Origin of the sequence: Sphingobacterium sp. lm-10, assembly GCF_023554555.1 — a bacterium.
Taxonomy (GTDB): Bacteria; Bacteroidota; Bacteroidia; order Sphingobacteriales; family Sphingobacteriaceae; genus Sphingobacterium.
Genome location: NZ_JAMJWC010000002.1, coordinates 691417 through 922102, shown reverse-complemented (window position 1 = coordinate 922102; position 230686 = coordinate 691417). Strand labels below are relative to the sequence as shown.

General features: G+C 42.7%; 208 protein-coding genes, 3 tRNA genes and 1 other RNA gene (2 of these 212 running past the window's edge). 117 read left to right on the top strand and 95 right to left on the bottom strand.

Going from position 1 to position 230686, the window contains the following annotated elements; genetic code table 11:
• The 7 genes from M8998_RS14115 to M8998_RS14085 all read right to left on the bottom strand — a co-directional run.
• Positions 1-998: the 5' portion of a SusC/RagA family TonB-linked outer membrane protein gene (locus M8998_RS14115; protein ID WP_249993881.1), read on the bottom strand. The gene continues 2041 nt to the left of window position 1, outside the view; the window shows 998 of its 3039 coding nt (coding positions 1-998); its start codon is at positions 996-998; its stop codon lies off the left edge, out of view.
• Positions 999-1536: 538 nt separating this feature from the next.
• A complete protein-coding gene (locus M8998_RS14110) occupies positions 1537-2496 on the bottom strand; it encodes a transporter (RefSeq protein ID WP_249993879.1) in 960 nt (319 codons plus the stop codon).
• Positions 2497-2515: 19 nt separating this feature from the next.
• Positions 2516-3583, bottom strand: a complete 1068-nt coding sequence (locus M8998_RS14105) for a cytochrome-c peroxidase (RefSeq protein WP_249993878.1) — start codon at positions 3581-3583, stop codon at positions 2516-2518.
• Between the two features lie 7 nt (positions 3584-3590).
• A complete protein-coding gene (locus M8998_RS14100; protein WP_249993876.1) occupies positions 3591-4469 on the bottom strand; it encodes an MbnP family protein in 879 nt (292 codons plus the stop codon).
• Positions 4470-4491: 22 nt separating this feature from the next.
• Positions 4492-5601 carry a cytochrome-c peroxidase gene (locus tag M8998_RS14095; protein ID WP_249993874.1) on the bottom strand — a complete coding sequence of 370 codons (1110 nt, stop codon included), beginning with the start codon at positions 5599-5601 and terminating at the stop codon, positions 4492-4494.
• A 2-nt stretch (positions 5602-5603) separates the two neighbouring features.
• Positions 5604-6440: an MbnP family protein gene (locus tag M8998_RS14090; RefSeq protein WP_249993872.1), complete on the bottom strand. Its 837-nt coding sequence runs from the start codon at positions 6438-6440 to the stop codon at positions 5604-5606.
• A gap of 324 nt (positions 6441-6764) precedes the next feature.
• Complete coding sequence (locus M8998_RS14085) at positions 6765-7091, bottom strand: hypothetical protein (protein ID WP_249993870.1); 327 nt, start codon at positions 7089-7091, stop codon at positions 6765-6767.
• A gap of 378 nt (positions 7092-7469) precedes the next feature.
• On the opposite strand from M8998_RS14085, the gene M8998_RS14080 reads away from it, so the two are divergent.
• A complete protein-coding gene (locus M8998_RS14080) occupies positions 7470-8087 on the top strand; it encodes a hypothetical protein (RefSeq protein WP_249993869.1) in 618 nt (205 codons plus the stop codon).
• A 145-nt stretch (positions 8088-8232) separates the two neighbouring features.
• On the opposite strand, the gene M8998_RS14075 is transcribed toward M8998_RS14080, so the two are convergent.
• Positions 8233-11028, bottom strand: coding sequence for a TonB-dependent receptor (locus M8998_RS14075; RefSeq protein ID WP_249993867.1), 2796 nt, complete (start codon positions 11026-11028; stop codon positions 8233-8235).
• 565 nt (positions 11029-11593) lie between these two features.
• Here M8998_RS14075 and M8998_RS14070 point away from each other — a divergent pair.
• Together M8998_RS14070 and M8998_RS14065 are read left to right on the top strand one after the other, a co-directional pair.
• On the top strand, positions 11594-12277 hold the full coding sequence (locus M8998_RS14070; RefSeq protein WP_249993864.1) for a response regulator transcription factor: 684 nt from the start codon (positions 11594-11596) through the stop codon (positions 12275-12277).
• Between the two features lie 3 nt (positions 12278-12280).
• On the top strand, positions 12281-13564 hold the full coding sequence (locus M8998_RS14065) for a sensor histidine kinase (RefSeq protein WP_249993862.1): 1284 nt from the start codon (positions 12281-12283) through the stop codon (positions 13562-13564).
• Positions 13565-13605: 41 nt separating this feature from the next.
• Here M8998_RS14065 and M8998_RS14060 read toward each other — a convergent pair whose 3' ends face one another.
• From M8998_RS14060 to M8998_RS14040, 5 genes are all read right to left on the bottom strand, one after another.
• Positions 13606-14430: a phosphatase PAP2 family protein gene (locus tag M8998_RS14060; protein WP_249993860.1), complete on the bottom strand. Its 825-nt coding sequence runs from the start codon at positions 14428-14430 to the stop codon at positions 13606-13608.
• 37 nt (positions 14431-14467) lie between these two features.
• A complete protein-coding gene (locus M8998_RS14055) occupies positions 14468-16894 on the bottom strand; it encodes a TonB-dependent receptor domain-containing protein (protein ID WP_249993858.1) in 2427 nt (808 codons plus the stop codon).
• 97 nt (positions 16895-16991) lie between these two features.
• Positions 16992-17507, bottom strand: coding sequence for a molybdopterin-dependent oxidoreductase (locus M8998_RS14050; RefSeq protein WP_249993857.1), 516 nt, complete (start codon positions 17505-17507; stop codon positions 16992-16994).
• Between the two features lie 2 nt (positions 17508-17509).
• Positions 17510-18601 carry a cytochrome-c peroxidase gene (locus M8998_RS14045; protein ID WP_249993855.1) on the bottom strand — a complete coding sequence of 364 codons (1092 nt, stop codon included), beginning with the start codon at positions 18599-18601 and terminating at the stop codon, positions 17510-17512.
• A 1-nt stretch (position 18602) separates the two neighbouring features.
• Positions 18603-20627 (bottom strand): TonB-dependent receptor plug domain-containing protein, encoded by a 2025-nt coding sequence (locus M8998_RS14040; RefSeq protein ID WP_249993853.1) that lies wholly within the window; start codon positions 20625-20627, stop codon positions 18603-18605.
• A 235-nt stretch (positions 20628-20862) separates the two neighbouring features.
• On the opposite strand from M8998_RS14040, the gene M8998_RS14035 reads away from it, so the two are divergent.
• Positions 20863-21231 carry a winged helix-turn-helix domain-containing protein gene (locus M8998_RS14035; protein WP_249993851.1) on the top strand — a complete coding sequence of 123 codons (369 nt, stop codon included), beginning with the start codon at positions 20863-20865 and terminating at the stop codon, positions 21229-21231.
• Between the two features lie 146 nt (positions 21232-21377).
• Here M8998_RS14035 and M8998_RS14030 read toward each other — a convergent pair whose 3' ends face one another.
• The 3 genes from M8998_RS14030 to M8998_RS14020 all read right to left on the bottom strand — a co-directional run bounded on the left by M8998_RS14030 (position 21378) and on the right by M8998_RS14020 (position 25071).
• Positions 21378-22886, bottom strand: a complete 1509-nt coding sequence (locus M8998_RS14030) for a TlpA disulfide reductase family protein (RefSeq protein WP_249993849.1) — start codon at positions 22884-22886, stop codon at positions 21378-21380.
• 356 nt (positions 22887-23242) lie between these two features.
• Positions 23243-24307, bottom strand: coding sequence for a bifunctional transcriptional activator/DNA repair enzyme AdaA (locus tag M8998_RS14025; RefSeq protein WP_249993847.1), 1065 nt, complete (start codon positions 24305-24307; stop codon positions 23243-23245).
• Entirely contained in the window at positions 24298-25071 is a 774-nt protein-coding gene (locus M8998_RS14020) for an isocitrate lyase/PEP mutase family protein (protein ID WP_249993845.1), read from the bottom strand. The genes M8998_RS14025 and M8998_RS14020 overlap by 10 nt, the downstream gene beginning before the upstream one ends.
• Positions 25072-25307: 236 nt before the next feature.
• On the opposite strand from M8998_RS14020, the gene M8998_RS14015 reads away from it, so the two are divergent.
• Positions 25308-27224 (top strand): DUF4153 domain-containing protein, encoded by a 1917-nt coding sequence (locus M8998_RS14015; protein ID WP_249993844.1) that lies wholly within the window; start codon positions 25308-25310, stop codon positions 27222-27224.
• Positions 27225-27292: 68 nt separating this feature from the next.
• Here M8998_RS14015 and M8998_RS14010 read toward each other — a convergent pair whose 3' ends face one another.
• From M8998_RS14010 to M8998_RS13990, 5 genes are all read right to left on the bottom strand, one after another.
• A complete protein-coding gene (locus tag M8998_RS14010; RefSeq protein ID WP_249993843.1) occupies positions 27293-27850 on the bottom strand; it encodes a hypothetical protein in 558 nt (185 codons plus the stop codon).
• A gap of 154 nt (positions 27851-28004) precedes the next feature.
• Positions 28005-28895, bottom strand: coding sequence for an alpha/beta hydrolase (locus M8998_RS14005; RefSeq protein ID WP_284040475.1), 891 nt, complete (start codon positions 28893-28895; stop codon positions 28005-28007).
• A 434-nt stretch (positions 28896-29329) separates the two neighbouring features.
• Complete coding sequence (locus tag M8998_RS14000; protein ID WP_249993841.1) at positions 29330-29767, bottom strand: DUF1801 domain-containing protein; 438 nt, start codon at positions 29765-29767, stop codon at positions 29330-29332.
• Between the two features lie 633 nt (positions 29768-30400).
• Positions 30401-31252, bottom strand: a complete 852-nt coding sequence (locus M8998_RS13995; protein WP_249993840.1) for an aldo/keto reductase — start codon at positions 31250-31252, stop codon at positions 30401-30403.
• 514 nt (positions 31253-31766) lie between these two features.
• Positions 31767-31840 (bottom strand) — tRNA-Pro (locus tag M8998_RS13990).
• Between the two features lie 278 nt (positions 31841-32118).
• On the opposite strand from M8998_RS13990, the gene rplS reads away from it, so the two are divergent.
• Complete coding sequence (rplS, locus tag M8998_RS13985) at positions 32119-32466, top strand: 50S ribosomal protein L19 (protein ID WP_249993839.1); 348 nt, start codon at positions 32119-32121, stop codon at positions 32464-32466.
• A 102-nt stretch (positions 32467-32568) separates the two neighbouring features.
• Here the strand turns inward: rplS and M8998_RS13980 are convergent, their stop codons facing one another.
• Both M8998_RS13980 and gyrB read right to left on the bottom strand, forming a co-directional pair.
• A complete protein-coding gene (locus M8998_RS13980) occupies positions 32569-33654 on the bottom strand; it encodes a Gfo/Idh/MocA family protein (protein WP_249993838.1) in 1086 nt (361 codons plus the stop codon).
• A 120-nt stretch (positions 33655-33774) separates the two neighbouring features.
• Positions 33775-35733 (bottom strand): DNA topoisomerase (ATP-hydrolyzing) subunit B, encoded by a 1959-nt coding sequence (gene gyrB, locus M8998_RS13975; protein WP_249993837.1) that lies wholly within the window; start codon positions 35731-35733, stop codon positions 33775-33777.
• Positions 35734-35908: 175 nt separating this feature from the next.
• On the opposite strand from gyrB, the gene M8998_RS13970 reads away from it, so the two are divergent.
• A complete protein-coding gene (locus M8998_RS13970) occupies positions 35909-36523 on the top strand; it encodes an OmpH/Skp family outer membrane protein (protein WP_249993835.1) in 615 nt (204 codons plus the stop codon).
• Between the two features lie 103 nt (positions 36524-36626).
• Positions 36627-37532 (top strand): CorA family divalent cation transporter, encoded by a 906-nt coding sequence (locus M8998_RS13965; RefSeq protein ID WP_249993833.1) that lies wholly within the window; start codon positions 36627-36629, stop codon positions 37530-37532.
• A gap of 30 nt (positions 37533-37562) precedes the next feature.
• Here the strand turns inward: M8998_RS13965 and tsaB are convergent, their stop codons facing one another.
• The 5 genes from tsaB to mscL all read right to left on the bottom strand — a co-directional run bounded on the left by tsaB (position 37563) and on the right by mscL (position 39698).
• Complete coding sequence (gene tsaB / locus M8998_RS13960) at positions 37563-38270, bottom strand: tRNA (adenosine(37)-N6)-threonylcarbamoyltransferase complex dimerization subunit type 1 TsaB (protein ID WP_249993832.1); 708 nt, start codon at positions 38268-38270, stop codon at positions 37563-37565.
• 22 nt (positions 38271-38292) lie between these two features.
• Positions 38293-38547: a membrane protein insertion efficiency factor YidD gene (gene yidD, locus M8998_RS13955; RefSeq protein WP_249993830.1), complete on the bottom strand. Its 255-nt coding sequence runs from the start codon at positions 38545-38547 to the stop codon at positions 38293-38295.
• Entirely contained in the window at positions 38510-38914 is a 405-nt protein-coding gene (locus tag M8998_RS13950) for a ribonuclease P protein component (RefSeq protein ID WP_249993828.1), read from the bottom strand. The genes yidD and M8998_RS13950 overlap by 38 nt, the downstream gene beginning before the upstream one ends.
• A gap of 63 nt (positions 38915-38977) precedes the next feature.
• The gene (gene rpmH, locus M8998_RS13945; protein ID WP_082784996.1) at positions 38978-39136 is read right to left on the bottom strand and encodes a 50S ribosomal protein L34; all 159 of its coding nucleotides are present in this window, start codon (positions 39134-39136) and stop codon (positions 38978-38980) included.
• A 151-nt stretch (positions 39137-39287) separates the two neighbouring features.
• A complete protein-coding gene (gene mscL / locus M8998_RS13940; RefSeq protein ID WP_249993826.1) occupies positions 39288-39698 on the bottom strand; it encodes a large-conductance mechanosensitive channel protein MscL in 411 nt (136 codons plus the stop codon).
• Positions 39699-39900: 202 nt separating this feature from the next.
• Here mscL and M8998_RS13935 point away from each other — a divergent pair, with 202 nt between their 5' ends.
• A complete protein-coding gene (locus M8998_RS13935; RefSeq protein WP_249993824.1) occupies positions 39901-40539 on the top strand; it encodes a response regulator transcription factor in 639 nt (212 codons plus the stop codon).
• Here M8998_RS13935 and M8998_RS13930 read toward each other — a convergent pair whose 3' ends face one another.
• Positions 40540-41673: a sugar phosphate isomerase/epimerase family protein gene (locus M8998_RS13930; RefSeq protein WP_249993823.1), complete on the bottom strand. Its 1134-nt coding sequence runs from the start codon at positions 41671-41673 to the stop codon at positions 40540-40542.
• 126 nt (positions 41674-41799) lie between these two features.
• On the bottom strand, positions 41800-44814 hold the full coding sequence (locus tag M8998_RS13925; protein ID WP_249993822.1) for a glycosyltransferase family 117 protein: 3015 nt from the start codon (positions 44812-44814) through the stop codon (positions 41800-41802).
• Positions 44815-45072: 258 nt separating this feature from the next.
• Here M8998_RS13925 and M8998_RS13920 point away from each other — a divergent pair.
• The 4 genes from M8998_RS13920 to pth all read left to right on the top strand — a co-directional run bounded on the left by M8998_RS13920 (position 45073) and on the right by pth (position 47679).
• Positions 45073-45143: transfer RNA gene (locus M8998_RS13920), tRNA-Gln, on the top strand.
• A 155-nt stretch (positions 45144-45298) separates the two neighbouring features.
• Positions 45299-46252, top strand: a complete 954-nt coding sequence (locus tag M8998_RS13915) for a ribose-phosphate pyrophosphokinase (protein WP_249993821.1) — start codon at positions 45299-45301, stop codon at positions 46250-46252.
• Between the two features lie 165 nt (positions 46253-46417).
• A complete protein-coding gene (locus M8998_RS13910; RefSeq protein ID WP_249993820.1) occupies positions 46418-47017 on the top strand; it encodes a 50S ribosomal protein L25/general stress protein Ctc in 600 nt (199 codons plus the stop codon).
• Between the two features lie 98 nt (positions 47018-47115).
• Positions 47116-47679 carry an aminoacyl-tRNA hydrolase gene (gene pth, locus M8998_RS13905; RefSeq protein WP_249993819.1) on the top strand — a complete coding sequence of 188 codons (564 nt, stop codon included), beginning with the start codon at positions 47116-47118 and terminating at the stop codon, positions 47677-47679.
• Positions 47680-47720: 41 nt separating this feature from the next.
• On the opposite strand, the gene M8998_RS13900 is transcribed toward pth, so the two are convergent.
• On the bottom strand, positions 47721-50126 hold the full coding sequence (locus M8998_RS13900) for an alpha/beta hydrolase family protein (RefSeq protein WP_249993818.1): 2406 nt from the start codon (positions 50124-50126) through the stop codon (positions 47721-47723).
• A 181-nt stretch (positions 50127-50307) separates the two neighbouring features.
• On the opposite strand from M8998_RS13900, the gene M8998_RS13895 reads away from it, so the two are divergent.
• Positions 50308-51561 carry a TCR/Tet family MFS transporter gene (locus tag M8998_RS13895; protein ID WP_249993817.1) on the top strand — a complete coding sequence of 418 codons (1254 nt, stop codon included), beginning with the start codon at positions 50308-50310 and terminating at the stop codon, positions 51559-51561.
• Between the two features lie 24 nt (positions 51562-51585).
• Here the strand turns inward: M8998_RS13895 and ispF are convergent, their stop codons facing one another.
• The 8 genes from ispF to M8998_RS13855 form a co-directional block, all read right to left on the bottom strand.
• Positions 51586-52068, bottom strand: a complete 483-nt coding sequence (gene ispF, locus M8998_RS13890) for a 2-C-methyl-D-erythritol 2,4-cyclodiphosphate synthase (protein ID WP_249993816.1) — start codon at positions 52066-52068, stop codon at positions 51586-51588.
• Positions 52069-52074: 6 nt separating this feature from the next.
• Complete coding sequence (locus tag M8998_RS13885) at positions 52075-52935, bottom strand: YybH family protein (protein WP_249993814.1); 861 nt, start codon at positions 52933-52935, stop codon at positions 52075-52077.
• A gap of 28 nt (positions 52936-52963) precedes the next feature.
• Positions 52964-54436 carry a cysteine--tRNA ligase gene (cysS, locus tag M8998_RS13880; protein ID WP_249993813.1) on the bottom strand — a complete coding sequence of 491 codons (1473 nt, stop codon included), beginning with the start codon at positions 54434-54436 and terminating at the stop codon, positions 52964-52966.
• A 19-nt stretch (positions 54437-54455) separates the two neighbouring features.
• Positions 54456-55760, bottom strand: a complete 1305-nt coding sequence (gene der, locus M8998_RS13875) for a ribosome biogenesis GTPase Der (RefSeq protein ID WP_249993812.1) — start codon at positions 55758-55760, stop codon at positions 54456-54458.
• 104 nt (positions 55761-55864) lie between these two features.
• The gene (locus M8998_RS13870; protein ID WP_249993811.1) at positions 55865-56767 is read right to left on the bottom strand and encodes a DMT family transporter; all 903 of its coding nucleotides are present in this window, start codon (positions 56765-56767) and stop codon (positions 55865-55867) included.
• Positions 56768-56789: 22 nt separating this feature from the next.
• Entirely contained in the window at positions 56790-57872 is a 1083-nt protein-coding gene (locus M8998_RS13865) for an LptF/LptG family permease (protein WP_249993810.1), read from the bottom strand.
• A gap of 7 nt (positions 57873-57879) precedes the next feature.
• Positions 57880-59010, bottom strand: a complete 1131-nt coding sequence (gene tgt, locus M8998_RS13860; RefSeq protein ID WP_249993809.1) for a tRNA guanosine(34) transglycosylase Tgt — start codon at positions 59008-59010, stop codon at positions 57880-57882.
• Positions 59011-59130: 120 nt separating this feature from the next.
• Positions 59131-59736: a hypothetical protein gene (locus M8998_RS13855; protein WP_249993807.1), complete on the bottom strand. Its 606-nt coding sequence runs from the start codon at positions 59734-59736 to the stop codon at positions 59131-59133.
• 150 nt (positions 59737-59886) lie between these two features.
• Between M8998_RS13855 and M8998_RS13850 the strand changes: the two genes are divergently transcribed.
• Both M8998_RS13850 and rsmG read left to right on the top strand, forming a co-directional pair.
• A complete protein-coding gene (locus tag M8998_RS13850) occupies positions 59887-61032 on the top strand; it encodes a glycosyltransferase (RefSeq protein ID WP_249993806.1) in 1146 nt (381 codons plus the stop codon).
• A 1-nt stretch (position 61033) separates the two neighbouring features.
• Positions 61034-61669: a 16S rRNA (guanine(527)-N(7))-methyltransferase RsmG gene (gene rsmG / locus M8998_RS13845; protein ID WP_249993805.1), complete on the top strand. Its 636-nt coding sequence runs from the start codon at positions 61034-61036 to the stop codon at positions 61667-61669.
• An 18-nt stretch (positions 61670-61687) separates the two neighbouring features.
• On the opposite strand, the gene M8998_RS13840 is transcribed toward rsmG, so the two are convergent.
• Together M8998_RS13840 and M8998_RS13835 are read right to left on the bottom strand one after the other, a co-directional pair.
• Positions 61688-62206 (bottom strand): hypothetical protein, encoded by a 519-nt coding sequence (locus tag M8998_RS13840; protein ID WP_249993804.1) that lies wholly within the window; start codon positions 62204-62206, stop codon positions 61688-61690.
• A gap of 87 nt (positions 62207-62293) precedes the next feature.
• Positions 62294-62524: a hypothetical protein gene (locus M8998_RS13835; RefSeq protein ID WP_249993802.1), complete on the bottom strand. Its 231-nt coding sequence runs from the start codon at positions 62522-62524 to the stop codon at positions 62294-62296.
• A gap of 119 nt (positions 62525-62643) precedes the next feature.
• Here M8998_RS13835 and dprA point away from each other — a divergent pair, with 119 nt between their 5' ends.
• The 4 genes from dprA to M8998_RS13815 all read left to right on the top strand — a co-directional run bounded on the left by dprA (position 62644) and on the right by M8998_RS13815 (position 65415).
• Positions 62644-63747, top strand: coding sequence for a DNA-processing protein DprA (dprA, locus tag M8998_RS13830; protein WP_249993801.1), 1104 nt, complete (start codon positions 62644-62646; stop codon positions 63745-63747).
• Between the two features lie 102 nt (positions 63748-63849).
• Positions 63850-63947: signal recognition particle sRNA small type (ffs, locus tag M8998_RS13825), an RNA gene on the top strand.
• Positions 63948-64103: 156 nt separating this feature from the next.
• The gene (gene accD / locus M8998_RS13820; protein ID WP_249993799.1) at positions 64104-64946 is read left to right on the top strand and encodes an acetyl-CoA carboxylase, carboxyltransferase subunit beta; all 843 of its coding nucleotides are present in this window, start codon (positions 64104-64106) and stop codon (positions 64944-64946) included.
• Between the two features lie 133 nt (positions 64947-65079).
• On the top strand, positions 65080-65415 hold the full coding sequence (locus M8998_RS13815; RefSeq protein WP_249993798.1) for a MerR family transcriptional regulator: 336 nt from the start codon (positions 65080-65082) through the stop codon (positions 65413-65415).
• Between the two features lie 8 nt (positions 65416-65423).
• Here the strand turns inward: M8998_RS13815 and M8998_RS13810 are convergent, their stop codons facing one another.
• Together M8998_RS13810 and M8998_RS13805 are read right to left on the bottom strand one after the other, a co-directional pair.
• Complete coding sequence (locus M8998_RS13810) at positions 65424-65915, bottom strand: metallophosphoesterase family protein (RefSeq protein ID WP_249993797.1); 492 nt, start codon at positions 65913-65915, stop codon at positions 65424-65426.
• A gap of 17 nt (positions 65916-65932) precedes the next feature.
• The gene (locus M8998_RS13805; RefSeq protein ID WP_249993796.1) at positions 65933-66640 is read right to left on the bottom strand and encodes a tRNA1(Val) (adenine(37)-N6)-methyltransferase; all 708 of its coding nucleotides are present in this window, start codon (positions 66638-66640) and stop codon (positions 65933-65935) included.
• A gap of 110 nt (positions 66641-66750) precedes the next feature.
• Here M8998_RS13805 and M8998_RS13800 point away from each other — a divergent pair, with 110 nt between their 5' ends.
• On the top strand, positions 66751-67887 hold the full coding sequence (locus M8998_RS13800; protein WP_249993794.1) for a hypothetical protein: 1137 nt from the start codon (positions 66751-66753) through the stop codon (positions 67885-67887).
• A gap of 82 nt (positions 67888-67969) precedes the next feature.
• Here M8998_RS13800 and mutS read toward each other — a convergent pair whose 3' ends face one another.
• Complete coding sequence (gene mutS, locus M8998_RS13795; RefSeq protein WP_249993793.1) at positions 67970-70579, bottom strand: DNA mismatch repair protein MutS; 2610 nt, start codon at positions 70577-70579, stop codon at positions 67970-67972.
• Positions 70580-70712: 133 nt separating this feature from the next.
• On the opposite strand from mutS, the gene nth reads away from it, so the two are divergent.
• The 12 genes from nth to M8998_RS13735 all read left to right on the top strand — a co-directional run bounded on the left by nth (position 70713) and on the right by M8998_RS13735 (position 81188).
• A complete protein-coding gene (gene nth / locus M8998_RS13790; protein WP_249993792.1) occupies positions 70713-71381 on the top strand; it encodes an endonuclease III in 669 nt (222 codons plus the stop codon).
• A 73-nt stretch (positions 71382-71454) separates the two neighbouring features.
• Positions 71455-72483 carry a recombinase RecA gene (recA, locus tag M8998_RS13785; RefSeq protein WP_249993791.1) on the top strand — a complete coding sequence of 343 codons (1029 nt, stop codon included), beginning with the start codon at positions 71455-71457 and terminating at the stop codon, positions 72481-72483.
• A 131-nt stretch (positions 72484-72614) separates the two neighbouring features.
• Positions 72615-73277: an epoxyqueuosine reductase QueH gene (locus M8998_RS13780; RefSeq protein ID WP_249993790.1), complete on the top strand. Its 663-nt coding sequence runs from the start codon at positions 72615-72617 to the stop codon at positions 73275-73277.
• Positions 73278-73343: 66 nt separating this feature from the next.
• A complete protein-coding gene (locus M8998_RS13775; protein ID WP_249993789.1) occupies positions 73344-73880 on the top strand; it encodes a YceD family protein in 537 nt (178 codons plus the stop codon).
• A 15-nt stretch (positions 73881-73895) separates the two neighbouring features.
• Positions 73896-74087 carry a 50S ribosomal protein L32 gene (rpmF, locus tag M8998_RS13770; RefSeq protein WP_249993787.1) on the top strand — a complete coding sequence of 64 codons (192 nt, stop codon included), beginning with the start codon at positions 73896-73898 and terminating at the stop codon, positions 74085-74087.
• A 97-nt stretch (positions 74088-74184) separates the two neighbouring features.
• Positions 74185-75123 (top strand): phosphate acyltransferase PlsX, encoded by a 939-nt coding sequence (plsX, locus tag M8998_RS13765; protein ID WP_249993786.1) that lies wholly within the window; start codon positions 74185-74187, stop codon positions 75121-75123.
• Between the two features lie 6 nt (positions 75124-75129).
• The gene (locus tag M8998_RS13760) at positions 75130-76128 is read left to right on the top strand and encodes a beta-ketoacyl-ACP synthase III (protein WP_249993785.1); all 999 of its coding nucleotides are present in this window, start codon (positions 75130-75132) and stop codon (positions 76126-76128) included.
• 43 nt (positions 76129-76171) lie between these two features.
• The gene (gene accB, locus M8998_RS13755; protein WP_249993784.1) at positions 76172-76660 is read left to right on the top strand and encodes an acetyl-CoA carboxylase biotin carboxyl carrier protein; all 489 of its coding nucleotides are present in this window, start codon (positions 76172-76174) and stop codon (positions 76658-76660) included.
• Between the two features lie 58 nt (positions 76661-76718).
• A complete protein-coding gene (gene accC, locus M8998_RS13750) occupies positions 76719-78080 on the top strand; it encodes an acetyl-CoA carboxylase biotin carboxylase subunit (protein ID WP_249993783.1) in 1362 nt (453 codons plus the stop codon).
• Between the two features lie 86 nt (positions 78081-78166).
• Positions 78167-79045 carry a twin-arginine translocase subunit TatC gene (gene tatC / locus M8998_RS13745; RefSeq protein WP_249993781.1) on the top strand — a complete coding sequence of 293 codons (879 nt, stop codon included), beginning with the start codon at positions 78167-78169 and terminating at the stop codon, positions 79043-79045.
• Between the two features lie 6 nt (positions 79046-79051).
• Complete coding sequence (rpiB, locus tag M8998_RS13740) at positions 79052-79489, top strand: ribose 5-phosphate isomerase B (RefSeq protein ID WP_249993780.1); 438 nt, start codon at positions 79052-79054, stop codon at positions 79487-79489.
• 112 nt (positions 79490-79601) lie between these two features.
• Positions 79602-81188 carry a M28 family peptidase gene (locus M8998_RS13735; RefSeq protein WP_249993779.1) on the top strand — a complete coding sequence of 529 codons (1587 nt, stop codon included), beginning with the start codon at positions 79602-79604 and terminating at the stop codon, positions 81186-81188.
• Positions 81189-81268: 80 nt separating this feature from the next.
• On the opposite strand, the gene M8998_RS13730 is transcribed toward M8998_RS13735, so the two are convergent.
• The 5 genes from M8998_RS13730 to M8998_RS13710 all read right to left on the bottom strand — a co-directional run bounded on the left by M8998_RS13730 (position 81269) and on the right by M8998_RS13710 (position 87305).
• Positions 81269-83560, bottom strand: coding sequence for a family 20 glycosylhydrolase (locus M8998_RS13730; protein ID WP_249993778.1), 2292 nt, complete (start codon positions 83558-83560; stop codon positions 81269-81271).
• Between the two features lie 89 nt (positions 83561-83649).
• Positions 83650-84696 carry a DUF2157 domain-containing protein gene (locus tag M8998_RS13725; protein ID WP_249993776.1) on the bottom strand — a complete coding sequence of 349 codons (1047 nt, stop codon included), beginning with the start codon at positions 84694-84696 and terminating at the stop codon, positions 83650-83652.
• Between the two features lie 2 nt (positions 84697-84698).
• Positions 84699-85346 (bottom strand): peptidylprolyl isomerase, encoded by a 648-nt coding sequence (locus M8998_RS13720; RefSeq protein ID WP_249993775.1) that lies wholly within the window; start codon positions 85344-85346, stop codon positions 84699-84701.
• A gap of 77 nt (positions 85347-85423) precedes the next feature.
• Positions 85424-85609, bottom strand: coding sequence for a hypothetical protein (locus M8998_RS13715; protein ID WP_116776158.1), 186 nt, complete (start codon positions 85607-85609; stop codon positions 85424-85426).
• Positions 85610-85685: 76 nt separating this feature from the next.
• Positions 85686-87305 (bottom strand): S8 family peptidase, encoded by a 1620-nt coding sequence (locus M8998_RS13710; protein ID WP_249993774.1) that lies wholly within the window; start codon positions 87303-87305, stop codon positions 85686-85688.
• A 213-nt stretch (positions 87306-87518) separates the two neighbouring features.
• Here M8998_RS13710 and M8998_RS13705 point away from each other — a divergent pair, with 213 nt between their 5' ends.
• Positions 87519-89678, top strand: coding sequence for a S9 family peptidase (locus M8998_RS13705; protein ID WP_249993772.1), 2160 nt, complete (start codon positions 87519-87521; stop codon positions 89676-89678).
• Between the two features lie 92 nt (positions 89679-89770).
• On the opposite strand, the gene M8998_RS13700 is transcribed toward M8998_RS13705, so the two are convergent.
• The 5 genes from M8998_RS13700 to M8998_RS13680 form a co-directional block, all read right to left on the bottom strand.
• On the bottom strand, positions 89771-90607 hold the full coding sequence (locus M8998_RS13700; RefSeq protein WP_249993771.1) for a hypothetical protein: 837 nt from the start codon (positions 90605-90607) through the stop codon (positions 89771-89773).
• Positions 90608-90685: 78 nt separating this feature from the next.
• A complete protein-coding gene (gene arfB, locus M8998_RS13695) occupies positions 90686-91087 on the bottom strand; it encodes an alternative ribosome rescue aminoacyl-tRNA hydrolase ArfB (RefSeq protein ID WP_249993769.1) in 402 nt (133 codons plus the stop codon).
• Between the two features lie 90 nt (positions 91088-91177).
• Positions 91178-91822 carry a 5'-methylthioadenosine/S-adenosylhomocysteine nucleosidase family protein gene (locus M8998_RS13690; protein WP_249993768.1) on the bottom strand — a complete coding sequence of 215 codons (645 nt, stop codon included), beginning with the start codon at positions 91820-91822 and terminating at the stop codon, positions 91178-91180.
• The gene (locus M8998_RS13685) at positions 91823-92329 is read right to left on the bottom strand and encodes an S-ribosylhomocysteine lyase (RefSeq protein WP_249993766.1); all 507 of its coding nucleotides are present in this window, start codon (positions 92327-92329) and stop codon (positions 91823-91825) included.
• Between the two features lie 104 nt (positions 92330-92433).
• Complete coding sequence (locus tag M8998_RS13680; RefSeq protein ID WP_249993765.1) at positions 92434-92724, bottom strand: antibiotic biosynthesis monooxygenase family protein; 291 nt, start codon at positions 92722-92724, stop codon at positions 92434-92436.
• A gap of 397 nt (positions 92725-93121) precedes the next feature.
• Between M8998_RS13680 and bshA the strand changes: the two genes are divergently transcribed.
• The 10 genes from bshA to purE all read left to right on the top strand — a co-directional run bounded on the left by bshA (position 93122) and on the right by purE (position 101782).
• The gene (gene bshA / locus M8998_RS13675; protein WP_249993764.1) at positions 93122-94261 is read left to right on the top strand and encodes an N-acetyl-alpha-D-glucosaminyl L-malate synthase BshA; all 1140 of its coding nucleotides are present in this window, start codon (positions 93122-93124) and stop codon (positions 94259-94261) included.
• A gap of 61 nt (positions 94262-94322) precedes the next feature.
• Positions 94323-95027 (top strand): UMP kinase, encoded by a 705-nt coding sequence (pyrH, locus tag M8998_RS13670; RefSeq protein WP_249993762.1) that lies wholly within the window; start codon positions 94323-94325, stop codon positions 95025-95027.
• Positions 95028-95043: 16 nt separating this feature from the next.
• Complete coding sequence (frr, locus tag M8998_RS13665; RefSeq protein WP_249993760.1) at positions 95044-95607, top strand: ribosome recycling factor; 564 nt, start codon at positions 95044-95046, stop codon at positions 95605-95607.
• A gap of 107 nt (positions 95608-95714) precedes the next feature.
• Positions 95715-96716 (top strand): sugar phosphate isomerase/epimerase family protein, encoded by a 1002-nt coding sequence (locus M8998_RS13660; RefSeq protein ID WP_249993759.1) that lies wholly within the window; start codon positions 95715-95717, stop codon positions 96714-96716.
• A gap of 123 nt (positions 96717-96839) precedes the next feature.
• Positions 96840-97523 (top strand): zinc metallopeptidase, encoded by a 684-nt coding sequence (locus M8998_RS13655; RefSeq protein ID WP_249993758.1) that lies wholly within the window; start codon positions 96840-96842, stop codon positions 97521-97523.
• A gap of 96 nt (positions 97524-97619) precedes the next feature.
• A complete protein-coding gene (gene ffh, locus M8998_RS13650; protein ID WP_249993757.1) occupies positions 97620-98963 on the top strand; it encodes a signal recognition particle protein in 1344 nt (447 codons plus the stop codon).
• A 60-nt stretch (positions 98964-99023) separates the two neighbouring features.
• Entirely contained in the window at positions 99024-99617 is a 594-nt protein-coding gene (locus M8998_RS13645; protein ID WP_249993756.1) for an NADH-quinone oxidoreductase subunit A, read from the top strand.
• Between the two features lie 8 nt (positions 99618-99625).
• Positions 99626-100132 carry an NADH-quinone oxidoreductase subunit B gene (locus M8998_RS13640; RefSeq protein WP_249993755.1) on the top strand — a complete coding sequence of 169 codons (507 nt, stop codon included), beginning with the start codon at positions 99626-99628 and terminating at the stop codon, positions 100130-100132.
• 1 nt (position 100133) lies between these two features.
• The gene (locus M8998_RS13635) at positions 100134-101276 is read left to right on the top strand and encodes a 5-(carboxyamino)imidazole ribonucleotide synthase (protein WP_249993754.1); all 1143 of its coding nucleotides are present in this window, start codon (positions 100134-100136) and stop codon (positions 101274-101276) included.
• Entirely contained in the window at positions 101276-101782 is a 507-nt protein-coding gene (gene purE / locus M8998_RS13630) for a 5-(carboxyamino)imidazole ribonucleotide mutase (protein ID WP_249993753.1), read from the top strand. The genes M8998_RS13635 and purE overlap by 1 nt, the downstream gene beginning before the upstream one ends.
• Before the next feature lie 51 nt (positions 101783-101833).
• Here the strand turns inward: purE and M8998_RS13625 are convergent, their stop codons facing one another.
• Together M8998_RS13625 and glyA are read right to left on the bottom strand one after the other, a co-directional pair.
• Positions 101834-102424, bottom strand: a complete 591-nt coding sequence (locus tag M8998_RS13625; protein WP_249993747.1) for an RNA polymerase sigma factor — start codon at positions 102422-102424, stop codon at positions 101834-101836.
• Positions 102425-102635: 211 nt separating this feature from the next.
• Positions 102636-103907, bottom strand: a complete 1272-nt coding sequence (gene glyA, locus M8998_RS13620) for a serine hydroxymethyltransferase (protein ID WP_249993746.1) — start codon at positions 103905-103907, stop codon at positions 102636-102638.
• A gap of 223 nt (positions 103908-104130) precedes the next feature.
• Here glyA and M8998_RS13615 point away from each other — a divergent pair, with 223 nt between their 5' ends.
• Complete coding sequence (locus tag M8998_RS13615) at positions 104131-104484, top strand: HesB/IscA family protein (RefSeq protein ID WP_249993745.1); 354 nt, start codon at positions 104131-104133, stop codon at positions 104482-104484.
• A gap of 97 nt (positions 104485-104581) precedes the next feature.
• Here the strand turns inward: M8998_RS13615 and M8998_RS13610 are convergent, their stop codons facing one another.
• The gene (locus M8998_RS13610) at positions 104582-106852 is read right to left on the bottom strand and encodes a multicopper oxidase family protein (RefSeq protein WP_249993744.1); all 2271 of its coding nucleotides are present in this window, start codon (positions 106850-106852) and stop codon (positions 104582-104584) included.
• A 60-nt stretch (positions 106853-106912) separates the two neighbouring features.
• A complete protein-coding gene (locus M8998_RS13605; protein WP_249993743.1) occupies positions 106913-107779 on the bottom strand; it encodes a DUF3347 domain-containing protein in 867 nt (288 codons plus the stop codon).
• 772 nt (positions 107780-108551) lie between these two features.
• Here M8998_RS13605 and ileS point away from each other — a divergent pair.
• From ileS to M8998_RS13575, 6 genes are all read left to right on the top strand, one after another.
• Positions 108552-111962, top strand: a complete 3411-nt coding sequence (gene ileS, locus M8998_RS13600) for an isoleucine--tRNA ligase (RefSeq protein ID WP_249993742.1) — start codon at positions 108552-108554, stop codon at positions 111960-111962.
• Positions 111963-111965: 3 nt separating this feature from the next.
• The gene (locus M8998_RS13595) at positions 111966-112349 is read left to right on the top strand and encodes a TraR/DksA family transcriptional regulator (RefSeq protein WP_206367770.1); all 384 of its coding nucleotides are present in this window, start codon (positions 111966-111968) and stop codon (positions 112347-112349) included.
• 100 nt (positions 112350-112449) lie between these two features.
• Positions 112450-113100: a lipoprotein signal peptidase gene (locus M8998_RS13590; RefSeq protein WP_249993741.1), complete on the top strand. Its 651-nt coding sequence runs from the start codon at positions 112450-112452 to the stop codon at positions 113098-113100.
• A gap of 24 nt (positions 113101-113124) precedes the next feature.
• Positions 113125-114072, top strand: a complete 948-nt coding sequence (locus M8998_RS13585) for a M20/M25/M40 family metallo-hydrolase (protein ID WP_249993739.1) — start codon at positions 113125-113127, stop codon at positions 114070-114072.
• Between the two features lie 20 nt (positions 114073-114092).
• Positions 114093-114998 carry an SDR family oxidoreductase gene (locus M8998_RS13580; protein WP_249993738.1) on the top strand — a complete coding sequence of 302 codons (906 nt, stop codon included), beginning with the start codon at positions 114093-114095 and terminating at the stop codon, positions 114996-114998.
• Positions 114999-115012: 14 nt separating this feature from the next.
• A complete protein-coding gene (locus M8998_RS13575) occupies positions 115013-115540 on the top strand; it encodes an acyl-CoA thioesterase (protein ID WP_249993736.1) in 528 nt (175 codons plus the stop codon).
• 6 nt (positions 115541-115546) lie between these two features.
• Here the strand turns inward: M8998_RS13575 and M8998_RS13570 are convergent, their stop codons facing one another.
• From M8998_RS13570 to M8998_RS13555, 4 genes are read right to left on the bottom strand one after another with little or no spacing between them, the layout of a single operon-like run.
• Positions 115547-115954 (bottom strand): EVE domain-containing protein, encoded by a 408-nt coding sequence (locus M8998_RS13570; RefSeq protein ID WP_249993735.1) that lies wholly within the window; start codon positions 115952-115954, stop codon positions 115547-115549.
• Between the two features lie 36 nt (positions 115955-115990).
• Complete coding sequence (gene gldC, locus M8998_RS13565) at positions 115991-116341, bottom strand: gliding motility protein GldC (protein WP_249993734.1); 351 nt, start codon at positions 116339-116341, stop codon at positions 115991-115993.
• Positions 116342-116400: 59 nt separating this feature from the next.
• A complete protein-coding gene (locus tag M8998_RS13560) occupies positions 116401-116640 on the bottom strand; it encodes a hypothetical protein (RefSeq protein WP_249993732.1) in 240 nt (79 codons plus the stop codon).
• Complete coding sequence (locus M8998_RS13555) at positions 116637-117947, bottom strand: DEAD/DEAH box helicase (protein WP_249993731.1); 1311 nt, start codon at positions 117945-117947, stop codon at positions 116637-116639. Before M8998_RS13555 ends, M8998_RS13560 begins: the two co-directional genes overlap by 4 nt.
• A 123-nt stretch (positions 117948-118070) precedes the next feature.
• Here M8998_RS13555 and M8998_RS13550 point away from each other — a divergent pair, with 123 nt between their 5' ends.
• Complete coding sequence (locus tag M8998_RS13550) at positions 118071-120209, top strand: S46 family peptidase (protein WP_249993730.1); 2139 nt, start codon at positions 118071-118073, stop codon at positions 120207-120209.
• A gap of 137 nt (positions 120210-120346) precedes the next feature.
• On the top strand, positions 120347-120529 hold the full coding sequence (locus M8998_RS13545; RefSeq protein ID WP_249993728.1) for a BF3379 family histone-like protein: 183 nt from the start codon (positions 120347-120349) through the stop codon (positions 120527-120529).
• A 340-nt stretch (positions 120530-120869) separates the two neighbouring features.
• On the opposite strand, the gene M8998_RS13540 is transcribed toward M8998_RS13545, so the two are convergent.
• Complete coding sequence (locus M8998_RS13540; protein WP_249993727.1) at positions 120870-121694, bottom strand: glycogen/starch synthase; 825 nt, start codon at positions 121692-121694, stop codon at positions 120870-120872.
• Between the two features lie 146 nt (positions 121695-121840).
• Between M8998_RS13540 and panC the strand changes: the two genes are divergently transcribed.
• From panC to M8998_RS13525, 3 genes are all read left to right on the top strand, one after another.
• Positions 121841-122686: a pantoate--beta-alanine ligase gene (gene panC, locus M8998_RS13535; RefSeq protein WP_249993725.1), complete on the top strand. Its 846-nt coding sequence runs from the start codon at positions 121841-121843 to the stop codon at positions 122684-122686.
• Between the two features lie 93 nt (positions 122687-122779).
• Positions 122780-123130 (top strand): aspartate 1-decarboxylase, encoded by a 351-nt coding sequence (panD, locus tag M8998_RS13530; protein WP_249993722.1) that lies wholly within the window; start codon positions 122780-122782, stop codon positions 123128-123130.
• 181 nt (positions 123131-123311) lie between these two features.
• Positions 123312-123800 carry an FKBP-type peptidyl-prolyl cis-trans isomerase gene (locus M8998_RS13525; RefSeq protein WP_249993721.1) on the top strand — a complete coding sequence of 163 codons (489 nt, stop codon included), beginning with the start codon at positions 123312-123314 and terminating at the stop codon, positions 123798-123800.
• Between the two features lie 22 nt (positions 123801-123822).
• On the opposite strand, the gene M8998_RS13520 is transcribed toward M8998_RS13525, so the two are convergent.
• Positions 123823-124260: an META domain-containing protein gene (locus M8998_RS13520; protein WP_249993720.1), complete on the bottom strand. Its 438-nt coding sequence runs from the start codon at positions 124258-124260 to the stop codon at positions 123823-123825.
• 140 nt (positions 124261-124400) lie between these two features.
• Between M8998_RS13520 and M8998_RS13515 the strand changes: the two genes are divergently transcribed.
• The 9 genes from M8998_RS13515 (at position 124401) to M8998_RS13475 (ending at position 133799) form a co-directional block, all read left to right on the top strand.
• Complete coding sequence (locus tag M8998_RS13515) at positions 124401-125474, top strand: complex I subunit 1/NuoH family protein (RefSeq protein WP_249993719.1); 1074 nt, start codon at positions 124401-124403, stop codon at positions 125472-125474.
• Positions 125475-125496: 22 nt separating this feature from the next.
• Complete coding sequence (locus tag M8998_RS13510; RefSeq protein WP_249994145.1) at positions 125497-126060, top strand: 4Fe-4S binding protein; 564 nt, start codon at positions 125497-125499, stop codon at positions 126058-126060.
• The gene (locus tag M8998_RS13505; protein ID WP_249993717.1) at positions 126060-126605 is read left to right on the top strand and encodes an NADH-quinone oxidoreductase subunit J family protein; all 546 of its coding nucleotides are present in this window, start codon (positions 126060-126062) and stop codon (positions 126603-126605) included. Before M8998_RS13510 ends, M8998_RS13505 begins: the two co-directional genes overlap by 1 nt.
• Positions 126602-126907, top strand: a complete 306-nt coding sequence (gene nuoK, locus M8998_RS13500; RefSeq protein ID WP_249993716.1) for an NADH-quinone oxidoreductase subunit NuoK — start codon at positions 126602-126604, stop codon at positions 126905-126907. Before M8998_RS13505 ends, nuoK begins: the two co-directional genes overlap by 4 nt.
• The gene (gene nuoL / locus M8998_RS13495) at positions 126907-128919 is read left to right on the top strand and encodes an NADH-quinone oxidoreductase subunit L (protein WP_249993715.1); all 2013 of its coding nucleotides are present in this window, start codon (positions 126907-126909) and stop codon (positions 128917-128919) included. The genes nuoK and nuoL overlap by 1 nt, the downstream gene beginning before the upstream one ends.
• Position 128920: 1 nt before the next feature.
• Positions 128921-130525 carry a complex I subunit 4 family protein gene (locus tag M8998_RS13490; protein ID WP_249993712.1) on the top strand — a complete coding sequence of 535 codons (1605 nt, stop codon included), beginning with the start codon at positions 128921-128923 and terminating at the stop codon, positions 130523-130525.
• Positions 130526-130537: 12 nt separating this feature from the next.
• On the top strand, positions 130538-132043 hold the full coding sequence (locus M8998_RS13485) for an NADH-quinone oxidoreductase subunit N (RefSeq protein ID WP_249993710.1): 1506 nt from the start codon (positions 130538-130540) through the stop codon (positions 132041-132043).
• A 111-nt stretch (positions 132044-132154) separates the two neighbouring features.
• Positions 132155-133321: an alpha-hydroxy acid oxidase gene (locus M8998_RS13480; protein WP_249993709.1), complete on the top strand. Its 1167-nt coding sequence runs from the start codon at positions 132155-132157 to the stop codon at positions 133319-133321.
• Between the two features lie 52 nt (positions 133322-133373).
• The gene (locus tag M8998_RS13475) at positions 133374-133799 is read left to right on the top strand and encodes a 6-pyruvoyl trahydropterin synthase family protein (protein WP_249993707.1); all 426 of its coding nucleotides are present in this window, start codon (positions 133374-133376) and stop codon (positions 133797-133799) included.
• Between the two features lie 11 nt (positions 133800-133810).
• Here the strand turns inward: M8998_RS13475 and uvrB are convergent, their stop codons facing one another.
• A complete protein-coding gene (gene uvrB / locus M8998_RS13470) occupies positions 133811-135841 on the bottom strand; it encodes an excinuclease ABC subunit UvrB (protein WP_249993706.1) in 2031 nt (676 codons plus the stop codon).
• 108 nt (positions 135842-135949) lie between these two features.
• On the opposite strand from uvrB, the gene upp reads away from it, so the two are divergent.
• The 4 genes from upp to M8998_RS13450 all read left to right on the top strand — a co-directional run bounded on the left by upp (position 135950) and on the right by M8998_RS13450 (position 138380).
• Positions 135950-136594: a uracil phosphoribosyltransferase gene (gene upp / locus M8998_RS13465; RefSeq protein WP_249993705.1), complete on the top strand. Its 645-nt coding sequence runs from the start codon at positions 135950-135952 to the stop codon at positions 136592-136594.
• A gap of 97 nt (positions 136595-136691) precedes the next feature.
• A complete protein-coding gene (locus M8998_RS13460) occupies positions 136692-137165 on the top strand; it encodes a ribonuclease H-like YkuK family protein (protein WP_249993703.1) in 474 nt (157 codons plus the stop codon).
• A 71-nt stretch (positions 137166-137236) separates the two neighbouring features.
• Positions 137237-137860 carry a nicotinamide riboside transporter PnuC gene (gene pnuC / locus M8998_RS13455; protein ID WP_249993702.1) on the top strand — a complete coding sequence of 208 codons (624 nt, stop codon included), beginning with the start codon at positions 137237-137239 and terminating at the stop codon, positions 137858-137860.
• A complete protein-coding gene (locus M8998_RS13450; protein ID WP_249993700.1) occupies positions 137838-138380 on the top strand; it encodes an AAA family ATPase in 543 nt (180 codons plus the stop codon). Before pnuC ends, M8998_RS13450 begins: the two co-directional genes overlap by 23 nt.
• Here M8998_RS13450 and M8998_RS13445 read toward each other — a convergent pair.
• Both M8998_RS13445 and M8998_RS13440 read right to left on the bottom strand, forming a co-directional pair.
• Complete coding sequence (locus tag M8998_RS13445; RefSeq protein ID WP_249993699.1) at positions 138360-140213, bottom strand: DNA topoisomerase IV subunit B; 1854 nt, start codon at positions 140211-140213, stop codon at positions 138360-138362. The two genes, M8998_RS13450 and M8998_RS13445, sit on opposite strands and share 21 nt — an antisense overlap.
• Positions 140214-140285: 72 nt before the next feature.
• Positions 140286-141389: a dipeptide epimerase gene (locus M8998_RS13440; RefSeq protein ID WP_249993697.1), complete on the bottom strand. Its 1104-nt coding sequence runs from the start codon at positions 141387-141389 to the stop codon at positions 140286-140288.
• 130 nt (positions 141390-141519) lie between these two features.
• On the opposite strand from M8998_RS13440, the gene M8998_RS13435 reads away from it, so the two are divergent.
• Positions 141520-142551 (top strand): glycosylasparaginase, encoded by a 1032-nt coding sequence (locus M8998_RS13435; RefSeq protein ID WP_284040450.1) that lies wholly within the window; start codon positions 141520-141522, stop codon positions 142549-142551.
• Positions 142552-142624: 73 nt separating this feature from the next.
• Entirely contained in the window at positions 142625-143143 is a 519-nt protein-coding gene (gene msrA / locus M8998_RS13430; RefSeq protein WP_249993695.1) for a peptide-methionine (S)-S-oxide reductase MsrA, read from the top strand.
• Positions 143144-143164: 21 nt separating this feature from the next.
• On the opposite strand, the gene M8998_RS13425 is transcribed toward msrA, so the two are convergent.
• From M8998_RS13425 to M8998_RS13405, 5 genes are all read right to left on the bottom strand, one after another.
• Positions 143165-144064, bottom strand: coding sequence for a class I SAM-dependent methyltransferase (locus tag M8998_RS13425; protein WP_284040448.1), 900 nt, complete (start codon positions 144062-144064; stop codon positions 143165-143167).
• Between the two features lie 65 nt (positions 144065-144129).
• Positions 144130-145224 (bottom strand): hypothetical protein, encoded by a 1095-nt coding sequence (locus M8998_RS13420; RefSeq protein ID WP_249993694.1) that lies wholly within the window; start codon positions 145222-145224, stop codon positions 144130-144132.
• Positions 145225-145235: 11 nt separating this feature from the next.
• Positions 145236-146036 (bottom strand): RNA polymerase sigma factor, encoded by an 801-nt coding sequence (locus M8998_RS13415; RefSeq protein ID WP_249993692.1) that lies wholly within the window; start codon positions 146034-146036, stop codon positions 145236-145238.
• A 763-nt stretch (positions 146037-146799) separates the two neighbouring features.
• Complete coding sequence (locus M8998_RS13410; RefSeq protein ID WP_249993691.1) at positions 146800-147552, bottom strand: ABC transporter ATP-binding protein; 753 nt, start codon at positions 147550-147552, stop codon at positions 146800-146802.
• A gap of 5 nt (positions 147553-147557) precedes the next feature.
• A complete protein-coding gene (locus M8998_RS13405; RefSeq protein ID WP_249993690.1) occupies positions 147558-148292 on the bottom strand; it encodes an MlaE family ABC transporter permease in 735 nt (244 codons plus the stop codon).
• A gap of 227 nt (positions 148293-148519) precedes the next feature.
• Here M8998_RS13405 and M8998_RS13400 point away from each other — a divergent pair, with 227 nt between their 5' ends.
• The 4 genes from M8998_RS13400 (at position 148520) to M8998_RS13385 (ending at position 152968) form a co-directional block, all read left to right on the top strand.
• Entirely contained in the window at positions 148520-149431 is a 912-nt protein-coding gene (locus M8998_RS13400; RefSeq protein ID WP_249993688.1) for a toast rack family protein, read from the top strand.
• A 16-nt stretch (positions 149432-149447) separates the two neighbouring features.
• Positions 149448-151460 carry a (E)-4-hydroxy-3-methylbut-2-enyl-diphosphate synthase gene (gene ispG / locus M8998_RS13395; protein WP_249993687.1) on the top strand — a complete coding sequence of 671 codons (2013 nt, stop codon included), beginning with the start codon at positions 149448-149450 and terminating at the stop codon, positions 151458-151460.
• 33 nt (positions 151461-151493) lie between these two features.
• Positions 151494-151826 (top strand): HopJ type III effector protein, encoded by a 333-nt coding sequence (locus M8998_RS13390; RefSeq protein ID WP_249993686.1) that lies wholly within the window; start codon positions 151494-151496, stop codon positions 151824-151826.
• Positions 151827-151912: 86 nt separating this feature from the next.
• A complete protein-coding gene (locus tag M8998_RS13385; protein WP_249993684.1) occupies positions 151913-152968 on the top strand; it encodes an AI-2E family transporter in 1056 nt (351 codons plus the stop codon).
• Between the two features lie 15 nt (positions 152969-152983).
• Here the strand turns inward: M8998_RS13385 and M8998_RS13380 are convergent, their stop codons facing one another.
• The 4 genes from M8998_RS13380 to M8998_RS13365 all read right to left on the bottom strand — a co-directional run bounded on the left by M8998_RS13380 (position 152984) and on the right by M8998_RS13365 (position 159482).
• Positions 152984-154738 carry a M14 family metallopeptidase gene (locus tag M8998_RS13380; RefSeq protein ID WP_249993683.1) on the bottom strand — a complete coding sequence of 585 codons (1755 nt, stop codon included), beginning with the start codon at positions 154736-154738 and terminating at the stop codon, positions 152984-152986.
• Between the two features lie 15 nt (positions 154739-154753).
• Entirely contained in the window at positions 154754-156394 is a 1641-nt protein-coding gene (locus tag M8998_RS13375) for a M14 family metallopeptidase (RefSeq protein ID WP_249993681.1), read from the bottom strand.
• 147 nt (positions 156395-156541) lie between these two features.
• Entirely contained in the window at positions 156542-158065 is a 1524-nt protein-coding gene (locus M8998_RS13370; RefSeq protein ID WP_249993680.1) for a M14 family zinc carboxypeptidase, read from the bottom strand.
• Positions 158066-158147: 82 nt separating this feature from the next.
• Positions 158148-159482 carry a dihydroorotase gene (locus M8998_RS13365; protein WP_249993679.1) on the bottom strand — a complete coding sequence of 445 codons (1335 nt, stop codon included), beginning with the start codon at positions 159480-159482 and terminating at the stop codon, positions 158148-158150.
• A gap of 157 nt (positions 159483-159639) precedes the next feature.
• Between M8998_RS13365 and M8998_RS13360 the strand changes: the two genes are divergently transcribed.
• The 9 genes from M8998_RS13360 to M8998_RS13320 all read left to right on the top strand — a co-directional run bounded on the left by M8998_RS13360 (position 159640) and on the right by M8998_RS13320 (position 169537).
• Positions 159640-160884, top strand: coding sequence for a hypothetical protein (locus M8998_RS13360; protein WP_249993677.1), 1245 nt, complete (start codon positions 159640-159642; stop codon positions 160882-160884).
• Between the two features lie 469 nt (positions 160885-161353).
• A complete protein-coding gene (locus M8998_RS13355) occupies positions 161354-163393 on the top strand; it encodes a TonB-dependent receptor plug domain-containing protein (RefSeq protein ID WP_249993676.1) in 2040 nt (679 codons plus the stop codon).
• Between the two features lie 11 nt (positions 163394-163404).
• Positions 163405-164472: an HmuY family protein gene (locus tag M8998_RS13350; RefSeq protein ID WP_249993674.1), complete on the top strand. Its 1068-nt coding sequence runs from the start codon at positions 163405-163407 to the stop codon at positions 164470-164472.
• 1 nt (position 164473) lies between these two features.
• Positions 164474-165349, top strand: coding sequence for a heme/hemin ABC transporter substrate-binding protein (locus M8998_RS13345; RefSeq protein WP_249993673.1), 876 nt, complete (start codon positions 164474-164476; stop codon positions 165347-165349).
• Positions 165349-166401, top strand: coding sequence for a FecCD family ABC transporter permease (locus M8998_RS13340; protein ID WP_249993672.1), 1053 nt, complete (start codon positions 165349-165351; stop codon positions 166399-166401). The genes M8998_RS13345 and M8998_RS13340 overlap by 1 nt, the downstream gene beginning before the upstream one ends.
• A complete protein-coding gene (locus M8998_RS13335) occupies positions 166398-167171 on the top strand; it encodes a heme ABC transporter ATP-binding protein (protein ID WP_249993670.1) in 774 nt (257 codons plus the stop codon). Before M8998_RS13340 ends, M8998_RS13335 begins: the two co-directional genes overlap by 4 nt.
• Positions 167172-167184: 13 nt before the next feature.
• Positions 167185-168195, top strand: coding sequence for a hemin-degrading factor (locus M8998_RS13330; RefSeq protein ID WP_249993669.1), 1011 nt, complete (start codon positions 167185-167187; stop codon positions 168193-168195).
• A gap of 1 nt (position 168196) precedes the next feature.
• A complete protein-coding gene (locus tag M8998_RS13325; RefSeq protein WP_249993667.1) occupies positions 168197-169036 on the top strand; it encodes a ChaN family lipoprotein in 840 nt (279 codons plus the stop codon).
• A 36-nt stretch (positions 169037-169072) separates the two neighbouring features.
• Positions 169073-169537: a hypothetical protein gene (locus tag M8998_RS13320; RefSeq protein WP_249993665.1), complete on the top strand. Its 465-nt coding sequence runs from the start codon at positions 169073-169075 to the stop codon at positions 169535-169537.
• A gap of 125 nt (positions 169538-169662) precedes the next feature.
• Here the strand turns inward: M8998_RS13320 and M8998_RS13315 are convergent.
• Positions 169663-169735, bottom strand: a tRNA-Met gene (locus M8998_RS13315).
• Between the two features lie 112 nt (positions 169736-169847).
• Between M8998_RS13315 and era the strand changes: the two genes are divergently transcribed.
• The gene (gene era, locus M8998_RS13310) at positions 169848-170726 is read left to right on the top strand and encodes a GTPase Era (protein ID WP_249993663.1); all 879 of its coding nucleotides are present in this window, start codon (positions 169848-169850) and stop codon (positions 170724-170726) included.
• Positions 170727-170784: 58 nt separating this feature from the next.
• Here the strand turns inward: era and M8998_RS13305 are convergent, their stop codons facing one another.
• From M8998_RS13305 to M8998_RS13295, 3 genes are read right to left on the bottom strand one after another with little or no spacing between them, the layout of a single operon-like run.
• Positions 170785-172044 (bottom strand): cation:proton antiporter, encoded by a 1260-nt coding sequence (locus M8998_RS13305; RefSeq protein WP_249993661.1) that lies wholly within the window; start codon positions 172042-172044, stop codon positions 170785-170787.
• A gap of 14 nt (positions 172045-172058) precedes the next feature.
• Positions 172059-172541 (bottom strand): cation:proton antiporter regulatory subunit, encoded by a 483-nt coding sequence (locus tag M8998_RS13300; protein ID WP_249993659.1) that lies wholly within the window; start codon positions 172539-172541, stop codon positions 172059-172061.
• Between the two features lie 41 nt (positions 172542-172582).
• Entirely contained in the window at positions 172583-173365 is a 783-nt protein-coding gene (locus tag M8998_RS13295; protein WP_249993657.1) for an MBL fold metallo-hydrolase, read from the bottom strand.
• 114 nt (positions 173366-173479) lie between these two features.
• On the opposite strand from M8998_RS13295, the gene recJ reads away from it, so the two are divergent.
• The 4 genes from recJ to M8998_RS13275 all read left to right on the top strand — a co-directional run bounded on the left by recJ (position 173480) and on the right by M8998_RS13275 (position 178857).
• Positions 173480-175180: a single-stranded-DNA-specific exonuclease RecJ gene (recJ, locus tag M8998_RS13290; protein ID WP_249993655.1), complete on the top strand. Its 1701-nt coding sequence runs from the start codon at positions 173480-173482 to the stop codon at positions 175178-175180.
• Between the two features lie 32 nt (positions 175181-175212).
• Positions 175213-175947 carry an LPS export ABC transporter ATP-binding protein gene (lptB, locus tag M8998_RS13285; protein ID WP_249993653.1) on the top strand — a complete coding sequence of 245 codons (735 nt, stop codon included), beginning with the start codon at positions 175213-175215 and terminating at the stop codon, positions 175945-175947.
• A gap of 30 nt (positions 175948-175977) precedes the next feature.
• Positions 175978-177522 carry a GH3 auxin-responsive promoter family protein gene (locus M8998_RS13280; RefSeq protein ID WP_249993651.1) on the top strand — a complete coding sequence of 515 codons (1545 nt, stop codon included), beginning with the start codon at positions 175978-175980 and terminating at the stop codon, positions 177520-177522.
• Between the two features lie 276 nt (positions 177523-177798).
• Positions 177799-178857 (top strand): branched-chain amino acid aminotransferase, encoded by a 1059-nt coding sequence (locus M8998_RS13275; protein ID WP_249993649.1) that lies wholly within the window; start codon positions 177799-177801, stop codon positions 178855-178857.
• 88 nt (positions 178858-178945) lie between these two features.
• Here M8998_RS13275 and M8998_RS13270 read toward each other — a convergent pair whose 3' ends face one another.
• On the bottom strand, positions 178946-179737 hold the full coding sequence (locus M8998_RS13270) for a GLPGLI family protein (protein WP_249993647.1): 792 nt from the start codon (positions 179735-179737) through the stop codon (positions 178946-178948).
• Positions 179738-179767: 30 nt separating this feature from the next.
• Complete coding sequence (locus M8998_RS13265) at positions 179768-182545, bottom strand: outer membrane beta-barrel protein (RefSeq protein ID WP_249993645.1); 2778 nt, start codon at positions 182543-182545, stop codon at positions 179768-179770.
• A 585-nt stretch (positions 182546-183130) separates the two neighbouring features.
• Between M8998_RS13265 and M8998_RS13260 the strand changes: the two genes are divergently transcribed.
• The 14 genes from M8998_RS13260 to M8998_RS13195 all read left to right on the top strand — a co-directional run bounded on the left by M8998_RS13260 (position 183131) and on the right by M8998_RS13195 (position 197041).
• Positions 183131-183382, top strand: a complete 252-nt coding sequence (locus M8998_RS13260; RefSeq protein ID WP_249993643.1) for a hypothetical protein — start codon at positions 183131-183133, stop codon at positions 183380-183382.
• 73 nt (positions 183383-183455) lie between these two features.
• Entirely contained in the window at positions 183456-184178 is a 723-nt protein-coding gene (locus M8998_RS13255; protein ID WP_249993641.1) for a GLPGLI family protein, read from the top strand.
• A 15-nt stretch (positions 184179-184193) separates the two neighbouring features.
• A complete protein-coding gene (locus M8998_RS13250; protein WP_249993638.1) occupies positions 184194-186833 on the top strand; it encodes a carboxypeptidase-like regulatory domain-containing protein in 2640 nt (879 codons plus the stop codon).
• 139 nt (positions 186834-186972) lie between these two features.
• Positions 186973-188343, top strand: coding sequence for a dipeptidase (locus tag M8998_RS13245; RefSeq protein WP_249993635.1), 1371 nt, complete (start codon positions 186973-186975; stop codon positions 188341-188343).
• Between the two features lie 102 nt (positions 188344-188445).
• Positions 188446-189204: a lysophospholipid acyltransferase family protein gene (locus tag M8998_RS13240; RefSeq protein ID WP_249993633.1), complete on the top strand. Its 759-nt coding sequence runs from the start codon at positions 188446-188448 to the stop codon at positions 189202-189204.
• 96 nt (positions 189205-189300) lie between these two features.
• On the top strand, positions 189301-189522 hold the full coding sequence (locus tag M8998_RS13235) for a DUF2795 domain-containing protein (protein ID WP_017258669.1): 222 nt from the start codon (positions 189301-189303) through the stop codon (positions 189520-189522).
• Between the two features lie 111 nt (positions 189523-189633).
• A complete protein-coding gene (locus M8998_RS13230) occupies positions 189634-190158 on the top strand; it encodes a hypothetical protein (RefSeq protein ID WP_249993631.1) in 525 nt (174 codons plus the stop codon).
• Between the two features lie 255 nt (positions 190159-190413).
• The gene (gene trpD / locus M8998_RS13225; protein WP_249993630.1) at positions 190414-191403 is read left to right on the top strand and encodes an anthranilate phosphoribosyltransferase; all 990 of its coding nucleotides are present in this window, start codon (positions 190414-190416) and stop codon (positions 191401-191403) included.
• Positions 191396-192040, top strand: coding sequence for a phosphoribosylanthranilate isomerase (locus M8998_RS13220; RefSeq protein WP_249993628.1), 645 nt, complete (start codon positions 191396-191398; stop codon positions 192038-192040). Before trpD ends, M8998_RS13220 begins: the two co-directional genes overlap by 8 nt.
• On the top strand, positions 192018-193202 hold the full coding sequence (gene trpB, locus M8998_RS13215) for a tryptophan synthase subunit beta (protein WP_249993626.1): 1185 nt from the start codon (positions 192018-192020) through the stop codon (positions 193200-193202). Before M8998_RS13220 ends, trpB begins: the two co-directional genes overlap by 23 nt.
• A 6-nt stretch (positions 193203-193208) precedes the next feature.
• Complete coding sequence (trpA, locus tag M8998_RS13210; RefSeq protein WP_249993624.1) at positions 193209-193982, top strand: tryptophan synthase subunit alpha; 774 nt, start codon at positions 193209-193211, stop codon at positions 193980-193982.
• A gap of 14 nt (positions 193983-193996) precedes the next feature.
• Complete coding sequence (locus M8998_RS13205; RefSeq protein WP_249993622.1) at positions 193997-194482, top strand: SixA phosphatase family protein; 486 nt, start codon at positions 193997-193999, stop codon at positions 194480-194482.
• 19 nt (positions 194483-194501) lie between these two features.
• Positions 194502-196505, top strand: a complete 2004-nt coding sequence (locus tag M8998_RS13200) for a thioredoxin domain-containing protein (protein ID WP_249993620.1) — start codon at positions 194502-194504, stop codon at positions 196503-196505.
• 35 nt (positions 196506-196540) lie between these two features.
• Entirely contained in the window at positions 196541-197041 is a 501-nt protein-coding gene (locus tag M8998_RS13195) for an FKBP-type peptidyl-prolyl cis-trans isomerase (RefSeq protein ID WP_249993618.1), read from the top strand.
• A 40-nt stretch (positions 197042-197081) separates the two neighbouring features.
• Here M8998_RS13195 and mnmC2 read toward each other — a convergent pair whose 3' ends face one another.
• Positions 197082-197759 (bottom strand): tRNA (5-methylaminomethyl-2-thiouridine)(34)-methyltransferase MnmC2, encoded by a 678-nt coding sequence (gene mnmC2 / locus M8998_RS13190; protein ID WP_249993616.1) that lies wholly within the window; start codon positions 197757-197759, stop codon positions 197082-197084.
• Positions 197760-197833: 74 nt separating this feature from the next.
• Between mnmC2 and M8998_RS13185 the strand changes: the two genes are divergently transcribed.
• The 6 genes from M8998_RS13185 to M8998_RS13160 all read left to right on the top strand — a co-directional run bounded on the left by M8998_RS13185 (position 197834) and on the right by M8998_RS13160 (position 205372).
• Entirely contained in the window at positions 197834-199081 is a 1248-nt protein-coding gene (locus tag M8998_RS13185; protein WP_249993614.1) for a dicarboxylate/amino acid:cation symporter, read from the top strand.
• A gap of 160 nt (positions 199082-199241) precedes the next feature.
• Positions 199242-199661 carry a cytochrome c maturation protein CcmE domain-containing protein gene (locus M8998_RS13180; protein WP_249993612.1) on the top strand — a complete coding sequence of 140 codons (420 nt, stop codon included), beginning with the start codon at positions 199242-199244 and terminating at the stop codon, positions 199659-199661.
• Between the two features lie 25 nt (positions 199662-199686).
• Positions 199687-202146 carry a cytochrome c biogenesis protein CcsA gene (gene ccsA, locus M8998_RS13175; RefSeq protein ID WP_249993610.1) on the top strand — a complete coding sequence of 820 codons (2460 nt, stop codon included), beginning with the start codon at positions 199687-199689 and terminating at the stop codon, positions 202144-202146.
• A 2-nt stretch (positions 202147-202148) separates the two neighbouring features.
• Positions 202149-202913: a Rossmann-like and DUF2520 domain-containing protein gene (locus M8998_RS13170; protein ID WP_249993601.1), complete on the top strand. Its 765-nt coding sequence runs from the start codon at positions 202149-202151 to the stop codon at positions 202911-202913.
• 210 nt (positions 202914-203123) lie between these two features.
• Complete coding sequence (locus M8998_RS13165) at positions 203124-204677, top strand: FMN-binding glutamate synthase family protein (RefSeq protein WP_249993599.1); 1554 nt, start codon at positions 203124-203126, stop codon at positions 204675-204677.
• A gap of 227 nt (positions 204678-204904) precedes the next feature.
• Positions 204905-205372 (top strand): hypothetical protein, encoded by a 468-nt coding sequence (locus M8998_RS13160; protein ID WP_249993598.1) that lies wholly within the window; start codon positions 204905-204907, stop codon positions 205370-205372.
• 17 nt (positions 205373-205389) lie between these two features.
• Here M8998_RS13160 and M8998_RS13155 read toward each other — a convergent pair whose 3' ends face one another.
• Positions 205390-206166 (bottom strand): amidohydrolase, encoded by a 777-nt coding sequence (locus M8998_RS13155; protein WP_249993596.1) that lies wholly within the window; start codon positions 206164-206166, stop codon positions 205390-205392.
• 74 nt (positions 206167-206240) lie between these two features.
• Entirely contained in the window at positions 206241-207212 is a 972-nt protein-coding gene (locus M8998_RS13150; RefSeq protein ID WP_249993594.1) for a polyprenyl synthetase family protein, read from the bottom strand.
• A 39-nt stretch (positions 207213-207251) separates the two neighbouring features.
• Between M8998_RS13150 and M8998_RS13145 the strand changes: the two genes are divergently transcribed.
• Positions 207252-208439, top strand: coding sequence for a glycosyltransferase (locus M8998_RS13145; protein WP_249993592.1), 1188 nt, complete (start codon positions 207252-207254; stop codon positions 208437-208439).
• A gap of 85 nt (positions 208440-208524) precedes the next feature.
• Positions 208525-208857 carry a metal-sulfur cluster assembly factor gene (locus tag M8998_RS13140; protein ID WP_249993590.1) on the top strand — a complete coding sequence of 111 codons (333 nt, stop codon included), beginning with the start codon at positions 208525-208527 and terminating at the stop codon, positions 208855-208857.
• Positions 208858-208926: 69 nt separating this feature from the next.
• On the opposite strand, the gene uvrC is transcribed toward M8998_RS13140, so the two are convergent.
• The 5 genes from uvrC to M8998_RS13115 form a co-directional block, all read right to left on the bottom strand.
• The gene (gene uvrC, locus M8998_RS13135) at positions 208927-210726 is read right to left on the bottom strand and encodes an excinuclease ABC subunit UvrC (RefSeq protein WP_249993588.1); all 1800 of its coding nucleotides are present in this window, start codon (positions 210724-210726) and stop codon (positions 208927-208929) included.
• A 15-nt stretch (positions 210727-210741) separates the two neighbouring features.
• Entirely contained in the window at positions 210742-212991 is a 2250-nt protein-coding gene (locus M8998_RS13130) for a penicillin-binding protein 1A (RefSeq protein WP_249993586.1), read from the bottom strand.
• A gap of 204 nt (positions 212992-213195) precedes the next feature.
• Positions 213196-213666: a T9SS type A sorting domain-containing protein gene (locus M8998_RS13125; protein ID WP_249993584.1), complete on the bottom strand. Its 471-nt coding sequence runs from the start codon at positions 213664-213666 to the stop codon at positions 213196-213198.
• Positions 213667-213884: 218 nt separating this feature from the next.
• A complete protein-coding gene (locus M8998_RS13120) occupies positions 213885-215591 on the bottom strand; it encodes an amino acid permease (RefSeq protein ID WP_249993582.1) in 1707 nt (568 codons plus the stop codon).
• Positions 215592-215903: 312 nt separating this feature from the next.
• Positions 215904-216581: an ACP phosphodiesterase gene (locus M8998_RS13115; RefSeq protein ID WP_249993580.1), complete on the bottom strand. Its 678-nt coding sequence runs from the start codon at positions 216579-216581 to the stop codon at positions 215904-215906.
• A 175-nt stretch (positions 216582-216756) separates the two neighbouring features.
• On the opposite strand from M8998_RS13115, the gene tyrS reads away from it, so the two are divergent.
• Positions 216757-218043, top strand: coding sequence for a tyrosine--tRNA ligase (gene tyrS, locus M8998_RS13110; RefSeq protein ID WP_249993578.1), 1287 nt, complete (start codon positions 216757-216759; stop codon positions 218041-218043).
• On the opposite strand, the gene M8998_RS13105 is transcribed toward tyrS, so the two are convergent.
• Positions 218044-218751, bottom strand: a complete 708-nt coding sequence (locus tag M8998_RS13105) for a DUF4397 domain-containing protein (protein ID WP_249993576.1) — start codon at positions 218749-218751, stop codon at positions 218044-218046.
• A gap of 154 nt (positions 218752-218905) precedes the next feature.
• On the opposite strand from M8998_RS13105, the gene M8998_RS13100 reads away from it, so the two are divergent.
• The 3 genes from M8998_RS13100 to M8998_RS13090 are packed head-to-tail and all read left to right on the top strand — an operon-like array spanning position 218906 to position 223340.
• A complete protein-coding gene (locus M8998_RS13100) occupies positions 218906-221590 on the top strand; it encodes an FtsK/SpoIIIE family DNA translocase (RefSeq protein WP_249993574.1) in 2685 nt (894 codons plus the stop codon).
• A gap of 10 nt (positions 221591-221600) precedes the next feature.
• Positions 221601-222260 (top strand): outer membrane lipoprotein periplasmic chaperone LolA1, encoded by a 660-nt coding sequence (gene lolA1, locus M8998_RS13095; RefSeq protein WP_249993571.1) that lies wholly within the window; start codon positions 221601-221603, stop codon positions 222258-222260.
• A 39-nt stretch (positions 222261-222299) separates the two neighbouring features.
• Positions 222300-223340, top strand: coding sequence for a LacI family DNA-binding transcriptional regulator (locus M8998_RS13090; RefSeq protein WP_249993569.1), 1041 nt, complete (start codon positions 222300-222302; stop codon positions 223338-223340).
• Here M8998_RS13090 and M8998_RS13085 read toward each other — a convergent pair.
• From M8998_RS13085 to M8998_RS13075, 3 genes are read right to left on the bottom strand one after another with little or no spacing between them, the layout of a single operon-like run.
• The gene (locus M8998_RS13085) at positions 223315-224886 is read right to left on the bottom strand and encodes an MFS transporter (RefSeq protein ID WP_249993567.1); all 1572 of its coding nucleotides are present in this window, start codon (positions 224884-224886) and stop codon (positions 223315-223317) included. The genes M8998_RS13090 and M8998_RS13085 overlap by 26 nt on opposite strands.
• 27 nt (positions 224887-224913) lie before the next feature.
• Positions 224914-226086 (bottom strand): mannonate dehydratase, encoded by a 1173-nt coding sequence (uxuA, locus tag M8998_RS13080; RefSeq protein ID WP_249993565.1) that lies wholly within the window; start codon positions 226084-226086, stop codon positions 224914-224916.
• A gap of 15 nt (positions 226087-226101) precedes the next feature.
• Complete coding sequence (locus tag M8998_RS13075) at positions 226102-226923, bottom strand: SDR family oxidoreductase (protein ID WP_249993563.1); 822 nt, start codon at positions 226921-226923, stop codon at positions 226102-226104.
• 230 nt (positions 226924-227153) lie between these two features.
• On the opposite strand from M8998_RS13075, the gene M8998_RS13070 reads away from it, so the two are divergent.
• Together M8998_RS13070 and M8998_RS13065 are read left to right on the top strand one after the other, a co-directional pair.
• Positions 227154-228143: a sugar kinase gene (locus M8998_RS13070; RefSeq protein WP_249993561.1), complete on the top strand. Its 990-nt coding sequence runs from the start codon at positions 227154-227156 to the stop codon at positions 228141-228143.
• Positions 228144-228160: 17 nt separating this feature from the next.
• Positions 228161-228805 carry a beta/alpha barrel domain-containing protein gene (locus tag M8998_RS13065; RefSeq protein WP_249993558.1) on the top strand — a complete coding sequence of 215 codons (645 nt, stop codon included), beginning with the start codon at positions 228161-228163 and terminating at the stop codon, positions 228803-228805.
• A gap of 115 nt (positions 228806-228920) precedes the next feature.
• Here M8998_RS13065 and rpoC read toward each other — a convergent pair whose 3' ends face one another.
• Positions 228921-230686 carry the final stretch of a DNA-directed RNA polymerase subunit beta' gene (gene rpoC, locus M8998_RS13060; RefSeq protein ID WP_249993557.1) on the bottom strand. Its footprint extends 2512 nt past the window's final position, so the window shows 1766 of its 4278 coding nt (coding positions 2513-4278); its start codon lies beyond the right edge, outside the window — the gene reads right to left on this strand; it ends in the stop codon at positions 228921-228923.

Below are 230686 nucleotides of genomic sequence, written 5' to 3'. Positions count from 1 at the left end.
GTCCAATTGCTTCCCATCCGGTAAAACTCTTGTAAGTTGTCTCTAACGGCACTGTACGGACGTTCGACACCGTCGAACTGTGGCGTTAAGCTACCGTCGAGTAATCCACCCCAGCTAGATCCTCCAGCTTGCGCGGCAGCAGTACCAGATGTTGGCTTCATATTGTTGATCCCTTGCCCATACATATATTGCCAGTTTGTCAAGTTCATCACCTGCTCTCCTACAAAGTTGGAATTGAATTCGATACCATCAGCTTTACCACTTTTGGTGGTAATCATAATAACACCTGCCTTCGCACGATATCCATACAAGGCAGATGCTGCAGCACCTTTTAGTACGGAGATCGTCTCTATATCGTCGGGGTTTAGGTTTCCAATAGCATCTCCTAAGTCAGGCGCATTATCAAATTGGCCTCCAGGCTGCGCACTACGGCTGTTTTCCATCGGAATACCGTTAACCACGTACAAAGGTTGCGTGGTACCACCGATACTGGATACACCACGAATTAACACATTGTTCGATGCTCCTGGACCTCCCGATCCGGCCGAGATATCCAAACCAGCGACTTTACCGGCCAAGGAATTCATCACATTGGTTTCCCGTGCCTGCGTCAGTTCCTCGCCCTTTACTTCGGTCACCGAGTAGCCCAATGCTTTACGCTCCTTTTTGATACCTAAAGCCGTAACCACAACCTCGGTCAATTCTGTGGAACTTTCCTGAAGTGTAATCAGTAAGTTTTCTCGGCCGGCAATACCTGCTTCTTGTCTGGTGTAGCCAGTAGAAGAGAAAATTAAGGTACTATTTGCACTGGGCACATTAATAGTAAAATGTCCATCCTGATCTGTGGATGTTCCTTCTGAGCTACCTTTTACCTGCACACTTACGCCAGGTATGGGCACTTGCAGACCATCTACGACTGTGCCTTTTATGCTAACCTGCGCAAAAACGCACATAAGCATACAGACGAAAAGGCCTGTTAATACAAGTTTCTTTTTCATAGTGATTAGTTAGTTGATGTTTAAAGGTGATTATTATTTGTTTTTGTTGCTTGTTCATTATAGATGATAGCCATCTGCATTCGTATAGATATACTACTCGGCATGATGATTAGTAGTGTAGTATGTGATTCGTTAGTAGTGTGTAATTACAGGGTTCTTTTTAACAATAATTGTACCTATATGCCTATTTCGCGGAATTTATTTTATTTTAATAGGCGCTACTATGACTAACAAAAATAAGCCAAACATAAATTAACTTCAATTTATGCAATGATTAAAGACAAAATATAGATCGCATTAGCAATTTAGAACTAAATTAAAGCGATTAAGCACAATGGAGCGGCATAGTCACAAACCAAATACTATATCCGCAAAAAAAGGACTTGCTAAGCAAGTGTTTTTTGCTCAGCAAGTCCTTTTTTTGGGCTTATCCAGAAAAATATTGGCTATTCTATCAAGAAAATCTCTCCAATTTCTTAATAAAGATGATATTTAAAGCTATTATTTAAGGTAAGATCCTATCTCTGATTATGATGGATTAGAATGAGAATGAAACGTGTGTCATTATACGATTGCCGGCAAGGATACGGCCATCTGCTAGCTGCTGACCTAACGGGCTTTGGTAATTTCCTCCAACCGATATCCTTCCAATGTTGGCCTCTAAACCAATAATCCCCATTGTCGAATAACCACCAGACTGAGCGACATCAAAACGGTTATCTAACACATCTTTCGACTGGCTCTCATAAAGTACACCTGCATTGGGAGATAAGCGCACCTTATCTTTAATGTTAAATTTGTAATAGAACAATCCATTGACGGAAATCTTATTGGCATATCGATAACCATATCTATTTTCCGTATTCATTTTATAGGTCGCATTAACATTCAAACCGGCGTCCATTAAGCGAATATCATACGCGGCATTAATCAGAAAGTCGGTACTCGCGGTGCCCAATTGAAAAGTATTAGGCGCACCTATCGCTGCGCTGGCTTGTTCACTGGCGTCGTACGCGCCGGTGGGCACTTTAATTCCTCCTCCAACCCACAACGACTGCATCAACAATCTATTGCCGCTGGTTGTACGCATATCCTCGAACAGCTTATAATGTCCCATTGCTACTACATCTCCCAAACCATCTTTGCGGCCGCTTTCTGCCCATTGCGCACCGGCTCCGATGGTTCGCTGATTGAAACCATAAGGCACAATGGCCATCACGCGCCAGCGCTCGCCGAAATTCCAAGCCCCCCAGAGCTCCATCGTCTGATACAGTTCGTCGGCTGTGTTGGGGGTGCGATTCCCATTTGGCCCCAAGTGCGTTTGCAATCGATTTTGTTGATAGCGTAAGCCTATGAAACGTTTATTAAAATTGGGAAGTATTCCTAAGTAATAACTTCCGACCCCGCAACCACACACGTCGCAAGCCTTAGCCTGCGGAAGGGTTGCTGCAAGTAAAAGAATTCCTGTTAAAGCAACTATTTTAAATAATCTATTCATGGTAGTGTTTATGACGTTATTAATTGACGATAAAGTTTGATCCGAAAGGCTCGGACAATAAAGGATTGGATAAAAAAGAAGGATCTTCCAGCGTTTTTAGAAAGTCCATCAAATCCGCCTTTTCCTGCTCACTCATCGGGATACCTCGGGAGCCATCTTCTCGCCTAAAAACAGGATCAAGTGTAGGAAGATCGATCACATCCCGACGGTAATGATCCAACATCCGGCTCACGGTAAGGTACCGACCATCGTGGGTGTAAGGTGCAGTAAACGAAAGATTTCGCAAACTTGGCACTTTGAATTTATAGGCATCATTGGAATTGCCCGTTACGATGGCACGCCCTTGGTCATCACTTGCGTTTGGACGGATACCGTTATTGCGGTAGCTCAAATCCGTAAACAAAGGTTCACTATGACAGTTGGAACAATTCTTTTGAAAAAATAAATAACCACGGTTTTCTGAAGACGTGAAGGTAGCACCCCCCTCTTTACGCATTACTTGATCGTATTTGGAATTGCTGCTCGTAGCCATCAGCATAAATTGTGACAGCGCTTTCAGAAACAGCGCGTCTGTAATCTCCTCGGTACCGAAAGCTTTTTTAAATAATGGTGGATATTCTGGTCGTGCACGTAACTTCACCAATACGTTGGTAAGTGTTTCATCCATTTCTACTTCACTATGGATAGCGTTTACCGGAGAAAAATCCAAATCGTAAACACCGCCATCCCAGAAGAACTCCTTTTGCCAGGCCATATTCATGACTGGCATGGGATTACGTGTGCCGAGGCGATCGTCGATACCGTGGCTCACATCGTGCCCATGATGTGTGAATGCAGCAGATTGGATATGACAGCTTCCACAGGCAATCGAATTATTTCTGGAAAGCCGGGGCTCATAAAATAGCTTACGACCGAGTTCAAATCCCTCTTTTGTAATAGGGTTTCGGGAAAAGTCGTAGGCCGGTGCCGGAAAATTGCTAGGTTGTACAAAACCCACAAAAACGGCTTCTTCCTCGAGAAATTCATTTCCCTTTTTACAGGCCCAAATGGCCGCACAGAGCGCTATCATGACCACTATTTTTTTCATAGTATGATCAGTTTAAAAGCTCCGATTCGCTACGTACATAGTTCTCTGTATGATCGTGGGTAAACATCGAAGCAAAGTTCCTGGCGATGTTTCCACTGTCTTCCTTATTGAACATCACGTTTGATTTATCGGCGATGCTAAAAGTATGGGGGCCGTTGAAGATTTGCATAACATCGACAAGTAAGTGTACATTGCTTCGCAAGCCTTCGCGCACATGAGCCAAATGATCTCCCGCCGCCCGTGTAAGATCGACCGTTACAATAGTAATATTATCCATCGCTTCCGGATCATCAAACGGATAGCCAAAGCCTCCGATGTGGTATTTGAACTGCTTATTCCCGGTTGGATCACCTTCCCGATCATCCGAAACCACAGGGCTATTTCCTTCTAGCTTAAAGAAAATATAACCCTGGCTCCAGGTCCAGAACATGCCCGCATGGCCTTCTCCCGGATTGAAAGATAGTACGCCAGTTCGTCGCTCCATGGGCATCATGTTTCGTTCGCGGTCCACACCTATCATAAATTCTAGTCGGGTGTAATCTCCTTCCGGAACACGCACTTTTGTAAAACGGCTATTGCGGTTTGCCGCATCTACCACAAAATAGCTATCATCTGCTGGCACGATATATTCCGATCCATCTGCACGATACAGCTTGATATTACTGATAAAATACATCAAGGTACGGATACTAAATTCTTCACCCTTACTATTTCGATAAACGTAATTGGGATCAATGTAAAAGCGGTCTTCTCCTACAATATGATCAAACTCTATCGAGAAATCGGCTAGCTTGCTTTCGTCGATCACATCCGGATCTTTAGCACAGGATAATACAAGTAATAGGCATGACATGCCTGCAAAAAGAGGTGTTATATATTTCATCATGATGGATTTATATGTCATCGTATTATTGGGTTTTGTATGGATTAGCGTATTGAGGATTATTTAAGAAGATATTATCTGTAAGGCTGTGCAGAAAAGCAATCATATCGCGCACCTCCTCGTCGGTCAACGCGATACCTGGGCGCCCGTTTGCCTGATACAAACGACGATCTGTGTACGTTCCCGGCTGTACACCAGAGCGATAATGTTCGAATACTTCGACAATGCTCGTCAGCCGACCGTCGTGCATGTAAGGTGCACTTACCATGACATTTCGCAAAGACGGTGTTTTGAATGCACCCATATCTGCCGGGTTACGACTGATTCGATACCTCCCAAAATAAACCTCTTCGTGAGAATCATCGGTAAAACTGCTATCAAGACCATTATTATGATAGCGATTGTCGGTAAAAAGCTCACCCGAATGGCAGCTTCCGCACTTCTGTTGCACCAGTCGAAGACCACGTAAGGCACTGTGCCCCAATGCCAGAGGATTTTCGCCACGGCGATAGCGATCATACGGAGCATCGGCAGATACCACCGAGCGTTGAAACTGTGCTAGTGCTTTCGCTACGCCTACTGCGGTGGGCGACTCCTTAAAAGCCCATTGAAACATATCTACGTACTGAGGAATAGACGCTAAGCGCACCGTCATCTCCGGAAAGTGGATTCCCATCTCGTCAGGATGCGTGAGTGGCGCAAAAGCCTGCGATTCAAGATTGGTAGACCCCCCATCCCAGAAAAAGCCGCTATCGGTCCAGACCAAATTGAAAATAGCAGGCGAATGCCGTTCCAGTGGCCTGCCGGAAATACCTGTATTAGACAGCACCAAGCCATCGGAAAATGCTTTGTCAGGATGGTGGCAAGTAGCACAGGAAACTTTTTTATTTCCCGACAGCAATGGCTCATAGAATAAATGTCTACCTAATTCAACGCCTGCTTGTGTCATTGGATTGCTTGGCATCTCAATAGGCTCTGGAAAATACTTAGGTACCTTAAACACATAGGGCTGATCAATATTATACCCTATATCTTCGGCATATGTCTCTTCCTTTGCGCAGGAAATCTGCGCAAAAGAGGAGACAACACAAAGTAGCGCCAGTACCGGCTTTAACCACCAATCTATCCCGATCATGCTTATTTTTGCCTAATGTTTTCTGCGCGTTGTAAACTAATTCCGCGTTGGAGTAGCGCATCTCGGAAAGCCCTCATCATCTCGGGTCTGGATTGGCTAATTACATTATCGCGCCATGGATCAAGCGTCGTAGACAGCAGCTGTCGAACATCTATCCGCAAATCGACTTGCAAGCCTTGTTCTTCATTTAAAGTAATTGCGTTAGGGAAATTAATATTTTTCTCCGCGCCTTCGAATAGTGCATTTGAGCCAGAATCCCAGCGCAGATTTCTTTGCTCAGTGCCGGAATACATACGCGCATCCATCTTCTGAAAAATATAACTCGTAAACCACATCCAACCATCAGAGAAACCCATCCCATTCAATATGCCCAACTCTCCGGCCGTCAGCGTGATGTTGTCGTTGTATTTGGGTTCTACACCAATGGAGAACTTCAATCCCTGATAAGTACCTGAAGGTATATTCTTTATATTAACCGCATCCCGCTTTTTGCCCGGGTATTGCTGTCCACCTATTAAATGTGGAACCGTTATAGCTTCTGTCTCTTCAATGAGATAATAGGAATTTGGAATGGCCACCTCTTCTCCTGACGTGGAAATAAGTTTCACATTGCTCACCCAATAACGCAGCCGTTCGAAGGCCAATTCGAAATCAGCATCATTTTCTTGATAGGCATATCGTTTGAGCAGTTCAAAATCCTGATCACCATAACGGTTCTCGAACTGTAAGTTCAGGGTATTGCCCTGATCCGCAGGAACAATTACTTCTTGAATTTCTGTTTTGTTGCAGCCACTTAAAATTGCGGTTAAAAGCGCTACTCCACTAATGTATTTTTTCATGATTGACTTCGTTTTTATAGACTACCAAATAACAATGGCGTCTCTGAGATTATTAGATACCATGCGTTCCATCTGTTCTGTGGGAAACTACAGAGAGATATCTGCATGTCGTTTTATTAAATAATGAGGGGTTAAGTTGATGTGTGCTTTATCATTCGCTGAATCTCATTATCGACCAACTAATAAAATGGCGTTTAAAAAGATAGCAGATATGACCGCGCGGAGCATCAACCATTGTGGTACATCCAACCATTGGGTAGGTATAACTAACATAAAAAATGAGTTTTTTTTCTGGCTAAATCATATTAGCCTTGGTGGAAAAAATTAAACAATTGGTGGGCGGAATACCGAATTGCCTTCTTGGGGGGTAAGCTGCGGAATGAATCGCGGAACAGGATTTGAAACCTTTATTTCCATCACAGGATACGATGGTAAAAGGATTTGTTCTTTATGCAGGTAAAGAGCACTGAATTCGTAATTCGCCAGATTGCTCTTCGCTTCTTGCTGTTCGCGATCTCGAATTTGCTTCATCAAGGCACACTGCCCGTTGCATTGAAGCTGTGGCTTTTCTATATTAATACATTTTGCGAGATAGTCTGGCAAGTGTATTTGGTAATCTAATGCCATAATGCCACGATAAAACGACTGCATCGTTAGCGCTATGAGCAAAATACCTATCAAAAACCTTCTCAAACCTCGTTTATATTATAATTACTGATGTTGGGTACTACATCAGGAAAAATGCTGTGCAAGTTTAACAACTATTTATTAGATCTCAACTTCACATTTTAGGACTTCTATTTATGTTTTTGAGACTGTAGGCGAAATGATGCGAAGCAGTGATGAGGGTAAATGCTCTAAGTCGACAAAATTTATGCAAATACGATTATATAATCATACTTAAATTTAGTAGATTCTGATGAGTAGCGTTCATTATAAAAATCGCTCCCTGCACTGCAAAACACAATCACTTTGTAGCATTTGGTGATATATTGCCGTTCTTTATAACAACCTAAATCAAATATCGTCATGAAAACAAGGACTGTTTACTTCTTCCTGTGCATCGTATTCATGTGTTTTGCTGCTTGTAGTAAGAATGACTTTGAGTATCAGGGTGATTTCGAAAAAAGTCTTCAAACATGGCAACGCTTTAAGCAAGAAAACAATAACTCCTACCGCTATACCGTAAATGGTATTTCGTGGACTGGGATGAGGTGGGAAACCACGCTGACGATAGAAAATGGCATTATCACTAAAAGAGATTTTCACTATGGCCAATACCATTATGTGTCTATGCCTACCAGCGGATGGACTATAAAGGAAGCTCTAGAGATTACGGAAGAACTCAACACAGAGAATGGATTATCATTCCTAAAGGCTGAAGAAATACTTTCTGAACTAAGCTGGGTCGAGGGCAAAAATGAGATAGGCTTGCATAAGCAAACCCCTGCCGCCATGCCAATAACGTTAGACGAAGTCTATAACTTAGCTGCAAATCAATGGTTGCTGAAGCGAAAAGATGCCTCCATAAGTTTTGAAGTGAAAAATAACGGTTTGATATCGTCTGCAGGCTATGTGCCGCATAACTGTGCGGATGACTGCTTCTTTGGCATTACAATCTCCGCCATTGACCCGCTGAAAAACTAACAAGAAGATTGCGCAAACACAACGTCTATAAGCCTTGAAATCAGCAACTATGCTGCTGATCGAGCTGAAATGTGCTCGTGTTCTTACTAAGACCTAAACTAGCAAAGATACGCGAGTGTTTCGCATACCCTTGCCTATGTTTCCTTTATTTTAAGGTGAAAGCTAGTCTCGTAAAGATATGCCTTCCAAAATAGCCAAATTGTTGCCCTGTTCTTGCATAAAGGAAAATGTCGTTATTGCGGACTGGGCTATCCGCACGGATTTGATCCGGGTAAATATCGAATAGGTTATTTGCTCCAATAGTCCAACTCAGCTTTTCTGAAATTTGATACCCTAACGATAAGTCGGTTACTAGCCTTGCTCCAAACGTTTGCATATAATCCACAAGATTTGTTGCCTCATCAACTGGACCAAAATACACGTTCCGAAGAAAGACATTGAAGCGTTTATAAGAATAGTTTAAAGACAGATTACCCTTCATACGTGGTACGGCAGACTCTAATAATATTCTATTACTCAGATCAAAGTATGTATCTTCCAAACCAGCTAATTGTTCGGAGGTGTTCGGGCTGCCAATGATATTGGTTTGCACAAATGTACCTGCCAAGTCAGCTCGCAAATGACCTTGACCTAACGCTGTATTATAGGTTAATACTACATCAATTCCTTTTGTATCGGTATCGATTGCATTCGCAAAAAATTGCGCAGCATTGGCATTCGCCTGTGCCAATAAGCCTGCTATTTCCCGTTCTTGCTCTGTCGCGTCTGGTGCAGTGCTTCCCATAAACATTCCGGTATATACCACACGATCATCAATACGAATGTAATAGCCATCTACCGTGGCCTTCCATGCTCCCCAATTCGCTGTGAATCCGGCACTGTAAGACTGGGATAGTTCTTGTCGCAAAGAAGGAATTCCAAGTAACTCAGCCACTCGGCTATTATTCTGAAAAGCGCCTGAATTCAAAAATTCACCATCTACCTCTCGACTGGTTGTGGCATTATAATATCGCTGATGCAGCGAAGGGGCTCGAAATCCTGTGCTAGCAGCTGCTCTGAAATTATAGATATCACTCATTCTATATAAGGTGCTCAACTTCCAATTTAACGTAGATCCGAAGTCAGAATAATTCTCAAAACGCAAAGCACCAGTTAATAGCCAGCTTTTTGTTATACTCAACTCTGTATCCATGTAGGCGGCGAAAGAATTACGATTCTCCAACACTGCATTTTCGGGTCTAAAGCCAGGAAATCCCTGAGAGCCCTGAAAGTAAGGCACCCCATTAGGAGCAAATCTAGTAGATGGTCCGTTTATATAATCTGGAATAAAACGACGAACACCTGTTTCGTCTGTCACAAAATATCCTTGACCATAGTCGGTGTAGGAACTTTCCTCTCCTGGTGTGATTTGATAACGCTCATAACGATGTTCTAAACCAAACGCTAGGTGTAAACCCTGAGATACTGTTTCGAAATTTTTACTAATATCAAAGTTAGTGGTGTTCTGAAGAAAGGAAATACCTCCAGAGCGAAAATCTCGGGGAGATTGCTCCAACATCGTTGCATTGATTGTGTTTGTATTCTCGAATTGTATACTATTCTGACCGTAGGTATTGGAAAAATCAATATGCCAATCATCGATTTTAGTTTTCAGACCTGCAGCAAAAGATTGATCGTACACACTAGATTCGATGAAGGGTAAAAAACCATTCGGATACACCGCATCATTATTTTGATGCAACTGAGCTGGCATCCTTCGGAACGCACCAGATTTTCCAGAACGAAAGTTTAAGCCACCAAATGCATAGAAGCTACTTTCTTCACCTAGAGGTACCTCACTGTTAAAGAAAGCCGAACCACCATTGGCTTCTGAAGAGCCAACTTGAGAGACAAAATCTGTTCGATCTAAACCTCTTCTTTGAAGCTCCGCCTCCGTGATATCCATCCCGGTCGGGTTAGGGTATAATGTTGGATTGTTATAATCTGTAAATATGGTACCTAAAAATTCTCGTTGTCTATTGACTGCTTCTCGCATGTCGTACGATCCGGTAACATTTATGTACCCTCCGTTTTCACCAATTGGTACCCCAAAATTTAAGTTAACTTGAGTCTGTTCTCCATCCATGCCTCCTTGCGAAAACCGAGAAGCATTACCTCCAGCAGACATGGTTACATTTAGCTCATTCACACTATCATCCAGCACAATATTAATGACACCTGCAATAGCATCTGATCCATATTGTGCTGCCGCTCCATCTCTCAAAATTTCTACCCTTTTAATAGCCGCGGTGGGTATCGCATTCAAGTCTGTTCCGACAGAGCCGCGACCAAAAGAATTATTTACATTCACTAAAGCCGACGTATGTCTTCTTTTTCCGTTGATCAGCACGAGTACTTGATCCGGTCCCAAGCCTCTAAGCGATGCTGGATCTATATGATCCGTCCCGTCATTTATCGAAGTATTAACCGCATTGAAAGATGGAGCCACATAATTTAATAGTTGATTAAGCGACACTTGCGCCACATCCTTCGCTAAATTCTTTATATCTACGACATCGACAGGAGCAGTAGTTTCCAGATTAGTTCTCGGTACGGATCGGCTACCAATAACTACCACCTCGTCCAATGATTCATCCGACAGATCAAAATCCAATAGAGTTGCTTCGGAAAGATCGATAGATTTCGTTAGGGCTTTATATCCTATATAAGAAGCTCTGAGGCGTACCATAGAAGCAGAAGAGATATTTAAGGAGTAACTTCCATCCTCAGCAGTTGACGTAGACATCCCAGACACAATATCAGTGACAGTGGCGCCGTGTAAGCCTACACCACCAGCACGCACCTTTCCTCTTAAAATTGAGTTTTGACCATAGGCCGCTGAAATGATTAAAAATTGGAAAAGCAAAGCCTGCGCTAGTATCAAAATGTAATTTTTTCTCATGATTAATGGGATTTTTTGCGTTAATAAATCAGATTTGAATCGCTATTTAATAGACAAATGCTTAAACTATTCACTTTATGAATCAGAAAAATAAAAAAGTGAACTTTACATAATACTTTTATCATTTTTTAATACATATAAAGATTCAGTTAATAATAAATCTTTATTTTATACCAATAAAATGATAAAAAATATGTCAAATATTCTATTAAAAATTATCACAAGTGATCAATTTGTGATTTAATAAGAATATTATTTGATAGCTAGTTAAACAATAATGCTAATTTAAAAATATTTATCATTAAAAAAACATCATTTTATTACTTATTGACAAATAATATTGTAAAAATGGTAATAAAACCAAAAAATGTCTTTTAAACTCTGATAATTCACCAGCGGCACGCTATAATTGAAATATTTTAGTCTCATGAGAACGCACAATTCGAAAGAGCACAACAATTAACCTCTTTTATTTCTTGCCCGAGGGTAATATTTAACAATTAAGTTAGCAGTGCAGGCTTTAGAATACTAAATTTCTACAAAATTAGTATGCTATTTTTGTTGTATGAAAGTATTAATCATCGAAGATGAACCTGAACTGGCAAAAAGTATGTTAAGCTATCTAAAGTCTGAACAATACAAGTGCGAGTGGGCGGAGAGTTATCATGACGCACTTGAAAAAATCTATGCTTTCGATTATGAATGTATATTGCTTGACATTGGACTTCCTGATGGGAATGGGTTACACCTTTTACAAATATTGAAGGAGATGAACAAGCAAGATGGGGTGATAATTATTTCGGCAAAAGATTCTTTGGAAGATAAAATTAGAGGTCTGCAAATCGGGGCGGATGATTACTTGACTAAACCTTTTCATCTTTCAGAATTGACCGCGAGAATGTATTCCATTATTCGAAGAAGCCATTTTAGCAGAAGTAACACAACCGAACAGGGGCCTTTACGAATTGATTTGTTATCTAAAAATGTTACGGTGAACAACAGAGAGATCCAACTTACTAAGAAAGAATACGATCTGCTTATTTATTTTATTGGGAACAAAGAAAGGGTAATATCAAAAAGTACGCTAGCAGAACATCTTTCTGGTGATCTTGCCGATATGTTGGACAATTATGACTTCGTATATGCTCACGTAAAAAATTTAAAGAAAAAACTGTATGAAGCTGGATGCGAGCGTTATTTAAAGACTGTTTACGGTACCGGATATAAATGGATTGACCAAATAAAATAGAAGATGAAGCCGTTACTACAGAAGACCACTTTGCCATTTATGATCTATATATCGATCATTTTTGTCATCAGTATTCCTGTTTATTATATTGTTGTAGATAACATCTGGAAAGGAGAGCTGGATGAACATAACGATATTATCGCTAAAAAAACGCTGCGTGGATTAACTAAACTAAACCTTTCTGCTGATGAGTTGGCACAAAGTATACTTTTGTGGAACGACATTCAACCAGGCACCAAATTAGAACCTAGTCATTCTGTAGATGCTAAAGCGGACAGTGTCTACACCATCTACCGGACATCTGAATTCGAAGGAGAAGTTTCCGAAGATCGATTTCGTTGCCTCCAGCGAACGATTATTATTAATGACCAGGCCTTTACACTAACAGTGGAGACAAATATTGAGGAAACAGACGAGACGGTGGTGGCTATTAGTTTAATTTCTATTTGTTTCTTCCTACTTATTGCTTTCGGGCTGATTATTTTAAATCGTAGGTTGTCTAAACAAATCTGGCATCCATTTCAGGATACGCTGAGTAAATTAAAAACCTTCAACATCAATCAGCAATCGCAAATAGATTTCATGAAAAGCGATATTAGGGAGTTCGAAGAATTAAACTCGGACATCGCTCGTCTATTGGAAAGAAATGTATCTACCTACAAAACGCAAAAAGAGTTCACGGAGAATGCATCGCACGAGCTACAAACACCATTAGCAATTCTTAAAAATAAATTAGATGTACTTTTGCAAAGTACAGATCTGAGTACCGATCAATACGACATAGTAGAAGAAATGAATCACACGTTGAACAGAAGTGCACGAATCAATAAAAATCTACTCCTATTAGCTAAAATTGAAAATAACCAATTCGCATACAACCCTTGTTCTTTTGACGGTTTATTACGACAACGCATAGAGGTTCTCTACGAATACATAGAACAAAAGAAGTTAGTTTTACATACAAGCATTTCTCCTGACATCCATGTTCAAGCCAATGAGATTTTAATTGATTTGTTATGCAACAATCTGCTGTTGAACGCCATAAGGCATACGAATACAAATGGAGAAATTGGCGTAAAGCTCCATAATATGGGATTTACAGTGAGCAATTCGGGCAGCAGTACCCTAGAGCTGCAAGGGCTTTTTAAACGGTTTAGAAAAACATCTGGTAAGACTGCCGGTAGTGGGCTTGGTCTTGCGATTGTATACGAAATTTGTAAATTTCATCAGTGGACTGTATACTACAAATTTGAAAAAGGAATGCATGAATTTGTTGTGGAGTTTTAGTCCACAGCGCTAAGCGATTAATGGATACAGTAAATACTTCGTTAGAAATTAGCGATACACCCCACACCCAACATATTTTGTTGGTATTGCGGAAAAACCATTATATGGGAGCGTCGTTTTTTACCATTGGATAAAAATTTATTAATCTTTGGGTAGAGCAAATAAGAAAGTTCGGTAGACAAAATGCCAAAGCCGGCACCTGCTACCACATCACCTAACCAATGTCGATCGTTGACAGCACGATAGGCTCCCGTAAAAATAGCAAAAGGATAACCTGACAAACTCAGCCATAAATTATTATCCCGATATTCCCTGTACATAAAGTGGGCAGAAGAAAATGCAGTAGTTGTATGCCCAGAAGGAAAAGATAGTCGATTAGAACCATCAGGACGCTCCTCTCCTACAATATGTTTAAGTGGCAACACGAAGCTAGCGGCGATGAGTTGCGAGGTACCGTAGATTAGCGATCTGTCGACAAAATTATGCAGGCCTTTGACTCCTGTTGCATTCAACCCATATACCATTAGCGTTGGAAAGTACTGAGTATAGTTATCCAGTTTATTACGTCTTAGATTATGCTCACGAATCTCCTCTCGCGCCTCGTTGTTAAGCTGTCGCACACCATTGTTACCCAGACTAATAAGTCCATAACCAATCAATACGCCGGATCCAAGCAGAAAAACAGGACGTTCTCTTTCAGTACGGTAAGTGAGAGGAACCAGCGTGTCTGTAATAGGATTCGTTATGAATGTATTGGCTGAAACGTATGATCCGACGCGGGCAGTCTGCGCACTGGTTTGAAAGAAAGTACCGCCAAATAAGACTAGCACTTTCAAGCTGTATAAAATCCATGATTTCAGTTTCATGACTAATTACAAGAAGAAATAGAGATAATCAGTACTATTAAAACTTGTAGCTATACCCTACTCGCACCACTTGTGTTTCGTAGTAGTCTTCACTGGTATAGGAGAAGCCCGCACCAAAAATTTCTCTACGAATAACCATCGTATTGAATAAATCGGTCGCATTAAAGAATAGCTCGCCTTTTCCCTTTTGTATACTCTTTTTCAAGCCGGCATCTACCGAAAATCTGGCTCCGATTGTGCCTTGAGGTAATAAATCAGGAGCAAGGTAAATTCCTGTCAGCAAGCCTTCCCACCCTCCGCGGAAACGAAATTTATTATTGAGCTTAACATTTCCTGATACAGCCGTTTGTTGTGGCGCTGAAAAGATATTTCGCTCCGGATATAGATTCTCGACTGTAAATGCATTAATCTGATTGCGGTACAGGTTTGCATTTATATTAAAGGAATACATCGCTGATAGCTGCTGATCCCAGGTCATTTCGACATCTGTGTTGTAACTTCTACCAGCATTTTGGAAAACATCGTAGATCAATGTGCTGCCCGGAACAGTACTGGCAATTCGGGTAATAGTACCATCAGCAAAGCGATGATACAATGCGGAGTAAAGGGAACCTCCATTCCATGCCGTGCGGTGCCCCAACTCTATACTATTTGTGAACTGCGGACGCAAAGCCGGGTTTCCCACTTTGATAATCTCGGCATCGTCATATTTCGGAAATATGCGAATATCTACCTCATTTGGACGATCCACACGTCGATTGTAAAATAGCGATATTTTGTTATGATCATTGAGTTTATACGCCAGACGAAGATTAGGAAACGGCTGCGTATAATGGTACCCATCACTATTATAAGTATTGTGGTCTGGATTTACGTCATATTGAATACGCACGTATTCTACGCGAAGGCCCAGTTCTGCTTCCCATTTCGGACTTTCAAATACATATGTCCCGTAAATAGCAGGAATAAATTCTTTGTAGTCCGCCCATCCACCGGCATCAAAATCCAGTACAGAATTAATACCCGGACGAAACTCCATGTTAGTAGGGATAATGCGGTTACGTAATTTTATCCCCGTTTCCAATCGCCCGTACCGAAGTGGCCTGACATAATCCAGATTAAAATCATAAACCTGCTCATCGGACAACAATTTGAACGCATCGGTTCCTGTAGAAGTAGGCAGAAAATTATCGTAAAAATATTGTTCATCCTCTCGATGAAAGGTATAGTTGAAGCCCGCCATCAATTGGTGTCCAGGTTCGGAAAATGTGTGCCGATATGACGCCGTAGCCATTACAGTTGTCTTCAGCTCGTCTTCCAGAAACTGCCATAACCGGCGACGCTCTGAGAAATCGGCATTGAAAAAGGGTTGGTCACCGCGATCAATGATTTTTTCACTACCAAACATCCCAGAGATCGTCAGCGTATTATTCGGATTAATTTCCCAGTCTACACCAGCTTTCGTAGTTAGGAAATTGGTGTTTCGGTTTCGCTTAAGCTGAGAGTTGATCACCGTGCCGTCATCGTATACCCGGCGAACATAATCGTTTTTGTTTAACGTTTCGGTGTAGAGATTGTCCGCTTGCAGGAAGACATTCAGATTTTCTTTGCGATAATTTAATGATACCGAAGGATTGATTTTTGGCGTTATGGTGTATTGAGGCCTGATGGTAGGCAAATTAGCTCTCCGTTCCCACAATGATCCCGCCCCCGCAGTGATCCCTACTTTTCCATTGAAGCCCTGCTGTTGCTCTTTTTTCATCACAATGTTGATGATGCCGGCGTTACCATTCGCATCAAATTTCGCAGAGGGGTTGTTGATAATTTCTACCTTTTCTATAGCAGATGCTGGAATATTATCCAATCCGACTTGGCTACCAAAGCCGGTAAGCGCCGTTTGCTTTCCATCGATGAGTACCGTAATCTGATCACTGCCGCGGAGATAGACACGGCCATCCTGCACAGATACACCAGGAAGATTTTGCATGCTTTGTAGTACAGATCCTCCCGCCTGACTGATGTTGTCTGCCATGGAATAGCTCTTGCGCTCTAGGTTGCTACTTACTCCATTTCGCCGAGCGGTGATGGCTACATCAGCAATTTCCGTAGCCGATGTAACCAAATCGACAGGCGGCAGTTCCAAGTACTCAGAGAGGGATCCCGCATAAATTTGTTCTTGATGGCCCACATAACCTATAGAAGCCATGACCAACACATAATTTCCTGGCTTTACATCCGGCAAAGTGTATCTTCCCTGTTCGTTACTCAACGTTGCGATCAGCACTTCTTCACTGCCTCGCTCCTTTAAACTAACATTTACATAAGATATAGCACTTCGATCGCTTTTGTCGCGTACCAGCCCGGATAATGTGACGGAACTATATTGTGCGAAACAATAGGATATAGAACCTAATATAACCAGAAGGCATGAAACAGCAGAACGGATGAACTCGCTTAAATACATAGTGATACTTTTTATGTACAAAGCAAGACCACAATTTTGTAAACATTTTGAATTTGTTTACCAATTTGCGACCATTAGGCAAGGAATTTTTAAAAGTTTATTTTTCCAGATTTACAGTAGAAAATACGGGGGCAAAGCCTATAATGATCTCCACTACTTGAAAACAACTTCTTGCTGGTTTTTTTTCTCCGGGAACGATTAATCGTAAAGGACCTTCACTCGCATCTAATGGAACGTCGTCTTTTAGGTATGCCAATACAACTCGCCTATCTGTAAATGAGCTATCCAGCTCGGCAAGCGAGAACAACACCTCATATCCATCAGCACAGCGTACTAACAGAAATTTGGATAAGTTCTCCCCTCGAAGCGCTGCTCCTACCGGAGCGCCCGCTTTTTCCAGCAAAGCTTGTACGTTTACTCCTGTGTAAACGTAAGCCTTGCCCGACCTATTATCCTTCAGCACTTCATTAATGGTGGGTAATTTCTCAAAATCTTCCTGGTCAAATACAAGCTCTTTTGGGATATCACCGCTTATTTTCAATTCAAAACTCCTATCCTGAGCCATGCTTCCGAAGCAGGCAGAAAGTAATAACATTAGGTAGATTACACGCATAATTATAATATTTTTAAAAAAGGATTAGAAAAACGTTCATCCCGCAAAAACGTCGTATCAGTGAGCATATGTAGAAACGAGATAATATCTTTTTTTTCTTGTACAGTCAGCCTATTATGCTGACCAGATGTTCCCATCCTATTTTCCAGAAAAGGGCTTATACCATGCCCAGTTATTAAGTGATCACTATAATGATCCAATACATCCTCCAAACTTTCGAACCGAGCATCATGCATGTAAGGCCCTGTAACAGCAATATTTCGCAATGTTACTACACGAAACCGCCCCCGGTCGCCTTGCCTACCCGTTACCATTTCGCGCCCTTGATCATAGTAGATACTATCCAAACCATTATTCATAAATAGCTCTGCATAGGTTTTTACTCCGCCATGGCAGTGGCTACATCCTGCACTACGTAAAACCCCTTTAGACCTGTTTGTTCCGTAAAATAATGCAATCCCATTTCGCTCGGATTCGGTCGGAACATATTCTCCAAGCAGGTATTTGTCATAATCGGAATTTGACGATATCAATGTGCGTTGAAATTGGGCCAGGCCCATTTGAATCCGCTTGGCAGTTATTGAACTATCACCAAAAGCTGCTTTAAAAGCATATTTGTACATGGTTATCTGTTCAAGTTTTCTAACAGACTCGGTCATAGATTGAGCCATCTCATGCACATTGGTTAAGGGCTCTAACGATTGTTGTTCTAACCCTTGCGCTCTGCCATCCCAAAAAAAATTATTTACCCACAATAAATTAACTAAAGACATGGTATTTCTCTGTTGTTTAATCCCGCTTGCCCCCACACTAAAGTCCTCCCCATCTGTAAAAGCTAGTTCTTGACGATGACAACTACCACAAGAGAGCCTGCCGTTTGCAGACAGCGCGGTTTCATAAAACAGCATCCGACCTAATGCAACCCCTTCCACCGTTAACGGATTATCATCCGGAATTTTATAGCGCGCGCCAAAACCATACGGCACTTCTAATGGATAAGAGCTAGGCTTCAATTCAATAGATGAGCTACCCACCACACATAATGCGACCATAGCGAGCCATAGCAATGCATATAGGTACTTAGACGATGTCATGTTAAAATCTATACATGATATTGGCAAAATAGTTACGTCCTGCTTCCGGATAACCTTCCGTTAGTGCATAATTAGCATCAAAAATATTATTTACCCCGGCTTCCAGAGAAAACCAACGCCACAGATGCACACTAGCTCTAGAATTAAAAACCGTAAAAGGATCGGTCATTACACCGTAAGGCGTGCTATACCGACCAGAGTTCGACTCTGCATTTGCCTGAATCGTAAACACATCTTTGAAACCATATTGAAGATACCCAAAAAATTTATTCCTTGGAACATCCGTTAGGAAAATGGAGGGTTCACTAATATTCGTTCGATTGATGAAGGTATAATTGGCGCCAATAACCAGAGATGTGGCAATGCGGTAGTCTGCACCAATTTCGAGTCCAGCATTTCGTGTGTGCCCAACATTTTGTAGCTGATTTAACCAGGTAACACCATCAGCGGCCAACGCTACATTCCGAACATTTAGAATGGTATTTTCAATATCACTGAGAAATAGTGACCCCACTAGATTAAGCGAATTATCTGCAAACGAGCCTTTATACGAAATATCATAATTGATCGCGTATTCGGCAGCAAGATCAGCATTGGGCAAGGCAGTACCCATACGGTATGAATACCTGTCTTTAGTGGTAGCAAATCGCGTTTTGCGCGCTATAGCCACACTTATTATATTATTACCATTCAGATCATACTGCAAGGCACCTTGCACATTAAATGCATTGTTACTATTTGCTGGAAAGTTTATTATTTCCTGTGTTTGAGCATTGAAATCTTCGGCGTTAATGCTGGTGCGGTTATTAAAACTTAATCCGGTAAGAAAAAGTAAGTCTTCGGTAATGGCTAATTGGTTCTCTAAACCGATACTGAAGGTTCCATCCGACATTTCGCGCTCAGGCTCTCCGACATTATGCTCGCGATGAACATCCCGTTTGTACTGAACACTGGTAACCAGTCGATCTATACGGCCTATCTGCTTATCGTACTCGATAATCCCTCCTAAAGTATGATCGTTGTATAAACTGGAAAATGCATAAGGTCTGGTCATTGTTGAGAATGTCGCATCGTCATAGGAGTTCAGTATATTCTTAAATTGATCATAGTACAATCTCGTCCGAACGGATTGTGAGTTATCTAGCTGGGTGTTAGATAAAAAATAAAGACTTTGCTTATCCCATTTTGGCCATTGCCAATAGCGAGGCCTACTGAATAGTGTATTCAACGAATCTGCACCTGCATAGACAGGAGTACCTTTTTCACCGCTTTGATAAGCGTAACTCAGTGCATATTCGGAATTAGTAGTAGGACGATAGGCTACTTTCAGACTTACTTTTTCATCATCACTGTAAGAATTATCCCTTGTACCGCCATCTTCATAGGCTGTAGCCTCAAAATCGTTGGATAAGGGAACAAAGTTTCGCTTCAATTTTGATAAGCCTGCCTGAAAATAAAAATTACCTAAATTACTGCCAATATTTAAATTACTACGCAATCCACCTGTCTGCCAACCGCTAGCACCGTTGAGTTCAAATGCCTTTACAGGCTGCCTAGTTACCAAATTAATGGCACCTCCCATCGAGTTAGGACCATAATTAACTGGTGTGTAGCCTTTAGATATCTGTATATCACTCAAATCGAATGTCGTAAATCGGGCTAAGTCTACGTAACCATCGTAAGGCACATAAACCGGTATGCCATCAATCAAAACCGGAACATTGCGAAGATCGAAGCCTCTAACATGTATCAATGCTTCATTGCGAGGTCCGATTTGTGATAATGTTACCCCAGGTAAAAGATTCAAGGCCTTACCCACATCGTTCTTAGCAAATTGTTGAATTTGATGTGCAGGCACTGAATTAAATAAGGGACTTCGCTTATTCTTGAACACTTGAACCTCACCTAAGGTAAATACATTGGATAACGAGTCTGTCGATTTGCCAGGAGTATTTAAACTCTCTTGAGCCCATCCTTTAAATCCAACTGATAGCATAATTACAGCCCATAGCAATGATTTGGTCATAAGATTATCGATATGTTTTTAAATATATAACGAATTAAAAAAAAAATCAATCCTTGTAAGTACTACGCAACTAACCACTACATAAGATTGATGCGGTAAAGATATAGAATTGAGCTCTTCGATTATTAAGGGCGGCGCCGTTTCAGTAATAATGGTTATAAATTCAACTAATTAGCCTGAAAATTCTTTTACAATAACAATATTAATAAATTTGGAGTAGACAAAATTTTCGGATATGAAGCAAACTATTAGCAATCTTCTAAATCCAGATGTTGATCCTTCGATAAGTGGAAGAATTTGGATCACATCTGCGTCGGGAACGCCATTTTTTGGTCCGGGACCAATGGAGTTGCTAGAAAGAATAGCAGATACTGGCTCGATAAGTAAAGCCGCTTTAGAAATGAAAATGTCCTATCGTAAGGCTTGGGGACTAATCAATAATCTTAATCAGCACACATGTAAACCCGTAATCATCCCACGTATTGGTGGAGAGAGTGGCGGTGGATCTATCTTAACAGAAGAAGCACTTAACCTCATTTCTGCCTATAAAGGTTTGCAAAGTCGGTTTCGAGCATTTTTGGAACTTGAATCTTCAAATATCTAAACTACGAACATCAAGCCTGGTAAGCTTTAAGACTAATCTATTTTTTCCATCAGCGATTTAGGTAGACTATGCGTAGCTGAAGTCGCCAGAGCTATTAAACCTTGTAGAGCAGTTTACATCAGCCTTTTGGCGACCTCCAGTATCACTTACTTGTGAAGATATGTTCCTAAACGCTCCTTTTGTTTTTGTGTGTTAAATCCGTTAGTGGTTACCTGTTCCAAAGATCCTTCAGCTGGAACTAATACGACATTCATTTCGCTAGGTGTGTGCGTATTACCTTGCAATGTGATTATTCCCGGCTGTATGTAGAAGTTCAGATGTTCGCTCAATGACCCTACCCCTTCTCCGGCTTCATTGCTAAAATAAGCCTCTACCTGAGTTTGGGATTTAATATTCCCCACATAGCTAAATACGCCTCTAAACATCTTTACGCTATCCTGAACCATCTTATCATGTTCGTCGAGATAGTTAACATGAAAGAAGTTATAGTTCAGATCGTTTATAACCTCCCCCTTAATGACGTAGGTATCCGCATCCAGTTCAGGTGGGCCTAAAATTTCGTGCAGTTTTTCTTCGAGGAATTTCCCTTTTAAATTCTTCGCAATAATAACACCGTCGGGATCTATCAACAAATTGGATGGAATAGATCGAATATCGTACACTTTGCCCACCTGGTTATTCCATCCGTGAAGATCAGAAAGCTGCGTCCAGTTTAGGTTATCATCATGTATAGCTAGCCTCCAAGGGTCGCTTATACCTGGTCCATCGAATGATATACCTAATACCGTAAAATTGCTATTCTTATATTGTTGGAATGCCGTTACCAAATTTGGATTTTCCATTCGACAGGGTACACACCAACTTGCCCAAAAGTCAATAAGCACATATTTTCCCCTAAAATCTTGCAGTGAAACCTCGCGACCCGCCGTATCCTTTTGCGAAAATGCAGGCGCGACACGGCCTATACCAGTTAATTTATCCGTATTGATACTGTATTCAATTTGTTTGATGGGGATATTATTTTTAGCCCTGGGAGACAACTGTGAGATAAGAGCATCCAATTCTTCAAAATTGCTTTGCCTGCGCAAACTGAAAAAAATGGGATAAACCACCAGAGGACTATTTTTATTATCTAAAACGAACGCTTTATCTCGCTCCTTCTGCGCTCTGTTTAAGCGATCAATTTCTGCCTGAAGAAGATTGATTTGCTCACTGTCACCTTGCTCTCTGGCAGTTCGCAATTCAGAATACAGTTGCTCAGCTTCTCCATCTTGAGGCCTGCTTTGAAACTTATTATAATATTCAGCCAACTTGCCTCCGGAAAATTTAGCGCCATGAAAACTGGCAGATCGACTATTTATCCTCAGTTTACCTCTTTCTAAAAAAAGAAAGGTTGTTTTGCCGCTTTCCTGAACATCCTTTCCGATTTGCAAAATATAAAATTGGCCTTCCCCTTCAGGAATGTGGATAGCGAACTTAAAACCATTTTCATCTTGCTTGGTCGAATCTCGAAACGAACTTCCAAAAGTAGAGAGATATAGTAACTCGTCTGCTGGTACACCTACTATCTTTCCCGTAATAAATACATTGGCATCTTGTGCATAACTAATCATGCAAATAGCCAAAAAAGCGAGTGTAATTGACATCTGTTTCATTTCCAATATATTTTAGATCTTTAAAAACTTCTCTATTTAATCCTAAAAATAGTGAGCGTTAACCTTACTGTTTTAGCATCCGCCAATACCGAGGGTCTTCGTAAAGTATCGTCGCCAGAATTTTCGATGGTATGTTTGGCCATAACTCTGTTGTCAAAATGGCGTATTACGCTATAAAAATAATAAATTTCATCTTATTAGATATATAATTTCTTTTCATTTATCAATCGGGTATTTTTGAAGATTATATTTTATCAAAAAAATGCTTAAAATTATTACATAGTGTTTTTTGACTTTTTGGAATTAAAGAAATTGCCTTAAAGATCAGTATTTGGAATCGCTCTATTCTAACCTTATCATGACGTTCTTGGAGTGATTTCATTTCTATATTTTTGCTCCAGTTCCAATAAATACTTTTTGCGCCATACGCCACCGCCATATCCAGTTAATCTGCCATCTGATCCAATTACTCTGTGACAGGGAATAAGGATGGCAATTCTATTCATCCCATTTGCATTGGCAACGGCTCTGACACTTTCAGGATTTTTTATAGACTCAGCCTGTGCTTTGTAAGATTTCGTGGATCCGTAAGATATAGCTCTTAAAGAAGTCCAAACCTTATTTTGGAATGCTGTTCCCGGCGTGTGCAATGGTACACTGAACTCGGTTCTCCTCCCTTCAAAATATTCATCCAATTCCATTTCTAACTGTTCAAAAAACGGATTATGCCCTTGAATAATGGTCGCATTAAGTAGTCGGGAGATTGATTTTAGTTCGGTTTCAAGCATTCTTCTATCCGTAAATTCCAATAAACAAAGACCTTGACTGGATGCGCAAGCAACCATCGTTCCTAGTGGGGTTTCGATTCTTTTGAGATCAATTACAGATTGTTGCTTTCCCTTAATGGGCGACACCCCAAAGATATTTTTAAATGATTCGCCAAAACCGCTCAACGATTCATATCCCATTTCGTAAGCAGTATTGGTAACACGATCACCATCCTGAATTCTCTTGAAAGCTGAATTGATTTTGAACATTCTTTGATAGGCTTGAAATGTAATTCCGTGATTTTTGAGAAACCATCGCCTTATTTTATTGGGATCAATACCTCTTTGTCTTATATCATAATCCTTAAACTTAAAAGCGGGATTGTCCCTTAACTCCTGAAGGATTTCTTGAATTTCCGATGGCGTTTCATGGAGCTTTTTTAACGGATCACATATTTTACAGGGTCTATACCCTTTTAAAACACACTCCTTTGTGGTCTCGAAAAATTCAACATTTTCAATTTTTGGCTTACGAGCTGTACAAGAAGGTCGACAAAATATACCAGTCGTTTTTACGGCGGTAAAAAATACGCCTTCGAACGAAGTGTCCTTTTCAACAATAGCTTTGTACATCAATATTTTAGTTAATTCCATAATGTTTTAAAAGATTGTGCTTCCAATATGGAGTTAGAAATAGACACTAACATATTATGACTATAACAATATACAAAATTTCCTATGCTGATTCGTTTAACACTATATGCAGAGAGTGTTTCAAAATCCGCAAGCTCTGGCATACACATTACATTTAATGGGAGATTTGTTTTCGCTACAATTTGTTTTATATCTTCCATAGCCGTAATACATGGCAAAAAAATGCCATCGATTGGCAGGCGCTGATATAGCTCTATTCTATTACAACTTTCCTCCAATGCGTTGGGTAGCTGCAATAGAAATGCATCACATCGTACATTGATAAAAACAGAGACTTTTTGTTTATTCAATTCTCTCAGCAGTATTTCAAGAAAATGAAAGAACTCGCTTTTATTTTTCAAATTCCTTTCACCTTTTTCCATGACGGAATCTTCAATATTAATTCCAACCACTCCAAGATTGCACAGTCGTTTTATGTTATCACAGACTTCTGCAGGTGTTTTTCCGTATCCGGATTCTATATCAACAGATAGTAGTAATGTGGTATTGCTTATGATCCTTTCAACCATAAACAGCAGATCCGAAAATGGCATTTGTTCACCATCTTCATAACCCAACGTATGCGCTATAGCAGCACTTGAGGTGCCGATGGCTTGGTATTTTAGTTGCTCGTAAACTTTCGCACTTTGTACATCCCATACATTCCCCATAATTAGCGGACTCATTTGATGGTGCAACGCCTTGAATTTTAAATAATTTGTCATTCCTTATTTTTTAACAAAACTATTTGTTGAATTGGCTCCCTACACCCGAAAAATTGACAAGTATTTTTTATTCTTTAATCAAATATCTCTACATTTTTCTAACCACACCTGAAGCGCCTGAATTAATTTTAGGTGGATCTCTCCTGTGATTATGTTGCATAATCATTTATTTTATTCTGACAAATACCTCTATTTAAAATAGTTAGTTGATTACCTTTACCTAAACATCAATCAGTATGAAAGTTTCCCTAAGAAATAAGCTTCCCAGTATCCATAGCATTTTTGCTGAACTAATGCTTTCGATAAAGCGCTTTCCTGCTGAATGCATCTATGCTTTGACTGGCTCATTTGCTGCATTGCAGTTAGTGAGGGATGAGGTGCTTAACTCTGGCAGCGAAATTTGGTGGATCCGTCTGTTGATGCTTGCTGCGATTGCATTTCCTTTAAACCTTTCCATTTCCTTGGTGCTTGCAAAAAAAGAGACGTATTCCTGGAAGCCGTTTTGGGCAGTTAAGCTGTGTGTCGCACTGAGCAGTTTGTTGTTCTTTTTTCTGTTAAATCCTGAGGTATATCCGCAAGATGTGGTGCATTTTTCACTACTTTTTATTGCCTCCATTTTGCTCGTGTCTTTTGCCGCCTATTTCAAGGATGGTGATACGATGGCATGGTGGCACTTCAATAAGGTATTAATCTTGCGCTTGCTTACTGGCGCGCTTTATAGCGTTGTACTAGGTGCAGGCCTGAGTGCTGCATTTGCTACAGTCAACGAGTTGTTGATTGAAATGGACTGGGTATATCTTCGATATATTTGGGTACTTATCTTCACGGTATTCTTTCCCCTGTATTTTCTGGCTGGTGTACCAAAACGGCTGGACGGATCGCTTCTAACCAGAGATTATCCGAAAGGACTAAAGTATTTCAGTCAATATGTGCTTATTCCCTTAGCATTTGTCTACTTAGTGATCCTATTGATATATGAACTAAAAATTCTAACACAGTGGCAATTGCCGAATGGTTTGGTCTCCGCATTGATATTGGGTTATGCAAGCATCGGAATTTTGAGTTTATTATTGACCTTTCCTATCAGAGATAATCAGGAAAATGCCTGGATTAGGTCTTATAGCAAGTATTTTTATGTTTTCTTGATCCCCCTTTTTATCTTGCTGATGTTGGCAATTTTGAAACGGGTCGACACCTATGGCATTACGTATCAGCGCTACTTTCTGATAGCGATCGCTGCCTGGTTACTGTTCCAGATTATTTATTTCCTTGCCTTTCAACGTACCACTATTAAAGCGATCCCCATATCTCTTTTTGCAGTTGTACTGCTTATCAATTATGGGCCACAAAGTGCCCTATCGGTGAGTCTAGCTTCTCAAAAAAGCATCTTGATGAACTTGTTTGAAAAAGAAGGATTGGTAAAAAATGGATTTTTACAACCGGTGGCCGAAGATAGTATAGATGCCGCTACAGCCATACGCATGGCCAGCTCGCTCAATTATATTTTATATAATTATCATCCTGAAGTGCTGCAATCCATTCTGACGATAGACATAGAACAACAACTGGATACGATAAAGAAAGATGGAAATCTAACCGCAAATAGCACGAATAATTACCGTAGTGCAAGAACGCAGATAACCAACAGGATACAGCAACATCTTCATCTAACTGAATTTTCTAATCGTTGGCAATTCAACGCACAATATGCGGAAGAGCTTAAGCTCAATTATTATTTCAAATCAACTTCCTCGGCCATAGATGTCGTAGGCTATAATTATGCGGTAGAGCTACAACCCTATGTTGACTCCACTGGAGTGGATACGCTCCCAAATATCACGTATTACCAAACTAGAACTGGTGCATATCAAGAGATAACACTTCATTTAGGAGAAAAGGATTTCAGATTCGCGATTAGCGACTTCATAAAACAGTGTTTGGAAAGCGAACAATATCTGAAAAAATATGAAGACAAGGTGTCTTCTCGAAGTTTGGAAAAACGACTGGTCATTCCTTTGTCCGCACTAAGGCTGACACAACAAGCAGACGGTATGGAAGTCACCTTACAAATTCAAGAAATATTTTTTGAATATAGTGCGTCAAAAGACGTAAAAATTAATTCCATGAAAGGCACTTATCTTATTAAGCTTTGATAAGATGCTGGAAAGTTAGGTATCAAGATTTGTAATCAATATCTCAAAAAAAGAAATTTGTAGCGTACTCATTCAACACCTGTTATTCTACTTGAGTCGCCATTGACTTTCCCCAAGCCTACAGCGAGCGATTTTGAATAAATAACAGCCGTAATTCCAAGTGCAATCTTGATAGCTGCTGTTATAACAAAATTGGTATCGTACTCATTAGTTGGCACATCACTTTGAACAAGCGTAATATGCTCCTTCAGCTTAATTGCAAAGTCTGGAAGTGTCCAAACAACCAAGATTAGTCCCATCAGTACCAAAGCAATTTCATAAATCAATTCTCTATCGACAGATAGCATACTCCTTTCTTCATAATCGCTCGGCTTGCACACAAACTTTACAATGGTCTTTGTTTTGAGTGTTAGAAACAAAGCAAATAAAACGACGAAAACGAGGTTGGCAATACTCAAAATTAAAAATGGAGTCTGTCCAAAAGATTCAAACATTTCTGGGTTTTGCTTCGCATGTATCAACAGAGCAGATGTTGCGAGTGCGGCAGTCAACAGGTCAATGCACGTAAATAATAAATACAGCCCAAGTACTTTAATTGCAATTTCATATATGTCAGATTTTTTCATAATTGTTGGTCTATTATGAGATAGTTGCCGTTGATAGCGTTTGAAGGTATAACGAACGTACTAGATTTGAACTATAAATTCTAGTCGGAGCGATATAATCCTACTAATGTTGGGACTAATGAATAATAAAGTACCGATTACACTTCTTTAGCAATCACTCTTCGTTTAGAAGTTTTATAATAGTGTTTAAAGCTTCTCTTGCCTCTCTCATCACAGGCAAAAGTGGCCATATGTGGGGCATCCCCTCTCCTATGTATACTTTGGTAATCACACGTTCTTTTTCTAATTCTTTTAAAAATAGTTTTTGATCGGGGTAACTAATATCGTTTTCTGCGGCAAACACGACTGTCTCAGGAAACTTTTCGAAGCTTCCGCTAATAGGTGATAGTAATGGATCACTTAGGTTTTGATGATCAGCACACATTAATTTGGCGCTAACCACCCCCCTTTTTGATAAAATAGGATCCTTATCCTCTATGGAATCAATATCTGGGTTCTTGAAAGAAGGATCTATTACAGGAGAGATCAAAAATAATTTTCCAGGCAAGTTCCTACTATTCTGAATCAATCGCTGTGTTAATGTAATCAATAGGGTTGCTCCGACAGAGTCTCCTATACAAAGGATGTTATCGGACCCAACCTTTTCCAATGCGGAATTGTAAACTTTGTCTATATTCCGTGATATTTCAGAGATTTTGTGCTCGGGTGCTTTGGGGTAATCGCACATCCAAATGGTATGCCCTGTCTGTCGGCTTATTTTTTCGATGGTGTCCCAATGGTGTTTTACAGGGCCATAAACAAAAGCGCCTCCGTGTATAAAAAGAAGTAATTTATTAGATTGCTTCTCAGAAAGTACTTCCGTGACGGTTGTATTTAATACGGTGAAGGTTTTGACATAACTCCTTCTTTTAAAGTACCTTTTTTTTGGAAAATGAATATCTTCATTCCGTAGCTTTTTGTAATCAATAGGGTCTATACTGAACGTTCTCTTAATCCCTTTTAATTTGATCACGAATAAGGTTAGATAATAACTTAGACTTTTCATCTGGAGCGTTACCTAAATTTTTAGCAACTGTTTATTAGTCCCATCCAAAACAGTAGTAAAGGTTATATTGGTGCAAAAGTTCATAGGTAAATAGTTAGATTTTAACGGTTCTTATTTGCCACGCTTTCGCTGCTTATCTCATCGCTAACAGTTCGTGACGCGAAACTAAAATACTAAAAATTTCTCTAATTCCCTTGCGCAGGAATAATTTGGATCTTCATGTATAGCCTACGCCTTACTATAAAAGAAACTAGAAACTCTATTCTACTTAGCTAGTATTGATTAGATTAAAGTGTCTAATCATTTTTTATGTGTTGACTTTACACGTTATACTAATCACACTAACAGCGGGACAGTAGCATCTATAAGCTACTAGGCATGAAGAAGGAAGCGCTGGCAATAGAACTGTAGAGTAGCCAAGTACCGGAATCGCGCTATTTTACCCTACAAGAACATTCATGATGCTCGCTAATGTATTTTATGGTTTCTATGCAGAGCTCTTTTAAAGCAGATAAATTGATGTCTGAAAGTTTTTTTACATAGATACAGGCTTTACTCATTTTGAATTTACCTAGGTCAGCTAAAACTAATTGACTTCTTTCTGTGTGAGAATAAACATATAATGTAAGTGCAGCCTTTCTCGGAGAAAACCCAAGCACAGGTGCATCTCCTTCGTGTCCACTGGCATATTTATAATGGTAATTTCCAAAACCAATAATGCTCGGCCCGAACATTATTGGTTCTACACCCGACCATTCTTGCAGTAGCTCCATCAGTTGAAAACTATCCGCCTTTTTCTGTTCGTTGTCCACGTATGAGTTTACAAAATCTGCTACGTTCTGCCCAGTGTGCGTTGTCTTTGCTTTTGCCATGAGTTAATTATTGTCTAAAATCCCTTTACACGCCTCCGCCCAACCGATGTTGGTGGCAAGCAAAATGCTACTGCGATTGTAGAAAACTTGCGCCAATCACTTTACATGATTTGTTAAAGCGCTTCCAAACTCTAAAATAGTGAAATTGGCCTTTCTATTGATCTTCCCATCCTTTTTAATTTCGCTATCATTCGTGAGAGTAAAATTGCTTTGTCACCTTTTATTTTATACGGGGTGATTTTTCGGTTGAAGTTTGTTTAATAATCATTGTCTTAACTCTGTGTGATTTCAAGTCGATTTCTTCAGTTATAACTTTTCCTCCTGGTGCAACTGAAGTTTATTTATCGTATGATAGTTGGTCGAGAATGCGCGCATTATGTACAAGTCGAGCCGAAAAAACCTTGGTTACCAGTCTTTAGATTGTGGTAATTTGTTAAGATCCCTTTTCATCAATTAAAACCATACAGTCAGATCGTTTAGATCAATTCTCTGTTCGAACATCTTCAAGAGTGCATTTCATTCTGATCTAAAATCAGGTATGACCTGCAGTTAAGATAGATAAGGCATTACATAAAGCGCTAAACTAGCCGATTTCAAAACTGTTATGACGATTCATATACTATTTTACCTTTTTTATAAAGACAGCTTAAGTTCACTTAGTAATTTCACCATTTTTGGATCACGGTGATCGAAAAATGAACTCTCATTCGTGTCGAGTGTAGCGATGGAATTCATATCATTATCGGTTAACTCAAAGTCGAAAATCTTAAAATTTTCAGCTATCCTTTCGCTATTTACTGATTTTGGAATAGCGACAATGTTTCTTTGCACCAACCAGCGAAGTACGATTTGTGCAATAGATTTTTCGTATTTAGCAGCAATATTCGACAATATTTGATCATGAAATAGATTATTCTTGCCTTCTGCGAATGGGCCCCAAGACTGTAATTGCACACCTTGTTCCTGCAAAAATTTCTGACTTTCGATTTGCTGATGGAAAGGATGCGTCTCGATCTGGTTGACAGCCGGAACGAAACCGCTGTTCACGATTAGGTCCATCAACCGGTCAGTAGAAAAGTTAGCTACTCCAATTGCTTTGATCTTCCCTTCATAGTAGAGTTCCTGCATAGCCATCCATGATCCAAATATATCCCCGTAAGGCTGATGAATCAGATACATATCCATATAATTAAGCTGCAAACGATTCAAGGATCTTTGAAATGCATCCTTGGTCTGGCGGTATCCAGTGTCTTGAACCCAAAGTTTTGAGGTAATAAATAATTCGTCACGATCGATACCACTTGCCTTTATTGCATTTCCTACAAATTCTTCATTCAGATAAGAGGCTGCGGTATCAATAAGACGATAACCTGTTTCTATGGCAGTCATAACTGCACGCTCGCACTCTATAGAATCTTGGATTTGGAATACGCCAAATCCAAGAATTGGCATTTTTACACCATTGTTTAATTCTATCGTTTTCATGTGATCTCCTTTTTTAAGTTTCTTATATACAAAGTTGAAGAATTTTGGAAAAGCACATTGTATACAAATCACTCTTTATCCTACCATTAATACTGATTGTTAAGCTTTTCGAATTAATTAACTTTTGAAATCTGCAGCAACGGCAGTCAACAGAAAAGATAAGCATGAAGAATCCGATAAACCATACTATAATAGTCTCAACGAGATCTATTCGATTATCGTTCTTAATCGTTTTTTGATGATAACTCTATAATCAAAGATTTAGACAGGTTTTAAGGATTATTTATCGGAGTGGCAGGTTGGCTTCAGATTCGCTAACCCCGGTTCTCATCAGCCACGCCCGAACACAAAAAAAGCCCTAACTTTCGTTAGAGCTTTTTTGTCGGGGTGGCAGGATTGCTTCAGCCCCGCAAACCACAAACACAAACCCTGAAGCTCCTAACGGATCGAACCCCGGTTCTCATCTGCCACGCCCGAACACAAAAAAGCCCTAACTTTCGTTAGAGCTTTTTTGTCGGGGTGGCAGGATTCGAACCTACGACCTCCACATCCCAAATGTGGCGCGATACCGGGCTACGCTACACCCCGAAAACGAATCTTTCTTCGTTTGTGTGGCACAAATATACGGCGATTTTTATTCTTGTCAATACCCCACACAAAAGAATCTACTAATTCATTGATTTAATGGTTATTATTTTTTTATCGCACCAAATTACCTCTATCGGAGCGACACTCGGCCGAACGTATTTGAAGAATAATTAACATCATTACAGATTTTCAAAATTAATTTCAAAATGTAAGAAATTGTCCGTAATATTGCATTCCGATTTTCACAAGACAAAATCGTAATATAATTACTCGAAATCATGGATTTAGTAAAATTTGTAGAAGAACAAGCGGTAGCGAAAAATGACATCCCCGCTTTCAAAGCCGGAGATACCATTAGCGTTCATTATAAAATTCGCGAAGGAAATAAAGAGCGTGTACAGGTATATCAAGGTGTAGTTATTCAATTGAACAGCGAAGGTGCTAACGCAACTTTCACAGTACGTAAGATGTCTAACAGTATTGGTGTGGAGCGTATTTTCCCTATCAACTCACCTAATATCGACAAAATCGTTGTTAATAGCTACGGTAAAGTTCGTAGAGCGAAATTGTTCTACCTACGTGGACTTACTGGTAAAGCAGCTCGTATCAAATCGAGACGCGTATAATTTTAATTGTATCTTTTGCCTGTTTTAATTAACAGGTCTACAATATGCGAATATAATCAAAAGGCTGATTTCTACCGGAATCAGCCTTTTGATCATTACTTCTTACTCAGCTTCCGTCAGCTGAACGATTTGTCCGGTCTTTACAGATTCATCACAAGCCATAGCAATGCTTAAGCTATTGAAAGCATCTTGCATTTCTTTGCTCAAATCAAGGTTTTCTTGGATGGCACGAAGAAAGTATTGCTGTTCACGATTACAAAGCTCTTGATGATCTGGCTCGTCTTGTAGATCTATGTATTCATCTTGTCGCAAGAATTTATTCTCCGAATCAATAGCTGCATGATGCACGCGTAATGATTCTGTTTTGGTGTGCGCGTCTATAGAATGTGACTTACCAGTAGCAGAAGCTTCTTTTGCAACAATAGACACACTACCTTTAGGACCAAATACATCTTTTACAAAGAAGGCGGTTTCACTGATCATTGGCCCCCACCCTGCTTCATACCAACCTACACTGCCATCATCGAAACGGATCTGCAACTGACCGTAGTTATAATTATCTGGCGCGATATCCTCTGTCAACCTCGCCCCGATAGCAGACACTTGCAAAGGCTTAGCATCCGTCATCTGACACATCACATCGATATAATGCACACCACAGTCTACAATCGGACTAATGGTTTTCATCAGGTTACGATGTACATCCCACATATAACCTTGGCTTTGCTGATTTAAATTCATCCGCATCACCAACGGGCTACCCATGTTGCGCGCCTGCGCAATGAATTGTATCCACGAAGGGTGATAGCGCAAGATATAGCCAATAACGAGCTTCCTATCTGCTTTTATAGCAGCTTCCATCACACGTTGCGCGCCAGGGATGGTGTCTGCCATTGGCTTTTCCAGAAACACATGTGCGCCAGCTTCAAATGCAGCGATAGCAAAAGGTTCGTGTGTATCAGGATAGGTGGAGATGCAAACCGCATCAGGCCTTGTTTCAGACAGTGCCCAATAATAATCTCCGAACAGGGGGTACTCTGCCCCCAGACTCGCGTTCAGCGCTTCTTTACTCTGACCCTTGGATACTAATCCGACAATTTCAAAATCGCCCATATGATGGTAGGCATGCGCGTGGGAGGCTCCCATATTGCCACATCCGACCACCAATACTCTCAATTTAGACTTCATACTTTCTATTTATTCAAAAATTCGACCAATTGGACATAAAAAAAGCTACTTTGTTGGTGCTGGCCTCGCCATACTGCCTAACAAAGTAGCTCCGATATTTGTTTAGAAAACTAACCGCGGTTAGATATCTATTCGCGCATAGCGCGCGTTCTTCTCAATAAATTCACGTCTAGGCGCTACTTCATCACCCATTAGCATGGAGAAAACACGATCGCACTCCGCAGCATTATCGATGGTAACCTGACGCAATGTCCTTAGTTCTGGGTTCATCGTTGTCTCCCACAGCTGCTCTGCATTCATCTCACCAAGACCTTTATAGCGCTGTACATGTACACTATCTTCCCGGCCTCCGCCTTTGAGGCGCTGGATTGCGGCAAGACGTTGTTCTTCGTTCCACGCGTATTCGCCCTCTTTACCTTTCTTCACTAAATAAAGTGGTGGTGTAGCGATATAAATATATCCCTGCTCAACCAGTTCACGCATATACCGGAAATAGAAAGTCAAGATCAAGGTAGCAATGTGGCTACCATCGACATCCGCATCCGTCATGATGATAATTTTATGATAACGCAGTTTGGCGGTGTTTAATGCTTTCGGATCTTCTTCTGTGCCGATGCTCACCCCTAACGCGGTAAACATATTCTTGATTTCTTCGTTTTCGTAGATCTTATGCTCCATGGCTTTCTCTACGTTTAAGATTTTTCCACGAAGTGGCATGATCGCCTGAAATTTACGGTCGCGTCCTTGCTTTGCCGTACCACCCGCCGAGTCACCCTCGACAAAGAAGATCTCACAAAGTGCGGGATCGCTACTTGAACAATCTGCAAGTTTTCCAGGAAGGCCAGAACCACTCATCACCGTTTTCCGTTGCACCAATTCACGTGCTTTACGCGCTGCAGCGCGAGCCTGTGCCGCAATGACGACTTTCTGTACGATTGTTCTGGCTTCTTTAGGATTTTCCTCCAAGTAAGTGCTTAAAATTTCGCCGACGGCCATATCTACCGCACCCATCACTTCGGAGTTTCCTAATTTAGTTTTGGTCTGTCCCTCAAATTGAGGTTCCGCTACTTTCACCGAGATCACAGCTGATAAACCTTCTCGGAAGTCATCTCCTGTGATTTCTACTTTCAGGTTTTTTAACAGACCCGATTCATCTGCATATTTTTTCAAGGTACGGGTTAGTCCGCGACGAAATCCCGCTACATGCGAACCACCTTCTACCGTGTTGATATTGTTTACATAAGAATGTACATTTTCCGAAAAAGTATCATTGTATTGCAAAGCCAACTCTACCGGAATACCTTGTTTGATTCCTTCCACGTGAATTGGCTCTGGGATCAAGGGCTGGCGTGTACCATCCAGATACTTCACAAACTCGCTCAAACCGCCTTCAGAAAGAAACACATCCTGACGGAACGAACCATCCTCAACACTTTCACGCTCATCGACCAACGTCAATTCTATACCTTTATTTAAAAAAGATAATTCACGAAGCCTGTTCGCTAAGGTATCATAATTATAAACGGTGGTCATGGTGAAGATCTCGGGATCTGGCTGAAAGGTAACTATAGTACCTGTCTTATCACTCTCGCCAATCTCCTTTACCTCAAATTGTGGCTTACCCTGTTTATACTCCTGCACAAAGACTTTACCCTCGCGGTGTATTTCAGCGCGCAGATCTGTAGACAAGGCATTCACACAGGATACACCCACACCGTGCAATCCTCCAGACACTTTGTAGGTGTCTTTATCGAATTTACCACCGGCATGCAAAACCGTCATCACGAGCTCTAAAGCAGACCTGTTTTCTTTCTTATTGATACCTGTTGGGATACCCCGACCGTTGTCACGCACAGATACGGAATTGTTTTCATGAATAGTAACTAGAATATCAGTACAATATCCAGCTACCGCCTCATCGATAGAGTTGTCTACGACCTCATATACCAAGTGGTGCAAACCTTTAACCCCGGTATCGCCGATATACATGGATGGACGCTTACGTACTGCTTCCAACCCTTCCAGTACCTGGATATTATCCGCGGAATACGTAGATACATTTTTATTTTCTTCGCTCATGAAATATACTTAAAGACTTCTTGAAATTATCTATCAAAAATACGAAAAAACACCCGTATTGACAAGGTAAAAAAACGGCTTAAGAAGGGGTTTTCGGCATCAAAGTAACGGATAGATTAGTGTTTTATCATTTTTTATGTTAGGTTTGCTTGTTGAATTGAAAATTGAATTGAGCATGAACACATGGACAAAATTGGCAATGGCTATCGTCGCTGCCGCAGCACTTGCCTCTTGTAACCAAAAAGGTGATAACAAGACCTCCACTTCTACGAATGACTCTACCGCTGTCGCCAGCGCTACCGACGTAAAAGCAGAGAAGATTGTATACGTTAACTCTGATACTTTGGCTGAGAAATACGAATACTACAAAGAGATTAGAACAAAGTTAGAAGCTAAGGTCAAAAAAGCACAAACTGACTTGCAGTCCAAAGGACAGGCATTCCAGCGCGAAGTGGCTGATTATCAGCAAAAAATCAATACAATGAGCGCTTCAGAGCGTCAAGCTACCGAAGAGCGTTTGGCTCGTAAACAAGATGAGCTAGGAAGATTAGATCAGAATGCTTCTTCTTCTTTAGCGCAGGATGAGGCGACTGAATTTGGAAATGTCTACACTGCCATCACGGAATACTTGAAAAAACACGCTAGCGAGCACGGATATACCTTAGTATTGACCTACTCACAGAAAAACCCAAGCGTTCTTTATGCAGATTCAAAGTTAGACATCACTACACAAGTAGTAAATGGTCTAAATGCGGATTACAAGAAGAAAAATGCGGATCAGAAGAAATAAACGATTTTAATCGTTTTTGATAACAGAACCTGCAAGGCATGAGCCTTGCAGGTTTTTTTGTATACCTGCACAGAACTGCGTACCTTCCAAAAACATTAACCCGATGATACAACATGTTTTATCCAGTGAAGTGAATGGGTTTGATTGGTACGACATCACTCATCCCAGCTCTGGTGATTTTGACGAATTGACCAAACGTTATAATCTGCACGAATCTTCTGTACGAAACTGCTTAGAGGTAGGCCACCTACCCAAAATCGAGGTGTATCCTGATTATGAATTTTTGATACTTCGCTCTATTGCGGAAAAATATCCGGAGCACTCAGACATACTGGTCGAACTAACGGATAGAATTTCTATCTTCTATAGTGATAAATTCATCATCACGGTGCATAGAGCACAAATTGAGTGGCTAGATAAGATCAAACAGGCACCTGTTGATAACACGAAACTAAAGGGCACCAAAAATGTCATCAACCTATTGGTGTCGCAAGCTTTAAAAACGTTTGAACACGAGGTTATACATACCTTCTCTGACAAGATTGATCAATATGAGGAGTTTGTATTTCTACACAGCAGGCGCAAACCATTCATGAAGAAGCTGTATTACCTCAAAAGGCAGATCGATTTGATTCGAATCATCCTTACCTTGTATCAGGATTTGGTGGAATATTTTCACATTCCAGAACGTGTAAGCACCTACCATCGTAACCTGCACGATTTATACAAAAGAACAGATTCACTGTATCGCAACCTGGCAGAGAATACCTCTCAACTATTAGCTATGTATTTCAACATAGAATCGAACCATACCAATGAGATCATGCGAACGCTGACGATTATATCGGTCTTCTTTATGCCACTCACTTTCATCGTCGGTGTGTATGGAATGAATTTTGAAAGTATGCCTGAGCTGGACTGGAAATATGGGTATCCCGGAATTTTGCTTTTTATGCTTTTAGTATCGATGGCGATCTATATCTGGTTTAAAAAGAAACGCTGGCTATAGTGGTGGCGCTCTCTAAGCTACGAAAGCACACTAGAACATTTTTTTAGGCGTAGTAGCCACAAAGTCTTTTAAGTAAAAGGGCTCGAAATAGGCAATATCCTCAAAAGATTGGTTATTATATTTTTGCCACGCCAAAGGCATCATGTGAGCCGCAGAGTTTTGAAAACCTAATACGACTTCAATCTCGTTATGCTCGCCAAATAAAGCACCTAACTTATCTGCTCCTGTACCAAAAAGCACAACGAAATATCCTTTTTTCGTCCAATGGCTAAAAGAAGATTCATCAACGATTAAGGCCTTGGTTTCTTCCAGCTCCTTCAAGTGGGTATCAAATGCTGCCACGTAAACTTCCATGCGTCGCGCATCGATCATAGGACAAAGCACTAGGTTTTTCCCCAGTTCTGCATTGTCCGTCAAATAGCCTTGTGCCATAGCCAGCAAAGAATTTACTGATATCAAGGGAATATCTAAGGCATAACAAAGTCCTTTAGCCACAGAGACACCGATACGCAATCCAGTATAAGATCCCGGTCCTTTGCTAACAGCTACCGCAGAAATGGAATCAAACGTGATACCACAATCAGCTACTAACTCCTGGATAAAAACCGTCAATGCAGAAGCATGCATGTTTGGCTCACGCGCTTCTCTTAACCCCAACAGCTCTTGCCTATTACTCAGCGACACGGAGCAGGTTGATGTAGCGGTTTCAATACAAAGAATATAGTGTTGATCTGACATGCTAGAATAATTTATCGAACAGTTATGGCACAGGATCCGGTCCGTGCCCTCCCCAAGGATGACATCGTGCAATCCGTTTGGCAGCCAACCAACCGCCTTTAAAAGGGCCGTACTTTAAGATGGCTTCTTTACCATACTGTGAACAGGTTGGTGTGTATCTGCAATTGGCTCCCAGAAAAGGAGAGATGAAAATTTGATAAAAGCGAATGATGCCGATGAAGACGAACTGCAACGGAATCTTAATCAGATAGGTGCTGATCCAAGCGATCGCTCTCATGTTGGAGTTTTTTAAACACTGTAATCAACTTTTCTCGTAGAAGCGATACGGTAGCTTCTTCGGGCCTACCAATATACTGGAGAGCAAATGCCAGATACAAGTTGCGCTTTTCTACGAAAGGATACAACGTAGCACTTTTTTCCAATCGGTATGCTTCTCTCATCCGTCTTTTGATGCGATTTCTGGTAACAGCGAGTTTAAATCGCCGTTTGGAAACAGAGATAAGCACCTGAGCACTGCCCACATCTCGATCTTCGAAATGGCATACCACCCGAAACGGATATACAACAAAAGAAGAACCACTGTGAAACAGACTCTGAATAAGTCTGACGCTACACAATCGTTCTTCTTTCTTAAAAGTATTCATTTGCATCCGGAGAATCTATCAGTAAGATCACGAAGCACGGACACAAACCGGCTACAACAGCCCTTATCCTTTGTGACGGTACTCGTCAGATACAGTAAGGCGTTTTCTTCCTTTAGCTCTACGAGATGCCAATACTCTTTTGCCATTGGCTGTACTCATACGCTCTTTGAAACCATGTTTGTTTCTTCTTTTCCGCTGCGATGGCTGAAATGTTCTTTTCATGACGCTCTATATATGCTTAATTATTTCGATTTAAATCCTATGTTCCTCTAAAACAGGAATGCAAAAGTAAAGCTTAAATCGAAATAATACAAATTAATCCTTTACTTTTTTCCAATATAGATGGATAATCTTTGTTCCTGCAATCAATCCCCTACTTGTTTTTAAGGATATCACGGATCTCTGTAAGCAGCACTTCTTCCTTAGTAGGCACTGGCAAAGCGTTGTCTTCTTTGATCTCCTCTTTCTTTTTCAAAGAATTGAGACCTTTAATTACCATAAATATACAAAAGGCGATGATCATAAACTGGATCACCACATTCACGAAGTTACCGTATGTAATAGCCACCTGAGCTACACCTTCCGCTTCATTCGCCTCCCGAATGATGTAGCGTAACTGAGAAAAATCTACGCCACCAGTAATAAATCCGATCGGAGGCATGATAATATCATCAACAAGTGAGGTCACAATTTTACCGAAAGCGCCACCAATGACAACACCGACCGCCAAGTCGATGACGTTGCCACGTAATGCGAATTCTCTAAACTCTTTTAAAATCCCCATGATTAGAATGATTTAGATCAAAAAATAAATTATATCGATACAAAGTTGTATATATTTTTGACATTACAAAGCACTCTAGGAAAAAAATATGGGATGGCTATGTTTTTTTATCCTTAGCACGAGTATTTTATAAATAGCCGCTTATCTTATAAAGATTTCATTAAATTGCAGTGATTTACAGTTTGCTTGGATCTTACGCCAGATGAGAAATATATTGATTGCAGATGACCATAGTATCGTGAGGCTGGGCGCCTCCGTTATTATTTCAGGATTGATAAAAAATGCCCTCATATTGCAGGCAGAGACTTATGAAGAAGTCTATCAATACATAACCAAACAACCATTTGATTTACTCCTATTGGACATCAATATGCCTGGTGGTAATAATATTCGGGTAATTAAAGAGATTCTGCAAATACAGCCGGAACTCAAGATATTGGTATTCTCATCTTATGACGAGCACTTGTATGCGCTACGCTATATTCAGGAAGGAGCTTGTGGGTATCTGAATAAAAATACAGCGATGGATGACTTGAAGATCGCCATACAAAGCGTACAAGAGCGAGGTAAGTACATGTCTGATACAGTGCGAAACTTGTACATTCAGAAACTGATTTCTAACAAGACTGAAGTAGAAAAAATTAACCCACTTTTAAAGCTCTCTAATCGTGAAATGGACGTTGCCAAACACCTTATTGATGGCTTAGGCATTCTGGAAGTTTCCAATGTGTTGCAGCTCAGCTCTTCGACAGTCTCCACCTATAAAAGCAGAGTTTTCGAAAAGCTGAACGTCAACAATATCCCAGAACTCATTGAACTTTTTAAATTAAACGAAGAGTAACTACGCTAAATCTTTCATCTCTACTACGGCCACATTCTTGGCCGTTAATTGTTGTAAGGGTACATGTACAGGACGTACGTATCCTTCTTCACTCAGCGGCCATAACAACGGCGACAGATAATTCACACAAGATTTGATTCCTTGGTCGACAGCTGCCCCTATGCCGGTATCTTTGGAGTTTTTGGCTTCGTTCTCAATTTCATATACACCATCGTACCCTAGTTCCTTTAACGTAGTGGTAAATGCATTCCAATCCATGTGATCGCTCCCACCAAACCCAGGAAGCATCGCCTCGTAATGGTGTCTATCCCAATCATTTTTAGGAATAGAAACACCCGCTCGTTCAGCCAGTGATGCTTCTACCTGCTGCATGGGATACATGCCCCCCCACTGAATTCTTGCAGCGTTATGCAGGTTACGTGTGGTCTTAACATGTATGCGTTTCAGGCGAGAGATTTCCGTGTGCTGAATAACGGATACTGGATTTGTATTTTGCCATATATCGTGCGAAGGATCGTAGATCTCCCCATGTGCTGGGCTATCTATTAGCGCATACATTAATTTACGCGCAGCTAGTACGCCAGACAAATTATTGAACGTAGACGTATACCGCGCTGAGCGCCATCCTTCCATCGGGCAGTTTTCATAAGCGATAGTAACGCCTAAGTCTTCCGCATATTTCACGATAGGCGCAAATACGCGTTTGTACTCGTCCAGATTTCGCTGAAACCCGTCTTCCATACTACCCAATTCATGGTTATAACCAACGAATGTACCCACGATGATGTCATTAGCATCACCTCCTAACAAATGCGCAATACGGATTAAGCGCAACAGATGATTTTGATTCTTAATACGTTCACTGGCTTCTCCTCCGATCATATTATCAAATGCACCAAGCGACATCCTTAATTCGTTCTTATTGAAAAGTTCGATTAGCTTCGCTGCATCCTCCGCATCAAAAGATTGATAGGCTAAATGCGTCGCCGTATGATCTGTACGATCACTGTCCGTCCGGAATACACAGAGGTCTATACCCTGCACGCCCAGATCAACTGCTTTCTCGATCAACTGTTGTTGATTTAACGTATCATATGCCGAACTCATCAGCCAAATCGCATTTTCTTGTTTCATATATAGTTCAGTTGAATTTAGCAATTATAGCTAATCTCTATCCATAGATAGTAGTTTTAGGGCAGAAAAACAAAAAAGCCTGCTGGATAAAATTATCCAGCAGGCTTTTTTGTATCGGAAACACGATTACTCTCCGTACAAGTATTTGTACGATTCGAATAATTTATCGGCTTCTGCAAGCAATTCTTTCTGATTGGCTGTTTTCAATAGATTTTGATAACGTTGAATAGACGCCAGTCCGAAACGCATGTTTCTATATTCCAGATTAGGTTTGGTTTCGGCTACCGCCATATAATAATGTAGGTTTTCCCGCACATATTTTAGATTGCGTTTTACAATCTCATTAGCCTTTGTCGACTCTCCTACTTGATACATTACATCTACCAAGGGCACGTAACTCAATACTTCTCCCATTGAATAAACCCTGTTGGGCAGATTAGCATAGGCATTATTCACGATATCTTTTGCTTTCTGTTTTTCGCCCATAAGCATAAGATCTTGCGCAGTCTCTCCAAAAATACTACCCGCATACATACTGATATAGCGATAAGAATCTGGATCCAGATAAGATGAGTGGGCAATATTACCCCACGCATATTTATTCATGATATTGTCGTACACCTGCTCCGCATTGGACACAGGTCCTCCCATGTCTTCGGATTGGGATAAAGCAACCGGCATCAGGCGTAAGGCAAAGCCTTCCGAAACCAAGTAGCGATCCAGCCCGATGTAATTATCGCCCGGCGTGGTGGTCGTAAAGTAAATTGGACGCTCCCAATTGTTGTTTTCCAGAATAGAAAGGATAGAGAGTTCTGCACGACTCACGTATTCCATACTGTAATCCCATTGCATGGTGTCTACGATTGCATCTTGCCATTTCTTAGGCACGACATTATTGGCTAATACCGCATCCCGATCCACCTGTAGTTGCATCTTTTTGGTTGGCAACAGATTCACGTATTCTCCATTTTGCAATGGCACCATATTTTGGCGGTTATCGGAAAGCATGATGGCCAAAATATTTTGAATATCGATATATTCCGGAATTTGATGGTCTTGGTAATAAATAACGTCTCTTACGCCGTCTTTTACTTTATCAGGATCAATGTTGATCGGTAAGGCAGCTGCATCGTTGACTGGGTACATCATCTGCTTCATATACCAATCTGAACTCAACAAGCTTAAGTTAACCACCCGAATATCGGTACGGAAACCTTCTACCTCCTGCAGGTACCAAAGTGGATAGGTATCATTATCACCGTAGGTAAAGAGAATCGCATTAGGTGCACACGATTCTAAGTAATTTTTAGCCATGTCGCGCGCCAGGAATTTTTCTGAACGATCGTGATCATCCCAGTTTTGGCTCACCAATAGTACCGGTGCCCCTACTAAAGAAACACCAAGGGCAATATAGCCTGCTGTTTTCGGATTTATTTTTTTTGAAAGAAATTCCGCAATACCGATCACGCCAAAACCTATCCATATACAGAAGGCATAAAACGAGCCGGCATAGGCGTAATCCCGTTCCCGAGGTTGTAATGGCGACTGATTGAGGTAAAGTACAATAGCCAAGCCAGTAAAAAAGAACAATAAACCGACTACTCCCGCATCGCGTTGTTTGTATTTGAAATGCCAGATGGCTCCAATCAACCCTAGAATTAATGGCAAAAAGAAATAAGTATTACGTGCAGAGTTTTCTAGTTCGGAAGTAGGTAAGTCATACTGCCCTCCCAAACGCATATTATCAATGGGTTTGATTCCAGAGATCCAATTACCCTCGGTGTAGGAGGTCTGCCCTTGTATATCATTTTGGCGACCCACAAAATTCCACATAAAATAACGACTGTACATATGCCCGATCTGGTATCCAAAGAAAAACTTCAAATTATCCACCATCGTGGGTTGCTCATCTGGGCCTAGCCCCAAAAAGTCTCTGTAAGCATGCGCATGCCGATCCGAATAGATACGCGGAAACAGCGTTTCCCTATCGTAACTATATTTCGTCTTGGTGCGTGCCACAACATAGCGATCACCATCTCTACGATATACTTTACCGGCTTCGAATACGTCTATTGGCTTAGCATCAAAGTATTTTCCTTTCAGCAACGGCTCATCACCATATTGTTCCCGGTTCAGGTAGCTTAAAAAAGTAAACGCATTATCTGGATCACTGTTATTAAGCGATGGATTTGCTTTTGCCCGAATCACGATCATGGCAAATGAACTATATCCAAAAAGGATAAAACCTAAGGACACGAGGGCGATATTGAGTATTGGCTTAGCTGCTTTTACAGAATGCCAGATACCGTAGATCAATAAACTTATAACTAGTATAGCAAAAAACGCAGCACCAGTACCAAAGCCTAGGCCAAGGCTGTTTACAAAAAACAGGTCAAAGTAGGCGGCAAACTTAATGGAAAACTGGATAACTCCCCACAATACAAATGCAAGAATCAACACGCCGATCGACAAAGCTTTTACCACTCCCTTAGTGGTCACAAGTTGCGTTCTTCTAAAATAGATAACTAAAGCGATTGCAGGAATCACCAATAGGTTCAGTAAATGGACGGCGATGGAAAGTCCCATAATGTAAGCAATCAGGATCAACCAACGATCTGCGCCGGGTTCGTCTGCCACTGCTTCCCATTTGAGAATTGCCCAAAATACCACTGCTGTACATAAAGACGACATGGCGTATACTTCCGACTCCACAGCAGAAAACCAGAACGTATCCGAGAAGGTATAGGCCAATGCACCAACCGCTCCTGCTCCCATAATACGAACCATCGCTAATTTTGAAACTTCTTGATCCTGATACGAGCGAGTATATATTTTCTTGGCTAGCGCGGTAATACTCCAAAATAGAAAAAGGATGGTGAGTCCGCTACACACCGCTGATCCAAAATTCATCCAAAAAGCAATGCGCGTAACGTCACCCATGGCTAAATTCCCGAAGATATTCTGAATCATTAAAAATAATGGTGCTCCAGGTTGGTGTACAATCTGCATTTTGTAAGCAGATGCGATAAACTCGCCTGTGTCCCACCAGCTCGTCGTGCGCTCAGCAGTCAATACATAGGTAAGCGTCGCTATGGCTGCACATAACCAACCCAGCCAATTATTAATTTTACTATAGTTCATATCCTATGATGAGATTATTTTGCGTTTTCGCTTCGAAAATAAGGATTAGTCCTTTATAAAAGAATTTATATAGCATTTTTTAACGGTTTGGCGGCTGAGGAGCCCTGATCAATACGACGCGACTAGTATTCTAAAAATTTATTCATTTGGAAATCAAGGTAGATAGAAAAAATTAGAAGGAATAATTTTGGATAAATCAAAAAGCGCTTTATATTTGCATCGTCAAACAAAGGAACACATCCTTTAAAATGACTAGCTTGCCCGATAGTATAAGGGTAGTACGACAGTTTTTGGTACTGTTTGTCTTGGTTCGAATCCAGGTCGGGCAACAAAAAGTTGAGTTTGAAAAAACTCAACTTTTTGTTTTTTAAAACCAATTTATTCCCGCCATTTCCTACGAGTTTTATGTGACTATTAAAAAACATTTATCTAACTTTGACCCCCGACAACTTTCAAGTGCAAGACAGATAAAACATACTATACCATGCCTTTGCAATTCAATACCGTAAAATTATTCGCTGGTTCGGGATCGCTCGAACTTGCCGACAAAATTTCTAAAAGCTACGGTAAACCTCTCGGAGACGCAACCGTTTCCGAATTTTCCGATGGCGAGATACAGCCCTTTTACAACGAATCTGTACGTGGTAGCGACGTATTTATCGTCCAATCCACCAATCAGCCTAACGACAATCTGGTAGAACTTCTTCTTATGATTGATGCTGCTAAACGTGCTTCTGCTCATTACATCACGGCTGTAGTGCCTTATTTTGGGTACGCACGTCAAGATCGTAAAGACAAACCACGCGTTGCCATCGGCGCCAAGTTGATGGCCAATCTAGTCACGGCTGCTGGTGCACATCGTATTATGACGATGGATTTACACGCTGCACAGATTCAAGGCTTTTTTGACATCCCAGTAGATCACCTAGATGGTGCAATCATTTTCGTTCCCTACATTAAATCACTGAACTTACCGAACCTCACCATTGCCTCACCGGATATGGGTGGCTCTTACCGCGCCCGTACCTTTGCGAAATATTTCAATGCAGAGGTAATTATCTGTGATAAGCGACGCAAGCGCGCTAACGAGATCGAATCTATGTCGATCATCGGTGATGTAAAAGGGCAAGACGTGGTATTGATTGATGATATCTGCGATACGGCGGGCACATTATCAAAAGCTGCTGCACTCATTATGGAGAACGGTGCAAAATCTGTCCGTGCGGTATGTACTCACGCAGTACTATCTGGCAAGGCTTACGAAACCATCCAAAATTCAGCATTAGCTGAAATGATCGTAACCGACACCATCCAACTACACGAAGACAAAAAGCACTTGTGCGACAAGATCAAAGTGCTGTCTACTGACAAACTATTTGCTGGCGCTATCAGAAATGTAAACGAACACGGATCTATTTCCGGGTTGTTTGATATTTAAGCTTCGGCTACATACCCATTTTTAAAGCGGTGCAAAAGAATCTTTTGCACCGCTTTTTTATTTTGATGAGCGATGGATGCTTATAATCTACATGATTTACTGCGTTACTTTGCAGATTATAAAATAATTAGATATCTTTGCACCTCAAATTTTAACAAATTAAACATGAAATCAATTGCTATTAGCGGTTCTGTAAGACAGAACGTAGGGAAAAGAGATGCAAAAGAATTGCGTTACGAGGGAAATATCCCAGCAGTACTTTACGGAGGTAAAGAGCAAACGCACCTTTCTGTGTCCGCAGCTGATTTGAAATCGGCTCTTTATACGGCTGATGTTGTATTCATCGAATTAGACATCGAAGGCAAAAAAACAAGAGCGATCGTTCAAGACGCACAATTCCACCCTTTAACAGACCAAGTAAGACACGTAGACTTCTTGGAATTATCTGATGATAAAGAAGTAACGGTAAACATCCCGGTTACATTGACTGGAACTTCTCCAGGTGTAAAAATGGGTGGTAAATTAGTTCAGAAATTGCGTAACCTTCGCGTTAAAGCGTTGCCTAACAACCTTCCTCAGACTATTGAAGTTCCTATGGACGGTCTAGAAGTAGGTAAATCTTACCGCGTAAGACAAGTAGAATTGAAAGATGCGAAAGTATTGAACAATTCTGATGATACTATCGTATCTGTAATTATGTCTCGTGCATTGCGTCAAGCAGAGCAAGAAGCAGCTAAGGCAGCTATCAAAGGCGGAAAAAAATAAGTTTAGTTTATCCTAAACTTCAAAAGGCATCGATATTCGATGCCTTTTGTCTTTTTGCATATCTTAGTACAATCTGAGTTTATTTATAATTTTAACGCATGAACTATCTTATCGTCGGTCTCGGAAACATCGGACGGGAATACGCTGACACACGACATAATATTGGATTTATGGTAGCCGATGAGTTAGCCAATCAGGCCGGTACAACTTGGTCTACATTAAAGTACGCTTACTACACGGAATTCAGACAACGCGGACATAATGTGTATGTGATTAAGCCCACCACATTCATGAACCTCAGTGGCAAGGCCGTCAATTACTGGATGCATGCGTTGAAAATTCCTAAACAAAATATTCTGGTGATTGTGGATGACCTCGCTATCCCGTTCGGCTCGCTACGGATCAAACCAAAAGGCAGTGCTGCCGGACATAATGGTCTCAAATCCATTGAACAGCTATGTGGCGGACAGGATTACCCACGTTTGAAATTCGGCATTAGTGACAACTACCCTAAAGGTCGCCAAGTCGATTATGTACTAGGTCCGTTTGACAATGATGAGTCCAAAACCCTTCCTGCGCTGATCGAGCATAGCGTAAAGATGGTGCATAGCTTCGTCAATATTGGCATTGAGCTAACCATGACGAACCTCAATACGAAATAATAAAAACGTCCGCTGGAGTAGCGGACGTTTTTTATGACCTGTTATTTCTTATTCTTCACATATTTCTCTAACCACTGATCCATCTCCCACAGGGTGTGCATGATGGATTCTTTGGCACGATAACCGTGAAATTCTTTTGGCAGAAATACCAAACGCGTGGTACCGCCGTGTCCTTTGATCGCATTATAGAAACGCTCGGACTGGATGGGAAAGGTACCTGAATTTTCATCGTCCATCCCATGGATGAAAAGAATCGGCGTTTTGATCTTGTCTGCATAGCTAAATGGAGACATGACTTTATACACCTCCGGTGCTTGCCAATAGGTACGCTCCTCCGCCTGGAATCCAAACGGCGTGAACGTACGGTTGTACGCGCCACTGCGTGCCAAGCCCGCAGCGAAAAGATCGGTATGCGCGAGTAAATTTGCCGTCATAAAGGCACCATACGAGTGCCCGCCTACACCGACGCGCTTGCGGTCTACATAACCTGCTTCGGAAAGGTAGTTGATTGCCGCTTCGGCATTGGCTTGCAGTTGCGGCACAAAGGTATCATTTGGCTCCGCCGAACCTTCTCCTACGATTGGCATATCGGCATTATCTAAAATAGCGTAACCTCTATTTACCCAATAAATCGGTGAGCCCCAAGAAATACGGGTGAAACGGTAAGGCGAGCCTTTTACCTGCCCGGCTGCATCAGCAGTTTTGAATTCTCTTGGGTAAGCCCACATCAGCAATGGCAAGGGTCCGTCCGATTTTTGATACCCTTTTGGTAAATACAATGTACCAGTCAGGTTTAATCCGTCGTTACGCGGATACGAAAGCTGTTGCTTTTGTACCCCATCAAATGAAGGATAAGGATTGTTAAATTCCGTAATTGGGGTCATCTTACGCGACTTTAAAACCACGCGCTGATAATTGGGCACTTCGGTCTGCGATTCGCGGGAAATAATTAAAGTGCCATCATTCTTAAAAGAAACCGGACTCTCGTACCACTCGCCCTGCGAACGAAATAAGGTATCTTTCTGCCCACTGATTAAATTCCACTTTAATAAAAATGGGCGATCGCCTTCGGGCGATGCTCCCTCCGAAGTAGTGAACACAGTTGGTGTCTTCCCTTTATCGGTGAGGATTACCGAGCGGTGAAAATCATTGTCTGTGAGGACAAAACGACCTGGATCTGCATACGCATCTTCCGACGAACGCTCCTCAATGACTTTGACTTCCTCTCCGTTCTTACTGGAAATCAGCGTATTTTTTATCCGACGGTTGGCTCGCCAACGCTCTGATAGTACCGCATAATCGCTGTCAAACCAAGTGATGCCGCTGTACCGCAACGCGGTTTTAGCAAATTGTACAGGTGTTCCGCTAAAGGGTGCCGATAACTGCAGTACTTCGTCGCGGAAAGGCACTTCAGTACGACTGTTACCTTCATCCAGCGCATTCGCCCAATATACCGTTGCTGGCTGATCTGCCCTCCACGCAAAGTTCCGATAGCCCGGTACCGTGGAGTCAAAGCCCAGTGCTACACTTTCCGCTAATGGCGCGGTGTACAATGCTTTCACAACAGCACCTGATTGATCCAATATATCCACCTGATAGGGAAACGAGCCTACCGATACCAGGTACGAATAAGGTTTTTGTATTGTAGTAGCCATTAAGTACTTTCCGTCAGGGGATTTAGACACATTTCTATACACCGCAGGAGCGGCAATATCTTTCACGCGACCATCCAATTGTACTTCGGCCAATTGAGCATTAAGGTAATAATCAAATAGGCGAATATCAGCTTCATTACGCAACAAGTACTGGTACGTGCGCGACGGTGCAGCTTTTCCTAAGTTTTCTTGCACTACCGGGCCGGTAGGTGTGACATTGGCTGCAGGGGCGGCACCACGTTCTGGAATTCGAAGCACATAAAGTGATGCATTATCTTTCCAAAACATGCTGGCACCCATAATATCATTTACCAGAAAATCGCCAACGCGCTGTGCTTGATAGGTGCCTAAATCGACCACCCACACGCTAACACCATCCACCGCAGCATTTAAGAAAGCCAGCTTGGTTTCATCTGCATTAAACTGCAGATTGCTGATACGTGGATTGGCCGGGAGACCACTAATGTCGTGCTCCGTATTAGATTTCAAATCTTGCAGCTGTATTCCTGCGTAACTAAGACCTCCGATAGAAGTAGAATTACTGGGGTTTACTCGCAAACCTGCCAGTCCGATAATCGGCTGAGCAGCTTCTTCAATCGTGATGAAATCTGGCCGCTCCAGTAAAAGCATTTTATCACCTTTTCGATTAAATTGTACAGCTGGAGTATTTTTCGCTTCTAACAATTCGAGGATTTCGGCCGGAGGTTTTTGATAAGGGAGATTCTCTTGTGCCTGACTTTGGAATACGCCCGACACCAAAAGAAATAGGGGTATTAATGGAAATTTGTTCATAGTTACTTTGATCGTGTTAGTATCTGCAATTTATTAAAAAAATACCGGCTACGATCTTTGCAACTAGTTCTTTACAGAAGGCAATTGCAACACAGCAATTCGGTCACTTGGCTGATCCGCTGCACATCGTCTAGCCCGTGTAATTTATTATTCCAAAGCATTGAATTAGAAACTAATTTGCATGGAATTCTTTACATTCGTGTCGATGCATAAGAATTCCAACGCTACCTTGATTTTTATCTTCATCACTGTGGTGTTGGACTCTACCGGTTTAGGAATTATTATCCCAGTCATGCCAGCCTTGATTCGGGAGCTAATCCACGGTGATATTAGTCAAGCTTCGAGCTATGGTGGATGGTTAACGTTCTGTTACGCCTGTACGCAATTCCTATTTGCTGCTGTATTGGGCAATCTGAGTGATCGTTATGGTCGGCGACCGGTACTGCTCTTCTCTCTATTGGGCTTTGCGATCAACTACGTACTGATAGGCTTTGCGCCCAGCATATTTTGGCTATTTATGGGCCGTCTTGTTGCTGGTATCACAGGCGCTAGTCATACGGTAGCAGCCGCTTACATTGCCGATGTATCGCCTGCGGATAAGAAAGCGCAAAACTTTGGACTAATAGGTGCCGCCTTTGGACTGGGCTTTATTATCGGTCCGGTACTGGGAGGGATTCTCGGTCATTACGGTGCTCGGGTACCGTTCTTCGCGGCCGCCGGATTGACTTTTATCAATTTAGTATACGGCTATTTTGTCGTCCCTGAATCATTGAAACCCGAACTTCGCCGTCCTTTCTCCTGGAGAAATGCCAACCCAGTCGGTACCTTCAAACATATCGCGCGATACCCTCGAATCATTCCACTTAGCATCTGTATCTTTCTAATCAACGTCGCAGCACACGCCGTGCAAAGCACCTGGTCCTATTTCACCATGGAAAAATTTGCTTGGACAGAAAGAATGGTAGGCTACTCGTTAGGATTTATTGGAATCTTACTCACCATTATTCAGGCGGGCTTGCTGCGGGTGATCATTCCACGCGTAGGTATACCTGGTAGTATTTTCGGTGGCATCATCCTATACTGCATCTCTTTACCCCTATTTGGCTTAGCAAATGCTTCGTGGATGCTTTTTGCGATCTCGATTATTTATGTATTTGGGGGAATAAGCGGACCTGCTTTGCAGAGTGCCGTCTCCAATGAAGTACCCGACAATGAGCAAGGACAAATTCAAGGTGGTCTAGCCTGTATCATCAGCCTGACGGCTATTATTGGTCCGCCCGTAATGACTTCCTTATTCTCGCACTATACAAAGAAAAACGCGGAGATCTATCTACCGGAGGCGCCGTTTTACTTAGGCACTATTTTGGTGTTTATAGCAGCCTTGATTGCTTTACTCCACTTTCGAAAAAACCGGCAACAACTGCCCATCGATTAAGAGCCACTGATAGTAATGGTTTGGTTAATCCTTCTGAATCAGACACACAGCATAGGCCACCACCCCTTCTTCACGCCCGATGAAGCCTAATTTTTCATTGGTGGTCGCTTTGATAGAGATATCTTCTACCGGCAAACCACTGTACTGCGAAATCGCTTCCTTCATCTGTGGGATATAGGGTTTGATCTTGGGTGCTTCCAAGCACAACATCGCATCGATATTCTCAATACGCCAACCCCTCTCCTGAATAAGGCTTACGGATTTTTCTAGTAATACCAAACTGGAAATGCCCTTCCACTGATCGTCCGTATTCGGAAAATGATACCCGATATCTTCCAGATTAGCTGCTCCCAGCAAAGCGTCACAAATAGCATGAAGCAATACATCAGCATCGGAGTGGCCAAATGCACCCGCATGGTGATCCAATTGCACACCACCCACCCAAAAAGGATGTTGATCTTTCATCTGATGAACATCAAACCCAAATCCTACTCTTGTCTTCGCCATGTTATCTTATCTTTCGAACATCATCTCTAGGATGATCTTCCACTGGTAATCATTTTTTAATTGCCAAACCCGGATATAATTGAATTTGACTACCTTATCTTTTAATCCTACCGTCGCTGTGCCAGAGGTATACGCAAATTCACCACTATAGGCACGACCAACCTGTTCTGGTTCGGTATCGATTTCAATGCGTTCTTTGGTAAACATCGAAATCACATTTTTTCTACCAATGATTTCTGGCTGCCAAGGAAAATAATAACGAACATCGTCCGCCAGGAATTCTTCATATCCCGTACGTGTATCTGCTTTCAGAACGTGGGAAAAAAGTTTGTCGGTCTGAAAAACAACCTCTTCACGTTGATTCAAGCGCACCATGGAGCGGTGTTTCAAATAATCTTTATCGTCTGGTTCGAAGTATTCCAAATCAGCCGCTTTTTGCTTACCGTAATTCTCTACTTCAGCACGTACGTGTACCCGCCAATTACCTTTTTTATCCCGTCGCCAAATGGTTACATATTGTCCATAGCGCTTAATAGCGCCAGTACGTTGGTATTGTAATGGTCCAGAAGTGACACCCCAATCCATACTTCGCGATACTAACGCAAAATTTGGTTCCCAGCTCAATACATCTGGAAGATTTGGGCGATTGTTGAGATAATTGAGTGCATTCACAGATGAAGGCACAAAAAACGAGGATTCCTTATCTACTATCGACACTAATCCAGCATGCGGACTCTGCCTGTTGGATAGGTTTGCAGCGCTACGGTCTACCGAAATGAGACTACCTACCTTATTAGGCAATTGCCCGTATGCAATACCCGTAATCAACAGACTTATTAAGAACGCTGCTGCGTTTAAAAACTTCATATACTATTTAATTAACAGCTCCTTAATATCAAATTTTATTCCAAAGTGTGCCGTCTTTACTATCTTTCAATTGGATGCCCAGAGCGTTCAACTCATCACGAATACGATCCGATGTGGCAAAATCTTTGTTTGTTTTAGCCTCGTTACGGATCTTAATGATCAATTGCATCAAGCCATCTGCGCTACCATCTTCTGTACCCGACTGATCGTCTTTAAGTCCCAGTATGTCGAAGACAAATGCCTGGATATAGGACTTTAGTTTGCTATGATCCTCTTCCGAAATCGTCATTTTACCGTCGTACACAGAGTTGATGATGCGAACGACTTCAAACAGTTCAGCGATTAATACCGGGCTATTGAAATCATCATCCAGCGCGGCATAGCTGCGCTCCTGAAGTTCGTCCAAACTAGGAATCGTCGATTTTTTGCTGGGCGTAATCTTATCTAAAAGGTTTATTGCAGCCAATAGCCTTTTGAAACCTTTATCAGCGGCATCCAAGGCTTCATTAGAAAAGTCTAAGGTGCTCCGATAATGCGCTTGCAGCATAAAGAATCTTACCGCCATCGGAGAATAACCGCGTTGCAATAACGGATGATTTCCTGTAAACAGCTGACCTGGCAAAAACCCGTTACCAGCAGATTTGGACATCCGCGCGCCATTTACGGTGAGCATATTGGTATGCATCCAGTATTTGGATGGCGTGGTATGATTACAAGCCTGAGACTGAGCAATTTCATTGGTATGGTGTGTAGCCGCCAAATCCATACCGCCGCCATGAATATCAAACTGATCCCCTAAGTACTTGCGGCTCATCGCTGAACATTCTATATGCCAACCTGGAAATCCTACGCTCCATGGTGCAGGCCAACGCATGATGTGCTCTGGCTTGGCTTTGATCCACAGTGCAAAATCGAGCCGGTTACGTTTCTCATCTTGCCCTCCAAGCTCCCGCGTATTGTTCAACAGGTCATCCAGGTTACGATTCGTGAGAATGGTATAATTGTGCTCCTTGGTATAGCGATCTACATCAAAGTACACCGTACCATTTACCTCATATGCATAGCCATTGTCGATGATCTGCTGCACCATCTCAATTTGTTCCGAGATGTGGCCAGTAGCAGTAGGTTCGATGCTTGGCGGAAGTGTATTGAACAAGCGCAGCACGTCATGAAATCCTATGGTGTATTTCTGTACAATCTCCATCGGTTCCAATTGCTCGAGCTTAGCTTTCTTCGCAAACTTGTCATCGCCCTCATCATTATCGCCCTCTAAATGCCCAGCATCGGTGATGTTGCGTACATAACGCACTTTGTAACCTAAGTGACACAAGTACCGGAAGATCAAATCGAATGATACAAAAGTACGGCAATTGCCTAAATGCACATCACCATATACGGTAGGGCCACATACATACATCCCTACCAAATTCGGATGTATGGGCTCAAACTTTTCTTTCTTACGGGTAAGCGTATTATAGAGCGATAGATTATGCTGTAACATAAAGTGGGGATAGTCTTCGTTATTTTTGTCTAAAGAAAATCTGGATTGGTACACCAGAGAAATCAAAATTCTCACGCAGCTTGTTTTCTACAAAGCGTTTGTAAGGATCTTTGATGTATTGCGGTAAGTTACAGAAGAAAGCAAACATGGGCGATCTGCCTGGCAACTGTGTAATGTACTTAATCTTAATATATTTTCCTTTGGTTGCCGGAGGCGGATAATGCGAAATAATTTCCAACATCACTTCATTCAGCTTGGAAGTAGGAATTCTTCTGATCTTATTTTGGTATACTTCCATTGCAGTTTCCACTGTTTTGAAGATACGTTGCTTCTCTGTAACCGAAGTAAACAATACCGGCACATCACTAAAAGGAGCCAGCTTGTCTAAAATGCGTTGTTTGAATTCTACTGCGGTTTTGTGGTCTTTCTCAATGGTATCCCATTTATTGACCAAAATCATAACGCCTTTTTTATTCTTTTCCGCTAGGTGAAAAATATTGATATCTTGTGCCTCAATACCATCATTAGCATCCAACATCAAAATAACCACGTCGGAGTCTTCCAAGGCTTTGATGGTACGCATCACCGAGTAAAATTCAATATCTTCATTCACCTTAGATTTACGGCGTAATCCAGCGGTATCAATCATCAAAAACTCATGTCCAAACTGGTTGTAGTGAATTCTGATCGAATCGCGCGTAGTCCCCGCAATCGGTGTTACGATATTACGATCTACACCTAGTAAAGCATTTGTCAACGAAGATTTACCCACGTTGGGTCTACCGACAATCGTAAATTTTGGCAGTTCATCCTCTTCTACTTCTTCCTCTTCCGGAAAGTGAGAAACTACCGCATCCAACAGCTCGCCTGTACCTGATCCAGTAGCAGCAGATACGTTATAAATCTCGCCAAGCCCGAATGCATAGAACTCGGCTGAATCGTGATGCAATTTTGCGTGGTCCACTTTGTTGGCTACCACGTATACTGGTTTAGAACTTCTTCTTAACAAGTCAGCAATCTCATCATCCAGGTCGGTGATACCGGTCGTAACGTCCACCATGAAAATAATCACAGTAGCTTCTTCGATCGCGATATGCACCTGGTCGCGGATCGCTTCTTCAAAGATATCGTCCGAGCCGTGCACAAAGCCACCGGTATCAATGGCGGTAAATTTTTTACCGATCCATTCGGCGACTTCGTAATGCCGATCTCTCGTAACACCACTAAAATCATCCACAATCGCTTTCCGACTTTCCGTCAGACGATTAAACAGAGTAGATTTACCGACATTCGGCCTTCCAACGATTGCAACAATATTTGCCATACTATTTTATTTTGTTAGGGGATCGCTCTACACAATACCCACTAAAGATATACATATTTTTAAGGAGGGCAAAGTTACGGATAATTAACAGATTATCGGGTATACTATCCTACCCTACTCGCCAACCGCTTCGCTGTCCATCGGGTTTTGAGATAAGGATACACAAACACCGCCATCATAATTAAGACAGCGCCTGCATAAAAACCTATACTCATGGTCTCCTTCTGACCAAAAATTATTAATGCCAGCAAGATTCCATATACGGGCTCCAGATTGGTCGTTAAAGCAACCGTAAATGCCGACAGCTCCCGCATGACCGACACACCGAGCACATAGGCTATCGCTGTACATCCTACGCCAAGCAATATGAGGTAGAGTAGATCCGATTGACTGAGCCACATTTGAGCGTCAAAGCCTCCTGTAAACCCTAATAGGATGCTTACACCGATCACCGCACCAATCATTTCATAAAAAGTGATGATGGTGGGGTTGGTGATTTTCACCATCCGGGCATTGCAAATACCAAACACACTTGCGCTGAGAGCAGCGAGCAAGCCAAAGATAATTCCCCAGAAATACTGAAATTCGAACGTGAAAATCAGGTAAATTCCAAAAATAATCATCATCCCTACCAAGACATCCGAAAGTTCGATCCGCTTCCGATTGGCCAAAGGTTCGAGCACGGCAGTAAATAAGGTCACGGCCGAAAGGCTGACCAGGGTGACGGAAACCGTAGAGATTTTAATAGAATGGAAAAAAAATACCCAATGCAGGCCTACTACCAATCCAACCCCTAGAAACTGTAACATATGCGGAATAGATACGCGAAAGTTTTTCCGATAAACCATGAAATAAATCCATAACGCGATCGATGCGATTAATACACGATACCAAACCAAATGCAAGGCAGATACCGAGATTAACTCACCCAACACCCCTGTAAAACCCCAGATTAACACCGTAAGGTGTAGGATCAGCACATTGCGACTAGCGCCAGACTTAGCCATAAATTGAATAAAAAAGAAAAGATTATTTAGGAGCCTTGAACATTAGATAAATACTCAAGACGAGGAACAGCACGTTAGGAATAAGGACAGAGATCAGCGGATCTAGCCCTCCTTTTACGGAAAACATAGTAGAGAATCTTTCCAGAACGACGTAAATACAACTTAAACCAATACCTACCCCTAAGCTAACGCCAATACCGCCTCGCACCTTCTTGGACGAAAGAGATACGCCAATAAGGGTTAGAATAAACGCCGAAAACGGATTGATAAAACGCTTGTACTTTTCTAATAGCAGCTCATTCATCATCCCCGTACCTCGCGTCTCTTCCTTTTGGATACGTTCATTGAGGTCCGACTGGCTCATCGTTGTAAATACATTCTCGTAAATCTCAAAATCTTTAGGACGCATATCCAATGTGGTATCTCGTTGCTCTCCATCGACCATGCGTTCCCGAAGACCATCTATATAACGAACGGTATAATTGTGGATCGACCATTTGCTGGCAACAGAATCCCAGGTTATGCGGTCTGCCATCAACTTCTCGGTTAATATATCGCCATCGAATTTTTCTATCGTAAAATTATAGCCAACTCCGGTCTTGGTTTCGAAGGTTCCCATATACACATAGGTATTCGAATCCAATTGCATATGCGTGGACGTCGAGGTTGTGCTCACCTTATGCGGCTTTACATATACATTTTCGAAATCAACCTTTACTTTGTTAGTAAATGGAATGATGTAAAGGTTGGAAAGCAGTACGAGCGAACAGATAATCCCCGCGCAGATCATATACGGCCGAAGCAGCCGATAAAAACTCATCCCGCCACTCAAGATAGGTACGATCTCTGTCTGATCGGCCATCTTCGAGGTAAAGAATATCACCGCGATGAAATTCAGCAACGGGGTTAGCATGTTAATGAAGAAGGGCACACTCCCTATTGCGTAGTACAGTGTAAAAACCTGTGCCATAGACGCACGGTTTTTATTAAAATCGTCGACCTTCTCAGAAAAATCAAAAATAACAATCACCAAACAGAAGATACATACCGTAAACACAAAAGTGGATAGGTATTTCCCAATGATATAGCGATCGATAATTTTCATCTGTATTTTACAACCGTTGGTCTAAAATCTTCACCATTTTCTCTTTCCAATCATAGAAGGTACCTTCTATGATTTTTTCGCGCGCTTGTGTCACTAACCATAAGTAGAAATGCAAGTTGTGTAGTGAAGCAATTTGCGCCCCCAGTATTTCCTGTGAACGAATCAAATGGCGTAAATAGGCTTTACTATGAATCTGATCTACTAATAAATCACTATTGGCTTCGATCGGACTAAAATCGTCTGCCCATTTCTTATTTTTGATATTAATAATACCCTCTTTGGTAAACAGCATACCATTACGGGCATTACGTGTCGGCATCACGCAGTCAAACATATCGATCCCTAAGGCAATATTTTCCAAAATATTGACGGGGGTACCTACACCCATTAAATACCTTGGTTTATGTTCTGGTAATATTTTGGTCACCACCTCCGTCATCGCATACATCTCATGCGCTGGCTCCCCGACGGATAAACCACCTATTGCATTGCCTTCTCTTTCAAACGAAGCAATCACCTCCGCCGATTTTTCGCGCAAGTCCTTATAAACGGATCCCTGTACAATGGGAAATAGTGTTTGATCATAGCCATACAATGGCGTGGTGGAGTCAAAGCGATCACAACAGCGTTTCAGCCAGCGGTGCGTCATATCCAATGAGCGGCGCGCGTAGTTGTAATCACAGGGATAAGGTGTACACTCATCGAATGCCATAATGATATCTGCACCAATAATTCGTTGCGTATCCATCACGTTCTCTGGTGTAAAAAGATGCTTAGATCCATCGATGTGAGAGCGAAAAGTAACTCCTTCCTCCTTGATCTTACGCACCTCCGTTAAAGAATATACCTGATAGCCACCGGAGTCGGTCAAAATTGGACCTTTCCAATTATTGAATTTATGCAACCCACCCGCTTTTTGCAACACGTCCAAACCCGGACGTAAGTACAAGTGATAGGTATTGCCTAAAATAATCTGAGCTTGTATATCGTTTACCAATTCGTGCATGTGCACGGCTTTTACCGTAGCAGCTGTGCCGACTGGCATAAATATAGGTGTCTGTATCGTACCGTGTGCGGTCTCCATCTCTCCGGCGCGTGCCTTGGAAAGTTTATCTTGTGCTTGAAGCGTAAATTTCATCTATTCCCTCTAAACGAGTGCAAAACTACGATTATTTTCGGCAGAAAACCGGGTTGCCACAGCAATCTTAAGAATTATTAACAGCGGGGAAAAATGAGCCCCTCGCATGTAACCGAAGCGTTAGCGCTTGCTTATGCTTTTTAATAAATCGTTATCGATAGTAATATAACCAGGATAGAAAATATTGCTTCCTCCGAGAGAGATAGATGGTTTAATTTTTAGTACTACAGCACCTTGACCTTCACGGGTAAGTAAATCAGACAGTAAACCTTCGATACCTCGATTTTCATCAACTACACCAAATAAGTTAGCGTTAAAAGTAAGTGGTACGACAGCGCTTTCTCCTTGGTTCAAGCGTATTACGCGATCAACGGTTCCTTCAAAGAATGGCTTTCCTTTGATTTCTATCAAATATTTAAAGGCATTAATGCCTGTCACATTGGTGGTTGGGTTACTGACCTTCATATTCACCACAGCCGCCAGAGGCAGATCTTTGCGCAAAATACCCATCGCCAAACCAGGCAATGCGTTCATGTTTAACGAAGTACCGTTACCTTGTAATAGGCCGTCTGCTGCACGACCCGCAATCGTAAGACCGGTCACAGATTCTACATCATAATTGTAGCTCTTTAGCATATCTACCTGCTTAGCAGGGTTCAAGGAGCCGCAGGCAGAAATTAGAACAGATATTGTTACCAATAATAATAGCAAGTTTTTATTTGTCATGAGTTGTGTGTTTTTGAAGCGATCTAATATAGCACTTTTTATGCTTAGACAAGGTTTCGGGCACTTGGTTTACCCGCACAATAGCTATTAAGCAAACTTTTCTTACGGATAGATGTCATCCGGCAGTAAATAGCATTATCTTTGCATCTTATGTTTTTTCCGACCGAAGCGATCTATACCTATTGGCCTTATGCCGCATTCCTATCTTTAGGGATATTTTTTAGTATTCAGGTATATTATATCCTTTTTGTATATGGTAAGCTTGCCAGGTACCGCTCACCGGAACCAACCGTCGGTGAAGAGATGCCGCCAGTCTCCATCATCATCAGCGCATATAACGAACAAGAAAATCTTAAAACATTCTTGCCACTTATTCTGCAACAAGATTATCCGGAGTTCGAGGTGGTTGTGGTGAATGACTGCTCGGACGACGAAACACCCTGGCTACTGCGCGATCTTGCCGCCCAGCATACGCACCTGAAGGTCATCGACATCGGCGAACACATTCGCCTCAAGCACACCAAAAAATTCACCTTAACCATTGGTATTAAAGCCGCGAAACACGCGCATCTCGTATTTACAGACGCAGACTGCGAACCCGCGTCTGATCAATGGTTGCGCGAGACAGTCGCTCCTTTTGCCGAAGGCAAAGAAATCATCTTGGGTTATTCTCCCTATTTCAAACATAGCGGTTTGCTAAATAAACTAATTCGATTTGAGACGACGCATACGGCCATGACTTACCTCTCTTATGCGCTAAAGGGTGATCCTTATATGGGTGTTGGGAGAAATTTGGCGTATACCAAAGCACTGTTTTACAAAGGCAAGGGTTTTAATGCGCACATGCACATCAAATCGGGAGATGACGATCTTTTCGTTAATCAGAATAGTAACTCGCTGAATACGGGAATTGCGATATCGCCTAATACCCATATGTATTCGGTGCCTAAGCTTACCTGGAAAAGCTATTACAAACAAAAGGCGCGACATGCAGGAGCGTCGGTCATGTACAAGACCCGGCACAAGTGGATGCTAGCCACACAGCTGCTGTCTGCCATACTCTTCTATGTTTCATTGGCATTGTCCATAGTTTTATTGCCCCAACTTTGGTACATACCTGTTGGACTGTACGTACTTCGTTTGATTGCGCAGTACAGTATATACAGCTACTCTTTTCGCAAACTTGCCGTGCCCGATTTGTTACTTTGGTTGCCCTTACTAGATCTACTCTTTTACTTTTTCATTTGCCTGAACGGCTTATTTAATAGAAACAGAAAACAAATATCCTGGAAATAATATGAATCCTTCCGTAGAAATTATCTTCACCTATTTTCCGCATCTAAGCGAATTACAAAAAAAGCAATTTGCTCAATTGGCAGAATTATATCCCTTCTGGAATGAACAGATTAATGTTATCTCCCGGAAAGATATGGATTCTCTTTATCTTAAACATGTACTGCACTCCTTGGGCATCGCTGCATACGTACGTGAGCTCGCTGCCGGTACCCGTATTTTAGATGTAGGCACTGGCGGTGGTTTTCCAGGTATCCCTTTAGCGATCTTGTTTCCTCAAGTACAGTTTCATCTGGTTGATTCTATCGGAAAGAAAATAAAAGTAGTACGCGAGGTAGCCGAAGCCTTAGGCTTGACGAATGTAGAGGCAGACCATATTCGTGCCGAACAACTAGATTATAAATACGACTTTGTGGTATCCAGAGCGGTTACGCGCCTGAAAGATTTCCTTCCTTGGGTACGGAATAAGATAGAAGCAAAAGATAAAAATGGTATTCCTAACGGAATATTGTATTTGAAGGGTGGTGATCTTCGTGAGGAAATTAAGGAGGCAAAAGTTACTTCCGATTTGATTTCTCTGACAGATTACTTCAAAGAAGAATTCTTTGAAACGAAATACGTGTTATACATTCCAATGTAAAAGGGCGATCCTACTTGGCTATCGCTTCGGCAACGCCAAGTAGGATCGAATATGCGCGGAAGAATCTTGGAAATTTTTCAAGCGCTTAAAGACATAGTCAAGCTGCTCATATTCTTCAGCCGCTGCCCACCATTCGAAATCAGGATGATAATAACGTCGAAAATCCTCCAATTGCTGCCCATCCAACTTGGTTAGCTTTTGCGTTAGCGGATACCAAGTTTGGTCAACCTTATCCAATTTAAAATCATCCTCCAACACCTTCTGAAAACGCCGCGCTTCCTTTCCGCTCTTGGCAAAATGATTATAAAGCTTGTTGATATTGAGTGCAATTCCCGGTGGAATTATACCGATAGCAGTGATAATATTCTTATTATCGCCATTGAAGTAAACGCTTCTGAATTCTCTTTTATTCCGTTCGTATTTTTCCTCCGGTGTGAGCACTGCGCGATTGATGTTTACCGCTTCAATACCGATGGTATCGCGATGTAAAGGAATGGTGTCTGAAGTTGGTTGTCCGCAAAACTTGTCGCTTGCCATAGTCCGTTTAGGGCTTGACAAAATAGCTAGGAAGCAAAGAAAAAACAGACTACGCAACATCGCAGTTTCGTTTAAAGAGCTTTTGGATTACGCTTCTTGTGCATTGATCTCCCGACCAATTAGCAGTACCTCTTCATCCATGCCAAATAGTGGCAAGCCCGTCTCCGGATGTAGTTTCAGCCAAGCAGTCTCTGTATCCCTTATTATTTGAACATACTCTTTGCCATCTTTAAATATCGTGTATGTATCTTTTTCGTCCGGAAATACGGAGTAATCGACTCCGTTAATCTCAATGTCGAAAGGTTCTGGTGTGTTCATCTCTATTCCTGTTGTTTTTGAATAATCAAAGATAAGATAAATCAAGCAGTCATCGCGTATCGAGAGATTACGACAAATATTTCTTTAAAAATAGTATATTTATCTCTATAATTAAACACATGAGTCTATTACACAAAATTGCTCTAGGTATGATCCCCGGAGTTGGTCCGCGTCTTGCTAAAAACCTCTTACAGCATATAGGCAGTGTAGAGGAAATTTTTAGCGCATCTGTGCAGGATTTGATCGGCGCAATTGGCATAGGTTCGGCAATAGCAAAAACGATCCGCGCGCAAGGCTTCATGCGCCAAGCAGAGCAAGAATGTATTTTTGTCGAACGACACCATATACAGCCGTTATGGATAGAAGACCGCAACTATCCACACCGTTTGCAAACCTGCGATGATGCACCACCACTCTTGTATTATAAGGGTAGCGCAGATCTAAACAACCAATACATCGTAAGTATTGTAGGCACACGAAATGCTACAGCTTATGGAAAAAGACTCTGTGAAGATCTAATTTGTGAATTATCCGATTTTAATCCACTCATTGTAAGCGGACTTGCCTATGGTATTGATGTCATAGCACACCGTGCTGCTATGCAAAACCAGCTTTCCACTCTTGGCGTAGTCGGGCACGGACTAGATCGTATTTACCCCTCGGTACATCGCGAGGTGGCAGCGGCAATGCTGGATCAGGGTGGTTTGCTGACTGAATTTCCCTCTGGAACCAAGCCTGACAGGCCTCATTTCCCGATGCGAAACCGTCTTATCGCCGGATTAGCCGATGTGACCATCGTAGTAGAAGCGGGCATAAAAGGCGGTGCATTGATCACTGCAGAAATGGCCAACAGTTATAACCGGGATGTTTGTGCCTTTCCAGGCTCCATCCATCAAACGTATTCGGAAGGATGTAATTATCTCATCAAAACAAATCGAGCTCACCTTATCCGGCAGGCCGATGATCTTCGTTACCTGATGAATTGGGAAAACGTAGGCAAGAAGAATATTACTCCTCAGCTTTCTATTCTTCCTCCTACGCTAAGTAAGGACGAACAGAAAGTATTTGTGTATTTGCAACAAAGGGAGCAAGCAACTGTAGATGATATTGCTATTCATCTGGACTGGCCGCAGAGCAAATTGGCTATCATACTGCTAGAAATGGAAATGAATGATGTGTTACTTTCTCTACCAGGAAAAGTATATCGCTGCCTCAGCAGATAATCTTCGGTAAAGAGTTGGTAATTTTCTAACTGTAAATCAACCTGCTAGCTCCAAAGCGCAATTTTTATTTCATTGCTATCATTTTTTTCCTACTTTTGCCGTGGGTAAGTCCTTTACGACCAGCTCCTGTTGACTCCCCCAGGTTGGGAACAAAGCAAGGGTAAATGGTTGAGCGGTGCGATAAAGGTAGCTTACCCATTTTTTATTTCCCTTTCTCTCGGCGCAAGCATAATAGCATAACAAGGCGCTTACTTCTCCAAACATTTTCTCACTTCTTATCAATCGTACTTTTTGACGCATACTACACGTAGAAAGTAATATTTTTCGTTTCTTTGTAGTTCGTTTAAAAAATTGCTATGAGTTGGTTTAAAAGAAGTACTGCAGGAATCGTTACTGCTACGGAAAATAAGAAAGAAGCGCCGGATGGCATGTGGAACAAATGTCCGAACTGCAAAAAAGCACTTCTAAATGTTGAGCAAGTAGAAAACAGCTACGTTTGTCAATACTGCGATTACCATATCCGGATAGGTTCAGCTGCATATTTCTCCATACTTTTTGACAATAATGACTTCCAGGAATTATTCGCCAACATGCAGGCTGGTGATCCCCTTAACTTTGTAGATAGCAAACCTTACAAAGATAGACTATTGGAAAGCCAGGCTAAGACAGGTCTAAAAGATGCTATCCGCTGCGGCCACGGAAAAATAGAAGGTCAAGACATTGTGGTGGCTTGTATGGATTTTAACTTTATTGGCGGTTCTATGGGCTCTGTTGTAGGAGAAAAGATCGCGCGTTCGATTGATTACTGTTTAGAACACAAGATTCCATTTATGTTGATTTCAAAATCTGGCGGAGCTCGAATGATGGAAGCAGCTTTCTCACTCATGCAAATGGCCAAAACTTCTGCCAAACTAGCCTTATTGAGTAAAGCAAAATTACCCTATATCTGTTTGCTAACAGATCCAACTACGGGTGGTGTGACTGCATCGTATGCCATGCTAGGTGATATCAATATCGCAGAGCCTGGTGCATTGATTGGCTTTGCTGGCCCGCGAGTAATTAAAGAAACTATTAAAAAAGATTTGCCGAAAGGCTTCCAAACTTCCGAATTCGTATTGGAGCATGGCTTCTTGGATTTTATTGTCGATCGTAGACAGCTGAAAACCAAATTGGCTACCTTCTTACGCCACGTGAACTAAGGATACTTTCTCTCTGATATAAGACAGGGGCGCTTTATGAAGTGCCCTTTTCTATGTGCTATTCAGCGCCTATTTCCCCACTTGAATATATAGACAACTTTCATTAAGTTTGTTATTGATAGAAACACCGGCCATGCCATACAAAGAGCGCGAAATAAATAAGTTGTATTACACGATGGGCGAAGTGACCAGCATGTTTGCCGTCAATGCTTCCCAAATTCGTTTTTATGAGCGGGAGTTTGATATCATTCAACCCAAGAAAAACAAAAAAGGCAATCGCCTTTTCACGCAGGAAGATATCTCCAACCTAAAGATTATCTTCAATCTGGTGAAAAACAAAGGATACACCTTGCAGGGAGCTCGTGAGTTTTTGCGTCAGAATAAAAATGAAGCCCGTGAAAATCAGCGCGTCGTCGAGTCGCTCGAAAAACTAAAGAGTTTCTTATTGGAAGTTCGAGATAGTTTATAGGCAGTTTTTTAGCGACCGTTTAGTTCAATCACCTCCATATTCTCCACACGATCTCCGGTAATATCGAAACGCATCAGGGTGCGCACTTTATGCCAGCCTTGTCTGCCTGCCGCACCTGGGTTGAGGTGCAACAATTGTAATCGGGGGTCATACTGGACTTTCAGAATATGAGAATGTCCGCTGATAAATAATTTTGGAGGGTTCCGTTGTATAGCTGCTTTTACCGCCGGTGCATATCTGCCGGGGTATCCACCGATATGTGTCATCCACACATCCACTTCTTCGCAAGTAAAACGCAGATGCTCTGGATACGTTTGGCGAATATCCTGTCCATCGATATTACCATAAACACCCCGAAAAGGCTTGAATGCAGCAAGCTGCTCTGCGACTTTGCTTTCACCAAAATCTCCCGCATGCCATATTTCATCGCATGTTGCGAAATGATGAAAAACCGCATCATCTAAATAACTATGGGTATCCGAAAGCAAGCCAATTTTCATAACCCTAAAGATACGTCTTAGAAAGCGAGAAAGAAAGGTTGTAGCAGTTTTCGATAAGCGGCACTATATACTCCTTTGGATTCGTAGATTACAAAATTCAAACGCTGTGTCTGAACTTCCTCTTTCTGTAAGCTCAAGCGGATGATGCAACGGATGCAAGGTGAGTCAGCAAAGGAAGAAACGGCAATAGTTCTTTGCAAAAAGAATCCCAGTTCATATGCTTTGGCGATCACAGCATCGGATAATTCGGGAGGGAGAATCATTTCCATAGCGCCTGTAGAAGACAAATGGGCTTGTGCATAACGTAACAAATCTTCAAAGAAAGCCATATCAGTATGCCGTGCCTGTTTTTTGCGAACATCCGAATTGTGAAGTGTATTGATGTAAAAAGGCGGATTACTCACAATCATATCAATCGGATTCGCGGGCTCAAACTCCTGAAAAGTACCATGCCATACCTGCACTCTATCCGAGAAAGGAGATTGCGCCGCATTCTTTGTAGCGGCAACAGCGGACGATTCATCAATCTCCAGACCTATCACCTGCGCATGAGCAAACCGTTGCGCAAGCATTAATGCAATAACACCTGTACCTGTACCAATATCTAGCACCGTATTCGCATCTTCGGCATCTGTAATAGCACCAAGCAACACCCCGTCCGTATTGATGCGCATAGCGCAGCCCGTCTGATCTACCGAAAACGCTTTAAAGCGAAAAACACTCATAAATGCAAAAATACATTTTTACAGCCAGTGCAGACATTCGTATATTTGCTTAAACTTTTTGGAAGTTTATATGTCTAAATATTAGTTTTTCCTCAAACAACAAAATTTCTATGCACCAACTATATACGCTATATAGTGTTTTATGTATTTCTTTTCTAGCACTAGCTGTGCCGGCCACAGCACAACAAATTCCAACTCAAGCTTCTAATTGCGAACAAGTAACGGAAGCTGCACTCCCCAAAATTATCAGCTTATTGAATAACAATGACTTTACTGCGATGGAGCAAGTTTTGCAAACCATCGAAAGTAATTGCGGGCCGAATGAAGTCACACAACGAATCCGTATCATTGGCCAACTTATTCTTAAGCAGCCGACAAATGCATTGATTAGAGACTACTTACAGCAGGGAAAGGACAATGAGCTCATGATTCGATGGGATGATGCTTCAGAAGACGATTATCAAAATATCTACAGAAAGAACAAGGCCACTTATCATTATGTGCCACTACGTCATAGTGTAGATTCGTTGACTCAAGTGAAAGCCACCGCGATTATCGGTTCGGACCTATACAATTTAAATGAAACAGAAGAGGCGATATCCTATCTCTTCTCCGACCACATAAGCACTTACCTCATTCGCATGCAGAAAGAGAAGCCGGTGACGCGAATGGAAAAAATGCAGGAGGTAGAGTTATATAAAGGTGGTTGGGGATTTGCCATGAGTGCGGGTCTATACCGGCCCTTAAACGCAACCAACCCGGTCTATAACGATCTACCTATTTACGGATTTTCATTTATCAGTCCACTAGCAAATGATTGGGTTTTCGATGGATTTTTTAAATATCGACCAGCCAGAAACTCCCGTATCTTCGAATATCAATCGGAGCCAAATAGTACGTTGCCAGACGAATTGGAACCACTAACGACCTATATGTTTGGCGGTTCGGCCGGGTATAAATTTTTCGATGCGGGCAAGTTTTTGATGCTCGGAAAGGCTGGGTTAGCGTATGAGATGTCTTACAATAGATCGCTCTATTTGTCCTATGGTGACGGTGCACCTGTATACATTACCAGACCGCAAACCTTCAACCTATCTACGGGCGTTTCCGCTATGCAACACGTCGGTCGAACAAGCTTCATTGGTGCGCAGATCCAGTATCATTATTCTCCATATAGCATCGATAGCCGTTTGATTACTCCCATTGCATCAGACTATGTGAGTTTCGAGTTATTCTTTAAGTTTTAAACTAGAACATACGATATAACAAGAAAGCTGGCATCCTAATGATGCCAGCTTTCTTGTTATAAATGAATACCCAACAGTGGTTTTAATGCTTAAGCACACGCTGGATCTCGTCCAACTTCATGAGTGCTTCTACCGGAGTTAGCGTATTCACATCCAGATTATTAAGCATATCCCGTATTTTCTCTAACACTGGATCATCAATGGCAAACATTTGCAGTTGATACGCTTGCTTTTGGATTTTACGCATGCTGTCTTTAATATCCTCACCTCCGGTACGCTCCTGCTCCAGTCGGCGTAAGATATCGTTAGCTCGGCTCAATAGTTTGTTTGGCATTCCGGCTAATTTGGCTACATGTATACCAAAGCTATGCTCCGATCCGCCCGGCACCAACTTACGCAGGAAAATGATTTTGTTATTCAACTCCTTCACCGACACATTAAAGTTTTTGATTCGCGGCATAGATGTCGTCAACTCATTGAGCTCATGATAATGCGTGGCAAAGAGTGTTTTTGCTTTAGCAGTGGGATGGTGATGCAAGTATTCGGCAATAGCCCAAGCAATAGAGATGCCATCGTAGGTACTGGTACCTCTACCGATCTCGTCTAACAAAATTAAACTTCGATCCGACAGATTATTCATAATACTGGCGGTCTCATTCATTTCCACCATAAAAGTCGATTCGCCAGAAGATAGGTTATCCGACGCACCCACACGCGTAAATATTTTATCTACTAGACCAATATTAGCCTCCTTGGCTGGCACGAATGAACCAATGTGCGCCATCAGTACAATCAATCCAGTTTGTCTTAATAGGGCAGATTTACCCGCCATATTGGGGCCGGTAATAATAATGATCTGCTGCGATTCCTGGTCTAGAAAGGTATCATTCGTAATATAATCTTCGCCTACTGGTAGGTTTTTTTCAATAACAGGGTGGCGCCCGCCTTTGATATCCAAGGCTTTTCCGTCGTTCACGTGAGGCTTCACATAAAAGTTTTGCTCTGCCACAATCGCAAAATTCAACAACACATCCAACTTCGCAATCAATTGCGCATTGAGTTGGATCGGCTTAATGTATTCGGCAATATCCAACAGAAGCGCTTGATAAATACGGTTTTCGATCGCCTGAATCTTTTCTTCTGCTCCTAAAATTTGCTCCTCATAGGTTTTAAGTTCCTCTGTAATATAGCGCTCAGCATTGACCAACGTTTGTTTACGAATCCAGCCTTCTGGCACTTTATCTTTATGCGTATTGGTCACTTCTAGATAATATCCAAACACATTATTAAAGGCAATCTTCAACGAAGGAATACCCGTTGCTTCCGCTTCGCGGCGTTGAATTTCCAGCAAATAACCTTTGCCACCAAAAGCGATTTTTCGGAGTTTATCTAATTCTTCATCCACACCATCGGCGATCACATTGCCTTTTTGCAATAATACTGGGGGCTCTTGTTGTACTTCCCTTTCGATTTTATCACGAATGATCAGACAATTATTGAGTTGCTCGGAGATCATGCGTAAGGATGCTGAGTTTGGCAAGTCCGTTTTTTCCTTCAGCTTTTCGACCGCGTAGAGTGCTCTTTTCAACTGGATCACCTCGCGCGGATTTGCTTTCAGCAGGCCAATCTTAGAGATTAGGCGTTCCAGATCCCCTACCTGCTTAATCTCTTTCACCAGCTCGTCGCGCAGCGCTCGGTTTTGGTCGAATTGATCGACCACATCGAGGCGCTCCTGAATAGATTTCTGGTCTTTAAGCGGCATGATAATCCAACGCTTTAATAAACGTGCACCCATAGGCGAAGCTGTATGATCCAGTACATCCGAAAGGGTGATCGCATTATCATTGGCAGAGCCAATGAGCTCCAAATTGCGGATGGTGAAGCGATCCAGCCACATATAACGATCTTCTTCTATCCGGGCAATGTGTGAGATATGTTGCAGATTGCGATGTTCCGTTTCATTGAGGTAATGTAATGCAACACCTGCAGCCGTAATACCCGCTGATAGACGTTCGATACCAAACCCTTTCAGGGAATTCACTTCAAAATGTTTCAATAAAGCCTCTGAAGCATAATCGCCGGTGTATGGCCATTCATCCAGCGTGTAGGTATAGTAGGAATTACCAAAGTGTGTTACGAAATCATTAAACTGCTTCTTGGGCAGAATGACCTCCGTAGGCTTAAAACTTTGCAATAACTTATCAATATAAGGTGCTTGCCCTTGTGCCACCGAGAATTCGCCCGTGGAAATATCCAAGAAAGCAATTCCAAAGTTATTTTTATCGGCAAATACAGAAGCTAAGTAGTTATTGGCTTTCTGCTGTACAATGTTGTCGCTGTATGATATACCTGGAGTCACTAATTCTGTGACGCCCCGTTTCACGATCGTTTTCGTTTGCTTTGGATCTTCTAACTGATCGCAAATCGCTACACGTTGCCCAGCACGCACAAGCTTCGGCAAATAGGTTTCCAGAGAATGATGAGGAAAGCCCGCCAAAGCCGTTTCCGACTCTGAGCCATTGCCCCGTTTAGTGAGCACGATGCCCAAGATTCCCGCCGCTTTAATGGCATCTTCCCCAAATGTCTCGTAAAAATCCCCCACACGAAACAACAATAAAGCACCTGGGTACTTTACCTTGATCGTATTATACTGCTGCATTAAGGGAGTCTGCTTCTTTTCTTTCTTTGCCAATGGTGATCAGTTTTCGGTTTTAGCCGGATTGCGTACAAGGAGAAACAGCGTGGCATCGCAGTTCATGAACTAATGCGCAATCCAGATATAAGCAGGGTAAAAGTAATAAGGATATTATTAATTATCTTTGTCTATGCTGAAAAAAGATCGATACAAGGCTTTCGTTGACTATTTCTCTACACATAATCCAGATGCAGAAACGGAGCTACATTATTCCAACCCCTTCGAGCTATTGGTGGCGGTAATCTTGTCTGCACAGTGTACCGACAAACGGATTAATCAGATAACGCCGGCGTTATTTGAGCGCTTTCCAGAGCCAGAGTCGCTGGCAGCCAGTTCTGTGGAAGAAGTATTCACCTATATTCGATCCGTCAGTTATCCAAACAATAAAGCCAAACACTTGGTCGGTATGGCCCAAAAGTTATTGGCCGAGTTTGGCGGTGTAGTTCCTGAGAAGATCGAAGACCTGATCAAGCTACCAGGTGTAGGTCGCAAAACGGCTAATGTTATATCGTCGGTCGTATATGACAAACCGGCCATGGCGGTAGACACCCATGTGTTTCGCGTGGCAAATAGATTAGGATTGACCCAAAAGGCCACGACGCCATTGGCGGTAGAAAAGCAGTTAGTAAAGAATTTGCCGGAAGAAACCATTGCAGTAGCACACCATTGGCTGATTCTGCATGGACGTTATATATGCTTAGCACGTAAGCCAAAGTGTGAAATTTGTCCCATCACGTATTTTTGTCAGTATTTCAGCAAAAACTTTGGCAAGCCAAGCACGACAGCAAGCCTAAAATAAACTAATTATTTTAGTATTTTTTATTTGTACACATCACTTTTGTGCGTATATTTGACTAATTAAAACCATTACAATGAGCAATTCAGATAAATTAAAAGCGTTGCAGCTTACCTTAGATAAACTAGAGAAATCCTACGGTAAAGGAACCGTTATGAAATTAGGCGACTCTGCCGTGGAGCCAATTGAATCCATTTCTACGGGATCTCTAGGTCTGGATATCGCCTTAGGTATTGGTGGCGTACCCAAAGGAAGGGTAATCGAAATATACGGGCCTGAATCCTCAGGTAAAACTACATTAGCCACCCACATTGTAGCGGAAGCACAGAAAAAAGGGGGCATTGCTGCCTTTATCGATGCAGAGCATGCTTTTGATAAATATTACGCACAGAAATTAGGTGTAGATATTGAGAATTTATTGATCTCTCAGCCAGATAATGGTGAACAAGCCTTGGAGATTGCCGACAACTTGATTCGCTCTGGTGCCATTGATGTAATCGTCATTGACTCCGTAGCAGCATTGGTACCGAAAGGCGAGATTGAGGGGGAAATGGGCGATTCCAAAATGGGTTTACAAGCACGCTTGATGTCACAAGCCTTACGTAAACTGACCGGTACAATTGCCAAAACCAACTGCTGTTGTATCTTCATCAATCAGTTGCGGGAGAAAATCGGCGTTATGTTTGGTAATCCAGAAACCACTACAGGTGGTAATGCCTTGAAGTTTTATGCTTCCGTACGTTTGGATATTCGTCGTACATCACAAATCAAAGATGGCGATGAGGTATCCGGAAACCACGTGAAGGTGAAGATTGTTAAAAACAAAGTAGCCCCTCCATTCCGTATCGCAGAATTCGACATTATGTTTGGTGAAGGTATTTCCAAATCTGGAGAAATCATTGATCTCGGTGTAGAATATGGTATTGTAAAAAAATCAGGCTCTTGGTTTAGCTATGGGGATACCAAGCTTGGTCAAGGTCGGGATGCGGTAAGAAACCTGTTGATGGATAATCCTGATTTAATGGATGAACTGGAAGCAAAGATTCGTGCAGAAGTTACTGGCGTTGATTTGGATCAAAGTGCCTTGAAAGAGGGCGAAGAATAATCGGCTCATAGCATAATATAACTATATTCATCAAACAGCCTGTAGCTTAAACGAGTTACAGGCTGTTTGATGAAACGGCATTTCGTGGTAATAATTTTTGATTGTGGGCGGAAGTCGGTAACTTTGTCCTTATGGAAAATAAACCGTTCGTTCGGGAAAAGATCAGTCTACCTAATGCTGGAAAAAAGCTGCTATTGCATTCCTGCTGTGCCCCATGTGCCGGCGAAGTGATGGAAGCCTTGATTGCATCGGACATTGATTTTACCATATATTTTTACAACCCGAATATTCATCCACGGAGTGAATACGATATACGTAAAGACGAAAACATCCGTTTTGCAGAAAAACATAACATTCCATTTATCGACGCAGATTATGATGTAGATCATTGGTTTGACTTGGCAAAAGGCATGGAAAACGAGCCTGAAAAAGGCATTCGCTGTACCATGTGTTTTGATATGCGCTTCGAGAAAACGGCAGAATATGCGGCTGCGAATGGCTTCGATGTAATTTCCAGTTCGCTAGGTATATCACGTTGGAAGAACATGGATCAGATTAATGATTGTGGCGTAAAAGCCGCATCTCGCCACGAAAACATGGACTATTGGACCTTCAACTGGCGCAAAAAAGGAGGCGGCGTGCGCATGCTAGAGATTAGCAAGCGCGAGCGCTTCTATATGCAGGAATACTGTGGTTGCGCCTACTCGTTACGCGACACCAACAAGTGGCGCATGGAGACTGGTCGGGAAAAGATCAAGTTAGGCGAAAAATATTACGGAGACGAAGAACAATAAAGGTTTTAAAAAAGAGTTGCAATCTATAGTTTTAACTATTATCTTTGCAGGCTCAAATACTGGATTGTGAAGTATTTAAAAAAATATAAAATACCATTTTCAGGCCTTTCGGCTGGTAAGCACAATTTCGAGTTTGATATTGATGAGGCGTTCTTTGCATGTTTTGATCACTCCTTAGTGAAGAAAGGTAATCTCACTGCAACTGTACAATTACAAAAGCAGGAGAATATGCTGATCACGAACTTTGACATCAGCGGTCACATCGCACTTACTTGCGATGTATGTCTGCAGGAGTTTCAGTCACCATTAAGCACAAAGGAACGTGCGATTGTCAAATTCACACACGATGAATGGGATCAAGGGTCGGATGAAATCATTGTCTTATCGCACAATGATTACGAATTCGACATCTCTAACTTGCTGTATGAGTACATTAATGTATGCGTACCGCACTACCCAAAATGTAGTGAGCAGGGGGAGAACATACAATGTGATCCGGAAATGCTGCAACAGCTGGCAGACGAAAATGCGATAAAAAATGAATCAACCGAGGAAAAAGTAGATCCTCGCTGGGAAGCTTTAAAGAATATTAAAAATAACTAAAAACACACATACGAGATGGCACATCCAAAACGTAAAATGTCTAAGTCAAGAAGAGACAAAAGAAGAACGCATTATAAAGCGGAGAAACCAGGTTTGACAGTATGTCAAGAAACTGGAGCAGTGCATTTGCCACACCGCGCGTACACAGTTGATGGCAACTTGTATTATAACGGTAAATTGATCATCGAGAACACAGCCGCGATCTAACGAACCTCCGAAACATCCCAATGACAGCGATTAATTCGATTTATTCCCTGTACATTGGGATGTTTTTTCGTATTATTGACTCATTAAATAATAACGAATGAAGATTGGTTTAGACGTACTAGGGGGAGACTATGCCCCTAACTCTACGATACAAGGAGCTATTGATGCTCAGCAAAACCTTCAAAGTGACCAACGCTTGGTGCTCTTTGGGGATGAAGAAAAAACCCGAGAACTTATCTCAAACGCCGGTGGTGACATATCTGCTTTTGACTACGTTCATGCACCTGATGAAATCAGCATGCACGAACATCCAACAAAAGCAATCACCCAAAAACCTAATTCTTCTATATCAAAAGGCTTTGAGTTTCTGAAAGACGGAAAGATTGATTCTTTCGCTTCTGCAGGAAACACAGGCGCTATGTTGGTTGGCTCTATGTTTAGTGTCAAAACCATTCCTGGTGTATTACGCCCTGCGATTGCAACCAATGTACCACAACTGAAAAGCGGCACCAGCGTATTGCTTGATGTGGGTGCAAATGCAGATTGCAAACCAGAAATGCTCAATCAATTTGCAATTTTGGGCAGCCTATACGCCGAACATGTTTTGCGTATTGAAAAACCACGTGTAGGTTTGGTAAATATCGGCGAAGAAGAAGAGAAGGGGAATTTATTGACCACCAGCACCTATCCCCTGCTTAAAGCAAATGAAAAAATAAATTTCATCGGCAATGCAGAGGGGAGAGACTTATTTTCTGATCACGCAGACGTGTTTGTGTGTGATGGATATACAGGTAATGTTATCTTGAAATTAGCGGAATCATTTTATGTGGTTACGTTGAAGAAGGGGTTCAAGGATGAGTTTTTTGATCGTTTCAACTATGAGCGTTACGGTGGCAGCCCAGTATTGGGTGTCAATGCGCCAGTGATTATCGGACACGGTATATCTACGCCAACAGCGATCAAAAATATGGTTTTACAATCAAGAGATATGATATCCTCGCAATTTATCGAGCGAATCAAGTCTGCAATTAACTAACTAAGCATGTCAAAAATCCGTGCTGCAATAACAGCTGTAAATGGGTACGTTCCTGATTATGTGTTGACAAACCGGGAACTGGAGACCATTGTAGACACTAATGATGAGTGGATTGTAAGCCGTACCGGCATCAAGGAAAGACGCATCCTCAAAGGAGAAGGTAAAGCAACATCAGACCTAGCGGTTCCTGCCATTGAAGGCTTACTCAAAAAAAGAGGTATTACTGCAAAAGACATTGAACTGATCATCGTGTGTACCAGTACACCCGATATGATGTTTCCAGCGACAGCAAATATTGTTGCACATAAAATTGGTGCAACCAATTCCTGGGGCTACGATTTGCAAGCGGCTTGTTCTGGCTTCTTGTTCGGACTAACTACGGCTTCCCAATTTATAGAATCAGGAAAGTATACCAAAGTATTGGTAGTAGGTGCCGACAAAATGTCGTCTATCGTCAATTACGAAGATCGGAATACCTGTATTCTTTTTGGCGATGGCTGTGGTTGTGTATTGCTGGAGCCAGATGAGACTGGCTATGGTTTACAAGACGCTATCTTGAAAACAGACGGCTCGGGCAGTGAATTTCTGAATATCAAAGGTGGTGGTTCGCTTAATCCAGCATCGCACGAAACCGTAGATGCGAAGATGCATTACGCCTACCAAGAGGGTCGTACCGTATTTAAATTCGCGGTGACTAATATGGCAGATGTCGTTGCGGAGATCATGAATAAAAATAACCTCACCTCTGAAGACATCAACTGGTTAACTCCGCATCAAGCCAATAAGCGCATTATCGATGCCACGGCAGAACGTGCAGGATTACCAGAGGAGAAAGTAATGGTAAACATCCAAAAATATGGTAATACCACCAGCGCCACAATTCCATTGTGTCTGTGGGAATGGGAAAGCCAATTGAAAAAAGGTGATAATATAATAATGGCAGCTTTCGGCGGTGGATTTACCTGGGGAGCGGCTTATTTAAAATGGGCATACGATCCAAAATAATATCGTATATAACTACAAACAAGACTATAAAATAGAAGAGACTATGAGCATGGATATCAAACAAGTGCAAGATTTGATAAAGTTCGTTTCCAAGTCTGGAGTAAACGAAGTATCTATCGAAGAGAAGGATTTCAAGATTACGATCAAAACGAATCAAGAGCCTACTTATGTAACTGCCACTGTACCTCAAGTAGCACCAGTTGCTACACCAAGTGCGGCACCTGCAGTTGCTGAATCAGCGAGTGTAGCACCACAGGCTGCAGCAAAACCAGCGGCAGACGATAGCTCGAAATATATCACCGTAAAATCACCGATGATCGGCACATTCTACCGTTCAGCGGGCCCTAGCAAACCATCGTTTGCCAATGTGGGTGATGAAGTAACAACAGGTAAAGTACTTTGTATCATTGAAGCCATGAAATTGTTTAACGAAATCGAATCTGAAGTTTCGGGTAAGATCGTGAAGATTTTGGTTAATGATGCCCAGCCAGTAGAATACGATCAACCATTGTTCTTGGTAGATCCTAGCTAATTTTCTCTTCTACGAAGAAGAGAAAACGCTGTTTCATTGTTTACTTTATCAAGAATTTATGTTTAAAAAAATACTGATTGCCAACCGGGGAGAAATAGCACTTCGCATTATCCGCACATGTCGTGAAATGGGCATTCAAAGTGTGGCAGTATATTCTACTGCCGATAGAGATAGTTTACATGTACGATTTGCGGACGAAGCGGTATGTATCGGCCCGCCGGCCAGTAAGGATTCCTATTTAAATATTCCAAATATTATCTCGGCTGCCGAGCTTACCAATGCAGATGCTATTCATCCAGGATACGGCTTTTTGTCTGAAAACGCCAAGTTTTCTGCGATTTGCGCAGAGTACGGCATCAAATTCATCGGTGCTACCGCAGATCAGATCGAGAAAATGGGCGACAAAGCATCCGCTAAAGCTACCATGAAAGCAGCAGGAGTACCCACGGTACCCGGCTCGGTAGGTTTACTTCCGGATGTAAAAACCGGTATACAATTGGCCAATGAAATCGGCTACCCTGTTATCATCAAAGCAACAGCAGGTGGTGGTGGCCGCGGAATGCGTATTATCTGGAAAGACGAGGAGTTTGAGTCTAACTGGGATTCGGCACGTCAAGAATCGGCGGCTGCTTTCGGAAACGACGGTATGTACCTGGAGAAATACGTAGAAGAACCAAGACACATTGAGATTCAGGTAATTGGAGATCAATATGGTAAAGTGTGTCACCTTTCAGAGCGTGACTGTTCTATCCAACGTAGACACCAAAAATTAGTAGAAGAGGCACCTTCTCCGTTTATCACACCTGATTTGCGCGCCAAAATGGGCGAAGCAGCAATCAAAGGTGCGATGGCCGTGAAATACGAAGGAGCAGGTACCATTGAATTTTTGGTAGACAAGCACCGCAACTTCTATTTTATGGAGATGAACACCCGTATTCAGGTGGAGCATCCTGTAACCGAAGAAGTCATCAGCTTCGACTTGATCAAAGAACAAATAAAAGTAGCGGCAGGAATTCCGATTTCCGGAAAAAGTTACGAGCCAAAAATGCATGCCATTGAGTGCCGTATCAACGCTGAAGATCCATTCAATAATTTCCGTCCTTCACCAGGTAAGATTACGAACTTCCATTCACCAGGCGGACATGGCGTACGTGTAGACACACATGTGTATGCAGGCTACACTATTCCACCTAATTACGATTCCATGATCGCAAAGCTAATTTGTACGGCTCAGACCCGTGAAGAAGCGTTGAATACGATGGAGCGTGCCTTGAGTGAATTTGTGATCGAAGGGATCAAAACAACCATCCCGTTGCATCTTCGTCTGATGCGTGATCCAAACTTCCGTGCAGGAAACTTCACCACTAAGTTTATGGAAACATTCGATCTAACGGAATACGTCGACGAATCGCAATCCTAAAGACTACGTTACAAAGAAAAAAAAATACCATTCTTCGAGGGAAGAATGGTATTTTTGTTTATACTAGTCTTGAATAACATAACTGCATGTCAAATAAAAACGTAAAACTTCTCGAGGCATTAAAAAATAAAGGAAAGAGCATAGAGGCAGAAATGTCTTTTTTTGAACATATAGAAGTCTTGAGATGGCATCTTATTCGCTCTGTACTAGCCATTGCAGTGTTTGCCATTCTAGCATTCACATTCTATGATTTCGTATTTAACGACATCATTATGGGACCCAAAAATTTAGATTTTTGGACGTACAGAATGATGTGTAAGGTCGGTGACTTGCTCAATCTCGATGGTTTCTGTGTCGAGCGGATTCCCTTCAATATTATCAACACCGAGTTGGCTGGGCAGTTCATGTTACAGATAAACTCCTGCTTGCTCATGGCAGTCGCCCTCGGCTTTCCCTACCTCCTCTTCGAGGTATGGCTGTTTGTAAAACCTGCTCTAACAGATGTGGAGCGCAAGGGTGCACAAGGCTTTGTCTTCTATGCCACGATTCTATTTATCGTAGGTGCATTATTCGGTTACTATATCGTGGTGCCGCTCTCCGTTAACTTTCTGGCCAATGTCTCTTTAAGTGAAGAGATTACCAATCAGATTACCATCGATTCGTACCTATCTACCATTGCTACATTGACTTTAGGATGTGGTGTGATTTTTCTGCTTCCGATATTGATTTTTATCTTATCCAAGTTGGGCATCATGACGCCAGAATTTATGCGTGCGAGCAGACGCTATGCTATTGTCATCATCCTGATCATTGCAGCGATTATTACGCCTACGGCGGATGTGATCACGCTGCTCACGGTAAGTGCGCCGATGTTCATCTTATATGAGCTCAGCATCTCGGTATCCGCAAGTGTAAAACGGAGCAAATTGCAACGTGAAAAAGAATTTTACAAAAACAGCAATTAAAGAAATATGTCCAGAAAAATAGCTATTGGCAGCGACCACGCAGGATTTGAATATAAGGAATTATTGATCATTATGCTGGAAGAAGCTGGCTATGCCGTGGCCGATTTTGGCCCGTCCAATGGGGACTCAGTCGATTACCCAGACTTTGCACATCCCGTATCCAGCAGCGTAGAAAAGCAGGAAAACGAACTGGGAATCCTTATTTGCGGCAGCGCCAATGGTGTTGCTATTACTGCAAATAAACATCAAGGTATACGGGCCGCCATCGCTTGGTTAGAAGAGATCGCCGTGCTGGCTCGGCAGCACAATGATGCCAATATCATCTGTATTCCGGCACGCTTTATTGACACCGATTTAGCCAAGAAAATCGTAACCGCATTTATATCCACCGATTTTGAAGGCGGTAGGCACGCCAATCGCGTGAACAAAATTGCGTGTTCTTAGTGAAGTAAATTAGCGCTAGAGAAGATAAAATAGTTTGCCATTTGGCAACTAAAACGGTGCATCAATCCTGAAAACAAACCGAGCGTATTGAGCTCAAGAATAGAAATCATACATGAAAAAATACCTTTCTCTATTATTTATTGTGCCAGCGGTTTGGAGCTGCACGTTTGCGCAAGATGCCGCACAGAAGAAGTACGCTGGTGAAATTACGGAAGAGCTTGCAAAAAAGCACCTGACCATTTTAGCTTCTCCAGAATTTGAAGGACGAGGTACTGGTCAAGCTGGTGGTCAGAAAGCGACAGAATACGTAGCCCAGCAATTTAAAGAATTTGGGTTGATAAAACCGGTAAACGGTTCTTACTTCCAACCAGTAAGCTTGGTAAAGTCCGTGTATGCAGTCAAGAACTTCAGCATCGCTGGAAAATCTTACACCTACGGAAAAGACTTTTACGTGCAGGGAGAAAATAGCCTTCAAAACTATAGTGCAGATGAGTTGATCTTCATTGGCTACGGTATTGCCGATGAAAAATACAATGACCTTAACGGTCTTGATATTGCTGGTAAAGTGGTGGTATTTATCAACGAAGGAGAGCCAAAGGATGCCTCTGGAAATTCACTGATCACAGGTACAAATAAAGAATCTGACTGGACGCGCAGCCGCTTGAAGCGCCTACAGGAGCTGATGAAGAAAAACCCAAAACTGATCATTGCGACCTCTTCTCAGGTGGCTCAAAACCTGACTCGCATCGGTGGTCGATTAACTTCAGGACGTGTTAGTTTGAAAAAAGCAGACAGCCCGGCAGTAAATAACGGCATCCCTATGGTGATAGCGACAGAAGATATGATCAATAGCCTATTAGCATCTAATAAAACCGATCTGGATCAGGTAAAGAAGAAAATCTCGGACACTAAAAAGCCAAACTCTTTCGTGATCAAAGCAAAATTGCGTGCAGATATGGGCAATAGCCAGGAAGATCTAGACGATCCGAATGTATTGGGATTGCTAGAAGGGTCTGATCTTAAAGACGAAATCGTCGTTATAGGTGGGCACTGGGATCACGATGGCATTTTACCTGATGGAACGATCTTCCCAGGAGCGGATGATAATGGAACAGGAACAGTTGCCGTAATTGACATTGCTCGCGCTTTCTCCATAGCAAAAAAAGAAGGTAAAGGACCTCGCCGTAGTATCTTATTCATTGCGTATGCAGCAGAAGAAAAAGGATTATTAGGTTCTAACTACTACGTAGAAAACCCAATATTTCCGTTGGAAAACACCGTGGCATGTATCAACATTGACATGATCGGACGGATAGACGATAAGCACTTGGAAGGTAATCACAACTATGTTCATGTGATCGGAACGAACAAGCTTAGCTCGGAATTGAACCCTTTGGTAGAAAAAGCCAATGAGCAATATACGGGCATGGAGCTAGACGGCATGTACAATGACCCTAATGATCCTATGAGATTATATTACCGCTCAGATCACTATAATTTCGCTAAGAAAGGCATTCCGTCGCTATTTTTCTTCTCGGGCTTGCATCCGCACTACCATACTCCGGAAGACACCGTGGATAAAATCGACTTCCCAATGATGGTTAAGCGTGAACACCTGATCTTCCACACGACTTGGGATATTGTGAATCGCGACAATAAATTAGTCGTAGATATTCCAGAAGATGGCGGCGTTCGCTAATCCAACACATCGGTAAATAAAAGTAAAAGCCCTTGAAGTACTTCAAGGGCTTTTACTTTTGCTATACGATAGCAATCCATTTAAGGTTGGTAAAACCAGTCGTCTGGAATAGGTTGTACATCTCCCCCATCTACACTATATTTTAGTTCTAAAGTAAAACCTCCACCCGCTTCGATAAAGTCAATGGCGAAGTCGTGTAAGCCTTTTTTCAGCGCAATCTGTCCACTCTTCATAATAGGTGAATGATTTCCATCATTGTCTACCACCATTTGATCAGCTATTCTCAAAACGCCACCATCGTCGCAGGTAAAGTAGAAACTATAGATACCATCTTTTGGTGCACGTATAAAACCGCGGAGCTTGGCAGCAAACGAAGGCATACTGATTGTGTCTTCCATATGCACATTGGCAAGTACCTCTTCTCGCGCTACCTCGCCTTGTATAGCCGCTACTTTTGGAAATTTATCGGCGTAGTACTGGGTCAACAGACCATTTTTGCGACCTTTTACCGATGCTTTTACCGGCTTCTTCCAGCTATCTCTTTTAAAGTCTACCTGATACAGCTCACTCTTAGCCCCACTTTCGGTGATAGACGCAAAACGAATCTGACTAGGCTCACGCACTACGAGCGCCTCATCCAATACCGCACTAGTTGGCATCGGCAAGCTTCCATCTAGGGTATAATATACTTTGGCCGATGGTAAAGGGTTATTTACTTTCAACACAGCCTTGCCATCTACGATCACCTGCTGATCGGCAAATCCGTATAAATCCGGCATTCGAAAGCTATATCCCAAGTGTTGCCAAGCCTGGTAATGTTTCACGATGCGCTCCTGATAAGAGGCAAACAATTCCTGATTAGTCCACACTCGCTCTGCTAATGCGGTTAATCTTGGTAAAATCATAAACTCTAACCGGGCTACCGACGGGATCATCTCGGTCCAAGTATTCGCTTGTGCTCCCATGATACGCGCTTTATCTTGTTGCGGAAGATCCGATGGAATAGGACGGAAATGGTACACGCTGTTTAGCGAGCTGCTATTGGGAAGAAAGTCGAAATACAAAGGATTGGTCGGTGTCATAATCACATCGTGCCCTCGGGAAGCCGCTTTGTGCGGTGCGTCCTTCTCCCATCCTCGCCAGTACATGACCGTCATAGAGGTATCTACTCCCCCATCCAGTACTTCATCCCAGCCAATCGCCTGCTTACCATTTTTAGTGATAAACGTATTGACCCGGTTCACAAAATAACTTTGCAACTCATCGAGATCCGTAATATTCAATTCTTTCATGAGCGCTTGGCATAGCGGAGATTTCTCCCAGCTGTCTTTCTCCACCTCGTCCGCACCGATATGAATGTATTTACTTGGAAATAATTCCATCACCTCTGTCAATACATGCTCTACAAAAGTATACGCTTCTTCCTTACAAGGACAGATTGGTGTGGAGAAGGTTTTCCCCCAACTTGCTTCTCCGGTATCCAAGAGTAGCTCAGGATATGCTTTAGTAGCCATATACATATGCCCTGGCATATCTATCTCAGGAATGACCTCAATATGCCTCGATTGGGCATACTGTAAGATCTCCCGAATATCGTCTTGGGTGTAATAGCCTCCATATTCCGTTATACCATTTCGTTCGCGAAGATGTTCCTTTGGAAGGTCGAAATCCGGATTGGTTTTTGCCTTCTCCAATAGCGCGGTGTCGTGGTTATTATAGGTTCTCCAACCACCAACTTCAGCCAACTTTGGGTATTTCTTAATTTCTAAACGCCAACCCTGATCATCCGTCAGGTGAAAGTGGAATTTATTAAACTTGTACAAGGCGAGCAAGTCGATGAAGCGAAAGATGTATTCTTTGGAAAAGAAATGTCTCGCTACATCCAGATGAGCACCACGCCACCCAAAACTTGGACCGTCTTCCACTTTCATAAAAGGCAAGGCAAGTGCTTGGTCAGATTTAGCGGTTATGATCAATTGATTCAATGATTGTAAACCGTAAAACATACCCGACGGCGTACCAGCACTAAGACGCACACCTTTTTCAGTAATTTCTAAATGATAATGTTCTGCCTGGATAGCGGCATCTTTCAACAAAAGTAGTTGTGCAGAACCGGCGTTACGTGCTAGTTGTAGCGTCTTGCCAGCAAATACCTGCTGGGTAAGCACATTGATTTCCTGCTCAAAGAAGGAAAGATCATCGCTATAATACTGAAGTAACTCCGTACTTGGAGACCAAAAGCCTTGCTGCGTAGTTACCGATTGCGGGTAAGGAATTAAAGGCAAATCTTGTCCCTTTTTTACCTGCTGTGCATAGCTTAAATGAAGCACAGCTAAAAGGAAATAGCTGAAAAATAAAGAAGGTTTAATCATATTTAGATACATGGAATTTTCACAGCTAGCAAGATAAACAATTTTGTTTAAATCGACTGTTCTCATCCCATGCAGAAACAAGCGAAAGACTAATCAGCGTTCCGCTTGTTCCATATTTTTTCTGCCCATCGCCCTACTAACCAAAAAGAAATCGCCAAAAACAGAAAAAATAGGGTACGATTCATATTATCCCACAAATACTCCACATAACGCGTATAGACATTGATGATAAAGAATACAAAACCAATTTCTCGCGTCGTATTATCCTTAAAACGCAGCCCATATAAAACCAAACCCAAAGAAATAGCGGTAGAGATCAAGCCCCAGTAGAACATTTCGTATTGTCGGATGGATGCCCAGCGATTCCAATCGCTGTAATTTCCAAAGATGGATAAGGCCCATAGCGAGATCATCAGGTATAATAAGCCAACGACGTAGCTCGTCTTTCGAAACTCTAGGAGCGCTTTTATACGTGGAACGATAAAAATGGCGATGAGCGTAATCACCAGTCCGAACAGGGTGAAGCGCAATGGATAGTTCATTCCCCAAAACTTAAAGCCCCAATTACTGTGATGGGCAGTCTCCGTTCCAAACCATATACCTAGGCTAATGAGCATAAAGATCCAAATCAGTTGTGACTTAAACCGTACCGCCAACACACCATATATAACAACAGAGAGTAAGAAAAACACCGAGTAATGACTGGTATCTTTCCCCAATATTTTACCGAGAAAGCCGATGGATGCTGCGGTGGCAAATACGCCGACCAGCATCATGGTCTCAATAGACAGTGTCTTATTAGGATTCCGCAATTTGTAACGAAAACCGAGTGCGTAGAATATCACCGCTAATGCTGCAAAGAAACCAAAGTAGATGACATCGGGTGCATCTGATAAGCTTTGTACAAATTGTACAAATGCTTCGTCGATAAAAAGCGATAATACGGCAAAAACCAAGCAGCCCAAGGCTACCCAGAAAGCATAACGAGCCAACCGACCCCAGTCGAAGCTTTTGACATCAAGCGAGTCGCGTAGCTCAGTTCCCTTTTGCGGATCCAAATAGCCGCGGGTTTCCCAAAAATCTATCGCCTCACTTAGGGTATCGTGATCTTGGCGTGTTACATCCAGTTTTTTCATAGTTATTGCGTAGGTACTTCCAAAACACGTACCGAAAAGGCAATTGGGGTCAAAGGCACATCATCTGAGTTGGTAGGCACTTGATTGATCTGCTCCATCACATCCATCCCACGAACGATCTGCCCGAAAATGGTATAATCACCATCCAGACGTGGTATACCGCCTATAGAGGTATATATTTCTCGGTATTCGGCAGGAATACTTACGGCTCTAGCCTTCTCCAAGGCATCCAATTCCGCATGGGTACTCACCTTCCCAACTACAAAATAAATTTGTGATAGATACGACGCTTTTTCGGTGTTATCATCACGACCAGCACCTAATGCTCCTTTGTAGTGGAAGTGATGCGGCAAAATTTCGGCAGCCAGTCTTTCGCGTATGCGCAGACCGTCTGCTTCCTCTTTCAGAATAGGCTCGTCTAGCTCGCCGCCCTGATTGACAAAGCCAGCAATGACACGATTGAACAAGGCTTGATGGTAAACACTATCCCTCACCGCCTGCAAAAACATATCCCGATGCTTCGGTGTGTCATCGAATAGTTCGACTTCTACCTCCCCAACAGCGGTTTGAAATACGACATGCGTTTTTTGTCCGTAGGCTACAAAAGCGGCACAACAACTGAGGAATAGAATGGATATGATTTTTTGCATAGTACCAATCTACTAAAAAAATCGGCACGCTCGGAAAAAAAGAAAAGCCTCAGAAACGGAATTCTGAGGCTCTTAGATCATTGTTGCTTGCGTAAGGATTTTGAATAATCCAAAATCGCTTCGATAGTCTTTTCGCTTGGACTTTTAGTCAGTTTTTTGATGCTTGCCTGCAAGCCTAATTCAAATTGACCATCAGTAAGCTTTTTGGGCTGCCGGTCTACGGGGTAAGCTAATGATTCATCTTTTGTAAAAACTTTAACCATAAGCGTTTAAATTAAAATATACTATCTAAACGCAAGATAAACATTAATAGTATCCCTTCGGATTAATTTTTAAAAATTATCGTTTGCTCGCCAATTCATCCGCCAATTTCACGGCCTCATAGGCGTTAACAACACCTCCAGACACAGAGATCTCATCCAGGTATGCTTTTCTAGAGCGACCTTCTCCTGGCACCTTAACCTTTTGATCTACTTTCGTGACCGATTTTAAGATAATATCTTTCACTTCTGGTGCCGTTAAATCCGGATAATAAGAACGTAAGATTGCCGCTAATCCAGCTACCACCGGCGCAGCCATACTGGTACCCTGCTGCTCTTTGTATTTAGATTCCGGCATCGTAGAATTAATTTTTACACCTGGCGCAAAAACGTCTACACTGCGGTATCCATAGTTGGAGAACGTAGCAACCAAATCAGCATCTTGTTTCCATCCTGTAGCGCCCACAGTAATCCAGTTGCTCGCTTCCCCTTGAATCGACCCTAAACTGTCGGTGTAATATTTCATCGGATAGTTTTTTGTGACATCTACATCGGCACCATCATTACCGGCAGCATGCACCAATAAGACATCTTTAGATTCAGCATATTTAACCGCATCGTCCACCGTTTGCTTATTGTATGCATACGCTTTTCCGAAACTCATGTTGATAATCCGGGCACCATTATCTACCGCATAACGGATGGCATTAGCCACATCCTTATCATGCTCATCTCCATTAGGTACGGTACGTACCGACATAATTTGCACATGGTTTGCCACACCATCAATACCGATATTGTTGCCACGCTTTGCGCCGATAATGCCTGCTACATGCGTACCATGTCCGGCATCTGGCCCTTTCACATCGGGATTACCATAATAGCGCTCACTGGCATCGTCATAATTATCACCAATGATTGTTCTTGGATTAAATTCCTTATTCAAGTGATAATTTACCTGCTCTTGGTAGTATTCCACACCTTCAGTAAGGCTATCATAGAATTTTTCAAAAGGATCCTTTTCCAATTCTTTTTTGATAATCCGAACGGCCATCTTCTGGCGGTCATTGCTTGGCGTTATTTTATCCAGATCCGCTTTAGTAATATCTTTGGGTTCCTTGCCAATACTGGCAATCAATCCATCAATATCCTCTTTGAGACGGGTATAGTTTGTAGCACCAAACTGTGCTTCTTCCATTTTAGAAGTATAATCACCAATCATACCCTGGTAAGCCACAAATTCGCGACGCTCGGCTTCCGAAAGACGGGTACTTGGCAAAACGGAAATGTATTTGGGCTCATACTTACGAATCAGACGAGTGACCTCCAAATTGTCCTGATCAACGTTTTCTCCGTTCGCGTTCCCTAAGAAATTCCATCCATACACATCCCCGATGTAACCATTGCCATCATTATCTTTTGTGCTGCCTGCTTTTTCTTTTGGATTGACCCATAACACCTCTTTAAGGTCTTCGTGTTCCACATCAACTCCACCGTCCAATACGGCTACGACGACGGGCTTCGCGGTTTTACTCTTTAAAAACTCATACGCCTTCTCCGTACTTATCCCCATAATCCCATCTTTCTGAAAGTCGAGGTTATACCAGTTAGCTGGTGGCGTATCCTTATCCTGAGCGATACCGGCATAAGGGAATATTCCCAATGCGAGATAGAGTAATGCTTTGTTTATTTTATTCATCTGTGTGTTTTAGTGTTTTGTTACGTGTATAAACAAAGATAATGCAATATTGTAGCGAGGACTGTTAAATAGTTTAAAAATGATTTTTTTCCATTAATTTTAATGCACGCCGAAAGTTATGTAGATGCTTAGCGTCAGCCGCTTTGTATTTCATTCACCGAAGGTGGAAAATAAATCGGTATACCACAACAATGTTATCTTAAACGGAGGCATATGAAATTTAAAACATCATTTGGTTTGATTGCACTTACAATTATCGCAGGATCCTGCGGAACACAGGAAGAAAAGAAAAGCGCGCCACAATGGCCCAGCAATGTAGAAGCACCCGTCGCGGATGTCAATCCCTACACCCGTATTATCCATGGCGATACGGTAATCGACAACTACTATTGGTTGAATGACTATTTTAAAGAAGGTCCGGACTCGACCAAGGTTGTCGCGTACTTAAACGCAGAAAACACCTATACCCAAGCGATGATGAAGGATACCGAAGGGTTTCAGGAGTCTTTGTTTAAAGAGCTGAAAGGCCGGATCAAAGAAGCGGATGAGAGTGTGCCTTATCTGAAAGATGGTTACTATTATTATCGCCGTACGGATGAAGGCAAGCAGTATTACAAATTGTGCCGAAAAAAAGGGTCGCTGGATGCCAAGGAAGAAATACTGTTGGATGTAGATAAAATGGCCGAAGGCCACGCGTACTACGCGGTGGGCGGCACATCAATCAGTCCGGACAACAACCTGTTGGCTTACGCAGTAGACACCGTATCTCGCAGAGAGTACACGGTTCAGATCAAGAATCTTACTACGGGCGAAGTCTATACGGATCGGATAGCACGCACATCGGGCAATATGGTATGGGCCGCCGACAATAAAACGGTTTTCTATACTGCTCAGAACCCAAAAACCTTACTTTCCGAAAAGATCAAAAGACATACCCTGGGCACGGCCGAAACGGCAGATATCGTAGTCTATGAGGAAAAGGATAAAACCAATTATATTGGTGTATCCAAATCTAAAAATGGGGCTTACCTACTCATTTATTCGGGTGGTACATTGAGTTCCGAAGTGCGCTATTTGGAGTCTGGCTCACCACAAGGAACGTTTAAAGTTTTCCAACCACGCCAGAAGGATGTTTTGTATAGTGTAACACCGTTGGAAGACAAATTTATTGTGGTAACCAATGAAAATGCAAAGAATTTCAAAGTCATGGAAACTCCGTTGGATAAGACCGAAAAAACCAACTGGAAACCGCTGATACCACACCGAAATGATGTGCTCGTGGAGGGAGTGGAAGAATTCAAAGATTTTATGGTGGTATCCGAAAGGAAGAACGGGTTATCTCAGTTGGCCGTGCACGATCTTAAGGCAGGCACACAACACTATCTGGATTTTGGGGAAGAAACCTACACCGTGTATGCGGGAACGAATGCGGAATACAATAGCGAAATCTTAAGGTATGGATACACCTCTTTGGTGACACCCAATTCCACCTACGATTATAACATGCGTAGTAAAGAGAAAGAGCTAAAAAAACAGCAAGAGGTATTGGGCGGTTACGACGCCAATCAATATGAAACCAAACGACTGTTTGCGACCGCGACTGATGGCACGAAGGTGCCGATCTCCATGGTGTATAAAAAAGGCTTTAAGCAGAATGGACAAGCGCCTTTATTATTATATGCATACGGTTCGTATGGCGCGTCTATGGATCCGACATTTAGCTCTACCCGCTTGAGTTTATTGAATCGGGGTTTTGCATTTGCGATTGCACATATTCGTGGCGGCGAAGAAATGGGACGTCAATGGTATGAAGATGGTAAAATGATGAATAAGAAAAACACCTTTACCGACTTCATTGATTGTGGGAAATACTTGATCGACCAAAAATTCACTTCTTCCGCCCATCTGTATGCAGAAGGCGGCAGTGCCGGAGGCTTATTAATGGGTGCCATCATTAATATGGCGCCCAAATTATGGAATGGCGTTATCGCTGCCGTACCATTCGTGGATGTGGTCACTACGATGCTGGACGAAACGATCCCGCTGACGACGAATGAATACGATGAATGGGGAAATCCGAACGAGGAAGCCGCTTACCGCTACATGAAATCCTATTCGCCTTATGAGAATATCGAGGCGAAGGAATATCCGAACCTGCTGGTGACTACTGGACTACATGATAGCCAGGTGCAGTATTTTGAACCAGCGAAATGGATAGCGAAGCTGCGCGCCACGAAGAAGGGTGACAACGTCGTATTGCTTAAAACCGACATGGAGTATGGCCATGGTGGCGCTTCCGGTAGATTTGACTACCTCAAGGATCTTGCGCTGGAGTATGCCTTCCTATTTAAGTTAGAAGGGATAACAGAGTAAAAATGTTTTTTAAAGGCTAAAATGGTAGCCCTGTTTGTTCTAGTATCCTGATGCTAAAGCAAACAGGGCTTTTTATTGGATAAATGCACCAACTACTGATACCCCATACTCTCCATCAATAAACGATCTTGCTCGATGATCTCATCCGTGTGCATGGTCGTTGACCAGGTTTCCCTATGTCGAAGATCGCTGTAGACAGCCCGGTAGGTGGCATCCTTGCACACAGAAAATGCGATATAATAAAACTCGTCAGGATGACGCAAGGTGTAAAAAACCAACTTCTCATCCTGCTCTCCTACTTGATAGATTTTCAGCAAAGTATGTTCACTACGTACCAAATCCGCCGGGATATCGATGCCCCAACCAACCTGCTCACCGGAGAGGCATGCTATTTCGGTAAGATCTGGAAATAGCTCGTGGCTAAACCTTACATCTTGTGTTAAAAATCGATTGATCTCGGCCTCATTTAACGCATTTGGACTATTGAAAATAAATCCAACCTGTGGGCCAACGAGCGATTCGTAAACTACATGCACGAGCTCTTTGCCTTTATGCTGTTTTTTCTTGTACAAATAACGGTTTGCTTTAGATGTTTGAGATAGATAGCCTCGGAAAGACCGCGCGCTCTCTTCTGCCTGCCATGCCACTACTTCCACTAGACTGTCTGTAGGCAGATGAGTCATAAAAAGCACTTCCACATTTTTCGGCTTCAGGCCAAAAGACTTTAAAGCGCGAGCGCTTTCCGGATTCAACTCGGTATTCATCGTGGTTCTGTCTGCATTGGCAGCCACACTCAAATGACTTCGTACGTTGTGATAGTTTGGATCATTTTCTACCATAAAACCATGTTCTGAAAACTGGTAACTTCTGCACGAAGCGAAGAAAAATCCTAGAAAACTGGCAAGAAGAAAAATAGAAAATACGCGCATTTATTCAAAATTAGGTTAGTTTTATCGTAGCTATTCGCTGTCAGACAAAACAATAACGTCCTAATGAAGAGAATATTATTACAGGTCGTAACGTTTTCGTTGTTTCTTTTTCTCTGATTGTTTCTTCTTTCGATCCAATCGCTTGAGGACTTTGGATTTGGGAATTCTAGTTGGGATACGTTTCTTGACGGGTTTAAGTGCTTCTTCCAGCAACACGAAGAACCGTTGGGTCACATCCTCTTTATTCTCTAGCTGGCTTCTGCTTTGTGAAGATTCTAATAATAGTACGCCATCATTCGATATCCTATTTCCCAATCGGGATAGAAGAGTATTTTTCTGATGGTCTTCAAAATACCTGGAATTCTTCACATCCCAAAATAGCATTACTTTGCTCTCTACCTTGTTAACATGCTGCCCGCCAGCACCACCAGAGCGAGCTGTTTTAAACCAAATTTCGTTTGAGAGCCACTCTTTATCCATTTTATGTACGTATAATTATTCCGCGTTACTGAATAGCCTCCTATATCACGAAATTACGATACCGCACTCCGCATTATCGAATGATGCATTCTAAGAGACAGGATTGGGCATTGCTGCTTTTTCCTTTTTTAGTGATTTCATAAATTGATCCAATATGTCGCCCAATCTTCCTGAAATTTCACCAAGAATGCTTTCCCAATCTTTCACCGTACCATCACAATTGTCTGAAACAATTTTGATGCTGTGAAACGGCAGGTTTTTTTGAAAACAAAAATTGGCTAGTGCATACGATTCCATATCAAATGCTAATGGATTAAATTGCCTGATATCCTCGTAAAAAGCGGTGTTTACGTTAATAAAACGATCAGAGGTTAACAGCGCTTCCTGATACGGAAATTCATCTAGTGGTATGGATTCAATAACTCCTTGCCCCTTAAGAAATAAGGTATTTTCTAAGAAAAAGCCATCCGTATAGGCATCTCCTTGCGCATAGTATGCTGGATACAGTACATGCCCAACCGGGTACCTAGTAGAGCCAACCGTACCCACATTCAGAAGAATAGGCGCAATATCCAACACCTTAATATCTTCATACAACGTAGCTAGCGACAATAACGCATTGACCTTTCCTACCCCTATTTCGTGTATGAAGATGGATTCATTAGTCGCGGTAAACGATAGCTCATGCTTATTAGCTACCAAGATAATTGTTTTAATATCCTTGTTAAGGATCATTTAATTTTCTTGAATATATGGGTACTCAAATGCTAACTCTCCTGCCTTGATTAGGTTCAAATAATTCTTAGCAGCTTCTTTCGATGCAGGAAAATCCATGAAGGTATAATTTCCACAACTAATCGGATTTTGGAACGGCACTTCATAGCCCTCCTCCAATACGATTTCTAATACCTCTTGCATCAGTTCAGCTACTTGTTGCGGCGTACGATCTATGCCAGCCAGTACCACATAAAAACCTGTACAACATCCCATAGGACCAACATAGATTACTTCATCACCTAAAATAGTCCTGATCTCCGTTGCGAAACAATGTTCCAACGTATGCATTACTTCGGGTGACAACATGCGTTCAGGAGAATTTGGTCTGATCATACGAATGTCGTACGTCGTGTAAGTTTCTAGCTTAGTACTATCGGTAGGAGAAGCTTTCGCATAAATTCCTTGCTTCAATTTGGTATGATCTACCGTGAAACTATTGACCGTTGCTTTTTCTTTTGTATACATGTGATGCCGTTTAATGCTATAAAGTCGTTAGACGTATAGCGGTTAAAAGTCGAATAAAATATCTACAAAAATACTAGATTATCCGCAGAAAGAAGAAAAAGCTGCTATTTTAACACTTCGTAATGCTCCACCGTTGGGAATGGATCGTAGTAATGGTGTAATAATTTTTCCCATTCTTTGAATAATGGAGATTCTTTAAAACCGATGGTATGATCTTCCAAAGTTTCCCACTCGACCAACAGGATATATTGATTATCCTTCTCTATGCACTTGCGAAGTGAATGCGTGATATACCCTTTACTTGCACTAATATATTGGCAAGCCGTTTGGTAATCTCTTTCAAAATTGGCCTGCTCACCCGCTATAATTTGTAATACAGCTACTTCTAAAATCATAATTTCTATCTAATATAATGTAGTAAAAAAATCAAATCTAACTCGTTGTTTACGATTACGTAATAAATGGAATAATCTTTTCGCTGTGCTAATCAACAATTATTTTCCCCATGAAATGACTTAGGGTAAACAACTTAACAGCAAATTACAAAAGAATATTGGCATTTTTAAGCTAGCAAGTCCAAAGCAGGTTGTTTTCAACAACATATCTTTTGCAAGTCTCAATTGTTTCCTAGTCAGAAAATAACATTTCGCAACTGAATTATTGCAAAACAATTATAAAACCCTCCTTATCTTTACCGCATCAGGAAAGCACTCGTAATATCAACTGCTAAAAGTAAGACCCAGAGGCGCATCTACCTGAAAAAGTTTAATTAAAGGAAGACGAAATCAATAGATGAAAATAGGAATAGTTTGTTACCCTACCTTTGGCGGTAGTGGTGTAGTCGCTACTGAACTGGGTAAAGCATTGGCTTCCAGCGGACATGAAATCCATTTTATTACGTATAGTCAACCCGCGCGATTGGATTTCTTCTCGGAGAATCTCTTTTATCATGAGGTAGCCATGTCTCAATATCCACTTTTTGATTATGCACCCTATGAAACCGCATTAGCCAGCAAGCTGGTAGATGTTGTGCGTTATGAAAAACTGGATTTACTTCATGTGCATTATGCTATTCCCCACGCGTCAGTAGCTTTTATGGCAAAACAGATTTTGGCTACTTACGGCATCCATATACCAGTAGTAACCACCTTGCACGGCACGGATATCACTTTGGTCGGAAAAGACAAAAGTTTTAGCCCGGTGGTGACCTTCTCTATCAATCAATCGGATGGTGTCACGACCGTATCAGATAACCTGAAACAGCAAACACTGGAGTACTTTGACGTCACCAACCACATTGAAGTAATTCCGAATTTTATTGACCTTAACAGGTTTCACAGCAAAAATCACGAGCATTTCAAGAAAGCGATTGCACCTAACGACGAGCGGATAGTAGTACACACCTCCAACTTTCGGAAGGTAAAGAACACAGGCGATGTCATTCGGATTTTTGAGAAAATAAATCAAAAGATTCCAAGCAAACTGTTAATGGTGGGCGATGGTCCTGACAGAAGAAATTCGGAAGAGCTAGCTCGTCAGCTAAACGTGTGGGATCATGTACGGTTCTTGGGCAAGCAGGATGCTATTGAAGAAATACTTTCCATTGCCGATCTATTCTTGATGCCGTCCGGCTCCGAAAGCTTTGGACTAGCAGCATTAGAAGCAATGGCTTGCAAGGTGCCCGTAATCTCCTCCAACACGGGCGGTTTACCAGAGTTAAACATCGATGGCTTCAGTGGATATATGAGTGACGTAGGCGATGTAGAAAATATGGCAAAACAAGGTATTTCCATTCTAGAAGATAATGCGATATTAGCACAATTCAAGGAAAATGCACTCGCTAGAGCAGAGGATTTCAAGATCTGCAAAATCGTTCCTCATTACGAGCGTTTCTACGATGAGGTGATAGCGCGTGTGAAAAAAGCAGAATAAACGTAGCTGGCCGACAAAATTGTCTTATATTTGGCTTTTGGAAACACTCCAAAAAACACATATGAAATACAAACGGATCCTACTAAAACTAAGTGGAGAAGCTTTGATGGGAGAGCAAAGCTACGGTATTGATATCAATCGTGTCCAACAATACGCCAAAGAAATTCAGGAAATTCATAGCATGGGACTTGAGGTCGCTATCGTAATCGGTGGTGGCAACATTCATCGCGGGCTAAGCGCAGAACAAGCTGGAATGGATCGAGTACAGGCAGATTATATGGGCATGCTGGCCACAGTGATCAACAGTATGGCACTGCAAGATGCGCTGGAAAAAAATGGTATGAAAACCCGCTTGCTGACTGCCATCAAAATGGAGCAGATCTGCGAACCTTTTATCCGTCGCCGAGCAGTTCGCCACCTGGAAAAAGGTCGCGTAGTGATCTTCGGAGCCGGGACTGGAAACCCCTATTTCACCACGGATACAGCGGCTTCTCTACGTGCAATCGAGATTAACGCCGACGCTGTACTAAAAGGTACGCGGGTGGATGGTATCTATACCGCCGATCCAGAAAAAGATCCAAATGCACAGAAATTCGAACAAATCTCATTTACAGAAGTTTATGAGAAAGGATTGAATGTGATGGATATGACTGCATTCACGCTATGTCAGGAAAACAATCTTCCCATCATTGTTTTCGACATGAACAAATCAGGAAACCTAAAAAAATTGGCTGAAGGGGAAGATATCGGCACAATAGTTAGTTAATAAAGATTATCAAGATATGAATGAGTTAATTTCTCTCGAACTAGACGACTGTAAAGACGGCATGAATAAATCGGTAGCACATACCGAAAATGAATTGACAAAAATTCGTGCTGGAAAAGCAACTCCAGGCATGCTAGATGGCGTTTCTGTAGATTATTACGGCTCCGCTACACCATTGGCACAAGTAAGTAACGTCAACACGCCGGATGCGCGTACGATTGTAATTCAGCCGTGGGAAAAATCGCTGATTGGCGCTATTGAGAAAGCGATTGTTGATGCTAACTTAGGACTGAATCCTCAAAATGATGGTATTGTCATCCGTTTGGCAGTTCCTGCACTTACCGAGGAAAGAAGAAGAGATTTGGTTAAAAAGGTGAAAGAAGAAGCCGAACGCGGTCGTATTGCGATCCGCAACATCCGCAAGGACGCCAATGAGTCAATCAAAAAGTTGAAAAATGACGGCGTTTCCGAAGATGAAATAAAAACAGGCGAAGCAGAAGTGCAGAAACTGACAGACAGCTATATTGTCAAAGTGGATCAACTAGCAGAATTAAAAGAGAAAGACGTCATGACGGTTTAGGCATTCAGTCTTTTCTAAAAAATAAAAAAAGGATTTCTAGTTTATAGAAATCCTTTTTTTATTTTTGATAGAACCACGAAAATATAAACCCAACACAAGCAGATAACATGAAATCTATTAATCGAAGAAATTTCTTACGCCATTCTGGCCTCGGCTTAGCCGCAGCAGCGTTGGCGCCACATTGGCTATCCTGTAGCTCTTCAGATGATACTACTGGCTCTCCTTTCAAAAACATCGGAATTCAATTATTCACCCTCCGTGACTTGCTTGCTCAAGATGCGAAGATGGTGTTAGAGAATGTCGGAAAGATAGGCTATAAACATGTTGAAACATTTGGTGTAAACACCGAAAACAACAGTTTTTGGGGATTGCCGCTCGCCGATCTCACAAAGATTCTGAAAGACAATAATCTGAAAACACATAGTGGACATTACGATTTGACCAACTATTTCACCAAGGGCAGTACGCAACCCGAAGACCTAGATAAATATATAGAGATCGCACATACCCTGGACCAAAAATACATCGTGGCACCAGTACCTCCGATGAACGATCTGAATGGCTTAACGGCATCCGATTACCAATATTTTGCGGAGCAGTTAAACGCGGCTGGTGAATTGTCCAAGAAAGCAGGAATTAAAATGGCGTATCACAATCATTTTTGGGAATTCAGACCATTTGGCAATGGCACCAAAGGATTGGATATTCTGATTGCTTTTACCGACCCGGAACTCGTAGACTTTGAGCTGGATATTTATTGGACCGTAAAAGCCGGTGAAAAACCACAAACATACTTTGAAAAATATCCTAACAGATTTCCAATGTGGCATATCAAAGATATGGATCGTAATTTTAGCGACCCACTGGAAGTACCACAAGCCAATCCACGTACTGGTAAACGGGAGCCGATGCAACTGGAAGAAATCTTCAAACAAATCAAATACACAGAAGTAGGATCAGGAAGTATTGATTTTGCGAATATCATCCGTTTTGATGAGCAGTCAGGTTTGAAATATGCTTTTGTAGAACAAGATGAAATTTACATGCCCGACAAATTCGAAAGCATAAAGAAGAGCTATGACTATGTGCAGCGTAATTTAGCCGGATAACAATATCCCTGTCATTTTTGCAGTACTTTAAAAATTAAACAAGACATAAATGCTATATTTAGCTTAATCGAGGAATTGGAATATTTTTTGATTAAAGATCACTAAACATCAAGATAGAAGAATATGTATTGGATTATTTTTATAGGAATCGCCGTAATCAGTTGGATCGTACAATATCGATTCAAAAGTAAGTTTAAGAAATACTCAGAAACCCCTTTAACATCGGGTCTATCTGGTGCTGAGGTGGCTGAAAAAATGCTTCGTGATAACGGACTGACAGATGTAGAGATTATTTCGGTAGAAGGTCAACTGACGGATCACTATAATCCGGCGAATAAAACCGTAAACTTGAGCCCTGAAGTATATAATGGCCGTAGCGTAGCGGCAGCAGCAGTTGCTTCTCACGAATGTGGCCATGCGGTACAGCATGCTACAGCATACTCTTGGCTACAATTCCGGTCGGCAATGGTGCCAATCGTAAGTATCGCTTCACGAATGACTACCTGGGTACTGTTGGGTGGTATTTTACTCATGGCATTCTCCGGAAATATCTGGGTACTAGCTATCGGTGTGGGTGCGTTAGCTTTAACAACATTGTTTAGCTTTATTACACTTCCAGTGGAGTTCGACGCTTCGAACCGTGCTTTGGCTTGGTTAGATAGCGCGCAGATTACACATAGCACAGAGGAACATGATGGTGCAAAAGATGCGCTAAAGTGGGCAGCAATGACCTATGTAGTCGCTGCACTAGCTTCATTAGCTACCTTACTATACTACGCATACATCCTTTTCGGACGTAGAGATTAAGCAAGTAGCATTTTTAAAAAATTACAAAGCCGGGGCAGAGCTCCGGCTTTTTTTGTAGCTTTGCGCTACGTATCATATTGCGGATAATACAGGATTATGTTTTCAAACTTACAAGACAAATTAGACAGAGCGTTTAAAGTCCTTAAAGGACAAGGTAACATTACGGAAATCAACGTGGCAGAGACCATGAAAGAGATCCGGAAAGCATTGTTAGATGCCGATGTGAACTACAAAACGGCTAAATCTTTCACGGACGAGGTAAGAACAAAAGCATTAGGTCAAAATGTATTAACGAGCATCTCCCCTGGTCAGTTACTGACCAAGATTATGAGCGACGAACTAACCAACCTCATGGGTGGTTCCGTTACTGAATTAGAGATTACAAAAAATCCTACTGTCATATTAATCGCTGGATTGAATGGTGCCGGTAAAACGACCTTCTCTGGTAAACTAGCAAATTTCTTACGCGAAAACAAAGGTAAAAAACCTTTATTGGTAGCTGGAGACGTGTATCGCCCAGCGGCAATCGATCAGTTAGAAGTATTGGGACAGCAAGTAGGTGTTCCTGTCTATGTAGATCGTGCTTCCGAAGATCCAATTGCTATCGCTGTAGCTGGTGTTGAAGAAGCAAAACGCAATGGCAACAATGTAGTCATCATTGATACGGCCGGTCGCTTAGCGATCGACGAAGCGTTGATGAAGGAGATCACCGCGGTAAAAGACGCCACGCAACCACATGAAATTTTGTTCGTGGTGGATTCCATGACAGGACAAGATGCGGTAAATACAGCCAAAGCATTTAACGATCGCTTGGACTTCACCGGTGTTGTATTGACTAAGTTAGATGGTGATACGCGCGGTGGTGCGGCGCTATCGATCAAATCTGTTGTAAACAAACCGATCAAATTTATCGGTACTGGCGAGAAGATGGAAGCACTGGATGTGTTCCACCCAGATCGCATGGCTTCCCGTATCTTGGGTATGGGCGACGTGGTCTCTTTAGTAGAGCGTGCGCAGCAGCAATTTGATGAAAAAGAAGCGGCAGAACTTCAAAAGAAAATCCGCAAAAACAAGTTCGACTTCAATGACTTTAAATCCCAGATACAGCAGATCAAAAAAATGGGTAATATGAAAGATCTGATGGGCATGATTCCAGGTGTGGGTAAAGCCATTAAAGACATCGAGATTGAAGACGATGCCTTCAAACCTATTGAAGCAATCATCGATTCCATGACACCTTACGAACGTCAAAACCCAGATGTCATTGATCAAAAAAGACGCGTTCGTATTGCTAAAGGTTCAGGAACAAATATTGACGAAGTCAATAAGTTGATGAAGCAATTCGGAGATATGCGTAAGGTAATGAAACAAATGTCTAACCCGGGCATGATGTCTAAGATGATGCGCAATATGCCCAAATCTCCAGGCAAACCATTTTAATGGTGATCGGATAGATTTCTTTTATTTCTTGGACAGGTACATTTTCCTTAACTTTGTGCTATGGATGACCCCGCACAGTTATCGGAATATGGGAAAATACTATCTCTTGCGATAGTAGGACTTATTTTGGTGTGTGGTACGATCTTTACCGCGAAGCTGATTTCGCCAAAAAAACCTAATCCTATAAAATTAAGTACGTACGAATGTGGTGAAGAGGCCTTAGGAACGGCTTGGGTTCAATTCAATCCTCGATTCTATGTAGTTGCGCTTATTTTCCTGCTATTTGATGTAGAACTGATTTTTATTTTCCCTTGGGCTACTGTCTTCGGGAATGCAGAGTTCATCGCTTGGGACGGAAGATGGGGATGGTTTACTTTGATTGAAATGGCGATCTTTATTGGTATTTTAGTCGTTGGGTTAATTTACGTTTGGAAAAATGGAGATCTCAACTGGATAAGACCTAAGACACAGGTTCCTCATGTTGATGTCCCTATACCGGCATCGGCTTATGAGTCCATCAATCAGAAAAAGTATGTGGTACGCAGCCATCAGCAACATATCTTAGAGAGCACAGCAACCGTGATTACAGAAACAGAAAAGACGGCATCTACTAAGCCTGGTTTTACACCAAGATTTAGAAAAGCCAAAGATTAACGCATCATATGGAGCAAGCAGGACAACAGGGCGGTGTAATGATCGCCAAGATGGACGACCTATTAAATTGGGCTCGGCTATCTTCTCTTTGGCCACTCAGCTTCGGGATCGCCTGCTGTGCCATAGAAATGATGGGGGCCATGGCCGCCAATTATGATCTGGATCGCTTAGGCGTATTCCCTCGGCCCTCACCACGTCAATCTGACGTGATGATTATTGCCGGTACCGTTACATTTAAAATGGCTGACCGAATCAAAAAATTGTACGAACAAATGCCTGAACCCAGGTACGTTATCTCGATGGGGTCATGTTCTAATTGTGGTGGTCCCTACTGGCAGCATGGTTATCACGTGGTAAAGGGAGTGGACAAGATCATCCCAGTAGATGTGTATGTACAAGGCTGTCCGCCGAGGCCAGAGGCATTGATTGGTGCATTTTTAGAATTACAGAAAATAATAGAAAAGGAAAATCTGCTCAGGGATAATATCTTCCCGCAAGCAGTATTAAATACATAATATGGGAAAAGATTTTTATGGGGACTTACGTTTGGGTATTCTGGGCGGTGGCCAATTAGGCCGTATGCTTATCCAAGACGCGATTAATTACAACGTGAACATTCACGTGTTGGATCCTGACCAGAATGCCCCTTGCAAACGACTCTGTAACCACTTTGAAGTAGGCTCCCTTGCCGACTTCGACACCGTGTACAACTTCGGTAAAGGTCTAGATTTGATCACTATCGAAATCGAAAAAGTGAATGTAGACGCCTTAGAAAAATTAGAAGATGAAGGCGTCGTGGTCTACCCGCAATCACGGGTTATCCGCTTAATTCAGGACAAAGGCCTACAAAAACAATTCTTCAAACAGAATGATATTCCTACAGCACCCTTTCAATTTGTATCTGCCAACGAAGGCTTGCGTCAAATAGATTGGTCATTCCCGTACATACAAAAACTACGTAAAGACGGCTATGATGGAAAAGGTGTAAAGAAAATAAACAGCGCTTCAGATTATGAAACGGCTTTTAACGAACCTTCCATTATCGAAAAGATGGTAGACTTCGAGAAAGAAATAGCCATCATTGTTGCGCGTAACGATCAGGGAGATGTATCTACCTTTCCGATGGTAGAGATGGAGTTTAATCCACAGGCCAATTTGGTCGAATTCCTAATATCTCCTTCCACGTATTCCAACGAAATACAGACGGAAGCGGAAGAGATTGCCAAGAAAATTGCACATGATCTGCAGATCGTTGGTGTTTTGGCAGTAGAGATGTTTCTCACTAAAACTGGAGAAATCCTCGTAAACGAATTGGCTCCAAGACCCCATAATAGTGGTCACCAAACTATTGAAGGAAATGTGACCTCACAATTTAACCAGCACTTGCGTGCGATTTTTAACTTGCCACTAGGCGATACGTCGACGATCAATCATGCGGTGATGGTCAATGTGCTGGGAGAAGATGGATACGATGGCTTGGCAAAGTACGAGGGAGTAGAAGATGTATTAAGTATCGATGGTGTGTATTTGCATCTGTACGGCAAAAAAATAACAAAACCTTTTCGCAAAATGGGACACGTATGTATCGTGCATGCAGACCGCGAAACGGCCATCACTAATGCGCGCAAAGTGCAATCTATTTTAAAAGTTAAAGCATAATGACAACGAACAATCCGTTAATCGGCATTATCATGGGTAGCAAATCCGACCTTCCTGTGATGCAAGATGCTATCGACGTACTGAAGCATTTAAACGTACCTTTCGAAGTATCGGTCGTCTCTGCACACCGTACGCCTCAGCGTATGTTTGACTACGCAAATGCTGCCGCAGAACGCGGTCTTAAGGTAATCATCGCGGGCGCGGGTGGCGCAGCACATCTGCCAGGCATGGTAGCTTCTATCACGCACTTGCCGGTAATTGGCGTGCCAGTCAAATCATCCAACTCCATTGATGGCTGGGATTCGATCTTATCAATTTTGCAGATGCCCAATGGCATACCTGTCGCTACTGTTGCATTGAATGCAGCAAAGAATGCGGGAATTCTGGCAGCCCAAATGGTGGCTATTGCAAATCCAGAAGTTACCGAAAGATTGATCGCTTTTAAAATGGATCTGAAAGAGAAAGTAGAGCAAACAGCCACAGAAGTAGAGAATATCCGTTTTTAAAACAATCTCTACAAGAAAATAAACGGGATAGTAAAGCCTAATGCAGCTGTACTATCCCGTTTGAAGTATCATCTGGTGATCTTCTATCATCTTACGCAAATTACTCAAAGCATATCGCATACGTCCCAAGGCCGTATTGATACTGACTTCTGTCACATCAGCGATATCTTTAAAGCTCATGTCGCAAAAATGTCTCATAATCAGCACTTCTTTCTGATCGTCTGGAAGGAGCTGGATAAGCTTTTTAAGGTCTACATCTCGCTGATCTTTTACCAGCTTAGATTCGGCATTGTCGTCCGAAAACTGTAACACTTCAAAAATATCAAACCCATCATTGCTAACCACGGATGGTGCCCTTTTCTCTTTACGGAAATGATCGATAACCATGTTGTGTGCAATGCGCATAACCCAAGGCAAAAACTTACCTTCATCATTATAGCGACCTGCCTGCAAGGTATTGATTACTTTTATAAAAGTCTCTTGGAATATATCTTCGGCCAGGAAGTCGTCCTTGACCTGAAGGTAGATCGACGTGAAAATCTTCGATTTATGTCGTTCTAGAAGAACCTGAAGGGCTCTTTCATCACCTGAAACGTACGCTTGGATCAACTCTTGATCACCCAATTTTTTTAATATTTTCATAATGGTCTCCTAATAATTAAGAGTTATGTCCTTTTTTGCGTAGGGTTGTTTCGATAGGCGAACTTTGTTTTAGTGCTTTCCAAATTGAATCAAAATATCTGACTATTCAAATACTTTGCTCATCTTTTTAACGTTTATTCACACTGTATTGCTACAAAAATAGCTCCACTTTTCTCAAAGTGAAGCTATTTATTAATGTTATTTTTTAATACTATTTGTAAAGCGGAAATTTACCCATTAGCTCTACCACTTTACCATGTATAGTAGCCAATTGAGTGTCATTACCAGCATTGATCAATGCCTCGTCGATCAATTCACCAATTTGGATAATTTCGGTCTCTTTAATACCACGTGTAGTGATTGCAGCAGTACCAAAACGCACTCCAGAAGTGACAAATGGAGAACGGGTATCAAAAGGAACCATATTTTTATTTGTGGTAATACCCGCTTTTCCTAATACAGCTTCCGCTTCTTTACCTGAAATGTCTTTGTTGCGTAGGTCCACCAGCATCAGGTGATTATCCGTACCACCAGAAATAATGTGATAATCTTTCTCCACAAAAAACTGCGCTAATGCTGCTGCATTTTTCTTGACTTGTACAATATAATCCATGTACGAATCTGTCAATGCTTCACCATAAGCAATCGCTTTCGCAGCAATAGTGTGCTCTAATGGACCACCTTGCGTACCTGGAAATACCGCTAGATCTAACAACTGGGTGATCGTACGCACATCCCCTTTCGGGCCCTTGATACCCCAAGGATTCTCAAAATCCTGCCCTACCATAATCATACCTCCACGTGGTCCGCGCAACGTTTTGTGCGTAGTAGTGGTTACAATATGACAATGTGGAAGAGGATCTGACAACAAGCCACGTGCAATTAATCCTGCCGGATGCGAAATATCAGCGACTACCAGAGCACCTACCTCATCCGCTACTTTGCGGATACGTGGATAATCCCAATCGCGTGAATACGAAGAAGCACCACAAATAATTACTTTTGGCTTCTCACGACGTGCCGTTTCCTCCAATTGATCGTAATCGATCAAACCAGTTTCTTTGACAACACCATAAAAATGCGGTTCATACAATTTACCGGAAAAGTTAACTGGAGAACCATGTGTTAGGTGACCACCATGCGAAAGATCAAAGCCTAAGATTTTATCCCCTGGCTTTAAAATTGCTAAAAACACGGCAGCATTCGCTTGCGCTCCAGAGTGAGGTTGTACATTCACCCATTGTGCACCGAAAAGTTGTTTAGCACGATCAATAGCGATATCTTCAATCTTGTCAACCACCTCACAACCACCATAATAGCGTTTTCCCGGCAAGCCTTCCGCATACTTGTTCGTTAAAACAGAACCAGCAGCTTCCATCACTTGCTTGCTTACAAAGTTTTCTGAGGCAATCAATTCAATGCCTTCTTCTTGACGTTTTAGCTCCTCAGCTATCAGATTAAATATAGCCTGATCTCTTTCCATATTGTATGTAAATTTAGTAGATTTTAAACCCTAATAATGAGTAGCAAATATACTTCTTATTTAAATAACTTATCTAAAATCTGAGGCTATTTTAGTCTATCTGCTGCAGGCGTTCATTTCGAATACTGGAAATGTAGCGATAGTGTCAAAAACATACAGCTCAAAAGTTTGTACTAAAAAATATGTATTTTTGTTAAGGATTAAAGATTAAACGGTAAGGATTATGAGTACAGAAAGTATAGTAGCTCCAGCACCTCTTACATTGACGGATGGAGCTGTAAAAGAATTACGAAAACTGATAGATCAGCAAGAGATTAGTCCTGACTTCGGATTACGCGTAGGAGTTGAAGGCGGAGGCTGTTCGGGCATGAGCTATATCCTAGGCTTCGATCAAAAGAAGGATGGAGATAGCGAATATACTATTGAAGGCATCCGTGTATTCATGAACAAAGGACATGGTTTATACCTTGCAGGCATGGAAGTGGATTTCAAGAACGGATTGGATGCCAGAGGATTCACCTTCAATAACCCCAATGCTTCTAGCACATGCGGCTGTGGCAGTTCGTTCTCTGCGTAAGCAAAATTAGACCATTTTAACAGCTTTTTAAAAGCCGTATAACATCAGTTGATGTGTTATACGGCTTTTACTCTTTCTATTGAGGCTATCGTTGAACCTAGTAGTTAAGTGCAAGCCCGATACCAAATCCCATATCGCTATCGTAATGCGTGCGCACCCCTATATTCTTTGTGATAATGTAGCGCAAATCACCCATGTATTCGAAATCGGTATTAATCATAAACCCCGCTCGCAATCGTTTTGAAATGGGTATATCTTCACGCATTAAACCAAAACGAACGATTCCGTCGTGATAAATTTCCGCCTGAAAATTGATTAACATAGGCAAAGTGTACATCAAACCTAAACTTACCGCGCTTCTGTTATCCTTGTTATTGGCCTGACCGAACAAATTATTTTCATGCTCATCCATTCCCATTTTTCGATAACGCCAATCAAAACCAATAAAAGGCATAAACCATTGCATCTTTCCAAAGTATCGACCAAAATGAGTTTCTACCTCATAGCCATGCATGTCGTTATAACCTAAGCGCCATTCCGTGCCCAGGCTCCAACGGGTGTTTTGCAACATGGCAGACCCGTCATTCCCATTGGTTGCAAAGTCGTTTTCTACCATGAAATGCGACATGTTGCTTTCATTTTGCAAGGCTTTATACGCTTTATTTCTATCAGCAAGGTGGGGGTTTTGATAATCGCCCACCGCGAAAACACGATTCATGCCCGCCATCATATGGTACAGAATGTGACAATGGAAAAACCAATCGCCTTCCTCATTTGCTAAAAATTCAATCGTATCCGTTTCCATCGGCATTACATCGATTACATTTTTAAGTGGTGCACTCTTCCCTTTACCATTTACGATTCTGAAATCAAATCCGTGCAAATGCATGGGGTGCCGCATCATCGAATTGTTATAAATTGCGATACGCAACACCTCACCTTTCCTTACAGGAATTTTATCGGCTTCGGAAAGCACTTTATTATCCATGCTCCAAACATATCGGTTCATATTTCCGGTAAGCGTAAATTTAAGTTCCTTGACAGGCGCATCGCTGGGAAGTTCTGTATCGCGAGTAGATTCGAGCATCGCATAATTCAATGTGACAATATCACCTAGAGCATTCGCATCATACTGATTCACGTTGGGATGCTTTTCTGTTTGACTATGATTGTGATGACTAAGATTCCCCGCCGATTTACCGGATATTTCAGGATACATAACCACATTCATATCCATCTGATTGAGACTCATTTTCATTCCCATATCGTCTAGATTTCCATCCATCTTCATCATACCATTCATCATTTTCATGCCTTCAAAATAGTGAAGCCTCGGCAACCGAGATATCAACTGCTTTATACCATTTCCGATGAAATAGCTTGCCGATTGCGTTCTATCTTCTGTGGTTGCCAAAAATTCGTAAGATAGACTATCTTGCGGAATCGTGACGACCACATCATACGTTTCTGAAACCGCGATAATCAATCGATCTACGTCGATGGGAATGACATCATTCCCATCACTAGCTACCACGGTCATTTTACCTCCAGCATATCGTAACCAAAAATAAGAAGAAGCGCCTCCATTGGAGATTCTCAAACGAACCTTATCCCCAGCTTTTAAAGGCTTTCCACCGACAGAATCAAAATCTGTAGAAGGTGCACCGTTCATTAAAACCTTATCATAATACACATCGCTCACATCCATAGCAAGCATACGCTTCCATTCGTTCGTCAACTTCACACCGAACTTTCGCTCTTTGATCGCTTCACCATAAGATTGCGTAGCTCCTTTTTTAATCGCCGCCCAATCGTTTGCATTGTGCAACATCCTATTTACATTATTAGGATTGAGATTTGTCCACTCGCTCAACACGATAGGAACCGTCGGCAGATCGTCGATTCCCCTGCGAAACGTTTTATCATCCTTCCGCTTTTCAAACACCAAATTACCGTACATACCTATCTGCTCTTGCAAACCCGAATGTGAATGATACCAGTGTGTTCCGTTTTGAACAACCGGAAATCGATACGTAAAATTTGTTCCAGGTTTTATCGGCTGTTGAGTCAGATGAGGAACACCATCTTCCTTATTTGGCAGAAATACGCCGTGCCAATGCAGCGAGGTATTTTCTTTTAGCAGATTATGTACGACTATCTCGGCTGTATCCCCTTCGATAAATGTCAGTGTAGGCATCGGAATTTGTCCGTTCACAGCGATTGCTCGCTTTGATTTTCCAGCGTAATTGACCAAAGTATCCTTCACGTACAAATCATAGTGAACGATCTTTTGCGCAGATACCGGGTGGACCAATAGCGTTGCTAAAAGCACGACATAACATAGCCGGTAGATCTTATTTTTCATCATTATCTTGAGATTCTTATGTCCACATCTAACCAATAACTAGCTTAAATATGCAGAAATACATCATTTGATAGTCTCTATGGTGCTACCACAGCTTAGCATTTTAGAACCGTAGTATGGATTTTTGATTTCACTCTCTTTGCTCAACCAAGTGGCACCTTTACCGTCATTGGCCATAGGACATTGTTGATAATAAATGGCTTCTCCAAGTTCTGATCCTTTAGCTAACGCGAACATATGCTCAGACAACACGATAAACTGCTTGCGCTGATCAGCAATCTGTTTGGCAATGACCATCTTTTCGACGTCGGCAGTAAGTAATTTCACCACCTTCATCCATATTTCATGCTCATTGGAGGTCAGGGTATTCATCTCCACAGCCTTAATACTTTCTGCCAACTTAACAGCACTTTTTGCTGCGGCAGCTTGGTTCTCTTTTACTAACGCATCTTTCAAAGAAAAGTAGCTTGCAAATAACACATCCAACTGATTGCCTTGATGTGTAGCATTCGATTCCGCGACGTGTTGGTGGTCTTCGCCCGAAGAATGGTTTGACATATCGCCCGAGTTACTTTGATTATCAGACTTGATTTCGCGATCGTATTGGCAGCATTCATGGAGGCTAGCATACACCTCATCAGGTGCTCTAAATTTGGCATTATCATACCCAGCAAGCGCAATTTGCTTTAAGATATCATCGGAGCTTGTCTTTTCGGTATCATAACTTAGTGTAGCCTTATTTTCTTGCCCGTTCCAAACCACGTTGGATACGTTTTTTATATTTCCTGCTTTTTCAATGGTTTCTTTGCACATTTCACAATTACCATTAACTTTTACAATTTCCGTTTTTAGGTTTTTGATTTGCGCGAAGCTATTTTGAACGGATAAAAACACAGCGATTGCCAACACGACATACGTGATTAATTTCATGACATAAATAATTTGAGAATCAGACCATAAACAGGCTTGATTCGATTAGAAAATAAAATTGAAGGGCGATGAATTCGTTTCAAAAAAAATATAATATCATCTTTTGAAACAATAGATTTTCGGCTTTGTAGCCGTAAAAATTAACCTATTTTCGGCGGCTGCCAAATAGAACAAAAGCCGGAGGATGTATTGGCTTTAGTATATATAAACTTATCTTTTTTCTTGTAGAAGAAGGATTGGCATTCCGAGTGCATATGAGGTGGAATGATCACCTGAGTTAGATGAAAAGTTACACAATGACAAGATGAATGTTGACAATGTCCGTTACAATCAGATTTCTGACTGCCGTCTTCGATCGGATGATCACAAGTATGTTTTTGATCTCCTACCATAGCAGGATGGTCGCTATCCAACCTCCCACGATCTTGATCCTGCTGGGCGCAACAAGACTTCTCCATTTCGGAAGATTTGCCGCAGGCCAAAATTTCCATTGGAGCAAATAAAAACCCAAATGCCACTATAAGTAATATGACAGCTTTCCCTAGCATCTATAGACAAATATAATGATTTTTGGAATCACATTGAATTGGATTACTGTTCTTTGCAAATAAATAAAGCAGATACATTCGAAAAAATAATCACCAAATCAAAATAGCGATAATTAATGATCCACGTAGCGCCGATTTTACAGGCGAAATCCTCACCACGGATCAGTTTATCCTTTCGACGAAATTATGTAAATTAGCGCCCTTGTAAATTGATATCCACAGTTATGTACAAAGAATATAAACAGTTGAACTTGCCCGAAATCGGAAAAGAAGTATTGAAGCGTTGGGAAACCGACAAAATCTTCGAAAAAAGTATTTCTAACCGTCCTGCCAGCAAGCCTTATACTTTCTACGAAGGTCCTCCATCTGCTAATGGTATGCCCGGCATCCACCATGTAATGGCGCGAGCTATTAAGGATATATTCTGTCGTTATAAGACCTTAAAAGGTTTTCAGGTCAAACGTAAGGGCGGCTGGGATACACATGGTTTGCCGATAGAATTGGCGGTGGAAAAAACGCTAGGTATTACCAAGGAAGATATCGGTAAAAAAATCAGCGTAGAAGCCTACAACGAAGCATGTAGAAACGAGGTAATGCGTTATACGGATGTATGGAACGACCTGACTATGAAAATGGGCTACTGGGTCGATCTGGAAAATCCATATATTACGTACAAAAACAGCTATATCGAAACATTATGGTTTCTCTTGCAGAAACTGTATAAAAAAGGATATTTATACAAGGGATATACCATACAACCCTATTCTCCTGCGGCGGGAACAGGATTAAGCTCGCATGAGCTGAACCAGCCGGGCACTTATCAGGATGTGAAAGATACGACGATCGTCGCGCAATTTCGCCTAGACAAAGCGCAGGTTCACCCATTGATGGACACCTTGGCAGAAACCCCGGAAGAAGATGTCGCTTTCATCGCCTGGACCACCACGCCGTGGACCTTGCCGTCCAACACGGCTTTGGTCGTGGGTAAAAATATTGACTATGTAAAGGTGCGTACGTTCAACCAGTATACGGGTGAGCCGGTTTCTGTTGTGCTAGCGCAAAACTTGATTAACAAACACTTCAAAGCCGAAGGAAAGGATGCATCGTTTCCGGATTACAAACTGGGCGACAAAGTAATCCCTTGGGAAATTGCCGCCACATTCAAAGGCGAGCAATTGGTTGGATTACGCTATCTTCAGCTCATGCCCTACATCACTTCGGATGAATTGATCGAAAAAGCCTTCCGCGTAATTCCCGGAGATTTCGTTACGACGGAAGATGGTACTGGTATTGTACATGCCTCTCCTACGTATGGAGCGGACGATTTTCGGGTAGCCAAAGAACACGGTGTGCCCGCTATTTTGGTGAAAGATGAAAATGGCAAGGATGTGCCTACGGTAGATCGCACGGGTCGTTTTGTAAAAGAAATTACCGACTTCGCTGGCCGCTTTGTTAAAGAAGAATATTACACCAACGAAGAACGTGCTGATAAAGACTTCCGCCCGACAGATGTCTTGATTGCGATCAAGCTCAAGGAAGAAAATAAAGCATTTGACGTCAAGAAATACGAACACACCTACCCGCATTGTTGGCGGACGGATAAACCGATCTTATATTACCCGCTGGATAGCTGGTTCATCCGCACGACCGCGGTGAAAGATCGTTTGGTCGCGTTGAATAAAACCATCAATTGGAAGCCAGAGGCCACCGGAACAGGACGTTTTGGCAATTGGTTGGAAAATTTAGTAGACTGGAACCTGTCTCGTTCGCGTTACTGGGGTACTCCCCTTCCGATTTGGCGCAGTGAAGATGAAAATGAAGAGATCTGTATCGGCTCCATTACAGAACTAAAGACACGTTTGGAGACCGCTGTGCAATCAGAAGTGTTAACCGCTAATGAGAAAGCGGTCAATCAATCGTATTTGGATAAGTTTGGCACCGAAGAACTGGATCTGCACCGTCCTTATGTGGATGATATTATATTGGTATCTGATGGCGGACAGAAGCTATTCCGGGAGCCGGATTTGATTGACGTATGGTTCGATTCAGGAGCCATGCCTTATGCACAATGGGGATTGGATCAGGAGAAGCTTGCCGCTGGCGAGGACTTCCCTTTCCATCCAGATTTTTTAAATGCTTTCCCAGCAGATTTTATTGCCGAAGGGGTTGACCAGACACGTGGTTGGTTTTTCACCCTGCATGCGATATCTACCATGGTCAAGGATTCGGTCGCATTCAAGAATGTCATTTCCAACGGCTTGGTATTGGATAAAAATGGCAACAAGATGTCCAAACGATTGGGCAATGCTGTTGATCCATTCAGCACCCTGGAAAAATACAGTGCAGATGCCACACGCTGGTACATGATCAGCAATGCATCACCATGGGAAAACTTAAAATTCAACGAAGAAGGATTAGATGAAGTGCGTCGCAAATTCTTCGGCACCATCTATAATACCTATGCCTTTTTTGCGCTGTATGCGAATATCGACCAATTCTCTTACAGCGAACCGGATATCGCTTTAGCGCAACGCCCCGAGATCGACCGTTGGGTATTATCGTTGCTACACAGCTTAACGCAGGAAGTAGACAGATATTATAATGACTACGAGCCAACCAAAGCAGCACGGGCCATACAAACCTTTGTGGATGAAAACCTGAGCAACTGGTACGTCCGCTTATGTCGTCGTCGCTTCTGGAAAGGGGAGTATAGTGCCGATAAGATTTCTGCTTACCAAACGCTGTATACCTGTTTGGACACCCTTTCTAAACTGATTGCTCCAATTGCACCATTCTTTGCAGACAACTTATATCTGGATCTAAATAATGCGACAAAAAAGGAGTCGTTTGAATCCGTGCATTTAGCCGATTTCCCATTATTCAGCACCGACGTGATCGATACAGATCTTGAAGAACGCATGCGCTTAGCACAGGATGTATCTTCGCTCACCTTATCCCTGCGTAAGAAAACCGGTATCAACGTACGTCAGCCTTTAGAGAAAATTTTGTTGCCCGTGCTAGATAGCGCTTTCCAAGAGAAAGTAGAAAAGGTACAGGAGTTGATTTTATCAGAGACGAATATTAAGCAAATTAATTTCATCACAGATACAACTGGTATTATTAAGAAAAAAATTAAACCGAATTTTAAGGCTTTGGGCGCTAAAGTTGGAAAGGATATGAAGACGGTTGCTGCCGCTATTCAGGCATTCAGCGCGGAAGATATTCAGCATCTAGAAACCAACAATCAACTGGTGTTGAACAACCTACCCTATACCATCACGCTTGAAGATGTGGAGATCATTGCCGAGGATGTAGAGGGCTGGCAAGTGGCCAATTTAGGAAGGCTCACGGTGGCGTTAGACGTACATATCACGCCAGAATTGCGGAAAGAGGGTCTTGCAAGGGAATTGATCAATAGAATTCAAAATATTCGCAAGGATAAGGGATTTGCAGTAACCGATCGTATCACAGTGACTATCAGTGACAACACAGAAATCAGAGAAGCGGTTACCGATAATTTGTCGTATATTTGCACCGAGATTTTAGCAGACGCCCTCAACTTTGGCAGTATTTCTGTAGGAGACAGCGTTGAGATAGACGAAAAGAATTTATTGCTATTGGTTGAAAAAAATTAAATTATGGAAAAATTTGAAAAAACACGTTATGGCGACGCGGAACTTCAAGAATTTAAAGCAATAATTCTTGAAAAACTACGCGTAGCTAAAGAGGAACTTTCTTCCTTGACCAAATCGTTAAGCAATAGCAATGCGAATGGTACAGATGATACCGCTGGCACGTACAAAACCTTGGAAGATGGCTCTGCCACTTTAGAGAAAGAACAGATCAATCAGTTAGCGGCTCGTCAAAAGAAGTTTATCGACAATCTGGAAGCTGCCTTGGTACGTATAGAAAATAAGACCTATGGTGTGTGTCGTGAGACAGGAAAGCTAATTCAGAAGGAGCGCTTGAAAGCAGTACCACATACTACATTAAGTATCGAAGCGAAAAACAAGCAATACTAGACATTAATTTTACAATTTAAAACTGTCCAAATGGCCGGAGTTTACTATTTATCAGAGTAGACTCCTATATTTGGACAGTTTTACTGTTTTGTATATATACATGAAAGCCTACTTACGTCCTTTACTTTTAATTTTTGCGCTATTACTTATCGATCAGCTTTCCAAATTCTGGGTAAAGCTGAGTATGACTATCGGACAGGATATCCCTGTGCTCGGCGATAAGTTCTTAATCCATTTTATCGAAAACAATGGTATGGCTTGGGGCATGGAGTTCGGTGGTGACTATGGCAAGCTACTGCTTACCTTATTTCGTATTGCTGCCATATGCGGTATTGGGTACGGCCTGCATCATATGATCAAAAATAATTACCACAAAGGCTTTATCCTGAATGTGGCATTAATCATGGCAGGAGCTATGGGTAATATCATCGATAGCGTATTCTATGGACGCATCTTTAGCGAAAGTACCTTCTATCAAAAAGCAGAACTATTCCCAGCCGGAGGTGGCTACGCTCCGTGGTTTCACGGGAAAGTGGTGGATATGCTGTACTTCCCTCTTTTCGAAGGCACATTCCCAACCTGGTTCCCTGTTTGGGGAGGAGAGCACTTTTTGTTCTTTAGTCCCGTATTTAATGTAGCAGACTCCGCGATATCGGTAGGTGTATTTCTCATCTTAATCTTTCAGAAACGATATTTTAAGGACGAAGAAGCACAGCAAGCCGAGCAGAAAGCCAGCGTGGTTGAACACTAAAACAGTATTTCCAAAGAACGCTATATGACTTTCTCTCACTTATTTTCCTGGACGACTGCCCTACTATTGTTCATCAGTACGACTGCTGTATTCGGACAGGCCAGTAAGGCTATCTTGAAACAACATATCTACTATCTGGCTTCTGATGAAATGAGGGGACGGGAGACGGGCAGTGCTGAAGTAGAGCAGGCAGCGCAATACATCCAAGAGGCCTTCAAAAAATACGGACTCCAACCAAAAGGCACAGAAGGTTATCGACAGGATTTTACCGCTAAAATTACCCGGGTACCTGTTAATGACTCTTTGCGTAATGCCGCCAATATTATTGGATTTCTGGATAATGGTGCTGCCAAAACGATTGTTATCGGTGCGCATTATGATCATCTTGGGCACGGCAAAATTGGAGGATCGCGCGACACGCTACATATTGGAGAGATTCATAACGGAGCGGACGACAATGCATCCGGCGTAGCCGGGTTGTTGGAGCTGGCGCGGCACTACAGTCAAAACGAAGTGCAAGAGCCATTCAACATGCTCTTCATTGCCTTCGGCGCAGAGGAACTCGGTCTGTTAGGCTCCAAACATTTTACGAATAACCCCACGATTCCTCTAAATCAGATTCACTGGATGCTAAACATGGATATGATTGGTCGCTATCAGACGGACAATGGTTTAGCTATCATCGGACATGGCACCAGCCCTGCATTTGTGGAGATCTTTGACGGGGTGACGAGTAATATTAAATTCTATACAAGCAAAGATGGGAATGGCGGATCAGACCAAACTTCTTTTTATAAGAAAAATATCCCGGTACTCTTCTTTCATACCGGCGGACACCCTGACTACCACATGGCTAGCGATGACCCGGATAAAATTGATTACAAAGCGCTACAATCAATCGTAGATCTGGAGATAAAAGTGATTGACCGATCCATGAGCGTTGCGGAGATGCCTTTTCAATGGACCAATTAAACCTTTAAATCTCACAATCAATGCGCATACTGGTAACAGGTTCTAACGGATTTCTTGGACAAAAGTTGGTGAAGCGATTGGCCGCCGAGTCTGGTTACCACTTATTTTGCACGTCGGGCTCACCGGACCGTATTAGTCAGGATATTTCGCATGATTTCTTGCAGGCTGATTTCAGTGATCCATCCGCGTTACTCGACACGATCAAAAGCTTTCGACCAACCCACATTATTCATACAGCAGCTATAAGTAGTGTGGATGTATGTGAAAAAGATCCTGTCCAATGTCAAACCGTTAATGTCGATATCGTCCGTGAGTTGGCAACTGTTGCGCATGCACAAGATATTCATCTCACCTTTCTATCTACCGACTTTGTGTTCGATGGAAAGCAAGGATCTTATTTGGAAACGGATCCTACTACCGCATGTAATGCTTATGGGCAAAGCAAGATCGACGCCGAAAAACTACTCCAGCAGTCGGGATGCCGACATGCCATTCTGCGCACCATTCTAGTATATGGCACGCCAAACAAAGGAAGTAGTGGACGTAATCTAGTCATCTGGGCAAAGGAAGCTTTATCAAACAAAGAAACGATTCGTGTAGTCTCCGACCAATGGCGCATGCCTACCTGGGTAGAAGATCTGGTAGAAGCATGTCATTTGGCTGCGAAGCAACATGCAGAAGGAATCTACCACATTAGTGGAGGAGAGATGATGTCGATTCAAGAAGTGGTACAAGAAGTAGCTCATTTTTGGAATTTAGATCAGACACTCATCACACCGATCAGGGCAAAAGAGATTGGCCAAGACAAAAATAGGCCACGAAAAACAGGCTTTGTACTGGATAAAGCCAAAGCCGAACTAGGCTATACACCTACCGCTTTTCGTACTTCCTTGAAAAGGATCGACGAAGAATTAAATAGTATTTAAATTTCAAATTACATATGCAAGCAAAATCAGCCAGTCATTCGTATACAGAGATGAACGAATTGGTACTTCCCAATGACACCAATACATTTGGAAATCTGATGGGGGGAAAACTCTTATACTGGATGGATATCTGTTCGGCGATGGCTGCACAAAAACATTGTAATAATGTGGTGGTAACTGCATCGGTAGATAATGTATCTTTCAAAAGGCCGGTAAAGTTAGGAGAAGTGGTCACTATTAAAGCTCAGGTTACGCGGGCTTTTAACAGCTCGTTAGAGGTACGTATGGAGGTTTTTGCACAAAATCTCCCGAAAGGCACTAAGGAAAAGTCCAATGAAGCATACTATACGTTTGTCGCATTGAACGAAGAAGGAAAGCCCAAAGCGGTGCCCATGCTTATTCCCGAAACTGAAGGTGAAAAAACCTTATATACCTCTGCACTACAAAGACGAGAGCTCCGTCTGATCTTATCTGGAAAGTTGAAACCGGAAAATGCTGAAGTATTACAAGATCTGATTAAACTGTTTCAAAGAGGAGAATAGCTAAGCTTAGCTATTCCCCATTTCTACGATGCGGTCAAATTCTGCTTGCTTGAGCGGCATCACAGATAGACGACCTTGTCTTACCAAGGCTACATCTTCGAGCATTTTGTCGGCTTTGATCGCTTCTAACGTTACAGGGCGTTCAAAAGATTGCACTGGTGCCAAATCAACCACCACCCATTTCTCATCTTCGGTAGTAGGATCCTGATAGTATTCTTTCACTACCTTCGCCATTCCAACGACTTCTTTCCCTTCATTACTGTGATAGAAAAGAACCAAATCACCTTTCTGCATGGCTTTCATGTTATTGCGCGCCTGATAGTTGCGTACGCCGTCCCAAAAGGTTTCACCATCCTTATTAAACTGTTCCCAACTGTATTTGAAGGGTTCTGATTTCACTAAAAAGTAATTCATATGCTACAACGAATAAATGCTTTAACGATTCCTTCCCTAGCTCTGAGGCTCAATTACTTCCATCTTTTCGGCAAAGTGCGCACAGAAGTCACGAAGATCGCCGATCACTTTCTCTGCCATCGGATCTCCTCCAGAAGCGCGCAAAAAGGAATCTCCCATCGTTTGTACCGTTTCGTAAAAGAAACGTTTCATCTCATCATAAGGCATATCTTTGGTCCACAAATCAATACGCAGCGAATTCTTATATTGCGCATCCCACAAGGCCAAGAACATCGCTTTCGAAGTCATCTCATCCGATGTTTCTCCATCAGATGAAGACCAACGAATCGTCTCCGGAACATTTTTATCATCTAACTCAACATTGAGTTTTATTTCTGCTTTCTTCATATCTCTTACTAAAATTAAAAACGTTTTTAATGGCCATTATAGCCTTAAATTGAGATCATTTACATGATCTTGATCAGCACGGCACATACCGCTGTAGATACGATAAATGCGATCTGCATCCACCATAGCTTTTGTGTATCCCGCGCCCACAGCCTAAATAAAATATCAACCACTAGCACCACAATCACTAATAGAATAAGCCAGCCCCATGAAAATAGGGCTTTGCCCTCCTCTCCCATTTCGGAAATTGCCCAAACCAGGATGCATGCCAGCACGATATTTAAAGGAGACAATCTCATCGGCGCTTTGCGGGCTTTTTGGTTATCCGTTTTTTACCACCAGACTTGCCATTTGGCTTCGGTGTGAATTTCTTCTCGTGGAAAGCGCCTTTGAAATCCGGATTTTCCTTACGCATCTGCATATCGATCTCCCGCGCAATGGCTTGCCTTTCATCAAAACCGGTGGGCTCCACAATCACTCCTTCCGGCAATTCCATGACTGGAATAGTTTGCCGAATCAGTTTTTCTATTTTCTTGACATAATACTCTTCCGCCGGATTGCAGAACGTAATGGCGTCGCCACTATTAAATGCTCTACCCGTACGACCGATACGATGTACATAATCTTCAATCACAATCGGTACGTCGAAGTTGATCACATGGCTCACATTGGATACATCCAAACCTCTTGCAGCCACATCGGTAGCAACCAGGATACGAATATCTCCCTCTTTGAAAGCATTGATGGAATTGATTCGTGTATTTTGTCCTTTGTTCGCATGAATCACACGCACGGTATCTGACCCATATTTGCGATCCAAATACACAAAGATATTGTCGGCTACGGTCTTCGTTTTACAAAAAACGATGACACGATGAAAAGCTTCATCGTCTTTGAATAAGACCTGCAACAGATTGAGCTTAGTCCTTAAGTTAGGTGCTTTATATAATGACTGTGTAACGGTTGCCGCTGGTGTCGCTTGTTCAGTTACTTCAATAACCGTAGGGAAAGCAAGAAAGTCACCGGCAATCTTACGTACCAATTCACTCATCGTAGCCGAAAACAACATGTTTTGCCGTTTTCTAGGCAGCACTTCTAAGATGCGGTGAATCTTGCCGATAAAGCCCATATCCATCATCTTATCGGCTTCATCCATCACCAGAAACTTAATCATTTTGGTCTGGATGTGCTCTGATAGGTAAAGATCTAGGAAGCGACCTGGCGTGGCTACGATGATATCGCAACCCTTCTCCAGCTGCTCCTTTTGTGTTTTCGGCCCGAGGCCGCCGTACAACAACACCGTACGCAGATCAAGATAGGTGGAGAACACTCGAATCTGCTCGTCGATTTGCATCGCTAACTCACGTGTTGGCGATAAAATCAATGCACGCGGATGATTGCCTTGTGCATACTTGAGTGCCATTAACAAGGGTAGCACAAAAGCGGCTGTTTTGCCGGTGCCCGTTTGGGCAATCCCCATGACATCTTGCCCGGATAGCAATGGCGTAATCGCCTTTTGCTGAATTTCGGTAGGTACGGTATAACCCGCCTCCGTAATCGCGTTCAACAGTTGTCTGTTGAGTTTAAAATCTTCAAAAGATGCCATTTTACAAAGATAGTAAAACCTATGATAACCGGTGTACGTGATACCCATGCCGATGGCATACGTCTACGTTTTGTTTTAAGGATTATTTCCACGAATTTTGCCGAGACTATAAACACAACACACATGAAGAGAATAACGTTTATCTTACTGCTATCCGTAGTAAGCCTTGCTGCCTGGGCAGACGAAGGAATGTGGTTTTTGATGCACCTTAAAAGGCTTAACGAAGCCGATATGCAAAAAAAAGGACTACAACTGACAGCAGAAGAAATTTACAGCATCAACAATTCCAGTATTAAGGATGCCATTGTACAATTCAATGGTGGCTGTACTGCTGAGATTGTATCTGGCAGCGGACTGGTACTCACCAACCACCATTGTGGTTATGGCGCTATTGCGGAGCTGTCTACTCCAGAAAAAGATTATCTGACAAATGGATTTTGGGCACAAAACTTTCAGGAGGAGCTTAAGCCTAAATCGCTTTATGTCCGCTTCTTTATCCGTATGGATGATGTTTCTAAACGCATCCTTGGTTTGGTGAACAATAGCATGAGCGAAAAAGAACGTGAGCAGATCATCAACAAAGAAATCGCCAAGATCGAACAGGAGAATAGCGAAGGTGGTAAATATGTGGTATCGGTACGCCCATTTTATAACGGCAACGAATATTACTATTTCGTTTATCAGGATTATACCGATGTACGTCTGGTAGGTACGCCACCAAGTAGCATCGGAAAATTTGGTGGAGATACCGATAACTGGGAATGGCCGCGTCATACGGGAGATTTCTCCGTATTCCGTGTTTATGGAGATCAGGATGGTAATCCAGCAGCGTATGCTACAGAAAATGTGCCCTTAAAACCAAAATATTCATTACCCATCAGTATCAAGGGAATCCAAGAAGGTGACTTCTCTATGATTTTAGGATATCCAGGGCGCACCAATAGATGGATGAATGCCGCTGGGATCGATCAAAATGTAAAATATGCCTACCCTGCCTGGGTGGAAGCGTCTAAGGTAGGTATGGATGCGATGAAAAAACACATGGATCAGCATCAGGAGGTAAAGCTTAATTATGCGTCTACCTATTCTGGCGTGGCCAACTATTGGAAAAACCGTCAAGGTATGATCGATGCGTTGACCAAACATCGCACCGCAGCGACCAAACGCAAACAAGAAAAGCGCTTTGCCAAGTGGGCCAACAAAAGAGAAAACCGGGATGTGTATGGTCAAGTATTGCCAACCATCAATGCCTATTATACCGCTACCAATGCAAAAGCGCGGCACGATAACTACCTGACAGGTTTGTTACGTTCTGCATCTTTGGCAGCTGTCCCATCTACATTAGGTAATGGGCTAATCCAATATAGTCGCGAGAATGAGGCCAAACGCCAGGAAATGCGCCCTCGCTTGGAAGCTTTCATTAATAACAATTACGAAAAGATGTATTTGCCTCTGGAAAAGGATGTATTGGCGAGTGAGCTGAACCTTTACACGGCGAAAGCAGGCGATGTAGCGCCTTATCTGGCAACAATGGCCAGCCAGAATCAAGGAAATTTTGCCGCAGATATCGATGCAGCGGTAGAAAAAAGTCTTTTCCAATCAGCTGATCGTTTAATTGCTTTCTTGAATAATCCAGATGCCACTACCGTAGAAAATGACCCTTTATTCAAACTATCCAACGCGCTGATGCAGCAATATCGGGAAACATCACCAGAGCTTGAAACCAAGAAAGATGCTTTCCAAACTGCTCAACGCTTATACGTAAAAGGAACATTGGAGATGGATCCTCAAGGAAAATATTATCCGGATGCAAACTCTACCTTACGCTTAACATATGGTACTATCAGAGCGCTCCCGAAAGATAGCCGCAATGATGCAAAAGTAAACAACTACACCACATTGACAGGCACAATAGCGAAGTATGTTCCTGGTGATGAGGAGTTTGACCTTCCAAAAGAATTGATCGAGTTGGAGAAAAACAAAGACTACGGACGGTATGCTGACCAAGCTGGATACATGCCTGTTAACTTTCTAAGCGACCAGGATATCACGGGTGGAAACTCAGGATCACCTGTTTTAAACGCAAGAGGTGAATTAATTGGCATTGCATTTGACGGTAATATTGAAGCAATGGCTGGAGATGTAATTTTTGACCCAAAATTGCAACGTACAATATCGGTAGATATTCGTTATGTATTATTTATCATTGATAAGTTTGCAGGTGCGAAAAACATTATAAACGAACTAACAATCGTAGATTAATATGCTCTAAAGGCATGTTGAGATAAAAAACTAAAAAATTACTTTTTAATAGAACCTTTTGTATATTTATCCTATCTTAGGATTACATCTAGGTAAAAAACGACTTTTATATTAATTATTTATTATTGTATTCAAACATGAAAAATTTCAATCAACTAAAAGACCTTCTTACTTCAATCGAAGGTGACGCTGACAAGTTCTTCAACAATGGCAATGCTGCTGCTGGAACACGTGTACGTAAAGGACTACAAGAAATCAAAACTTTGGCTCAGGAAATTCGTAACGAAATCACTGCTGCTAAAAATGATTCAAAGAAATAAGGTTTTACACCTTAATCTTCAAAATAAATGAGCTCAGTACCAAAATGGTGTTGAGCTTGTTTGTGTAATGAGGTTGCGTCATCGTGGCGAGGAGGCACGACGCGGCGATCTATATTTTGGTTAATAAAGTTTAGAAGGTTGATCGCGTTCAGGAAGTTTATAGCGCTTCGACTCATTATTAACTTAATGAAAAGATCATAAACCGTACGCCAGATTGCCGCCCCTTCATTCCTCCCGTTCGCAAGGAACAACTTATTGCATAAAAAAAGCAAAGACTGCTAGGCCTTTGCTCTAAATAATAATATACGTTTTGTAAAGAATACCTTTAAATAAAAAGTATTTAAGCAATTACTTCTTCCCCTACAAACTCATCGTAGAGGGACGCGAATGCTTCATAATCTTCATCTCCTTGTGTAGCATGTAATCGAATACCTTGCTCCTGCACATGCTGAAGTATTTCATGGTCTGCAGGCAGACCTGCATTGATCACGACATCTGTAAACGCAAGCGCTCCTTTGTATAGATCGCTGTGCGATCCATCACCATAACGAGCAGCATCTTCTGCAGATAGATCAGATTGTCCAGCCATTTCTCCTAACTTCGCAGTCAAGGTATCTCCAGCCGTAAAATCTTCCTCATATAGTGAGTAGATAATTTTTGTGTCTTTGAATGCCGGATCCTGATTGTACACATTCTTGATGTAAGCAGGAATCATAGCAGAAAACCAGCCATGACAGTGAATGACATCTGGAGACCAGCCTAATTTCTTAACTGTCTCAATCGCACCTTTTCCAAAAAACAGGGCGCGCTCGTTATTATCTCCAAAAAATTTGCCATGCTCATCACGGAAAATCTTCTTCCGCTGAAAGTAATCTTCATTATCCAGAAAATACACCTGCATGCGTGCAGCTGGCAAAGATGCCACTTTAATAATCAAGGGATTATCATTCCCATCCACTACGATGTTCATACCTGATAGGCGAATAACCTCGTGAAGCCGATTTCTGCGCTCGTTAATACTTCCAAAACGCGGCATCAGAATACGGATTTCGAACCCGCGTTCTTGCATTGCTTGGGGTAATTGACGTGTGATTTCAGAAATTTTGCTTATTTCGAGGAAAGGCGACATTTCATGGGTTACAAACAATATTTTCGTTTTTGCCATCTCCACTTACTTTTTTTGTTTTGATAAATAAAATCGGTGAACAAAGATACGAAATTTTTATCATTCCTACCAATCTATTGCTAATCATGGCTTTATAATCCAAAAAATATTCCGCACCTTAGCAGGCTATTTTAAAGAATACCATCGTGGAAATTATTGTTACCTCAAGCGCACTTGCACAACATTTAGCGACGCTCAGACAACACGGAAAGAAGATAGGCTTTGTACCTACAATGGGTGCGTTGCACGAAGGACATATCTCTTTAATACAAGAAGCCAAATCTATCACAGACATTGTTGTATGCAGTATTTTCGTAAATCCTACTCAATTTAATGACCCCAAGGATTTGGAAAAATATCCTCGTCCAATCGAACGGGATAAAGCACTTTTAATCGCTGCAGAATGCGACGTTTTATTTCTCCCAGAGGTCTCGGTAATGTATCCGGAAAACGACCCACATTGGGAAATTGATTTAGGTGATCTCGACAAGATATGGGAGGGTAAACATCGACCCGGACATTTTCAAGGTGTAACGCAGATCGTGTATAAGTTGTTTCAATTAGTAAAACCTGATATCGCTTTTTTTGGCCAAAAGGATTTTCAACAAGTCATGGTAATCCAGCGTATGATTGATGAAATGAAATTAGCCGTACAATTACATATTGTGCCAACACTTCGGGACGCAAATGGACTAGCACTTAGCTCTCGCAATGCGCGTCTTTCTGCAAGAGGAATCGAAAAAGCATACACCTTATCAAAAGCTTTGCGATACATCGAACAACATGCTCACGAAAAAGAAGTACATACTGTAATCGAGGAAGCAAGGTTGATGATTGAAAATGTGACAGGTTTTGAACTAGAATATCTGGCTATCTGTGAAACACACAGCCTGGAACCCATTACAAAGGTTGATGATGAAAAAGAGTATGTCGTGCTCGTAGCGGCTTGGTTGGAAGGTGTGCGCCTGATCGACAATATGCTCGTGCATTAACTCATTATTATCTCAATTAATTACGGTTAAAAACAGGCAATTACAAGCTTCTCCGCATTTCCAAGCTATAAAAAAAAGCCGTAACTTTGCGCCATGATGATCGAAGTGATGAAATCCAAGATCCACCGGGCAAAGGTGACACAAGCCGAATTGAATTATGTCGGCAGTATTACTATTGATGAAGATCTAATGGATGCGGCTAATATAATAGCCAATGAGAAGGTACAGATTGTAAATAACAATAACGGAGCGCGCTTCGAGACCTACGTGATTAAGGGAGCACGTGGCTCTGGCACGGTTTGCCTGAATGGAGCAGCGGCACGATTGGTACAAGTGGGTGATGTGGTGATCATTATATCGTACGCTTGGATGACACATGAAGAGGCCAAACAACATGAGCCATCATTGGTTTTCCCAGACGATCACAACCAGTTGATTTCTTAGATTGAGATAGAATGTTCTCAAGCTTGCCGCGAACACTACCTGTTAATTCTGTAGAGTAACAGTATTTTGAACGTTTACACGTTAGATAATTTACATTTAAACACCTTTTATGAAGTTTTTTAGTCTGGCTGCTTTTAGTCTCCTTGCAAGTATAGCCTTATTCTCGTGCTCTTCTGAGAGCATGAATTTAGAACCATTTGATCCATACGCTCAGCTGGAATTAGAAAAAAAGGCAATTAGTACTTTTGTAGAGCGGGAATATCCGAACGCCATTGAGGATACTACAGGAATCTGGTACGAAATGTTAGAAACAGCGGATTCTGCAACATTTGCCTATAAGTTCAATCAAAATGGTAGTCGTATCTTTCCATCTGCAACCGTAAATTATAGATTAAAACTATTAAATGGTACTGAGGTAGATGCTAATCAATCTACTGCAGGAATCGAATTTTCGCTAAACAATCTTATTCCTGCTTGGCAGATCGCCTTTTTTCCGCGCGCAGTTGGAAACCAGACGCACCTTGGATTGACGACAAATGGTCTTCAGCCAGGGGACGTAATGCGTATCATTACACCTTCATTTTATGCGTATGGAAATCAGAACAGACCGGGATTACCGGCCAATTCGCCTTTAATCTTTGAGATTAAAGTACTTAAGATCGTTGACTAATATATTAGAATTAATGCCCTAGTTAGGGCATTAATTCTAATTTGGCTAAGGTACCAGACCCCTCGCCTTTTAATATCAGGTTATTCTCCGATATCTGATAGCTTTTCACTAAAGGGAATATCTTTCCTAATCCATCTTCTACCTCCATATTGTTTTCACAATACATCTTCGTTGACATTCCCATCGAAAAGGTAAGTTGATTTCCTTTCTTGACTTCGTACTGTCCGCCTATGCCATTGCAGCCTGTAACAGCGCTATAGCGCCTATCGGCCGAATTAAAGGTAAGCGAAGGCACTTTTCCATTCACTTCTGCACGGACAGCTTTTCCGTCCAATTCAGTCAGACGCCAAGTCACATCTTCTAATATAGCGGTATCAGCGGTTCCCTTTTCCTTAGACATACCGCAGCCTGCAAATAGCACACTGACCAACATTAAAACACTCCAAAAATAATACTTCATAACATTTCATTTTTAATAAATACATACGAGCAATTCGAGCCTGCTGCTACAGAAAATCTATAATATCTGTCGAGATTTACACCATTATATCAAAGCGTTTTCGTTAAGTTTGCATCTAGTTAAGAATTGTTCTAAAAACAGTGTACGAACTTCTATCCCATATCATCCCGCCAATAGCAATATTTCTTTTTATTGCCACCTTTACGTTGTTTGCTGTATATGCAGAACGTAAAATAGCCGGTTTTGTTCAGGACAGGCTTGGACCAATGGAAACTGGGCGACATGGCTCTTTGCAGACCATCGCCGATATCCTCAAACTACTCCAGAAAGAATTTATCACGCCGACTGTAGCCGATAAGGTATTATTTGCACTCGCTCCGGTGGTGATATTTATCGCCGTATATATCGGATTTAGTGTGATCCCCTGGGCTCCGGGCTTTGCACCAGCAAACACACACACCGGTTTGTTCTTCATCATGGCCGTCATTTCAATTGATGCGCTAGGCATCTTGATGGCAGGCTGGGGATCCAACAATAAGTATGCCTTATTGGGTTCCATACGGGCGATTGCACAAATGCTTTCGTATGAAATTCCCATCGGTTTGTCGCTGATTGCGGTCGTCATGCTTACACAAACGTTAAATCTAAACGACATTGCTTTCAATCAGGGAATACTGGCTACCCAAGACGTCCAATTTTTAGGAATCTGGAATGTCAATGAAATTGGAGGCATATTAGCGTGGAATATATTTCAGGCTCCGCATCTCTTATTCGTATATATCATCTTTTTTATCGCCACACTGGCAGAGTGCAATCGCGCACCTTTCGATATTCCAGAGGCAGAAAGTGAACTGATCGGTGGTTTCCACACCGAATACGGTGGTATCCGCTTTGCTTTTGTATTCCTGGCAGAGTATGCCATGATGTTTTTGGTATCCATGCTGGGTGTCGTACTGTTTCTGGGTGCTTGGAATACGCCGTTGCCTAATATTGGTGCATTGACCTTGGCTACCTGGACAACCGGTTTGTATTGGGGTATCTTCTGGACCATTTTCAAGTCTGTTCTTATTGTCGGTGTGCAGATGTGGATCAGATGGACATTGCCCCGTTTCCGGGCCGATCAATTGATGAATCTATGTTGGAAGATGCTGATTCCGGCTGCCTTTGTAGGTATGGCTATTTCAGGATTGTGGCGTATATTGGTGATGGTATAATTTTAAACGTGTCTGCTACGTGATTTTAAAAACTACACTGTATGGAATAAAGACCGCTGTCAAAGGATTACTTCTGACGGTAAGACACTTCTTTGCCGCTGGTAAAAAAAGAGAAAACTTGGATATCCGGGCAGCAGGTTATTTCGATAAGCAAGACGGTACGGTAACGATCCAGTTTCCAAAACAGAAAATCCCCATGCCAGAAGTAGCTCGCTATCAGCTGGATGTCGAGATGGCCGACTGTATTGTGTGCGATCTTTGTGCTAAAGCTTGTCCCGTAGATTGCATTGCTATTGAATCGATCAAGTCGCCAGAGGCTATCGGTAAAACCTCGGACGGTAGTGTAAAACGTCTGTATGCAGAGAAGTTTGAAATTGACATGGCCAAATGTATGTACTGCGGCCTATGCACGGTCGTATGCCCGACAGAATGCATTACGATGACCGACCAGTACGACCGCTCAACGACTAAATTAACCGATCTGATTTATGGATTTGGGGAAATGAATGATCAAGAGATCGCACAACGTAAGGAGGAGTGGACTCGTTTTCAAGCTGAGAAGGAGGCGGCAAAATCTAAAAAGTAATGGATCTAATTCTTTTTTATGCCTTTGCTACCTTAGCTATCACGAGTGCTTTGCTTGTCGTCAGTCTTAAAAATACCGCTCGTGCACTTTTCTTATTTTTTATTGTCCTGTTTGCTATGGCTGGCTTGTATCTCTTCGCCTTAGCCGACTTTGTGGCCATTACCCAAGTGCTGGTATATGTAGGTGGCGTGTTGATCTTAATGATCTTTGCGTTTATGCTGAGCAATAAGGAGTTGTTAAGTGATTTGCAAAACCTGTCTGGATCATTCATACAATTACCAAACTGGCAGTCTCTTGCCCTTTCTTTAGGTTTTTTAGGGTTGATGATCTACGGGATTTGGCAATGGAATCAAGGTTATTCGCCTGCCTGGATCGACCAAAATATAAAAACCGGACAAATTATCCATCCTAAAGATAACAATATCAATCAGCTAGGCGTCCTATTCATGTCTAGATATATATTGCCTTTCGAAATCATTTCCATCTTTTTGATGATGACCTTGATCGGTGCGGCACATATCGCCAGAAAGGGGGAAGAAGATTGATCCCTATCACGCATTTTTTGGCGGTAAGTGCCTGTATCTTCTGCATTGGTCTGTACGCAGTGATCTCCAAAAGAAATGCCATCATGATTCTGGTTGGAATCGAGCTCATGATCAACGCTGCCATTCTGAACTTAGTGGCCTTTGGCCGCTATGACAAAGTTCATTACGGGGGGCAAGTATTCGCTTTATTTGCCATTGTATTGGCTGCTGCTGCGGTAGCGGTAGGCCTATCGATTATCCTGATGGTGTACCGAAAATATAAAACAATTAACCCCGACCAAATTACCGATCTGCGCGACTAATGATGGAGTTATTATACATATCGCCCATTCACGCCAGCTTAGCTGTGCTATTGTTTCCGTTACTGGCATTTTTATATCAGGCAGTGCGCGGCAAACGAGGCCAATCGGGAATAGTAGTTTTGATCGCTATCGTGTTAAGCACCATTTCAAGTGTCTGTTTTGTGTTTTTCCAAGTCTGGCAAAAGGTACCGATGGAATCTTCCGTTTCTTGGTTTACGGTTGGTGAGCATACTTTTTCGGCCGGCATCCTATTAAACAATTTAACTGTGCTAATGCAGTCGTTGGTCTGCATTATTGCCTTACCGGTACACCTCTACTCCAAGGTGTATATGAAGGGAGACCCAGGTATTCATCGGTATTGGATGTACCTCAGCCTTTTTTGCTTTGCCATGCTTGCGCTTAGCGTAGCCAACAATTTGTTGTTGATGTATGTATTTTGGGAGTTGGTAGGTTTTGCCTCTTATCTCCTGATCGGATTTTGGTTCACCAAGGATGCCGCAGTACAGGCGAATAAAAAAGCTTTTATCATCAACCGCATCGGCGATCTTGGTTTTTTAATTGGAATTGCACTAGTTTATACTCATTTGGGAACATTGGACTTATCCGAGCTATTTGGTAAACAAAGCCCTCTTTTTGAACAACTTACTATACTGCACAAAGAACGGTGGATGACCTATGCTGGATTGGCTTTCTTTGTTGGCGCCATGGCCAAATCGGCGCAATTTCCGCTGCATGTATGGTTGCCTGACGCGATGGAAGGACCTACTTCTGTATCTTCCTTGATTCACGCCGCAACAATGGTGGCTGCCGGAGTTTTTTTACTAGCCACGGTTTTCCCATTGTTCAATGAAAGCATATTGCTTGTTATTGCGATTGTAGGCACCATTACCGCACTCACGGCATCTTATTTTGCGCTGGCGCAACAGGATATTAAAAAGGTACTGGCATTTTCTACCGTGTCTCAGCTGGGTTTTATGGTGGTCGCCGTCGGTATTGGCGCGTGGAATGCGGCGATGTTTCACCTCGTTACACACGCATTCTTTAAATGTCTTCTTTTTCTGTGTGCCGGTGCGATCATTCACGAAATGGCGCATGCCATTCCTGCTTCTTCAAAGACAGATCCGCAGGATATGCGGAATATGGGCGGGCTGCGCCGATTTATGCCCTATACATTTACCCTTATGGTCATCGCTTCTCTGGCATTAGCGGGATTCCCACTTACGTCAGGCTTTCTGTCGAAAGATTCCATCATCATTGCTACTTTCGAATGGGCAATGGCGCATGGAGGGGCATACCTTGTTATTCCTATTGTGCTGGTGTTGGTGAGCTATCTGACAGCATTTTATATTGGGAGAATGATTTTCAAAGTGTTTTTCGGAAAACCGAAATTATGGACCGACGAAAAAGTAACCGTTTTTCACGAAGCCCCCAAAGGGATGTTGATCCCGATGGCTTTCCTTGGATTGTGCTCGCTTTTCTTTGCCTTTTCATTCCATCCGATTTCGCATAAAAATGCCGCCTTAATGCAAGGATTACTTTTGCACACTTCATTCCAACCGATTGACTCGCTGCACCTATTTATCCCTATTTTATTGATTTGTGGCTCCGCTATCGGTTGGTGGTTGGGATACCGGTGGTACGTGCAGGGAAAATACCCTTTAAAAGAAAACAATCTGCTGGTACGACATGCCCGACAGCAAGGATATATAAACGAGTTTTATCAGGGAATTATCGTGCAAAGCACGCTGTATCTCTCGCGTGGATTGTATTGGTTTGATTATTATATCGTAGACGGATTTACGCAAGGCGCTGCAAGCCTCACGCGTGCGACAGGTCGTGTTGCTGCGTGGGTAGATCGTTATCTGGTCGACGGATTCGTGAATGCGGTCGCGCAAGCCAGCTATTACAGCGGTCATCTGCTGAGATGGGTGCAAAATGGGCGAGTACAGAGCTACATGGGCTTTGCGTTTACGATGGTTTTATTTGGCATACTTTATTTGGTTTTAAGATAACATGGGATTTTTATCTGCACTCATATTTCTACCCTTACTCGCGGCGTTAGTCATGCTATTGCTGCCTAAATCTGCTGCGGCAAGCGCAAAATACCTGGCTTTATCTGCTACGGTGGCTCAATTGCTGCTCACCGGCTATTTATACGGACAGTTTGACGCCACACAAGCCGGTATCAACGACATCAATAGCTTCCAATATGTAGAACAACTATCCTGGATTCGCTTACAGATCGGCGCAGACAAGCTCTTGGAAATTGATTACCTATTAGGATTGGATGGTTTGTCGCTCCCGTTGATTGTCTTAAGTACCGTCGTGATGCTGATGGCCATAGGTGCTTCCTGGAATATTACGAAGAGTGTGAAAGGTTACTTCGCTTTGCTCATGCTCTTGAATACCGCTGTAATGGGTATCTTCTGTGCCTTGGACTTCTTTCTATTCTACGTATTTTACGAAGTAATGCTGCTCCCCCTTTATTTCTTAATCGGTATTTGGGGTGGTGTGAGACGAGAATATGCGGCCGTCAAATTTTTCATCTATACGCTATTAGGTTCTGTATTTATGCTACTGGTTATCGTAGGATTGTATTTCTCGGTGACCAATCCAGATACAGGCGCCAATACGTTCAACATGCTACATATGATGAATCCGGCCAACTATGGGGAGGAATCATTCTTCGGTTGGGTGCGTAATTTCCACGAAGTATTCGGCATTCCAGCACGCCTTTTAGGCTTCGCCATTCTCTTTATTGCTTTTGCGATCAAAGTGCCTATTGTGCCTTTGCATACCTGGCTTCCTGATGCACACGTAGAAGCCCCGACTCCCGTATCCATTATTTTGGCTGGTATTTTATTGAAAGTGGGCGGATATGGTATTTTACGGGTGTGTATTGGCATCTTCCCCGACATGGCAGCACAGAGCAATTGGTGGTTGGGACTGATCGGTGTGATATCCATTTTATACGGCGCATTTAACGCATTGGCACAAAAAGATTTAAAACGATTGATTGCGTATTCTTCGGTATCGCATATGGGCTTTGTACTATTGGGTATCGCTACCTTAACCACGGAAGGTATTTCTGGTGCGATGTTCCAAATGGTCAGCCATGGTTTCCTATCGGCGGCGTTATTCTTTTTGGTGGGTGTCATTTACGATCGCGTACATGATCGTGATATTTACAACTTCCGCGGTTTAGCGAGTCATATGCCACGCTACACTGTGTTTGTAGCTATTGCGTTTTTTGCTTCGCTCGGCCTTCCCGGCTTTTCGGCCTTTATTGGGGAAGCTTTTGTCATCATTGGAGCATTCAATAGTGAGTCGGTCGGAACGGGTCTTCCACGCTGGATGGCAGTCGCGGGCTCCTTGGGTATTTTGCTTAGTGCGGTCTATTTCTTATGGACCTTACAGCGTATGTTTTTCGGACAAACGCGATTTAAAGGTGGAGAAGCATGGGCGGCTGCGTTGACTGATGTGACTACGCGCGAACAGCTCATCTTATTTCCTGCACTGGCCTTGGCCATTATCTTAGGCGTGATGCCATCACTGGTATTTGCTCCGCTAAATGAAAGCGTGCTACGCATGGTTTCTGTGGTTTCATCATTTCTATAGTTCGTACAGATTATGCATGAATTCGCTCCTCAGATTACCAGTACCATTGACCATATCATCCATTCGGTCGGTTCTTTTCGCCCCGAAATTGCGATCAGTATCGCATTTATAGGCACTATTTTCTGTAGTCTTTTTGCTGATAAATACTGGAAACAGGCTTCTTTTAGCTTTTTCCTCATCGGATTGTTGGCTGCTGGCTACCTTACCTACACACAAAACACGGAGAATACACTGGCATTTTTCGATATGCTTCGCGTGGATTCTTTTTCCAAATATGCGCGCTTGATTATTTTAGCGGGTGTTGCCATTGTTGGTATTTACGTCCAACAATATGCATACGATCAGAATCCTAAGAGACGAATTGGCGACCTATTTTCTATTCTATTGGCTACCACGTTAGGATTGCATTTGCTAACGCTAACCACGCATTGGATTATGGCATTTATTGCCGTAGAGATGGTGTCCATTGGCTCTTACGTACTCGTTGCTTACTTTGCACAAAACAAACGCGAATCCGAGGCGGCGATGAAGTACGTATTATTTGGATCCACGTGTGCCGCCTTTATGCTGTACGGGCTTTCCCTAATTTATGGTTTTACGGGTTCTTTAGATTTCACCAGCTTAGATCAGATGAAAGGCATGATTGCCTCCCCGACCGTACTCACCACGATTGCTTTGCTTTTTGTATTTGTGGGCATCGGCTTTAAGCTGGGCTTTGTGCCTTTTCATGTATGGACTCCAGATGTATATGAAGGTGCACCCACTCCGATCACCGCATTTCTAGCGACGGTACCCAAGGTAGGTGCAGTCGTACTATTTAGCAGATTAATACTATCCTGGACAGCCAGCCCGTTTTATTTCGGAGAGATCACATCGCACTTTTTGTGTTTCGTAGCCATTGTGACCATGCTGATCGGTAATCTGGTGGCTTTGCGCCAGCAAAACATCAAGCGGTTGATGGCTTACTCTTCTGTAGGGCATACGGGTTTTCTGCTTCTGGCCATATTAAGCTTTGTGCACCAAGAACCAGAAGTGTTACTCTTCTACCTCGCTACCTACACCTTGATGAATCTGGCCGTATTTGGCTTCATCATGATTTTGGAAAAGCAAACAGGATCGGTTAACCTACCAGACTATGCCGGCTTGGGCAAGCGCTTCCCGATCTTATTTACTGGACTTACGTTTGCCGGTATCTCATTGGTAGGGCTTCCGCCAACGGCGGGATTTATTGGAAAGCTATTGGTGTTTACCTCCATCTTTGATGTATATCAAACCATGGATCAACCGCTGTACCTGTACCTACTTATTGTTGGGGTACTCACATCCGTTATTTCGCTGTTCTATTATTTGAAAATCCCTCTTTACGGCTTTCTTCGCCAGGCAACATCTGGCACAACGTCGGATAGTGACGCGGCAATGTCTCGCCCTGTATACGGCCTTGCGGTATTTTTCAGCTTGCTCCTTTTGCTTTTTGGCTTATTCCCAAATCTGTTATTAGACTTTTTTCGCTCCGCATAACCTTATGGTGTAACGTAGTAGTCTAATTCCAAGTACACATTGATTAGGACTTCGATTTTTCGCTTATAATATTAAATTTGTAGACAGCATTAAGACTCCCATATTCAGGTAATGATTAAGAAACCGCTTTTCCCGTACAATCCAAAATATCCTTCGGTAGCTGATTTGAAACGACGTGCCAAGTGGCGCATTCCAAAGTTTGCTTTTGACTACTTACAGGGAGGCTGTAACGAGGAGCTAAATCTTCAGCGGAACGAGTCGGATTTCGACAACATCTACTTAAAGCCACGCTATCTAAAAACAGGTGGAGATATTGATATGTCAGTAGAGTTATTTGGCCGTACCTACAGTGCGCCATTTGGCATTTCACCCATTGGCTTACAAGGATTGATGTGGCCAAATGCACCAGAAATATTGGCAAAGGCCGCAGCAAAGCACGACATCCCCTATACGCTGAGTACGGTATCTACCGCGAGCATTGAGCGCATTGCCGAAGTATCTGATGGCAAAGCCTGGTTTCAGCTGTACCATCCTACGGAAGATCGTCTGCGAGACGACATTCTCAATCGATTGAAAGCCGTGTCTTGCCCGGTATTAGTGGTGCTGGTGGATGTGCCTTCGTTTGGCTTGCGTTATCGGGAAATTAAGAGTGGGCTTTCCATGCCGCCAAAGATGAATATTGAAAATATATTCCAAGCAATGCTTTGCCCGGAATGGGGTATCAAAACATTACAACATGGGATTCCATCTTTCGCTACCTTGAAGCCATACATGGAAAAAGGCTTAGATCTTAGTCAGCTAGGCCAATTCATGAACAGAACATTTACAGGAAAGGTCAATATGGAGAAGGTGAAAGCCATTCGCGATCTTTGGCCTGGACCATTAGTGTTGAAGGGCATCGCTAGCGAGGAAGACATGGAAGGTGCCATAAGCTTGGGTGTGGATGGAGTAATCATCTCCAATCATGGCGGGCGGCAGATTGATGCGGGAGAATCTTCGTTAATCTCCCTGATAAAATTGGCTAACAACCCCAATTATGCTGGCAAGTTGAAAATCATGATGGACGGTGGTATCCGCTCGGGTGTCGACTTGGGAAGGGCACATGCCGTAGGTTCTGAATTTAACTTCATAGGGCGCCCTTTTATGTATGGTGTTGGTGCATTAGGCGACGAAGGAGCAGATCATACCATCAATCTATTTAAGGCACAGCTGTATCAGGTGATGCAACAACTAACGCTGGAAAAGGTTAGCGATTTCCCGACCAGACTCATTCGCTAACCGACGAACCGGTAGTGTATCTCCGTGCTTAAAATTTCTGTATCTTTGCGGCATGATTACAGCAGAGCGATATCACGATATATCTTGTGGCCATCGAGTGGTAGGACACGAAGGCAAGTGCCGTTTTTTACACGGACACAATTACCGCATTCACTTTGTTGTAGCTGGTGATCAGCTAGATGAGATTGGGCGTGTACTGGACTTTTCGGTGATCAAAGAAAAATTATGCCTATGGCTGGAAGAGCAGTACGATCATAAGTTTCTTATCTGGGAACAAGATGAGCTGCTTCCGCAATTACAGGCTCTTAGCGGAGAGAGTTTGGTCATCGTGCCTTTCAATCCAACTGCTGAAAACATTGCACAGCACCTGGTGGAAGTAGTAGGACCTACCCAACTGGCGGGCACTAACACCAGACTAATCGCCTGTAAAGTGGAGGAAACTGCTAAGTGCGCGGCAACCTACCGGCTCACTGAATAATAAAGTTTACACTAATCGAAGCGTTCTTTATACGCATTTTCCAACGTGAACATTTCGTCACGCAGCTTTGCAGCTTCCAGAAAGTCCATATTTTTGGCCGCTTTCTCCATGCGCTTGCGTACCGTTTCTATGGCTTTGCTCAAATCCTTCTCTCCCATATATTCGATTAATGGATCTGCGGCTGCCATAGTACCTGCATCTGGTTCTACATAAGCTTTAGCTTCACCTCCTTTAAGATCTGCTACGGATGTTTGTTCGATAATCTCTTCGCGCGACTTTCCGACAGTTCTCGGCGTAATGCCATGCTTCACGTTGTAGGCGATCTGCTTATCTCGTCGGCGATTGGTTTCCTCAATCGTGACATTCATACTTTGCGTCATCTGATCGGCATACATAATTACCCGACCTTTATCATTACGTGCGGCACGACCAATCGTTTGTATTAACGATCTTTCTGAACGTAAGAAACCTTCCTTATCGGCATCTAAGATCGCCACGAGTGTGACTTCGGGAAGATCTAATCCTTCCCGCAATAGATTCACCCCAACCAAAACATCAAATTCTCCCAAACGCAAACCGCGCAGGATCTCCACCCTTTCCAAGGTTTTCACTTCCGAGTGGATGTAGCGCACCTTAATATTCAGGCGATTCATGTACTTGGTCAGTTCCTCTGCCATACGTTTCGTCAATGTCGTAACCAGAATTCTTCCACCTTCTTTGATGGTTTTATCCACTTGTTCTAGTAAATCATCGACTTGATTGACTGCGGGACGCACTTCGATAATCGGATCCAATAGGCCTGTGGGCCGGATAACTTGTTCCACAACTACACCTTCCGTTTGCTGCAACTCGTAATCGCCTGGCGTAGCAGACACGTACAATGTTTGATTGGTGAGCGATTCAAATTCCGGAAAGTTCAGCGGTCGATTGTCCAGCGCAGCAGGCAAACGAAACCCGTGCTCTACCAGCGAAATCTTACGCGAACGGTCTCCGCCATACATCGCGCGTACCTGTGGCAACGTTACATGGCTTTCATCGATCACTAATAAATAATCTTTGGGAAAATAATCCAATAAACAAAAGGGGCGCATACCTGCTGTACGCCCATCAAAAAAACGAGAATAATTCTCGATTCCTGAACAATATCCGAGCTCACGCATCATCTCCAGATCATAGTTTACACGCTCTTCCAAACGTTTCGCTTCCAACAACATGCCGTCTCCTTCCAACTGGGCTTTACGTTGCATCAGCTCTTCCTGAATCTGCCAGATGGATTCTGTGAATTTCTCTTTCGGCGTCACGAAAAGATTGGCTGGATAGAGCGCCAGTTCTTCGTGCTTTTCCAAGGTGGTCCCCGACACCGGATCTATGGTACTTAGTTCTTCGATCTCATCGCCAAAGAAGGAGATCCGATAAGCGCTGTCCAGGTAAGCCGGATATACATCTATCGTATCGCCTTTTACGCGAAATGTTCCGCGCTTAAAATCCGTCGTCGTACGTGCGTAAAGAATCTCTACCAAGCGGTGCAAAAAGCCATTGCGCGATACGGTCATCCCCACACCAAAACGAAAGATAGAGCGGGAGAAATCTTCTGGATTACCCATACCATAAATACAGGACACGGACGATACGACGATGACATCACGCCTGCCAGACATGAGCGCCGAAGTGGTGGCTAGCCTCAGCTTTTCGATCTCTTCGTTGATCGCAAGGTCTTTCTCTATATAAGTACTAGTGGAAGCTATAAAGGCTTCCGGTTGATAATAATCGTAATAACTGACAAAATACTGCACCGAATTGTTCGGAAAGAACTGCTTGAACTCTCCATACAATTGCGCGGCCAACGTCTTATTATGGCTCAATATCAGTGTAGGCTTTTGTGTTTGCTGAATGACATTGGCTACCGTAAATGTCTTTCCTGAACCGGTTACCCCTAGCAAGGTCTGATACGTTTCTCCGCTGTTGACGCCGTGTACAAGCTCCTTAATAGCTTGTGGCTGATCTCCGGTAGGCTGGTATTCTGATGTTAATTCGAATTTCATTTGATAGCAATGTAGCGATTATTATTAAGATAACAAGATGCAGTAAAAAGGGTTTTTCTAAACTATTCCAGATCCCGTGTGTTTAACTCCGTAACTGACAAGAGAAACATGATTAGGATCCTAACAGAACAAAATAGTCTCGTAAACCAGTACTTGGTGGAATTGAGAAATACCGATATCCAGAAGGATCGTATGCGTTTTCGTCGTAACCTAGAGCGCATTGGTGAAATGATGGCGTACGAAATCAGTAAGGTGCTTCCCTATCAGCCCGCAGAGGTAGATACACCATTGGGTCTGGCGGAGACCAATGTCTTGTCCGAACAACCGGTACTACTCACCATTATTCGTGCAGGATTACCTTTTCACCAAGGCTTCTTAAATGCTTTTGATGAAGCGGATAGTGGCTTTATCGGTGCCTATAGGCATACCAAAAAAAGCGGGGAATTTGAGATCCATAAAAAATATCAGAATACCCCCGATCTGGATGATAAAATTGTTATCGTTGCAGATACGATGTTGGCCACTGGGCAGAGTCTGGTTCTTTGCTGTAAAGAACTGCTGGCCGACTACAATATTCGCGAGCTGCATATCGCGACGGTGATTGCCTCTGAAGAAGGTGTACAGCATGTGCGGGCATTCTTGCCAGAAGCCAAGATCTGGATTGGAGACCTCGACAAGGAACTGACGAGCAAAGCGTATATCGTACCCGGATTGGGCGACGCAGGAGACCTATCCTATGGGATCAAAGATTAGCGATAGATTGAAAGGTCAAATATCAAAAAATTAATAAATCCTTAATAGTAAATAAGATACAAGTTTCGTAGATTTAGGAATACGTAATCTCTTTACTATGAATTGGCAAAAATTCAACGGAGAATCCCTCCACGTACCCATCCTCCAAGCGGTCGAAGACACCATTATTCGTGAACATCAACTGGGAAACAAATTGAAGATTTACATCGGAACTGACTCTCAGGTAAAGCGCGGAATTGTCGAATTTGCGACAGTGATCGTCTTTTTACGAGAACACCGTGGTGGATTTATGTTTATTCACAAAGACCGAAAAAACCACACCATGACGATCAAAGAACGTATGTTGATTGAGGTACAGCATTCTATCGACATTGCCTATCAGGTTTGTCCGTTATTAGATCAATATCATGTGGATCTGGAAGTGCATGCCGATATCAATACTAATCCGAACTTTCAATCCAACACGGCACTGAAAGAGGCTATGGGGTACATTATGGGAATGGGCTTTATGTTTAAGGCCAAACCAGAGTCCTTCGCCAGCACAAATTGCGCTAATAAGTTGGTTCAGTAAACCAAGAGGCGGTATCATCAATGGCTATATAGGGATATTTATTATCTTTATTGCCGCTTAGCGATACCAGCATGTCTCCACTTATTATCGATTTCCTCCAACAACTCAGAGATACCACTTGGCTGGAGTGGATAGGCACCGCCACCGGTTTGGTCTGCGTGTATCTGGCCGCCAAACAGCATATTTGGAACTGGCCGATTAGCATCTTGAGCGTGACCTGCTATTTGGTTATATTTTATCAACATCGACTGTACGGAGATAGTATGCTTCAGGTATATTTCTTACTTACAGCCATCTACGGATGGTATTATTGGCGAAAACGCGATCTCTCCTCCGACAAGCCAATCAGTTCCCTTTCATTCAACCAATGCTTAATTACCATTGCGGCGATCATTATTTTAGGAGCCAGTCTGGGCTTCGCCTTACAGCGATGGACGGATACTGACGTGCCCTACGTAGATGGGATGTGTACAGCGATGAGCTTTGGCGCACAACTCTTGATGACCCGCAAGATATTACAGAGCTGGATGATTTGGATTGCGGTAAATATCTGTTATATCCCCTTGTATCTACATAAGGATTTGGCTATGACGGCGGTATTATATGTTATATTTGCTGGAATTGCCTGGAAAGGGTATCGGGATTGGAAAAACACCTATTTTACATTAGAAAATGCACGCACCTCAACTCCTTAAAATTGCTGTTGTCGGCCCAGAATCTACCGGCAAATCAACGATGGCTAAACAATTGGCCGAACATTGGAATACGGTGTGTGTTCCGGAATATGCACGCTATTACTGTCAGCATCTTAATAATCAGTATACGCTACAGGACGAGTTAAACATGTATTACGGGCAGATCGCCTTAGAGGAATCGCTCATACCTTTGGCAAAAGACAATCTGCTTATCGCAGATACCACGATCATGACCATTAAAATCTGGAGCGATCACCTATTTGGCCATACGCCCGAAGAAGTATTGCGTGAGATCGCGCGGCGCGAATACGATTTCTATCTTATTATGGATATCGATTTACCTTGGGAAGATGATCCTTTGCGTGATTTTCCGGAAGATCGACCACACTTTCTGGAAGTATGGAAAACAGAACTAAATAAACTAAAAGCGTCCTATAGCGTGATCTCAGGACAGGGCACAGCACGATCTGAAAACGGTATCGCGGCCGTCAGTAGATTCTTAAACAGCCGCTTTCGTTAATTCTTCCTCTGTATCCAATTCTACGCGCAGATTGTTGACAATATGCTTTTGTCGATCTGGCGTATTCTTACCCATATAGTACTCCAATAGATGGCTGAGTTTATTTTCTTTGGACAGGATGACTGGGTCCAGCCGCATATCTTTTCCGATAAACAACCCAAATTCTGATGGTGATATTTCGCCCAACCCTTTAAATCGGGTGATCTCCGGCTTACCTCCCAATTTCTTGATGGCTTGCTGCTTTTCTTCTTCGGAATAACAATAAATCGTTTCTTTCTTGTTCCGTACCCGAAACAGTGGGGTTTGCAAGATGGAAACGTGACCGGATTTAACAAGATCCGGGAAAAATTGCAGGAAAAAGGTGAGTAATAACAAGCGTATGTGCATGCCATCCACGTCGGCATCAGTAGCCACTACAATATTATTGTAGCGCAGGCCATCCAATCCATCCTCAATATTGAGGGCGTGCTGCAATAGGTTAAACTCTTCGTTCTCGTAAACGATCTTCTTAGACATCCCGTAGGAATTGAGGGGCTTTCCTTTCAAGCTGAACACCGCTTGTGTCATCACATCGCGCGATTTCGTGATCGAGCCACTGGCAGAATCTCCTTCGGTAATAAACAACGTAGTTTCCTGATTGCGCTCGTGCTTATCGGAAAAATGCAGTTTACAGTCTCTTAATTTGCGGTTATGAACAGATGCTTTTTTGGCGCGCTCATTCGCCAACTTTTTAATCCCCGCAATATCCTTACGTTCGCGTTCCGACTGCAAAATTCTTTTTTGAAGGGCATCTGCGGTTTCGGGGTTACGGTGCAAGTAATCATCCAGTGCCTTTTTCAAAAAGTCATTGATAAACGTACGCACACTCGGCCCTTCGGGTCCAATATTCTGGGAGCCTAATTTTGTTTTCGTCTGCGATTCAAAAACCGGTTCTTGCACCTTGATGGCAATCGCACCGATAATAGAGGCACGAATATCCGAGGCATCGTAATCTTTCTTATAAAACTCCCGAATGGTTTTGACTACGGCCTCGCGAAAAGCCGCTTGATGAGTACCACCCTGGGTAGTATGTTGGCCATTGACGAAAGAATAATATTCTTCGCCATATTGCTGACCATGCGTAAGCGCAATCTCAATATCTTCTCCACGAAGATGGATGATGCCGTAGCGCATCGACTCGGTTTCTACGTTGCGTTCCAGCAAGTCTTTCAGACCATTCTCAGAGATGAATTTTTGTCCGTTGAAATTGATCGTCAAGCCAGAATTTAAGAAAACATAATTCCAGATCATGTTCTCTACAAATTCCATGCGGTACTTATAGTTCCTAAAAATGTTGTTATCTGGATAAAACGTAACCGAAGTTCCGTTTCGCTGTGTGGTATCCTTCTTCTCGTCAGATACCAGTTCCCCCTGCGAAAATTGAGCGATGCGCGTGACATTCTGCCGATAGGACTGCACCGTAAATTGTGTCGATAAGGCGTTGACCGCCTTTGTACCCACCCCGTTTAATCCCACCGATTTTTGAAATGCTTTGCTATCGTATTTACCACCCGTATTGATTTTGGATACCACATCGACCACGGAACCGATTGGAATACCACGGCCGTAATCTCTGATAGATACTTTATTTTCATTCACCGTGATATCGATGGAGCGGCCAGCGCCCATCACAAACTCATCGATGCAATTATCCATCACCTCTTTTAATAACACATAGATGCCATCATCATAGGCAGAGCCATCGCCCAACTTACCGATATACATCCCTGGGCGAAGCCTAATATGCTCTTTCCAGTCTAGTGATCGTATACTATCTTCGTTATATGTGCTCATGTGTATCTATATGTTGTAAAATGGGGTGTGCGGTGGTCGGAATACAAAAATAAGAAAATTAGTGCAATCCCATTAATCTCCCTTTTTTATCACGCCGATGCCTGGGCGTTCGGGCAGATGACATAGACCATCATGCACTTTCATGCCATCAAAGAGATCATTGCCAATAAGCAAAGCGCCATCCAAGTCTGCCCAATCGGCTAGCGGTGCTAATTGCGCTGCTGCGGAAATCGCACAAGAGGTTTCGGTCATACAACCCAACATGACCTTCATATCCAGGGCACGTGCCAACTCTGCCATTTGTTTTGCTTCACGCATGCCCGTACATTTCATTAGTTTGATGTTAATGCCGCTATATATCCCTCGCAATGCAGGAACGTCGGCCAAACGCTGACATGCTTCATCTGCAATCGTAGGAATAGGTGATCGTGCGGTGAGCCAGGCATTATCTTCCGCTTGGTCTTTCGGCATAGGCTGTTCCAGAAAAACCACGTTCCTTTCTGCCAACCAACCGGCCATATCCAGCGCGAGGTATTTGTCTTTCCATCCCTGGTTGACATCGGCACAAAGTGGCACGTCGGTGACCGATCGGATGGTTTCAATAATCATCTTGTCGGTTTCCAAACCCAGTTTCACCTTCAGCATACGATAAGTCCCTGCTTCGGCTACCTTCTGCCTAATCATCGCTTCTGTATCGATGCCAATGGTAAAGGATGTTGGAGGAATCTTCTGGCTATCCAATCCCCAAACTTTATAAAAAGGCTGTTGCATGATCTTGCCTATGAGGTCGTGCAGCGCGATATCAATGGCAGCTTTGGCAGCGGTATTATTGGGGGCTAAAGCATCGACATAAGCGAGTATATCCGCCGTCTCAAATGGAGAAGAGAATCGAGATAAATCAACCTGCTGAAGAAAGCCAAACACGCTTTCCTGAGACTCACCAAGATAAGGAGGCATCGCTGCTTCACCGTATCCGGTAAAGCCTTCGAAATCCAGTTCCAATAACACCACTGGTGTGGTAGTTCGACTAAATGAGGCTACGGTGAATACATGATTCATCTGTAAGGTATAAGGTCTATACCGTATCTGAAATTTACCTTGATGATGATGTATCCAATTGGTTGGAGCCGAAGCGTTGTGCATGACAGAGATGAATGTTTCCTTTTTTGCGATCAAATATTTACTTTTAAGCCCGGCGATATTCGATGGCAAACAGACTTAACCAAGGCTACGCATAAACTGCCGTAAACCCGAACTTGACGTAAGCTAAAATACGAATAAATCGGCACAGAAAAAGGACAACATAATGAATAAAAAGATAGATTCCAGACGCGTTTTTATAAAGAAGGCAATGATTGGTGCCGTTTCGGTCAGCGCACTTCCTAATTCTTTACCTGCTTTTCATACGCCAACGAATGCGACGAGAAAACCAATCGTGATATCGACCTGGGATTTTGGTGTAGCTGCGAATCAAGCGGCCTGGAAAATCTTGCAGCCGGGCGGATCCGCACTGGACGCGGTAGAAGCCGGCGTACAGGTGGCGGAGGCCGATCTTTCTAATCCCACCGTGGGTAAAGGCGGCTATCCTGATCGCGATGGCCACGTTAGCTTAGACGCCTGTATCATGGATGCGGAAGGAAATTGCGGATCAGTCGCCGCATTGGAACATATCGCACATCCGATTTCTGTAGCGCGCAAAGTAATGGAAGATACCCCACACGTTATGCTCGTGGGCGAAGGGGCCTTACAATTTGCCCTAGAGAAAGGATTCGAACGAGAGGAATTGCTGATTCCTTCTTCGAAGGAGGCTTGGCAAGAATGGTTGAAAGAAAGAAAGTATAAACCGATCATCAATATTGAAAATAAATCGTTTCAGACCGAAAGATTGCCGGGCAACCAGTATAATCATGATACCATCGGTATGTTGGCCTTAGATGCAGCAGGAAACCTATCGGGCGCATGTACTACCAGCGGCATGGCATTTAAAATGCGTGGCCGTGTAGGAGACAGCCCCATTATCGGAGCGGGTCTTTACGTGGATAATGAAGTGGGCGCGGCCACCTCTACGGGTGTAGGCGAAGAAGTGATTCGTACGGTCGGCAGTTTTCTGGTGGTAGAATTGATGAGACAAGGGCATTCGCCAGAAGCAGCCTGCAAAGAAGCGGTGGAGCGCATCGTCAAGAAGAAACCCGAGATTGCAAAGGAGATCCAAGTAGGATTTCTGGCGCTTAATAAGAAGGGAGAGTATGGATCTTATGCTTTACAAGCTGGCTTTTCGTTTGCGGTATGTCATAATGAACAGCAGGACATCATCGAGAAGGGAAAACATATCTTTTAGTACCGTATCTTTGTATCGTGATCTTGTTCAGCATAATCACACGATTTTTTACTTCATATAAAATTATACTATTATGTTAGCGACATTTGGAGGAGGTTGTTTCTGGTGTACGGAGGTTATATTTCAGCAGCTAGATGGTATTGTATCGGTTTTACCAGGCTACATGGGTGGTCAACGGGAAAACCCTACGTACGAACAGGTATGCTCAGGAGCCACGGGGCACGTAGAAGTGATTCAGATCGATTTTGATGAAACGAAACTTTCCTTTATCGATCTATTAGGTATATTTTTTAGAACGCATAACCCAACGACATTAAATCGGCAGGGCGCGGATGTAGGTACACAATATCGTTCCGTAGTGTTCTACCACAGCGAAGAACAGCATCTACAAGCAGTACAATTTATAGAAGAATTGACTTCCCAAGGCGTATATTCAGATGCCATCGTGACAGCAGTAGAACCGGCGGTGACTTTTTGGAAGGCTGAGGATTACCATCAGAACTATTTCAACCGCAACCCGGAAAACCAGTATTGCCAAGCAGTGGTGGCTCCGAAGCTGAAGAAATTCTTAGCAAGTTACGGAAACGCTTAAGGCGATTCCGTAACTTTTATTTTATTTAAATTTTCTGAATTTCCCGAATACGCCCAATGGCAGTTTGGTGCCTGCAGTAGCCTGTAGATACAGCTCACCCACTTCCAGATTCTGTACAGCTGGAAACGATGTACGAATCAGATTTTCTACAATGACGGAAGAGAATCCCAGAGAATAGGTATTCAAGATCAGAAAATGCTCTTCCGGATCCAGCAACTGCACCACATCGCGCATCATATCACGGATATTGTCTTCCAGCTTCCACTTCTCCCCTTTTGGACCATGCCCGTACGCCGGAGGATCCAAAATGATACCATGATAGGTGTTGCCTCTCTTCAGCTCGCGCTGTACAAATTTCAATGCATCTTCAACCATCCAACGGATATCCTGAAGCCCAGATAATTCCTGATTCTCATTAGCCCAGGTCACGACTTGTTTGATGGAATCCACATGCGTAACGTCTGCTCCAGCAGCGCGTGCTATCAATGAAGCACCACCTGTGTAGGCAAACAAGTTCAAAAATTTTGGTCTCGGATTTTTTATGGCTTTTACCGATTCGGAAATATAATCCCAGTTTACGGCCTGCTCCGGAAAGATCCCCACGTGCTTGAAGGAGGTAAGCCCTAGTCGAAAACGAATTTCTACCAATTCATTACGGTAGGTAATATGCCACCTATCAGGTGTTTTAGGACTTTTTTTAAGCCATTCTCCACTGGTTGCAGATCTTCCCTTGAATTTGATATGATATCGTTTTTCCCATTCGGCAGCGGATAAACTTTTTGGCCAGACAGCTTGTGGCTCCGGGCGAATCAAGATCATATCACCGAAACGTTCGATTTTTTCGAAATCTCCGCAATCGATCAGCTCATAGTCTTTCCAATGTTTTGGCGTAAGCAGCTGTATATCTGTGGTTGTCGTCAAAATTATTGTATCTTTTGTTGCGCAAAGATAACAATTTACGAATCATCCCAAGTGCTTCCTGCCTGCTATTCCACAATCAGGTGTATCCCTGCCAGTTCTGCTTTGTAACGAATCATTTCTGTTAGTCCGTAGTAACCCCAATTACGAAGCAGAAATGCATCCTCCTTCGCCACGGAATTTTTATGTGTCTGATTGACCAATAGCAGGGTTCCTGCTTGATGCGTGATACAAAAGTCGATGAGCTGGCGACTATATAGATGTAATTTGCTCTGCACATAGTTTCTTTCTTTTTCCTGAAATGTATCCAATCGTTTCAATTTCTTTTTCTTGCCATGCCCTCCATTATTATAGGTACAGGAAGACGCTATGCGGTGCCGTGCTGCTTGTATCGCCAATCGGCGGTACAGAAATTCTTCCTTATTGCCGATACGATATAAATGATGGCCGATCTGAAGCACCACAGGGTGCTCCAGTGACAAGGAGGCTTCTGCTACCACATTCTGTCTCAAAACTACCTGATCTAATGGCTGTTCAAAACAAAGAAATAGGAATAAGCCTGACTTTTCCCGTCGAATCGCACATTGTGCTATTTTAATCTGACCTTCTTTAATCTGCTGGATCAGCTTCTTTTTATGGCCTCTATCTCTACCCAAGAAGGTACGAAACGGTATTTTAAACAATACAAATTTAAAATCGCGCTCATTGGTATTGTCACGCCATCGAAGCAAATTCCCAGAAAAAGGGATGGGCATATTTTTGCGGTAATTTCGAAGCGATTGATCGCCCCTCCAATACGCCTGCCGATCCGCGCAAAATGCTTTGAACAAGGAGGTATTCAAGTTGGTAATAATATTGGAGTGCATTTGTCCTTTAAACTGTTTGGACAGCAGCTGATAAGTTGTATTTAATCGAGAAGTAGTCAGAATACCTTCTGGATCTTGCTTATAATCCACTAACTTAACTTTTGCCTCGTCTTTTAGGTACAGCATATCTTTGAGATGCTCCTGCATGAACTGATGAGAAATCGCAATATTCGACGCTTTAAATACTAAATTCTGCCATTGTTCTAATTTCTCTTGGTGTCCACGTCGCTTCTCCGGATCTGCTTCGTCCACGAGAATTTGAATCTTACGCGTTAGCATAACTTTTCTTTTGGCCATATCTATACGAATTAGGCACTTTGAAAAGTGGATAATTTGGATTTTCGATAGGCGCGGACAAATAAATTATTCGCTACAGCAAGCTCTATATTTAGCTCAGTTGCGATTTCAGTGAATGTTAATTGCTGATCACAACGTAAGTGCAGTACTAAGGCTTCCTCTGTGTTTAAATAAGTCGCGTCCGCATCCATCACGTGTTTATCTAACACCTGTAGTTTCTCCGTATTCTCAAAAACAGATCGGATTTGCGCTATCGCCTGTTGCACTCGGCTCTGTACTTCGTGGGAAGATCTACCTCCTAAATGATCTGCAATCCGATCATAATTGAAGCTGTATTCCAAACACAATCGAATCAATGTTTGCTGATCTTGACGAAGATGGGGCATTAGCGCGTTGATCTTTCTGATATGTAACCGCTCTTCGGGACACTGGGTATATCGAGACTGCTCACCTTCGTATTCCCTCAGGTACCACAGACGATCGTCACACTGAACTCCATCTAGTTGTACGAAACTGCGGTGGAACTGTTCTGAAGGATTGCCATAAAATTCTCGCGTTGCTCTTTTGATTTCCTCTTTAAGAAAGCTTTCGATATTTTGCATACTTTTCATCCGCGTACGAAAGAGCCATAAACGGAAAAATGCCTCCTGCACAAAAGTTCTGCTTGTATACGCATCCCCAGTAGTTCTTTTAGCCCCAGCATAGAGGTCCTCATAGAAGCATGCGTAGAAATAATCTAAAGCCAATTCATTACCACTATTTAGAAAAAGTACATATTGTTCTGAGGAATAATTTGCTTGCTTTATTCTCATATACTAACCATTAGCTCATTTTAGATTTCACACGTTGTCGATGACCTTGCTTGGGTAGTGCATTTCATACCCAGATAATTCTATATTACCACAGATCTGTTTCAAAAAATCTGCGGACGCTGTTGTGTGCAATATTCTCCCAAGTATGAGAGAACTCTCTTTAGCAAAAAATTACTTAGTGAGCGATCAAGATCCTCACCCTACGGCGTCACAAAAAGCCTCCTTTTTCATTTAGTATCTCGATTTACCACCATTCGAAAGTACCATCAGATCATATCATCCCACGATTCACATTTCGAAGTTGGGCAGCTCCATTTAACAGCACTTACACATTATTTAGTTTCATTAAAATTAATATATTTTCAACAACAATCCAAATGAAATTCGAAATAGAGAAAAAATTGATATATTTTTTTAGCAGATATGATATATTGTAAAATGATATCTTATTATGATAGGAGAATTACTTACTACACATCGAGAAATAGTATATATAATAAAAATTCGGAATAGGCACACTTTCGTCGCTGCGAGAGGGCCTGAGTATGCTATAGTATTAGTTAGTGACTTGTCACGCAATAGACTTATAAACTGAAATTCCTATTAAGGAAGGGGCTGACTTGACCCCAATTTAGAAGAACCATCTATCTTGTTGTTTCAAAGAATAATTGTCATACAATATGACAATTACCATGAAACTACACATTAAAACATAGGGAGAGCATGGATGAACACGATCATGCAATCGTGATAATCTGGCGGATTACAAACTTTCTTTTGCCGCACGCATGAGCGGACTGGCAAACACAAAGTCGTTCAATTCTTGTATATCTGCTTGCAACATGTCCTGACTGGAACCTTCCCAAAACTTTTCTCCTTTATGAAGGAACAGAATGTACTGACCAATCCCCATCACGGAGTTCATGTCGTGCGTAACGACTACTGTAGTACAGTTATATTCTTCTGTAAGTTCTTGAATTAATTCATCTATTAAGATCGACGTCGCTGGATCCAGTCCCGAATTAGGTTCATCACAAAATAAGTACTTCGGGTTCATACTAATTGCTCTAGCAATGCCCACCCGTTTTTTCATTCCGCCGGAGAGCTCTGCAGGATACAAATTATTACGCCCGGCAAGATTCACTCTTTCTAAACAAAAATTGGCACGATCCACTTTCTCCGCTTGGCTCATGTTGGTAAACATATCTAAGCTGAAAACAATATTTTGTTCAACCGTCATAGAGTCGAACAAGGCAGAATTCTGAAACAGCATCCCAATCTCCTTGCGGATGGGTACGCGATCTTCAAAACTCAACTTGGTAAACTCTTTCTTATCGAAAAACACCTTGCCTGTTTCTGGAGCATGTAAGCCCACAATGCATTTTAATAAGGTACTCTTTCCTGAGCCCGAGCCGCCAATGATCAAACTTACTTTTCCAGGCTCGAAAATGGCATCTATTCCCTTCAGAACATGGTTATCTTCGAAAGATTTATTGATATTTTGAATTTCGATCATAGTTATTACAACATTAAAGCAGTGATCATATAATCACAAGCAAGGATAGCTATACAGCCAATAACGACGGCACGTGTGCCAGCTTGACCTACCTCTAAAGCGCCCCCTCTTACATGAAAACCTTTGTGGGCTGGTACTGAGGTAATGATAAAGCCAAAAACAAATGCCTTAACCATCGCCACCGAAACAGTGAAGCCGTTAAATGAATCGCGGATCCCGCTAATGTAATCGTTAGGAGAAACAGCACCTGAAAGTGCTCCACCTATTAAACCTCCTACCAATGCACAAACAATAGCTATAGTCACCAATACGGGTACCATGATAATACCGGCTACGATCTTAGGCAAGATCAGGTATCCTGCCGCGTTGATTCCCATAATTTCCAAGGCATCGATCTGCTCGGTTACGCGCATCGATCCTATTTGAGAAGAGATAGCAGAACCCACTTTTCCCATTAACACCAACGCAGAAATCGTGGGACCAAGCTCCAAAATATTAGAGTCTCGATTAATCTGCCCGATTACAGAGGTGGGTATTAAATCAGAAGCGAGCTGAAAGGCAATCTGCATGGTCATAACGGCTCCGATAAAACTCGAGATAATCACGATAAGTCCCAGCGATCCCACTCCTATCTCGTTCATTTCATGAGCAATCTCTTTCCGATAGATCTTCCATTTCTCCGGTCTGCGAAACACTTTTTGCAACAAAAGGAGATACTCCCCGAAATAATAGAAAAACATATACAGCTCTTTAGATGACGTGTTTGGACAATATATTCTGTAGATAGCTAACTCGATTTGACAAAAAATGTTTCAACGAGACCATCAATATACAAATTTGTTTATTATTTCTTTACCGACAAAACGCGGAGGTTCACCGAATATTTGAATAATATAACCTAATATAGGGCTTTATACCCTATTTTAGCCCGTAAGTTTGATCTTGTAAGAACAAAACACCACAAAAGATGAACAACAAAATCGCAACTGGAATCTGGCTCGTATTTATCGGAGCAATAATTTTGCTTCACAACACGGATATTATTCACTTCAATTTCTACGCTATTATTAAGTTTTGGCCGCTAGCGATCGTGTCCGTTGGTATTTCTCTTTTATTGCAGAATCGGCCACACGGCGTACTGATTAGTACTATTTGTAATATATTGATATGTTCGTTCTTAGTATTTAAAGGAACCACGATCGGTGATCAAACCTATACCAATGGAGAAGCGGGCATACATACCCAAGCTCAAAGTCAGCGCGTGGCGATCGATTATAACGCGGATATAGAACAAGTGAAACTACACCTCAACGGAGGTGCTGCCAGCTTTAACTTAGTGACACCCATAGATTCCAGCAAGTTAATAGCGGCATGGACAGATAGCCCGAGCATTGATTTGCAATTGGATGAATCCGGAACCACACAAAAAGAAGTGGTATTCGAAGCGAAGCACCGCGATAGCCGATCCAAGAAAAACACGGTAGAATTCTATTTGCACCCTACACCATTCTGGGATATAGAGCTAAATGTGGGTGCTGTAAACTTCAAAGCCGATTTTTCAACGTATCGTTTGCAGGCTTTAGCGATCAATGCCGGTGCAAGTAACATCGGCCTCACATTTGGTGTACCTAACTTAGAGAACACAAAAATTGAAATCAATACGGGAGCGTCAAATTTAAAGTTACGTATACCAGAAGGCGTTGCTTACCGCGTAGTCGGTAAAAATGTAATGTCTTCCACCCGATACGAAGGAGCAGAAAAAGTGAGTAAAGGTGTTTATGAAACGAAGAACTACCGCAGTGCTGCCCAAAAGTATGACATCGAACTGAATGGCGCCGCAAATTCATCTTCTATTAACACCTATTCCCTCGAAAAATAGCTAACTTTGGTGCCAAATGGAAGCACCAAATTCGACCCAATTGACTGGAGAGTATTGTAATACCAAGTTGGCATACAGCAGGTTTCGGACGCGCGAAGTATTCGTAGGAAATATTCCTATGGGAGCAGATAACCCGATCCGTATCCAAAGTATGACCACCATCGACACTATGGATACGATGGGATCGGTAGAGCAGACCATTAAAATGGTGGATGCTGGCTGTGAGTACGTACGTATTACGGCTCCCAGCATGAAGGAAGCAGAAAATCTGCAAAATATCAAAAAGGAATTACGCGCTCGAGGATACGAAGTGCCATTGGTGGCCGACATACACTTTACCCCAAATGCAGCAGAAGTTGCCGCACGAATTGTAGAGAAAGTACGGGTAAATCCGGGCAACTATGCCGACAAAAAGAAATTTGACCAAATTGAGTACACCGATGCAGCCTATCAGGCTGAGTTAGAAAGAATATATAAGAAATTTGCCCCTTTAGTGGGTATTTGCAAAGAGTATGGCACGGCCATGCGAATTGGCACAAACCATGGCTCGCTCTCCGATCGCATTATGAGCCGCTACGGCGACACACCGGATGGCATGGTCGAGTCCGCGATGGAATTCATTCGCATCTGTGAAGATTTGCAGTATTATAACCTGGTCATCTCCATGAAATCTTCCAACCCACAGGTCATGGTGCAAGCCTATCGGTTACTCGTAGAAAAAATGGTGGCCGAAAATATGAATTACCCCTTGCATCTTGGCGTGACCGAGGCGGGTGATGGTGAAGATGGTCGTGTTAAATCTGCAGTTGGAATAGGCACCTTGCTGGAAGATGGCTTGGGTGATACAGTTCGCGTTTCTCTGACGGAGGAACCGGAGAAGGAAGCACCTGTCGCTCGAGCGCTGATTAATAGATATAGTAAAAGAGAAATAGCTTTAGCTGCGGCACCTAAACGAGAGATTCTTCAATTAAAAGAAGAATCGACTACCCAGCGGTATGAAGCCGCCGAAGTAAATACCTTCGTAGGCGGATCGTTGGTACCTCGCATCATCATTGATCTATCCAAAGAAAACCTCAAAGATCCATTTGTATTGAAACAGGTCGGCTATCGTTACGATGTACTATTGGATAAGTTCCATATGGGTGACCAATCGGTAGATTTTGTATATCTAGGAGATGCACTGCCTTCGTTTGCGATGCCGGGAAATTTAAAACAGTTGTACCATTATCCTACCTGGCTAAGTTTGTCTGAACGTGCTAATATTCATCCGGTATTTACGCTAGAGGAGTTCAATGGAAGCACCGTGCATGATCCCGTTCTGAATATGGTATACATCAGTAATGAGGACTTGGCCGCCGACTTGTTTGCCGAAATGGTATTGGACGAAACGGTCGTATTTATTTTGGAGACGAATTACACACATGGTATGGCCGACCAACGTCAGTTCTTTGCCAACATGCAGGAGTTGGGCTTATCCAATCCAATCATCTTGAAACGTAGTTACGCCGCAGAAGATTTCAATGGCCCTAAGGGAGATATCATGGATCCGGAGGAACCGATTTCCAAAATACAACTGTATGCGGCAACCGATTTTGGCGCACTACTGATTGATGGATTAGGATCCGGTATTTGGATTGATTCTCCAGCTACACCGGTGGATAAATTAGCTTCTTTATCCTTCGGAATCTTGCAGGCTACCCGTTCCAGAATTTCCAAAACGGAGTACATCTCCTGTCCGAGCTGTGGACGCACCTTGTTTGACCTTCAAGACACAACACATATGATTCGACAGCGCACGAATCACCTGAAAGGACTTAAAATTGCGATCATGGGTTGTATTGTGAATGGCCCGGGCGAGATGGCCGATGCAGATTACGGATACGTAGGAGCCGGACCAGACAAAATCACGCTGTATCGCGGCAAAGAAGTGATCAAGCGAAACGTATCTTCTGCTAATGCGCTCGACGAGTTAATAAACATTATCAAAGGAGACGGTTTGTGGGTCGAAGAAAACGAAGCTGCACACTAATTATTTCTCCATTTTATCGTATAATATAATTCCATGCAACATACTTTTTTACAAGACCTGAAAGACGGGAAATTAATCTTTGCAGACGTCATTGCCTACATAGAATCGGCTTATATACATACGCCAACGGCATTTTGGAACGGCGAAATACACAATGAAGCTACGCAAAACCAAGGAAGTGCCAAGGTATTACAGTTTGCCTTATTACAATCACTAAGCGAGGAAGATACTTTACAATTATTTGCAGAGCATTACCGTGCTGTGTTAGAAGATCCTGATGGCAATGATCATCAAAATATCCGAGCATTTATGTTGCACGGTTGGGAAGGCGTACGCTTTGAGGGCACAGCTTTGACTGCCAAATAAGCCGAAACTAATTACCCTATTAGTTGTTCTCTTCTGTAACTGCTCCTGTGGAGCAATGCCTTCATGAAAAACATATTGGACAGCAGATGAAACAACAAACGAAGCTAGAGCGAGCGGTTCTGATCCTTGCCTTATTTGGACTGAGCATCGCGCTCTTATATTTCGGAAAACCCTTTTTAGTTCCATTTGCATTAGGCGGTCTATTAGCGATGTTACTGACCAAACTTTGTGAACATCTAGAACGCTTCAAGATGCCTCGCGGCGTGGCAGCACTGATCGCCTTATTAGGTTTTGTGCTGATTGTGGCAGGCGTATTAACGTTGCTGGGCTGGCAACTGGCAGGCTTTTCCGAAAATATGGATGAGCTACAGCATAGAGCTGCTGAGGTTGTCGCACAATTCCGAGCTTGGTTACAAGATAGTGTTGGGATAGATCAGCAGCAGCAACAAAAGATGGTAGAACAGCCTGCTAGCTCTGCCGGAGCTACCGGAAGCGTACTGATGGATTTTGCCTCCGGTACGATGAGCATAGCGGTAGATACTATTTTAGTATTAGTGTACACCTTTCTATTCATCACCTTCAGAAGACAACTCAAAAACTTTGTTTTATTATTGGTTCCGGTGGATAAGCGGAACGAAACAACAAAGGTATTACATGAATCGGCCAGTGTAGCGCAACACTACTTGGGTGGTTTATCCAAAATGATCGTAGCACTGTGGATTATGTATGGTTTGGGTTTCTCGGTATTGGGAGTTGAAAATGCCATTTTCTTTGCGGTTTTTTGTGGATTGATGGAAATCATCCCGTTTGTTGGCAATCTGATTGGCACATCGTTTACGGTACTCGCTGTCGCTGTACAGGGTGGAGATAGTCGAATGATTCTTGGGGTAATTGGGGTGTATTTATTTGTACAATTTATTCAGACCTATTTATTGGAACCCCTTGTCGTAGGCAATGAAGTACGCATTAATCCGCTATTTACGATCGTCGGCCTCGTGCTAGGTGAATTGATCTGGGGTGTGGGCGGCATGGTACTAGCTATCCCACTTTTAGGTATTTTGTTAATTGTATTCGATCACGTTCCTTCGCTAAAACCTTACGCTTACCTGATCGGGTCTTATAAGGAGAAGAAAAAGAAATAATAAATGGTAAAGCGGCTAAGTTGTCTTAGCTGCTTTACCACCTTTTTTACTGTTGACGGTCACGGTATATTTTCCATTACCTTTCACAATCCAGCGTACGGTCACGATGCCATTTCCCGGAATAGTGGAAATTTGAATATTCGCCGCATCTTGTTTTTGCTCCGTAGTAACTCCAAAATCCCGATCGTTTACAATCATGCCTGCGACAACGGTTCCTCCAGACAAAGTAGCCACATCTGGCACTTCAATTTTATTGGCTACATCCAATGCTGAATGCGTCGGAATGATGCGCTGATTTCTGATGACTGCCGTTACTTCGGATAAGCCAGACCCCAAATCTTTAATAGTAATCTCTGCCACTTCTAGCTTTGGCGTATGATACGCGTGATAGATTACAAAAGAAGCATTACGATGGGCATCACTTTCCATTAAGAATCCGGGATGCATACGGCCGTAGTTCTTTTTAAAACCACCAATCTCGATGGCGCCATATTGCGGATGTTCATAAGGAGTCCATTCTACAAAGCCATCGCCAAAGAGTAAGAATTGATCAAATACATATTGCTCATTTTGGGCATTGGTGTACTCATTGCCCGGCTGCTGTCCTGTTTTCTGAAAATAATAATTCGCCATCCAGAGCTCGTTGCTCATCGCAAAAATGCCTCGCGCACTGTGCATCCAGTCGAATTCCCCTCCATAGACAGAGTATAAATCTTTGTACGTAACGATGTAGCGATAGCCAGGTATCAATAGCTCGGCCTTCTTGCCCAACGCATCGTACACCGCAATATCTGCCGGTCTAAAATTTCCTTCATCATCTTGCGCACCGGGGCCGCGTAAAATCATCCCTCCGTAGTTATGAAAACTTTGTCCGGCTGCGATGTTGGGATGCGCCATCACGAAGTCGGCCACGGCCCGGTTTTCCGGCAGGGAAAACGGATATTTATAAGCGCCACTTTGCACATAGTTAGGCTGCCAGTTCCATCCCCAGTCGCGATTGGGATCATATCCACCGACACCATCTTCATTCACCAAGCCATCACCATCATTATCTAGACCTTCATAACCCAACAACTCATACACACCGCGCTGCCCTTCTGGTGCGGGGATCAGTCGACGAGGATCTGCTGGATCGATAATAAACCGGCCATAATCACTTTTTCTACGCATCTGTGTGATATGACCGTCACCGTTCAAATCATCAAAGTCATCTTCATCCACTAAGCCATCTCTATCATTGTCCAGAGGCTTGCGACCCGTACGGGACGAGTGCTGCGTATTGGGTCCGTGAATAAAGAAATCCCGGGAATCTGGATTGATGCTAGGCGCGATATAAAAGGTCTTATCGGCCAACAATTGTTGGAAAAATGGATTTCCAGCAGCATGCATCTCGGTGACGTACCACGCGATGTATAGGGCAAACTCTACCGTCTGCACTTCGTTGGCATGTATTCCGCCATCGATATAGGTTGCCGGTTTAGCCGACGGTTCGCCATTTTTCTTGTCAGAAATAGTCAATAACCACAAATCGCGTCCTTCAACGGATTTGCCAATGGATTCCAGATTCACTAGATCGGGATGTGCGGAGGCCATCTTCCGATAGATTTCCAACAACGCAGTGTTGTCGTGATACCTGTTCCAGCTAATAGACACCTTGGGATTAGCTGGCGAGCCAGCAGCTGCCAAAATATTTTCCGCTTTCTGTGCGAATGTCGGAGCGGCCAGAAGTACTGTCAGCCCTAAAGCGATGGTGTATTTATATAAATTCATGAATGCTAAGCCTGATTAAAGTGATACATTGACTGATTTCTTACCGCTGGAAGCATTTCCTGCTTCAATGGAGAGCTTCCCGCTTCCTTGGATCAACCAGTTCAGTTCGGTATATCCGTGTCCTTCCAATGCCCCGATTGTTTGCCGAGATTTTCCACTCAGCACCTTTTGTCCGTTCCCAGCTTTCAGCTCTACCACCACATGCTTCAGAAAATAACTCCGCTCCCCCACCTGGGTTAATGTTGGGAAAGCGCCTTTATTGATCACTTTTAGGGAAATTCGCGTGAGTCCGCCATCCAATTTTTCTGTATTCACGTCGACAATATCGATCATAGGCGCCATTCCTGTCAGCTTAATCACAAAGTCAGTATGCTTGGAAACCAGACTATCCACCATCTTGTACGGCGGGTTATGCAATACAAACGGATGAATACCGCCTACTTCTACATTTTTATTGGGGAAATCTGGATGAGAAATAGCCTTCCACGGTGTGTGGTTACCACTTATTCCCTGCGCGTCTGCCCAAGTAAAGTAAGATGCTACCGGATCTTTTTCCGTATCTGGCACCCACCATCCTGGTGTCGAAAAACTTAATCTCCCATAATGATAATAGGCCCAATCAGCGAAGTTTCCGTTACCAGCCTTTTGCTTTGGCGCTTCTCCCAGTTGGATAAGCTTATTATAAATAGACGATACCGAAGCATTTACGTTTGCGTCTGCCTCCGACCAGCTGTTGATCATACGGCCGCCTGGCCGGCGACTGCCAGAAGATGGAGCCGCTTCCACCCCACGTCCAGCCTGCTGCGGTGTAGACAGGTTGTTTTCTGGTCCGAAGGAAACAACTGCATATACATTAAATGCATCGTACAGAAAATCGTACAGCGCTCTGTTCTCCAGCTCAGATACCGCATGCTCGCCCGCTCCAGGTAAGAAGTTCTTATAGTTATAGGTATTATTTTTATTGAATGCGACTCCCTCATCACCATCCTCATTGAAGAGACCATCCTTGTCATTGTCCACCCCTTCGGATAGCAACCGGTACTGACCCCTTTGATTTTTTGCCGGATCGGCCAATACCATGGATCTTGGATCTTTTGGGTTGGGCAGGTAGGTACCCGTCGGATCTTCTACGCGTAACCAAGTGATCTTGCCATCACCATCCAGATCGTCGTATCCATCTTCTCCTTTACGACCATCGCGGTCGTAATCCAACGGCCGTGCATTGCCCGTACGCTCATATTGCAACTTGGCAAAGTACTGCTCCGTGGCATCCGGACTCATGTTTGGAAATACATAGAAGGTTTGTTGATTGAGCAATTGTCGGATACTATCTTGTGAAGCGTTCGCCAACAATTTTTCGGCGAAGCCGACAGCTAATTCTACGCCTAAAAGATGATCTCCAGCCACACCGCCTACGATGGCTACGGCGGGCTTTTGCTCCAGCGCTCCGCTACCGATGGAGAGCATCCAGATGTCGGATCCACTCAAGGTTTTGGTCAGGGATGTGGCTTTTACCAATTGGGGATAGCGCGCCGCTAATGCTTTAACGCGCTGCGCAAGCTGCTGCTTGTTGCTGTAATCTGTTTGCACCTGCGCTTGTGCAGTTATACTGCATACGGACAGGATGCCCAGATAAAGGAAGATAATACGATTCATTAATAATGGTTTTCTTGTGTTCAGCCAATGCTACGTTCACATCGAGCAATAACATGCTCTTACCCAGTCTAGAAGTAGTAAAAGTCCAAAGCTGGAGAATGTACGGATGACCACTCTAAGGTAAAAAATAAATTGCTTAACCCGGAATTAGAGCACCTTATTTTTAAATGTTTCTTTCAACGGCTGATTCAAATCGATCAAATAGCCATTTAATACCGCATAAAGTAAACGACCGGAATCGTCTGCCAGGTAAAAATTGGCTGTACCGCCCAAATCTATCCGCGAGGTGAGGTAGAAGGTCGGCTGTGTGAAAAGCTGTATCGGTAGGTTGTGAAATGACGCGGCATTGCCGGCTGTAGCGGGTTGTAAACGAATAGCCATATAGCCCTGCTTCAATAAATCGAAAGCTTCCGATTTCGAAAGGTTGTTTACCGAGGTAATGACCTTCGGAGAAATTCTGCCTTGTACAAAATGCAGCTGAGAAGCATCCACTTGGTCATATCCGAATGATTCTTGTAGATCGCCCAAATCTTCTACCCAGCCGCGGACAAAGAAATCACGATCGACCGTGTTCTCCGCGCGACGGATAGCAATATCGGTACGTAGCGGAACAGAGTCGGAGCCAATCTCCAAGTTACGGATAAACACATCATGCAATAAAGAAGAACCGTTAAAGGGAATGTCATCATATTGCGCAATTTCATACTGTTCGTAACTGCCTTGCGCGATCTCCATCAACGCATTGAGAATAATGATAAAATTAATTTTACGGATCTGTTGTTTTTCCACATCGCCTTTCAGACCACCCGATTCAATGAGCACCGTTGCAGCACCCCATTTCTGGAAGTTATCGCCAAATCCTCTTGGTGAATGCGTGTCATCATATTTAGCAACCGCTTCTGGCTGATATTGCTGTACCATCTTGTTGATTCCCGCAATCAACTTCATGGCATTACCCCGCGTTTCATTGATCTCACGTGCTTCATTATACGCGGGAGCTAGTAGGGATATAGTGACCGGATTTTGGGTTTCGGGCACGTGGTAATAAATAGATTGATCGTGCAGATTAAAGCCAAAAGAAGGTTTTACCGCATCTGCACGAGCTGTCAATAGCTTACCTTCCACCGTTTGCTTTGCACGTGCATCCCGATTGAGATCTATGCTCTGTACATTCCGGCGATTATAGATCTCCGCTCCATCGGGGTTCAACATCGGGATGAAATGAATCTGTAACTTGCTTTTCAACAGATCCCGCAGGGAATCTGCTCCGTCATCCTGTTGCCCTTCCAAAAAATTGAATATATCCAATAAAGCCATCGTGGCCGTAGGTTCATCACCGTGCATTTGCGACCACAGCATCACTTTTATACTGCCATCGCCATAGGTAAGCTCGGAAATAGATCGCCCTGCTGCCGATGTGCCAATCCTTTCTACTTGCAATATCCCGCGTTGGGCATGTAATTGTACTAGCGAGTCGATATCCTGGTGTTTGAATCGACGGTGGTAGATCGCAGATTCCTGATGGCTCGCAAAAAGCGAATCCCATTCGGAAGTGGTTAGCCTCATGGCAGAAGAAAAATCTTTTTTGGAGGAATTGATGGTTTTTTCCATGCGTTGGCAGCTTACCGTAAGTAGTCCGAGCATTGCTATGTACAAAATTATTTTACCCATGGTCATTGTATTAATTTTCGTGCTACACTACCCGCTTATTCTGCTATCAGATCCCTAAACTTTTGTATTTCCTTTTGCCCGATTAACGATCAAAAAGCATCCGATGCCCAGATCCAACTTCTTGTATCTGCCCATTAGCATACGCGATATTACCCGACACGATGCTGTATTCGATGCTTGCACTAAAAGTATGTCCTTCAAACGGAGACCACTTACATTTCGACAATATATTCTCTTTTGACACCGTGTAAGGCTTATTTAGGTTTACCAGCACCAAGTCTGCCCAATAGCCTTCGCGGATAAATCCGCGCTGTTCTATCTGAAAACAACGTGCCGTATTGTGTGCTGTTTTCTGCACTAGTTGTTCCAGCGTCAAGCGCCCTTGCTTTACCTGATCCAGCAATGCCTGCAAGGCGTGCTGCACTAAAGGGCCTCCAGATGGCGCTTGTAAGTAAGGCTGGGACTTCTCTTCAAAAGTGTGCGGCGCATGATCTGTGGCGATAACATCAATTCGTCCGTCTAACACCGCGCGCCAGATTTCTTCCCGGTCACCCGCCGTTTTTACCGCTGGATTCCACTTTATAAAGTTACCTTTAGAAGCATAATCTGCATCAGAAAACCACAAATGATGCACACAGGCTTCCGCTGTGATTCTCTTCTTTTCCAACGGAATGTCGTTGCTAAAAAGATGCGTTTCCTTACCGGTAGAGATGTGTAGTATATGTAATCGCGTACCATACTTTTTTGCTAGCTCTACGGCTTTGGAGGAAGATAAGTAACAGGCCTCTTCCGAACGAATCGCCGAGTGCATATCAATGGTGATTTCATCGCCATACTTTTCTTTGTAGAGGGCTAGATTATGCCGGATAGTAGCTTCATCTTCACAATGGGTTGCGACGAGTGTTGGCGCATTTTGAAAAATATTGGCTAAAGCCGTTTCATTATCCACCAGCATATTTCCTGTAGAGGAACCCATAAATACTTTAATTCCGCACACGTCCCGAGGATTGGTCTTCAATACTTCATCGATATTGTCATTGCCTGCTCCCATAAAAAAAGAGTAATTGGCTAGTGAACTATCCTGACCAATGTCATATTTATCTTGCAGCAATTTTTGCGTTAAGGTATTGGGTACCGTATTGGGCATTTCCATAAAAGAAGTGGTACCACCTGCCACAGCAGCACGACTTTCTGTCGCAATATCTGCTTTATAGGTAAGACCAGGTTCACGAAAATGAACTTGATCATCGATCAATCCCGGCAACAAGTGCATGCCATCTGCATTAATTTCCTGTGCGGCGGTTTTATCGATAGTCGGTGCGATCTGCTCAATGCGACCATCCTTTATAAATATATCTAGTGCTTTGATTTCGCCTTCGTTGACGACTTGTGCATTCTTTATTAATATAGTAGACATGACGTAAAAATAGCATTTAATCCCTAAACTTCTGATCATACGCATCACCAACGCGACAAAAGAAGCTCTTTTAAAACACCTTAGCTTCTAATTTGTTGTAAATGGCACAGAGATAGTACTATTCACCTTTTGCCACTATGGCCACAAATACATGAATATGGAAAAGAAGTTTTACCCTGCCTTAATCCTTAGTGTTTTTTTAAGCTTTTCGGGGCGTGCACAGGAAGCAGATACTACGAACCTACAAACTGCTACAATACAGAACACGGCAGCTGCGTCCAATCAAGATGCGGAAACTATCGCCCATCTCACTCGTCAAGTAGCAGCTTTATCCCGTGAACTAAAGAACAATACGGACAATATCAATGTGTTGATGGCTAGCAAAGATCTAGATGCGCAAAATAGATACATCATCATTCGCCAAAACCTGGAAAATGCCACTGGCGCCTACCGGTTGCTACACACAAAGGTACTGGGTATGAAGAATTATCAATCGAATCGCTTATTCGAACCGCTGGTTAAAGATCTAGCCAATCCAGAGAGTGACAGACTAGGTTTTCGTTTCGACCAAAAAGTCACCTCCCTCGTGGAGGAAAACGTGAAGCCCAAAAAACGTAACATTGCTTCCAGAATACATGAAGGTGTTAGCGCTATTGCGAACAACCAAGTGGTGAGCCTTATTCCGGTAGTATCTCCAGCCGCACAATTAACCAACAATGTCATGGGCTTTCTGCGTAGTACGAGTGTGATGACTGATGATGTTGATCAAGCTACTATTGCGAAGATGGAAAGTGAATTAAACAGCTACATTCATTTCTATAACTTGCTGGCAGAGGCAAATACCGAATTTGATTATAATCTCAATGCACAACGTCAGGAACTGTCCTTATTACAACGTCAATTCTATGACCAAGTGCGTTACTTTGCTGAGAAAGCGGGGCTGGAACCGGAAGCCAGAGGGAGTCAGGAAAATATCGAAGAGTATTTGAACCGATTGTTTTTAAGTCTCGATCAGAATTATATCGCTAACAGGCTTACGCAGTTTGAGCAGAAAAATCAATCTGGTAACCGGATAAACTATGATCAATTATTACTAAGCGATGGGGCGAATGATCTAAAAGATGCTAACAATCGTTTGGAAGAATTCGTCGGGTTAATTAATCAGTTAGAATTTCATTACAACAAGCATTACCGATACACGGAGCTCTATGCGGAAAAAATAAAATCGGCATTAGACGAGGCAGCAACATTAGGCGTAACCGAAGATAATATTCGTACGCAATTGAAGACCGAAATAGATCAGATTCGAGATCAGACAAATAGTGACTTCCGTGCAGCGATCAATATGGATGAACTGACTAAAGCCAAAAAATCTATTCGCTACACAGCGCGGATTATATAATACTCTTTTACTAGCGCTCAAAGGATTCTTCTAAAAAACAAGGCGTAAAATGTCATTGCTAGAAGATGAAATGATGACGGAGTAATCTGATTTTTTATAAAAAATCAGATTACTCCGTCATGCTTTTATAATTACATATTTTTTTAAATCTTCCTTTCCCTTTACAGACAAGCTCTTTTTATTTCATAACCATATTATCTAAAAAGAAATATATTTTCATATATATTTCACTAGCCTGGCGAACCCTATTTTGCCATCATTGGATTACTTTAAAATGAGCATATACAAGAATTTCAATAAAAATTTTACAAGCGCTTGAAATAACGCTTTAAATGCCCATAAGTGATATTTAAAATCTAAATCCATACGATTAGCATCACAATATGAGCTATAATAATAAATGAATTTCGTCATTTGTTTGTAATTAATCTAAATAAAAATTATGTTTGCAATATGATTAAAAATCATTATGCGTAACATATTTTACTTAATATCAATTCTTATAACTGGCACCTGCACGTGTTCTTTTGCACAAGACAGTACTCGGAATCAAATTGAGCAGGTAGTGGTCACCGCTCAATTGGAAGCCACCTCACTGAAAAATTCGGTTTATAAAATACGCACCATTACACAAGATCAAATCATGCGTAGAGGTACAACTGATATGTCGACCCTGTTAAACACCGAATTGGGCATACGCATCAATAACGATATGATGCTGGGTGAATCTGACATTGAACTCATGGGCATGAGTGGGCAAAACGTGAAGATCCTTATTGACGGTGTACCCCTTTTAGATCGCGGCGCCGAGCGACAAAGCCTAATGCAGATAGACGTAAACATGATCGAAAAAATAGAGATCATTGAGGGGCCAGTGTCGGTGACCTACGGTACCGATGCCTTAGCTGGCGTAATCAATATCATCACAAAAAACAATCTGGGCGGACATCGCTGGCGGATTAGTGCACGTGTATTGGAAGAAACTGTTGGTTCGGAATATGCCCCCCTTAGTGGCGAAGGCAGACATAATGCGCATCTAGGCATCTCCCACCATGTCAATAGGTGGGACTTTGATGTGAACGCTAGCCGCAATACTTTTGGCGGATGGCAGGGATCGGCCACTTTACCACAATTGCAGTGGCAGCCTAAAGATCAATGGCTGGCATCGGGCAAAATTGGATATCAGGGATCCAAACATCAAACCTGGTATCGTTTTGACTATGTTAATGAAGACATATTTACACCCGGTCGTTTCAATCCGAACAATACGCAGGTAAATCAGAATTTCATTTCCAATCGCTACAATAATATGCTACAAAGTAATTGGAAATTCTCGGAGAAGCTTACTGCCAATGGGTCTTTTTCCTTACAAAATTACGACCGACGCACGGTGACCCAACGCACCAATTTTCAAACAAGCGAGACGGAGACCTTAATAGATAATGGTCAGGCGGACATCGCCAGATTTAACACCTTATTTTTTAGAGGAACTACGCAATACCAGTTTTCCGAAAAAGTGCATGCGCAGTTTGGTTTGGAGTGGAACAGCCAGTCGGGCAGCGGAGATCGGCTTACCGAGAATGCTTCTGTGTCCGAATATGCGACCTTTCTAACCGCGGAGATTCGACCAATGGGTTGGCTAAATATACGACCAGGGGTAAGATTTATTGGCAACAATGTCTTTCAAGCTATACCGATTATTCCCTCGCTGAACGTCAAACTCAGTTTGGATCAGTATTTCGACATCCGCGCCGCCTATGCCAAAGGGTTTCGTTCTCCTGCCCTCAGAGAATTATATTTCAGTTTCTTTGACACCAACCATTCGATTATAGGCAGTCCAAACTTAAGACCGGAAAACTCCAACTCGTTCAACACCTATCTTTCCTATCACCGTGTTTTTGACGAAGTGACCAACATCAATACTTCTCTTGGAGGTTTTCACAATACCTTTAACGACATGATTGCCATTGGGTTTGAGGCTTCAAACCCTACGGTAAACACTTATGTAAATATCGAGCGTTTCAAAACAACTGGATTGATTTGGGAAGGAAGTGTGACCTATCGTTCGTTTCAGGCAGGGCTGGGCTTCTCCTACATCGGGCGATATAATATATCACGAGAAGTTGATCCATCTTTGCCGGAACTTTTATGGAGCCCGGAAATAAACAGCAACCTTTCCTATTATTATGCACCATGGGGTCTAAATGCTAGCCTATTCTTTAAATTTTATGGAAGACGACCTCGTTTTGAGTTTCGCTCAGATGACGGTGGTATAGATGAAGTGCATCAGGTTTTTGTAGACGGCTTCAACATGAGTGACCTTACGTTGAACAAAAAAATAAATCGCCTATTTAGCCTGAGTGGTGGCGTCCGAAATCTCTTTAATGTGAAAGATTTACGCAACACCGGTACTATGGGTGAGGGTCCACACGGTGGTGCCAGCCCAACAGTACCTATGGCCTATGGCCGATCCTATTTCTTAGGGCTACAATTTAATATGACACAATAAACTATATAATCATGAAAATTACCCCATTTAAAACCACGCTACTATGCGGCCTGCTTATTGCCACGACCTCTTGTTCCAGAGAAGATACGCTACCTCCTGAAATCCCACCTTCTGAAGGCACGCAATTGACGCTGCAAGGTGGTGAGGGTGGAGCTAACGCCGTGAATGCGGTCTATGTAGACCTCAGTACAGACACCCAAGTTCCGGTTGCGCGTAATGCTTGGAACCTGGGTTTCCATGCCGGAAATGAATTTCGGGTGATCGTCAATAACCAAATGAGCGCGGGCGCCTTAGCGACTACCTTTACCGATCTGCAAGCCGTCAGCTCGGCCAATGTGGACATCAACCAATTTGTCACCGATCAGAGCGCGCCCAATCCTGCCCATTTCGAACTATTCGATGACACGATCGGCCGAATCACCTACACAGCCATAGCAGAAATAAGCACCAATCCTACGGAAAACCAAGTATATGTAATCAATCCGCAGGTCGGCACCTCAGTAAATGCAGATAATCTTTGGAAGGTCCGGGTGCAGCGAAGTGGTAATGCTGGATACACCATGCAGTATGCGCCGCTTAATAGCAATGATATCCAGACGGCGACCATCAACAAGGACGCGGCATACAATTTCCAATTCTTCTCCTTTACGCAAGGTCCTGTGCAAATTGAACCCGTACGAGCGCAATGGGATTTTGTGTGGAGCGCATCATCCTATTACACCAATTTTAGAGGAGTTATGGTTCCATACAGCTTTAGCGACATCATTTTCATCAATCATCTGGCAGGCGCTCAAGCTGCAGAGGTAATCGTTGGTCAGAATAACTTCAATATTGCTTATACAGACTTTAATGAATCACACCTTAATCAGGTGCAGTTAATTAACCATCGTAATGTTATTGGTTCGACTTGGAGGGCCACGACTGGCAATCCTATTGGCGCATTCAATAATCGTTATTACATACTCCGCGATAGTGCCAATAATATTTACAAGATTAGGTTTAATGGAATGGGTTCTGGTAACGACGGTGCTGACCGTGGATACCCACAATTAGAATATCAATTAGTTAGAAGAGGATAATATGCAAATAATTAAGAAAATAGTCTTTCCAGCTGCGGTAGCCGCAGCTTTACTGACCAGCTGTAATTCATCCAACGAAAAACAAACCGACCAAGAAGTCGGCAACACAGATAGCCTACGCATTGTATCCATAAATGGCGCGGCTTCGGAAGTGCTGGCCGAGTTCGGCTTGCTAAATAATATTGTAGGAACTGATGTGACTTCGACGTATCCAGAAGCGTTGAATAAATTGCCTAAAGTTGGCCACAACAAAAACATTTCGGCAGAAGGTATTTTAGCATTAGAACCAAATATTATCATTGGAACAAACAACGACCTTAAGCCCGAAACACTAGCACAGCTCAAACAGTCAGGCATTCGGGTAGTACTCGTTCCGCATGAGCACAGCACCGGCGGCAGTATTCAATTAATCAAATCGCTGGCCGATTCGTTAAACATCAGTGGCAAAGGAGATTCTTTGGCGAATGTACTCCGGGAAGATTTGCATAAGGTCGCCGAGCATAAATCAGCCACCGAAACACCAAAAGTGCTTTTTATTTATGCGCGGGGAGCTGGAACCATGATGGTGGGCGGTAAAGGCACCGAGGTAGATGAGATGATCGCATTGGCCGGAGGCACCAATGTGGCACAAGACATCCAAGAATACAAACCACTAACGGCGGAAGCCTTGGTAGCCTACAATCCCGATGTAATCCTGCTTTTCGACTCTGGACTTTCTAGTTTAGGAGGTATTGATGGTATCTTGAATGTTCAAGGCATCAAAGAAACCAATGCCGGAAAAAACAAGAAAATTGTGGAGATGGATGGCGCCTTTTTAACCGGATTTGGCCCACGCGTGGCCAAGGCCATTGACGAGTTGTACCATAAAATTCATTAATGCCATTCCCGAAGAGAAACACCTGGTTTATCATTTTGGTATGGTTGTTAATCGCCTCTTGCCTTGCTTCTGTGTGCATCGGGGCACTTAACATCCCTATAAAATCCTTACTTTCCATTTTAGGAAATGCCATGGGTATGGGCGGATCGGCCGACTACAGCGTGCAGCAAAAGGCGGTGTTGCTAAACATCCGCCTTCCCAGAATGGTCTTAGGCCTATTGGTAGGTGCGACGTTGAGCATATCGGGAGCTTCCATACAAGGTTTATTTCGCAACCCTCTAGCGGAGCCAGGTATTATTGGGATATCTTCTGGCGCAACCTTCTTTGCTGTATTGGTGATTGTCTTGGAAGCACAGCTCTTCCAAGCCATCAGTAATGTACTGGGCTATTATACTCTAGCATTCGCTGCATTTATTGGTGCAGTAATCACCACCTTATTGATTTACCGATTTTCTGTACGTCAAGGCCGAACGGATGTCACCTCGCTCCTTTTGATTGGCATCGCCATCAATGCGCTGGTGATGTCTTTTACGGGATTATTGACCTATATCGCCAGTGATGACCAGCTGCGTAACATTACGTTCTGGAGCTTGGGTAGTTTGGGAGGTTCCAGTTGGCAAGCAGTGAACACGCTGTTCCCATTTAGCCTTATCTCGATTGGCGGTTTGTTATTTTTCGCCAAACCATTAAATGCTATCGCATTGGGTGAAGCTCAAGCCGCACACCTAGGCATCCCTGTGCAGCAAACCAAGAAATACATTATTGTATTGGCAGCCGTAGGTGTTGGAGCATCGGTTGCCTTGACGGGTCTTATCGGCTTTATCGGGCTCGTCATTCCACATATCCTACGTATTAGCATTTCGGGCGATCATAAGTTCTTGCTACCCGCATCGGCATTATTTGGTGCAGGAATTCTCGTCATTTCAGACTTGATCGCGCGCACCATTGTAGCACCTTCTGAGCTACCAATCGGTATACTAACGGCACTGTTTGGCGTCCCGATATTTCTGTACATCATTTTTAAAGACCGGAACAGGAGGGGTAGATTATGATTGAGGTGAAAAACTTATCTTATCAGATTGGCCGAAAACCGATATTACAGGACGTCAGTTTCCACGCGCAGCCAGGAGAATTGTTGACGATCATTGGTCCGAATGGTGCCGGTAAAAGCACGCTAATCAAGTTGCTCTGTAGCGAGGTTAAAAGTCCCAAAAACCATATTTTTTTGAACGGAAAAGATCTGTCCGTCTATTCGGCTAAAGAGATGGCATTGATGCGTGCAGTACTTACACAGGCCAATGAGGTTAGCGTGGATTTCACCGTGCAGGAACTAGTAACGATGGGCCGATATCCTCATTTTGCGGTAAATCCACGTGCAATCGACCTCGAAATCATCGCATCCGTATTAGAAGACATGGGCATACAGCATTTTAAGGAGCGAAGCTATCACTCGCTCTCCGGAGGAGAAAAACAACGGGTGCAATTGGCGCGGGTGCTGGCTCAACTTTATGAGCGCCAAGACGCCATCCTTTTTCTGGACGAACCGATTAACGGCTTGGATATTCAGTATCAACAGATTATATTAGCCAAAGCTAGGAAGATGGCCGATCGAGGCTGGACCGTATTATGTATCTTACATGACATTAATTTTGCTGCCAGATATGCAGATAAGATCTTAATTGTAAAAGAAGGACAACTGCAACACTTTGGCAGTCCTTCAGAAATTATCACAGCAGAAAATCTGCTGAACACCTACAATATTCGGGTAAAGGTGTGGCAAGATCCGCAGATCGGCTATCCATTTATTATCCCGGAACTCTAAAAAACAAGCATCTATGACCACAGATTTAAAAGAAAAATACGAAATCTATAAGACCGATAATCCCAAAACCCGTATCCGAGATGCGGCATCCGCATTAGCAGTTTCCGAAGCCGAATTGGTTGCCACCAGCGATCAAAATATCCGCCTTAAACCAGCTATGCAAGAAATATTAGCGCAAATTCCAACGCTAGGTCGCGTCATGGCATTAACCAGAAACGATCATGCAGTGCACGAACGGAAAGGCACCTATAACAGACCAACTTTCAACGGCCACATGGGCTTGGTAGTCGGGCCGGATATTGATTTACGGTTGTTTATGTCTAACTGGGCGTATGTTTTCGCTACTTCAGAAAATGACCGTCAAAGCATTCAATTTTTTGACAAGTGGGGAACTGCTGTGCACAAGATTTACTTAACGGATGAAAGTAACCAAGAAGTTTATTTAGATCTGGTACAAAACTTTAAAGAAACGGAATCCGATATGCTGCTCTTGGAACCCTCAGCGCCGGCGGCCTCTGCGGCAAAGCCAGACGAAGATATTGACCAAGTTACTTTCCAGCAGGAATGGCTAGACTTGCAGGATACACATGATTTCTTTGGTCTCTTGCGTCGACATGGCGTTTCCAGAACACAAGCCTTGCGTCTAGCACCAGAAGGTCATGCAACACGGATAGCGGTAAACAAAGTCGAAGAATTGCTACATCTCCTATCAGAAAATGAATTGGAAATCATGGTTTTCATCGGAAACGCTAATTGTCTGCAAATTCATACCGGTAACGCCAAACGCATTGTGCGTACTGGGCCTTGGATTAACATTTTGGATGCCGATTTCAATATGCATCTGCGTGATGAAGCCCTGGACAGCGTTTGGGTGGTAAAAAAGCCAACCAACATGGGGCCAGTACATAGCATAGAAGCCTATGATGCAGACGGAAATCTGGTTGTGCAATTCTTTGGCAAGCGGAAACCAGATGTACCTGAGCGTGAAGATTGGCAGCAGGCAGTATACTCCTTAACATCATAATATGCGCATCATTACCTGCATTCTTTTCAGTGTTTGTCTACATGCGGCTTACGCACAGCAAGTCTTGAACATCAAAAACGCGAAGGGCGAGGCCGCTACCGCTGAAGATATCGTAGTCGCTGCACAGGATAAACAGTTTATTCTATTCGGCGAGATGCACGGCGAAGCGACTGCTCACCAGCTCGAGTTAACGCTGTTACAGCAGCTACATCACAAATTTGGCGATAAGTTGGTGCTGGGCATGGAAATGTTCGAAACCGACGTGCAGCCCATCGTGGATGAATATTGGAAGGGCCAGATCAACACCCGCAGCTTTGAAAGTGAAGCACGTATCTGGAACAATTATGCAGACTATCGGCCTTTAGTAGAATTTGCCAAAGCGCATGCTATTCCTTTAATAGCTACAAATGTACCTCGACGGTATGCGAATGCGGTGTATCATCAAGGCATTGGTATTTTGGATAGCTTATCCGATTATGCCCAAAAATGGCTACCACCATTGCCTATGGTGGTAGATTCCACACTGGCATCGTACCGAGTGCTAAAAGATATGATTCCCGGTCATGGTGGTGAAAACATGCTCAACTCCCAAGCGATCAAAGATGCCAGCATGGCGCATCGGATCTTGTTACATACGCCCACAGATCGAGTCATGCTGCACGTGCATGGTGCTTACCATACCAAAAACCGGGAAGGTATTTTGTCATTTATGAAATCTGTAGATCCAGATAAAGTTTTAACGATTACTACCATTCCAGACGAGGGTGATGATACCCTTTGGAGTGAAGCAGATTTCACGTTGCTAATTCCTACAACTCCAACAAAACTAAAGGAAAATTAATCTTATACTTGTTGGACTAAACCAAATTTATCCAAGATGAAGATTGATCATGTAAAATTTAAAACAGACACTTTTCCTACAAACCAAAAAGTAACAGCGGCTTTTGAACAATTTCACCAACTCATTGATTTATTAAATAATCATCAAATTCCAGATTATTTAATAAATCAAATAAACGTAGAAATTGCAGAATTAAGCCAAACGGCGCTGTCAGACGATCCTTTATATAGGTTGATAAAACGAAAACAATCAAAAATTGTGAAACTAGTGGAAAAGCCATTAAAAATCGTTCCCTTAAACTATTATAAAAATTTATGGCTTGTTTTAGGTATGACCGCTTTCGGACTACCTATTGGCACAGCATTAGGAGTGAGTTTGGGAAACATAGGATTGATGGGTATTGGTTTACCGATCGGATTAGCCATTGGCATGGCGGTAGGTACCGCAATGGACAAAAAAGCAAGAGATGAAGGAAGGCAATTAGATATAGCACTTAATTAAGCTTAGTTACATCCTATATCTATAAATCAAAACGGGTGCTATTTCCTCGCATCAAATAGACAATAAATGGTATCAACCAAAATTTTGGGCAAAAATAAAGCCGTTCATCTCTGAACGGCTTTTAGTAGCGGGGACACGACTCGAACGTGCGACCTTCGGGTTATGAGCCCGACGAGCTACCAACTGCTCCACCCCGCAATATATTTTTATAAAATCTGCCTTTATTTGGCTTCCTTCAAAGATATTGCTTTCCTGAATTGTTTCACAAAGATATAACTTGTACTTTTGAAATGCAAATAAAAAATGAAAAATGTCTCATAAAGCTGGATTCGTAAGTATAATAGGTAAGCCGAACGCGGGGAAATCAACGTTAATGAATGCGTTAGTGGGGGAAAAGATGTCTATCATCACTCCCAAAGCACAAACCACCAGGCATAGAATTATTGGTATTGTGAATGAAGAAGATTACCAAATTGTCTTTTCGGACACCCCGGGCATCATCAAACCCAACTATTCCTTACAGGAATCGATGATGAGTTTTGTTCAAGGATCGATTATCGACGCAGATGTTATTCTTTTTGTTACCGACATACATGAGCGCCATGACGAAGAGGATGTGATTGAGAAATTACGCAATACCAAATCTCCGGTCGCCGTATTAATTAATAAAGTAGATAAATCTACAGAAGAAGAAGTAAAAGCGAAAGCAGCGTACTGGAAAGAAAAGGTAAACCCTGACGTAGTCTTTGCCCTATCTGCCTTACTCAAGTACAATGTAGATGGGATCATGGCTTATATCAAAGAAAAAATGCCTGTACATCCCCCCTATTATGAGAAAGATGAGCTTACCGACAAATCGGTTCGTTTCTTTGTTTCCGAAATGATCCGTGAAAAGATTTTCAAACTATACGACAAAGAGATTCCATATAGCACCGAGGTAGTGGTAACCTCCTATAAAATAGAACCAAAAATCACGAGAATCGCAGCAGAGATTATTGTGGAAAGAGATTCACAGAAAAATATTATTATCGGTACCGCTGGCGCCATGATCAAGAAGGTAGGCACCTATGCACGCCAAGACATTGAAGAGTTTATCGACGGGAAGGTATTCTTGGAATTATTCGTAAAGGTATTGCCGGATTGGAGAAGCAAGAAGAACTACCTAAAACGATTCGGGTACGAAGATTAAGTCTCGCTCGATTTAACGCATTGTCAACTCGCAATCATAGCATGTAATTAATTTCTTGCTATGATTGCGCGTTTTTATTGAGTTCAGAAAGCGCTTCGAGATCACTGAGCTTTTTCCGAACGGGCTTCACGTCTTTTGATGATCCGCTTAAGGCATTCCAGATATTCTTGGACTCTTTGGTAAGCAGAGGAGAGATAATAGATAACAATAGTACATATACTACTACGAAGGATTGCACTACGGGCAACAAACCGCCGGCTTTGCCAATGTTGGCCATGATAATCGAAAACTCGCCACGTGCAGATAAGGTAAAACCGATATCTACCGCATTTCTTGGTTTCAGATCGGAGAATTTAGTAGCAAAATAACCAGAGGCGACATTCACTACCACGGTGATTAAGGCCGCCAAAGCGCCCCAACCTACGGCTCCTCCCAGAGAATACATATCAATAGATAATCCGAAGCTGAAGAAGAACATCGCCCCGAAGAAGTCTTTGTAGGGCAGCACCATCCCTTCGATCTTTTTGATATACTTAGAATCTGCTAAGACTAGGCCAGCCATCAACGCGCCAATAGCCTCCGCTACATGAATAGTTTCTGAGAAACCTGCAATCACAAAAAGCAAGCTGAAAATGATCAGTACGAACAATTCAGAAGATTTATCCTGCAATACTTTATCAATCGCTGGCACCAATTTACGTCCCAGCACTAAGAAGGTTAGAATAAAAGTCAATGCTAATGCAGAGGTGCCCGCAACAGCCAAGATCGAGGTAGAACCGGTAAGAATCAATCCCGATAGGAATGAAATATGCATCGCGATGAACAGATCATCAAACATAATCATTCCCATAATAACCTCTGTTTCTGGATTTGCTGTCCGTTTTAAATCGGTCAACACCTTGGCGACAATCGCCGTCGAGGAACTGGTCATGATTCCACAAAGTACCATCATCTCTTTGAAAGGTAACTCCATCATCCAACCGATAAACAAACCGGAAACAAAGTTGAGCAGTACGTAAAACAGACCACCAGAAACGATTGACTTACCTGACTTCATAAGACGGCCAACGGAAAACTCCAGACCGAGATAGAAGAGCAGAAACAACACACCCAGACGCCCCATAAAGTCGATAAACGGCTTACTTTCGGTGAAGGTAAGATCTACCGCACCGAAAGTAGGGGCATGCTGCCCTAGAACCATACCGATCAATATAAAAAATGGGATAACAGAAAAACGAAGCTTATTGGCCAATAGCCCTACTAAAGCGACTAATAAGACAGCAATCCCGATTTCTAATATTAAGGTATGACTCAGCATGAATACAATTTAGGTTACAGCAAGATTTCTTTAAGCAGTTTAATATTGTTTCTTTTTCCGGCAATTACCAGCGTGGTACCCGTGGTAATCACGTAATCCGGACCGGGATTGATGATCGTTTCATCATCTTTGATCGCCGCAATAATGGAAGCTCCGGTCTTTTGGCGAACGCCTAATTCTCCAATGCTTTTGTTTTCCACACCATCGTTGGACTCCCCTACTTTGTACCATTCAATACGCAGGTCGTCCAGAGCCACCTCGATAGTTTCCAAGGCTTTTGGCTTGTAGGAAAGACCTCCTAAAATACCTGCTACGTGACGAGATTCCTCATCGGAGAGTGTCATTACACAGTGTGTTTCATGGTCTGAACGTTCGTGGCGGTACAACTCCCTACGACCGTCATCGTGAATAACCACTACCATCTGGTCACCGGCGTCCGTATCAATTTCGTACTTCTTACCGATTCCTATCAGATCGCTTTCTCTAACTATCGACATGATTTACTTCCTTTTAGTGTTATATTTTTTGACAAATGTACTTATTCTGCGATATCTTCCAACTTGAAGCTACCATCGTCCTTCTCTACTGGACGCCCAATTTGTATAGACTTAGAATGGTAGAACAGGAAAATCCATCCTTCGGGAGCTCCTTTTTCCCAAAAGTCAGCACGCAAGTCGCGTGATTTCTTTCCATCAAAGTCATACTTGGCCACAAAGTTACGAAAGATTTCTCCTGGTTCGGAAAGCACATCGCCTCCAAAGAAATAATGTTCACCACCTGTTTTTATGTGAAATACCTGATGAAATTCGGAATGACCTCCGGTCAACTGATACGAAATTTCGTCGTTCACCTCCCCATCCCCATCTACCAAGAGCAAATTACCACTACGTTGCAGGGCACGAAAAAGATCCGTCCTATAAGAGGCCGATTCGGTACTGTAAGCGGCTTCCCATTCCTTTTCTTGTACCACATATTCTGCATTGGGAAACGCTATTCGTGTAGATCCATCCTGTACATCAACTACACCACCCATATGATCCTTGTGCAGATGGGACATCAACACATACCTTACATCCGCCGGATCGAAACCCAATTTTTTAATATTATGATGAATCAACAATTCATCATCTTCCGTACGTTCACCTAAACCGGTATCAAGTACCACAAGGCCATGGCTGGTCTCGACCAGAAAAGGACGAACGTGAACGAATAAGGAGGCGGGTCTGTCTTTCGGGTCATCTTTTTCCGGATCAAAAGGAACAAAAACCTTGCTAGCATCTACGGAAAAAGATCCCTCGTATAGGGAATGTGCTTGTATCATTCTATATAGTTGTTACTATGTACTTTACGCTACATCGTAAAGGTATAGGATGTAGAAATTAGGCTATTACGGGTTAAAAAACGTATATTTACCCTTATTTCACAAGGCAAAGGTATGCAAAAAAGGTGGTTACTAAAACCCAAAAATAACACGGCAGCAACCCGGCATTTACGCGATGAACTCGGAGTAAGTGACGTAGTTGCCAACCTTTTAGCCTACCGAAAAATTGAAACATTCGAAGGAGCGCGGGAGTTTTTCAGGCCTTCTTTATCGTACCTACACGATCCTTTCCTAATGAAAGATATGGACGTCGCGATAGCCCGCATCACTCAGGCGATTAGCAATAAGGAAAAAATTCTTGTTTATGGCGACTACGATGTAGATGGTACAACGGCCGTATCCATCGTGTATACTTTTCTACATCAATTTCATACCGGGCTAGCTTATTATATTCCCGATCGCTATGCGGAAGGCTACGGCATCTCCTATCAGGGCATTGATTATGCACACGAGCATGGTTATGCGTTGATTATAGCCCTCGATTGCGGTATCAAAGAAATTGAGAAGGTGGCCTATGCCAAATCGAAAGGCATTGATTTCATCATTGGAGATCACCATCTTCCGGGAGACACGATACCAGACGCTTTGGCTGTTTTAGATCCAAAACGGGTAGACTGTCATTATCCCTACAAGGAGCTCTCGGGTTGTGGTATTGGTTTTAAGATTATACAGGCATTCATCCAATCCAATGATATGGATATGGAAATGGCCTATCAATACTTGGATTTAGTAGCGGTGAGCATCGCTTCAGACATTGTACCTATTACCGGGGAGAATCGTTTACTGTGCCACTTCGGCTTACATAAATTGAATAGCAATCCCTCGTTTGGCATCCGGGCGTTGATTGAATTATCCAACAATCGAAAGGATTTTTTCACGGTTAATGATATCGTGTTTCAAATAGGCCCTCGCATCAATGCTGCCGGTCGTATCGAACATGCCAAAGATGCCGTAAAGCTGCTCACTTCCAAATCAGTGGCTGATGCATTGCTGTTTTCGGAAAAAGTAAATCTGCAAAATAATGAGCGCAAGGACGTGGATCTTCGAATTACGGAAGAAGCTATGGCTTTACTCGAAGAGGATGAATCTTTACAGCAGCGAAACTCCACGGTGCTATATAAGGCAGACTGGCACAAGGGCGTTATTGGGATCGTAGCATCGCGCCTGACAGAAAAGTATTACCGCCCCACCATTATACTGACCAACACAAATGGTCATGTAGCTGGATCTGCGCGATCGGTGCTGGGCTTTGATTTGTATCAGGCATTGGAGTCGTGTAGTGATTTGCTGGAACAATTCGGCGGACACAAATATGCTGCCGGCATGACCATGCCAGTAGAGAATGTACCCTTATTTCAGCAGCGATTCGAAGAGGTGGTAACGAATAGCATCACACCGGAAATGCTTACGCAAGAAATTTCCATCGACCTCCCAATACACCTGCAGGACATCGATGCCAAACTTTTTCGTCTTCTGAAGCAGTTTGAGCCATTCGGACCGCAGAATGAACAACCTATCTTTATCTCCAAAGGCGTTACAGCGCAAGGGCTTGCACATGTTGTAGGCGCAAACCACTTGAAGATGACGGTAAAGCAAGAAGATAGCGTGCCCATTGCCTGTATCGCTTTCGGCCTATCAGAGCATATAGATTATATTAATGCTGGGAAGCGGTTTGATATTTGCTATACCATTGAAGAAAACACCTGGAAAACCCGGAAGAATTTACAATTGAACATTAAGGCAATTCGATATTAACCGATATATTTGTAGGTGAAGAAGTTGGACACATGATACTAAAAGCGGAGCACCTGATTAAAAAATATCGGCAACGAACGGTTGTAAACGACGTCTCCTTTCAAGTAGAACAGGGTGAGATTGTCGGCCTATTAGGCCCTAACGGGGCAGGAAAGACTACATCGTTTTATATGATTGTTGGTCTAATCAAACCTAATGAAGGGCATGTCTACTTAGATGACATGGATATCACACAGGACGCCATGTATCAACGCGCGCAGCGTGGAATTGGCTACCTAGCACAGGAGGCTTCGGTGTTCCGGAAAATCACCGTAGAAAATAACATTCTCGCTGTCTTAGAAATTCATTACCCCAATAAACAGGAACGGAAGGAAAAGCTCGAGGAATTGCTCACTGAGTTTAGCTTGCACCGCGTAAGAAAGAATCGTGGCGACTTACTTTCAGGAGGAGAACGCAGGCGTACGGAGATTGCACGCGCATTAGCCGCAAATCCTAGCTTTATTCTGCTGGATGAGCCTTTTGCTGGCGTAGATCCTATTGCTGTAGAAGAGATTCAAACGATTGTAGCCAAGCTGAAAACCAAGAACATCGGCATCTTAATCACCGACCACAATGTGCAAGAGACACTTTCTATTACAGATCGTGCCTACTTGCTGACTGAGGGAAAAATCATGTTAACGGGTACGCCAGAGGAAATTGCGGATAATGAATTGGCCCGTAAGTTTTATCTTGGCCGACATTTTGAGTTGCGAAGAAAAAAACTCTAATTTAGTAACAGTCGACATTAGCACAAACCTATGGCCATTCTAAACTCCTTATTCACGTGGTTCATGAAAAAGCGAATTCATCAGATAGAGCTTTTCATGAAGTATCCTCACGACGTGCAAGAAGAATGGTTTCAAAGTCTCATATCCACCGCAGAAGCGACCGAATGGGGTAAACTGTACGATTACAAAAGCATTTTTTCGGTAGAAGATTTTAAGAATCGTGTGCCAATCCAATCCTACGACTCGATAAAGGGGCATGTAGACCGTATGATCAAAGGCGAACAAAATATCCTTTGGCCATCAGATATTAAGTGGTTTGCAAAATCTTCGGGCACGACTTCTGACCGCAGTAAATTCATTCCAGTAAGCCGAGAGGCTCTAGAAGAATGCCATTACCAAGGAGGCAAAGACATGCTCTCTATCTATTGCCACAATAGGCCAGATAACAAAGTATTTACCGGTAAATCGGTCGTGATCGGTGGGTCTTCGCAGTTCAACAACTTCAGCAGCGACTCCTATTCAGGTGATTTATCCTCCATATTGATCCGCAACCTGCCATTCTGGGCAGAATTTAAACGTACCCCTACCCTAGAGGTAACGTTAAATCCTAATTTTGAGGATAAAATTGATCAAATTGCTCGTATTACGATACAAGAGGATGTCACCAGCCTTGCTGGCGTACCAACATGGAATCTAGTGATGGCGCAACGCATTTTAGAAATTACTGGAAAGCAAAATCTGTTGGAAGTTTGGCCAAACCTAGAGTTTTATGGACATGGCGGAGTGAGCTTCAAGCCTTATCGGGAAGAATTTAAGCGGTTGATCCCATCGGCCAAGATGTATTATCTGGAGAATTACAATGCTTCAGAAGGCTACTTCGGCATACAAGATCAATCCGACTCAGAAGATTTGTTACTTATGTTGGATTATGGAATTTATTATGAATTCTTACCTATGGAACATATTGGCGAATCCAATCCCAAAACTTACGCGCTAGGTGAGGTGGAGCTGGGTAAGAATTATGCATTGATTATATCCACGAATGCAGGATTGTGGCGCTACATGATTGGTGATACCATTAAATTCACCTCGTTATCTCCTTATAGATTCCAGATATCAGGACGCACAACGGCCTATATTAATACCTTTGGAGAGGAGTTGATTGTAGATAATGCTGATCAGGCCATTCAAGCCGCAAGCATCGCTACCGGAGCGACAGTAAAGGATTATACTGCAGCACCCGTATATTTTGATGGAGGTAAAGCAGGCGCGCACGAATGGATAATTGAATTTGCACAACAACCAGTTTGCTTTCGTGAATTTTGTGAGGTATTGGATGCTAAACTTCGAGAAATCAATTCAGACTATGACGCCAAGCGCTATAAGGATATGGCTCTTACGTTTCCGATAATTCACAACGCGCCAGCGAACACCTTTTATCATTGGATGAAATCTAGGGGGAGGCTAGGTGGACAGAATAAAGTTCCTCGCTTAGCGAATGATCGGACCTATTTAGACCCCATTTTAGCGGAAATACGCGTAAATGATCAATTAGGACGTACGGCAACTTTGTAGAGATATACAAAATACCCAGCAATAAACTGCACTAAATTCACCTTTTGACCTTGCTTAATATTCTCTTTTTGAAGCATTTGCGTATTATTCATCCTGATAGTTATTGTTGATTCTCCCTTATTAAACGTAGCAAGTTCGAATCTGCTACAAAGCTACCTTTATTTTCTCCCAAATGCAATAAAATTATTTTATACACGTTGCACGAGACGAAAAAGAAATCTCCCCATGTCTTTTTTTTTACCTAAATTGCATACTTTCAGCATAAATAATTTAGTAATGAACACAATTGATATTCGTATAGAGCAAACACAAAATTCAAGACTGGCAGAGGTTAATTTTGACAATTTGGTTTTTGGCAAAATTTTATCAGATCATATGCTCGTCGCAGAATATGACAACGGTACCTGGAAAGAGCCAAGTATCGTACCATATGGCGACATCTCTATCAGTCCTTCTATGTCTGCTCTACACTATGGCCAGTCTATATTTGAGGGCATTAAAGCCTATAAATTTGACGATGGTCGCGTGAGTATTTTCAGACCAGACAAAAACTGGGAGCGTTTCAATAAATCAGCGGCGAGATTACAGATGCCAGAAGTACCAAAAGAAATATTTTTGGACGGCCTAAAGCAATTGTTGCAAGTAGATCAAAACTGGGTACCTTCCAATGCCGGCGCTTCATTATACATTCGTCCGTTTATGTTTGCTACAGAAGCGGCTTTAGGCGTACACCCATCGGAATCTTATAAATTTATTATCATTACTGGTCCCGTAGGTGCTTACTACAGCAAGCCTATCAGCCTAAAGGTAGAGACACACTACACCAGAGCATCGGATGGCGGTGTAGGTTTTTCCAAAAATGCCGGCAACTACGCCTTGGCACTATACCCCACAGAACTAGCTCACAAAGAAGGTTACGATCAGGTAATGTGGACAGATGCACGTGACCATAAATACATTGAGGAAGCAGGCACAGCAAATTTACTTTTCCGTATCGGCGACACCATCATTACGCCACATGGCGATACCATTTTACATGGCGTAACGCGCCGCACTATCATCGAATTGGCAGATGAGTGGGGATTGAAAACAGAGCAACGTAAGGTTTCCGTCGAAGAATTAATTAAAGGAATTGAATCTGGAGAGGTAACCGAAGCATTTGCTGCCGGAACTGCGGCAACGATCACCCATATTTCGAAAATCGGATACGAAGGGAAAGATTATGAATTACCAGCAGTAGAAACACGTGAGTTTTCAAACAAGGTATTTCAATACCTAAATGATCTTCGTTATGGCAAAATCGAGGATCCTTTTGGCTGGAACTTCGTGGTATAATACACACAATATCCTATAGCATCAAAAAGCTCATCCCGGTCGGGATGAGCTTTTTATTTATATCACTTCACAGGGAGGATCTGATAGGCTAGAGCTGCATAGCTGCCAGAAGTAAGTTAAGCTGCTTGGCGGAAAGCCAATTGCCCATACTCTCACGCATTTTTGCTTCCATTTCACGGCGTGTCATAGCGGTAGCACGTCTACCAGCTATGTTAGTTTTGATCACCGGAGCAATAAAATCCACCTTGGTAGCATACATATTAAAATGTTGCTCCGGAACCACCAACCCTAGAATCATGCCCGGCAGCCCGTGTATTGCATTTGGCCCGGCAGAAAGCGGAATCTGGTCCGTATAAAAGGCAACTACATATACTGAGTCCAACACGACTCCGTTAGCACGGCGACAAGCGTAACCAGCGATATCGCGGTATTCATCAGTAATTTTCCACTTCACGTTCAACAGCGAATCTTTGATAAAGATATTGGATCCAGCCATATCAAACGAAGATTGCCCTTCACCTGTTTTTATGTTTTGATAGGCCGTGTTTTGATAGTCCACCAATCCCATATTAAGCAAGTTGTTTACCATAGGATCTAGCGTTTCTTTAATCGGTTCCCAATTAGTTTCCTGCCCACTAAAGGACAGCTTTTTCTTTAGCACGATGGTCTCACTCACTTTGGGGATAAGCTCTTCAATATAACGACGTTGAAAATCCCCGTCCTTCAATGAATTGACATGCCGTTTAAGTAGGTTTTTGATGTGTACTGTTTTATCGAAGGTAATTACTCCTTCTTGTGGGAAATAGGCGTATTGAGCAGTTGCAGAGTATACGGGCAACAAAGCAATAAGCACAAACAGCTTTACTATCTTCTTCATCATTTGATTTTTCATCTTTATAAATTCTTCTAATTAGTCGGCAGACATACCACCCATCATACTAAAGTCCCAAGACACTTTCACCATAAAATAGCGCGCAATAGTGTTGTAATTCTGTTGTGAAATCATACCCGCCTGCTGAAAGCGGCTGAAGCCAATATTCTGATTAAACACGTCATTAACATATACATCCACTGCCAACGCCTCATTTTTCAAGAACCGTTTGGAGATACCTGGAGTAAAAATGAACCGTTTAAAGCTTTCATCAAATACTTCGGTAGGTGCTTCATATGTATAATCTCCCGTTCCATACACCTGTATTTTCCATGGCAGGTAGGCTTTGAACCATAAGTTGGAACCCAATGTGAAACCGGAACTGTTGAACTGAGGCTGTAAAGAGGAAGCTAAACGTCTCCATCCCGGATTTACTCCAACACGGAAGTCGATCGTTTTGGTGGTGTTCTTTTCGATATTTAAATCTAAACCGTAATTATAATTCTGATTCCTGTTCAGATCTCCATTCAAAAAGTTATAGTTGTCGTTTAAGCTAGCATTCACTCCATATCGACCCTCGATTTTGTAGCGTTTGATCAGGCTGCTTCCCATACCAGCCCAGATGTTTCCATTATTGTTTACACGATCACGCATATTGTCGAAGAAGATAGTACGTACCCCTACTTCGTTGATATTTACGTTTTGCTGAATCGCGTTGTATTGCTGAGAAAATCCTACCTGTGCATACATCCAGGTATTCTTCAACATGTCCCAAGAGTTATAAAACAAATTGTAGCTATTGCTTTGAGCAGGAGTCAGATTGGCATTACCTTCTACAATATTCAGTGGATCATTATTCTGACGTAACGGCTGAATCTGCGTTAAAGAAGGTAAGATGTTATTTCTATTAAAATTTATACCAATCATTTTCGCTTTGGTGATATTATAGCGAATGCGTGCAGAAGGGTTGTAGGTCAGGAAACCACGATCCAACTCCATGTTTTCGTGATTATTGCGTTGGAACAGATCGTCGTTGCGAAGGTTATTGGTAAAGTTAAAATCGATTTTATCTGATTTATATCCAACAGATAAATCCCCCGCGTTACGTACTGTATTGAAGTTAAAATCATTACTAAATTCTGCGTCAAATACCGTGTAATCTCCATTGGCATCTGCATTGAATGAGTTATTGATCGAGTGCGTCCTGGAGTTATTAAAGGTATATCCGATGGAGGTTCTCCATTTATCTGTAATAGGCTCTGTGTAGGTCGCAGATGTTTGCAAATTATTAGCATTTCGAGCGATATCTTTGTATTGATCAATCAGGGTCGTATTGACTAGGCTACCGTCTGCATTGTATCCGTTCGTTGTCGAATTTAAAAATGCGTCTCCAGTATCATCTGCTACGTTACCTGCTACTCTAAGTGATAACGAGCGGCCGACTTTATTGAATTTGCGAGTAAGTAAACCATCATAAGTGACATTGGATGTTTTTGCATCGGTAAGCAATCTACGATTATTGTCATTAATACGTATGTTATCTACATTATTACTAAAAGCTTCGCTGTAGTCGTTCGATTGTCGCTGTCCACGGGTACCAGAGAGCTTCACGATTAAGGTAGTCAGCGAGTCGATATTCCAGTCATAACGACCATTAAAACGGTGACGTTGGTTCTCTACATAATTGTCATTGAATGTATTTTGATTAAATGTACCATTGGGCAGATTTTGCTGGCTCAGCCCTGTCGTAATTTCGTTATTCTCGATACGTCCGTATTTGTAGTTTAGATTTAGTTTATTATTTGCTTTACCTAATCTATCCATATAACTAAGACCGGTGTTAATCACCTGCGGCCGTCCACGTCCATTCCAATTGCTGAATTCGTCACCACCACCACCAAAAATCATTATACCACCGTCGTCCGAAATCTGTACTTGATCACTTTCCAAACCGAACTTTTCCTCTTCTCGCCAACCTAAACTCACGGTTCCATCATTGGCTCCCAGGGCATACGCACCTATTTTTCGAGATCCCTTGAATTTATTTACGGCAACCTTACCCAGATAAAAATTATCTGTTCCGACAGCACCTTCGGCTTTTCCAAACATCCCGTTTTTAGCATCTTCTTTTAAGGTGACATTGATGGTTTGTATACGCTCTCCATCGTCCACACCCGTACGTTCTGCCAAGTCAGATTTTTTCTCGTATACCTGCACCTTATCCACCATATCCGAGCGCAGGTTTCTGGTTACCAATGTTGGGTCATCACCAAAAAACTCTTCCCCGTCTACCAAAACTTTCTCCACTGTTTTTCCTTGTGCTGTAATCTTACCCGCAGCGTCCACGGTGATACCTGGAAGTACCTTCAGTAAATCTTCTACCTTGGCATTTTTCTCTGTAGCGAAGCTTCCTGCATTATATTCTATGGTATCCCCTTTAATCACAACGGGAATACGTCCAGTGATCATCACTTCCTCAATTAAATTAGCGACGCCAGTCAGACCGACGGTGCCCACATCTATATTTCCAGCACCTTTTTCAAGGAGCTGGGAATATGAACCATATTTTGGATAGCTGATCATCAGAATATAGTCTTGTGAGTCAGACTTTGGTAAGGTAAAGCGTCCTGCTTCATCTACACGGGTAAAGTCCACCAGGATGGAGTCCTTGGCTTGTAACAGCATCACAGTTGCATTTTGGAGACCGGTTTTATCGGTATCATCAACTACCTTACCACCTACTTTGGATTGTGCGTACCCTCCCACGGCACACAAGAATGTTAGAACAATTACTAAAGGAATAGCAAATTTTTTCATGTAATAATATTGATTATATCAGTTAGTCGGGCGCAAGATTATCACTCTCACAGTATAGCACATTTTTTTCACAGCAGATTATGAACCCTTCTAATAACTTTGTCGCACAATAGCGCAGAATGTTACAATTTTCAAAAAAAATATTTTAGAAATTATGTGGAAACCTAAGAAGTTATACCACGAGCAACGATCACCAACGCTAAGCATTGGGATGCTAAAGATGCATAATCATAACACGGTAACGACATATCTTCAATTTCAAAAAAATATTTTAGTAATTTCTTCATTACATGATTTTTTTTATATATTCGATCAGTAATATTAGCCACTTAATGAATATTTGCAGTTTACAAAGCCGTACCATAGGTTTATTTTTAGAACCAATTCCCAGCTAGCTAGAAAACTACACACTGCATGTTTTTTTCCTTCAAGAATGATAAATAATTGAAAATTTCGGTTTTGATTAGGACGTAGTGTACAATACGACCGAGCAAAATCCGCAATAGCTTGCAAGCGAAGAGCGAGGCAGTACACTCCTAAACTCTTTAAACTATGGGGGCTTTTTTAACCATTAATAATATCATTATGAAGAAGTTTTTAATGTGCGTTTTATTCCTAAGTACTTTTGGAATATTAGCTAAAGCCAACGTGAACCACCACCCAGTAGTTTACGAAAAAATAAACCGATCAATAGAGCTGACAGATAATATGCGTATTGCTGAAACGGCTGAAGGAGTCAGTCGCACGCTTGCCGCAGACTGGTGTTACATTGGCCGGTATGACGTGTATCTTGACGGAGAGTATATTGGAGAATACGATGTATTTATTGAGTGTTAAAACTCATTTCAAAAAGGAGATTTGCCCCCGATTAATTTATCGGAGGCGAATCTCTATTAAACTAATTATAATTATGAGAACTTTTTTCTTAACAACAACTTTGCTTTTGGCAGCGTCTATCGGTGTAGCGCAGTCCTTTATCATCTCTTATGAAGAACGGGCAAATATTGAAAACCAATTGAAAAATGTGACAGATCCTCAGGCTAGAGCGCGCGTATCGGCTCATCTATCCAATCCAAGGCAACACACTTTGTATTATCAGAATGGAGAATCTTTGTATGTTAGTAATCAAGATAAAGCGACAGAGGAGGATTTATCAGTAGATGGTGGCAGTAACATAAAAACGATAACCCTCGGCCAAAATGTAGGCGGTCTATATAAAAATCACCAGAAAAATGAATTTTTACACGAGGGCAACGTGCTGGGAAAGGTTTTTTTGGTAACCGACCGATTAGAGCCTTATAACTGGCAATTGGCTGAAGAGGAAAAACAGATTGGCCCTTATCTGGCGCATAAAGCAACCACAAAAGTGGACGACAAAGATATCATTGCCTGGTACACTTTAGAATTTCCGATTCAGGATGGGCCAAAAGACTATTATGGCCTGCCAGGGTTGATTATTGAACTACATGCTCCGAAGATGTCCTACCATGCGACAGCTATTACCCCAAGCCAATCAGTTATTGAAATTGTCAAACCAAGCAAGGGAGAGAAAACTACACGGGCTAAATACAAAAAAACACTGGAAAATAAGATTTCTGAATTAAAGCGAAATACCGAAAATCCTCCTTTCTAGCTAATAGATTACTTCATGCTCAACAGACTGGTGTTACTTCTAAGTTGTATGCTTTCCAGCCAAGTCGTGTTAGGCCAGGCAAAAATACAGGGGCTGATTACCGACCTAGAAAACAAACCGATCGCAAGGGCCAGCATTGTCTTAAAAAAGCAAGACAAACATAGCCCTATAGCTTACACGATCACTGGTTTAGATGGCCAGTTCGAATTAACAGCGGAACCTGATCGGACATATACTTTAGAGATTAACCATATCTCCTTCTTAAAAAAGGAAGTAGAGGTTCACGTATCACAAAATAAAGAAAACCGCTACCAAATCACTTTAAATCAAGACGACAGAAAGCTAGATGAAGTAACCGTCATTGCCAAAGCAGCAGCAATACAACGTGGTGACACGATAAGCTATAATCTGGATCTATTCACCACCGGCAATGAGCAAAAATTAAAAGACGTAATAGCGCGCCTGCCTGGCTTAGAAATAAATGACAATGGAAAGATTATTGCACATGGCAAAGTAATTAACGACCTTCTGGTTAACGGGAAGAAGATGTTTGGAGACAACCATCAGATGGCTACGGAGAATATCAACGCGGAAATGCTAGCAGGGATTGACTTGTTGAATAACTTCGAAGATTTTGCAGGTATAAAAGAAGTAGAAGGCAGTGACAAAAAAGCCTTGAACATTAAAATAAAAGAAGAGTACCTAGGACGCATTAGTGGAAACGTAGAAGCCTTTTTAGCGCATGAAAGGCGCTATAAAACACATGGAAATCTTTTTCGATTCGGTGGAAATGGTAATATCAGCAGTATCATAGATTTAAACAATACCGGTGAGCAAGCATTATCATTACGGAATTTCATAGACATGAGTCGAGGTATCAAACAAGATCTAAGAAATAATGATGCCTCTTTATCGGATATGCAACGATTACCATCTATACCCGACTTCTTAGTAAGAGATAATGATGTCGCTACTAAACAGTCGGAATTTGCATCTTTTGATGTAGCCTACCAAATCTTAGACAATCTGTCCATCAATGGTTTCAGCATATTAAATATCAGCCGATCTGAGGAATTCATACGTTCCGAAAAAATATTTTTAAATCCCGCTGGCGACATAACTGCCGTTGAACATCAGCAGGCTGATAATGCTTTTCTTTTTAACCAAACAAAATTAAATATAGACTACAAGGCAAATGCCAATAATCTGGTTAACTATTCCCTGCTATTTGATCCGAATAGTGCACGAAGAACACGATCTATCCATTCTCAGATACAGCAAGATACCACATTATTTCATGAGAAAAATCGGAGATTCAATTATCAGTTTGGTCATCAATTAAGTTACATCACGCGGATATCGAGCAACAAGCTATTGTCTTTTAATGCTTTTCAAGAGGTGGCTGTTAGGGATCTCCAATATGAATTGGATGGCAATCGATCTTTGTTCAATAGTTCGTTGACATTACTTTTCCAGGAAAAGATGATTAGGGAACGTGAATCCGGTGTATTTGCTAAATATACCCATAAAATACATCAGCACATTCTAAGACTCAATACCGGCTACATAAATCAACATAACAGCTTATTTATTGATAACGAAATAAATCAAATGCGGAATAGTCTACTTGATGTATCCATGAATTATTGGTTTTCTGATGCTTCTATCATGAAAAAAACGGGGTTTTGGCAATACCGTTTTAAGGGAGAGTTCAGACGATATCATGCTCGCAGGGATCTGGATAGGCAGCAACTCAATCAGTTTTTGCCCTCGGCACAATTAAAGCTAGCTTTTAATGATTTGCATAGCATCGCAATAACTTATAAAAAAGACATTGATTTTCCTCAAGTCGAAAACATCAATGATGTTGCTTACGTAAGTGATTTCCGGAATATTGTTACTCCCTCGCAATTATTTTATATGGAACAGTTTGTGCAACATACTTATGCGCTCAATTACGCTCGATTTAACCTTTATAGTGGCACCGTTTTATTCGCCAACGCATCATTAACCCGATCCAATAACTTCCACACGCGAAACACACGTAATTTTGTGGATTATAATGAAACGGAAGATGTCCTATCTCCTGCTTATACAACCTTCAATTCGAACATCTCCTTTGAGCAACGTATCAATACCCTACGCAGCAAATTCAAACTAAGTGGAGGCTATGTAAATACGGAAAATTACAACTATATAAGCGGACTGGAAAATCGCTTTCGCACCAATATATATACCCTTAGAGGAACGTTGAACAGTACCTTCGAAAACCCCTTATTTAATTTTGACGCCGGTGTCTTTGCCTCCCGTCAAGCCACTGTTAATAGTTTATCCAATGCTGCTAATAGGATTGAACGCTGGGCCCCGCTACTTAACATGCACGGAAGGATCGGCGAGATTTGGAGGTACTTTATCAATAATTCGTATGAGCAGTTTAATGCTGGCGATACAAAACGTAATTATTATGATCTTGGCGGAAAATTGTTGTATCAAAAGACAGGTAGCAGGTTACGCTATTGGACAGAAGGAACCAATGTACTAAATATAAGAAACCCCGAGATGATACGTGTTTCAGCACAACAAAATCGACTATCTACAGATATCATCAGACGAATTGCCGGCTATGTCGGACTAGGTGTTTCTATGGAATTGTGATACCGTAACTATATTGGATCAAAGACATTTTTCGTAAAGGTTACTGATACTGGTAGTCTTGCCAATGACTTCTATTTTCTGCTACACCGGGATTAGCACCAAAATTTATTTCCTTATTTTTGTGAAAACTTAACGAGTCATGCAAAAAATTAAAGACTATGTATCGGCCAACACCGATCGCTTTTTGGCAGAATTATTTGAGCTATTACGGTTCCCGTCGGTAAGCGCCGATCCCAGATACAAGGAAGATATGGTAAAAACTGCTGCTTTCGTCGCTCAAAAATTGGAGGACGCGGGAGCAGATAAAGTAGAGGTATGCGAGACAGCCGGTTACCCAATTGTATATGGAGAAAAATTGATTGACCCTAACTTACCTACGGTATTGGTGTATGGCCACTATGATGTGCAGCCTGCCGATCCTTTGGAATTGTGGGACACGCCTCCTTTTGAACCGACCGTACGCGACGGAAAAATTTATGCGCGTGGAGCAGCAGATGACAAAGGGCAATTTTACATGCACGTAAAAGCCTTTGAATATATGATGTCGGAGCAGGAGCTCCCATGTAATATCAAGTTCATGATCGAGGGCGAAGAGGAAGTAGGTTCTTCTAACTTAGGCACATTCGTGAAAGAAAATAAGGAACGCCTAAGTGCAGATGTTATTGTGATCTCCGATACGGCTATGATAAGTTTGGAGCAGCCTTCCATCGAAACCGGACTGCGCGGTCTATCTTATGTGGAAGTGGAGGTAACAGGGCCAAATCGTGATCTTCACTCTGGTGTGTATGGTGGTGCCGTGGCCAATCCTGCTACCATCCTGTCGAAGATGATTGCATCATTACATGATGAAAACAATCATATTGCTATTCCTGGCTTCTATGATGATGTTGTGGAACTCTCGGATGCAGAGCGTAAAGCGCTTAACGAAGCACCTTTCGATGTGGAAGAGTATAAAGCGGATCTTGGTATTAATGATATCTGGGGCGAAGAAGGCTACTCTTCTATCGAACGAGCAGGTACGCGCCCTACGCTGGAGGTCAATGGTATCTGGGGCGGATACATTGGCGAAGGAGCTAAGACCGTATTACCATCCAAAGCATTTGCTAAAATCTCCATGCGTTTGGTACCGAATCAAAACTCGGCACGGATTACCGAGCTTTTCCAAACGCATTTTGAAGGTCTTGCGCCTAAATCTGTTAAAGTAAAAGTAACCCCGCATCATGGTGGTGAACCTGTGGTAACGCCGACAGACAGCGTTGCATACAAGGCTGCAGAGAAAGCTTTGCACGAAACGTTTGGAAAAATGCCTATACCGACTCGCGGTGGCGGATCCATTCCGATCGTTGCACTATTTGAAAAAGAACTGGGCATTAAGACGGTCTTGTTAGGATTTGGCTTAGATAGCGACAACTTGCATTCACCGAATGAAAAATACGGCATCGACAACTACCTAAAAGGTATCGAGACGATCCCTCTATTCCACAAGTATTTTACAGAATTAAGTAAATAGTTAAAAGGGTTCGTGAAGAAATTCACGAACCCTTTTAACTTGGTTTTGCGTTATATTTGAATACACTGCGACGGCAGCCGACCCGTTCCTGTACTACACTATATGAAGTTATTTTTACGCAAAGCACATCGTATCTACTACTTGGGGATGGCGTTTTTATGCTTTTTACTCTGCCTTCCAATTCTTTTGATATTAGTGCGAAAACCTGAGCGTTATTACCAGCAGTTGGTTTTCTTTCGTAAATGGATCAGCGTACTAAGTGCTGCTGCTGCTGGCATTCGTTTTAAATTTCATTATGAAGTATCCATCGATTGGTCGCGGCCCTACGTACTATGCCCCAACCATACATCCACGCTGGATATTTCTGTGCTCACCCACCTGTGTCCACAGCCCTTTTCGTTTATGGGAAAAGTAGAACTATTGCGTAATCCGGTGACCGCACTTTTTTTCAGGAGCATCGATATCCCGGTAGATCGCGATAATCGCATGTCCTCTTTTCGGGCTTTTAAGCGAGGCAGCGAATTGCTGCAACAGGGGCGATCGCTGGTGGTGTTTCCCGAGGGGAAGATTGGTGATGAATACCCCCCTCAGCTGCATCCCTTTAAATCAGGACCCTTTCGATTGGCACACGAGAATCGCATCATGATTTTACCCATTGTAATTCACAATGCATGGAACTTAATGTGGGATGATGGAGGTCAGTACGGCACTAGGCCGGGTACGGTACATATATCCGTTTTACGACCCATCGCGGTCAATGAGCTCAGCGTAGCTGACCCTGCTTCTTTAGCAGAAATTACATACGACTGCATGAATGAAGCGTGGCTGAACAGTAAAATTAACGAACTCAAAAATAGATAGTTATCGTTTTAATTCTGTCTATCGATAGCGGAAACTTGCATAAAACAAATATTTTGCTACTTTTGCGAAAAGTAACAAGCTTAAATAGAGAAGACTATGTATTGGACACTTGAATTAGCTTCGCATTTGGAAGATGCGCCGTGGCCCGCTACGAAAGACGAGTTAATTGACTATGGAATTCGTTCGGGAGCACCGGTTGAGGTTATTGAAAACCTTCAAGCACTGGAAGACGATGGTGAGCCATACGAGAATATCGAAGAGATATGGCCGGACTATCCCACTAAGGACGACTTCTTCTTCAATGAAGATGAATACTAAGACCTTAAAAGCCGCTTGACACGAAATCAGGCGGCTTTTTTATGACTATAGATATCCTCTTTAGTTAATCCTTTTCTCCCGAATACTGTCCAATACACAAATAGTGTACACATGAAAAATACTTTACTCGCGTTACTACTTCTATCAATTAGCTTCTCCTCTTGTGCCCAAATGCGGATAAAGCGGGAGAAAGCTGCTCAAGATACCGCACAGCAAATTAGCACTTCTGGCACAAGCAATGCACCCGCAGAAAGTTCGCGGCGAAGCATAGGAGTCGCGCAACAATTCATTCGGGATTTAGACAACACCAACCTAGCACTAGATATTGTATTAAGCAAGCACGTATTGGTTCAAGACGCTGACGATGAGATGTATGATTATCTGATGGCCAGCCTCGCGGAAATCAGGTTAAACCTGCAAAGCAAAAGATTAAATGAAATCCGATTTGTTCCCTATGCAGACATGTCACGCAAAGACGTTGCAGATATAGATCCTGAGGGAATGAATACAGCTGATATGATCTTCTTGTACTATGGTAAACGCCAATTAACGGCTTTATATGTTGAAAAAAATAAGATCGCTTCTTTCACACTGGTATCTAAAGGCAATAACCGAGCACATTTTGTGACATACTGATTTTAAGATAAACTTGCATTATTAAAAAGTATTGCCAATATTTGTTTAATAGAGTCATGAAAAATAACAGTACAATTAAAACTTGGTGGTGGCATAACGGATAACGTTGTGGCAACATCCTATGTCTTTAATTATACGGAAAGAAATAGTGGGCTTGCCTTTTTGGCAAGCCTTTTTTTATGTAAAAAATTGAAATGCTCCTGACCAATAAATAAGGGTATTTCAGGTGGCGTTTAAAACGCAAAATAGACACAGATGAAAGAAATATTATCCCATCTATTCGAATACAAATCCTTCGATCGAAAAGAAGCTTATGCTATTTTGACCAATATTGCTACCGGTAAATACGATAGCCATCAGATCGCCGCTTTTATGACTACATATGGCATGCGGAGCATCCGTGTAGAAGAATTACAAGGGTTTCGAGATGCGATGTATGATTTATGTCTTAAAGTAGCCTTCCCAGGTTATCGTTTGATCGATATGTGCGGTACCGGTGGAGATGGCAAAGACACCTTCAACATTTCCACGTTAGCTTCTTTCGTAGTCGCCGGAGCAGGATATCATGTCGCCAAGCACGGTAATGTAGGTGTATCTTCGGGCTGCGGATCTTCCAATGTTATGGAATTACTGGGCTACCGCTTCACAAGCGATCGAGACACCTTACAAAAGCAGTTGGATGAAGCCAACATTTGTTTCTTACACGCTCCTCTTTTCCATCCGGCGATGAAGACTGTAGCACCGATTCGTCGTGCATTGGGCGTCAAAACCTTTTTCAACATGTTGGGCCCATTGACCAATCCCGCCAATCCTGAATTTCAATCGGTGGGAGTTTTTAGTTTGGAGTTGGCCCGTTTATATGCTTACCTCTATCAGGGTACTACAAAACAGTACAGTATTATGCATGCCTTGGATGGCTACGATGAGATCTCCCTCACCGGTGATTTTAAAGTAATTGACAATGCGGGTGAACATTATTTTCAGGTTTCTGACTTAGGTTTCGATCCTGTATTGGCAGAGCAGATTGGTGGTGGCACGAATCCACCGGAATCAGCGGCTATTTTTCGGAAGATTATTGCAGGAGAAGGTACAGACGCACAAAATCAAGTTGTCTTGACAAACGCTGCTTTCGCTATAAAAACATTGGAGCCCGAGAAATCATTTGGAGATTGTTTTTATGAAGCAGAGGCTTCATTATTGGGAAAGAAAGCACTTAACAGCTTGTTAAAACTGACTAATGGATAGAAAAATTGTCGTAAAGATCTGTGGGATGAAGGAATCGACGAATATCGCATCCTTGCTGCAACTGCCAGTGGATTACATCGGGCTGATCTTTTATGAAAAGTCACTGAGATTTGCCGGCAACGTAGATCCTCAGATTTTTGCTCAGCATACCATTCGAAAGGTAGGGGTTTTTGTTAATCAGCCGATAGAAGACGTCTTAGAAAGACAGCTCGACTTTCAGCTCGACGTGATCCAACTCCATGGGCAGGAGCCTCCATCCTATTGCGCAGCTTTAAAAGACAAAGGATTTACGGTTTGGAAAGCATTTGGAGTGAATACGGAATTTGATTTCACGAAGCTAGACGAATACGGTGACGTAGTGGACTGCTTTTTATTTGACACGCAAACGCCAGCACACGGCGGAAGCGGAAATACGTTCGACTGGGGTTTACTGAATCACTATACCGGACAACTTCCTTACCTGCTCAGTGGTGGCATCGGATTACATAACCTCGAGGCGGCATTGGAACAAAAAGACACCCGGCTAATCGGGCTGGACCTGAATTCCAAACTGGAAATCGCCCCTGGCATAAAAGACATAGATTTAGTACATAAAGCACTCAAAATAATTCATCATGAGCAAATATCAAGTAGATAAGCGCGGATATTATGGGCCGTTCGGTGGCGCTTACGTCCCCGAAATGCTTTATCCGAATGTAGAAGAACTTCAAAATGAGTACCTGAACATTATTCAAGATCCCAGTTTTCGGGAGGATTTTGTGAAATTGCTCAAAGATTACGTGGGGCGGCCTTCGCCTTTGTATCTGGCAGGTCGGTTATCGGAGAAATATGGTGCCCGAATTTTTCTAAAACGGGAAGATCTTAATCATACCGGGGCACACAAGATCAATAATACCATCGGTCAGATTCTGCTGGCCGAGCGTCTGGGTAAAAAGCGTATTATCGCAGAGACGGGTGCTGGGCAGCATGGCGTGGCTACGGCCACCGTTTGTGCACTGAAGGGGTTAGAATGTGTTGTCTACATGGGCGAGGTAGATATCGAGCGTCAGGCGCCCAATGTGGCGCGCATGAAGATGATGGGCGCTACGGTGGTGCCTGCCACATCGGGCAGCAAAACATTGAAGGACGCCACGAATGAGGCATTACGTGACTGGATCAATAATCCTGTAGATACGCATTATATCATTGGCTCGGTCGTAGGGCCACACCCCTACCCGGATATGGTAGCTCGTTTTCAATCCATCATTTCTGAGGAAACACGTAAGCAATTGATGGAGCAAACGGGTAGCAGCCATGCAGATCATGTCATTGCCTGCGTAGGCGGTGGATCGAATGCAGCAGGGATGTTTTATCATTTTTTGGACGATGAATCAGTAAATATTATTGCAGTAGAAGCTGCCGGCCATGGTGTACATTCCGGAGAATCTGCCGCGACTACAGCGCTCGGGCGCGAAGGCGTACTGCATGGTAGTCGCTCTATCTTAATGCAAACGGATGATGGCCAAGTTACCGAACCCTATTCGATCTCTGCCGGACTGGACTATCCGGGTATCGGACCGCAACATGCATGGCTCTTCCAGAGCGGACGGGCCACTTTTGTAAGTGCTACAGATGATGAAGCTATGCAAGCAGGACTGCTGCTAACTAAGTTAGAAGGCATTATCCCGGCCATAGAAAGTGCTCACGCACTGGCACATCTCGAAAAAATGACCTTTAAAGGTGACGAGACGGTCGTGATTTGCCTTTCCGGTCGCGGTGATAAGGATTTAGACAATTATATGAAATACTTTGGCTTTTAGAGACACATGCGTACACTAGATCATACCAGAAAAATCTTACAGGGGGAACGCCTGTTATCTATTTATTTTACCGCCGGCTATCCTAGTTTGGATTCGACATTGGACATCGCGTCGACCCTGGAAAAAAGTGGCGCCAATTTCCTAGAAATCGGTATTCCCTACTCTGACCCCGTAGCCGACGGCCCTGTAATTCAAGAAAGTTCTCAGAAAGCACTTCAAAACGGCATGTCATTAAAGGTGCTTTTTGAGCAGCTGAAGACGCTGAGAGAACACGTGCAGATTCCGGTATTTCTGATGGGTTATTTTAATACCGTCTTGCAATATGGTGTCGAGGAATTCTGTGCTGCTTGCCAAGCCGTCGGAGTAGATGGCGCTATCATTCCAGATCTTCCGCTGTACGAGTACGAAGAAATGTACCAGCCGATTTTTGAAAAGTACGGTATCAGCAATGTATTTTTAGTGACACCACAAACATCTGATGAAAGAATTCGTAAGATTGATGCCTTAAGTACCAGCTTTATCTATTTATTGAGTTCTAATGCAACTACAGGTAAAGAGCTACAGGTAGAAGATCGATCAGAAGCCTATTTTTCACGCATTAAAAATATGGGTTTATCCTCCCCAATTGTGATTGGATTTGGCATTTCTAATCGAGAAACTCATCAAAAAGCGACAAATCATGCTAACGGAGCCATCGTCGGAACGGCTTTTGTAAGGGTTTTAGGAAAAGAACAGCTGGCTGCTTCAGATATTTCAGAATTTATAGCCAGTTTCAAATAAAAACCTGAGGCCCTATGAGAAGAATATACATCATTCGTCACGGAAAAGCAGAAGATCCAAATTTTTCGAAGCGCGATTTCGACCGTAATCTGGTAGAAAGAGGGCGTCAAGACGCCATGCGTGTTGCGCACGAAATTGCAGCAGACATCGTCATTGATCAACAAACGTTAGCTATTTCTTCCTCCGCCAATCGCGCTATTCAAACTGCAGAACTGATGTGTGCTATATTCGACTATCCTACCGATCGGATCCAAAAAGCAATGCAGATTTATGAAGCACATCATCTAGATATTTTAAAAGTTATCAATAGCATACCAGACGATGTGCATACAGTCTTCCTATTTGGCCACAATCCAGGACTTTCCTCGCTTGTTACCTACTTGACGGATGAGTACGCGGAGTTAAAAACGGCCTATGCCGCCTACCTGGAATTTCCAGACAGCATGACCTTTCCGCAGCTTTCCGGGCAGACCGCAGCGCTACAACACATCTTCGAATAATCTTAACCTCCCCTTAAGCATGGCCAACAAATTAGCAAACGAACGCTCTCCCTACCTCCGCCAACATGCGCATAATCCGGTGGATTGGCATCCTTGGTCGGCCGAAGCGCTAGAGAAAGCCAAGCAAGAAAACAAATTGCTGATCGTAAGCATTGGCTATTCTGCCTGCCACTGGTGCCATGTGATGGAGAAACAAAGTTTCGAGAATGATGCCATCGCACAGACGATGAATAAATTTTTTGTGCCTATCAAAGTCGATCGTGAAGAACGCCCCGATGTAGATCAGATCTATATGATCGCGGTACAGTTAATGACCAATGCTGGCGGCTGGCCACTACATGCCATATGCCTGCCAGACGGTCGACCAATTTATGGTGGCACCTATTTCAAGCCACAAGATTGGCAGCATACCTTATTGGAGATTGCCAAAATGTGGGAAGAAACGCCACAGGTGGCGATCGAATATGCAGAGAAGCTCACAGCAGGCATTCATCAGGCAGAACAATTGCCAATTAGCGTAATCCCGGAGACCTACACATTAGACGATCTTCAAGACATTGTACGGCCATGGAAGGCTACTTTCGATTATAAGGACGGCGGATACGATCGTGCTCCGAAGTTCCCATTGCCCAATAACTGGTTGTTTTTCCTTCGTTTCGGAGCACTTTCCCAAGATCAGGACCTCTTGGATCATGTTCATTTTTCCTTAGAGAAAATGGCCAATGGCGGCATCTACGATCACGTAGGTGGCGGGTTTGCCCGCTACTCGGTAGATGGTCGCTGGCATGTACCTCATTTTGAAAAGATGCTGTATGACAACGCGCAGCTCATTGGATTGTATAGTGAAGCCTACCAACAGCGTCCAACCCTTTTATATAAAAGAACTGTAGCAGAAACGATTGCCTGGTTGACCCGTGAAATGAAGGCACCAAATGGTGGTTTTTACAGTGCATTGGATGCGGATAGTGAAGGCGTGGAAGGGAAATACTACACGTTCGAGCATGATGAGTTTGATCTTCTTGGAGCAGATGCAACGTTATTCCGCAACTATTACCACATTACACCTGAAGGCAATTGGCGGGAAGAATCTACCAATGTATTGTATGTGAGCCAAGACGAGCACACTATGATTCAGGAAGCAGGATTTAGTGAGGAAGAATGGCATGATTATCTTCAGGAAATAAAGCAGAAGCTGTACTCCTACCGGGAAAATCGTGTCAGACCTGGTCTGGACGACAAGCAGATCGTAACTTGGAACGCGCTTTTGATGAAGGGATTTGTGGATGCTTATCGTGTTTTTGACACATCGGAATACCTGCAACAAGCGATCGACATCGCCGAGTTTATTCGCCAGCATTGCTTTGCGTCCGATGGCAGTCTGTTACACCAGCCTGCCGATGAAAACCGGGAAATAGCTGGCTTTCTTGACGATTATGCTTTTACAATTGAAGGCTTAAGCAGCTTATATGAAGCGACTTTCGATGAGCAATGGCTGAATTTTGCGAAGATGCTTACGGAGCAGGCTATCCAGTTTTTTTATGATGATGAGCAGCAGACATTCTACTACACAAGTTCTACTAGTGAAAAGTTAATCGCGCGCAAGAGCGAGATCATGGACAATGTGATTCCGGCTTCCGCCTCCACGATGGTGCGTCAGCTTTTCAAACTGGGCTTACTGTACGACAAACAAGAGTGGACGGATATCGCAGAACAGCTATTTGCCAATGTATTTCCCTATATAAAAAGATATGGATCTGCCTATTCCAATTGGGCCATTCAACTGGCGGAATTGGTGTACGGGACAAACGAAATTGCACTAACTGGAAAGGATGCCGCAGACTGGCGTAGACAGCTGGATCAGCATTATATTCCTAACAAATTGACACTTGGGGGAACAAAAAGTACACTTCCTTTGTTGTCGAATAGGCAGGGTTTGGAATCAAAAGCCTACCTTTGTCGCAATAGTACATGTAGTCTTCCGCAAGACTCCGTGAAATCAATACTAGAATTAATAAATCAGTAACGGGGAGTATTAAATCTCCTCCTAAAATCAGAAAAATGGCAGTAGAAAACAACAACGTTGTTACGTTGAACTACACACTCCATACCGTGGAAGAAAACGGTGAGAAGACGTTTGTAGAACAAACTTCCTCAGAAAATCCTTTGACATTTTTACATGGCGTAGGCATGATGCTTCCTAAGTTCGAGGAAAACATTACTGGTCTAGACGCCGGAGATAAGACCTCTTTTGAGCTGAACGCAGTAGATGCATATGGCGAGCGTGATGACAAAGCTATCGCGCAATTGCCAGCAGATATGTTTGGTGAAATGGGCTTACCTCCTGTAGGAGAAGTATTGCCTTTGCAGGACAATGAAGGAAATCAATTCCGCGCGGTTGTAGTAGAAGTAACGCCGGAAGCGGTTGTTGCCGATCTAAACCACCCTATGGCAGGTAAGAAATTGAATTTCGATATTGAGATCTTAAGTGTACGCCCAGCTACGGAGGAAGAGTTGTCTCACGGACATGCTCATGGTGCCGACGGTACAGAAGCGCACTAAATTAAACAAGAAAGACACCGATTGGTGTCTTTCTTGTTTTCTATTGCTTGGTAGCACGTAACATTTCCCTTTTTCCCGGCGCTCCCGGCGCTTTCTCAATCGAGAATCCTAACGCCTTCATACTTCTTTTCAGATTTCCAGTGATCGCGTAGGTGACAAATATTCCACCAGGCACTAAAAAGTTAGCTACATGACTTAGCACCTCATCTGTCCACATCTCTGGCTGATGAATCGCGGCAAACGCATCAAAATAAACCACATGAAAGCGCTTCTCCGGTGTAAAACTCAGGATCTTCTGGTGTGCAATCTCTAAAGTAACCTGCGCATTTACTTGGCTTTTATTTCCTATACCACTTTCGTAATTAGTCAAAAAGTTTTCCCAAAGAGCTGGTTCTACATACCCATCATACCCCATCTGGCTGATCACCTCTTGAGACAGCGGATAGGCTTCCACCCCACAATAATACAAATCCTGCTGCTGTGTGCTAACATAATCGGCCGTCAACAAAAAATTAAGCCCCGTTCCAAAACCTACTTCCAAAATATTCACTTCGGTATCCGTCGGATTGTCGGCGAGATAATGTTGCAAACCCTGCCCCAAAAACACATGCTTACTTTCTTGGTATGCACCGTGTTTGGAATGATAATGCTCCCCCACTTCTGGCTGATACAAGGTGCGAGATCCATCGGCCGTCACTACAAAATGTGTCTTATCCATCCGTCAAAAATACGATTATATCTGGCATTGCCGATCAGTATACACTTTGCGTGAAAAAGCAGTAACTTAGAAGCATGCGCCACATTTTAAAAAATTATCAGTCGATCATATTACTGCTTCTAGGCATATTGGTGGGTAGCTTGGTTGGGATGTTTGCGCCAGATTTCGTTGTCTACCTCAAACCTATCGGAGATATTTTTCTAAATCTCCTTTTTGTTGCGGTAATTCCTTTACTCTTTTTTGCCATTACGGCTTCTATTGGTACTATTCAAGATGGTGGTCATTTGGTGAAGATTGTCGTGGTCATGGCGGCGGTATTTGTAGTCACCATTTGCATCGCCTCTGTGGCTACGATCACGGGTCTTTGGCTCGTGCCTGTTACTGCCGTTGCAGACGCGGGCGCGACACAGTCCTTACTCAGTGCAGGAGCAGCAGGTGAGTCCTGGGGAGATCGTATCGTGCGATTTCTTAGTGTGAGCGAATTTCAGGAACTGTTGTCCCGACAAAACATATTGGCATTTGTACTTTTCTCTGTACTGCTGGGCATTGCCGTACGCAAAACGGGCAAGACAGCGGATGCTTTCATCGCCTTTCTATCCTCTGGAAACGAAGTGATGCAGCAGCTACTTGCTTTGATCATGAAAGCAGGACCGATTGGCCTGGGAGCCTATTTCGCCTATCAGGTGAAAACATTCGGACCAGAACTTTTCGGCTTTTATGCAAAACCAATGGGTTTCTATTACCTATTTGGGATGCTGTATTTTATCCTGTTTTTTAGCTTATACGCCTATGTAGCGCGCGGCCTACCCGGAATCGGCACGTATTGGCGGCACAATATTACGCCGAGTCTCACGGCAATCAGCACCTGTAGTAGTTTAGCAACGATGCCTTCCAACATCATTGCGGCAAAACGCATGGGCATACCTGATGCGGTGGCCAATGTGGTGATTCCTCTGGGGAATACACTGTACAAAAATGGTTCTGCTATTTCGTCTATCTTGAAGATCTATGTGGCGTTTGCTATCCTTGGCTGGAATTTCTTTGAGCTAGAAACGTTACTGCTTGCCGTGGGGATCACACTTTTAGTGAGCCTGGTCGCTGGCGGCATTCCTAACGGCGGTTTTATCGGTGAATTGTTGATGATTTCCATCTACAACATTCCAAACGAAGCGGTGCCGGCCGTACTCATCATCGGGGCATTAGTAGACCCTCTGGCTACCATACTCAATGCTACGGGAGATACTGTTGCCGCCATGCTTGTCGCCCGATTTGCCAAAGTTGAACCTACGCTAACTGAGATTCCTACACGGTATGATACGTGATAATTTAGTTACATCTTGGTCCTCTTTCACCGATTATCCTAGACAATAGCTTCAAAAGCGGCATTAGCACTTTAGAATATTTCTAAATAATTGGCGAGAATTGTAAAATTCATTCCTTCCATGCTTAATTCGTAATTTTGCAGTTCGAAACGAGCACGATATGAAAAAGAGTTCCATTTTATTGATTGCCATTATCGCGGTAGCGATCGCAATGATCTTGGTTATTTACACCGACTCTAGTACCTACTCTACCTTTTCGGAGGCTAAAGAGAAGCAGACGGAACTGTATGTGGTAGGTGTGCTAAATAAGCAGAAATCTTTGGATTATGATCCGGTCAAAGATCCGAATCATTTCTCTTTCCATATGTTTGACAACGATAGCACCGAATGTCAGGTGGTATTCAATGGTGCCAAGCCTCAGGACATCGAGCGTTCCGAACAAATCGTGTTGACAGGAAAGATGGATGGAAACGTATTTCACGCTTCCAAGATCCTCATGAAGTGTCCATCTAAATATAATCAAGATCAGATGGAAGTCATCGAGTCATCCTCTGCGTTCAATGCAGCTATTACGCAATAACCTTCTCTACATCCCAATCTCAGATATGGATATCAATTTTATAGGTGAAAACTTATTACCAGGCCAGATAGGTCAATTTTTCGTTGTTTTATCTTTCGGGGCAGCTTTGCTTTCTTTCATTGCGTACTTCTTTTCGAGCAAGGAGCCGAACGATACCACATGGAAATCCATTGCCAGAGGGGCATTCTGGATCAATACCATCTCGGTCATCACGATTGGATCCATCTTATTTTACATTATCTACAATCATTTATTTGAATACCATTACGCCTACGCACACTCTTCGAAGGCTTTACCTACACACTACATCATATCTTCCTTCTGGGAAGGCCAGGAAGGTAGCTTTTGGTTATGGATGTTTTGGCAATGTGTATTGAGTGTGGTTTTGGTGGCAACGGCTAAATCTTGGGAGAGCCCTGTAATGACTTTTGTCATGCTCTGCCAAACGTTTCTGGCCTCGATGCTCATTGGTGTTGAGGTGTTCGGTACACGGGTAGGTAGTTCGCCATTTATTTTGTTGCGTGATGCGATGAACTGGCCGATCTTGAGCGATCCAAATTATCTATCGATGATTTCTGATGGCCGCGGACTCAATCCGCTTTTGCAAAACTATTGGATGGTGATCCACCCACCAACCCTATTTTTAGGATTTGCTTCCATGATCGTTCCCTTTGCTTTTGCTGGAGCGGGACTGTGGCAACGCCGTTATAAAGATTGGATTTCACCCGGTTTGCCTTGGGCACTTTTTGCGGTGATGATCTTAGGTGCTGGAATAATAATGGGCTCTTTCTGGGCTTATGAAGCATTAAATTTTGGTGGATTTTGGGCGTGGGATCCGGTAGAAAACGTATCGATTATCCCCTGGTTTACGTTGATTGCAGCAGTACATGTCATGGTGGCGTTTAAGAATTCTGGTCAAGCTTATTTTACCGCTACCTTTCTCGCTCTAATCAGCTTCGTGCTGGTCATCTACGCTTCTTATTTAACGCGTAGTGGTATCCTAGGAGAGACATCGGTGCACTCCTTTACGAGCTTGGGCATGTCGGGGCAGTTGATTATTTTCAATGCGATCTTCTTCTTTGTGATGGTAGGCTTATTGGTTTGGCGACGCAAAGAGATTCCGAGCACACAGAAGGAAGAGGATATTTATTCCCGCGAATTCTGGTTATTTATCGGCGCATTGGTATTAACGGTGGCTTGTATACAGATAATCGCAACAACCTCTATCCCCGTATTTAATGCTATTTTCGGAACAAAAGTAGCTCCTCCGATTGATCCTATTCCACATTACAACAAATGGCAGGGAGCTTTTGCGGTAGTTATCATGCTGGTGACTGGCTTTACCCAGTTTCTGAAATATAAAAGAAGCGATCATAAAAAATTCTGGTCTGCCATCCTTGTTTTACTCGCGGTTACGTTAGTGGTATCAGCGGGAGTAGTATTCATCACGAAGGTATACACCAACGTGATGTACATCCTGATTACGTTCGGCGCTGTCTTTTGTATCCTTGCTAATGGCAGGATATTAACGGATGCTTTCAAGGGTAAATGGCGTCTTGCTGGTTCAGCCGTATCTCATATCGGCTTTGGCTTATTATTAATCGGTGCTTTAGTGGCTGCCGCGACGAGCGAAGTGATCTCGCAAAATAGCAGTGGTTATATTGCGGTAGCTGGTTTTGATCAAGTGGAGAAACCAGGGGAAAACCTATTCTTAACCGAAGGAGAGCCCGTGCAGATGGGCGACTATAGACTTACGTACATCGGCGACAGTGTAGCTATGCCGAATGTATTCTATAAGATCAAATACGAAAATATCGACGAAGAAACCGGAAAAGTGAAAGAGGAGTTTGTATTGATGCCATTTGCGCAGAATAATCCCCAAATGGGCGGATTGATTGGCACACCTTCCACCAAGCACTATATTACACATGATGTATACACGCTGATTACTGCTGCGGCGTCGGATAGCCATAGCAATGATCCAAAAGCAAACGATAGCGAGCGGTCTGGCTTCGAGGATTACGACGAACCCGCTACGTACGAGGTGAATTTAGGTGATACCTTGCGTTATAGAAATGGATTTTTCATCGTCGAAAGCATCAATCGAGATGCAAAGATCGAAAACATCCCCAAAGGCGCAGATGATGTTATCTTTGGCTTAAAAGTTCGTGTAGTCGCTGCAGATGGTAAAGAGTTTCAGGCAGAGCCTTTATTCCTGATTAAGGATGGCAATGTATTTGATTTTCATAAAGATGTGGAAGAACAGGGTTTAAGATTCCGCTTCTCCAACATTAAACCACAAGTAGATAAATTGGAGATCATGGTGTATCAAAAGCCATTGCCAGAGAAAAAATGGGTGGTTTTCAAAGCGATTAAATTTCCATATATCAATTTTTTCTGGTGTGGGACCATTGTTATGACGATTGGTTTCCTAATGGCTATCTACAGACGTTGGAAAGATAATCGGGCACCGAGAGCTTCTTAATAATGGATATCGTACTGATCGGAAGCGGGAATGTGGCGCATCATTTAGGCGCAGCCTTAAAAAAGGCCGGTCACCGTATTGTGCAAGTTTACAGCCCCACTGCCGAACATGCCCGACGCCTGGCCGATTTTCTGCAAAGCGAAGCCACGCAATCGTTACACGATCTGCGTTCGGATGCGGATTTATATATCTTGGCGGTACGTGATCAAGCGATTCCGGAAGTGGTGCAGCAGTTGCCGCTATCTTGGCAAGGTACCGTAGTGCATACCTCTGGCGCGACATCAATTGACTTGCTGGATAAATGGTCAAAGTATGGGGTTATTTATCCACCGCAAAGCCTATCCAAAGAAGTACCAACAGATCTTTCTCTAATTCCTTTTGCGATCGAAGGAAACAAGGAAGCCGTCAAGGATTTTTTATTCACCACTATACACCCCATTGCACCACTGTCTTTTGAGGCAAATTCTACGCAACGGCTCGCCTTGCATATCGCTGCTGTATTTGCCAACAATTTTTCTAATGCGCTGTACAAGATCGCATTCGATATTCTGTCGGATCAAAATCTGCCGGTTGATGTGATTCGACCGATCATATTGGAATCTGCCATGAAGGTACAAAACCGACTTCCTCAGCAGGTTCAGACCGGTCCGGCACGCAGAAATGATACGCTAACCATGGAAAAGCATTTGGAGTATCTCAAGCTAGAGCCTGATTGGCAAACGATTTACCAAATAATGTCTCAATTCATTAAAAAAAGCGAGATTTAGCACCCCTTTATTACCAAATAGGTAAATCTTTTTACAAAGCATATATTTCTTCTATATACTCTTTGATCTTCCTAATTTTGCAGTACGATTTTGTGTTACCAACAGATCAAGTTGGGAGACATCAATTTGTTGATTATGTGGCTTTATTTTAGCTATGATTGATCGATAAGTACTATTTTGAAGAGACATTAAACTAAATATATACGTATCATGCGTGTTAGAAATCTGATCCTTGGAACGATTATCATCATTAATTTGATCATCATTTCGTTCGGCCTTATTTTCACTCATAGCTGGTTTTGGCTATTGATTATACCCGTTCCGTTATTGGTTATCGCGTTGTACCATAGTTTCCAAAGCGGACATGCTATCTTACGGAACTATCCGGTAATTGGTTATTTCAGGTATTTCTTTGAGTCGATCCGGCCGGAGCTTCGCCAGTATTTTTGGGAATCGGACACCGATGGCCGTCCATTCAACAGACGACAACGTTCTATCGTTTACCAGCGCGCAAAAAACCAGCGTGAAACGGTGGCATTTGGCATGCAGACTGACCCACAAGCCATTGGCAATGAGTGGGCTGCGCATTCGGTATTTCCAGTGCATATTGAAAATCATGACTTGCGTACGAATGTAGGAAACTTCCAATGTAAGCAACCCTACAGTCTAAGTGTCTACAATATTTCGGCGATGAGTTATGGCGCTTTAAGCCGCACGGCGATTACGGCACTCAATAAAGGAGCGGCGTTACAGAATTTTGCGCACAACACCGGAGAGGGCGGAATTAGCCAGTACCATATTAATGGCGGTGATTTGATCTGGCAGATTGGTACAGGTTATTTCGGATGTCGGGACGATTTAGGGAAGTTCAGTCCAGAATTATTCCGGGAGAAAGCGACGAAGCCTTATGTAAAGATGATTGAAATCAAGCTTTCGCAAGGAGCAAAACCAGGACATGGTGGTATTTTGCCTGCGGCAAAAAACACACCAGAGGTCGCTGCGATTCGACATGTAGTGCCGGGTACTGATGTGATGTCGCCTCCGGCGCACAATGCTTTTTCTACCGCAGAAGGATTGATAGAATTCGTACAGGAGTTGCGTGATTTATCGGGAGGAAAACCGGTAGGCTTCAAGCTATGTGTGGGAGATAAGCAAGAATTTATAGACATCTGTCTTGCCATGCAACACACACAAATATTCCCCGATTTCATCGCTATAGATGGTTCAGAAGGTGGAACGGGTGCAGCTCCTCTGGAGTTCACCGACAACTTGGGGATGCCTTTGTACGATGCACTCGCTTTCATTACGACTACGCTAATCCGCTTTGGGTTGAAGAAGCACATCAAATTGATCGTTTCCAGTCGAATCGTTACCGGATTTGACATACTTAAAGCGGTAGCCCTTGGTGCAGACGCGTGTTACAGTGCGCGTGGAATGATGTTTGCATTGGGATGCATACAAGCATTAAAATGTAATGAGGATGTGTGTCCGGTCGGTGTAGCCACACAGCGGCCTCACCTCTATAAAGGTTTGGACGTGGAAGATAAATATGTACGCGTTGGTCAATTTCACCGAAATACGCTACGTGCAACAGTCGAGATTATGGAAGCTTGTGGCTTTAAGACATTAGAAGAAGTTAGCGCTGATAAGTTTTTCCGTAAAGTAGATAACCAAACCACGTTGAGCTTTCATGAGATTTACTTCCGTAATACCGGTAAGCTAGTCAATAATCGGAGTGGATTTGAGCCCGAGATTTTCGAATAAAAATACAACAAACACAAACAAAGCGAAACCCTTGGCTCATACGAGTCAGGGGTTTACTTTTGAAAGGCTATCTGACATTTCAAAAAAAATAGTTACTTTTAAGAAAGGATCTATTCAGGCAAACCTGATCATAATATCATTCGAACGGGCATGCCGGAAATGTCTCCACTTTTGTTCGATTTATCAGGTTGTAGTAAGATGGAATAGATTTAAAAACGATTGTATAGATGGAAAATATAATACCTGTGCTTCTTGTCGTCGGTGGTTTAATCTACAAAATTTACCAGAACTACCAGGAAGAGATGGAGAAGGCAAAGAAAAGACAGCAAAACATGCCTAAGAGTACCACTCCCAAAACGGTAGTTGCCAACCCGCGCACGACAACTGCAAAGCGTCGAGATACTGCATCTCCGACTCCTCGAACACCGCAACCGACGTATGATCGGACTTTAGGAAGACCCAAACCCACCAAAATTGCTCGCAGACCAGTGGAGCTACCTGAAAAAATGGTATTGCAGCACGAAGTACCTGCAGAGGTATCTCGTATGCGCGCGCAAAGAGCACAACAAAAGCTAGCCAAGAAAATTGAGGTGGTACCCGTAGCAGAAGCCGTGGCCGAACGGCAGCAGGCGCACTTTGATCTGAGACAGGCCGTTATTCATGCCGCAATTCTGGAAAGACCGTATGCAGATTGATATTCTACCTGTAGCTGTTAAATGATGGTAAACTTATCTTGATCGTGCAGAAATGGCAAATTCTCCCGCGTTTCTATCAGATCTTTAGGATTTAATGTGAAGGTATACAAATCCTCATCCTCCGGTTTATAATACACCACATCTCCCGCTGGAGAAATACACATAGAACCTCCAGAATAATAATTCTCATTCCCGTCGTGTCCGACCCGATTCACACCAATCACGAAGGCTTGATTTTCAATCGCTCTTGCTGGTATTAGCGCACGCCAATGAGCTGATCGCTTGTCTGGCCAGTTTGCCGTATAAACCAAAAGATCATACGCATCATTTTCATTGCGTGACCACACCGGGAAACGAAGATCATAACAAACCATCGGACAGATTCGCCAACCTTTGATATTGAGTACGACTCGGGATGCCCCAGCCGTGAATTTCTCGTTCTCCTTGGCCATGCTAAAGAGATGTCTTTTATCGTAATGCACAAAAGTGCCATCTGGCGACATCCAAACAAAGCGGTTATAATACCGACCGTCCTCTTCAATAATCAGGGAGCCGGCCACGACACATTCAAACTTTTTGGAAAGGTCGAACATCCAATGCATCGTTGGTCCAGACATTGTTTCGGAACAAGCTTCTACATTCATGGTGAAACCAGTGTTAAACATTTCCGGCAGAATAATCAGATCCGTTTTCTCACGCAATCCAGATAAACGAAGCGATAGATTTTGTAGATTCTTCTCGGCATTCTCCCAGAATAGATACGCTTGAAATATTGTTACTTTTATTTGCTCCATAGTGTTTGTTCGATCGCTACCTTTCGGCGTGCTTTAATACAAATTAGGCAATAATTCGCAGTAATCCTAATTGACTAATGCGTACGAACCATCAGATTACGTGCCAAATCTAATAAAGCAACCTTCTGCTGCGCAGCTACCCTTATCGCTTCTAAGGCTTTGTAGGCGTGCTCAGAATAGCGTTCTTTGAGCTCCTCGGCAATCGCGCGTACATCGTACTTGGCATACAATTGCTTAGTGGTCTGTATCTTGCTCTCCGCATCTCGCTCATTCACTAGCTCCTTTAGCGTTAGCGCGTCCTGCTCATCAGCGAGCCGCTGCAAGTGAATGCGTAAAATGGTTTTTTTATCGCAAAGAATATCACCCCCTACCTGCTTTCCAAAGTTTTCAGGATTACCATATACGTCTAAAATATCGTCTTGCAACTGAAAAGCAATCCCTAAGTTCACCCCAAACTGGAAAAGTAACTCCTGCTCTTCCGCGTTAGCATTCGCCAAGATAGCTCCCATTTGCAGCGCTCCCCCCAGAAGTACCGATGTCTTCGCACGGATCATGGCGATGTAAGCAGATTCTTCCACCTGATCCTCCGTTTCGAAATCCATATCCTTCTGTTGTCCTTCGCACACCTCCAACGCCATACGGTTAAAGACTTTCAGCAATGCTGGAATCTTATCAGGTGCACATTGTGCGATCTCTTCATACGCTTTCACGAGTAAAGCATCGCCAGAAAGAATCGCCACATTTTCACTCCATTTTTTATGCACCGTGATTGCCCCACGGCGAAGCGGAGCCTCATCCATAATATCATCGTGAATAAGGGAAAAGTTATGAAAATACTCCACGGCCAATGCAGCGGGAATGGTAGATTCCATATCATCAAAGGCAAACAGATCGGCCCCCAACATAACGAGTAATGGTCGGATGCGCTTGCCCGATAAACCCAAAATATAGCGAATTGGATCGTACAACTTAGGCGGATCCACTGGGAATTGTGCTTGCTCGATGGCTTCGGTAATCAGTGTACTATATATAGATTGTGTCAGCATGCGAAAGAAAATATGACGAATATACAAAAATAACTACTTTTGACTATCTCATACATGCGCGTACTCTTTGTTCATAACTACTATCAGGATCATGGTGGAGAAGATGTTGTCTTCCATCAAGAGATGACTGCATTGGCAGAAACACCAGGTTATGAGGTGTTTTCGCTAAGTTATCAAAATGAAAAAGGCTGGAAAGGCCTTTGGCAATTTCTGTGGTCTCCATGGAATATCTTTGCCGCAAAAAAATTACGCGAAGCCATACACCGCTTTAAACCCGATGTGGTTCATTTTCACAATACGCAGTATGCTTGTGGCCCCATCTTGATTCGCACCGCCAAGAAAGCGGGAGTTCCCGTTGTGATGTCCTTGCATAATTTCAGGTTGTTGTGCCCTTCGGCAACACTATTCTATAACGGGCACCTGTTTACCGACAGTGTACAGGCCGAGTTCCCTTGGAAAGCGATTCGAAACCGCGTATTGGATCATTCTTTCCTAAAAACTACATTGACCGCATTAAGTTATTGGATACATCGTCGATTAGGCACCTGGAACAGTGTAGATCGCTTTCTGGTATTGGCAGATTTTTCTAAGCATTTGTTGGAGAGAAGTTCGCTTCACGTATCTCCCCAAAACATCGTGGTGAAGCCGAATTATGTAGAGATTCCCCTTCCCAGCACCTTACCTGCCCGGCAAGAACATTTTCTTTTTGTAGGTCGCCTATCGGCGGAGAAAGGTATTATGGAGCTGTTGTTCGCTTTGAAAAACACCCGTTTCCCGCTACGTATCGTGGGGGCTGGCCCTTTGCAAGAACAAGTGGAGGAGATTGTAAGCGCTACACCACATTTCTCTTATGTAGGCGCTTTGCCCAAAGAAGCAGTCTACCAAGAGCTTTTGCAATGCAAAGCGCTTATTGTTCCCTCGGTCTGCTACGAAGGTGGTACACCACTTACCATCATAGAAGGTATGATGTTGCATACCCCCATCATAGCAAGTGCAATCGGCGCGATTGCTGATGCCGTGGTGGATGGAAAAACCGGATATACTTTCCAGCCCACGGAGGCTGGCTCGATTGAGCACGCCATTCATCAATTTGAAAAAGATGATAGCGCATCGCGTGATGCTATCACTGCGCAGGCAGCCGAGCACGCGAAGAACAATCATGGTAAAGCACATATTATGGCTTTATTACAACATGAGTATGATCAGGTTTGCGCACGAAATACCTAGATTTGTACAAGGAACTATTCATGCTTCGCCAACGACAAACACGCATGCGTATTCCATATAGTCGTTAAGAAATAAATTAATACATATGAATCAAATAATTGTGATGGATGCAACCGGCCTTGCGCCGCAGATCCGTGAGGTATTAGAGACGGTGTACGATCCAGAATTAAAGCCAGCAAACATCGTGGACTTAGGTTTGGTGTACGAAATCATTACCAAAGCAGATGGTTCGGCCAAAATTGTGATGACACTTACAGCACCTGGTTGCCCAGTAGCGGGAGAGATTATGGATGAGGTACAACGTAAAGTAGCAGATATTGAAGGAGTCAATCAAGCCGTTGTGGAATTAACATTTGACCCACCTTGGCATAGAGATATGATGTCTGAAGAAGCTAAGTTGGAGTTAGGGTTTTTGTAGGTCACTTACGCTTCCCTATCATTGCGCGAAGGTACGACAAAGCAACCTTTGAGTAGAGAAACGAGAATACTAGTCTATCTCGGCGAAATAGGCTCGAAAAGCGGCTATCTGCTTCTTATTCAATAGTGCTGCCAGTTGCTCATCGCTGGCTTCTCTCGTTTTTTTGGTCGACTTGAATGTTTTGAGTAGCTTTTCAACAGTTGTTTTACCAATTCCAGGGATCTGTTCCAACTCTGATACAAAGGTTTTTCGGCTACGCTGATTACGGTGAAAGGTGATACCAAAACGATGGGCTTCATCCCGAAGATGTTGGATAATGCGCAAAGTTTCCGATTTTTTATCCAAATATAGTGGGTATTGATCACCTGGATAATAGAGTTCTTCGAGCCGCTTCGCAATACCGATGACGGTTACCTTCTTTTCAATCCCGAGCAAGCGTAAGCTTTTCAGCGCGGCACCCAATTGCCCTTTACCTCCATCAATAATAATCAATTGCGGCAACGGCTGATCTTCGTCTAACAGGCGGCGGTAACGACGAAATACGGCTTCCTCCATCGTGGCAAAATCATCCGGCCCCACTACGGTTTTCACGTTGAAATGTCGGTAATCTTTCTTCGAAGGCTTAGCGTCTTTGAATACCACTATGGCAGAAACTGGATAATTTCCCTGAATATTGGAGTTATCAAAGCATTCGATATGCTGTGGCAGCACATTCATGCGTAGATCCTTTTGCATCTGTGATAATATACGCTCCGTTTTTAATTCGGGATTAAGCTTTTCGTATTGATTGAGTCGTTCCTTTTTAAAGTAAGCCACATTCTTGAGCGACAAATCCAATAGCTTGCGCTTGTCTCCCATTTTAGGCACCAAAAAATGAATGTTTTCGTTTTCTTGAATATCTAGTTCAAAGGGTACAATGATCTCTCGAGAAAGGCTTTTGAACCGGGATCTGATCTCCGGTATCGCCAATGCTAGCAATTCTTCATCACTTTCATCAAGCCGCTTTTTCATTTCCAGCGTTTGGGTCTGGATGATCACACCGTTGACGATCTTCAGGAAGTTGACAAATGCATAGCTATCTTCGGAAGCGATGCTAAATACATCTACATTAGTGATCGACGAACTCACGACAGTAGATTTACTTTGGTAGTTGCCCAACTTATCAAGCTTCTGCTTCAGCGTATGTGCTTGCTCGAAATCCATCTGAGCAACGGCCTCCTGCATTTGCTCTTTTAAGCGATTGTTTACAATGCTGATTTTTCCGTTGAGGATATCTTTGATATTGACGAGGTTCTGATTATAGGATTCCTCTTCTTGATAACCTTCGCACGGGCCTTTGCAGTTGCCGATTTGATACTCCAAACAGACTTTGAATTTGCCTTTTTGAATATTTTCTTCCGATAGGTTTAGGTTGCAGGTACGCAGCGGGAATAGCTCCCGAATCATATCCAGCACGATATGCATCATCCCTACTGAGGCATAGGGTCCATAATAGCGCGAACCGTCTTTAATATAACGACGCGTCCAGTAAATCCGTGGGAAACGCTCGTTTTTGATAACAATCCATGGATAGGTTTTGTCATCTTTGAGCATCACATTGTAGCGGGGCTGATGTTTTTTGATGAGGCTATTCTCGAGCAGCCAAGCATCGATCTCCGTGTCTACAATGGTAAATGCAATGCGATTGATCTTCCGCACCAACACTCTGGTTTTCCCGTTGAGCTGATGCGGACTATTGAAATAGGAGCCCACGCGATTGCGCAGATCTTTCGCCTTACCAACGTAGATCAGCTGCTCGTCTTTATCAAAATATTGATAGACACCTGGTTTATGTGGTATTCGAGTTAATTCCTGCTTATAATCAAACACTTAAACACTCCTATCTTAAAACCCTAGACGATCATCCTGCAGCGGTGTCTCCTCCGGCACACCAAAGAATTCCGTATGTCTGGAGCAATCGATCTCGAAACGGTGAATACCTCCTGGAGGTAATGGAAAGTCTTCCTGAGAATATTTTAGCGATTTATCTGCGTATACTTTACGCATGAACTTACCAAACACCGGCATCGCGGAGCGTGCTCCCTGCCCTAATGCGGTACTACTAAAACTGATTCCACGATCTTCAGCACCTGTCCATACGCCCGTAACCAATTCTGGCGTTATACCCATAAACCACGCATCCGCGTTATTATTTGTAGTACCCGTTTTTCCACCGATCGGGTTTTTAAGCCCGCCAAAGTCAGGATCCCAACGCAGTCTACTGGCGGTACCACCATCCACCACGCCTTTCAGAATGTCTACCATGGCATAAGCCGTTTCGCTGTTGATCGCCTTTACGACTTTTGGTGCTTTCTCGTAGATTGGTGTACCATTTTTGTCTTCCACCCGTAAAATCATGGTCGGCTCGACCCAGGTACCGTGATTCACAAAGGCCGCATAAGCACCCACCATGTCGAAGATGGAGGCATCATAAGAACCCAAGGCAATAGAAAGATTATTCGGAATATCGGACGTAATGCCCATCTTCCGGGTGAAAGAGGCTACATTATCTGCTCCAATCTCGTTAATAAGATAGGCAGATGCCTGGTTTTGTGAAAATTTAACGGCATTTTTCAACGTTATTGGATCACCACCGCGGACTTCGCCGCGCGGACTCCAGTTCCCGTAGCTGCGTGGATGATTTGGAATCGTATTACATGGTGTATAACCATTATCTATAGCACAAGCATACACAAACGGCTTGGCTGTAGATCCGACCTGTCTGGTACCTAACTTAACCTGATCATATTTAAAGTGCTCGAAGTTGATACCACCAACCCAGGCTTTGATATGGCCGGTCTGTGGCTCCATCGACATCATTGCATTTCGAAGAATAAGTTTGGTATAACGAATAGAATCCAATGGAGTCATCACCGTATCCATATTACCATTCCAACTGAATAAACTCATTGGAATCGGTTTGTTAAATTCCTTTTCGATGTCGCTCTCGGATAAGCCTTCGTCTTTCAACATCCGGTAGCGATCTGCGCGCTTCATGCCTCTGGCAAGAATCTTAGCATTTTCACCAGAAAAGGCATCCCGACGTCGCCATTCTTTGCTAAATTCATTCTGCAACTTGCTCATCCACTCTTTTTGCGCATCTTCTGCATGTTGTTGCATTTGGAAGTTGATCGGTGTGTAGACACGTAGGCCATCACGATCTAAATCGTATGGAGTACCATCAGGTTTTGTAATGGCCAGGCGTTTGAATTCCTGCCGAATCTGTTCTTTCAGCACGGCACGGAAATAGGGTCCAATACCCTCTGAGTAGCTGGAAATGCGTAGCTGCAAATCAAGCCCTTCTTGTTTAAAATCGTTGAAGTCGCTTTGGGAAAGGTATCCTTGCTCATACATATTTTGCATCACCAAGTTTCTCCTGTTTAGCGCATTCTCTGGATATCGTACGGGAGAATAGATGCCAGGCCCTTTGAGCATACCAACTAACAGAGCCGCTTGTGGTGCAGTAAGTTGATCGGGCGTAGTGTTGAAATAAGTACGTGCGGCAGATTTTATGCCGAAGGTATTATAGGCTCCAAAATCTACCGTATTGAAATACATCATGATGATTTCATCCTTAGTATAATTTCGTTCCAATCGAACTGCGGTAATCCATTCCTGAAACTTTTGCATTACTCTTTTCAAGAATCCCTTTTCTCGTCTCTCGGAAAAGAGATTGAGCGCCAATTGCTGCGTAATCGTACTTCCCCCCTGTTTGTTGCCAGCCAGTGTGTGGAAAATCACACTGATAGTACGGGAATAATCGATTCCAGAATGCTTGTAGAACCGCTTGTCTTCGGTAGACACGAGCGCATGAACCAATGCCGGAGAAAGCTCACTATAACGTACGTTGGATCTATTGTGTACATAATAAGTGCCTAGCACCCGATTGTCATCAGTGATGATCTCGGAAGCGAGATTACTGTTGGGGTTTTCCAAATCTTCGAAGGATGGTAATCGACCAAACAAGCCGATACGCACACTAAGCATAAATAGCATCGCAAAAAGAACAAACCCGAAAATAACCTTCCAAAAAAGGCCGGTATACCTCTTTACATCATCGGGTGTAAGTTTGCTATTTTTCGATTCTCTCTTCATAAAATTATTTTATCAATAACTATGGCTTTTCAGGATACACCAAGGGAGCACACCGCCGACCATGTTTTTCGATTACAAAAATATCATAATTTTCTGTAGGAACGCGCATAATTTAAACAGTTCGAAATTAGAAACGTGTTTCTGCACAGGGCATTGGCAAAATATCAAAAATAAAAATGGATTGATCTGACGCTAAACGAAATCTTAGCGTATAGAAATTCGTTTAATGACGGTTTCACTACCAGAGGTGACACGTACAAAATAGAAACCTGCGGGCAATTTGCTGCTGGTATCGAAGTTTAAGCTTTGTATGCCACCATCCAAATCACCATTCATTAAACCCATCACCTCATTTCCTAAAGCATCCATGACCCGAATGGATACGGAACTCAATTTGGAAAGTTTGAATGAAACGGCTACTTGCTCCGCAACAGGATTGTAGAAAACTTTGACGTTGGTGATTACTTTGTTATTCACATCAACTAGTGATCCTGGGTCTCTACGGGTACGCGATGCAATAGAAGCGAGTTGATTGGTGGACAAAGAACTAATAGATGCAGTATCTACCTTAAACAAGAGGTGCGCCTCGGCAGCATAGGACACATTGGCACTCACTACCAGTGCTACTACACTGATATAAAGCCAAGTCCGTACGTACTGTAGATGCTTTCTCATTAAATTAATATTCTACGTTTTTAACTGGCCAATCCAGCCAAAATTGAGTTTTTTAATTGGGAGTTTCCTGTATACAAATATAACCTTTAAAGCGAGACTTTGTTGGTCTCAAATATATTTTTTTGAGGCCTTTAACAATTTTTAACCAAGCCTGACGTTGACGTAGCTTAATTGCGTGCAGAAGCGGTTTTTCAACGCTATTTTCTAAATGATACGCGTTAGTTTTCCAGTTCTTTATCCGAATTTTGTGTATTTAATTTGGAGTTTCGATAACCGTAGGCAAAATACACAACAAGACCGATCAATAACCAGATGATAAAGATGAGCCAATTACTGGCACCTAACTCGCTCATTAGGTATAGATTTATTAGAATACCAATAACCGGAAGCAGTGAAAAATTGAAGCGAAAGCTCAATACACTCATCACCAACCATACCAACCAAAACACGATAACCAACGAATTGTGTAATAAAGTATTACCAAGTGCGGCTTCTCGCGCTCCTGTTAACGGTGCGCCGTATATGTAAACCAACACAACGCCAACTAAAAAGCTCAATCCTACGATGTATTTGCCATTGATATAAGGCACCTTAAATTTTGCTTTGGCCGTTAATCCGGCATGATCCATATATAACACGCCTGCGCACACCATAATGAAAGCAAAGAAAGTTCCGACACTGGTAAGATCTACGAAGAAATCCATCTTGAAAAATAAAGCAGGTACCGCCACTACGATACCAGTAATAATGGTGGCGAAAGATGGTGTTTTATATTTAGGGTGGATGGTGGCAAATTTCTTCCATAATAGGCCATCTCGGCTCATGGTCATCCAAATTCTTGGCTGAGCCAACTGAAACACCAAAAGCGCACTAGTAATGGCAATCACCGATGTGACCGACACAATGCCTGCCATATGATCAAAACCGACATAAGAAAACACATACGCTAAGGGATCTTTCACATTTAATGCACTGTAATTGACCATACCGGTTAATACCAATGTGATACACACATACAATACTGCACAAATTAGCAAACAATAGATCATAGCACGCGGTAAGTCTCGCTGCGGATTTTTGCTTTCTTCTGCTGTTGTGGAAATAGAATCGAAACCGATAAAGGCGAAAAATACCGCAGCCACTCCACTGAGCACTCCTTCCATTCCATTCGGTGCAAAAGGCGTCCAGTTTTCTGGCTTTACAAAAAACATTCCTCCAAAAATAACGGCCAAAATAACCCCAATCTTCACCAACACCATGAAATTGCTGGCTCGGCGTGATTCTTTGATACCAATGTATACCAGCCAAGTGACAAACACGGTCACTAAGCCTGCCGGTAAGTCGAAAATAATAGGAATACCCGATAAACGTGGGGCAGTTTCGTATGCTTGCAGCGCAATGCGATCTATGCCTTCTAAATTCTCAAGACCAACAGCAAGCATTTTTGCATGGGCTTCATAAGCATAGGCCGGAGCCATAGTCAGCCATTTGGGCACAGTAATCCCAAATCCTTCCAGCATAGATACAAAATATTGAGACCAAGAAATGGCAACAACCATATTAGAAACTGCGTACTCTAAAACGAGTGCCCAACCAATAATCCAGGCAAACAATTCGCCAAAAGAAACATAAGCATACGTATATGCACTACCTGATACCGGTACCGCACTCGCAAATTGCGCGTAGGATAATGCCGTAAAAACACAGGCAAAAGCTACAAATAGGAAAAGTAAGGAGATAGCAGGCCCACCATTGTAACTTGCCAAACCAATTGTACTGAAAATACCCGCTCCTACAATGGCCGCGATTCCCAATGACACCAGATCCCGCACTCCTAGTACGCGTGCCAAACCAGAGCCACCTTTTTGTGAATCAAGCAGAATCTGATCTATACTTTTCTTGCGGAAAAGCTTATTATTACCCATGTTGAAATGATTATCAGCTAATTGAAGTTAATTTTAAGATCAAACGGTCGTGATGACGATTCTTTTTATATAAATCTTGCATTTATAACTTGTATTCACGCTTAATCGTTTACAAATGTCTAAAATAATCCATTAAAATGGGCATAAATGTTTGGATATCTCACAATAGGCTTTGCGCGACACAACAGAACAACGCTGTTAGCTCTTTCGTATTAACTGGTAAATTTAGAATAGCGGATGCACTATATCTTTTAATCAGATTCAACCAATAGTTCGATTGAACAGAAATGCAACGTAATATATGCCGGGTATTTACAAGGGTAACTTATCCTGCACGTACCGAAAGATTTCTCGAAAATCTTTCAGTGAATCTGCCGTATACGTCTCCAATTCATCCGCCAACACTTTATAATCCGTCTCCGTTACTTCAAAACTCCATATTCGCTTCGCGATATTAAACAAAGGCACAGATAAACCGCGCAGATCAGCATATTCATGGATATATTTCCATTCCAGAAACCGATCATAGAAATGAAAAAACTTACTGGTATCTACAAGGCCAATAATTTCCAGAAATTTCTTCAGCATCGGCCGATTGACGTGAGCCAGATGTTCGTAAAGCCGATTCACATTGACCATTTCATGCTGAATAAGGAGATGATCCAGCAGTAATTCTAAAGAGATATGCCCCATAAATGAAGCACGAACTGGCAGATGGCTCAAGATAGGATCTAATCTTTTGCGCAGCTGATGGTTGTGCTCCAGAAAGAATGGGCTACTATGAAAAATCTTATCGACGGCTACATGCCTGTACCAGCCTTGGTAAATCTCAATCATCTGCGGATGCGCGAATAATTGCTCTTCGAACCGATTGGGATGAAAAACATACTCCTTATCGGCATTCTTCAACAGATCAGGCAATAGACAACCCACCACCCGTGCCGACTCGGATGCATAGCGTTCAAAATAGAAATGGGATAGAAAATTCACCTGCTGAATGGATTGATCAAACCGAATATAATAACAGTAAGATACACTTTAAGTTTTATCTTTGCAATCTTAGAATATATGTTAACAAATTGACGGTTAGTACATCTTCAGGTATTGTAGTGTTCACAAATACCCGACTATACTAGATAACCGTCTGAAATCAAATCGTTTGGATATGAATTTTGTAGAAGAATTACGTTGGCGCGGCATGCTCCAGGACATTATGCCAGGTACTGAAGAGGTATTGAATAACGAGAAAGTCTCTGGCTATATCGGTTTCGATCCCACAGGAGATTCTTTGCACGTAGGGCATCTTACACAGATCATGACCTTGATTCACTTTCAGTCTGCTGGGCATAAGCCTTTTGCGTTAGTAGGTGGAGCTACAGGTATGATTGGTGATCCATCGTTCAAATCAGCAGAACGTAATCTATTGGATGAAAGCACCTTGCAACACAATCTAAATGCGTTAAAGGTTCAGCTTTCAAAATTCCTGTCTTTCGGAGAAGGGAAGACAGATGCAAAAATGGTCAACAATTATGACTGGTTTAAGGAATTCAGCTTCTTAGATTTCATCCGGGATGTTGGTAAGTTGATTACCGTAAATTATATGATGTCCAAGGATTCTGTCAAGAAAAGATTGGAAGGTGAAAATGGTCTTTCCTTTACTGAATTCACCTATCAGCTTATTCAAGGATACGATTTCTATTATTTGTGGAAGCATCACAATTGCAAGATACAAATGGGTGGTTCGGACCAGTGGGGTAATATTGTGACGGGTAGCGAAATGATCCGTCGTATAGACCAAGGCAGTGCCTATGCACTCACCACACAATTGATCAAGAAATCTGATGGGCAGAAATTCGGAAAAACAGAATCCGGAGCGGTATGGCTGGATGCCAAAAAGACCTCACCCTACAAATATTACCAATTCTGGCTCAACGCTACGGATGATGATGCAAAAAGTTGGATCAAAATATTTACGCTAAAACCGAAGGAAGAAATTGATGCCATCATTGCAGCGCACGATGAAACACCGCATTTACGCATTGTACAAAAGGCGCTGGCACAAGATATCACCATCCGCACTCACTCGGAGCAAGCATACGAGACAGCCATTAAGACGTCTGATTTCTTGTTCAACAATGGTTCGCTGGATTTCTTGTCATCACTTCAAGAAGAAGAGTTGCGTGAGGTCTTTGAAGGGTTACCACAATACGACCTCAGCCGAGAAGAACTCAACAATGGAATCCACATCTTGGATTTTCTAGCGGTAAACACGCAGGTATTTCCTTCCAAAGGAGAAGCACGTAAAATGCTACAAGGTGGTGGTGTATTGATCAACCGTGAAAAAATTCTGGATGGAGAATTGGTATTATCCAGCAGTCACCTAATTAATGATCGCTATATTATTGCACAGCGTGGCAAGAAAAACTATTACCTGATTGTGTTAAAAGACTAATTAGGGATGTCTAATTACCGTATATAGCGAAGTTTGGCTATTGCGGTCTTTCTCTGCTAGAGAACCTGTCAACCAAATAGTATATACCCCTTGGTTGACAGGTTTAAAATCAAAATCATACGTCGCTAAAGTGCTGTTATTCGTAGCAAACTGAAGTTGATAGTCTGCTACATCAAAAACGGCGAATGCAGATATGTTGCCAACTCTTAAATCCCCAAAAAATCGCGAACGATCGGAAGCAGTTCCCAATGCTACCGTTAACCCATCTGCGTTGGTATTAATAAACCGTACTCTAAATTGTCCGTTTCTTGGTAGTAGCAAATCGTCTTCAACCAAAGTAGACTGCACCGGATTTCCCCTAGTAAGCAACACCGAGTAATTTTTGCCAGCAACTAAATTTATATCTACTGCCGGCGGAGACACCGTCTGGTTGCCGTATCGTATATTTAGAGTCAGCCTCCTATTACCGGGATATGCTGTTCTATGCCGCATAAATTCGCCGTACCGCAACATCTCGATACTGCTATTCTGACGCTCCCCATTCAAAAACACATCCATTTGATCTGACCCAGAAACACCATTAAAAACAGCCAATACTGCCATTTGATTTAGCGAGGAATCTAACGATCCTTGCGAAAGGTAATCCTTATTGGAACAAGATGTCATGAGTAACGCAAAGGTCACTATGTATATACTAAATTTTATCATGAAGATTTGTTTTGTAAGGCCTATGCTCTGGCACACATGCTATAACAAACGCAGATAGAAAGAGACACGCTACAATATACAACTTCGCTTCCCGGCAAAACCATAGTATTGTCTATTTTTAGTAAGTTTGTAACAGGCATAAACTGTCGTCTACATGGCTAAAGGAAATTCATTCAAAAGTGGGAATACGGGTACTGGGGGGGTAAGACGCGCGAAAAGCACTACCTCTTCGTACCAACCGAAAAAGACAACACGTACGTTTCGTAAAATAGATTTTACGGAGGGACAGCAAAAGATTATGAAGGTGCTAGGGCTTTTCTTACTCATCACTTCCGGGCTATTTGCGGTTGCCTTTTTCTCGTACCTCTTCACTTGGAAAGCAGATCAAAGTTATATCTATATCACCAATGGCGGCTGGGGCACACTTTTCAGCACCTCGCAAGAACTAATGGACGATACCTTGGAGCCACCAATCATCGAAAATAAGTTGGGGAAATTTGGCGCTTTATTGGCCAATCAATTTATCTTCGAATGGTTTGGCGTTGCATCTTTCTTGTTCATTCTCGTTCTATTTGTTGTTGGATATAGACTGCTATACCTTCGTGCTCTATTACCCGTGGGGAAAACAATTTTATATGCCCTAATCACTATCGTTTTCACGTCTGTTACACTCGGCTTTCTACAGGATTTTATCACGGATACGCCACACATTCTGGAAGGAAAATTTGGTTACTGGACAAACCAGATTCTGACCCTACAAATCGGAACGGCGGGCGTAGCGGGTATACTTCTCTTTGTCTTATTGGCCGCACTGATCCTTATTTACAATTATGATTTGCAGATTTCTTTCCGAAGCAACAAGTCGGATGAGGATGAGGCATATGATGACTCAGAAGACCCCGAGGAATATGACGGCAATGAGCAATTAGATCGACCGGCAGCCAGCAATAGCTTTATGGAAGACCGTTCGGCGCCAAGGGAGCGTCTCACTCAACGGCCAAGAAAAAATTCGGACGTAAATGATACTCTGGAACAACATCGACAAGTAAACCCTACCTGGGAGCCAGAAATCACCCAATCGGAAGCAAAAGAGAAAAATACACTACGATCCGATGAAGAGCGAGGTTCTATATCATTCGATGTGGTGGATACCCATATACCAGAGTCTATCACCCCTCCTACCACAGAGGCCGAAGCAGTTGCTCTTTCAGTAGAGCCAGACTTGTCGCTGGAGATTGAGGAAACAGCCACACCAGAATTGGCGCTTACTGTAGAAGCCGTGAAGGAGGAAAAAGCGGTAGAGGCAAGTGATCTGGTTAAGCAGTTTGGTGAGTACGATCCTAAGTTAGATCTGTCGGGCTATCAATATCCCCCACTTGATTTATTAAAAGAGTACGGTACGGGTAAAATAACCATTAATCAGCAAGAGCTGGAAGCCAATAAAAATAAGATTGTAGATACCCTGCGTAACTACAGCATAGAGATCGAGCACATCAAAGCCACGATCGGCCCCACAGTCACCTTGTACGAGATTATCCCGAAACCTGGAGTTCGTATCTCACGAATTAAAAACCTAGAAGACGATATTGCTTTGAGTCTAGCGGCATTAGGTATCCGGATTATTGCGCCTATGCCAGGAAAAGGCACTATTGGTATTGAAGTGCCCAACAGCAACCCGGAAATGGTATCTATGCGATCGGTAATCGCGACCGAAAAGTTTCAAAAAACGGATATGGATCTGCCTATTGCATTGGGCAAGACTATTTCGAATGAGGTATATATTGCCGATTTAGCGAAGATGCCTCACCTTTTAGTGGCTGGTGCTACCGGACAGGGTAAATCGGTTGGTATCAATGCTATTTTAACTTCTCTATTGTACAAACGCCATCCTGCGGAGTTGAAGTTTGTATTGGTTGATCCAAAGAAAGTAGAGCTTTCCCTGTTCAAGAAGATCGAACGCCACTTCCTGGCTAAACTTCCGGGAGAAGATGACGCGATTATCACAGATACCAAAAAGGTAATCAATACCCTGAATTCCCTGTGTATCGAAATGGATCAACGCTATGATTTATTGAAAAATGGTCATGTACGGAACTTGAAGGAATACAATGCAAAATTTGTAGGCCGCCGATTAAACCCTGAGGAGGGTCATCGATTCTTACCTTTTATAGTACTCATCGTCGATGAGTTTGCAGATTTGATGATGACGGCAGGAAAAGAAGTAGAGACACCTATTGCACGGCTTGCACAGCTGGCTCGCGCAGTGGGTATACATTTGGTCATCGCGACACAGCGTCCTTCGGTGAATATCATTACCGGAACGATTAAGGCTAACTTCCCGGCTCGTCTAGCATTCCGTGTGTTATCTAAAGTCGACTCCAGAACAATTTTGGATTCAGGCGGTGCAGATCAGCTAATTGGGCGTGGAGATATGTTATTAGCCACCGGAAGCGAATTGATTCGTATTCAGTGTGCGTTTGTCGATACACCCGAGGTAGATCAAGTCTCTGAATTTATCGGTGCGCAACGTGGTTATCCATCGGCTCATTACCTGCCAGAATACGTAGACGAAAATGGTGAAGGCAATGGATTGGCAGATTTTGACCTTTCGGATCGTGATGCCCTTTTTGAAGATGCAGCGAGGTTGATTGTGATGCATCAGCAAGGATCAACATCATTGATTCAGCGTAAGCTAAAGCTAGGTTATAATCGCGCAGGCCGAATCATCGATCAACTGGAAGCAGCTGGCATCGTCGGCGCATTTGAAGGTAGTAAAGCACGGGAAGTGCTTTATCCGGATGAGTACTCCTTAGAACAATATTTGGAGACATTAAGATAAGAAAGGGCATATGAAAACTATATCTATTACCAGAATCCTATTGCTAGCACTTGTAAGCTTTAACATTGTGACAGCAGAAGCGCAGACAAAAGCAGCGACTGCTAAGGCCACCTTGGATCAGGTATCGAAAAAATACGATAGCTATCGCACGATGATGGTGGATTTCTCCTTTGAAGCGACACAAGCGGATGGACAAAAGTATACCGATGCAGGATCACTGAAACTAGACAAAGCAGGTAATAAATACCGCATCAAACTCAATGCACAAGAGATTATTAGCGACGGCAAAGCGGTATGGTCCATACTACCAGAAGACAAAGAGATTCAGGTCAGTGAGGTAGATAATAGCTCGGAAACACTAGGGCCACAAAATTTATTTACCTTCTACCGTACTGGCTACACCTATGCGGCGTTAGCGGATGAGCGGGTAGGCAGTCGGTCGCTCAAAGCAATTCAACTTACTCCTACAGATAAGTCGTCCAGCTACGCGAAGATCAAGCTTCGTGTTAACAGCAATAATCATATCCATGACATTACCGTTTACGATAAGGCTGGTTCAAGCTACAATTATACGGTGACGGCATTGTACGTAAACCAAAAAATTCCACAAGGCATCTTTAACTTTCAAAAGAATCAATTCCCGAATTTTGAAGTGGTGGACTTAAGATAATCTGCAATCGCAAAAATCAATTTTCACTAACTAAAAGACATGGCAAATATCACCCTAAAAGAGTTAGCAAAGATGCTGGAACTATCCGTCTCATCGGTATCTAAAGCACTCAATGATAGCCATGAAATTAGTATAGAAACGAAACGAAAAGTACAGGAACTCGCTGCGGCTCATAATTACCGTCCTAATATGTTTGGTAAGAGCCTGAAAACAGGCCGTACAAACACGGTAGCGATTATTATTCCATACCTGTCAAATCCGTTTCAAGCTCAGATATTAGAGGGCGCGCATCAAGCAGCATATAGCAATAATTACAAGCTAATCTTTATGCAAAGTCGGGAAGATGCTGACAAAGAAATAGAATTGTTGCAGTCTCTTATTAATCAAAATATCGATGGGATACTGATCTCACCATCCGCCAAGAGCAGTGTGGAATTTCTGAGGAAAGTACATCAGAAAGTACCCATTGTGTTGATTGATCGTATTGATTTTGATCTGGACACACACAAAATTGGTGTAGATAATGAGCGTGGTGCGTTTGACGCAACCCAGCACTTGATCAATATGGGACGCAAAAACATTCTCGTTCTGAATGGAAAGGATCTGGGAGTTACACAAAAGCGCACAGCTGGGCACAAAAATGCTTTGATGGCCAATCAGATTGATTTCATTAGGCAAAATGTAATTGAGGTAGACTATCAGTTACCTCGGCAGGATCTGGTAAAAAGTTTACGGGATATGCTTCAGGCTAAGCTCTTGCTGATGAATGGGCCAATCGGAATATTGGGCAACACCGACATACTCACCCTCAGCGTTCTGGGCATACTATCTGAGTTGGGAATTAGGGTTCCGGAAGAAGTGGCCGTCATCGGATTTTCCAATACAGAAGCGGCCGACTCGCTGAACCCCGCACTTTCCACCGTAGTGCAGCCAGCACTACAGATGGGAAAAATGGGGATAGAAAAACTGGTGGAGTTAATTGAATGTAAAAACAGGCATCAAACCTCCATGACCACGACTACGCTGGACCCAGTTATTGTCCTTCGTAAGTCTACTACAGTATTACCTGCTTCATTCTAGGCACAAGGGTTTTCATCAGCGTCCAGGCCAATAAGTAGGCTACGCCACAGAAAGAAAACACAATCAGATATCCGGTATTAATGCCATTGCTGACCACCTCTCCTGTAGAAGCAAGTTGTTTCAAAAACTCTTCTATACTAATCACGCCATGTTGTTCCAACAAGATTTTTTCCGTTTCCAGCTGTTGGAACTGTGGATATACTTCATGTAAGGACGTACCATTGACTTTGCTCCAATGTCTTTCTGCATAATCGAAAAGCATACCCGATGATTTATTAATCAGGAAAGCGCCTATACCCCCGGCCAAACCACCAATTCCTGTAACGGTGGCAATTGCCCTCTTAGGAAACATATCACCTACCGTAGAGTAAAGATTGGCAGACCATGACTGGTGTGCAGCAGCGCCAATACCAATAAGCACCACCGGGTACCAGAAAGAAAAGTCAGCCAGCGGTTGTGCCAACAGTAATAATAGCGGAAAAAAGGCAAATATAAGCATGGCGCGCATACGGCCCGCATAAGGGTCTAACCCCATTTTATCTACAAAGTAGGATGGTAACCAGCCACCGATAATCGATAGCATCGTGATGCTATACAACACAAAAAGAGCCAGTTGACCGATGAAATCGGAAGACTTAATGCCATATACGGAGCTGAGATAGGCTGGCATCCAGAAAAGTAAAAACCACCAAACCCCATCCGTCATAAATTTGCCTAGTGCATAAGCCCAGGTTTGTCGGTGTTTCAGGCAGTTAGTAATGGTTACCTTACGTTGTTCCACCAGCACATCAGGTTGTATTGGACTCAATTCCATCACTTCATCTTGTTGAATATAGGCCAACTCTTCCGCACTGACCTTTGGGTGCAACTCTGGCTTTTCGTACATAAATATCCAGAAACCCATCCACACAAAACCTAGTGCACCTATTATTATAAATGCCATCTCCCAGCCCAATGCCTCCGCAATGTAAGGGATCGTCAGCGGAGCAGCCAATGCACCGATCGTAGTACCTGCATTGAATATACTGGTGGAAAGTGCCCGATCTTTTTTCGGAAAATATTCGGCCACAGTCTTGATGGCTGCCGGAAAGTTACCGGCTTCACCCACTGCTAAAATGAAGCGAGCAAAAATAAACAACACTACACTGACATTCACCACACGAGAAAAATCATGCACATGGCTAATTGCTTCCTTCGCGCCTTCAAACCCTACGAACCACTCCCCAGCAGTAATCCCTGCTGTGGCAATGCCACAAAAAGCATGCAAGATCGCACCTACAGACCAGACGCCGATGGCCCACAAAAAACCTTTCTTAGTGCCCACCAAGTCCACGAATCTTCCTGCCAAAAGCATGCTGATCGCATAAAAAATGGCAAATAAAGCGGTTATATTTCCATAATCGTTATTTGTCCAATGAAATTCGGGAGCAATGAAGTCCTTCCAGGTAAGAGACAGTACTTGTCTGTCCAAATAGTTGATGGTCGTTGCAAAAAATAGCAGTCCGCATATCACCCATCTGTAGTTTCCTTTTACTTTGCTCCCCATTTTTATTTTTTGGTTTATATATTGGTGTTAGCTTTTTATTCTGGCATATAATAATCCTTCTTCCAATCCCCTCAGTTCTGCCAGGCCCCGCAGTCGCCCAATCGCCGAATAGCCGGGATTTGTTACCTTATGCAGGTCGTCCAACATCTGGTGGCCGTGATCCGGTCGAAATGGTATAGGTTGGGCACGTGTTTGGTTTTCTTCGATGAAGATGTCCAGTACCTGAGCCATATCCACATCGCCAGCCAAATGATCTGCTTCGTAAAAGTTGCCGATCGCATCTTTCTTCACATTGCGGAAATGCGCAAAATGTACCCGATGTTTGACGGCTCTTGCGATAGCAGGCACGTCGTTCTCTGCTCCAGCTCCTAATGAACCGGTGCAAAAACAAACACCATTAAATTGGGCATTTACGCCTTCAATAATTTTGACATAATCCTCCAAACCAGAAGCAATCCGTGGTAGCCCTAATATCGGGTAAGGTGGATCGTCTGGGTGGATCGCCATCTTTATTCCATACTCTTCACAAACCGATTGTATTTCGCGCAAAAACCAGCATAGATTATCTAGCAAACCTTTCCGTCCTATTTCCTTGTAAAGAATTAAGCTACTTTGTAAGTCTTCTAGTGAGATATCCTTTTCACTTGGTATACCCATCAAGATCACTCGTTTCAACTCTTCTACATCCTCAGCACTAAAAGTTGCAAATCGCTTTTTTGCTTCTACAAGCACCTGTTCGGGATAATCATTTTCCGCCTGCTCCCTTTGGAAAATATGCAAGTCGAAAGCAGCTAGATCGGCCCAATCAAAGTACAAAGCTTTCGCTCCATTAGGCATTTCCAGATCTAGCTTTGTCCGCGTCCAGTCGAGCACCGGCATAAAGTTGTACGTAACGACTCGGATGCCACAGGCTGCTAAGTTGCGCAGTGTTTGTTTATAATTCTCGATATACACCGCAACATCTTCGCGTTTGGTTTTGATGGCTTCGTGTACCGGCACACTTTCTACAACAGACCAAACCAGTCCCGCTGCTTCTATCAGGCTTTTACGTTCTTCTATATCCTTTAAAGGCCAGATTTCGCCATGTGCAATATGATGTAATGCGGTTACGATGCCTGTTGCACCAGCCTGTTTTACATCTTGCAAGCTTACCGGATCTTGTGGCCCGTACCAACGCCACGTTTGTTCAAATTTTTGCATATAAATTCTTACTATCTAGACACCAGACCAAGCATTGAATCCTCCATCGACGTAGACCGTCTCTCCGTTCACAAAAGAAGAGGCGTCACTCAATAGGTATATTAATGTTCCATTAAGCTCTTTGGGATCACCGAGTCGGGAAAATGGCGTTCCGCTCACAAATTTCTGTGCCCGCTCCGTGTAGGAGCCATCTGGATTGGTTAATAATGTTCTGTTTTGTTCGGTGAGAAACACGCCCGGAGCGATGGCATTTACACGGAGCTGGTCGCCATAACGAAGCGCCATTTCAGACGCCATCCATTTCGTGAAACCAACCACACCATTTTTTGCCACTGTATATCCAAGCACACGGCTGATCGCCTGACTGGAAGATAGAGAAGCAATATTAATAATACTACCGCGACCCTGCGCCGCCATCACTTTGCCAAAAACATGCGTCGGGATAATGGTTCCAAAAAGGTTTAGTTCGATGGCCTTGAGTGTATCCTGTATATTGGACTCAAAAATATCCTGATCGGGGCCAATCGTGGCTCCTGGAATATTACCTCCGGCCGCATTGATCAATCCATCAATTGCTCCCCATTTGGTGATAATAGCCTCTTTTGCTTGTTGCATAGAGGTCTCGCTGAGTACATCTGCAACAAATGTCATTCCTTCTGCGCCAAGACTATGTACCGAAGCCAAGCGTTCCGCAGCACGCTCTTCATTTCGACCAATAATAGCCACCTTAGCTCCTGCTTCTGCCAATGCGATCACAAAATTCTTTCCTAGAATTCCGGTAGCACCGGTCACAACAATAACTTTGCCCGCAAGGGAAAACTTATCCAATATGCTCATGTGGTTTATTTAGTGTTTATAACAATTCAATATTATTAAATTAAGTCGGCTCCTGAAAGGATTAGTTACGCCAACGTTTGCGAGGAATTCCGCGTGGTAAGATCATGTCTGTCAAAAAGAAACTGTAAATTAGATAGGATATGGGTATACAGCTAACCACCTATGCTTCACTGCTGTCTGTCATGGATATGATTGGAGAGCGTATGTATACCTAATAAACGATAACAAGAATGAAGAAAGTACTTTGTTTTGGAGAAATTCTCCTCCGCTTACAGGCAATTGGCAGCAGTTTCTTTGAGAAGGATCGCAATCAACTACAGGTTTTTCCTGGCGGATCAGAAGCCAATGTCGCCAGCGGACTCGCCCAAATGGGTACCGCGACAGCATATTGTAGTGCATTTCCAGATAATCTGCTCAGCGTCGAAATTCAACAGCAATTACTGGAGCTCGGCGTGGATACAAGCAAATGCCTTAGTTTTGGCGATAGGATCGGTTCTTATATTTTACTTTCGGCTAATGGGTTGAGCCAGGGGGAGGTGATTTACGATCGACGCTATTCTAGCTTTAGCCAACTTCAGCTAGAAGACCTGAACTTTGATCGGTTGTTCGAAGGTATAGATTGGTTTCATTGGACGGCTTTATCTCCTGCGCTGAATGAAAATGTAGCAGAGCTGATGGCTCCCATTCTAAAAGAAGCAAAAAATCGAAATATCACGGTGTCAGTAGATCTTAACTACCGAAGTAAACTCTGGCAATATGGCCAGGAGCCTATCGAGATCATGCCAGAATTAGTGGCCTATTGCGATGTGGTGATGGGCAATATCTGGGCTGCTAATAAGATGCTGGGCACCTATGTGGATGACGCATTGGATCGTCATACCTCCACAGCGAATTATTTTGAAGCGGCAAAGCAGTCAGCCGCAGCGATATTTTCGATGTTTCCCTCTGTGCAGCATGTGGCGAATACCTTCCGCTTTATTGATAATCCACAGCACAATCTCTTTTATGGCACCTATCATAATCGAATAGAAGATGTGTTATCACCTATTTATGAAACGAATGAGGTGGTAGATCGCATCGGTAGTGGCGACGCTTTTATGGCAGGTCTTATTCACGCACTAACAACAGATATGCCAGCCCAACGCGTAGCCGATATCGCGACGGGTGCCGGATACCAAAAACTATTCGTGTCCGGGGATTTCGGAAACGGAAAATTCTAAATTTTATTCATTAAATCATGAGCAAACTACTTTCCCTAATACAACAATATCCGGCGATCCCTGTGTATTACCATGATGACCCACAAACCTGTATAGAAGTACTCCAAGCTTGTTATAAAGGCGGCATACGGATCTTTGAATTCGTAAATCGTGGGCCCGAAGCAAAAACTAATTTTAAAGCTTTATTGGCCTATAAGAACGAGCACTTCCCTTACATGGCTCTGGGTATAGGAACCATCAAGACGGCACATGAAGCTAAAGACTTCTTGGCTTTAGGAGCAGAATTTATTGTCAGTCCGATTGTATCTGCCGATATTGCGCAGGAAACCTTAGCGAAGGGTTACGATTGGATTCCGGGTTGTATGACGCCTACTGAAATTACCTTAGCAGAATCATTAGGGGCATCACTCATCAAGCTTTTCCCTGGAGATGCACTGGGGCCAAAATTTGTGAAAGCCATAAAACCGCTATTCCCGAATCTGCATTTTATGCCAACAGGCGGTGTCGATGTGGAAAAGGAAAATATAGATGGCTGGTTTAATGCAGGCGTATTTTCTGTAGGATTAGGTTCTAAGCTATTTCAAAAACCAAACAATAGTGATGATGGTTATCAGTGGTTAATCGACCGAGTAAGCACGTTGATGGAGTTAGTTGAACGTTAATATACTGATCCACCTCCTAAGAAAGGATGGATTGGTTACAACACATAAAAAGGCCGCGCGAAGTTAATTCGCGCGGCCTTGATAATTTATAATTACAAAATTCTAAAGAAGAAGACTAGTCTTCTTCTTTAGATGCTAATAGCTGATCGTACTCCTCGCGGGAACCCACGATGATATTGCTGTACTGACGTAGACCGGTACCAGATGGAATTAAGTGTCCAACGATTACGTTCTCTTTCAAGCCTAACAAATCATCACGCTTACCTGCAATAGCTGCCTCATTCAATACTTTCGTTGTCTCCTGGAAGGATGCAGCCGAGATGAATGATTTAGTACCTAATGATGCACGTGTAATACCTTGCAACAACGGGCTAGACGTTGCTGGAATCGCGTCACGCACTTCCACCAATTTCATATCCTGACGTTTCAAGAGTGAATTCTCCTCACGCAAGTTACGCATGGTTACAATCTGACCTGGGCGAAGGGTTTTAGAATCTCCCGCTTCCACGATGACCTTTTTGTCATACAGAGAATCGTTTTCTTCCATGAAGTCCCATTTGCTCACGGCTTCTTTTTCTAAGAAACGTGTATCTCCTGGATCCTCAATGTTTACCTTCTGCATCATCTGGTGAACGATGGTCTCAAAGTGCTTGTCATTGATTTTTACCCCTTGCAGGCGGTAAACCTCTTGGATACCATTCACAATGTACTCTTGTACAGCAGATGGACCTTTAATCGATAAGATATCTCCAGGAGAGATCTGACCATCAGAAAGTGGCATACCTGCTTTGATAAAGTCATTATCCTGTACCAAGATGTGTTTAGACAATGGCACTAGGTATTTCTTCACTTGACCATCGCGTGATTCGATAGAAACTTCCCGGTTACCACGTTTCACACCACCTAAGGTTACCACACCGTCGATTTCTGTTACTACGGCTGGGTTAGATGGGTTACGCGCTTCGAATAGCTCCGTTACACGTGGTAGACCACCCGTAATATCTCGGGTTTTTCCTGTCGAACGAGGAATCTTTACTAAGATCGCACCATCTTTCACTTTCTGTCCGTTGGATACAGAAACGTGGGCTCCCACTGGAATGTTATACGAACGAATTACTTCGCCCTTCAAATCCATGATTTTGATGGTCGGGTTCTTTGTTTTATCACGTGTTTCGATAATTACTTTCTCTTTGTGACCAGTTTGCTCGTCCGACTCTTCACGGAAGGTTACCCCTTCGATGATCGCGTCAAACTCCACCTTACCGGCAAACTCCGAGATAATTACCGCATTATATGGATCCCAGTCAACCAATTTCTGGCCTTTTTCGACAGTATCTCCTTCTTTTACGAATAGGTTAGATCCATAAGGGATAACTTGTTGGTAAACAACACGTCTTTCAGGGTTCAAGATTTTAATCTCTCCAGAACGACCTAATACGACATTAAATTTACCATCGTCTCCTTCTTTCTCTACCGTACGTAGATTTTCAAATTCTACAATACCTTCATATTTCGCGATGATCGCAGAATCAGAAGCAATGTTTGAAGCGGTACCACCCACGTGGAATGTACGTAGTGTCAACTGTGTACCCGGCTCACCGATGGACTGTGCAGCAATTACACCGACAGCTTCACCACGTTGAACTCGTTTACCAGATGCCAAGTTACGTCCGTAACAACAAGCACACACACCACGTTTAGCCTCACAAGTCAATACCGAGCGGATTTCGATGCCTTCAATACCAGCATTTTCAATCAGTTCTGCAATCTCCTCGGTGATATCTGCATTGGCAGCGACGATTACTTCGTTGGTTTCAGGATGTATTACATCATTCAACGGAGTACGACCTAAGATACGATCGAACAATGGCTCGATAATAT

Excerpts from the sequence above, each read along its gene's own strand:
- M8998_RS13250 (WP_249993638.1), top strand. The coding sequence starts at position 184,194 with ATGCTCAACAGACTGGTGTTACTTCTAAGTTGTATGCTTTCCAGCCAA.
- ccsA (WP_249993610.1), top strand. The coding sequence starts at position 199,687 with ATGGATATCAATTTTATAGGTGAAAACTTATTACCAGGCCAGATAGGT.
- tatC (WP_249993781.1), top strand. The coding sequence starts at position 78,167 with ATGTCAAATAAAAACGTAAAACTTCTCGAGGCATTAAAAAATAAAGGA.
- M8998_RS13895 (WP_249993817.1), top strand. The coding sequence starts at position 50,308 with ATGGAATTCTTTACATTCGTGTCGATGCATAAGAATTCCAACGCTACC.
- M8998_RS13155 (WP_249993596.1), bottom strand. The coding sequence starts at position 206,166 with ATGGAGCAAATAAAAGTAACAATATTTCAAGCGTATCTATTCTGGGAG.
- lptB (WP_249993653.1), top strand. The coding sequence starts at position 175,213 with ATGATACTAAAAGCGGAGCACCTGATTAAAAAATATCGGCAACGAACG.
- msrA (WP_249993695.1), top strand. The coding sequence starts at position 142,625 with ATGTTAGCGACATTTGGAGGAGGTTGTTTCTGGTGTACGGAGGTTATA.
- M8998_RS13350 (WP_249993674.1), top strand. The coding sequence starts at position 163,405 with ATGAAAATTACCCCATTTAAAACCACGCTACTATGCGGCCTGCTTATT.
- gldC (WP_249993734.1), bottom strand. The coding sequence starts at position 116,341 with ATGAAGAAAGCAGAAATAAAACTCAATGTTGAGTTAGATGATAAAAAT.
- M8998_RS13710 (WP_249993774.1), bottom strand. The coding sequence starts at position 87,305 with ATGAATAAAATAAACAAAGCATTACTCTATCTCGCATTGGGAATATTC.
- M8998_RS13325 (WP_249993667.1), top strand. The coding sequence starts at position 168,197 with ATGCGCATCATTACCTGCATTCTTTTCAGTGTTTGTCTACATGCGGCT.
- M8998_RS13305 (WP_249993661.1), bottom strand. The coding sequence starts at position 172,044 with ATGCTGAGTCATACCTTAATATTAGAAATCGGGATTGCTGTCTTATTA.
- M8998_RS13330 (WP_249993669.1), top strand. The coding sequence starts at position 167,185 with ATGACCACAGATTTAAAAGAAAAATACGAAATCTATAAGACCGATAAT.
- M8998_RS13520 (WP_249993720.1), bottom strand. The coding sequence starts at position 124,260 with ATGAAGTATTATTTTTGGAGTGTTTTAATGTTGGTCAGTGTGCTATTT.
- tsaB (WP_249993832.1), bottom strand. The coding sequence starts at position 38,270 with ATGTCAGATCAACACTATATTCTTTGTATTGAAACCGCTACATCAACC.
- M8998_RS13125 (WP_249993584.1), bottom strand. The coding sequence starts at position 213,666 with ATGAGAAAGCATCTACAGTACGTACGGACTTGGCTTTATATCAGTGTA.
- nuoL (WP_249993715.1), top strand. The coding sequence starts at position 126,907 with ATGATGGAGTTATTATACATATCGCCCATTCACGCCAGCTTAGCTGTG.
- M8998_RS13685 (WP_249993766.1), bottom strand. The coding sequence starts at position 92,329 with ATGTATACAAAAGAAAAAGCAACGGTCAATAGTTTCACGGTAGATCAT.
- M8998_RS13185 (WP_249993614.1), top strand. The coding sequence starts at position 197,834 with ATGCGCCACATTTTAAAAAATTATCAGTCGATCATATTACTGCTTCTA.
- M8998_RS13855 (WP_249993807.1), bottom strand. The coding sequence starts at position 59,736 with ATGACAAATAAAAACTTGCTATTATTATTGGTAACAATATCTGTTCTA.
- uxuA (WP_249993565.1), bottom strand. The coding sequence starts at position 226,086 with ATGCAAAAATTTGAACAAACGTGGCGTTGGTACGGGCCACAAGATCCG.
- M8998_RS14030 (WP_249993849.1), bottom strand. The coding sequence starts at position 22,886 with ATGAAACAGATGTCAATTACACTCGCTTTTTTGGCTATTTGCATGATT.
- M8998_RS13205 (WP_249993622.1), top strand. The coding sequence starts at position 193,997 with ATGAGAAGAATATACATCATTCGTCACGGAAAAGCAGAAGATCCAAAT.
- M8998_RS13390 (WP_249993686.1), top strand. The coding sequence starts at position 151,494 with ATGCAACATACTTTTTTACAAGACCTGAAAGACGGGAAATTAATCTTT.
- M8998_RS13865 (WP_249993810.1), bottom strand. The coding sequence starts at position 57,872 with ATGAAAATTATCGATCGCTATATCATTGGGAAATACCTATCCACTTTT.
- M8998_RS13550 (WP_249993730.1), top strand. The coding sequence starts at position 118,071 with ATGAAGAGAATAACGTTTATCTTACTGCTATCCGTAGTAAGCCTTGCT.
- arfB (WP_249993769.1), bottom strand. The coding sequence starts at position 91,087 with ATGGATAAAGAGTGGCTCTCAAACGAAATTTGGTTTAAAACAGCTCGC.
- M8998_RS13965 (WP_249993833.1), top strand. The coding sequence starts at position 36,627 with ATGATACAACATGTTTTATCCAGTGAAGTGAATGGGTTTGATTGGTAC.
- M8998_RS13400 (WP_249993688.1), top strand. The coding sequence starts at position 148,520 with ATGAACAACAAAATCGCAACTGGAATCTGGCTCGTATTTATCGGAGCA.
- tgt (WP_249993809.1), bottom strand. The coding sequence starts at position 59,010 with ATGAAATTTACGCTTCAAGCACAAGATAAACTTTCCAAGGCACGCGCC.
- M8998_RS13505 (WP_249993717.1), top strand. The coding sequence starts at position 126,060 with ATGGATCTAATTCTTTTTTATGCCTTTGCTACCTTAGCTATCACGAGT.
- M8998_RS13270 (WP_249993647.1), bottom strand. The coding sequence starts at position 179,737 with ATGATGAAGAAGATAGTAAAGCTGTTTGTGCTTATTGCTTTGTTGCCC.
- M8998_RS13130 (WP_249993586.1), bottom strand. The coding sequence starts at position 212,991 with ATGAAGAGAGAATCGAAAAATAGCAAACTTACACCCGATGATGTAAAG.
- M8998_RS14085 (WP_249993870.1), bottom strand. The coding sequence starts at position 7,091 with ATGCAGTCGTTTTATCGTGGCATTATGGCATTAGATTACCAAATACAC.
- M8998_RS13810 (WP_249993797.1), bottom strand. The coding sequence starts at position 65,915 with ATGAAAATTGGCTTGCTTTCGGATACCCATAGTTATTTAGATGATGCG.
- M8998_RS13370 (WP_249993680.1), bottom strand. The coding sequence starts at position 158,065 with ATGGGTAAAATAATTTTGTACATAGCAATGCTCGGACTACTTACGGTA.
- M8998_RS13435 (WP_284040450.1), top strand. The coding sequence starts at position 141,520 with ATGAATAAAAAGATAGATTCCAGACGCGTTTTTATAAAGAAGGCAATG.
- trpB (WP_249993626.1), top strand. The coding sequence starts at position 192,018 with ATGAGCAAATATCAAGTAGATAAGCGCGGATATTATGGGCCGTTCGGT.
- M8998_RS13555 (WP_249993731.1), bottom strand. The coding sequence starts at position 117,947 with ATGGCATCTTTTGAAGATTTTAAACTCAACAGACAACTGTTGAACGCG.
- M8998_RS13170 (WP_249993601.1), top strand. The coding sequence starts at position 202,149 with ATGGATATCGTACTGATCGGAAGCGGGAATGTGGCGCATCATTTAGGC.
- lolA1 (WP_249993571.1), top strand. The coding sequence starts at position 221,601 with ATGAAAACTATATCTATTACCAGAATCCTATTGCTAGCACTTGTAAGC.
- M8998_RS13320 (WP_249993665.1), top strand. The coding sequence starts at position 169,073 with ATGAAGATTGATCATGTAAAATTTAAAACAGACACTTTTCCTACAAAC.
- M8998_RS13345 (WP_249993673.1), top strand. The coding sequence starts at position 164,474 with ATGCAAATAATTAAGAAAATAGTCTTTCCAGCTGCGGTAGCCGCAGCT.
- nth (WP_249993792.1), top strand. The coding sequence starts at position 70,713 with ATGCTGAAAAAAGATCGATACAAGGCTTTCGTTGACTATTTCTCTACA.
- M8998_RS13385 (WP_249993684.1), top strand. The coding sequence starts at position 151,913 with ATGAAACAACAAACGAAGCTAGAGCGAGCGGTTCTGATCCTTGCCTTA.
- ispG (WP_249993687.1), top strand. The coding sequence starts at position 149,448 with ATGGAAGCACCAAATTCGACCCAATTGACTGGAGAGTATTGTAATACC.
- M8998_RS13715 (WP_116776158.1), bottom strand. The coding sequence starts at position 85,609 with ATGGTTAAAGTTTTTACAAAAGATGAATCATTAGCTTACCCCGTAGAC.
- plsX (WP_249993786.1), top strand. The coding sequence starts at position 74,185 with ATGAAGATTGGTTTAGACGTACTAGGGGGAGACTATGCCCCTAACTCT.
- M8998_RS14100 (WP_249993876.1), bottom strand. The coding sequence starts at position 4,469 with ATGATGAAATATATAACACCTCTTTTTGCAGGCATGTCATGCCTATTA.
- M8998_RS13075 (WP_249993563.1), bottom strand. The coding sequence starts at position 226,923 with ATGAGCATATTGGATAAGTTTTCCCTTGCGGGCAAAGTTATTGTTGTG.
- recA (WP_249993791.1), top strand. The coding sequence starts at position 71,455 with ATGAGCAATTCAGATAAATTAAAAGCGTTGCAGCTTACCTTAGATAAA.
- M8998_RS14035 (WP_249993851.1), top strand. The coding sequence starts at position 20,863 with ATGAAGCAAACTATTAGCAATCTTCTAAATCCAGATGTTGATCCTTCG.
- rsmG (WP_249993805.1), top strand. The coding sequence starts at position 61,034 with ATGAATCCTTCCGTAGAAATTATCTTCACCTATTTTCCGCATCTAAGC.
- mnmC2 (WP_249993616.1), bottom strand. The coding sequence starts at position 197,759 with ATGGATAAGACACATTTTGTAGTGACGGCCGATGGATCTCGCACCTTG.
- M8998_RS14090 (WP_249993872.1), bottom strand. The coding sequence starts at position 6,440 with ATGAAAAAATACATTAGTGGAGTAGCGCTTTTAACCGCAATTTTAAGT.
- M8998_RS13540 (WP_249993727.1), bottom strand. The coding sequence starts at position 121,694 with ATGGCAAAAACGAAAATATTGTTTGTAACCCATGAAATGTCGCCTTTC.
- M8998_RS13680 (WP_249993765.1), bottom strand. The coding sequence starts at position 92,724 with ATGATTTTAGAAGTAGCTGTATTACAAATTATAGCGGGTGAGCAGGCC.
- M8998_RS13415 (WP_249993692.1), bottom strand. The coding sequence starts at position 146,036 with ATGAGAATAAAGCAAGCAAATTATTCCTCAGAACAATATGTACTTTTT.
- M8998_RS13730 (WP_249993778.1), bottom strand. The coding sequence starts at position 83,560 with ATGATTAAACCTTCTTTATTTTTCAGCTATTTCCTTTTAGCTGTGCTT.
- gyrB (WP_249993837.1), bottom strand. The coding sequence starts at position 35,733 with ATGAGCGAAGAAAATAAAAATGTATCTACGTATTCCGCGGATAATATC.
- ispF (WP_249993816.1), bottom strand. The coding sequence starts at position 52,068 with ATGGCGAAGACAAGAGTAGGATTTGGGTTTGATGTTCATCAGATGAAA.
- M8998_RS13360 (WP_249993677.1), top strand. The coding sequence starts at position 159,640 with ATGGAAAAGAAGTTTTACCCTGCCTTAATCCTTAGTGTTTTTTTAAGC.
- M8998_RS13950 (WP_249993828.1), bottom strand. The coding sequence starts at position 38,914 with ATGAATACTTTTAAGAAAGAAGAACGATTGTGTAGCGTCAGACTTATT.
- M8998_RS13065 (WP_249993558.1), top strand. The coding sequence starts at position 228,161 with ATGAGCAAACTACTTTCCCTAATACAACAATATCCGGCGATCCCTGTG.
- M8998_RS14005 (WP_284040475.1), bottom strand. The coding sequence starts at position 28,895 with ATGAAAAGTCTAAGTTATTATCTAACCTTATTCGTGATCAAATTAAAA.
- accC (WP_249993783.1), top strand. The coding sequence starts at position 76,719 with ATGTTTAAAAAAATACTGATTGCCAACCGGGGAGAAATAGCACTTCGC.
- M8998_RS13645 (WP_249993756.1), top strand. The coding sequence starts at position 99,024 with ATGGATGACCCCGCACAGTTATCGGAATATGGGAAAATACTATCTCTT.
- M8998_RS14095 (WP_249993874.1), bottom strand. The coding sequence starts at position 5,601 with ATGATCGGGATAGATTGGTGGTTAAAGCCGGTACTGGCGCTACTTTGT.
- bshA (WP_249993764.1), top strand. The coding sequence starts at position 93,122 with ATGAAAATAGGAATAGTTTGTTACCCTACCTTTGGCGGTAGTGGTGTA.
- recJ (WP_249993655.1), top strand. The coding sequence starts at position 173,480 with ATGCAAAAAAGGTGGTTACTAAAACCCAAAAATAACACGGCAGCAACC.
- M8998_RS13165 (WP_249993599.1), top strand. The coding sequence starts at position 203,124 with ATGCGTGTTAGAAATCTGATCCTTGGAACGATTATCATCATTAATTTG.
- M8998_RS14045 (WP_249993855.1), bottom strand. The coding sequence starts at position 18,601 with ATGACATCGTCTAAGTACCTATATGCATTGCTATGGCTCGCTATGGTC.
- M8998_RS13460 (WP_249993703.1), top strand. The coding sequence starts at position 136,692 with ATGAATTGGCAAAAATTCAACGGAGAATCCCTCCACGTACCCATCCTC.
- M8998_RS13850 (WP_249993806.1), top strand. The coding sequence starts at position 59,887 with ATGTTTTTTCCGACCGAAGCGATCTATACCTATTGGCCTTATGCCGCA.
- M8998_RS13200 (WP_249993620.1), top strand. The coding sequence starts at position 194,502 with ATGGCCAACAAATTAGCAAACGAACGCTCTCCCTACCTCCGCCAACAT.
- M8998_RS14065 (WP_249993862.1), top strand. The coding sequence starts at position 12,281 with ATGAAGCCGTTACTACAGAAGACCACTTTGCCATTTATGATCTATATA.
- M8998_RS14110 (WP_249993879.1), bottom strand. The coding sequence starts at position 2,496 with ATGAATAGATTATTTAAAATAGTTGCTTTAACAGGAATTCTTTTACTT.
- M8998_RS13570 (WP_249993735.1), bottom strand. The coding sequence starts at position 115,954 with ATGAATTACTTTTTAGTGAAATCAGAACCCTTCAAATACAGTTGGGAA.
- M8998_RS14015 (WP_249993844.1), top strand. The coding sequence starts at position 25,308 with ATGAAAGTTTCCCTAAGAAATAAGCTTCCCAGTATCCATAGCATTTTT.
- accB (WP_249993784.1), top strand. The coding sequence starts at position 76,172 with ATGAGCATGGATATCAAACAAGTGCAAGATTTGATAAAGTTCGTTTCC.
- M8998_RS13590 (WP_249993741.1), top strand. The coding sequence starts at position 112,450 with ATGAAAGCCTACTTACGTCCTTTACTTTTAATTTTTGCGCTATTACTT.
- M8998_RS14050 (WP_249993857.1), bottom strand. The coding sequence starts at position 17,507 with ATGCGTGTAATCTACCTAATGTTATTACTTTCTGCCTGCTTCGGAAGC.
- M8998_RS13610 (WP_249993744.1), bottom strand. The coding sequence starts at position 106,852 with ATGATGAAAAATAAGATCTACCGGCTATGTTATGTCGTGCTTTTAGCA.
- M8998_RS13235 (WP_017258669.1), top strand. The coding sequence starts at position 189,301 with ATGTATTGGACACTTGAATTAGCTTCGCATTTGGAAGATGCGCCGTGG.
- M8998_RS13885 (WP_249993814.1), bottom strand. The coding sequence starts at position 52,935 with ATGAAGTTTTTAAACGCAGCAGCGTTCTTAATAAGTCTGTTGATTACG.
- M8998_RS13355 (WP_249993676.1), top strand. The coding sequence starts at position 161,354 with ATGCGTAACATATTTTACTTAATATCAATTCTTATAACTGGCACCTGC.
- M8998_RS13605 (WP_249993743.1), bottom strand. The coding sequence starts at position 107,779 with ATGAAATTAATCACGTATGTCGTGTTGGCAATCGCTGTGTTTTTATCC.
- M8998_RS13275 (WP_249993649.1), top strand. The coding sequence starts at position 177,799 with ATGAACACAATTGATATTCGTATAGAGCAAACACAAAATTCAAGACTG.
- M8998_RS13255 (WP_249993641.1), top strand. The coding sequence starts at position 183,456 with ATGAGAACTTTTTTCTTAACAACAACTTTGCTTTTGGCAGCGTCTATC.
- mscL (WP_249993826.1), bottom strand. The coding sequence starts at position 39,698 with ATGGGGATTTTAAAAGAGTTTAGAGAATTCGCATTACGTGGCAACGTC.
- M8998_RS13545 (WP_249993728.1), top strand. The coding sequence starts at position 120,347 with ATGAAAAATTTCAATCAACTAAAAGACCTTCTTACTTCAATCGAAGGT.
- M8998_RS13405 (WP_249993690.1), bottom strand. The coding sequence starts at position 148,292 with ATGTTTTTCTATTATTTCGGGGAGTATCTCCTTTTGTTGCAAAAAGTG.
- M8998_RS14020 (WP_249993845.1), bottom strand. The coding sequence starts at position 25,071 with ATGACAAATTATTTAAAATTCAAGGCGTTGCACCATCAAATGAGTCCG.
- M8998_RS14000 (WP_249993841.1), bottom strand. The coding sequence starts at position 29,767 with ATGGCAAAAGCAAAGACAACGCACACTGGGCAGAACGTAGCAGATTTT.
- M8998_RS14055 (WP_249993858.1), bottom strand. The coding sequence starts at position 16,894 with ATGTATTTAAGCGAGTTCATCCGTTCTGCTGTTTCATGCCTTCTGGTT.
- M8998_RS13915 (WP_249993821.1), top strand. The coding sequence starts at position 45,299 with ATGCCTTTGCAATTCAATACCGTAAAATTATTCGCTGGTTCGGGATCG.
- M8998_RS14105 (WP_249993878.1), bottom strand. The coding sequence starts at position 3,583 with ATGAAAAAAATAGTGGTCATGATAGCGCTCTGTGCGGCCATTTGGGCC.
- M8998_RS13150 (WP_249993594.1), bottom strand. The coding sequence starts at position 207,212 with ATGCTGACACAATCTATATATAGTACACTGATTACCGAAGCCATCGAG.
- ffh (WP_249993757.1), top strand. The coding sequence starts at position 97,620 with ATGTTTTCAAACTTACAAGACAAATTAGACAGAGCGTTTAAAGTCCTT.
- rpmF (WP_249993787.1), top strand. The coding sequence starts at position 73,896 with ATGGCACATCCAAAACGTAAAATGTCTAAGTCAAGAAGAGACAAAAGA.
- M8998_RS13925 (WP_249993822.1), bottom strand. The coding sequence starts at position 44,814 with ATGAACTATAGTAAAATTAATAATTGGCTGGGTTGGTTATGTGCAGCC.
- M8998_RS13100 (WP_249993574.1), top strand. The coding sequence starts at position 218,906 with ATGGCTAAAGGAAATTCATTCAAAAGTGGGAATACGGGTACTGGGGGG.
- M8998_RS13140 (WP_249993590.1), top strand. The coding sequence starts at position 208,525 with ATGAATCAAATAATTGTGATGGATGCAACCGGCCTTGCGCCGCAGATC.
- M8998_RS13450 (WP_249993700.1), top strand. The coding sequence starts at position 137,838 with ATGCACGCACCTCAACTCCTTAAAATTGCTGTTGTCGGCCCAGAATCT.
- era (WP_249993663.1), top strand. The coding sequence starts at position 169,848 with ATGTCTCATAAAGCTGGATTCGTAAGTATAATAGGTAAGCCGAACGCG.
- M8998_RS14075 (WP_249993867.1), bottom strand. The coding sequence starts at position 11,028 with ATGAGAAAAAATTACATTTTGATACTAGCGCAGGCTTTGCTTTTCCAA.
- M8998_RS13635 (WP_249993754.1), top strand. The coding sequence starts at position 100,134 with ATGGGAAAAGATTTTTATGGGGACTTACGTTTGGGTATTCTGGGCGGT.
- M8998_RS13490 (WP_249993712.1), top strand. The coding sequence starts at position 128,921 with ATGGGATTTTTATCTGCACTCATATTTCTACCCTTACTCGCGGCGTTA.
- M8998_RS13585 (WP_249993739.1), top strand. The coding sequence starts at position 113,125 with ATGACTTTCTCTCACTTATTTTCCTGGACGACTGCCCTACTATTGTTC.
- pyrH (WP_249993762.1), top strand. The coding sequence starts at position 94,323 with ATGAAATACAAACGGATCCTACTAAAACTAAGTGGAGAAGCTTTGATG.
- M8998_RS13365 (WP_249993679.1), bottom strand. The coding sequence starts at position 159,482 with ATGTCTACTATATTAATAAAGAATGCACAAGTCGTCAACGAAGGCGAA.
- M8998_RS13090 (WP_249993569.1), top strand. The coding sequence starts at position 222,300 with ATGGCAAATATCACCCTAAAAGAGTTAGCAAAGATGCTGGAACTATCC.
- M8998_RS13870 (WP_249993811.1), bottom strand. The coding sequence starts at position 56,767 with ATGGCTAAGTCTGGCGCTAGTCGCAATGTGCTGATCCTACACCTTACG.
- M8998_RS13485 (WP_249993710.1), top strand. The coding sequence starts at position 130,538 with ATGCATGAATTCGCTCCTCAGATTACCAGTACCATTGACCATATCATC.
- M8998_RS13910 (WP_249993820.1), top strand. The coding sequence starts at position 46,418 with ATGAAATCAATTGCTATTAGCGGTTCTGTAAGACAGAACGTAGGGAAA.
- M8998_RS14080 (WP_249993869.1), top strand. The coding sequence starts at position 7,470 with ATGAAAACAAGGACTGTTTACTTCTTCCTGTGCATCGTATTCATGTGT.
- M8998_RS13840 (WP_249993804.1), bottom strand. The coding sequence starts at position 62,206 with ATGGCAAGCGACAAGTTTTGCGGACAACCAACTTCAGACACCATTCCT.
- M8998_RS13815 (WP_249993798.1), top strand. The coding sequence starts at position 65,080 with ATGCCATACAAAGAGCGCGAAATAAATAAGTTGTATTACACGATGGGC.
- frr (WP_249993760.1), top strand. The coding sequence starts at position 95,044 with ATGAATGAGTTAATTTCTCTCGAACTAGACGACTGTAAAGACGGCATG.
- M8998_RS13070 (WP_249993561.1), top strand. The coding sequence starts at position 227,154 with ATGAAGAAAGTACTTTGTTTTGGAGAAATTCTCCTCCGCTTACAGGCA.
- accD (WP_249993799.1), top strand. The coding sequence starts at position 64,104 with ATGAGTTGGTTTAAAAGAAGTACTGCAGGAATCGTTACTGCTACGGAA.
- M8998_RS13420 (WP_249993694.1), bottom strand. The coding sequence starts at position 145,224 with ATGGCCAAAAGAAAAGTTATGCTAACGCGTAAGATTCAAATTCTCGTG.
- M8998_RS14070 (WP_249993864.1), top strand. The coding sequence starts at position 11,594 with ATGAAAGTATTAATCATCGAAGATGAACCTGAACTGGCAAAAAGTATG.
- rplS (WP_249993839.1), top strand. The coding sequence starts at position 32,119 with ATGGATTTAGTAAAATTTGTAGAAGAACAAGCGGTAGCGAAAAATGAC.
- M8998_RS13120 (WP_249993582.1), bottom strand. The coding sequence starts at position 215,591 with ATGGGTAATAATAAGCTTTTCCGCAAGAAAAGTATAGATCAGATTCTG.
- M8998_RS13660 (WP_249993759.1), top strand. The coding sequence starts at position 95,715 with ATGAAATCTATTAATCGAAGAAATTTCTTACGCCATTCTGGCCTCGGC.
- purE (WP_249993753.1), top strand. The coding sequence starts at position 101,276 with ATGACAACGAACAATCCGTTAATCGGCATTATCATGGGTAGCAAATCC.
- M8998_RS13240 (WP_249993633.1), top strand. The coding sequence starts at position 188,446 with ATGAAGTTATTTTTACGCAAAGCACATCGTATCTACTACTTGGGGATG.
- M8998_RS13705 (WP_249993772.1), top strand. The coding sequence starts at position 87,519 with ATGAAATTTAAAACATCATTTGGTTTGATTGCACTTACAATTATCGCA.
- M8998_RS13260 (WP_249993643.1), top strand. The coding sequence starts at position 183,131 with ATGAAGAAGTTTTTAATGTGCGTTTTATTCCTAAGTACTTTTGGAATA.
- M8998_RS13375 (WP_249993681.1), bottom strand. The coding sequence starts at position 156,394 with ATGAATCGTATTATCTTCCTTTATCTGGGCATCCTGTCCGTATGCAGT.
- tyrS (WP_249993578.1), top strand. The coding sequence starts at position 216,757 with ATGAATTTTGTAGAAGAATTACGTTGGCGCGGCATGCTCCAGGACATT.
- M8998_RS14060 (WP_249993860.1), bottom strand. The coding sequence starts at position 14,430 with ATGAAACTGAAATCATGGATTTTATACAGCTTGAAAGTGCTAGTCTTA.
- cysS (WP_249993813.1), bottom strand. The coding sequence starts at position 54,436 with ATGTTACAGCATAATCTATCGCTCTATAATACGCTTACCCGTAAGAAA.
- M8998_RS13595 (WP_206367770.1), top strand. The coding sequence starts at position 111,966 with ATGGAAAAATTTGAAAAAACACGTTATGGCGACGCGGAACTTCAAGAA.
- M8998_RS13525 (WP_249993721.1), top strand. The coding sequence starts at position 123,312 with ATGAATTTAGAACCATTTGATCCATACGCTCAGCTGGAATTAGAAAAA.
- upp (WP_249993705.1), top strand. The coding sequence starts at position 135,950 with ATGATTAGGATCCTAACAGAACAAAATAGTCTCGTAAACCAGTACTTG.
- M8998_RS13980 (WP_249993838.1), bottom strand. The coding sequence starts at position 33,654 with ATGAAGTCTAAATTGAGAGTATTGGTGGTCGGATGTGGCAATATGGGA.
- M8998_RS13265 (WP_249993645.1), bottom strand. The coding sequence starts at position 182,545 with ATGAAAAAATTTGCTATTCCTTTAGTAATTGTTCTAACATTCTTGTGT.
- M8998_RS13640 (WP_249993755.1), top strand. The coding sequence starts at position 99,626 with ATGGAGCAAGCAGGACAACAGGGCGGTGTAATGATCGCCAAGATGGAC.
- M8998_RS13930 (WP_249993823.1), bottom strand. The coding sequence starts at position 41,673 with ATGAAACAAGAAAATGCGATTTGGCTGATGAGTTCGGCATATGATACG.
- M8998_RS13445 (WP_249993699.1), bottom strand. The coding sequence starts at position 140,213 with ATGAGCACATATAACGAAGATAGTATACGATCACTAGACTGGAAAGAG.
- M8998_RS13335 (WP_249993670.1), top strand. The coding sequence starts at position 166,398 with ATGATTGAGGTGAAAAACTTATCTTATCAGATTGGCCGAAAACCGATA.
- M8998_RS14010 (WP_249993843.1), bottom strand. The coding sequence starts at position 27,850 with ATGAAAAAATCTGACATATATGAAATTGCAATTAAAGTACTTGGGCTG.
- M8998_RS13480 (WP_249993709.1), top strand. The coding sequence starts at position 132,155 with ATGATTAAGAAACCGCTTTTCCCGTACAATCCAAAATATCCTTCGGTA.
- M8998_RS13475 (WP_249993707.1), top strand. The coding sequence starts at position 133,374 with ATGATTACAGCAGAGCGATATCACGATATATCTTGTGGCCATCGAGTG.
- der (WP_249993812.1), bottom strand. The coding sequence starts at position 55,760 with ATGGCAAATATTGTTGCAATCGTTGGAAGGCCGAATGTCGGTAAATCT.
- trpD (WP_249993630.1), top strand. The coding sequence starts at position 190,414 with ATGAAAGAAATATTATCCCATCTATTCGAATACAAATCCTTCGATCGA.
- M8998_RS13295 (WP_249993657.1), bottom strand. The coding sequence starts at position 173,365 with ATGATACAAGCACATTCCCTATACGAGGGATCTTTTTCCGTAGATGCT.
- M8998_RS13835 (WP_249993802.1), bottom strand. The coding sequence starts at position 62,524 with ATGAACACACCAGAACCTTTCGACATTGAGATTAACGGAGTCGATTAC.
- M8998_RS13160 (WP_249993598.1), top strand. The coding sequence starts at position 204,905 with ATGGAAAATATAATACCTGTGCTTCTTGTCGTCGGTGGTTTAATCTAC.
- M8998_RS13560 (WP_249993732.1), bottom strand. The coding sequence starts at position 116,640 with ATGAGATTGTCTCCTTTAAATATCGTGCTGGCATGCATCCTGGTTTGG.
- M8998_RS13690 (WP_249993768.1), bottom strand. The coding sequence starts at position 91,822 with ATGATCCTTAACAAGGATATTAAAACAATTATCTTGGTAGCTAATAAG.
- M8998_RS13900 (WP_249993818.1), bottom strand. The coding sequence starts at position 50,126 with ATGAACAAATTTCCATTAATACCCCTATTTCTTTTGGTGTCGGGCGTA.
- trpA (WP_249993624.1), top strand. The coding sequence starts at position 193,209 with ATGCGTACACTAGATCATACCAGAAAAATCTTACAGGGGGAACGCCTG.
- M8998_RS13340 (WP_249993672.1), top strand. The coding sequence starts at position 165,349 with ATGCCATTCCCGAAGAGAAACACCTGGTTTATCATTTTGGTATGGTTG.
- rpiB (WP_249993780.1), top strand. The coding sequence starts at position 79,052 with ATGTCCAGAAAAATAGCTATTGGCAGCGACCACGCAGGATTTGAATAT.
- M8998_RS13995 (WP_249993840.1), bottom strand. The coding sequence starts at position 31,252 with ATGAAAACGATAGAATTAAACAATGGTGTAAAAATGCCAATTCTTGGA.
- rpmH (WP_082784996.1), bottom strand. The coding sequence starts at position 39,136 with ATGAAAAGAACATTTCAGCCATCGCAGCGGAAAAGAAGAAACAAACAT.
- M8998_RS13195 (WP_249993618.1), top strand. The coding sequence starts at position 196,541 with ATGGCAGTAGAAAACAACAACGTTGTTACGTTGAACTACACACTCCAT.
- M8998_RS13410 (WP_249993691.1), bottom strand. The coding sequence starts at position 147,552 with ATGATCGAAATTCAAAATATCAATAAATCTTTCGAAGATAACCATGTT.
- M8998_RS13805 (WP_249993796.1), bottom strand. The coding sequence starts at position 66,640 with ATGAGTGTTTTTCGCTTTAAAGCGTTTTCGGTAGATCAGACGGGCTGC.
- M8998_RS13700 (WP_249993771.1), bottom strand. The coding sequence starts at position 90,607 with ATGCGCGTATTTTCTATTTTTCTTCTTGCCAGTTTTCTAGGATTTTTC.
- M8998_RS13220 (WP_249993628.1), top strand. The coding sequence starts at position 191,396 with ATGGATAGAAAAATTGTCGTAAAGATCTGTGGGATGAAGGAATCGACG.
- M8998_RS13625 (WP_249993747.1), bottom strand. The coding sequence starts at position 102,424 with ATGAAAATATTAAAAAAATTGGGTGATCAAGAGTTGATCCAAGCGTAC.
- M8998_RS13735 (WP_249993779.1), top strand. The coding sequence starts at position 79,602 with ATGAAAAAATACCTTTCTCTATTATTTATTGTGCCAGCGGTTTGGAGC.
- M8998_RS13725 (WP_249993776.1), bottom strand. The coding sequence starts at position 84,696 with ATGAAAAAACTGGATGTAACACGCCAAGATCACGATACCCTAAGTGAG.
- M8998_RS13085 (WP_249993567.1), bottom strand. The coding sequence starts at position 224,886 with ATGGGGAGCAAAGTAAAAGGAAACTACAGATGGGTGATATGCGGACTG.
- ileS (WP_249993742.1), top strand. The coding sequence starts at position 108,552 with ATGTACAAAGAATATAAACAGTTGAACTTGCCCGAAATCGGAAAAGAA.
- M8998_RS13800 (WP_249993794.1), top strand. The coding sequence starts at position 66,751 with ATGCACCAACTATATACGCTATATAGTGTTTTATGTATTTCTTTTCTA.
- M8998_RS13935 (WP_249993824.1), top strand. The coding sequence starts at position 39,901 with ATGAGAAATATATTGATTGCAGATGACCATAGTATCGTGAGGCTGGGC.
- M8998_RS13760 (WP_249993785.1), top strand. The coding sequence starts at position 75,130 with ATGTCAAAAATCCGTGCTGCAATAACAGCTGTAAATGGGTACGTTCCT.
- M8998_RS13380 (WP_249993683.1), bottom strand. The coding sequence starts at position 154,738 with ATGAATTTATATAAATACACCATCGCTTTAGGGCTGACAGTACTTCTG.
- M8998_RS13105 (WP_249993576.1), bottom strand. The coding sequence starts at position 218,751 with ATGATAAAATTTAGTATATACATAGTGACCTTTGCGTTACTCATGACA.
- M8998_RS13615 (WP_249993745.1), top strand. The coding sequence starts at position 104,131 with ATGAGTACAGAAAGTATAGTAGCTCCAGCACCTCTTACATTGACGGAT.
- M8998_RS13245 (WP_249993635.1), top strand. The coding sequence starts at position 186,973 with ATGCAAAAAATTAAAGACTATGTATCGGCCAACACCGATCGCTTTTTG.
- M8998_RS13575 (WP_249993736.1), top strand. The coding sequence starts at position 115,013 with ATGCAAGCAAAATCAGCCAGTCATTCGTATACAGAGATGAACGAATTG.
- glyA (WP_249993746.1), bottom strand. The coding sequence starts at position 103,907 with ATGGAAAGAGATCAGGCTATATTTAATCTGATAGCTGAGGAGCTAAAA.
- yidD (WP_249993830.1), bottom strand. The coding sequence starts at position 38,547 with ATGAGAGCGATCGCTTGGATCAGCACCTATCTGATTAAGATTCCGTTG.
- uvrB (WP_249993706.1), bottom strand. The coding sequence starts at position 135,841 with ATGAAATTCGAATTAACATCAGAATACCAGCCTACCGGAGATCAGCCA.
- M8998_RS13970 (WP_249993835.1), top strand. The coding sequence starts at position 35,909 with ATGAACACATGGACAAAATTGGCAATGGCTATCGTCGCTGCCGCAGCA.
- panD (WP_249993722.1), top strand. The coding sequence starts at position 122,780 with ATGATGATCGAAGTGATGAAATCCAAGATCCACCGGGCAAAGGTGACA.
- M8998_RS13280 (WP_249993651.1), top strand. The coding sequence starts at position 175,978 with ATGGCCATTCTAAACTCCTTATTCACGTGGTTCATGAAAAAGCGAATT.
- dprA (WP_249993801.1), top strand. The coding sequence starts at position 62,644 with ATGAGTCTATTACACAAAATTGCTCTAGGTATGATCCCCGGAGTTGGT.
- M8998_RS14040 (WP_249993853.1), bottom strand. The coding sequence starts at position 20,627 with ATGACCAAATCATTGCTATGGGCTGTAATTATGCTATCAGTTGGATTT.
- M8998_RS13580 (WP_249993738.1), top strand. The coding sequence starts at position 114,093 with ATGCGCATACTGGTAACAGGTTCTAACGGATTTCTTGGACAAAAGTTG.
- M8998_RS13720 (WP_249993775.1), bottom strand. The coding sequence starts at position 85,346 with ATGCAAAAAATCATATCCATTCTATTCCTCAGTTGTTGTGCCGCTTTT.
- pth (WP_249993819.1), top strand. The coding sequence starts at position 47,116 with ATGAACTATCTTATCGTCGGTCTCGGAAACATCGGACGGGAATACGCT.
- M8998_RS14025 (WP_249993847.1), bottom strand. The coding sequence starts at position 24,307 with ATGGAATTAACTAAAATATTGATGTACAAAGCTATTGTTGAAAAGGAC.
- M8998_RS13180 (WP_249993612.1), top strand. The coding sequence starts at position 199,242 with ATGAAAAAGAGTTCCATTTTATTGATTGCCATTATCGCGGTAGCGATC.
- M8998_RS13655 (WP_249993758.1), top strand. The coding sequence starts at position 96,840 with ATGTATTGGATTATTTTTATAGGAATCGCCGTAATCAGTTGGATCGTA.
- M8998_RS13300 (WP_249993659.1), bottom strand. The coding sequence starts at position 172,541 with ATGTCGATAGTTAGAGAAAGCGATCTGATAGGAATCGGTAAGAAGTAC.
- M8998_RS13230 (WP_249993631.1), top strand. The coding sequence starts at position 189,634 with ATGAAAAATACTTTACTCGCGTTACTACTTCTATCAATTAGCTTCTCC.
- M8998_RS13780 (WP_249993790.1), top strand. The coding sequence starts at position 72,615 with ATGGAAAATAAACCGTTCGTTCGGGAAAAGATCAGTCTACCTAATGCT.
- pnuC (WP_249993702.1), top strand. The coding sequence starts at position 137,237 with ATGTCTCCACTTATTATCGATTTCCTCCAACAACTCAGAGATACCACT.